We start from the raw sequence: 230,686 nt of genomic DNA, 5'->3' as shown, positions 1-230,686 counted from the left end.
TCCTGTTGGCGAATTCTTTTCCTTACGCACACCCTCTCCTGCCCTTATGGTCGTAATGCGGGCCGCCGGGCCCGTCCGGTTATTTTGTCTGCAGCTCTTTCGGCAGACCGATGCTGGCGATCTCTTCTTCTGTCAGCGCACGATATTCGCCCGGTTCCAGATCGGCGTCCAGTACGATGTCACCGATGCGCTCGCGATGCAGCTCAAGGACCCGATTGCCTACTGCCGCAAACATCCGTTTTACCTGATGATAACGGCCTTCGCTGAGTGTCAGCCGGACGTCTGTCGGGGTGATCACCTCCAGCTGAGCCGGTTTAGTCAGGCTCTTCTCATTGTGCAGCTGCACGCCCGCCGTAAACTGCGCGGCGGTATCGTCACTGACCGGTGATTCCAGGGTCACACGGTAGGTTTTCTCGCAGTGATGACGTGGCGAGGTAATACGGTGTGACCACTGGCCATCATCTGTCAGCAGCACCAGTCCGGTGGTGTCGATATCAAGACGCCCCGCCGCGTGCAGTTTGAATGACATCGGTTCTTCAATGAAATAGATGATGGTGGGATGATCGGGATCGTCGGTTGAGCAGACGTAACCCTGCGGTTTGTTCAGCATAAAGTAGCGTGGACCGGTCTGCATCTGCAGTACGTTGCCGTCATAGACGACTTCGTGGTCGGGCAGCAGTTTAAACGCGGTATCGCGTACGATTTCCCCGTTAACGGTGACACGCTGGCCACGGATCTCGCGATGGGCGATGGCGCGGCTGATTTCCAGTTGCTGAGAGATGAATTTGTCGAGTCGCATGAATTCGTTTTGCCTGTTACTGCGGAGGGAATCTGAAACGGCCTGGTTAACCGTTGAAAATGTGCGGGAAGTATAACGTGATCCGCGCCAGCCTGACAGCGCGTTTACCGCACTTTCATGGCATAATTACCCCCAGTTTTGCAAAAGTGAGCATCATGTCTTTTACCTTACGCCCCTATCAACAGGATGCGGTGAATGCCACCGTGGCGCATTTCCGTCGTCATCAACAGCCTGCAGTCATTGTGCTGCCGACCGGTGCCGGAAAGAGCCTGGTCATTGCCGAGCTGGCACGGCTGGCGCGTGGCCGGGTGCTGGTGCTGGCGCACGTCAAAGAGCTGGTAGCGCAGAACCACAGTAAATATCAGGCTTACGGGCTGGAGGCGGATATCTTTGCCGCCGGACTTCAGCGTAAAGAGAGCCAGCGCAAAGTGGTGTTTGGCAGCGTGCAGTCAGTGGCGCGTAACCTCGACCAGTTCGACAGCGCCTTTTCACTGGTGATTGTCGATGAGTGCCACCGTATCGGTGATGATAAAGAGAGTCAGTATCAGCAGATCTTTAATCATCTGCGTCAGCATAATCCGCAACTGCGTTTACTGGGCCTGACCGCCACGCCTTTCCGGCTGGGCAAAGGCTGGATTTATCAGTTCCACTATCACGGCATGATGCGTGGCGACGAAAAATCGCTGTTTCGCGACTGTATCTATGAACTGCCGCTGCGCTACATGATCAAACATCAGTTTCTGGTGCCGCCGGAGCGACTGGATATGCCGGTGGTGCAGTATGACTTCAGCCGCCTGACGGCACAAAGCAGTGGCTTGTTCAGCGAAGCCGATCTTAATCGTGAACTGAAACAGCAGCAGCGCGTGACGCCCCATATTATCCGTCAGATCGTGGAGTTCGCTGAAGATCGGCTGGGGGTGATGATTTTTGCCTCAACAGTGGAACATGCGCATGAAATTTTGCGGCTGCTGCCCGCTAACAGCGCGCTGGTATCAGCCGAAACGCCTGCCAGAGAGCGCGATGCTCTGATTCTGGCCTTTAAGGCGCAGCAGCTGAAATTCCTGGTTAACGTGGCGGTGCTGACCACCGGGTTTGATGCTCCGCACGTTGATCTGATTGCGATTCTGCGCCCGACCGAGTCGGTCAGCCTCTATCAGCAAATCGTCGGACGCGGCCTGCGGCTCTCGCCCGGTAAAACCGACTGTCTGATTCTCGATTATGCCGGTAATCCGCACGATCTCTTTACGCCCGAGGTCGGCGCGCCCAAAGGGGCCAGCGACAATCAGCCGATACAGGTTTTTTGTCCCGCCTGCGGTTTCGCCAACACCTTCTGGGGCAAGGCGACCGAAGATGGCATGGTTATCGAACATTTTGGGCGACGCTGTCAGGGCGTGCTGGAAGATGATGAGGGCGAGCGCGAACAGTGTGACTTCCGCTTCCGCTTTAAAAGCTGCCCCGACTGTGGCGCAGAGAATGATATTGCCGCCCGGCGCTGTCACCAGTGCGACAAAATTCTGGTCGATCCTGACGATATGCTCAAAGCGGCGCTGAAGCTTAAAGATGCGCTGGTGCTGCGCTGTGGCGGCATGACGCTGGAACAGGGCCGTGATGCCAAAGGTGAATGGCTCAAGGCGACCTATTATGACGAGGAAGGCACCAGCGTCAGCGAACGGTTTCGTCTGCAGACACCGGCCCAGCGCAAAGCGTTTGAACAGCTCTTTATGCGCCCGCATCAGCGCGCGCCCGGCGTGCCGCTGGGCTGGCAAAGCGCCGCTGACGTGCTGGCGCTGCAGCCGCTGCTGCGTCATCCCGACTTTGTGGTGGCGCGGGCCAAAGGTCAGTTCTGGCAGATCCGCGAAAAAATGTTCGATTATCAGGGTCGCTATCGCCGTGCCAATGAGCTGCGCTAATGAGCGCTATCGGGTCCGGCTAACCGGATGCCGAGCCCGGCTGGCGGGTATATCGTTTGCTACCACCCGGCATAACGGCTATACTGCCGCCCGCTTTTGCATGTGCATCAGCGGTATTGAATAACCAGCCTGTTACTGGGTCGCCTGTAGCAGGAATTAAATAAAGAGATATATTAATGCTCACTATCAATGCAGTAGAACGTAAAGAGCAGGGTAAGGGTGCGAGCCGCCGCCTGCGTACAGCAAACCGTTTCCCGGCCATCATCTACGGTGGTTCTGAAGCGGCTGTTGCCATCGACCTGGATCACGACTCTGTAATGAACCTGCAATCTAAGCCAGGTTTCTACGACGAAGTGCTGACCCTGTCAGTTGACGGTAAAGAAACTAAAGTGAAAGTTCAGGCTGTTCAGCGTCACCCGTTCAAGCCAAAACTGTTCCACATCGACTTCGTTCGCGCTTAATCGCGAACTTCGTTGAAAGCAGAAGGGCCGGTTGCGAAACCGGCCCTTTTCTTTTGGCGCGACCCGGTGAAATGATCGCCGCGTGCAGGGAATGAAAGCCGGGCTAAGCCCGGCTTTTTTATTTGCTGCTGGTACGGCGCTGCAGCTGATCGCGCAGATTGGGTGGTGTGCCCTTAATCGTCAGGGTGTCCGTTGCAGGATCCCAGAAAATGCGTTCACCCAGCAACATCGCATCGAAGTTCAGGGTCAGTCCCCCGCCGCTTCCGGCAAACTTCGTCAGCTGGCGCAGAGTACTGCGATCCGCCGGGAAGCTCTCTTCCAGCTCATATCCCTGCTCCTGGGTAAAGGCCTGGAACGTTTTTTCACCCAGCGGTGGCAGTTCGCTCGACAACTCTTCCAGCGCAATCTCCTCGCCCGCCTGCAACTGCTCGTTGCAGTAGCTGTAGACCTGCTGGCGATAATTCTGCCGCTCCTGCTTATCCAGTTCCGATTCGTTGCAGTAGTCATCTACCGCCTGCAACAGACCGCGGTTCTGCGCCTTGGTGTCTAATCCCACTTCGGCACCCAGGAAGTCCATAAAGAAGTCAGCCACTTTACGCCCGACGCGGCCACGCAGGAAAGTCAGGTAACGGGTCGATTCCGGGTTAGTTTCCCACTCGGTTAAATCGATGCGTGCCACGATGTCGGCATGATTGATGTCGAGATAGTGGGTGCTGCTGATATCCATCTGCTCGTTGACGCGCATGCTGGACTGGCTGTTCAGCACCGCAATCAGCAGGTATTCCACCGCCAGATAGCGGTAGTGAATAAACAGCACCACGCCGCCTTCAGCGAAGGGGTATTTTGCAAGCTCATCGCGCAGACGACCGGTCGCGGCACGGCTAAAAGCGAGAAAATCATCGTTGCCCTTACGACAATTACGCAGCGCTTCTGCCAGTTCACTCTCTGCATTGAACAGGCCATAGGCTTTGCTTTTTGCGCTATAAACCCGGTGTAACTCCTCCACCATCGCGTTGACCGTGTTGGTGGCAGGCAGCAGCGAATCGCGCAGCGCCAGTTCAAGCTGGTTTTCATCGCGTTTAATTAACTGATGCAGGGCAATCTGGTCGATATCCAGACTCATGGTAGACTCTCCTTTTAGCACAGGCGCGTATTCAAACACCGCCAGCATCGGCTTTCAACTCCATGCGTATAGCGAACGCGCTGCTTTCGATAAAATTGCGGTAAAAAGTGCGCTGTTCCGGTAATATATCGCCTTTTGAAATGAGCTTAGACGACGATATGGCACAATCATCCCGTTACAGTGACGAACGCGTGGAACAACTCCTCGCGGAAATGGCCCAAATCCTGCACAAGGACAAGGCCCCCACCGATCTCTCCCTGATGGTTCTGGGAAATATGGTGACCAACTTAATTAACAGCGATGTCGCTCCGGCGCAACGTCGTTCACTGGCACGATCTTTCGCCGATGCCCTTCAGGCGTCTGTGCGTGACGATAACGCCCATTAATTGGCTGATTTGACTTCATAATATGGTAACCAACCGGCAGCGCTACCGCGAAAAAGTTTCCCAGATGATCAGTTGGGGTCACTGGTTTGCTCTGTTTAACATCTTATTCGCGCTGATTTTAGGCAGTCGCTACCTGTTGGTCGCCGACTGGCCTTCTTCGCTGGCGGGGCGCATCTACGCCTATACCAGCTGGGTTGGCCACTTCAGTTTTGTTGTTTTTGCCGCCTATCTGCTGATTATCTTCCCGCTGACCTTTGTGGTGATGTCGCAACGGCTGATGCGGGTGTTGTCCGCGGTGGTCGCTACCGCCGGGCTGACGCTGGTGATGGTCGACAGTGCGGTGTTCAGCCGCTTCCACCTGCACCTGAATCCGGTGGTGTGGGAGCTGGTCATTAACCCTGATCAGAGCGAGATGGCGCGCGACTGGCAGCTGATGTTTATCAGCGTGCCGCTGATTTTCCTGGTTGAGATGCTGTTTGCGACCTGGAGCTGGCAAAAGCTACGCAGCCTGAATCGCCGTTCATTTGGCAAGCCTGTCGCCGCCCTGTTTATCAGCGCCTTCTTTGCCAGCCACCTGATGTATATCTGGGCCGATGCGAATTTCTATCGTCCGATTACGATGCAGCGTGCCAACCTGCCGCTCTCCTACCCGATGACCGCCCGCCGCTTCCTTGAGCGTCATGGTCTGCTGGATGCGCAGGAGTATCAGCGTCGGCTGATTCAGCAGGGTGATCCGGAAGCAGTGGCGGTGGAATATCCGCTGAGCGAGATTACTTTCCGTGATGCCGGCACACGCAACAACCTGCTGGTGCTGACGGTCGATGGTCTGAACAACGCCACGCTGGCCAAAGCGCTGCCGGAGCTTAATCAGTTCGCCAGCGAGAACGTGCGTTTTACCCAGCACTACAGCGCGGGTGATACGCCGGAGAAAGGGTTGTTTGGCCTGTTCTATGGGATCTCATCCAGCTACATGAACGGTATTCTGGCGTCCCGAACGCCGTCCGCGCTGCTGGGCGCGCTTAGCACCCAGGGTTACCAGTTTGGCCTCTTCTCCTCGGAAGGCTTTAATCCGCCGCTCTACCGACAGGCGTTGCTGACTGATTATTCACTGCCTGCAACGACCAGCCAGCCCAACGCCAGTACTGTAGCGCAATGGCAGAACTGGCTGGAAAAACAGAACGGTTCACAGGCGCCGTGGTTCTCATGGATTGCCCTGAACGGCCCGGACGTCACCGGCGACAGTGCAAAAGCGCGTCAGCGCAGCTATCTGCGCCAGGCTCCTGCCGTTGATGAGCAGATCCACGCTGTGCTCAGCAGCCTGCAGGCGCGTGATTTACTGAAGAACACGGTGGTGGTGATTACGGCGCAGCGTGGACTGGCACTGGATGGCAATCCTGACAGCGCTGGAAACCGCCAGACTCTGCAGGTGCCGTTAGTGATTCACTGGCCTGATACGCCCGCGCAGACCGTTGATCGCCTTTCTGATCATCAGGATGTGATGTCGACGCTGATGCAGCGACTGCTGCATGTGCGGACCAATCCGGTGAACTACTCTCAGGGTGAAGATCTGTTTGCTGCGCGCCGCCGCCATGACTGGGTCGTCAGCAGCGAAGAGAATAAGCTGGTGATTACCACGCCGCAGGTGACGCTGGTACTCAACAATAACGGCAGCTATCGCGCTTATGATGCGCAGGGCAACGCCCTGAAAGATCACAAGCCAGAACTGGCGCTGCTGTTGCAGGTATTAACTGAAGAGAAGCGCTTTATCGCTAACTGATTAATAATCAGGCAAATAGTCTGCAGGTATCTTGCATTAATGGTGATAACCAGTAGACTAATCCTCCAGTGTTCGGCACGTAGCGCAGCCTGGTAGCGCACGGTCATGGGGTGTCCGGGGTCGGAGGTTCAAATCCTCTCGTGCCGACCAAATTCCCTGAAAAGCAGCCCTAAAGGCTGCTTTTTTCGTTTCTTTATTTTGCACATATACTTTGCTTGCTTCAGACAGGTCCTGACAGGGCTATTCATGCCATGAGATCCCCACGAGGTGACATTAGACCCAAAGAACATCCATAACTCAGAGACTGACTTCAGGTGCAAGTGCCTTCCATAGGATGGGATGGCGGCCTAAGCGCGATCAAACACGGCAAAAGGTTTTACTATTTCAGCCCTTTCATCCAGACCAATTCATTTTCATCTTGTCATTCTTTGATCAACGCCACTCAAGGTGATTTAACCTCTACCTCAGGACTGAACGCGGCCTTAAATCTAATGTGTCATTCTGAAACAATAACAAGCTGTAATAGCTGATGTTTTTTATATTCTTCCCTTGCCATTAATTCTCTGACCCTTTCTACAGCGTACATATCCCACACACATACCCCATAAAAAAGGAAGCTTATCAGCCTAATGCCAGCCATTTAAGCGACAGGTGATAACGCAGTCTGGTGCCGGCGTGCTCTGAAACTTCAGTGTGTATTGTTAAAAAGGGCACGAGAGTGGAGGCCTGAGCGCCTCTGCTGCTGAAAGGGCTATCCACAGCGCTGAGGCGTGACGGTGGGCCAGAAGTCCACGCCGGGAAGCGTGGACAGTTCGGGGCCGGCCAGGGAGGGCCGATCCCCGAACGGTTCGTCGGCACGACGTCAAAGCCGAAGGTACCGCGTGAGCGGCGCGAGGACGGCCCGGCAGCAGCAGAGGTGCTCAGGCCCGCACTGCGACTCGTTCGCCCAGAAAAAAAGCTGCCACGTTTGACCGTGACAGCCTTTACAAATCTAATTTTAACTGATCAGCATTAGGCTTATCAGCCCCCTCTTAAATGATCTCTCTTCAGATAACCGACAAACTGCCCTTGCTTCATCAGCGCCACTTTACCGCTCTTATAGATGATCACATTAAACAACCCTTGCTGATAGGTTGTCGCTTTCTCTGTGACTTCATCCGGGGCCGCAGGTTTCCCGTCAACAGTGACAATCCCTGAGCTGTCTCTTTTAACAGTGACACCGTACCCTTTCCACTGCGATACCTTACCAGTCGATAAAGTGTGATTAGGTGAAGGAGATGCAGAGGCAAAGTTAAGAATATTCAGGGAAAGCGCTACCACAAGTATAAATTTCTTCATTTTTTATTCATCCACTCTCTGACAAGGTAAGGAGTAGCAATAGTCGCTATCGTTGTCGCTTGGTTAGCTAACGAGCTGATAGTAAAAAAATAAACTCTTTTTAATATTACCCCTTAGTGAAAATGAGAGTGCCCGCCAAAACCTTCTGACCGACTGTTATCAGCGCCATAGCCATGACCGCCAAAAGCGTGGCTATGCGCGTTTTCTTGCCCGTGTCCATCATGACCAGTTGTAGTTGAATGGCCTGATTTACCACTCGCACCACCTTTAACAGCTGTACGCTGGAAAGCGGCAACGTGTGGGACAGCAATTTGTTCAGCAGGATTCAAGGCTGCAATAGCGCCAGCGGTTGTAGTTTGAGAAACCCCGTGGATAGTTGCTGTTACTGGCGTGTTAGCTGGAAGGCTGGCGGCCGCTACATTGATGCTATGAGCATTATCCAGGCTTACTTTGTTGATTGAAGCCACACCCATAGTTTTCTGTTTTTGCTGGGTGATGCCTAAGCGGTATGAAGTGGCATTAACTACAGGCGCTGTTGCAGACTGATTATTTTTTGCATCTATGTAGGATTGTCCAAACTGTTTGTTAATCTGGTTAGTCTGTTGTGCTGTTACCTGATTACGGTAGTGAGTACCATTCACTGCATTCTCAGCGGCAATACGGTTAGCGATGGCCCTTTGGTTATTGCTGATTGTTGAAGCACTGAATGTAGAACCATCTGCATTGAACCGCCCTGAACCGTCACGGCTGGCCACATCATTAAAGGCCGCTACGGATTTAGCTTCAGCCGCGCGGAAGTTATCACGATTTTTAACAGCAGTATCAAACTCTCCCGCAAAAGCAGACACTGAAGAAACAGCGCTCACGAATAAAGCTATCATCCGAAATTTCATTATTTTTAGTCTCTGTAAAGAAAGTTAAAGTTCTTTTGTGATAAAAATTAACGGGCGAACTTTAAACTTAATCTGAGAGACAATTTTTGATTAAAATTAATAAAACACCAGAAACAAAAAAGCTTCTTTATAGTGACCAGGGCTCTCATTTGACAATGCATGTCACTACTATCGCTGGCCTGGAGCTTGATTTTTAGCCTTACCGGCTTTCCACTCATGGAGCCAGACCTTAAGCCATACAGCGCCCTTTCAGTACTCACTCTCTGTGATATTCAGAGGGTGCAATAAATATTTTTGGCCAGGATTCGACTTGCTCCACCAGGCATTCACACATCACGACTGACCTGCTCCCTGTCATCAAACCTTAACGTTCCTCGCACCTTCCACAATCCGTTCTATACTTAACTGCGTGTGGGTAACAAGAGGAGAGTTCATGACATATATTGAAAAAGACGATCCAACAGAAGCACCCGAGTCAGGCGATAAGCAACCTTCCCCGCCAGACCAGAAGTAACCCACGGGGCCGCGTCTGACGCGGCCTTTCTATCTCAGCTTACCTCTCCGTTTAACATTCAGAATAGTCCCGTGTGGCAGTTAACATTCCTCTTACAATCAGCAGGTTAACAGTTGCATTATAATCTGATCTGCTTCACAAAATCGGCTACCGGCTGCGCTTATTCATCAAACTGAAACAAAAATGTCACAGAAAATGCCTACCCTGAAATCCCCAGAAATTGACGGATAATTTTTATGGCGATCAAAGCGAAAAGCCTGAAGGATGCAGAAGCGTTGCTGCATTCAGGCATTAGCAAAGTGGAACTGGCGTATGACATTGGCAGCGACGATTTCTTTCGTCTGGCAAGCCACTGGTGCGACCGAGGTGCACGCATCAGCAGGGGTCACCACCATTTCGTTGTTTCTCTGAAGAGTTTTGCCATTCCTCCCAACGACTGATTCCGGCGGGCTGCTTGCCCTGATCCATCGCGCCTGATTTAATGCCTTTTTGGTTTTGATGATGGTCCCGCATGCGCTATCCCGACCTGCCGCTGCCGCCTGTTGCAGGCGGCTTTATCCTTTCCCGGCACCTTAACCACAGCGATCCTTTGCTGGCGGTGAGTCACTTCGATCCGCAAAAGTATCATGATGGGCTGGCTGTCGAATGGGATATTCCGCTGCCTGCCCGACTGCAGCAGGCTGTCAGTAAACGGCGTGCTGAATACCTCGCCAGCCGTCTGCTGGTCCGGTCAGTGATGGCAGAACTGGGTATTGCTGATTTCATTCTGACTAATGCAGCCGATCGATCCCCCTGCTGGCCCGCTGGCATTCAGGCGTCACTGTCGCACAGTGCAGGCATCGTTGTGGTAGCGGCAACCCGTCAGCCCTGCGCTGTTGGGGTGGATGTCGAGCAGTTCATGTCGGAGACGACGGCGCATGAAACGGCTGAGTTGCTGATGAACGAGCAGGAACAGCACCTGTTACGGACGCTGCCCGTCTCTTTTCGCGCTGCCGCTACCCTGCTCTTCTCACTCAAAGAGAGCGTTTACAAAGCCATCTGGCCGCAACTGCTTCAGCCGATGGACTTTCCGGATGCGGAACTGGTGTCGGTAGATTTCGCGCAGCAGCGGGCGACGTTGCGACTGACTCAGGACTTCAGCGGGTGTTTTGCGATGGGAACGTTACTGGAGGCGAGCTTTGTGTGGCGGGATACTCAGGTAATCACGCTAATCACACATCGGCTTTAAAAAAACCGGCTAAACAATACGCGTTTAAACTTTGCGGTTTAGCCGGGGGTAACACAGACGAAAGAAAAGGTTCAGAATGGCAGAAACCGGAGTTTCTGCTGATCGCTAACGTAGCCTGGTTCAGGCGAAGCATGCCACTACGCTTTTTTGCTAAGCTTTGCCAGCTGCCGTTAAAGCCCGGTGTCGGTGCGTTTTACCGAGTCGAGCGTGGCAAGATCGCGCTCATTACCGGTCAGCTCCGTCAACTTGCCTTCACGCATCTCCAGCAGCCGATCGGCATGAATGAAGTAGTGATCGTCATGGCTGATGGCAAACACCGTTTTACCCGCCTGCTGTAGCCACGGCAGCAGCTCGCGATAGAAGATACGCCGGAAGTGAGGGTCCTGATCCGCCGCCCACTCATCCAGTAGCAGCACATCGCGCTCTTCTGCCACCGCCAGCAGCAGTGCCAGTCGCTTACTCTGTCCTTTAGAAAGCTGCAGATTCAGCACTTTGTCGCCTTCAATCTTCAGCTTATCCTGCATCTTCAGTCTCTCCAGCCAGAGCTGAACCAGCGCCGGATTGGCCGCAATCCCTTCCCGCCCCATTAACCGGTCAAACAGATGTAAGTCGGTAAAGACCGCCGAGAACTGACTGCGCCACACATCAAGCTCATCCGCCGTTATCGGCTTGTCATCCAGCAGCAGCGTGCCGGACTGAGGCTGATACAGCCCGGTCAGCAGCATCGCCAGCGTCGATTTCCCGCTGCCGTTGCCGCCAATCAGAAAGACCAGTTCGCCCCGGCGCAGCGTCAGGTTAACCGGCCCGACCTGGAAGCCGTTATCACCATAGTGAAAAGAGACGTCGCGCAACTCCAGCGTTTGCCAGTCTGAGGACGTGGAGGCGGAGTGGAATCCTGACTGATAAGGAGCGAGGTCAAAGGCATTGAGCTTACGGAATGCGACCTGGGCACTGAGCAACGTCGGTAACGCGCCCACCGCGGAGAGCAGCGGCGTGCGTAAAAACAGCAGCGTCAGGGAAAAGGTGGCGGCGACGGCGGTATTGGCCCAGCCCAGGCTGTTGGCCATAAAAAAGACCATGCCGATAGCGCCTAACGTCATGATATTTGACCAGTTGACCGCACTGAGATGATAAGTATCGGCGCGGACAATGTGGTGTCGCCAGGCGCGGGCATCTTCCTGATAAACCGTGTCGTAAACCTGCTGAGCGCGTGAGCGGTTAAGCTGTAGCTCTTTGCGCCCTTCAATTACCGTCTGATAATCACGATAGAGGTTATCTTCGATTTCCCGCAGCTTTGCCATGTGCTGGTAAACCCGCGAGACCAGCAGCCAGCCGCCAACCAGCGTGACACCCAGCCAGACACTGGTTACCAGCAGCATTTTAGGCGACAGCCACGCGAGATAGATCGCTGAGCCAAGCGTAATAATCACGCCCTGAAAGAGCTCCGGCAGGCGTACAAAGGCCAGAGTAATGGCCCGCACGTCGCTGGTCAGGCCCGCCAGCAGCTGCGCACTGCCGAGTTGCTCGATGCGTTCAATGCGGGTATCGAGGATACGCTTGATAAATTCGCCGCGCAGTCGCCAGACAAACTGATGGCCAAGCATGGTCAGCGCCAGCTGCGAGGCCAGCGTCACCGCCATCAGCACCACCAGCTGCAACAGAAACTGCGGCAGTACCGCAAATGAGGTGTTGATGGCGACAATCATTTCGCGATTGATAAAGGCGATCATGCCGATACCCAGCACGGCGCTTAACAACGTGAGCGCAATCACCCCGATAAAAGGCCAGCGGAACTGGCGAAAAACAACGCTTAGCAACGTCATGCAGGCAATCCAGCAGTCAAAAAACAGCCTGCAGTGTAATGGGATGCAAAATGATAGCAATAGTTATTCGTACCACGCCGTAACCGGCGTGGTGGGTCAGAAAGCGCGTCGAAACGTCAGGTTATAACGCCAGGCACCCACCAGCGGATGAACGCCTGGCTTAAGTGGCAGGATGCCGTGGTAACGCAGGCGCGACGGCCCGCCCCACACCACAATGTCGCCATGTTCCAGCAGCACACGCTGGGTACTGTCGCCCCGCTCGAAGCCGCCAAACTGAAAGACCGCCGGTAAACCCAGCGACACCGAAACGATAGGCTGACGCAGATCTTTCTCATCTTTATCCTGATGCAGCGTCAGCTTCGCGCCCGGCTCATAGCGATTAAGCAGGCAGGCATCCGGATTAAAGCCAGAAAATCCCGCCTCAGTCGCCGCCTGCTGCGCCAGAGTACGAAACAGCGGCGGCATAGCCGGCCATTTACGCCCGTTCATGTTGTCCTGCTGCTGATACTGGTAGCCGCGTGAATCCACCGACCAGCCGAAATCGCCACAGTTGGTCATCGCCACCGACATGCGATGGCCACCGGGCGTAATGCGATGGGCAAACGGATTCTGCTCCGCAATTGCCATTATTTGCTGATAAAGCGCCTCTGCATCCTCACGTGCGCGACGCCGCAGGATCACCGCGCCCTCAGCCAGCGTCTCCTGCCAGGGTTGCTCTTCACTAAACAGATCTAACATCAGGGTTCTCCGGATTCAGCGGGGATCAGGAAAGCAGCGAACTGCGGCGACATCCAGCTGACAAATTTATCGCCCTGCTTGCTGATCAGATAGACCGCCAGATGCTGTTCAATCGCCAGCGCCTGGGCTTTTTCTGTGCCAAGTACCATCAGTCCGGTATCCCAGCCATCGGCTTCCAGCGCCGTGGTGGCGATCACCGTGGCGGAAACCAGTTTATGCTCAATTGGCCGTCCGGTAACGGGATCGATCACATGAGAAATGCGTTTGCCGTCCAGTTCATAATAGTTACGATAGCTGCCGGAGGTACTGATGCCGTGTCCCTGCAGATTAACGCGCGCCTGAACCGCATTCTCACGATCGGTCGGTTTCTGAATCGCCACCCGCCACGGCTGCTGCTGCGCATTAAGGCCACGGCTCAGCACGGCGCCACCCACAGACACCAGATAGTTATTGATGCCGAGCTGCTCCATCAGTCGCGCCAGATGATCGGTGGCGAAGCCCTCGCCCACCGTCGAGAGATCGACATAGAGACCTGGCAGATCTTTCTGCAGCCACTGTCCGTCTGCGCCCTGCACCACCCGCAGATGCTGCAATCCGGTCTGCGCCCGGGCGGCGGCGATTTGTGCCGCATCCGGCGTATGGCCGGGCTGCTTCGTCGGGCCAAAGCCCCATAAGTTGACCAGTGGCCCGATGGTAATATCCATCGCCCCGCCGGTTTTACGGCCAATCCGCAGTGAGGTCGTGACAATATCTGCCATGTTTTCACTCACCGGCTGCGGTGACAGGTCACGGCTTTGGTTAAAGCGCGATAAGGCGGAGTCTGGCTTCCAGGTAGAGAGTTCCGCATCGTCCGCATCCAGCTGCTGCTGAATCCGCTGTTGCAGTTCCGCTCTGCGCTCACTCGCCACACCGGCCAGGCTTACCCGCCAGACGGTTCCCATGGTTTTTCCTTCCAGCACCAGCGCGGATGTGGTCGCTGGCTTATCACAGGCCGTTAACATCAACGCTAACATCGCTATAAACAGCAGATTAATCTGAGAACGCATCTTTCCTCACTTGTAACACTTTATTCAGCTCTGCTACAAAGCATAAACTTCGGGTAAAGACGCTTAAAGAGAGTTGAATATTTCTCTGAAACCTATCAGTATTCACCGGTCATCTACCCTGTATGCGCCTTTCATCAGGCGACTAACGTTAACCAAAGTAAGGAGCGGCAGATGATCTATCTGATTCTCGTCATTGCCCTGGGGCTGTTTATCTTCAGTAGCTATAAAGTCTTGCATCAGCGTCGTCATCGTCACATGACACCCTCACGCCCGCGCCAATAACAGGCTTCACTGCACCTGATTGGGGCAAGATCGCCCTGACGCGCGCGGCAAGTGTACCAAAGTGCGCGCGAGGTCTGTGGCTGTGAGAGCGGTAAAGCTGGCATGAATTCTGCACTGTTGAAACAGTGTTTATCTCTGAGAGGTGCAGAATGAAAAATTCACAGAAGTGGCAGTCAGCATGGCATCACTGGCTGAGCTTTTCAGCCTTCACCCTGGCAGGCGTGGCATTTGAAGGCGCGCGATTCGGCAGCGTGGTGTCGTCAGTGACAACCGCGCCGGAAGCCACCAAGTGGCGAAAGGCTGAAGCGCTCATCCCGAAAGGTAACGCAGGAGCGCAGCGGTAACTGCGCTCCCGTACAACTCAGAACTGGTAAACCAGACCCAGTGCCACCACGTCGTCGGTATTGATACCGGCTGCGTCGGTGAAAGCGTTGTCGTCCAGCAGGTTGATCTGGTAATCAACATAGGTGGACATGTTTTTGTTGAAGTAGTAGGTCGCGCCAACGTCGATATATTTTTTCAGATTCTGTTTACCCCAGTTCTGAACATCGGTGCCGCGTGAGGTGACGTACGCCAGGGATGGACGCAGGCCAAAGTCGAACTGATACTGCGCAACCAGTTCCCAGTTGTCCGCTTTATCCGCATAGCCATAAGCTGAAGAGTCATTGGTGCTGTCGCCGAAGCGGGTCGCATTGTACGAGCGTGAGTACATAGCCGCCAGATAGACGTTGTTCGCGTCATATTTCAGACCGCCAGTATAGACTTCCGCTTTATCGCCACTCCCGAGGATGCCTGATGTTGCGCTGTTCTGGTCGTTGGTACGGTCAGACTGGAAAGCAGCCGCACCAATGCCGAAACCTGAACCCAGATCATAAGTTGTGCTCAGACCCCAGCCGTCGCCGTTCTGACCTAGTACGTCACGGCCATTCGGAGACTCGGTGCTGTTGCCATTCTTGCCCTGATACTGGACTGCAAAGTTCCAGCCATCCACCAGACCGAAGAAGTTATTGTTACGGTAGGTCGCCATGCCGTTACCGCGCTGATACATAAAGTTATCTGCGCCGTAGGTGTCGCCGCCGAACTCTGGCAGCACGTCGGTCCATGCACCGATGTCGTAAGCTACGCCGTAGTTACGACCGTAGTCGAACGAACCTGCATCACCAAATTTCACACCGGCAAAGCCAACACGGGTGAAGCTGTCAGCCGTACCTTCAGACTCGGCGTTGTTCAGCGCCGCCTGGTATTCCCACTGGCCGTAACCGGTCAGCTCATTGCTGATTTCGGTTTCGCCTTTGAAGCCGAAGCGAACGTAAGACTGATCGCCATCAGAACCATCGTTATCAGAGAAATAGTGCAGACCGTCAACTTTACCAAAGAGATCTAATTTGTTGCCGTCTTTGTTATAGATTTCAGCTGCGTTTGCTGATCCTGCTGCAACCAGCAACGCAGGGATCATCAGGGAGAGAACGCGACGTTTCATTTTATTACCCTCTGTTATGTGCCTTTATTATTTGCCACTGCTAACTGAATGATTAAAAATTCAGCCGGCAGGCCATTGTTGTTTTATAACGGGCAATAATCCACCAGGAAAATGCTACTAAATTTCCAAAAGTGTTTCATACGTCGAAACAGTTATTTCATAATGTAAACAACGGGGAACTAATAACCAGCACGGATCGATAAAAAATGGCGCACAAATCGATAAACCGATTCAGAGAGCTATGTTATCAACAGGTTACATAAGAGTATTCCGAAGCACTGAATGATAAAACTTATACGGCATCTGGTAATAGAATAGACCCCGCTATCATCATTTATTCCATTATTACCTTCATTCTCCCCGAATGAGATGTACAACTTATTATTTCCCGCCGGACAAGTTGTCCGGCATTTTTTTGCCTGCTATTTACCGTTGCGTTATATCTTCGTAAACTTTCTTAACCGGGTTAAATTAACTACGGCCTGTTTCCGCACATATTGTTAAAATACGCACACTTTGCGCCCTGGCTGCCCAAATATCCGCCATGTTAATTTATCACCGTAATTAAGCAGGCGGATATTTAAGCTGGTGCGGATTTTCAGCGCTCACGCATCGATTCTTTGACTTTATTCAGGGGCTTAATCAGATAATCCATAACCGATTTCTGACCGGTTTTAATCTCTACATTGGCCACCATACCGGGCACAATCGGGAATTTTCGTCCGGCACGGTTAGTCAGCTCGGCTTTCTGGGTACGAACATAAACACGATAGTAATATTGATCACGTTTTACCTCATCCTGCAGGGTATCTGGCGAGACCGTTTCAACTTCGCCGTGCAGATCGCCATAGATGGAGGAGTCATAGGCGGTCACTTTGACGGTAGCCGCCAGACCGGGCCGGATATAAGCGATATCGCGTGGATTGATGCGCGTCTCAATCAGCAGTTGATCCTCCAGCGGGACGATTTCCATCAGTTTACCGCCAGGCTCCAGTACCCCACCGACCGTGGTGACCTGAATATCTTTAACAATGCCGCGCACCGGTGAATAGAGCGTGGCACGCGTCAGCTGATCCTCTTTGCCTGCAGCAACCTGCAGTTGCGCATCCAGTTCGGCATTATTTTTTACCTGCTCTTCGTGAGCGCGCACCAGATAGTCATTGCGCGCCTCATCGATTTTGCCGCGCAAATCGCTGACCTGACGACGCAGTCGAATCACCTCGACCTGCCCTGCTGCGCCTTTGGCAACCAGCGGTTCCGTCAGGCGCAGTTCATCCTGTACCAGTCGCAGCGACTGCTGCAGATTACTGATGGTTTCGGTGAGATTACGGCGTCGCGACTCGTAGAGCTGCCGTTCGCGCGTCACCAGGTTCGGCTCCTTCAGCGTTTCGGCGCTGAATGTCAGCGGCGTGCCCGACAGCTCCGCCTCCAGCCGCTCGGACGAGGCGCGTAGCGTGCGCACTTTGGCCTGCGCCTCGCCGAAGTTCGACTGGAAGCGCGTCGGATCGAGAGTCGCCAGCACCTGCCCTTTTTCGACAATGTCGCCCTCATGCACGTTAAGCTGTTTGACGATGCCGCCATCCAGGCTGTCGATCACCTGCGCGCGGCTGGAAGGGGTGACTTTACCGGTGCCGACCGTGACCTCATCCAGAATGGCAAAGTGCGCCCAGATGAGAAAAATCGCCAGCGCGGCGGTGCAGAGCCAGATAATCGCCGATGTCCGGCGTTCATGACGGGCAAGATCTTTATCAACAATAACCAGACTCATGCGGTGTCTCCTTTACCTGGCGACGGTGCCGGCGCGGGTGTCGTCGCGCGGCGCAGGATCTCGTCGCGCGGGCCGTCGGCCACAATCCGGCCGTTATCCATCACCACAATACGATCGACCATCTTCAGCAGCGCCGGACGGTGCGTCACCAGCACCAGCGTCCGGCCGCTGATCCAGCCCTGTAGCTGACGGATCACATGCTCCTCCAGCTGTTCATCCATCGCCGCGGTGGGTTCATCCAGCAACACCACCTGCGGCTGACGCAGGATCAACCGGCTCAGCATCACCATCTGACGCTGGCCGCCCGAAAGTCCGCGCCCGCCTTCATTGATAATGCGGTCCAGGCTGGCGGCATCCTGCTGGACCAGCGACAGCGCGCCGCTGATGCGCAGCGCCTGCAGCATTTCCTGTTCGCTGGCATGGGGATTGCCCAGCATCAGATTCTGCCGCAGCGTGCCAAAAAAGAGGCGGGAGTCGTGCGACAGCCAGCCGAGCTGACGACGTAAATCGGTGGGATCGATACGCTCAATATCGACGCCATCGACAATCACTTTGCCCTGAGTCGCCAGCGCCTGACCGGCGAGGATCTTCAGCAGCGTCGATTTCCCTGCGCCGACTTTGCCCAGAATGGCAATCTTCTCACCGGGCTTAATCTGCAGCTGCTGAACGTTGAGCACATTCTTTTCATTCTCTTCGTCATAGCTGTAATGCACATTGCGCAGATCGTACTGGCCGGTGAGCGTCGGGCAGTGTGCCAGCGTGGTCGCCTCAGGCTGATCAAGCGGCTTCTTCAGCAACTCATCCAGCCCTTTCATCGCCATTTTGGCATGCTGCCAGCGCGAGAAGACCATGGTCAGCTGCATCAGCGGGGCGATGGTGCGTGATGAGAGCAGGCTGCAGGCGACCAGCGTACCGGTGGTGATTTGCGAATCGAGCACCAGATAGACACCAAATACCAGCATGCCCGCATAGGTGAGCTGCTGCACAGTCGAGGCCCAGCCGGTGAGACGCGCGCCCCACAACCGCTGCTGGTTACTGATTGAGGCGCTGACTTCGTGCGTCTGCTCCCACTGACGCTGAAAATAGGGTTCCGCCTGCAGCGCCTTGATATCCTCAATCCCTTCAATGGTCTCTACCAGCACCGCATTGCGCAGCGCGCCCTCGCGCAGCCCCTCTTTGGCCAGCCGCGCCATCGGGATCTGCACCAGCAGACCGGGAATGACGATCAGCGGGATCGCCGCCAGCGGAATCAGCACCAGCCAGCCGCCAACAAACGACATAATAAACAGGAACAGGATAACAAACGGCAGATCGGCCGCTGCGCCTACCGTGGTCGAGGTGAGCAGCTCACGCACCTGGTCGATCTCACGCAGCTGCGAGATAAACGAACCGGTCGATTTCGGACGCGCCTCATTACGTATGCTCATCGCCCGGGCAAACAGCATGGCCGAGACTTTCAGGTCGATGCGTTTGCCCATTAAGTCTGACACCTGGGTCCGCATCAGCCGGATCAGATACTCAATGGCCGCAGCGATCAGCACGCCGACAAACAGTACCCACAGCGTAGACTGCGACTGGGCCGGAATGACCCGATCGTAGACCTGCATCGAAAAGAGAATACCGGCCAGCGCCAGCACATTACTGATCACCGAGGCCAGCGAAATTTCCGTGATACGGCGGCCCATACCGCGAAAATTTTTCCAGAACCAGTGTGGCTCATAAGGCTGAACGAATTCGTCGATGCGCGCATCACGGCCACGCGCCGCTACGCCAATCACGCCGACATCGCCCTGGGCGCGTGCCAGCAGTTCTGATAACGCGCTTTCACGCACCACATCGCCACCTTCACTGAGCCAGTAGCGCGCGCTGTTGTCTGAATCGATGCTCTCCAGCACCGCCACGCTGGCATTCTCCAGCACCAGCACCACCGGGGTGATCTCCTGACGCCAGCGCAGTTTGTTCTGCGGCACCATGGTCAGATGCAGTCCCAGCAGGCCGGAGAGTCGTTCCAGCTGCTGTGACACCGGCAGATGTTCAAACCAGCGCATCTGCTGACGCAGGGTTTTGCCATCGGCAGGTTTACCGAATCGCGCGGCTACGCGCAGCATGGCGGCAATCCAGTTATCGGTATTCAGGGTTGATGTACTCATTATTAATGCCTTATCGCTATTGCAGCGAAGGAAGGAGATCGCCGCTGCTTTGCTGGCGATCGATACCCATGATATCGAGCAGATTGTCTACCGCGGCGGCATAACGCACGGTGGCGTCCCAGCCATCGTAAAGCGCGGTGATACGTGAGCTGTCAGCCTGAAACACATCCTGTTCCACGCTAAGCAGATCGTTCAGGCTGCGCTTACTCAGGCGATATTCATCGGCGTAGACATTACGGGTATGGTCGGCGCTGGCCAGCTGCACTTCCCCGGCAGCCTGCCGCTGCTGCGCGCCAATCATGTCGGCATAGGCGGTAGAGGCGTTTTGATTGATGGCGAGCTTAGCCTGCTGAATAGCGGCCTGCGCCGCTTCACGATCGCCCTCCGCTGACTGGGTTTTCGCATTCACCAGGCCGCCCTGATAAAGCGGTGCTTCCACCTGCAGCTGCACTTCATCATCCCAGTAAGATTGACGATCGTTTTCATAGCGGGTCCGGCCCGCCTGCACTTTAATCGTCGGCCAGTGACCGGACTCTGCCTGGCGCACCCGTTCACGAGCGGCTTCCTGTTTCGACTGCGCGCTGCGCACTGCCGCGCTGCTTTCATAGGCGATTTTGTCGAGGGTGATCTGCTGCTTAAGCAGCGCCTGTGGCAGTTCAGGCAGCGTGGCGGGGACCACGCCGGTCAGCACGGTCAGTTGCGCGGTGGCGGAACGATGCTGGGCACGATATTGCTCCAGCGTGGCCTGCATGGCGGCGATGCGGGTTTCTGCCTGCAGCACGTCGGACTGGGAATTGAGGCCGGCATCGGCGCGCAGTTTCGCAATATCCCGCACGCGCTTCAGCGAGGCGATATTGGTATGCGCCGTTTCTGCCAGCGCCTGATAACGTTTGACTTCGAGGTAGGCCTGCAGCGTATCTTCCGCCACGGTGGTCATGGAGTCGAACAGGCTGTAACGATAAGCATCCGACAGCGCGTGCTGCTCATCGATGGCGCTGCCGGTGCGGCCAAAGTCGTAGAGCAGCTGGCTGAGCGTGATGCCACCGGAGCCGTTGTTGTTCAGGCTCCCGGCGGAGTCGGTCTGATGAGAGCGTCCCGCCGCGCCCTGCAGTGAGATCTGCGGATACCAGGCGCTGCGGGCGGCATCAAGATCCCCCTCACCGATGTGGATCTGTGCCGCCGCTTCCGAGATTTTCGGATTGCGGGCAAAGGCCCGAAGAATGGCGTCACGCAGGGTTAAGCTGGCAATCTGCTCTTCGGTGGGCGCGGCGCGCCAGTTAAATTCGGCTTTAGGTAACGGTGCGGCAAAGGCCGCGTGCACTGCAACGCCACTCAGGGCGCACAACAAAAAAGTTAATCGCGCTTTGTTCATTATCCATACCAACAGGGGTTCTTATCATCATGGTGTTTTTCCTGGTGAACAAAGCGAGCAAAAAGGGGTGCTACTCAGCGTCTGACAGATTCACTGCGTTATTTTATTTATGGTTCGCAAGCGAGACGCTAAACGACCTTTAACATTATTAGATCAGATCCCGCGCTTATTCCTGCTAAAAACAGATGAAATCGTTAATATTTCTGCTGAACGAACGAAAAGCAACCACTGAGCGAGCTCGCGCCAATCCAGACAGGCTTAACAGACCTGTCCGGAAGGCAGTGTGTTTACTAATGTGTCAGCGTCAGACCAGGGGGTGTGCCGCAGGATGCTGCAGCAGGTGGTCGGCGAGCGTATAAGGAATATCAGAGAACAGATGACTTTCCTGCGGTGCGGCGGCGGCAGAAGATGCCTGCGCCACGTGCGCCGTCTCCGCCTGCTGGGTCAGGCTGACCGTCTCCAGCAACTGGTCCACCGTCTGACCCTCCAGCGGGTTGGCACTTTCGGTATGTGAGGCCACCTGTACCGTCTGGCTGGCACTGGCCAGATTACCGGCGCTGTCTTTGCCGCTGACTGTCATCTGGTACTCACCATCGTCCAGCGGTGCCAGCTGCCCGGCCAGAATGGTCAGCGCCCAGCCGCCATCGGCTTTTACACTGGCGCTGTAGTGCTGATCGCCCAGCGTTAATTCCACCAGGCTGCCCGGTTGCAGATGACTGGAGCTGCCCTGAATCAGATGCCAGCTGTTGACATCGGCAGCATCAATTTTGTTATCACCAAAAGCCGTGTCCAGGGTCAGCGTTGGCCGCTGGTGCACGGCTACGGTAAAGAGTTTATCGCTGGTCTGGGTGTCGCTGTTGCCATATTCATCCCAGCGGTGAAAGGTGGCGGCGACCGGGCCATCCGGCAGTGCCAGCAGCTCGCTGGAGGTCAGTGTTACCATACCTTTGGCATCGGGCTGGTAGGTTTTACCGTTGATCTCCAGGGTGTTGGCGCCTTCAACGTAGAAGCTCAGATCGTGCTGCGCCTCCTGATAGTTAAGCGTCATGTCACCGCCGATATCCATTTCGGTGTAGATCGGAATAAAACCGGTGTGGATATTCAGCTCATGCGTGACGTCGATGTAGTTTTTGGCCCCGTCGATCGACCAGGCGCGGATTTCCCCAACGTTGATAAAGGCGTGCACATCCGCTGCCGGGATCACCACCTGCCAGTGTCCATCATCGCCTATGGTGGCGGCATAATCTTTCTGGTTGGCACCCGTGATCACCAGGCGATGGCCCGGCATGACGGTGGAGAGCGTGCCGCTCAGTAGCAGATCCTGCTGGCTTTCTGCCAGGTTTATCACATCGTCCGCAGTGACCTTATCAAAGGTAATTTTTGGCAGGCTACTCAGATGGGTGATCAGCGTCAGATCGTGATATTCGGTGGCGGTTTTTCCATTGGGATCAGTCGCCGTGACTTTCAGGCTGTAGACCCCGTCTTTCAGCGCCTGCATATCGCTTTCATGAAATGTGCCATACCACTTACCGTCATTTCCCATGCTGGCGGTGGTGGTTTGCGTCCCCAGCGTCAGTTTCAGCACCGACCCCACCGGCAAGTGCGTTGCGCTGCCGCTGATCTCAACGCCATAAATGCTCTCAGCAATACTCACCGCGTTGTCACCACTGACCGTGTCCACGGTCAGGGTAGGTTTGATCGTGCGGTCGGTATAGAGACCAAAATCTACGGTGGTTGCCGTGCTTTGCCCTGCTTTATCGGTAATGGTCAGCGTCAGCGTGTGATTGCCATCCGCTACGCCTTTCAGCGTATCAGCCGGCATGGAGGCGTTCCAGTAGCCCCACTTATTGACGGTGCTGTGCCAGCTTTGATCGTTGAAGGTCAGCGTGACGGTGGAGCCCGCTTCTCCTTCCGCACGGCCGCGCAGATGCACCGGCTTTTGCGCTTCCCAGCCGGCGATCACGCCATCACTGGCGATCGGTTCATAGGGTCGCAGCATAGCGGGCGGCGAACTTTTCACCGCGCTGACAGCCAGTGTGCTGTCGTTGAGCGGGCTGCTATGCAGTGACTCGGTGGAGAGCGTAGTGATCGGCAGGCTCTGGCCCGGCGTGGCGAAAGGAAGGCTCAGACTTTGCGTGGCGGCTGGCGCAATGGCGGGCACAGCGCTATCGGCGACGGCAAAATCGCTCACCGCCGTCTGAAAAATGGATTCAAGCCGGGTAGTACGAAGCGTATCGCGTGATGACATAGGTAACCTCAGTTCAGAACAGAAACGCAGACAAAAACCATCGGATAAACCGATCGTTTAGTCTGACGACATGGTAGTGGGACAGCTTAAGCTGCCCGTTTCCGCTGGTCGGAACCGGTTACCCGCAGGTAACAAGGATTGATAAACAGGACGCTAATAAAAGCGCCAAATAGAGTCAGAATGCTGATTTTACGGCGTGACGCCGTTTGTTGCGCCTACCCTAATCTTTCATCCTGCTAATGAATAGTGGCGATAATCTGGAAAATGCAATTATCACGTGACTAAAACAAAAAAAGCGGGTGCTTTCGCACCCGCTCTATTCATCTTCTGAACAGACCTTTCAGTCACTACACAACATGAACCTGCAGGTTCTGCTGCACCAGCACATCGCCCAGGGTGTTATCACTGGTCAGCGCCGAGTTGTGGTAGATCTCAAAGACTCTGCCCTCAACGGTACGCTCGCCCGTCACTTCCCAGATTCCGCCGTTGCTGTTAGCCAGTGTCACCTGGCTGCCATCTGCGCCTTTGATCAGCAAATCGTCACTCTGCTTATCCGTGATATTGAGTGCTTCATTGAGATCGAGCTTCACGGAGTTGGTTCCGGTTTTACCCAAATCGAGCACCTCAATGTGTTCGACCTTCAGGCCCAGCGCGGTGAGATCCAGACTGAGATGCTCACCATTCAGCACCAGGGTATCGGTGCCTGCGCCGCCATCAATATGGGTAAAGTTAAGGTCACTGACCGTCACGATATCCGCCCCGCTGCTGCCGGTCACTGTCGCCCCCTCAATGGTGCTGCCATCGGCCAGCGTAATCACGACGCCGCCGATGGTGTACCCCGCCTCCTCTGCCGGTGCCGCTGCCACCGCGGCGTCATTTGCCGCCGCGTTTTCACTGCTGCCGACGGGTGTCACGGTATCCGCTTCGGTGATCAGCGTGGAAGCCACCGCCACATGGGCGCTGCTCTCGTCGCTGCTGGTGCTGCTGTTATGCTGCGTCTCCGCGCTGGCGACAGTAGCGCTGTCATCCGCCACCGAGAACAGCGCAACCGATTCGTTTGCCGCCAGCGTCACCGGTAGCACGGCACCCAGTAACAGGGTATTGGTGGTCGAGTAGCTGTTACCGGCCGCGTCGGTAATCGTGACTTTCGCCAGCGTTCCCAGCGACAGCAGCAGGCCCCCCACCGACAGCAGTGAAGGTGAGAAGTTAACCGCGTAACGCCCCAGCGCATCGGTCGTGGTGTTCAGCGTCGGGCCGTTGTTGCCGTTGGAGAGCAGCAGCGTAACGTTCACTTTCGAGCCCTGCGCGGCATTCAGCGATCCCCCCTGCACCACCAGACCCGCCAGTAAGGAACCGACGATGCTCAGCACCGGATCGACCCCGACCAGCGGCTGATTGTGCGACAGCGCGGTAAAGCTGCTGGTGCTGGTTGCGGTGTTGCCGCCAATATCCGCCACCGTGACGGTGAGAGGATGGCTGCCATCGGCGATCCCTTTCAGCGTCGCTGACGGCACGCTGATGCTCCATGCGCCATTCGCACCAATAGTAGTGGTGAGGATATTGCCCGCCACGTTCACCGTCACCGTGCCGCCCGCCGCGTTGGTGCTGGTTCCTCTGATGGTTTCAGTACTGTTGGCTTCCGCAATATTGAGGTAGCCATCGCCGCCAAAGAAGCTGTTGACGCTGACCGTTGGCGTGGTGTGACTGACCACACCCAGCGACGCCGAGGTGTTGCCAATGCTGCCCGCACCGTTGGTCACGCTGGCGGTGACAGTCTGCAGACCGTCAGTAATGGCAGCAAGGTTAGCCGCCGGAACAGAGAGACTCCAGTTGCCGTTGCTGCTCACCGTGGTGCTGTAAGTCTGACCACCCAGCGTGACGCGCACAACCGATCCCTCGGCGTTGCTGGCGGTGCCGCTGATGGTCTGCGCCGTTTTCACATCCACCGCGCTCAGCGCACTGTCACCAAACAGCGAGGTAATGGCGACCACCGGCGTCGACTGACTGATGACGCTCAGCGTTCCGCTGCTGTTTGCCACGTTACCGTAGGCATCGGTGCCGGTGACCGTGACGGTTTTACTGCCGTCAGTGATAGCAACAAGATCCGCTTTCGGGACGGTAATACTCCAGTTGCCGCCGCTGACCACTTTGGTGGTGTAGGTCAGGCCATTCAGCGTGGCGCTGACGGTTGAACCGGCAGAGAGGCTGGACGTCCCGCTCAGGGTCTGGTTAGAGGCCAGATCCGCGGCGCTCAGCACACCATCGCCAAACACCGTATTCACCGACAGGGTCGGCTGGAACAGTCCCAGTGACACGCCCGCGCTGGTGCTGCTGACGTTTCCGACCGGATCGGTGACGGCCGCGCTGACGGTGAAGTTCCCGTTCAGCAGCGTTGACAGAATCGCTGGCGAGACGGCGGTTGAGAAACTGCCATCCGCGTTGACCTGCGCGTCGACGATAGTGTTGCCAATCGTCAGCCTGACGCTGCTACCCGCAGCCAGCCCGGAGACCGTGCCGCTGATGGTCTGAGTCACCAGCGACTCCGCCAGGTTCAGCACGCCGTCGCCAAACAGCGGACTGAGGGTGACTTTCGGCAGGTTGTGAATACCGACCAGTGCCCCGGCCGTGGTGCTGTTGGTGTTACCCGCGCTGTCGGTGACGCTGATACCCACGGTCAGATTGCCATCTGCAATCCCCTGCAACAGCGCTGGCGTCAGCGAGACGTTAAAGTTGCCATTGGCATCGGTCGCCGTCACCAACTGCTGTGAACCTACCGACACCACCACGCGCGATCCCGCTTCCGCGCCGCCAATCACCCCACCGATCACCTGGGTGACCAGCGAATCCGCCACGTTCAGCAGACCGTCGCCAAACAGCGGATTCACGGTGATGGTCGGCAGCAGCGTATCGACCCGGATACCGGCGCTGGTGCTGGCGGTATTACCCGCCGCATCCGTTACCGATGCGCCCACCGTCAGGTTGCCCTGCGCCAGCGTGCCCAGAATATCTGGCGTCACCGTGGCGCTGAACGCCCCGCCCGCACCCACGGTGGCGGTCACCTGGCTATTGCCAACCGAGAGCGTCACCACACTGCCCTGCGCGACGTTGTTCACCACCCCGCTGATCACCTGTCCGGTGGCGATATCGGCCAGGTTCAGCACCCCATCACCAAACAGTGAGGTCAGCGAGATTGATGGCGTCTGAGTAAAGATGCCGATGGATGCGCTGCTGGAGGCGACATTACCCGCCACGTCTCTGACGCTGACGCCCAGCGTCAGGTTACCATCCAGCAGAGAGGTCAGATCGCTGCCCGGCAGGTTAACGCTCCACACTCCACCCGCCTGCACCGTCGTGCTGTAACTTTTGCTGCCAAAGGTGACCGTTACCTGGGAACCCACAGCCGCATTTTCTATCACGCCACTGACCAGCTGTCCGGCAGCGGCTTCCGCAATGTTCAGCAGGTTATCACCGCCAAACAGCCCGGTGAGCGCGCCAACCACCGGCACCGCATCGACAATCGCGGTGACGGTTTCACCGACGGTACGGGTGTTGCCCGCGGCATCGGTCAGGGTGACGTCAAGCGCAAGATTGCCATCACTTAACAGGCCCAGCACCGAAGGCGGCACCACGATGGCCCATTTACCATCCTGGCCCACTGACGCAGAGAGCGTTGAGCCGCCCAGCACTACCGATACCGTGGCGCCCACACCCGCCGAGGTCGCAACCCCGGAGATAGTCTGCGCCACCGTGGTATCCAGCGCGCTGAGCGTGCCGTCGCCGAACACCGAGTCGACCACCAGCGTCAGCGCACTGTTGACCACTTTGTTGACCGTCAGCGTGGCGTCGGTCTGGTTGCCCGCACCGTCATTGACCCTCACGCCAAACACCAGCGCACCGTCAGTGAGACTCGACAGGACATCCGGCGCGAGATCGATGCTCCAGCGTCCGTCAGCACCCACCGTCGCGGTGGCGATCGGCGCGGCATCGCCCAGATAGAGACCGATGGTCTGGCCTTCTGCTCCCTGCGCGCTGCCGGTCAGCACCTGGCTTAGCACCAGGTCAGCGGCGTTGATCACGTTGTCGCCGAGGAACGCGTCGACCAGGACCAGCGGCGCGGCGGTATCGACCGTCACCGTCTGGGTGGTCGTCGTCACGTTACCAGCCGCATCCGCCAGCTGCGCGGTGATCACCGGCGAGCTGCCATCGGGAAGAGCCTGCATCGCGCTGGCAGGAACCGTTGTGGACCAGGTGCCGTTGCTCTGCACCACAGCGTTGTAGGTCTGATTATTGAAGGTCACCACCACCGTGCGACCCACTTCGCTGAGATCGGCGGTGCCACTGATGGCCTGGCTGGTGGCACTTTCATTGCCATTGACCTGGTTGTCACCGGTAAACGGATTGAGAGTCAGTGCCGGTGGCGTAAGGTCGATCAGCACGTTACCGCTGGTGGTCACAGGGGTAGTGCCATCGGTAGCATTCACCGTGATGGCAACGCTGCCGTCCGCATTGCCAAAGGCGCTGACCGGCAATGCCGCCGTTGACCAGTTGCCCGACGCATCCAGCGTAGTTGCGTACTCCTGACCATTGATCGACACCGTCACTACCCCACCTGCGCCGAGGTTAGCGGAGGTGCCACTCACTACCACACCACCCGCCACATCCTGGGTGCTGATGATGTTGTCGCCCGAGACTGTGCCCAGCGTAACCAGCGGCCCTGGCGGTGGGGTAAGATCTACCGTCAGCGCAACCGTGCCGTTGGCGGTATTGCCTGCCAGATCGGTCACTGCCAGCGCCAGGGTCGTCGATGGACCAAAGGTGGCCATCTGTTCTGGCGTCAGCGTTACACTCCAGTTGCCGTTGGCTGTCACTATCGCGGTGCCAAGCAGCGTGTCATTCAGCGAGATTGAGACCACTGATCCCGGCTCGGCTCCCGCTGCGGTGCCGCTGAGACTCTGCGGCTGAATGCTCTCGGCGTAGTTCAGCGCATTGTCACCGGTAAAGGCGGCAACATTAAGCACCGGTGGTGTGGTGTCGAGCACCAGCGAACTGTTAATGGTGGTGCTATTGCCCGCCGCATCGGTTGCCGTCACGGTAACCGGATAGGTGGCATCCGGCAGCAGTGAAAGCTCCGCCGTTGTCAGTGGCACCGTCCAGTTCCCATTGGCATCCACTGTCGCAGAATAGGTTGTGCCGCCAAGCGTAAGCTGCACAGTCTGATTCGCGCCCGCCTCACCGGTGGTTCCGCTCAGCGTTACTCCCGCGGCCACATCGCCGCCATTCACATAACTGCCAAGGAATTCCGGATTGACCGCAGGCTGCGGCGCGCTGAGATCCGCGGTGAACGGCAGCTGCGCCGACGCGCTGTTGCCCGCCGCATCCACGACGTTAACCGTCAGTGATTGCGCACCGTCACCCAGTGAACTCAGGGCGTTGGCAGGAATGTTAACAGTCCAGTTACCGTTGCTCGCCACGGTGCCAGAATAGAGGCTGCCGTTGACATCCACGGTAATGCTGACCGCCTGGTTCGCCCCGACACTGCCGGTGGTGCCGGTCAGAGTCACCCCTGCCGCGGCTTCACTGATGTTCAGCAGGTTGTCGCCGCCAAATGCGCCTGGGTTGAAGGTCGGCACAGGCAGCGCCACCTCTGTCACCACGTTCTGCGCCGTCGCGTCGCTGTTACCCGCGATATCGGTCGCCGTCACGGTAATGGTGTGGGTGCCGCTGGTGAAAGTGGCTAACTGCGCGGGCGACAGGGCCAGAGACCAGCTGCCATCGGTCTGCACCGTGGCTGCCAGCGGCTGACCGTTGTTAAAGCCGGAGATCAGCACCGTTACCGTCTGTCCGGCACCAGTAATGCCGGTTGTGCCACTGAGGATCTGTTCACCGGCCGCCTCTGCTGCGTTCAGCGCACCGTCGCCAAACGGCAGGTTCAGCGTCACGTCCGGCAGCGCATTCACGGCCACCAGCACAGTGCCACTGGTGCTGCCGACGTTGCCGTTCGCATCGGTAACCGTCACGCTGACTGGCAGGTTGCCATCCGGCAGTGACTGCAATACATCAGCCGGCAGATCCAGTGACCAGCGCGAACCACCCTCAGTCAGCGTCGCAGAATAGAGGGTGCCATTAACGGTCACCGTGACCGACGCGGCGTTATTAATATTCACCGCACCGGTCAGGGATCCGCCTGAGGCGGCCTCTTCAGCATTGATACGGCCATCAATAAATGGCGTATCCAGCGTTGGATTAGCAATCGGCGTAATCGCAGCGACGAACGTTTTGGTCGTTTCAATGCTGTTACCGGCCCGATCCGTGGTAATCAGGGTCAGCGTGTGTTCACCGGTTCCCAGGCTGGCAATGAACTCTGGGGGCAGGCTGGCAGTCCAGTTGCCATTGGCATCGACCGTCACCGACAGCGGAATATTGTCATCGCCTACCGTGACGCTCAGGGTCTGGCCCGGCACGACGATGGAGGTGCCGGTGACCAGCTGAATGGAACCGGCTTCGCTGATATTAATGATGTTATCGCCGAACAGTGTCGTGTCGAAGGCGGCTGAAACAGGATCACTCTGCAGGATCTCAACGCCTGCGGTAACCTGTGCCGGATTACCGGCACCATCCGCGGCGCTGACCACCACCTGGGTCAGTCCATCGGCCAGGCCCGTCAGCGCGCCCGGTGCCAGGTTCAGCGTCCAGTTGCCGCTGGCATCCGTGGTGGTGCTGAAGTTCTGCCCGCCTACAGAGATGTTCACCACGCTGCCTTCCGGCAGATTGGTACTGTCACCACTCAGCGTTAACGCCCCTTCCGCATCTGCCGCACTGATCAGCGCATCGCCAAACGGCGTATTCAGCGTCAGCGCTGGCAGGGTATTAAACGCTACGTCCAGTGTCGTGGTGCTATCCGTGGTGATATTGCCCGCCGCGTCGGTGACCGAAACGGTAATCGCGTTGGGGCCGTCCGCCAGTTGCTGCAGGTCGGCGGTCGGAATGGTAAGTGACCAGTTACCGTCGGCATCTGCCGTGGTGGTATAGCTGACGTTATTCAGCGTCACCGTCACCGGCAATGCGCCCGTGGTGCTGCCGCTGATGGTGAGATCCTGCTGCGACTCCGCCAGGTTAAGGGTATCACCCGCATCGACCGTGATATTCGTCAGTGCAGGCGGTGTGGTAATGAAACTGACCTCCTGAGTGGCGGTCGCCGGATTGCCTGCGACATCAGTGGCGGTCACGGTAAAGATTTGCGTGCTGCCCGGAGCCACACTGGTAAAGGCAGCAGACGGCACATTCACCGTCCAGTTGCCGTCAGCGTCGAGCGTGGTGCTGTAGTCAGTGCCGTTAAACGACACCGTCACCAGCGTACCCGCTGCCAGCAGGGTGCTGCTGCCGCTGACCGCGACATCCGCTGTGGCCTCGGTGGCGTTAATCACATCATCGCCGGCTACCACGTTCATGGTCAGCGTCGGCTGAACCTGCTCGCTGGCCAGCACGACCAGGCTGGTGCTGGCGCTGGCCGGATTGCCAGACGTATCCGCTGAGACCACGACCAGCAGCTGATCGCCATCCGGCAGATTACCCAGATCGGCGGCCGGAACGGTCACCGTCCAGCTGCCGTCGGCTGCCACCGTGCCGCTGTACTGAATGTTATTCAGCGTCACCGTCACCAGCTGGCCTTCCACCAGGTTGTTACTGGTGCCGCCGATGTTCAGATCCTGTAGCGACTCCGCCTGGTTAAGGAAATTATCGTCACTGATGGTCCCGATGGTCAGGGTTGGCAGGTTCAGAGTGTCAGCATCACGCGTCAGGGTCTGGGTGGCCGTGGCCGGGTTCCCCGCCGCATCGGTCATCGAGACAGCAACGGTGTAGCTGCCGTCAGCCAGCCCCTGCACGACGCTGGCTGGCAGTGTCACCTCCCAGGTGCCGTCAGAGAGCACCTGAGTGGTGTAATCGACATTCTGGAAGCTGACGGTGACCGTCTGTCCGGCATCCGCTACCGACGCACTGCCGCTGATAGCGACCGCTTCCAGCACCTCTACCGAATTGATGATGTTGTCGCCGCCGATGGCATTGACGGTCAGCACTGGCGGCGTGAGATCGACCGTAACGGCGCTGGTCAGCGAACCACTGTTACCGGCGGCATCGCTGGCATTGACCACCAGCGTAGTAACCCCCTCGCCCAGCGTCTGCACCTGATCTGCTGTTAAGGTCAGCGTCCAGTTACCCTGCGCATCCACCGTAGCGGAATACTCATTCCCGCCCAGCGTCACGCTGACGGTCTGGCCGTTGCCCGCTACACCGGTGCTGCCGGTCAGCGTCTGACCGACCCCCTGTTCCGCCAGGTTCAGATAACCATCACCAAACGGGGTGTCAATGCTGACGGCCAGCGACGCCGTCGCCACGGTGATTTCACGGGTTTCGGTTACCGGGTTACCCGCCGCATCGCTGACCGTCACGGTCAGAATGTACGCCGCGGCCGGAATGCCGGCCAGCGAACCCGCAGGCAGCGTCAGATTCCACTCGCCGTTCTGGTCAACCGTGGTGGTCCAGGTCTGGTTGTTCAGGGTAATGGTGACCTGCTGTCCCGCTTCAGCATTGCTGTTGCCGCTGAGAACAATCGGCGCGGTGCTTTCGGCAATATTGATACTGTTATCGCCCGCAACCGTATTCAGTGTCAGGGTCGGTGGCGTCAGATCCACCGTCACGCTGCCCTGGCTGCTGCCGGTGTTACCCGCTGCATCCTGGACTGTGACGGTATAGTTCAGGAGATCTTCCGGCAGGCCCGCCAGCGCGGAAGCCGGCACGCTGATCTGCCAGTTACCATTGCCGTCGACGGTGCCGTTGTAGGTTGCGCCATTCAGCAGCACGCTCACCGTCTGGCCGTCACCGGTTATGCCGGTGGTGCCGCTCAGGGTTTGTGCTGTGGCGATCTCGCTGCTGTTGAGCAGGCCATCGCCAAAGGCCGAGACGATCTGCGGTGCTGGCAGCGTCGCCAGCACGCTGAGCGCTGCCTCGCTGCTGAGGGTCGCCCCGCCGCTGTCCGTTGCGGTGACCGTCAGGGTGTAAGGTCCATCGGCGAGCGCCGTCAGTGCCTCAGCCGGAACGATCACTGTCCAGCGGCCGCTGGCCGAAACCTGCGCGGTGTAGCTGATGTTGTTAAACAGCAACGTGACCGTGCTGCCCTCTGTCACATTCACCGACGTGCCGGTGACGACCAGGGCCTGACCCAGCTCCTGCGCATTCAGGTAGTTGTCTTCGCTGATGGCATCCATCGCCAGGCCAGAGGCGTTGCTGTTGACGTCAAAGGTGAGATTGCTGGTGGAGGTGTTACCCGCCACATCGCTGACCGCCACGGTAAAACTGGCGCTGCCATCATTAATCGCGGCCAGCGCACCGGCTGGCACGATCAGGCTCCATGCCCCGCTCGCCTGTACGGCGGCGCTGTAGACTGTGCCGTCAACGGTGACGGTAACCAGCTGACCCGCTTCGACGTTGGTGGTGGTGCCGGAGAGACGTTGATCGGTGAGGCGCTCCGCGCCATCGACCACGTTGTTACCGGCAAACGTATCCAGCGTCAGGGTCGGCAGTGTGCCTGGCTCCACTTTCAGCGCCAGGTCGCGGCTGGTGGTGGTGGCATTTCCTGCCGCATCGCTGGCAGTCACGGTCAGCGGATAGCTGCCGTTGCCCAGCCCGGTGTAAACCGTGGCGGGCACCTCCAGCGACCAGACGCCGTTAACGTCAGCGGTGGTGCTCAGGGTGGTGCCGTTGAAGCTGGCCACAATCAGGGCGTTAGCTTCGCTGCTGCCGGTCAGCGTCAGCGGCTGCTGACTTTCAGCGGCGTTAATGATGCCATCGGATGGCGTAATGAAGTTCAGCACCGGAGGCAGTGTATCCACCACCAGGTTGCCATCAGCCTGGCTGCTGTTGCCCGCTACATCACTGACGACCACGGTGTAGCCACTATTGCCCTGCGGCAATGCAGACAAGACATCGGCCGGAACGGCGACCTGCCAGTTGCCTGCGGCATCGACCGTGCCGCTGTAGTTGTTGCCGCCCAGCGTCACGACGACGGTCTGGCCGTCGCCGGTCACGCCCGTGTTACCAGTGATCGCGCCACCGGCGGCGGCTTCCTCACCGTTCAGAATGCCATCATCAAAGGCCACGCCCGGGGTCGCCACCGGCAATGCGCTGGCGATCACCGTCAGGGTAGCGTCGCTGGTCGCCAGCGGCTGTCCGTTAGCGTCGCTGGCGGTGGCGGTGATGGTCTGCGGGCCGTCTGCCGTTCCGGTAAAGGTGCCTGCCGGTAAGGTCAGGCTCCAGCTTCCATCTGCCGTCACGGTGGTGCTGACCGTGGTGCCGTTGGCCAGCACGGTGACAATGCTGCCATCAGGCAGACCGCTGGTGCTGCCGCTGACCACGACGGCGCCACCCAATTCCTGCGCATTGAGGTAGTTGTCGTCACTGACGGGTGCCAGCGCGATCGACGGCAGAGTGTTGTCCACACTGAAGTCAAGCGGGCTGCTGGCGGTGTTACCCACGGCGTTGATGACGCTGACGTTCAGCGTCTGGTTGCCTTCTCCCAGTTCAGCCAGGGCGCCCGCAGGCAGAATAATGCTCCAGTTGCCGCTGGCCTCGACCACACCGCTGTATTCGATCCCATTCAGGGAGATGATCACCTGCTGGCCCGGTTCGACATTCGTGCTGCTGCCGCGCACCGTTATCGGCTGCAGCTGCTCCGCTGTCGTGACGATGCCGTCACCGGCGAAGGTGCTGCTGTCGATGGTCAGTACAGGCTGCACGTCCGGCGCGGTTGCCACATTCAGATCAACCACCTGGCTGCTCTGATTCCCGTTAGCACTGGTTTCCGTCACCGTCACCAGATTACTGCCAGGAGGCAGTGCCGCCAGTGCTTCAGGGGCGATCTGCAGCGTCCACTGGCCGTTAACGCCAACGGTGGTGCTGTAGAGCTGGTCATTGAGCTGCACCGTGACCACGTCGCCATTCTGACCACTGCCACTCACCACCAGCGGCTCTGCCAGTTCCCCGACGTTCAGCGCGTTATCACCGCTGACCGGCGCGACGACCAGCGGAGGCGGCGTAGTCGCAACCGTCAGGGCACTGTTCTGGCTGCTGCTGTTACCGGCCGCGTCGGTGACGGTGACCACCACCGGATAGCTGCTGCCATTGGTCAGACCGGCAAGTGCCGCTGGCGGAACAGCCAGCGCCCAGTTTCCGTTACCATCAACGGTGCCGGTGTAGGTCACGCCATTCAGCGTCACACTGACGCGGTCGCCTTCACTGCCTGCGCCGCTGAAACTGAACCCTGCCGCCTGCTCAGCGATGTTCAGCACGCCATCACCCGCGGGCGCAGCGATACTGAAGTCTGGTGCCGTGGTATCCACGGTAACCGGGAATGGCGTGGTAGCCACGTTGCCGCTGACGGTGGTGACGGTCACGTTGAGATCGTAACGGCCATCTGGCAACTGTTGCAGATTCGCAGCAGGCACGGTGGCGGTCCAGCTGCCATCGGCGGCAACCACTGCGTCATAGGTCTGGCCATTCAGCGCAAGGCTGACGCTACTACCTGGCGTAACGGTGCCGCTGAGGGTCAGATCGGTGGCGGTTTCAGCCTCATTAATCGTGCCATCGGTGGCAATCGGGTTAACGGTCAGCGCCGGTACGCCGGTATCAACAATCAGCGGCTCGCTGATGCTGGTGCTGTTACCCGCTTCATCACTCACCGTCACGGTAATCGGATTGCTTCCCTGCGCAAGTGCCTGCAGTCTGTCTGCGGGTATCGTCACGCTCCATTCACCATTCGCGTCTACAGTGGCCGGATAGCTGGTACCGCCCAGGGTCACGCTGACCGCCTGGCCTGGCAGCACTGTGCCGGTCAGCGTCTGCGCCGCGCTGGCTTCATCGGTATTGAGTATGCCGTCAGTGAATGGCGTGTTGATTTGCGGGTCTGCCAGCGGCGCGGTCGCCACCAGCAGCGGCAGGCTGTTCTGCACATCACCCGAAAAGACGGTAACGGTGGTCGTGCCCTGCGGCAGCGTCACCAGATCGGCAGCCGGCACGGTCAGGGTCCACGCACCGGTTTCATCGGTTGTGGTGGTGTAGACGGTGCCGCCAGTCACCAGCGTTACGCTGATCGGGCTGTTAGCCGGCAGGTTCGCTGAACCGCCGCTGAGGATAAGATCGCTCTGCGCCTCCAGGGCATTCAGCGCATTGTCGTCACTGATTGGGGCAATCGACAGCGACGGTACGGGCGAAGTAACCACGCTGAACTGCCCTTCAGCAGGCAGCGCCGGGTTACCGGCCACATCGGTAATCGCCACGGTGAAGGTTTTATCGCCTGCACCGCCCAGCGATCCGGCTGGCAGCGACACACTCCAGCTACCGTTCGCCTCTACTACGCCATCGTAAGACTGGCCATTGATGGTCAGCAATACCGGCTGACCTGCCGGTACGCCGGTGACGTTACCGGTGACCAGAATGTCGGTGAGCTGTTCAGCGCTGTCGACCTGATTATCGCCGGTCACGGGATTAATGGTCAGCGCCGGCGACGTTGCCGCCAGCACAGTGACGCTGGTCGGTACGGTGCTGCTGTTGCCATAAGCATCGCTGAGTACCACATCCACCGGATAGGTTGCGTCACCCAGCTGGCTGATAATCGCGGCGGGCACCGTAACACTCCACGCGCCATCGGTATCCACGGTGGCGGTGTAGGTCTCGCCATTGAAACTCACCGTGACGGTGTCGCCCTGGGCACCCCCGCGTCCGTCGAGTGTGAGATCCTGAGTGTGTTCAGCGATATTGATATAACCATCACTGCCCGGCGTGGAGACTTCCAGCAACGGCGGTGTGGTGGCGAAAATCAGTGAACTGCTGGCTGGCGTGGTATTACCATCGGCGTCTGTCGCCACTACCGATACCGGTTGGGTACCGTTGGGCACATTTGCCAGGTCGGATGCCGGAACGGTGACACTCCAGCTGCCACCCTGCGCCACCACGGCGCTGTAGGCCACGTTATTCAGCGTGACGCGGATGATGTCGCCTTCGTCGCCGGTTCCGCTGACGATTAGCGGCTGCTGCGCGTCGCTGACGTTGATCACGCCATCATCGCTGAGATCGTTGAGCGTCAGAGCGGGCACCGCGGTAGCCACCCGCAGTTCCGTATTCTGAGTGCTGATGTTACCGGCCGGATCGGTCACGGTGACGGTCACCGGATAGGTCTGATTGGTCAGCGTGCCGAGATCGGCCACCGGGACGGATGCACTCCAGTTACTGTTTTCGTCAACAATGGCGGTGTAGGACTTACCGTTTAACTCCACCGTCACGCTGTCACCCGGTGTGCCGGTTCCGCTGATTTGCAGCGGCGTAGTGAGTTCGTTGTTGGTCAGGACGCCATCACCGCCCGGTGCGGTAACGGTTGCAACCGGAGGCTGCGTGCTGACCGTCAGGGGCTGCGTCTGCGTGGTGGTATTACCACTGGCATCAGTCAGTGTAACTACCAGCGTATAGCTGCTGCCATCTGACAGGGCCTGCAGCGCCGCTGGCGGCAGATCCACCGTCCAGTTGCCCTGCCCATCTACGGTGGCGCTGTAACTCACGTTATTCAGCGAGACAGAAACCACTTCGCCCGGCAACGCACCTGAACCGCTGACCGGCAGACCGGCAGCCACTTCGCTGCTGTTAAGAATGCCATCGCCGCCTGCGACCTCTGCCACAATCAGATTCGGTGGCAGCGTGTCGACGCTGAAGTTGAGCGTCTCGTCCACGCGGTTGCCTGCTTCATCAATCGCGGTAATGATCAGGCTGTTGGCACCCTGTGGCAGTAAGGCGAGATCGGCGGCCGGCAGCGCCAGGCTCCAGCTGCCGTCAGGATTGACCGTGGTGCTGTAGGTTTTACCGTTAAGTTCCAGTTCAACCTGCTGGCCCGGCACGGCTTTGCCGGTGCTGCCGCCGATCAGCAGATCGCTGCCCGCTTCCACCCGGTTGAGAAGGCCATCGGTGATCGCGCTCTCCTCCAGCGTGATTTGCGGCAGCGTGGCTGCGACTACATTCAGCTGAGCGGAGTCGGTCAGCAGTGCGCCGGTGGCGTCAGTGGTGGTGACCGAAATCAGTTTTACGCCGTCGGTAATAGTGGTGAGATCGCCTGCCGGAACGGTGACGCTCCAGAAGCCATTGCTGTTCACTACCGCGCTGTAATTGCTGCCGTTAAAGTTAAGCTGCACTGCCTGGCCCGGGTTAACGCCGACTGCAGATCCGCTGATGATCAGATCGCTGCTCAGCTCCTGCTGGTTCAGGAAACCATCAAGGCTGACAGGTTCACTAATGGAAACCACGCCAGGTTCGCCTGCCGCCGGGGCGACGTTAATATCGCGGGTGTCGGTAGCTGAGGCGCCTGCCGCCGTTGTGACGCTGACCGCGATGGTGCTGCTGCCCGCCGCCAGTGCGCTGAGCGCCGCAGAGGGGATCTGCGTGCTCCAGCTGCCATCCGCGTTGACCAGCGCAGTGTAATTTTGGCCGCCCAGGGTAATGGTGACCGTCTGGCCCGCCTCCACGTTGCTGGTGCTGCCGGACAGCGTCTGGTCCAGCGCTTTTTCGCTGTTATCCAGCAGATCGTCACCGGCAAACAGGGCGATCGTCACCGTCGGCGTACCCGGTTCCGCTGGCGCTTCCACCGCAATCACCCGATCTTCGCTGACTGTTACGCCCGCCTGATTGGTGACTGTGGCCGCGATAGTCGCGTTGCCCGCCGTCAGTGCCGCCAGCGCGCTGGCCGGGACGCTCAGGCTCCAGCTGCCATCCGCGCCGACCGTGGCGCTGTAAGTCTGGTCGCCCAGCGTTACGGTCACGACCTGACCCGCCTCGACATTGGTTGAGCTGCCGCTCAGCAGCTGATCGCTGGTTTTCTCATCGTTGCTCAGCACGTCATCCACGGCGAACTGATCGAGCGTGATAGTGGGCTGGCCCGGCTCGGTAACCGGCGGCTCAACCGTGATCGGCAGCGTGTCACTTACGGTGGTGCCTGCCGCATTGCTGACCGTGACCACCAGCGAGGCAGAACCGGCTGCCAGCGCACCGAGTGCATCAGCCGGAATGGCAATGTTCCAGCTGCCGTCGGCGCCAACCGTTCCGCTGTAGCTCTGGCCGCCCAGCGTCACCGTGACAATCTGGCCCGCCTCGACGTTGGTGGTGCTGCCGGAGACCGCCTGCGCTTCCAGCTTCTCATCGTTGCTCAGGATGTTGTCGTCAGCAAAGGTATTGAGGGTTAGCGTCGGGGCATTCGGTGAAGTGCCCGAGGACTCCACCAGGAAGTCGCGGGTTTCAGTGACCTGTGTACCAAGCTGATCTGTCACCGTCACATTCAGGGCTGCGCTACCGGCTGTCAGCGCCGCCAGCGAACTGGCAGGAATCGACACGCTCCAGCTGCCATCCGCACCGACCGTGGCGGTAAAAGTCTCTCCGTTCAGAGTGACAGTGACCTGCTGGCCTTCGCCGATATTAGTGGTGGTGCCGCTCAGCAGCTGATCGCTGGCTTTCTCGCTGTTGCTGAGGATGTCATCCCCGGCAAAGGCGTCGATGGTTACGGTGGCTTCACCCGGCTGCGTTACCGGGGCTTCGACAGTGACTGGCTGCGTTGAAGTGACTGTGTCGCCCGCTGCATTACTGACCGAGACGGTCAGTGTGGTGGTGCCTGCTGCCAGCGCATTCAGCGCGGCTGACGGCACGGCGACGCTCCAGCTGCCATCACCCTGCACGCTGGCACTGTAGGTCTGACCGCCCAGGGTGACCGTCACGATCTGCCCGGTTTCGATATTACTGGTGCTACCGCTGACAAGCTGATCGACCGCTTTTTCGTCGTTGCTCAGAAGGTTGTCGCCGGCGAAATCATTCAGGGTCAGAGACGGCACGCCCGGTTCCGTTACTGGCGTCTCAACCGCGATATCGCGGATTTCGGTAGTGCTCACGCCATCGGCATTGCTGACGGTAACGCTGATAGCATTAGCTCCCGCTGGCAGATTACCCAGCGCGGCTGCCGGAACAATTACACTCCAGTTACCACTGCCATCGACGGTGCCAAGGTAAGTCTGGCCACCGAAGGTAACGGTCACCGTCTGGCCCGCTTCGATGTTGGTGGTGGAGCCGGAGAGCGTCTGGGCCGTCCCTTTTTCATCGTTGCTGAGGATGTCATCCCCGGCAAACTGACCAATGGTGACGGTGGGTTCGCCCGGCAATGTGACAGGGGCTTCCACGGTGATGGGCAGCGTGCCGGTCACGGTATCACCGGCCACATTGCTGACTGAAACCGTCAGCGTCGTTTCACCTGCCGCCAGGGCGCTCAGGGCCGCCGATGGCAAAGTAACGCTCCAGTTGCCCTGCGCATCAACGCTGCCGCTGTAAGTCTGGCCGCCCAGGGTGACTGTTACCAGCTGACCGGGTTCAACATTGCTGGTGCTGCCGGTGAGTGTCTGATCGGTGGCTTTCTCCCCATTACTCAGCACGTTGTCCCCGGCAAAATCATCCAGCGTGACGGATGGCGGGCCCGGAACGACCGGCGTATCAATGCTGATCGCGCGGTTTTCACTGGCTTCAATGCCAGCCTGGCTGGTGACGACCGCGGAAATCGCCACCGAACCGGTTGCCAGCGCATTCAGTGCCGCAGGCGAGAGCGTGACGCTCCAGTTGCCCTGCGCATCCACTACTGCGCTGTAGGTCTGATCGCCCAGCGTGATGGTGACAATCTGGCCCGCTTCCACATTGGTGGTGGTGCCGCTAAGAACCTGATCGCTGCTTTTCTCGGCATTGCTGAGAATGTCATCACCGGCAAACTGATCGATGGTGATAACGGGCGTACCCGGCTGAGTCAGTGGTGGCTCTACGTTTACGGTCAGGCTACCGCTGGCGGCGGTTCCTGCCTGGTTAGCAACGGTGGCAGTCACCGTAGTGGTACCGGATGCCAGTGCGGTCAGCGCATCAGCAGGCACGGTAATGATCCAGCTACCGTCGCCTGCCACGCTGCCGCTGTAGCTCTGGCCGCCCAGGGTAACCGTGACGATCTGCCCGGCTTCGACGTTGGTGGTGCTGCCGCTAAGAATCTGATCGCTGGTTTTTTCTGCGTTGCTCAGCACGTCGTCGCCGGTAAACGGGGCGATCGTCAGGGCTGGCACACCAGGGGTGGTGTCAGGTGCCTGCACCTGGATACCCAGGCTGGCGGCAGCCGCCGTGCCCGCGGCGCTGGTCACACTGACCGAAATGGTGCTGCTGCCTGCAGCCAGCGCCGAGAGTGCGGCAGCCGGAATTGAGACGCTCCAGCTGCCATCCGCCCCCACAGTGGCGTTATAGCTCTGTCCGCCCAATGTCACACTGACCTGCTGGCCCGCTTCGACATTGCTGGTGCTGCCGGACAACGTTTGTGGCGTGGTTTTTTCGCTGTTATCCAGCAGGTTATCGCCCGCAAACGGGTTCAGGCTAATGGACGGCGCAGCCGGTGTGCCGGGATCGGCTGCCGCGACGGTAATGGGCAGGCTGCCGGTGGTCGTCGTGCCCGCCGCGTTAGTGACGCTGACGTCGATGGTGGTGGTGCCTGCGGCGAGTCCCGCCAGCGCGGAAGCAGGAATAGTGACGCTCCAGCTGCCGTCAGCACCGACGGTGGCGTTGTAGGTCTGGCCGCCCAGCGTGACAGTGACAATCTGACCCGCTTCGACATTATTGGTGGTGCCGCTCAGTACCTGATCGCTGCTTTTTTCCGCGTTATCCAGAACATCATCGCCAGCGAATGCATTGAGCGTGATGGCAGGCGTCCCCGGCGTGACCGGTGTTCCAGGATCGGTGCCACCGTCATTGCCGCCACCGTTACCCCCACCGCCGCCGCCACCACCACCGCCGACGCCAACGGCCAGACCGGCTAAGCCGAGCACACCCAGACCGCCCGCCGTTATCACACCCATCGAGGTGTTGGCGTTATCTGCCAGCAGCAGCGGCTCTACGCTGTCGAGTGATTCATAGGTTGGCGTGACCGACGTGGAAGCGAGTTCAGCCCCTTCTGCGGTCTGCGGAAAGAGCGCGTGTTCCGGTGGGTTGACGCCATCATCGAACACCAGTTCGCTGTGCTGGCCATCGGCGTCGTCGAGGAAGAATTTCTGATAGCGGACAGTCTTGCCGTCGCGCATATGCAGCACCAGATCGTTACCCTGGCGCTCATACTGCGTCACCATGTCGCGGGTGCCGCTGATGCGCACGACGCTGGGCTCGGTGAGGTTAATGGATTGTGACGAACCGCTGACGGACTGCGAGATGAGTGTGCCGTTTTCGCGCGAGATAATGTCTACACGGCCTTGCGTGAGTTCTGCCATTTGTAACCTCTACTCCACCAGATTAGCTAATATACTGAATCCATAAACATAAAATTATTTTATGCTTACAGTGTTCACACATAGTTTCACCTTCTGAAGATCAGAAGATGTCTTAACCTGGTGTATGTCGAAACGGCAAAGCCAAAGCTGGTCGCACGCCCCTAATCAGAGTGGCGAGTGACGGTGTTATTGTTAGTTTTACTTGTACAGACTCACGCAAAATGTAACGTTTCTGACAGATTAACTTTTAGCGTAGCCGTGTTAAAAAACAATTTCAATGTACAGATTTCATTATGGTTTAATCTTCATTACATAAGCCTCTCTTGAAATAAGGCTTTCATAAAATCCGCTTTGCCTTTGTTTTTACATGTCAATTTGTTGCTGACTGTTTCCAAAAATGATGCGAAAAGGTTAAAAAAACACCACTACCGAAACATCAGGCTGTAAAAAAAATTTGTTCATTAAGCGATTCAGCCATCATTTATGCGTGGTCCTGATCCGGTTTTTCAGCAGCAAGTCGTTGAAAAACGACAGTGAAATTTGAGTTAAGTCATTCTGCGGGGCGGTGGTCATGCCAGGAAAGTTCTGGAAAAAATTCGCAGCGCGACAAAAGTCGGTAAACTCCCGGTTTTGTCATTTATGCCATGTTGCTGCCCCCTTCCTGATAAGAGGCGCAACGACCACTGACTCACGGCCAGTGCTACACTTTTCCGCTTTACCATTGATGAATCTGACCTATGACCGCACTGGACGCTGCACAACAAAACAAACATCAGAGCCGCCTGAACTGGGGCACGCGCACCATCTTTTTGATCAATGGCTTAGGAATGTCAGCCTGGGCTCCGCTGGTGCCGTTTGCCCGCGATCGTCTGCAGCTCAGCGGCGCATCACTGGGCGCGTTACTGCTCTGTCTGGGTATTGGTTCGCTGACCGCGATGCCGGTGACCGGCACACTGGTGGCGCGGTTTGGCTGCCGTCGGGTGATGTGCTTCTCTACCCTGTTAGTGCTGATGATGATGCCGCTACTGGCCACGGCTGATTCTCATCTGGTTATGGCGGCTGCGCTGATGCTGTTTGGCGCCGGGCTGGGCATGCTGGATGTGGCGATGAATTATCAGGCGGTTCAGGTTGAGCAGGCGGCGGATAAACCGATGATGTCCGGCTTCCATGGCTTCTTCAGTCTTGGCGGGATTCTGGGTGCGGGCACGGTCAGCCTGTTGCTGAGCCAGTCTTTTTCACCCCTGGCCGCCACGCTGGTGGTAATGGCAGTGATGTTGTTGCTGTTGCTGTGGCGACTGCCGGTCTTAATGAATGAACGCCTGCATCAGCCCGATCAACCCTGGCTGGTGATCCCACGCGGCTGGGTCGCGTTTCTTGGCCTGCTCTGCTTTATCCTGTTCCTGGCGGAAGGGGCCGTGCTGGACTGGGGCGCGCTGCTGTTGCTGCAGAACCCGGAGATGTCACCCGCCTGGGCCGGACTGGGCTATGCGGTCTTTTCCGTGGCGATGACGCTGGGCCGTTTTAGCGGCGATAAGATCATCCAGCGTTTTGGTCGCTACCCGGTTATGCTGACCGGCGCGCTGACCGCCGCCGCGGGCATGAGTCTGGCCGTCTGGCTGCCGTGGCCGGAGATCGCCCTGCTGGCTTTCCTGCTGGTCGGCTTTGGTTTATCTAACACGGTGCCGATGTTGTTCAATGCTGCCGGGAATCAACAGGATATGCCTGCGAACCTGGCGATTTCTGCCATGACAACGCTGGGATATGCGGGTATTCTCTCAGGTCCGGCTTTAATCGGATTCATTTCGCAATGGATCAGCCTCAGCGGCGCATTTTTAGCGATCGCCCTGTTGCTGTTAGCGGTAGCCGCCAGTGCGCGAAAAGTTGCGCAATAATTCAGGTACCTGACACGCTATGTTGTATAAGTTTCCACTGACCTCCGGCAACGTCACCCGCTTTTTTGTGGTTTTCAATCTGGTGCTCCTGCTGGCGCTGGGCTTTATGGTGCATAACTCGGTGAATGCCTGGCTGACCGGGAAACGCTATGCCATGGACGATCTGGCTCGTGACGTTCAGAAGCGCATTGATGCCTATCGCTTTGCCACCTGGCAGATCTATGAAAACCTCTCTACCAGTGCGGCAGGTGCAACACCCGGCAGTAACCTGCAGGAGACGCGACTGCGTCCTGACGTCTACTACCTGGAAAAAACCCGGCGTAAAACGGAAGCGCTGATTTTCGGCTCACATGACAGCAGCACGCTGGACATGACCATGCGGATGTCGAACTATCTCGACACGCTGTGGGGCGCAGAAAATCCCACCTGGTCGATGTACTTTTTAAATGGTCAGGACAATAGCCTGATTATGATCTCGACCCTGCCGCTGAAAGATATGGCGACGCGCTATAAAGAGAGCGCCATCAGTTCAATGGTCGATGGTCGTCGTGCTGAGATGTTGCAGCAGGCGAATGCGCTCGATGAGCGCGAGAGTTTCTCACCGCTGCGCCACCTCGCCTTCCAGAACGATCACTATTTCACGCTGCGTACCACCTTTAACCAGCCAGGCCATCTGGCCACGGTGGTCGCCTTTGATCTGCCGGTTAACGATATTGTTCCGCAGAACATGCCGCTGGAAAATTTCCAGCTGCGTCAGGACAGCTCAATGCCTGCCAGCAGCAGTGAACAGCAGGAGGTGGAAAATACCCGCATCTCACTGGTTAATCCCAATATCGAGATTACGGCCACCCTGCCCAGCACCTCGCTGCAGCTGGTTTATCAGGTGCCGATTGGCCGTCTGATTATCGACACCCTGCATAATCTGCTCTGGCCGCTGCTGATTAACCTGCTGCTGTTCCTGCTTTCACTGGCGGGTATCGTACTGCTGCGCCAGCAGTCGCTGCGTCCCAGCGAGAACCAGAGCGCTGAACTCGATTCGCTGCGGGTATTGAATGAAGAGATAGTGGCCAGTCTGCCGGTCGGTCTGCTGGTGTATGACTTTGCCAGCAACCGCACCCTGCTGAGCAATAAGATTGCTGAACATCTTTTGCCTCACCTCAATCTGCAGAAGATCATTAATATGTCCGACCAGCATCAGGGCGTGCTGCAGGCCACCATCAATAACGAAGTGTATGAGATTCGCCACGCCCGCAGCGTGCTGTCGCCGCATACCCAGCTGTTTATGATGCGTGACCAGGATCGCGAACTGCTGGTGAATAAGAAGCTGCAAAAAGCGCAGCAGGTGCTGGATCGTAACCATCAGATGCGACAGCAGCTGCTGCACAATCTGGGCCACGCGCTGAATCAGCCCCTGGAGAAGATGGTGACGCAGCTGGTACAGCTCAGCCAGCGTGATGCCGATGAGACCGTGCTGGATCTGCTCGATGAGAGTCAGGGGCTGGCGCGGCTGGTGGATGATATCGTGCTGCTGAACCGGCTTGAGGCGCACGACTGGTCACCCGATGCGACCGTCTTTAACCTGCAGGAACTGCTGGATGAGATCGCGCTGGAAAGCCTGCCGCTGATGCGCCGCAAAGGGCTGTCGCTGGTGGTGAATAATCACCTGGCTAATGATGAGACGCGCTTTGGCGACCGTCGCGCCCTGCGTAAAGTGCTGACCACGCTGATGCACTACGCCCTGACCACCACCCGCTGGGGGAAAATCACCCTGGAAGTTAAGGCTGCGGACAAGCAGGCCGATAGATTGATTATCGAGCTGGTGGATACCGGTGCGGGCCTGACGGTGGATGAACTGGCCAATGTCGACTTCCCGTTCCTGGGCGATACCAGTCAGGATCGCTACGGACAGGCTTCTGGCATGGCGTTCTTCCTCTGTAAGCAGCTCTGCAAGCAGATGGGTGGCAGCCTGGATATCGTGGCAAAAGCGGATATCGGCACGCGCTACAACATGCAGTTGCCGCTGGTGCTGGAGCAGAAGCGCGAAGAAGAAGAGGAAAAAATTCTGGATGGCGTTACCGCGCTGGTGGAGATCACCGTGGAGGACGTGCATAAAATTGTCTGCCGCCATCTGGAAAACTGGGGAGCGCGTTGTCTGACACCCGACGAGCGCATTTCCGGTCAGGATCACGATGTGCTGGTGACCGACGATCCATCAAAGCTTAGCGGCTGGGCACTGCTGCTGGCGGAAGATGAACTGGGGCACCATGCACTGAACGACCAGCAGTATCGGGTCAATTTCAATCTCAGTAATGCGCTGCTGGATGCATTGCTGGCACTGATAGAGAAGCAACTGTCGCATGATGTGATGGATAACGACACGGAAGACGACGCGGCCACGCCATTGATGAGCGGCGGCTATTTCCAGCTGTTTACGGAGACAGTACCGGTTGATGTGAAGAGGCTGTATACTGAGTCGGCGGAAAAGGACTACGCCTCGCTTGCTCAGACAGCGCATCGCCTAAAGGGCGTGTTTGCCATGCTCAATCTGACTCCCGGCAAACAGCTTTGTGAAGAGTTAGAACACCACATTAAAGCGTGTGACGATTCAAACATTACAAATACCACCAGTGATATTGACGCTTACGTCAATCAACTGCTGCAGCAAGGTAACCAATAAGATGAATAACTTAAACGTAATTATTGCCGATGACCATCCAATTGTCCTTTTCGGTATCCGAAAATCTCTGGAACAAATTGAATGGGTTAACGTTGTAGGTGAGTTCGAAGACTCAACAGCACTGATCAATAATCTGTCCAAGCTTGACGCCAACGTCCTGATCACCGACCTCTCTATGCCAGGTGAGAAGTATGGCGATGGTATTACGCTGATTAAATATATTAAACGCCACTACCCGGATCTCTCGATTATTGTTCTGACGATGAACAATAACCCGGCGATTCTGAGTTCAGTGCTTGATCTCGATATCGAAGGGATTGTACTGAAACAGGGCGCGCCAACCGATTTGCCAAAGGCACTGGCTGCACTGCAGAAAGGCAAGAAATATACGCCGGAAAGCGTTGCGAAACTGCTGGAGAAAATCAGCGCGGGTGGTTATGGCGACAAACGCCTGTCACCGAAAGAGAGCGAAGTGCTGCGTCTGTTTGCAGAAGGTTTCCTGGTGACCGAGATTGCCAAGAAGCTGAACCGCAGTATCAAAACCATCAGTAGCCAGAAGAAATCAGCGATGATGAAACTGGGCGTGGATAACGATATCGCACTGCTGAACTACCTGTCGTCTGTCAGCCAGACTCAGGTCGAAAGAGACTAAGTTACTTCCTGAGGCGGTGCAGCCTGCACCGCCTCGCCTCTGCCCTTTCCTGCCCTACCCCATCCGCGTTTTACGTACCCGATCAGCATAGATTGCCAGCGTCACTTTCAGCACATCTAACGTCACCGGTTTCGACAGGCAGTTATCCATGCCCGCATCCATGCAACGCTGTTTCTCTTCCGCCAGCGCATTCGCCGTCACGCCAACCACCGGGAAGAGATGGCCCAGCTGACGCAACCGCTGCGTCAGGCGATAACCATCCATATTCGGCATGTTCACGTCGGTGAGTACGATATCAATCTCATTACGACTCAGTACATTAAGTGCATCAACGCCATCCTGCGCAGTCTTCACCTGATAGCCCAGCGTGCCGAGCTGTTCCGACAGCAGCATGCGGTTAATCGGATGGTCATCGACAATCAGCACCATGATGTCATCGTTATGCACTTTCTCTTCTACCGGTGCGGCCAGCAACAGCGCATCTGCGGCGTCGTTGCCCAGTGCGATCCGATAGATGCGCGCCAGCAGCGCCGGAACCTCGTGCAGCGTGGCGGTAGAGTGGATCCAGCGGCCAGGCTGACGTTCACGCGGCATATCCACATGCGATCCATCGAAAGTGACCAGTGCCCGCAACGGAACATCAATATCCAGTTCGTAATCGGTCATCACCACATCGTCATGGCCAGGCTTACCGTTATACTCCCCGACCTGAATGCCCTGCTGCTGAATCTGACGCGTGATAAATTCCGCGAGGTACTCGTTGCGCATCGCCAGCCAGATTTTCTTATCCTGTAAATCCTCCAGCAGCATCAGTGATGGCTTCTGCCCTTTGTAGATTGGAATACGCACAATAAACTGGCTGCCCATGCCTGGCTCTGAGTCGACCTCGATGTCGCCATCCATCATGTTGATCAGCTTTTCACAGATCGCCAGTCCCAGCCCGGTGCCCTGGAAATTACGCTGCACGCCATTTCCCACCTGGAAGAAAGGATCAAACAGGCGTGGCAGCTCTTTCGCCGGAATGCCGACGCCAGTATCACGGACGCGGAATGCCAGATAGCCCTGCGCAACGTAAGCGTGGAGGATAATACAGCCCGTATGCGTGAACTTAATCGCGTTATTCAGCAGGTTCGAGATCACCTGCTGCAGACGCAGCGGATCGCCGTCCAGCACCTGCGGAACGTCATGTTCGATAAAGCAGTAGAGCGTAAGCCGCTTCTTCACCACCAGCGACAGATAGTTGCCGACGATGTGGGTCACGATTTCACGAGGTGCAAACGGACGCGGCTCAATTTTCAGCTGCTCTGACTCGATTTTTGAGAAGTCGAGAATATCGCTGATGATTTTCAGCAGCAGGCTGGAGGAGTTGTTCATCGCCGTCACCAGCGAGTCGATACCACTGGGCAGCTCTTTGGTCTGCAGCAGATCGAGATTACCGATAATGCCATAAAGCGGCGTGCGCAGTTCGTGACTGACCGTGGCAAGGAACATCGATTTTGACTGGCTCGCCTGCTCTGCCGCGTGGGCCATCTCCTGCAGCGACTGCTCCATCCGCACGCGCGCCGAGACATCGACCAGCACGCAAATCGCCACGTTCTCATTACGATAGCGCGAATGCACAAAGCTGATTTGCAGGTTAGTATTACTGCCGGTGAGCACATCGACAAAGTTGACCTGCTGCCCGCCAATAATCTCATTCAGCCGCAGGCGATCTTCCTGCGTCAGCAACGTCAGATAATTGTGCGCCAGCTCGTTACTCAGAATATTGGTGCCGTCGCTGGTGCGTAAAATACAGATCCCGACCGGCGCAGAGGCGACAATCTTACGGTTAAACTGCTCATGCTCTTCCAGCCGGTGCGCGTTCTCCTCCGCCGGCAGGAACATCCGGCGCTCAAACAGCCAGGCGAGGGTAAACAGAATGACAGCGCTGAAAATATTGAGCAGCAGCGCATTAATGATCATCAGCTTGAGCTGATCCACCATCACGTCGGTAGATATCGACCACACCACGTTAAGATCGGAAGGCGGCAGCGGCTTTTTCAGAACCAGCTGACGATAACCATTCAGGTATCCGAACCAGGTTTTATCATCAGGAAGACTATCGAGCGAGAAGCCCAGCCCGCCGCGCCGCGAATTTAGCAGTGGACGATAATTTTCATCGGTAATGGAGGCGATAATCGGCAGGCTGCCCGGCTGAATAAACTCATCCAGCCGGATATTCTGTTCGACGCCCAGTAGCGCCTGTAACTTATTAGCAACGTAGACGGGCACCACCATAAAGAAGGTTCCAACGCCTGGCTGAGCACTGCTATTAATCCAGTACATCGGATTGCGGCGATCTTCTTCGCTGCTATTGCGATAGCGCAGCACATTCTCACGCAGCGATTTCAGGCTGCGTTCCCGGTCAGCATTGCTGCTGCCAATCGTGAAGTCGGCCAGACACTGACTCTCGCCACCGATAAAGAACACCCGATTCAGCTCATACGATGAGGCGAAGTTACTTTTCCAGTAATTGATGTAGTAACTGAGTGAATCGAGCGAGTTGCGCCAGGTATTGCTCATCGAGGTACAGTCGCCATCCGAAAACAGGGGCGTAAACTGCGGCTGGGATGTTTTACCTGGCATCATACCGGTCAGCACATCCAGACCGCTGCTGGCGTTGGTTAAGCGGTTCTCGGTGATATATTTCAGCTCACGCATCATGTCCGCCGAATGGCGCACATACCACTGTATGGTGCCGTAGTTGCTGGCAAACTCCTGCCGAACCTGCGTCTCTTTATTGTGCAGCACGCTGATAATGTAAAACGCAGTAAGAACGGCGCCCAGCGTCCAGATTAGCAGCGCCAGCGCGCGGAAAAGATAGCGCGAGATGCGAAGCGTAGTGCGGAAAGAGACAGGATATTTCAAAGGTAACTCGCAGTTGGCAAGGTTAGTCGCATCATCGATTTTTAATGCCCATACACTAGCTTTATCGGGCGTAAAAAGCCAGCCAGCCGCAGGCTTAGCGGGCGGTTTGGGAATCTTTTAAGACAGCCAAAGCAACATCTTTATCTACTTAAAGCGGTTCCACCATTCCAATAAGAAAGGCCTGCCTCTACACCTCAAACACCACGCCCATCCCCTCAAAGCGACATCACAACCCCAACAAGAAAGGCCTGCTATGCCCGAAGAGCAAAGCGTCTGGCCCGCGATGGCGTGGCCGATCCGCATGGATGCGGGAATCCTTTGCGATCGGGCACAGCAGGCCTTGCGACGGCTCCCGACTCACAGCCATCAGCTCCCAGCTCCCAGCTCCCAGCCATAAGCTCTCTGCCCCCTGCAATCTCCCCATCACACAAAAAAAAACGGCAGGCCGGGTTTCCCCTGACCTGCCGTTTCTGCAACGAACCTCAGCTCACGCCAGACAAATTACTCTTCGTCTTCAGCCGCGTCGTCTTCGTCTTCTGCATCCGCTTCCGGCGCAATCTCTTCATCGTCGTTCTCTGCTTCCGGCGCGATATCTTCCTCGCCTTCCGCCACGCTACCGTCGATTGAATCCAGCTCTTCTTCTTCAACCGGCTCGGCAACACGCTGCAGACCCACGACGTTCTCATCCTCTGCGGTACGAATCAGAATCACACCCTGGGTATTACGACCCACGACGCTCACTTCTGAAACGCGGGTACGCACCAGCGTACCGGCATCGGTGATCATCATAATCTGATCGCCATCAACGACCTGAACGGCGCCAATCACCGGACCATTACGTTCGGTCACTTTGATTGAAATAACACCCTGAGTCGCACGCGACTTGGTCGGGTATTCGCTGTTGGCCGTACGCTTGCCGTAACCATTCTGCGTCACGGTCATAATTGCACCCTCTTCACGCGGCACAATCAATGACACAACGCGATCGCCTTCAGCCAGCCTGATGCCGCGTACGCCAGAGGCGGTACGACCCATCGCACGGACTGCGGTTTCTGCAAAGCGCACCACTTTACCGGCCGCTGAGAACAGCATCGCTTCATCGTTACCGTTGGTCAGCGCCACACCGATCAGCTCATCGTCGTCACGCAGATTCACGGCAATAATGCCCGCGCTGCGTGGACGGCTGAACTCTTTCAGTGCGGTCTTCTTCACGGTACCGAGCGCGGTCGCCATAAAGATATTAAAGCCTTCGGTATACTCACGTACCGGCAGAATCGCCGTAATACGCTCGTTGGCTTCCAGCGGCAGCAGGTTGACGATTGGACGTCCACGTGCGCCACGGCTTGCTTCCGGCAGCTGGTAAACCTTCATCCAGTAGAGACGGCCACGGCTGGAGAAGCAAAGAATCGTGTCATGCGTATTGGCGACCAGCAGACGATCAATGAAGTCCTCTTCTTTGATACGTGCGGCTGATTTGCCCTTACCACCACGACGCTGCGCTTCATAGTCGGTCAGCGGCTGATACTTCACATAGCCCTGATGCGACAATGTCACCACAACATCTTCCTGATTGATCAGGTCTTCGATATTAATGTCAGCCGTGTTGGCGGTAATCTCTGTGCGACGCTCATCACCGAACTGATCACGCATCAGCTCCAGCTCTTCGCGGATCACCTCCATCAGACGGTCCGCGTTCGACAGAATGCGCAGCAACTCAGCGATCTGCTCCAGCAGCGCTTTATACTCATCCAGCAGCTTCTCGTGCTCAAGGCCGGTCAGTTTCTGCAGACGCAGATCCAGAATCGCCTGAGCCTGCTGCTCGGTCAGATAGTATTGACCATCACGGATGCCATATTGTGGATCCAGCCACTCCGGACGCGCGGCGTCATCACCGGCACGTTCCAGCATCGCTGACACGTTACCGAGATCCCACGCCTGCGCAATCAGACCCGCTTTCGCTTCTGCCGGGTTTGGTGCACGACGAATCAGCTCGATGATCGGATCGATATTCGCCAGCGCAATCGCCAGACCTTCCAGGATATGCGCACGATCGCGCGCCTTACGCAGTTCAAAGATAGTACGACGCGTCACAACTTCACGACGATGGCGAACAAAGGCGTCCAGAATCTCCTTCAGCGCCATGATCTTCGGCTGACCCTGATGCAGGGCGACCATGTTGATACCAAACGAGGTCTGCAACTGGGTCAGTGAATAGAGATTATTCAGCACGACTTCGCCGACCGCATCGCGCTTGATCTCAATCACGATACGCATGCCGTCTTTATCAGACTCATCGCGCAGTGCGCTGATGCCTTCGACACGCTTCTCTTTCACCAGCTCCGCAATCTTCTCAATCAGGCGTGCCTTGTTAACCTGATACGGCAGCTCATGAATGATGATGGTCTCGCGGCCCGTTTTAGCATCAGCTTCCACTTCGCCACGCGCACGAATATAAATTTTACCGCGTCCGGTGCGGTACGCTTCTTCGATGCCACGGCGACCATTGATAATAGCGGCGGTCGGGAAATCAGGCCCCGGAATGTGCTCCATCAGCTCTTCAATGCTGATGTCTTCATTTTCAATGTAAGCCAGGCAGCCGTTAATCACTTCACGCAGGTTATGCGGCGGAATGTTGGTTGCCATACCTACGGCGATACCGGAAGAGCCGTTCACCAGCAGGTTAGGAATTTTGGTCGGCAGAACTTCAGGGATCTGCTCAGTGCCGTCGTAGTTCGGTACGAAATCGACGGTCTCTTTTTCCAGGTCAGCTAACAGGTCGTGGGCGATTTTCGACATGCGAATTTCGGTATAACGCATCGCCGCGGCGGAGTCGCCGTCGATGGAACCGAAGTTGCCTTGTCCGTCCACCAGCATGTAACGCAGGGAGAAAGGCTGGGCCATACGTACAATGGTGTCGTATACGGCGGAATCACCATGCGGGTGATATTTACCGATAACGTCACCGACGACGCGGGCAGATTTTTTATAGGGTTTGTTCCAGTCGTTACCCAGTACGCTCATCGCAAAAAGTACGCGACGATGAACCGGCTTCAGGCCATCACGCACATCGGGTAAAGCTCGGCCAACGATGACCGACATGGCGTAACCGAGGTAAGAATTTTTTAATTCTTCTTCGATATTGACCGGTGTAATTTCTCTCGCAAGGTCGCTCATGGAGCCGCTATCCCTCTACTTAATCCCGGATTTTAAAGGTGCGAAAGTATATCACACTGCAATGCTCTGGTGAACGCTAACCACCGATTTCACCCGCTTTTCCTTGCGCCTGAAAGGTGTGCCATCTGCGGTTAAGCGTTTATACTGTGGGCACATTTTGTCAGGAGTTACGATTCAATGAATGCACAACCGCAGAATCATCAGCAGAACGTCGATGCGCAGGAAATTGCCAAGTTTGAGGCCGTTGCCTCGCGCTGGTGGGATCTGGAGGGTGAATTTAAACCGTTGCACCGCATTAACCCGCTGCGCCTGGGCTATATCGCGCAGCACAGCAACGGCTTATTCGGTAAAACCGTGCTCGACGTCGGATGCGGCGGCGGCATCTTAGCCGAAAGTATGGCGCGCGAAGGCGCCGTGGTCACGGGTCTGGACATGGGCGCGGAACCGCTGGCCGTGGCGCGCCTGCATGCTCTGGAGAGCGGAGTGACGCTGGACTACGTGCAGCAGACCGTCGAAGAGCATGCGGAGCAGCACGCCGGAAAATATGATGTGGTGACCTGCATGGAGATGCTGGAGCACGTGCCGGATCCGCGCTCAGTCGTTCACGCCTGTGCGAAGCTGGTCAAACCCGGCGGCGAAGTCTTCTTCTCTACGCTGAACCGCAATCCAAAAGCCTGGCTGCTGGCGATATTTGGTGCGGAATATGTGTTGCGCATGCTGCCGCGCGGCACTCACGACGTGAAGAAATTTATCCGTCCTTCCGAACTGCTGGGCTGGGTCGATGAAACGGCCCTGCGTGAACGCCACATCATTGGCCTGCATTACAACCCGGTGACTAACCGATTCAAACTGGCTCCCGGCACTGACGTGAATTATATGGTACACACCCACCGCGCCGTCTGAGTGACCCGCCCGCCTGAATCAGGGCGGGCATCCCCTCTTCTGCGCCCGTTCTCCCTGTGCCGGTCACAGCACTCACCGCGCCAGAGGCATTCTGATGTCTGCCAATAGGTTACATCAGCCCGGCTCCATCCTCTTCAGCGTTACCGCATCCGATTCTCTGCTGACCAGCAACCCGCTAGCGGCTTTTAGCCATTTTTCATCCCTTTTCCTGCTGAATCCTGAGGATTGAATAAGAAACACGCGCCCGATCATAATAAGAAAAAAAAGTGTGATCTGGTTGACATGATGCCAGGCCTTACAAGGCGTGGGCTAAGAAATTTCGCAAGAATTACAACCCCTCCAGCCATCATTTTTTGCTCTTGTTAAGCGGCCGTAAAATACTAAAATATGCCCCCATGTAGTTATGGCTTTTCCCATCACCCCCTAGATGTAGTGTTTATCCACACATTATTCACAATGAATAGGCTGTGTATAAACCGGGATTTCTTTTAATTTTTGGATACTCACGCAAAGGTAAAAACGCGACATGAACCAGAGTCTGCTCGTTACTAAACGCGATGGCCGCCAGGAGCGCATTGATCTCGACAAAATTCACCGTGTGCTGGACTGGGCAGCTGAAGGGCTGAACAACGTCTCAGTTTCACAGGTTGAGCTGCGCTCTCACATTCAGTTCTATGATGGCATCAGAACCTCTGACATTCATGAGACCATCATCAAGGCCGCAGCAGACCTCATCTCCCGCGATGCCCCTGACTATCAATACCTGGCTGCCCGCCTGGCGATCTTCCACCTGCGCAAAAAAGCGTATGGTCAGTTTGAGCCGCCAAAGCTTTATGACCAGGTCGTTAAGATGGTCGACATGGGCAAATATGATCGCCACCTGCTGGAAGATTACAGCCAGGAAGAGTTTGCGCAGATGGATGAGTTCCTTGACCACTGGCGTGACATGAACTTCTCCTATGCCGCTGTGAAGCAGCTGGAAGGCAAATATCTGGTGCAGAACCGCGTTTCGGGTGAAATCTACGAAAGCGCGCAGTTCCTCTACATACTGGTCGCCGCCTGCCTCTTCTCCGGCTATCCGCGCGACACGCGTATGGATTACATCAAGCGTTTCTATGATGCGATCTCGACGTTTAAAATTTCCCTGCCGACGCCAATCATGTCTGGTGTACGCACCCCGACGCGCCAGTTCAGCTCCTGTGTACTGATCGAGTGCGGCGACAGCCTGGACTCCATCAACGCCACCTCCAGCGCGATTGTGAAATATGTCTCTCAGCGTGCCGGCATCGGTATCAACGCCGGTCGTATCCGTGCGCTGGGCAGCCCGATTCGCGGCGGTGAAGCGTTCCATACCGGCTGTATCCCGTTCTACAAGCATTTCCAGACCGCGGTGAAGTCCTGTTCTCAGGGCGGCGTTCGTGGCGGCGCAGCCACGCTGTTCTACCCGATGTGGCATCTGGAAATCGAAAGCCTGCTGGTGCTGAAGAACAACCGTGGCGTTGAAGGCAACCGCGTGCGTCACATGGACTATGGTGTACAGCTCAATAAGCTGATGTATCAGCGCCTGCTGAAAGGCGAAGATATCACCCTGTTCAGCCCGTCTGACGTGCCTGGCCTGTATGACGCATTTTTCGCCAATCAGGATGAGTTTGAGCGCCTCTATACCAAATATGAGCAGGATCAGAGCATCCGCAAGCAGCGTGTTAAAGCGGTCGATCTCTTCTCACTGATGATGCAGGAACGCGCCTCTACCGGCCGTATCTACATTCAGAACGTCGATCACTGCAACACCCACAGCCCGTTTGACCCGAGCATTGCGCCGGTTCGCCAGTCTAACCTCTGCCTGGAAATCGCCCTGCCGACGAAACCGCTGGAAGATGTTAACGACGAAAACGGTGAGATTGCCCTGTGTACGCTCTCTGCGTTCAACCTCGGCGCCATCGAAAGCCTCGACGATCTGGAAGAGCTGGCTACCCTGGCCGTACGTGCGCTTGATGCGCTGCTCGACTATCAGGACTACCCGATCCCGGCTGCCCAGCGTGGCGCGATGGGTCGTCGTACTCTGGGTATCGGCGTCATTAACTACGCCTACTATCTGGCGAAGCATGGTGTGCGCTACTCCGATGGCAGCGCCAATGGCCTGACGCACAAGACCTTTGAAGCGATTCAGTATTACCTGCTGAAAGCCTCAAACGAGCTGGCGAAAGAGCAAGGTGCCTGCCCGTGGTTCAATGAAACCACCTATGCGCAGGGCATTCTGCCTATCGACACCTACAAGAAAGATCTGGATGCGATCAGCAACGAACCGCTGCATCTCGACTGGGAAAGCCTGCGTGAAGAGATTAAAACGCACGGCCTGCGCAACTCGACCCTGTCTGCGCTGATGCCGTCTGAAACCTCGTCGCAGATCTCCAATGCCACCAACGGTATTGAGCCTCCGCGCGGTCACATCAGCATCAAAGCGTCGAAAGATGGCATCCTGCGTCAGGTCGTGCCGGAGTATGAGCGTCTGAAAGATCAGTACGAACTGCTGTGGGAAATGCCGAACAACGACGGCTACCTGCAACTGGTGGGTCTGATGCAGAAATTCATCGACCAGGCGATTTCGTCCAACACCAACTACGATCCGTCGCGCTTCACCAACGGTAAAGTGCCGATGAAACAGCTGCTGAAAGATCTGCTGACGGCGTATAAGTTCGGCGTGAAAACGCTCTACTATCAAAACACCCGTGACGGTGCTGAAGATGCGCAGGATGACCTGGCACCTTCCATCCAGGATGATGGCTGCGAGAGCGGCGCCTGTAAGATCTAATGGTCAGGCGGGAGAATCTCCCGCCTCATTCATTTCACGAGGCCTGGCTTCGTCTACTTTTGGACAACTTTTATGGCTTACTCCACTTTCTCACAGAACAAAAATGATCAGCTGAAAGAGCCGATGTTTTTCGGTCAGTCCGTAAACGTGGCGCGCTTCGACCAGCAAAAATATGACATCTTTGAAAAGCTGATCGAAAAGCAGCTCTCCTTCTTCTGGCGTCCGGAAGAGGTCGACGTTTCACGCGATCGCATCGATTACCAGGCGCTGCCGGACCACGAAAAACATATCTTTATCAGCAACCTGAAATATCAGACGCTGCTGGATTCTATTCAGGGCCGCAGCCCGAACGTCGCGCTGCTGCCGCTGATCTCGATTCCTGAACTGGAAACCTGGATTGAAACCTGGGCGTTCTCAGAGACGATTCACTCCCGTTCTTACACCCACATCATCCGTAACATTGTTAACGATCCGGCGGTGGTGTTTGACGATATCGTTACCAATGAGCAGATTCTGGCGCGTGCTCAGGATATCTCACGCTATTACGACGATCTGATTGAGATGACCAACTACTGGCATCAGCTGGGTGAAGGCACGCATCAGGTCAATGGCAAACCGGTCGTCGTCAGCCTGCGCGCCCTGAAGAAGCAGCTCTATATCTGCCTGATGAGCGTCAATGCGCTGGAAGCGATCCGTTTCTATGTCAGCTTCGCCTGTTCATTCGCGTTCGCCGAGCGCGAGCTGATGGAAGGCAATGCCAAAATCATCAAGCTGATTGCCCGCGATGAAGCGCTGCACCTGACCGGCACCCAGCACATGCTGAATCTGCTGCGCAGCGGTGAAGACGATCCGGAGATGAAAGAGATTGCGGCAGAGTGCCGTGAAGAGTGCTTCGAGCTGTTTAAGAAAGCAGCGCTGCAGGAGAAAGAGTGGGCAGAATATCTGTTCAGCGGCGGCTCAATGATCGGCCTGAACAAAGATATTCTCTGCCAGTACATTGAGTACATCACCAATATCCGTATGCAGGCTGTTGGCCTTGATTTGCCGTTCCAGACGCGCTCAAACCCAATCCCATGGATTAATTCCTGGCTGGTCTCTGACAACGTTCAGGTTGCGCCGCAGGAAGTGGAAGTGAGCTCCTATCTGGTGGGTCAGATCGATTCTGAAGTAGGCGCTAACGACTTCGACGACTTCCAGCTTTAATTATGAGCCGCGACGTTGTTATTCTGCGCAGTTCCGGCACCCGGCTGGAATGCACAGACGAGCATACCAATCTGCTGACGCTGCTGGAAGCCAACAATCTCTGCGTGGAGTTTCAGTGCCGCGAAGGTTACTGCGGCTCCTGCCGGATGCGGCTGCTGAAAGGCGAAGTGCATTACCCACAACGGCCGCTGGCTTTTGTGCAGCAGGATGAGATTCTGCCCTGCTGCTGCAAAGCCAAAGGCGAGATTGAGCTGGAGTTATAACTGAGGTGGTGTTTGTCAGATTGCTGCCCAAGTTAAATACGGGTAAACCTGACAGCAATTGATCAGCCAGAAGCGCAGGGAACACGGTCAGAATAGGAAAGCGTCCCGCCGCCCGGATAAAAACGCCGGGAGCGTTTTTGAACAACGCAAAGCGTTGGCCCGGCTAAGGGCGCACCTCAGGGATGAGGTGCGTAATCGCGCGGGCCGAGCAGTCAGGGATGACGCTTTTGCGTCTTTCCGATCTGACCGTGTTCCCTTCGCAGGCTCGATCTAAAAGCCACCAAGGCTAAGTTGGTCAGCATTCTGAAACGAAACGGGCGCCTCAGGCGCCCGTTTTATTTTCACTGATATTACTGTCTGACAGTTTCAACCACATCAATCCAGCCGTGACCGGTGCTCACTTCGCTGCCGTGTAACCAGCGGCGCAGCATGTTCATCGCCATCATTGCCACCACCTTCTGCCGCGTCTCCAGATTATGGCGACCGGTACTGAACTTCACGCGCTGACCAAAGCTGCCATCCGGCGTATGCAGCGCCACCGAAATCTCTTCCTGCTCCAGGCTGCCAACAGAGAGCGCCAGCGCGGCCTGCTGCTGTGCAGCAAGTTCGCGGGTGCGGATCACCTGCTGCTCAAGCGTCTCCTGCCGGGGTGGAAAGATGTCAGCGCCACGCAGCGGCACGCTGGCGCCAGCCAACTGCCAGTAGAGCAATCCGGCGGTGTATTGCTCACTGATTGCCAGCTGCTCACCGCGCTGCTCCAGCTCACGTGCCAGCAGCGCCGGTAAGCCTTCGGTACCTTCGAAAATGGTGCACTCCGCCAGTTGCAGACGCACCTGCTGCCACACCTGCTCCATCGCCACCCGCTGACTGGCCGGGCCGGTGAGCTTGATCTCGATGATCGGCATGGACGAGCGATATCCCATGACCACGCCTTCCGGCAGCGCCAGCGGCTCCAGTTCGGCGGCAATATCGCTTTCACCGCGACCAAAGGTGGTCAGCCGCAGACAAATCGGTGGCTCGGGCGGCGAAAATTTCGCTTTCAGACGGGGGATGATCTGCTGCTCCACCATCACTTTAAATTCAGACGGCACACCAGGCGTGAAGAACATCCAGCAGCGATTGAGTTGCAGCGCAAAGCCACAGGCGGTACCAACCGGATTATCAATCAGCTCCGCATTGGCCGGGATTTCCGCCTGCTTGCGATTGCTGGCCGCCATCACGCGTCCCCGGCTGGCGAACCAGGCTTCCATCTGTTCCAGCCACTCCTGCTGCACCTCAAGCTCAACGCCACAGGCTCTGGCGGCTGCCAGCGCACTGAGATCGTCACTGGTCGGCCCCAGACCGCCATTCACAATCAGCACATCTGCCTCATGGCTGCGCGCCTGTAGCGTGGCGATTAGCGATTCGAGTGAATCTCCTACCGTGGTACGGCTGGTCATAGGCAACCCTTGCTGGAACAACATATCCGCCAGCCAGGCTGCGTTGGTATCGACGATTTGGCCATGCAGCACCTCATCCCCGGTCGACAGCATCTCTACTCTAATCACGTTGAGTTCTCCTTTTCACGTTTGCTTTACTGTACGAACTCCTCCCGCCAGACACAATCGGCGTCACCAGGGATTGTGACCACTGCGTCTCAGGCACGTTGCGCATAAAGATAGCGAGGGTGAAGCAGGAACAAGGGAGGTGAAGGTGTTCAGGGAGTTAAAAACCAATAAAAACGGCGGGATTGCCCCGCCGCTTTTTTACTACAGTTGTCTGCTACAACTGGGTCAGCGAATCGCGATTAACGACGCGCCAGCAGCAGACCAAGTACCAGACCGGCTGTTGCACCGATACCGACACCCTGCCACGGTTTTTCGTGCACGTAGTCGTCTGCACGGTAAGCCGCTTGTTTAGCGCGATAGTAGTAGCTATCGGACGCCTGGCTGACACGGGATTTCACATCGTTCAGCGCCTGTTCGGCTTTGCTCTTAAGCTCAATGTACTTCTGATCGGCCGGATCACCTGATGCCTTAAGAACTTCTTCCAGCGTTTCAGTCAGTAACGCAATATCGTCATCGAGGCCCGTTTCGAATTGATTTGTCTGATTTACCATCGTTTCCTCCGTGTGAATTGCAAAGCAGTTCATTAACTATAGTCATAATCTGGCGCTCTGCTGATTTCCTGCTCCAGGAATCACCTGATTTTTCATCTGTTAATCTTGCTCAGTGCAGGCTGTGCGCCGTTTCGCTACGCAAAGAAGTGTAAGACGCAGCGGCAACCGCGGAATTTCGCTTCGCTTCTTTGATTAATCTGATAAATTTTGTCGTGACTGAATTTTCCAGTAACCCTACTGTCGTACCCCTCTGTTGCCTGTGATTATCGGGCCATGAAAGTGCATTTTGCACGACAGTCACGACACCCTCGAACAGCTAAGGAATAATCTCTGGCATGAATCGAAGAATGTTTATGAAAGCGTCAATGGCCTTCTCCGCCGTCAGCGGCATGACCGGCCTGTCAACGCTGTTTGCGCAATCCGCATGGGCAGAAGATGGCATTGCTGACGGAACCGCCGTACGCTTCGATTTCGACGTATTGAAGAAAAACGCGGCTGCGCTGGCGAAAAAACCCTGGGGCGGAGCACCGGGCGCGCTGCCGGAGACGCTGGCCACACTGACCCCGCAGGCGTACAACGAAATTCAGTATGACGCCAACCACTCACTCTGGAACAACCTGCCCGACCGTCAACTGGACGTTCAGTTCTTCCATGTCGGTATGGGCTTCAAGCGGCGCATCCGCATGTTCTCTGTCGACGGCGAGAGTCGCGAAGCGCGCGAAATTCACTTCCGTCCCGAATTGTTCAACTACAACGACGCCAAAGTTGATACGAAGCAGCTGGAGGGCAAAACTGACCTCGGCTTCGCTGGTTTCCGCGCCTTTAAAAAACCGGAACTGGCCCGTCGCGACATCGTCTCCTTCCTTGGCGCAAGCTACTTCCGTGCCGTTGACGATACTTTCCAGTACGGCCTCTCGGCGCGTGGCGTAGCGATCAACACCTTCAGCAATGGCCAGGAGGAGTTTCCCGATTTCACCGCCTTCTGGTTTGAAACGCCAAAAGCGGAAGATACCACCTTTACCTGCTACGCCCTGCTGGATGGTGCCAGCGTCACCGGTGCTTATAAATTCATCATCCATTGCGAAGAGAAACGCGTGGTGATGGAGGTGGAAAACCACCTGTTTGCCCGTAAAGAGATCCGTCAGATTGGCATCTCGCCAATGACCAGTATGTTCAGCTGCGGCACCAACGAACGCCGCATGTGCAACACTTACCATCCGCAGATCCATGACTCCGATCGCCTGGCGATGTGGACCGGTAAAGGCGAATGGATTGCCCGCCCACTGAATAATCCTCAGCGTCTGCAGTTCAACGCCTATGAAGATGAGAATCCGCGTGGGTTTGGCCTGTTGCAGCTTAATCACGACTTCAAAGATTATCAGGATGTGATTGGCTGGTATGACAAACGTCCCAGCCTGTGGGTTGAGCCGGTCGGTAAGTGGGGCAAAGGCGCGATCAACCTGATGGAGATCCCGACCACGGGTGAAACGCTGGATAACGTGGTCTGCTTCTGGCAACCGGCTGAGCCGGTCAAAGCGGGCAGCGAGCTGAACTTCTCCTACAAGCTTTACTGGAGTGGTCTGCCGCCGGTGCGTAGCGGTCTGGCGCGCGTGGATGCAACCCGTACCGGTATCGGTGGTTTCCCGGAAGGCTGGGCGCCTGGCGAACACTTCCCGGAAACCTGGTGCCGCCGCTTCGCCATTGATTTTATTGGTGGCGATCTGCAGGCGGCTGCGCCGAAAGGGATTGAGCCGGTGATTACCGTTTCATCCGGTAGCGTGAAGCAGGTTGAGATTCTGTATGTCGATCCGCTTAAGGGCTATCGCATCCTGTTTGACTGGTATCCAAATAGCGATTCCACCGAGCCGGTAGAGATGCGTCTGTTCCTGCGCAGCAAAGATGAGACGCTGAGTGAAACCTGGCTCTATCAATATTTCCCGCCTGCGCCGGATCAGCGTAAATATGTCGACGACCGCCAGATGACGGTGGGTTGATGTAAACAGGCGAGGCTCAGGCCTCGCCTTTTTTATGGCGCGTTCTTCAGCATATCAACGTGAGGGATCCCATCTTCCAGGTAGTTCTCCCCCACCGCGACAAAGCCATGCTGCCCATAGAAACTTTCCAGATGCGCCTGCGCGGAGAGAAACAGATCGCGGCCCGGCCAGTGCTGCTGACAACTGTTGATCGCCTGCTCCATCAGACGATTCCCCAGCCGCGCACCACGAACCCGATCTGAAACAATCACCCGTCCGATTTTCACCGGGCTGGTCTCATCCTCCGGAGAGAGCAGTCGCGCATAGGCCACCAGCTGGTCATCCGCCATTCCCAGCAGATGCCGGTTTTCCGCCTGCAAATCTTTGCCATCCACATCAAGGTAAGCGCACTGCTGTTCCACCACAAACACGGCACTGCGCAACGCCAGCAGTGCATAGAGCTGTGAGAGGGTCAGTTCGCTATGGTGTTTATCCTGCCAGTTAATGTCCATGGTCTCTCCTTTAAACCACACACTCTACATCAGCGCGGTGTCGCCAGCACCTGCTGGTGACACTATCTTACAGGCAAAAAAAATCAGGCCCGGAGGCCTGATTCGTCAGTCGCAGCAACGCGCTTACATCAGCGGCTGAGCCATCTGCACCAGTCTGATCAGCGGCTGCGGGTAAACCCCTAACAGCAGCACCAGAATGGCAGAGATCAGTACCACCACACCACCGGCCGTAAATGCCCAGTTAGCCGGGGTATCACGTGTATGCAGTTCCGGCGGGCTGAGGTAGAGACTCACCGTCACGCGCAGATAGTAGTAGAGGCCAATCGCACTACCCGCGACTACAGCACCGGTCAGCCACCACAGGTGCGCACTGACGCCTGAAGCGATAACGTAGAATTTACCGATAAAGCCCAGCGTCATCGGGATACCCGCCAGTGACAGCATCATCACCGTCATCACCGCTGACAGAATAGGTCGATGCCAGAACAGGCCGCGGTAGGAGTAGAGCGAGTCAGCATCCGGGCCACGATACGGGCTGGACATCAGACTCACCACACCAAAGGCACCCAGGCTGCTGAACAGATAACCGGCCAGGTAAACGCCCGACGTTTCCAGCGACAGCTGATGATCTTTCACCGCAATCAGCGCCACCAGCAGATATCCGAGGTGGGCGATAGAGGAGTAACCCAGCAGACGCTTGATGTTGCTCTGCGAAATCGCCATCAGGTTACCAAACAGAATCGACACAAAGGCGATCATGGCCAGCACTGTGCGCACCGCTTCGCTGTCGGTCACCGGCGCATACATAAACAGACGCATGATGACACCGAAGATAGCAATCTTGCTGGCGGTGGCCAGGAAGGTTGAAACCGGCGCAGGCGCACCCTGATAAACATCGGGGGTCCAGAGGTGGAACGGAACCAGTGAGAGCTTAAAGCCCAGACCGATAATCATCATACCCAGACCCACCAGCAGCAGTGGCTCGTGGATCATGCTGTCAGTCAGGCTCTGGCCCAGCGCCACAAAGCTCAGGTTACCGGAGTCGGCGTAGATCAGCGCAATACCAAACAGCAGGAACGACGAGGCCGCCGCCGAAAGAATGGTGTACTTCAGTGCGGCTTCCAGTGAACGTTTCTGGCGGAAGGCGTAGCCAATCAGACCAAACAGCGGCAGCGAAAGCAGCTCAATACCGATGAACAGCGAAGCCAGATGGTTAGCACTGGCCAGCACGATGCCACCAAGTGCCGCAATGAGCACCAGCAGGTAGAACTCATCTTTGTTGTCCGGGAAGCCCGCCAGCCATGGATAGGCAAAGGTACAGGTCGCCAGACTCGCCAGCATGACCAGCGCGGTATAGAACATCGAATAGCCATCGACGCGCAGCAGCGGCGTGACATCCATCGCCCCGACCTGACCGACAAAGTAGAGCGAGAGCAGCGCCAGGTTCAGGCCAACTACCGTTAGCGTGGCGTTAACGAAGTGGTTGCGTCGCCAGGCAATGGACAGCATCACAACCACCACCGTCAATCCGACGATTAACAGCGGTAGCAACGCAATCAATTGGTGAGGAGTTATTGTCATGGCGAATTACGGCCTTGTAGTTGAAATTGAAGCGGTAAACCACTGCTGAATATTGCTCATGGCAGCGTGCGAAGTATCCAGAATCGGCTGTGGATAGACGCCCAGCAGCACCAGCAGCACCACCAGAACACCGATGGTCATAAACTCACGCGGTGACATGCCTGGCAGCGGATCTTTCGATTTCGCTTCGCCGTAATAAGCGCGCTGCATCATCACCAGCGAGTAAATCGAGGCAAACACCAGACCAAAGGTCGCGATGATGATAATCATCGGCACCACCTGGAAGCTGCCGGTCAGAATCATAAATTCGCCGACGAAGTTACCGGTGCCTGGCATACCGAGGTTGGCAACGGCAAAGAACAGCGACAGACCCGGAATCCATTTGATGCGCGACCACAGGCCACCCATCTGACGCATATCACGAGTATGCAGACGCTCATACAGCTGACCACACAGAATGAAGAGTGCTGCAGCGGAGAGACCGTGCGCAATCATCTGAATCACCGCGCCCTGCAGCGCCAGCTGGCTGCCGGTGTAGATGGCAATCAGCACAAAGCCCATGTGCGAAATCGAGGTGTAAGCAATCAGACGTTTGATATCAGTCTGCGAGAAGGCCATCCAGGCACCGTAGAAGATACCGATGATGCCTAACCACATGGCGATTGGCGCAAACTCGGCTGACGCATTCGGGAACAGCGGCAGACTGAAACGCAGTAAACCGTAAGCTGCGGTTTTCAGCAGGATACCCGCCAGATCAACAGAACCGGCCGTTGGCGCCTGACTGTGCGCATCCGGCAGCCAGCCGTGCAACGGTACCACCGGCATCTTCACCGCAAAGGCGATAAAGAAGCCCAGCATCAGCAGATATTCAACACCGCTCGACATTGGCGTCTGCAGCAGCTGTTCGTAGTTGAATGTCCAGACGCCAGTCGCGTTGTAGTGAACAAACACCAGGCCCAGAATCGCAATCAGCATCACCAGACCTGAAGCCTGGGTGTAGATGAAGAATTTGGTCGCAGCGGAAATACGGGTTTTGCCGTCCGATGCTTTATGACCCCAGAGCGCGATGAGGAAGTACATCGGCACCAGCATCATTTCCCAGAAGAAGAAGAACAGGAACAGGTCGATGGAGAGGAACACACCGATTACGCCGCCCAGGATCCACATCAGGTTCAGGTGGAAGAAGCCCTGATACTTTGAAATCTCATTCCATGAACAGAGCACCGCCATCAGACCGAGCAAGCCGGTCAGCACCACCATCAGCAGCGACAGGCCATCAATGGCTAAATGGAAGCTGATGCCGAAGCGTGGGATCCACGGAACGGAGAAACTTGACTGCCACTGCGGAATGCCCGCTGCCTGCGTCAGTGAATAGCCTCCCTGCAACCAGAGTTGCAGTGAAAGCGCCAACGTCAGCCCCATAGTGATCAGTGCGATCCAGCGTGGCACCTTCGCGCCGAGGCGCTCAGTGAGCCAGCAGATCAGACCACCGACGAAGGGTATGATAATTAGCCAAGGTAATAACACGGCACACTTCCCTTTTCTTTGTCTTAGTTCGGGCTATCTTACTTGCCATTTTGGCTCCCGGCAGTGCTCGCAATCCTCACATACCTCGGTATGCTCCGGTTGCTGTGCGCTGGCGGTAACCAAACTGGCCGCGACGATAACGCCCTTGCTCAGGACAATTTTTGACATTCTCAATGGGCAGATTAGCTAACCTGCCCCGCTCATCAATCTTTAAATCACCAGCAGCAGAGCCAGCACCAGCACGGCGCCCACGCTCATTGACGCAACGTACCAGCGCAGGTAGCCATTCTCACTGACTACCAGGCCTTTGTTGGCAATACGTGACAGCAGCGCAGGCAGGTTCATCAGGCCATTCAGTGGGTCGCGCTTCAGCAGCCACGCAATACCCAGATAAGGTTTGACGAACACTTTATCGTAGAGCCAGTCGAAGCCCCAGGCCGCAAACCACCATGTGCCGAAGAAACGGCCTGGTGCACTGTTTGCGATACGGGTAACCAGCTCACGTTTGCCCAGCCACAGCGCGGCAGCGATCAGAATGCCGACAATCGCTACGACGCCCGAGGTGATTTCAAGTCCCACTTTGCCCGCTTCACCGAACTCATTGGCTGGCAGTACCCCTGCCAGCGGCGGCGTGATCAGCGCACCAATAAAGGTGGAGAGCAGCAGCAGCACAATCAGCGGCAGATGATGGGTAATACCCTTACCGGCGTGCGCATGAATTTTCTCTTCGCCGTGGAACACGATGAAGATCATACGGAAGGTATAGATAGAGGTCAGGAACGCCCCCACCAGACCCGCAACCATGAGGTTGATGTGACCGTTAGCCAGTGCGCCAAACAGGATCTCATCTTTACTGTAGAAGCCCGCCGTAATCAGCGGCAGTGCCGCCAGCGCCGCGCCGCCCACCAGGAAGCAGGTGTAGACCAGCGGAATGCTCTTACGCAGGCCACCCATTTTGAAAATGTTCTGCTCGTGATGGCAGGCCAGAATCACTGAACCCGAAGAGAGGAACAGCAACGCTTTAAAGAAGGCGTGCGTCATCAGATGAAAAATCGCCGCATCCCACGCCTGAACACCCAGCGCCAGGAACATGTAGCCAATCTGGCTCATGGTGGAGTAAGCGAGAACACGTTTGATGTCGGTCTGTACCAGCGCGGCAAAGCCTGCCAGCACCAGGGTAATCGCCCCGATAATCCCGACCAGATGCAGCACTTCCGGCGTCAGCAGGAAGAGACCGTGGCTACGGGCAATCAGGTAGACACCTGCTGTCACCATGGTCGCGGCGTGGATCAGTGCCGAAACCGGTGTCGGACCGGCCATTGCATCTGCCAGCCAGGTCTGTAACGGCAGCTGAGCCGATTTACCGACCGCGCCACCCAGCAGCATCAGCGTTGCCCACTGCAGCATATGGTTATCTGCGGCAAAGTGCGTAGGAGCCAGCTCCATCATCTCGCGGAAGTTCAGCGTGCCCAGCTCGTTGTAGAGGATGAACAGACCAAATGCCAGGAAGACGTCGCCCACGCGGGTAATGATGAACGCTTTCATCGCCGCTTTGCCGTTTTCCGGATTGCTGTAGTAGAAACCGATCAGCAGATAAGAGCAGAGTCCTACCCCTTCCCAGCCCAGATACATCAGCATCAGGTTATCGGCCAGCACCAGAACAACCATGCTGGCGATAAACAGGTTGGTATAGGCGAAGAAGCGGGAGTAGCCCTCTTCTCCACGCATGTACCAGGAGGCGAACATGTGAATGAAGAAACCGACACCGGTTACGACAGACAGCATGGTCAGCGACAGGCCATCCAGCGTCAGGTTCACCTTCATGTCGAAGTTGCCGACATGCATCCAGGTCCAGAGCGCCTGCGTGTAGGCTTGCTGGCCGTTGGCGAAGAAGTCAAAACCGACCATAGCCGTGGTCAGGGCCGCCAGACCCACGGATCCCATACCAATCGTGGCCGACAGGTTCTCTGACCAGCGACCGCGCGAAAACGCTAACAGCAGAAAGCCGATCAGCGGAAACAAGACAGTTAAATAGAGAAGATTCATCCGCGCATCTCGCTCACAGTATCAATGTTCAGCGTCTGACGACGACGATAGAGCTGAAGCAGCAGTGCCAGACCAATACTGGCTTCCGCTGCCGCCAGGCTGATCGCCAGGATATACATCACCTGTCCATCGGCCTGACCCCAATAGCTCCCGGCAACCACCAGGGCTAAGGCGGCGGCGTTGATCATGATTTCAAGGCCGATCAGCATAAACAGCAGATTGCGGCGTATTACCAGCGACGTCAGTCCAAGGACAAACAGCACGGCAGCAAGAATCAATCCATGTTGTAACGGGATCATGCGTTCTCCTTTTTCACCTGAGCGGCGTCAGCATTACGGTTACTCAGGACTTCGCCCTGACGCTCTTCGCGACCGATATGGAACGCCACGACCAGACCCGCCAGCAGCAGCATTGAGGCCAGTTCAACCGCCAGTACGTAAGGACCGAACAGGCTGATGCCGACCGCTTTGGCGTCGATGATGGTGCCATCGATGCCCTGATCGTTGGCAGTCAGAATGGCGTAGACCATTACGACCAGCAGCAGCAATGAGACGATACCCGGGCCAATCCACAGTGACGGGCTGAGCCACTCACGCTCCTGCTTCTCGGTCTGCTTGCCTAAGTTCAGCATCATGACCACGAAGACGAACAGCACCATAATGGCACCGGCGTAGACGATGATCTCCAGCGCACCGGCAAAATAGGCTCCCATAGAGAAGAAGACGCCCGCGATCGATAACAGCGAAACGATCAGGTACAGCAACGCATGTACCGGATTAGTGTGGGTAATGACGCGCAACGTCGTCAGCACCGCCACCAGCCCGCAAAGATAAAACGCAAATTCCATGCCTTGCTCCTTAAGGTAATAAGCCTTTGACGTCGATAGGCTTCGCTTCGTTTTCTGCTTCGCCCTTATCTTTACCGTCAATCGCCATACCTGCCATGCGGTAGAAGTTGTACTCCGGATATTTACCCGGCCCCGAAATCAGCAGATCGTCCTTCTCATACACCAGATCCTGACGCTTAAACTCACCCAGTTCGAAATCGGGGGTCAGCTGAATCGCCGTGGTTGGACAGGCTTCCTCACACATGCCGCAGAAGATGCAGCGTGAGAAGTTGATACGGAAGAACTCCGGGTACCAGCGGCCATCTTTGGTTTCAGCTTTCTGCAGCGAGATACAGCCAACCGGACAGGCAACCGCACACAGGTTACAGGCGACGCAACGCTCCTGACCATCCGGATCGCGGGTTAACACGATACGGCCACGATAGCGGGGTGGCAGATAAACCGGCTCTTCCGGATACATCTGAGTTTCACGTTTGGCGAAGGCGTGCAGCCCGATCAGCCAGATACTGCGAACTGTCGTGCCAAAGCCTACGACAATATCTTTCAAAGTCATTTGTTAACCCCTTACGGCGCTGTGTAGAGAATCACTGCGGCAGTCGCCAGCAGGTTCAACAGCGTCAACGGCAGACACACTTTCCAGCCGAATGACAGCACCTGGTCGTAGCGTGGGCGCGGAAGCGCAGCACGAATCAGGATGAACATCATCATAAAGAACGCCGTTTTCAGGGCGAACCAGATGAACGGCGGCAGGAATGGGCCGTGCCAGCCACCAAAGAACAGCGTCACAATCAGCGCTGAAACGGTGGTGATCGCCACATATTCGCCGACAAAGAACAGGCCGAACTTCATACCGGCATATTCGATGTGATAACCGTCCGCCAGTTCCTGCTCCGCTTCTGGCTGGTCAAACGGATGACGGTGACACACCGCCACGCCAGCAATACAAAAGGTCACGAAACCGAAGAACTGCGGAATGATGTTCCACAGGTGCGTCTGGCTGTTGACGATATCGTTCATATTGAACGAGCCCGCCTGCGCTACCACACCCATCAGCGACAGACCCAGGAACACTTCGTAGCTCAGGGTCTGCGCCGAGGCGCGCATCGCGCCCAGCAGCGAGTATTTATTATTACTCGACCAGCCGGCAAACAGCACCGCGTAGACCGCAAGGCCCGCCATCATCAGGAAGAACAGCAGACCGATATTCAGGTCTGTCACCATCCAGGTTGGCGAAACCGGCACGATAGCAAAGGCCAGCAGCAGTGAAACAAAGGCGATAACCGGCGCAAGGGTAAAGATAAAGCGGTCGGTAAACGGCGGAACCCAGTCCTCTTTAAAGAACATTTTGATCATGTCCGCTACCAGCTGGAGCGAGCCGCCCCAGCCTACGCGGTTTGGTCCGTAACGGTTCTGGAACAGGCCGAGCAGACGACGCTCGGCGAAGCTCATGAACGCGCCGCAGGCCACAACCACCAGCAGAATCACGATGGCTTTAACAATGGCCAGCAGAATGTCGATAACGTCCGGTGTTAACCAGCTCATTGCGCCGCCTCCTGCAGAGTGTCGATTTTACCGTTCGCCAGGAATGGCGGAACGCCCGGCATGCCCAGCGGCAGACCAATCTGTCCCGCCTGCAGTGACGCCGAGAAACGGACCGGCAGACGCACTGTCTCACCGGCACAGATGAACTCAACCGCCGCGCCATTGTTGACGCCCAGCTTCGCTGCATCTTCCGGGTTAATCACCAGTGCAGGCGGTGCCATACGCTGCTGGAAGACCGGTGAACGCTGTGACATCTCTTCGCTACCAAACAGCTGGTAGAGAGGAGCCACGCGCCACTGCGCTTCACTGAGGAATGCCGCCGGAACGTTGCTGAACCAGGGCAGACTGGCTGCGCTGGCTTCAAACAGCCGTACACCCGGATCGCCATTACGCAGTTTGCCGCCCACTTCAACCTGGAACTTGTTCCACGCCTGCGGTGAGTTCCAGCCCGGTGCCCAGGCAAACGGAATCTGCGAACGCGGTGCGCCTGGCTGGTTGTTCCCTTCCATTGAGAAGGCGAACATCGTGTCCTGATCCTGCGGCTGACGCGGTTCGTGCACGCTGATATTGGCGCGCGCCGCGGTACGGCCACTGGCACGGTGCGGTGAACGCGACAGTTTCTGTCCGCGAATACGGAAGCTGGCATCCGGTGCCGCATCCTTGATTCCGGCCAGTTGTGGCAGATGACTGACCACCGCATCGATCACGTGGTCCAGCTGCGTCCAGTCGACGTGACGGCTTTCCAGCGTGCTGTGCAGCGAATGCAGCCAGCGCCAGCTCTCCAGCATCACTACGTTGTTGTCATAGTAAGAAGGATCGTAAACCTGGAAGAAACGCTGTGCGCGGCCTTCATGGTTGATCGAGGTGCCATCACTTTCGGCGAAGCTGGCGGTTGATAACACCAGACCCGCTTTCTCCAGCGTCGCGGTGCGCTGATGATCAACCACAATCACGTTAGTGGTCTGGGCCAGCGCCGCATCCACCAGCGCTTTCGGTGCATGGCGATAGAGGTCATTTTCCAGTACTACCAGCGCATCGGCTTCACCGTTGCTCAGTTGCTCCAGCGCGCTTTCCAGAGGATTGCCGCCCATCAGGCCAAGACCCACACTGTTGGCGTGTCCCGCCAGCAGCGTAATCCCGACGTCGGCACCGCGCGCTTTGAGCGCTTTGGCCACGTTGGCAGCCGCTTCGATCATCGCGCTGCTGCCGGAATGGGTCCCGGAAATAATTAACGGTTTTTTCGCGCCGGCCAGCGCCTGCACGATGACATCCATCTTGCCGTTCAGTTTGCTGTCGAAATCGGTCACCGCCGGGGCGGTTTCATCCAGCGCACTGGCGATAGCGAAACCGAGACGCGCCTGATCTTCAACCGGTGCGCGATAGCTCCATGCCGCGATATCATCCAGACGGGTTTCATCGACGTTAGTGATAAACAGCGGATGTTTCGCATTCTGACCGATGTTCAGGATCGCGGCGATCTGCCAGTCTGCCACTTTCTGAGCGGCAGCCATGTCGCGCGCTTTGCCTTTCACGGCCTGACGCACTGACAGCGCCACGCGTGCGCCCACCTGGGTCAGATCTTCGCCCAGCACCAGCACCGCATCGTAGCTTTCAATTTCACGCAGCGATGGCGTATAGATACCGCCCTCACGCAGAATTTTCAGCATCAGTTCAAGCCGGGCCTGCTCGCCCGCTGGCATGCCGGTAGAGAAGTTCTCTGCACCGACCAGTTCACGCAGCGCGAAGTTACTTTCGATGCTGGCGCGCGGCGAGCCGATACCGATCACTTTTTTCGCCTGACGCAGCAAATCTGCACCGGCATTGACCGCCTGCTCTGCGTTCAGCGTCACCCAGTCGTTGCCGCGCAGCAGCATCGGCTGGCGTGGGCGATCTTTACGGTTCACGTAGCCATAGCCAAAGCGGCCACGGTCACACAGGAAATAGTGGTTTACGGTGCCGTTATAACGGTTTTCGATACGGCGTAACTCACCATAACGCTCACCCGGGCTGGTGTTACAGCCCACACTGCACTGCTGGCAGATGCTCGGCGCAAACTGCATATCCCATTTACGGTTATAGCGTTCGGAGTGCGTTTTATCGGTGAAGACGCCGGTCGGGCAGATTTCAACCAGGTTACCGGAGAATTCGCTCTCCAGCGTGCCATCTTCCGGACGACCGAAGTAGACGTTGTCGTGTGCGCCGTAGACACCCAGATCCTTGCCATCGGCATAATCTTTGTAGTAACGCACGCAGCGGTAACAGGCGATACAGCGGTTCATCTCATGGGAGATGAACGGGCCGAGATCCTGATTACGGTGGGTACGTTTGGTGAAGCGATAGCGGCGGAAGCTGTGGCCGGTCATTACTGTCATATCCTGCAGGTGACAGTTACCGCCCTCTTCACACACCGGACAGTCGTGCGGGTGGTTGGTCATCAGCCACTCCACCACGCTTTCGCGGAACTCTTTTGCTTCGCCATCATCGATGGAGATGAATGTGCCGTCAGAGGCCGGCGTCATGCAGGACATGACAAGACGGCCGCGGGTATCTTCGGCATTCTGGAATTGCTTTACCGCACACTGGCGGCAGGCCCCAACGCTTCCCAGCGCCGGATGCCAGCAAAAGTAAGGAATATCAAGGCCCAGAGAGAGACATGCCTGTAGCAGGTTGTCCGCTCCGTTCACATCATACTCTTTACCGTCTACATGAATTGTAGCCATAGTGACATGCTTCCGTAAGGCTCGTCAGAGACGAGCGTTAATCATATTCTTGCCCCGACGCACGACATTGTCGGGGCGGCGGCACCAGGCCTGTTCCGTGTTCTTCGGCGAATTACCAGCGCGCTTTCAGCAGGTTTGGCTGGATCCCGCCAATGGCGCGGGTATTGCCAAACACCTGCGGTGCCATGCCGGCTTCAAACTCTTCACGGAAATATTTAATCGCACTCTGCAGGGGCTCAACCGCACCCGGCGCATGCGCACAGAAGGTTTTACCCGGGCCAAGCTGACGGCAGAGTTGCAGTAAGGTTTCGATATCGCCTGGCTGACCCTGCTTCTGCTCCAGCGCACGCAGAATTTTGACGCTCCACGGCAGGCCATCGCGACACGGTGTACACCAGCCGCACGACTCACGGGCAAAGAACTCTTCCAGGTTACGCACCAGCGAGACCATGTTGATCTCGTGATCGACCGCCATCGCCAGCGCCGTACCCAGACGACTGCCCGCTTTGCCGATGCTGGCAAACTCCATGGGCAGATCCAGGTGCTGGTCGGTCAGGAAGTCAGTCCCTGCCCCGCCGGGCTGCCAGGCTTTGAACTTCAGTCCGTCACGCATACCGCCCGCATAATCTTCAAGGATTTCACGTGCGGTGATACCAAATGGCAGCTCCCAGACGCCGGGATTTTTAACCCGTCCGGAGAAGCCCATCATTTTGGTACCGGCATCTTCGCTTTTAGAGATGTTTTTGTACCACTCCACGCCGTTGGCCAGAATCGCCGGAACGTTGGAGAGGGTTTCCACGTTGTTCACGCAGGTCGGTTTGCCCCACGCGCCCGCACTCGCCGGGAATGGCGGTTTCGAACGCGGATTTGCACGACGGCCTTCCAGTGAGTTAATCAGTGCCGTCTCTTCGCCGCAGATATAACGACCTGCGCCGGTGTGGACGATCAACTCAAAGTCGAAGCCGGTACCGAGAATATTTTTACCGATATAGCCCGCTTCCGTCGCTTCAGCAATCGCACGACGCAGATGCACCGCGGCTTCAATGTATTCGCCACGTAAGAAGATATAGCCACGGTAAGCCTTCAGCGCAAAGGCGCTGATCAGCATGCCTTCCACCAGCTGGTGAGGCATCTGCTCCATCAGCAGGCGGTCTTTATAGGTGCCCGGCTCCATCTCATCGGCGTTACACAGCAGGTAACGGATATTCATCGACTCATCTTTCGGCATCAGGCTCCACTTCAGCCCGGTGGAGAAGCCCGCACCGCCGCGCCCTTTCAGGCCTGAATCTTTTACTGCCGCAACGATTTCATCCTGCGACATGCTTTTCAGCGCTTTTTCCGCACCGGCATAGCCGTTTTTACTGCGATATTCGTCAAGCCAGACAGGTTGCTTGTCGTCACGCATCCGCCAGGTCAGCGGATGGGTTTCTGCAGTGCGAATGATCTGTTTAATTGTCATTGATACTGCTCCAGCAAACCAGGGATGCCTTCCGGCGTCAGATGCACATGCGTGTCTTCATCCACCATCATCGTTGGCCCCTTATCGCAGTTACCCAGACAGCAGGTTGGCAGCAGTGTAAAGCGGCCATCGGCAGTGGTCTGACCCGGTTTGATATTCAGTTGCTGTTCCAGTGCTGACTGGATGCCCTGATAACCGGTGATATGACAGACCACGCTGTCACAGTAACGGATCACATGACGGCCAACCGGCTGACGGAAGATCTGGCTGTAAAATGTCGCCACACCTTCAACATCACTCGCCGGGATACCCAGAACCTCGGCAATCGCATTGATGGCGCCGTCCGGCACCCATCCGCGCTGTTTCTGCACGATCTTCAGCGCTTCAATCGAGGCTGCACGCGCATCTTCGTAGTGGTGTTTTTCGTGCTCAATGGCGTGATGCTCTTCCGCGCTCAGCACGAAGACCTCGTTAGGGTCGATCGTTTTAATGGCAATGTTTTGATCGTGCATAATTAGCGGTCCACGTCTGACATAACAAAATCGATACTACCCAGATATACGATCAGGTCGGATACCAGGCTGCCACGGATTACTGAAGGAATCTGCTGCAGATGCGGGAAGCTCGGCGTACGCACGCGGGTGCGGTAGCTCATGGTGCTGCCATCGCTGGTCAGGTAGTAGCTGTTGATCCCTTTCGTCGCTTCAATCATCTGGAACGACTCATTGGCTGGCATCACCGGCCCCCACGAAACCTGCAGGAAGTGCGTGATCAGCGTTTCAATGTGCTGCAGCGTGCGCTCTTTCGGTGGCGGCGTGGTCAGCGGATGATCCGCTTTAAACGGACCCTCTGGCATGTTGTTGAGACACTGCTCAAGAATGCGCAGCGACTGCCACATCTCTTCCATTTTCAGCATGACGCGGCTGTAAGCATCGCTGATGCCGTCGCCGACCGGGATTTCAAAATCGAAGTTTTCGTAGCCGGAGTAGGGACGCCATTTACGTACGTCAAAGTCGAGACCGGTAGCACGCAGACCAGCACCGGTAGTGCCCCACGCCAGCGCCTCTTCCATGTTGTAAGCAGCAACGCCTTTGGAACGGCCAATCAGTACGCTGTTGCGCAGTGCCGCTTTGTCATACTCTTTAAGACGTTTTGGCATCCAGTCGAGGAAGTCACGCAGCAGACGTTCCCAGCCTCGCGGCAGGTCATGCGCGACACCACCGATGCGGAACCACGCCGGGTGCATACGGAAACCGGTAATCGCCTCAACCACGTCATAGATTTTCTGACGGTCGGTAAAGGCAAAGAACACCGGCGTCATGGCCCCGACGTCCTGAATAAAGGTGGAGATATAAAGCAGGTGGCTGTTGATGCGGAACAGCTCAGAGAGCATCACGCGGATTACATTAACGCGATCGGGCACCACGATACCGGCCAGTTTCTCCACCGCCAGTACGTACGGCATTTCGTTTACGCAGCCGCCGAGGTACTCGATGCGGTCAGTGTAAGGAATGTAGCTGTGCCACGACTGACGCTCGCCCATCTTTTCGGCACCACGATGGTGATAGCCGATGTCAGGCACGCAGTCGACAATCTCTTCACCATCCAGCTGCAGAATGATGCGGAACGCACCGTGCGCCGACGGGTGGTTAGGCCCGAGGTTCAGGAACATGAAGTCTTCGTTGGTGGTGCTGCGCTTCATGCCCCAGTCTTCAGGCTTAAAGGTCAGCGCTTCCATCTCCAGATCTTCTTTCTGTTTGGTCAGCGTAAACGGATCGAATTCGGTGGCGCGCGCCGGGTAATCTTTACGCAGCGGATGGCCTTCCCAGGTCGACGGCATCATGATGCGCGTCAGATGCGGGTGGCCATCAAAGGTGATACCAAACATCTCCCAGGTTTCACGCTCATACCAGTTGGCATTAGGGAAAAGGCGGGTGATGGTCGGCAGATGCATATCGTTTTCAGAGAGTGCCACCTTGAGCATGATGTCGCGGTTGCGTTCAATCGACAGCAGGTGGTAGAAAACGGAAAAATCCGCCGCAGGCAGGCCTGCACGGTGGGTACGTAAACGCTCATCCACACCATGCAGGTCATACAGCATGACGTAAGGCTTGGGTAATTTACGCAGGAACTCGATAATTTCCAGTATCTGTTCACGCTTCACCCACACCACCGGAATACCGGTACGGGTTGGCTGAACAGTGAAGGCATCCGGCCCAAAACGGTTACGCAACTCGCCGATCACCGGGTCATCAAGGTGATCACGGGTTTGCCATGAAGGCTGAGCGAGATCTTGCGTGGTCAAATCTGTCATACGTTACTCACCATTCCGGCCTGGTCTCAGGCACTCAAATGAAGGCGTCAGGATGGGGCCATGCATTAAATTGTGATGTTCTGCTGCAGGCGCTGTTTTCCATCCATACGGTTTTAAACTTCGTCCGGGCTGCGCAGGTTTGTGACTGCAATGCGCTCGCCGCGTTTTCTTTCACGCTCAGATGGCATGTTGGCGCGATAAACGCCCTGATCGCCAACCACCCATGAGAGCGGACGGCGCTCTTTGCCGATCGACTCCTGCAACAGCAGCAGTGCCTGCATATACGCTTCAGGACGTGGCGGACAGCCAGGAATATAAACATCGACCGGCAGGAATTTATCGACACCCTGCACCACGGAATAGATGTCATACATGCCGCCAGAGTTAGCGCAGGCACCCATGGAGATCACCCATTTGGGTTCCAGCATCTGATCATACAAACGCTGAATAACCGGGGCCATTTTGGTGAACGGCGTACCGGCAATGACCATGAAATCGGCCTGACGTGGCGAAGCGCGCATAACTTCGGCGCCAAAACGTGCCACGTCGTGGACCGCGGTGAATGATGTTGTCATCTCAACGTAACAACAGGACAGGCCAAAGTTATAAGGCCAGAGGGAGTTTTTACGCCCCCAGTTCACCATGTCATGCAGGGCATTTTCAAGTTTGCCCATATAAACGCTGCGATGAACGTGCTGCTCCAGCGGATCGCTGACGATTTCCTGCTTTTGCAGAGGATAACGGTCGTTCTCACCACCGTTCGGGTCTATGCGGGTGAGCGTATAGTCCATCTTATTGCCTCTCTTTTACTGCTTATGAGGATTGGTGTGGCTGACCGTAGTGGTTTTGACCACCACGCGACGGCGAGCTGGAGCCCAGTCCAGTGCGCCAATGCGTACCAGATAGACCAGACCCGCCAGGAGCACCAAAATGAAAATTGCGGCTTCCACAAAGCCGATCCAACCGCTTTCACGGATTGAAGTCGCCCATGCGTATAAAAAGAGGGCTTCGACGTCGAAGATGACGAAAAACATCGCAACCAGATAAAATTTCGCCGACAGGCGGATATGGGTATCACCAACGGATTCAATGCCCGATTCGAATGGCGTGTCTTTGTAGCGGGCGCGCGCTCTGCCGCCAAGCAGCCATCCTCCGGTCAGCATGAAAGCACACAGGCCAAAGGCAATAACGATAAATACGATAAACGCCCAGTGCTGAGCGATGATTTCGGTGGTAGTTGACATACTCATTGCTTACTCATCAAAAGTGGCGCTGGCATCCTGCACGCGTTTCCCGCAGCAAACTGACCACATCGATTCAAGGGAAGGATAAAAACCTTTCAAATGTCGCTGTTATTACGTAATAAGCAGCTATTTTATGGGGTTTTTTACTCCTTTCTATAACCTTTTGTCAACTTTGACAAAAGTATCCAAACATTATTTCACACCTGCATCATATTATTAACAAATGATGCCCCGCTTTCCAGCTAAATCGCTTCAGTCTGTAGGGTTAATTTTAGTGTAGCGGGTATTCACATGCATGGATCGTGCATTTAACAAACATATTTTGACAGGTATCACTGAATTTTCCCTCCCCTTTCCAGGGCTATTTTTTTGATCCAGAACACACTTTTGCCCTTTATGCGTTAATTTTCCCCACCTGAAACGGTGATTCGGAACAAAGCGTTCGGTTTTTTGGTCTGGATGTTTCAATTAAGCAGGTGGTGAAACTTTTTTAGTCGGGTCAGGAGAGGCAGATGAGCAGTAAGGAACATCGGACGAGGGTCAGGCACAAAAAAGCCTCTCGTTCTTTTCAGGGAAGGAGAGGCTTATTTATAAGCGTTTATTAAGGCAATCACGCAGGTATTGAGTACAACACGTTAGCGAAATTACTCTTCGTCATCCAGCAACAGTGAACCGTCGGGATTATTGCTCAGGTTATAAGGATCATTGGTGGACTGCATGGCATTGAAGATAGCCAGCGCCAGTTCATTATCGCTGTCAGGATTACGGCACAGCAGATATTGCGTATCCGGCAGTACCGGCAGTCCTTCAGCTGCACCCATAACACGCAGTTCCGGGCTCATCATCTCGACCGGACGTGCCGTCACGCCCAGTCCCGCTTTCACCGCTGCGCGTACTGCAGCCAGTGTGGAAGCGACATAAGAGATACGCCACGGGATGCCCGCTTCGTTGAGATGATCGATAGCCATATCACGATAAGGACTTGGCTCATCCAGCAATACCAGTGGAATGGCTTCGCCACGCTGGAAGATATAATCCGCTGCGCAGTACCACAAGGTAGGTGAAGTACGCAGTACCTGATAGGTAAAATTGCCCGGGCTGGAAGTCGTCACAACCAGGTCCACTTCACCCTGATTGAGCATTTCCATCATAAATGGATTACGTTTAACCCGCACATCGATTGCCAGTTTCGGATAAACCGAGGTCACCCGGTTTAGCAGGAACGGCAGAATAGTGTCAGAGGTGTCATCAGAGGCGCCAATAGTCAGCACGCCCTGAATGTTGCTGTACATCAGAGATGTGCAGGCTTCGTCGTTAAAACGAAGAATTTTTCTCGCATAGCCTAAAAGCTGGATACCGTGCTCTGTCAGAAGCTTATTACGTCCATGTCTGGCAAACAGCTCTTTACCTACCAATTGTTCCAGACGCTGCATCTGCTGACTGACTGCTGACTGGGTTCTGCAGACCGCTGCAGCAGCAGCTGCAAAGGTATTCAAATCCGCAACGGCAACGAAGGTTCTCAGCAGATCGAGGTCGAGATTCAGTATCGGACGATTTGCATTAGTCATGTTTTTTCTTCACTTATAAGATTTTTACGAACTACTACCCTGGTGTTATCACAAGCTTATCAAAGTGATAAGCAGTAATGGTGCTCAATGACAGTCCTGTGTGAAGACTGACACAAAAAAAGTTTATGTGGATCCTGCACTGTTGACTCCTCTGAAGGGTCATAGTGCTATTCAAGACAGATACAACTTCTGAACCGATGGCGCTGGGTGCGCAAATGCAGGAAGCTGCGTAGTTGTCTTATTCCCACCAGAAAGAATCGTGTGGGATAGAAAGCGCACTTTACGGGCTATCAAAGCGAAGCGGCAAAGTGCACTAAATAATAAATTATACTTAATCATTTTTGACTTCAAAATGGAAATGATTTTGTGAAAAGCGCTGTAAATTTTGTGCTAAAGGCATTTCCAGACCCTTATGCCACATTATTGATCACTTTTTAAGCCTTCAGCGTTCTGAAATTTAGTGAGGAAGTGTTAAGTACGGCTCACAATCCTGCAATAAAGGTGCCATATGAAGCTCTGCTTTTGGCACTTTTCCGGCGAACACAAGGCCTTAAACACGCCACTCTTAAGCAGCGTTAAGGCGTAATCTTCAGGCACGTTATAAAATCGTCCATAATTTGAACATTTATAAAATATCCTTTAACTATTTCTCTAAGTGTATATTTCAGGTGCAAAGAAAAGTTCCATTTCAATAACTTCCAGATAGCGTTCATGATGCTAAAGCCATATGTCGGTTCAGCAGCGCTTTGGACAAGTTAAAATCCTTCATTAATGCCAATTTATAGTTTTATAAACCAGTTTACGCGACAACAAATATTTTTTACGCTGCGCACCGGGCAAAAAGTTGTTGAACCCGCCAAAACGGGGCGGCGCCCTTCTTTTGTGACTGTCAGGAGAGTACATTGTGCTGGTTGGATTTCTGTGGCAGCCAAAAGGATTCTGCCCATTAAGGCGGTAACAATGACTTTTCAAATTGATAAATCCGGAAAACTCGATAACGTCTGCTATGACATCCGTGGCCCGGTACTGAAAGAGGCTAAGCGCCTCGAAGAAGAAGGTAACAAAGTTCTGAAGCTGAACATTGGCAACCCGGCGCCGTTTGGTTTTGAAGCACCGGATGAGATACTGGTCGATGTTATTCGTAACCTTCCCAGCTCTCAGGGCTATTGTGACTCCAAGGGTCTCTATTCCGCCCGTAAAGCGATCATGCAGCACTACCAGGCGCGCGACATGCGCGATGTCACCGTAGAAGATATCTACATTGGCAACGGTGTTTCAGAACTCATCGTGCAGGCGATGCAGGCGTTACTGAACAGCGGCGACGAAATGCTGGTGCCGGCCCCCGACTATCCGTTATGGACGGCTGCGGTTTCCCTCTCCAGCGGTAAAGCGGTGCATTATCTGTGTGACGAATCAGCAGGCTGGTTCCCTGACCTCGATGATATCCGCAGCAAGATAACGCCTCGTACCCGCGGCATCGTGATTATCAACCCGAATAACCCCACTGGCGCGGTCTACAGCAAAGAGCTGCTGTTAGAGGTGGTTGAAATTGCGCGTCAGCATAACCTGATTATTTTCGCCGATGAGATCTACGACAAGATCCTCTATGACGATGCACAGCATCACTGCATCGCAGCGCTGGCACCCGATCTGCTGACTGTTACCTTTAATGGCCTTTCTAAAACCTATCGCGTTGCCGGTTTCCGTCAGGGCTGGATGGTACTGAACGGGCCAAAGAAACATGCTAAAGGCTATATAGAAGGACTGGAGATGCTCGCCTCGATGCGCCTGTGTGCCAACGTACCGGCGCAGCATGCGATTCAGACGGCGCTGGGCGGCTACCAGAGCATTAGCGAATTTATCATGCCGGGTGGTCGTCTCTACGAGCAGCGGCAGCGCGCCTGGGAGTTGATTAATGATATCCCAGGCGTCAGCTGTGTGAAGCCGCAGGGCGCGCTTTATATGTTCCCGAAAATCGATGCCAAAAAATTCAACATTTTCGACGATCAGAAGATGGTGCTGGATTTTCTGTTACAGGAGAAGGTGCTACTGGTTCAGGGCAGTGCCTTTAACTGGCCTTGGCCCGATCACCTGCGCATTGTTACGCTGCCACGTGTGGATGATCTTGAGATGGCGATCAATAAATTTGGCCGCTTCCTGCAAGGCTATCGTCAATAATCAGGCCCGCGTATACTGACGCTATTTGGGGAGAGCCAGAGCCTGTCTCTCCCCCGCCAGCCAACAGGAACGCTCATGACACAAAGCCACTTCTTTGCTCATCTCTCCCGTCTTAAGCTGATCAATCGCTGGCCGCTGATGCGCAATGTGCGCACCGAAAATGTCTCCGAACACAGTCTGCAGGTCGCTATGGTGGCGCATGCCCTGGCCGTGATCAAAAACCTTAAATTCAACGGGTCGCTTAATGCCGATCACATTGCCATGCTGGCGCTTTACCACGATGCCAGTGAAGTGCTCACCGGCGATTTACCGACTCCGGTAAAGTATTACAACGCGCAGATCGCCCACGAATATAAGAAAATCGAGAAGATTGCTCAGCAGAAGCTGATTGAGATGCTGCCTGAAGAGTTTCAGGCGATCTATCGCCCGCTGATCGATGAGCATCTGCACAGCGAAGAGGAGCAGGCTGTTGTAAAACAGGCGGATGCGCTCTGTGCATATGTAAAATGTCTTGAGGAGTTGTCTGCCGGGAACAACGAATTTTTACTGGCCAAAGCGCGGCTGGAAAAGACCCTGGCACTTCGGCGTTCGCCGGAGATGGATTACTTCGTTGAGGTGTTTATTCCGAGCTTCAGCCTGTCACTGGATGAAATCTCGCAGGATACGCCACTCTAAGCCCGGCGGTCTGGCCGCCGGGCCAGCCCTTAAGCCTGCTGACGGAAGGTAAAGCTGCCGTCAGACTCGCGGGTTATCACCAGTGACGCCAGTGAGTCGAGCTGAAGCGCTACCTCATCCAGCCGGGGTGTCTCTGCCGGCGCATTGATGGCAATCACCGCACAGCCAGCATTCAGGCCGGATAAGATTCCGGCAGGTGCATCTTCTGCAACCACGCACGATGTCGCCGCTAATCCCAGCTTCTCCGCGCCAAGCAGGTAGGGATCGGGCTCCGGTTTGCCCTTAGCCACCTGTTCAGCGGTAATAAACACGGCAGGCTTCGGTAAGCCTGCGGCTTTATGACGTGCATGTGCGACCGGCACTGAACCGGAAGTGACAATCGCCCAGGGAATCTGCAGTTCGTTCAGCCGGTTCAGCAACGCGTTGGCCCCTGGCAGCGCCTGCACACCGTCGGTGTCCGCCGCTTCAGCCTGCTCCAGCGCAACAAACTCCGCCTGAATAGCCTCTTCCGACTGGCCTGCCATGAAATGACGCAGAGAGGTGATCGCCTGTTTGCCATGAATGAAATCCAGAATCTCATCAGCCGCGATGCCATGACGGGCACCCCACTGGCTCCAGGCTCGTTCAACTGCTGGCAGTGAATCCACCAGCGTGCCGTCTAAATCAAATAGAAAACCTCTGTAGGTCACGCGCTCCTCCTCATCAGGCATTAATCACTTGCGCAATTTCGTTTGCACTTAAATGGTACTGGCGCGGACAAGTCTGCCACAAAGCTAACATCCGTTGATACTTTTCCCACATCGGGGTCTGCGCATTAAAACCATGGGTGCCGGAATCGAAGTGGGTATAGCGCCCTTCTGTATTGACCATAAAACGGACATAACCCAGCAGGCGCGCTTCCGTTGCCGCATCGAAGCCCAGAAAGGCCAGACGGCGCTCTTCAAGCTCACCTTTCTCTTTAAGGTTCGACCAGGAGACGTGGAGAGCGTGATGCATTTCCATAATATCGATCACCGTCCGGCAGATCGCTTCGCTGAGTTCGCCAAACTCTTTGTCCAGCTCCCGCATCTGCAGCGCATAACCGCGTTCGATGATGGTCTGGTAACGGCGAAAACGCTCCGCATTTTCCGGCTCAAGCATGGCCATCATTTTGTACTGATTAGTGAGAATCAAACGCTGCGCATGGGTCATTTCCATCATTTACTCCCGGTCAGAGACCGCTCAGTTAATCGACAATGGAGAAATCATTGCACAGCGTTAGCGACACGGAAATCGCCGTATCACCATTCTTTGATTTGGCCGCAGGTTAGCGGTAAATATTTTACCGCCAGCCTGGGATGGGTCAGAGATCGTCGAGGAAAGTGCGGTCGAGTTGTTTGAACGCCCGCTTTAGCAGATCGGCCAGCGCCTGATAGGTCGGCTTGCCTTCTACTGGCGCTGTCGCCTGCCCCGCTTCTTCCAGCCGGGCACGAACTTCATGAAACCAGTTAAGCAGCGTCGGCGGCAGCGGCGTCACAGAACGCTTTCCCAGCCACCATAATCCCTGCATCGGCAGGGTACAGGCAAACAGCGCGGTCGCCACGGCCGGGCCTAACTGACCGCCCATCGCGATCTGCCAGGTCAGCGTAAAAATCGCCAAAGGTGGCATAAAGCGAATAGCAAAACGCGTTGCCGATGAAACACGGTTTTCCGGGAACATGGGTGCCAGGCGCTTATCAGCCGGCCAGGTCTTCATATAGTGTTGGCCGCGCTGAAACATCCGAAACCAATTGGTACTGCCAGATTCATTCGCCATGGCTCACCTCAACTAATGCTGTAAAAATTAAAAAATAGTTATAACTACACAACTTTACGTGACATCCTTCAATTATTTTTGTCTTTAAAGGTGACTCCAGCTATTCTGACGCCGTTTTACCCCCTTTCCGGAAGCGGATTGCGCTTTTGGGAAGAGGCCTGAGCCAGGTTCAGACGAGGCAATCTTCAAATTTTCGCGTAAGATTGCCGAAATTTTTTGCGGAAATGCAGAATTCTGTCTACCGCATGATGTTTGTCATTAATCTACCAGCTTTCATGGGCTACGCTGTTAGTCTGATTGCGTTTTATTTAGCCACTCTCAAAAAATAGGTACTTCCATGTCGAGTAAGTTAGTTCTGGTTCTGAACTGTGGCAGCTCTTCCCTTAAGTTTGCCATCCTCAACCCTGCCAGCGGTGAAGAATTCCTGTCTGGCCTGGCGGAATGTTTCCACCTTCCTGAAGCCCGCATCAAATGGAAGCTGGAAGGCGAAAAACAGGAAGCGCCTCTGGGTGCTGGCGCAGCGCATAGTGAAGCGCTGAACTTTATCGTTAAAACCATTCTGGCACAAAAACCTGAGCTTTCGGCACAAATTGCTGCAATCGGCCATCGTATCGTTCATGGCGGCGAGAAGCTGACTCAGTCAGTCATCATCACTGAAGAAGTGGTACAGGGCATCAAAGACGCCTCTTCTTTTGCACCGCTGCACAATCCGGCTCATCTGATCGGTATTGATGAAGCGATGAAAAACTTCCCGCACCTGTCAGATAAGAATGTCGCGGTATTTGACACCGCTTTCCATCAGACAATGCCGGAAGAGTCTTATCTCTATGCGCTGCCGTACAAATTGTATAAAGAGCATGGCGTTCGTCGCTATGGCGCGCATGGTACCAGCCACTTCTATGTGACCCATGAAGCGGCCAAAATGCTCAACAAGCCGCTTGAGTCACTGAATATTATTACCTGCCACCTCGGTAACGGCGGTTCTGTCTCTGCCATTCGCAACGGCGAGTGTGTGGACACCTCAATGGGCCTGACCCCACTGGAAGGCCTGGTGATGGGTACCCGCAGTGGCGACATCGACCCGGCAATTATCTTCTTCCTGCACGATACGCTGGGTATGAGCGTCGATGCCATCAATAAACTGCTGACCAAAGAGTCTGGCCTGTTAGGTCTGACTGAAGTCACCAGCGACTGCCGCTACGTGGAAGATAACTACACCACCAAAGAAGATGCGAAGCGCGCAATGGATGTCTTCTGTCATCGCCTGGCGAAATATATCGGCAGCTACACTGCGCTGATGGATGGCCGCCTGGACGCCGTGGTATTTACTGGCGGCATCGGTGAAAACGCCGCGATGGTTCGTGAACTCTCACTGAAAAAACTGGCACTGCTGGGCTTTGACGTCGATCACGATCGCAACCTGGCGGCCCGTTTCGGCAAGTCTGGTTACATCAATAAAGAAGGCACCCGCCCGGCGCTGGTGATCCCGACCAACGAAGAGCTGGTCATCGCCCAGGACGCCGCGCGTCTGACTGCGTAAACACTTCTCTCCGTCAGCTCAGGCTGACGGAGTTGTTTTTGACACCCTGCCATTACTGAGAGGTTCAAACGTGTCACGTACAATTATGCTCATTCCGACCGGCACCAGCGTCGGCCTGACCAGCGTCAGCCTCGGCGTTATCCGCGCCATGGAGCGCAAAGGCGTTCGGCTCAGCGTCTTTAAGCCGATTGCTCAGCCGCGTACCGGCGGCGATACGCCGGATCAAACCACCACTATTATCCGTAAGAACTCTTCGATTCCTGCCGCTGAACCGCTGCAGATGTCACGTGTTGAATCACTGCTGGGATCGAACCAGCAGGATGTGCTGATGGAAGAGATCATCTCCCGTTACCATGCCAACACGCAGAATGCGGAAGTAGTGCTGGTTGAAGGTCTGGTCCCTACCCGTAAGCATCAGTTCGCCAACGCGCTGAACTATGAAATCGCGAAAACCCTGAATGCGGAAATCGTCTTCGTGATGGCGCTGGGCAATGACTCTCCGGCACAGCTGAAAGAGCGCATTGAACTGACGCAGAGCAGCTTCGGCGGTCAGAAGAATAAAAATATCACTGGCGTGATCATCAATAAACTCAACGCGCCGGTCGATGATCAGGGGCGTACCCGCCCTGATCTGTCAGAAATTTTTGATGACTCGTCAAAAGCCAGCATCGCCAATATCGATCCTAAGCAGCTCTTCTCAGACAGCCCGCTGCCGGTGCTGGGCTGCGTGCCGTGGAGCTTTGATCTGATCGCCACCCGCGCAATCGATATGTGCCGCCACCTGGATGCGCGCATCATCAACGAAGGTGAGATTCAGACCCGCCGGGTTAAATCGGTCACCTTCTGCGCCCGTAGTATCCCGCACATGCTGGAGCATTTCCGTCCAGGCTCACTGCTGGTGACTTCCGCAGACCGCCCGGATGTACTGGTCGCCGCCTGTCTGGCCGCCATGAACGGCATTGAGATTGGCGCTATCCTGCTGACCGGTAACTACGAGATTGACGATCGTATCGCGCGCCTCTGTGACCGTGCCTTCCAGACCGGCCTGCCGGTGTTTATGGTGAAAACCAATACCTGGCAGACCTCTCTGAGCCTGCAGAGCTTTAATCTTGAAGTGCCCGCTGACGATACGCAGCGCATCGAGAAAGTGCAGGAATATGTTGCCAGCTACATTAATGCTGACTGGATTGAGTCACTGACCGCCACGTCAGAGCGCAGCCGTCGCCTGTCGCCACCGGCCTTCCGCTATCAGCTGACTGAGCTGGCGCGCAAAGCGGGCAAACGCGTCGTGCTGCCAGAGGGTGACGAGCCGCGTACGGTTAAAGCGGCCGCTATCTGTGCTGAACGCGGTATCGCCACCTGCGTACTGTTAGGCAACCCGGATGAGATTCAGCGTGTTGCTGCGGCTCAGGGTGTCGAACTGGGCAAAGGGGTTGAGATTGTTGATCCGGAACAGGTGCGTGAAAACTACGTGCCGCGTCTGGTTGAGCTGCGTAAGAGCAAAGGGATGACCGAAGTGGTCGCCCAGGAACAACTGGAAGATAACGTGGTGCTGGGCACCATGATGCTGGAGAGCGGCGAAGTGGATGGCCTGGTTTCAGGTGCGGTTCACACCACCGCCAACACCATTCGTCCGCCTCTGCAGCTGATCAAAACTGCACCTAACAGCTCACTGGTTTCATCGGTGTTCTTTATGCTGCTGCCGGAGCAGGTGCTGGTTTACGGTGACTGCGCGATTAACCCGGATCCCACCGCTGAGCAGCTGGCTGAGATCGCTATTCAGTCAGCCGACTCTGCTAAAGCCTTTGGTATCGATCCACGTGTTGCGATGATCTCCTACTCTACCGGCACGTCAGGTGCAGGCAGCGACGTTGAAAAAGTGCGTGAAGCAACGCGTATCGCGCAGGAAAAACGTCCTGATCTGGTCATTGATGGTCCGCTGCAGTATGACGCCGCGATCATGGAAGATGTGGCGAAGTCGAAAGCGCCAGATTCACAGGTTGCCGGTCGCGCCACCGTCTTTATCTTCCCGGATCTGAACACCGGTAACACCACGTATAAAGCGGTACAGCGTTCAGCCGATCTGATCTCAATCGGGCCGATGCTGCAGGGTATGCGTAAGCCGGTTAACGACCTGTCGCGCGGTGCGCTGGTTGATGACATCGTTTATACCATCGCCTTAACCGCCATTCAGTCTCAGCAGGCTGAACAAGGCTAAGCGTCAGGTAAGAACGCAAAAGGCATGCCCCAGGGCATGCCTTTTTTTCGCCGGTAACAGAGCCGGAGGCTTTAATGCGGATCGCTGAGACGCGTTAAAGCGCCCGCTTTCAGGCCCGGTTATCGCCGTTGCGGCTCATCCACAGAGAGAGCGCTTTAAGCGAATCATCAGTGAACTCATCACAACGTGCGGTGATCTCATCGGGCGTCATCCAGATAATCTCATCGACTTCCGATTCCTGCATGGCGAATGGCCCGTGTGACACACAACTGAACAGTCCGCCCCAGACGCGACAGTGCTGATCTTCGAAGTAGAATTTGCCATGCTCAGCAAACGGCACCGCGGCAATCCCTAACTCCTCTTCCGCTTCACGTCGCGCAGACTCCAGCATATCTTCACCGCTCTGCACCACGCCGCCTGCGGTTGCGTCCAGTTTGCCCGGCATAAAATCTTTTATCTCAGTACGACGCTGCACCAGAATCTTGCCCATACCGTCATGAACCACAATATAGGTAGCGCGGTGACGCAGGCACTCAGCGCGCATCTGCGCACGTGTTGCCTGAGCAACAACTTCATTCTCTTCGTTTACGATATCGACCCACTCGATGCCGTCACCCGCAGTTTGATCCACCATCCGTAACCCTTTCCTGTTTGGCGTACACTTGGGTACGCAGTTTGCCACGTCTTTATTTTTATGTGGCGTAAGGTAATCACTTCCGGCAGCCTGAGCAAGCCCTGGCTGTTACCGATTTTTACCACTTTCTGCTAACCACAGCTGTACTGAGGCTCGCTGCCACTGAAACTCAGCATAATCCCGCAGACGCGCGGGCAAAGGATCGCCATGCAATACCAGCCGGTTAAGCATCACCGCCAGATCGGTATCCGCAATTGACCACTCGCCAAACAGGTTCTGTTGCCCGTCCGGCAGCAGGCGATCGACGGCCATAACCAGTTTATCCACCGCCTGCTGCGCTGATGCGGTCAGCGGCGCAAAGCGCTCACCGGCAAACAGCACTTCTGTGGGACGCTCCTGACGTATCCACAGGAAGTCACTGCGCAGCCAGGCCTGGATCTCTCTGGCGCGGGCACGCTTCTCGCGGTCGCGGGGATAGAGGCGCTCAAATTCGGGCGCCGGAAAGCGCTCTTCAAGATATTCGGTAATCGCCGAGGATTCGCTTAACAGGAACGCATCAATCTGCAGGGTCGGGACCCGGCAGGTCAGCGACAGCTCGCGGTAAGCCGCGGCGTATTGCTGATTCTGCGACAAATCGACGCGCTTCAGCTGGAAAGGGATCCCTTTTTCGGTAAGAGCAACATAGGCCGACATGGCGTAAGGACTGAAAAATGATGAATCTGACCACAGGGTGATGGACGGATAATTCATCGGTTACCTCAATTGGCTGTCAGGGTTGCATCATGTTTACCGATTTTTATTTGGGAAGGCAACGCTGAGCTGATCCGATCTCTGCCTCCGGAATAAGAAAGCGCGACGCGACTCACGATAGAGTGGCTCGACTCTTCTATGCTGAAAGATGCAAATAACTAAAACATCAAGGGAGCCGCAACATGCACATTCTTATTACCGGTGGCACGGGACTGATTGGCCGTCACCTGATTCCGCGCCTGCAACAGCTGGGGCATCAGATCAGTGTGGTGACGCGTGACGTGGTCAGCGCGCGTGAAAAACTGGGCGAAGAGGTCGCGCTCTGGTCAGGGCTGGCGCAACAGTCGAACCTGGATACGATCGATGCGGTCATTAATCTGGCGGGAGAACCTATTGCCGACAAACGCTGGACGGAGCCGCATAAACAGCAGCTGTGTGAAAGCCGCTGGCAGATAACCGAGCAGATTGTCTCACTGATCAACGCCAGCGCCACGCCACCATCCGTGTTGATCTCAGGTTCGGCAACCGGCTTTTATGGCAACACCGGCGATCTGGTGCTGACTGAAGAGGATCAGGGTCAGGATGAGTTTACTCATCAGCTCTGCGCCCGCTGGGAGCAGCTGGCGCTCGCGGCTGAAAGCGAACGCACCCGCGTCTGCCTGCTGCGAACCGGCGTGGTGCTGGCGTCTGAGGGCGGCGCACTCAGCAAAATGAAGCTGCCCTTTAAACTCGGCATCGGCGGGCCGATTGGCAGTGGTAAACAGTACATGCCGTGGATTCACATTGATGACATGCTAAACGCCATTATCTGGCTGCTGGAGCATGACGATCTGCGGGGTCCGTTCAATATGGTCGCTCCCTACGCGGTGCGTAACGAGCAGTTTGCCGCCACCCTGGGCCGGGTGATGCATCGTCCGGCCTTTATGCGCACGCCTGCCAGCGCCATTAAACTGATGATGGGCGAATCGTCGGTGCTGGTGCTGGGAGGACAGCATGTGCTGCCAAAGCGGCTGGAAGCCTCAGGCTTTGGCTTCCGCTGGTACGATTTGCAGGAAGCGTTGCAGGATGTTGTGAAGCATTAATCCTGGCCCGCGCCAGCGAGATGCGGGCGCGGGCGCGGGATTACTTCAGCGATCCCTTGAGGAACTGCTGTAAACGTGGGCTTTTCGGGCTGCCGAACAGTTCCGCAGGCGGTCCCTGCTCTTCGATTTTACCCTGATGCAGGAAAATGACATGACTGGAGACGTGACGGGCAAATTCCATCTCGTGGGTCACGACCACCATGGTTTTGCCCTCCTCAGCCAGCTTCTGCATGATACGCAGTACTTCCCCGACCAGCTCCGGATCAAGCGCCGAAGTGGGTTCGTCAAACAGCAACACCTCTGGCTCCATCGCCAGCGCGCGCGCAATCGACACACGCTGCTGCTGACCGCCGGAGAGATGAACCGGATATTTTGCCTGCGCCCGCGCATCAATCCCGACTTTATCGAGGTATTTGATGGCACGCTCACGCGCCGCCGCTTTACTCAGCCCCAGCACCTGAATCGGGGCTTCCATCACGTTTTCCAGTACGGTCATGTGACTCCACAGATTAAAATGCTGGAACACCATGGTCAGGCTGGTACGTAACGCGCGCAGTTGCTCTTTGTCAGCCACTTTGAGCTGACCATCTTTGTCACGGACTAAGGTGATTTGTTGGTTATTCACCATGATGCTGCCTTCACTCGGTTTTTCGAGGAAGTTGATGCAGCGTAAAAAGGTACTTTTCCCTGAGCCGGACGATCCAATGATACTGATCACATCGCCCGCTTTAGCAGTTAACGAGACCCCTTTCAGCACTTCATGTTCACCGTAACGCTTATGCAATTCGGTGACGCTTAATTTATTGTCAGCCATAGTTCTACTCAATGCGATGAAGAGGGTTTCACGTGGGCCAGCCAGCGACGTTCCGCCAGGCGGAACAGGCTGATCAACACGTAAGAGATAATCAGGTACAACACAGCCGCCAGACCAAAGGCGGTAAACGGCTGATAGGTCGCCGAGTTAATATCCCGCGCGATTTTCAGCAGATCCGGCACGGTGGCGGTGAAGGCCAGCGCCGTGGAGTGCAGCATCAGAATCACTTCGTTGCTGTAGGCCGGCAGTGCCGTACGCAGCGCCGATGGCAGGATAATGCAGCGATAGAGTTTAAAGGTGGAGAAGCCGTATGCCCGTGCCGCCTCAATTTCACCGTGTGGCACCGAGCGAATCGCACCAGCAAAAATTTCCGTGGTGTATGCGCAGGTATTGAGGGTGAAGGCGAGCAGCGTACAGTTCAGACCACTGCGGAAAAAGGCATTCAGCAATTCAGTGCCTTTCACAATCTCCAGCGTGTACATGCCGGAGTAGAACACCAGCAGCTGCACATAGAGCGGCGTGCCGCGAAAGACGTAGGTGAAGAGCCAGACCGGAAAGCTGATAAACCGGTTAGGGGAAACCCGCGCTATCGCCAGCAGGATTGCCAGACATCCGCCAATGGTGACCGAGAGGATCAGCAGCCACAGGGTGATAGCTACACCGGTAAAACGATAACCGTCAGTCCAGAGCAGCGATTTCCAGTATTCCTGAATAATATCAATCATAACTCGCCCTCTTCACACCCACCGTATAGCGCCGGTTCAGCCACCACAGCACACCGTTTGACAGCGTGGTGAATACCAGATAAATCACACCGGCCACAATGGCGAAGTAGAACGGCTGCCAGGTACTTTTTCCTGCCAGCTGCGTCGCCTTCACCACATCTTCCAGCCCCAGCAGCGAGACCAGCGCGGTGGCTTTCAGAATCACCTGCCAGTTGTTGCCGATGCCTGGCAGCGCGTAGCGCATCATGGCCGGAAACAGAATGCGGCGGAACACCTGCGCGCCGGTAAAGCCAAACGCGGTTGCTGCTTCAATCTGCCCCTGAGGCACGGCCATAAAGGCGCCGCGGAACGTTTCGGTGAAGTAGGCACCATAGATAAAGCCGAGCGTGATGATACCGGCGACCATCGGGTCGATATCAAACTGCGCCATGCCCAGCGCATCGGTTATCTGGTTGAGGACAATCTGCAGACCGTAGAAGATCAGCAGCATCAGTACAAGGTCTGGCACGCCACGAATCAGCGTGGTGTAGCCTTCAAAAATCATCGCCAGTGGCCGGCTGCGCGACAGTTTCGCGCCTGCGCCAATCAGGCCCAGCAGCACTGCCAGCACGACGGAAGTGAGCGCCAGCTCCAGCGTCACCAGCGTGCCCCGAAGAATTACATCAGAATAGCCATACAGCATCGAGAGGGTCCTGTCGTGGGGTGAAAACGAAACGCTGCCCGCAAGCGAGACGGGCAGTTTAGCTTTACCTCTCTGTTGCAGATGCCATCCGCTATTAGCGGAAAAGAACCCGATTCTGCACCTGGCAGAACCGGCTCAGACCCGGCAAAACGGACACAGAGGGTAAAGCGACAGGATGGTTAGTCGCCGTACACGTTGAAATCGAAGTATTTCTTCGCAATCTTGTCGTAGGTGCCATCTTTACGCATGTCTGCAAAGGCTTTGTCGATGGCGGCTTTCAGTTCGCTGTCATCTTTACGCAGTCCCATGCCGGTACCGACGCCAAAAATCTTGTCATCTTTCACGGCCGGACCGGCGAAGGCGTAATTTTTACCGACCGGCTGCTTCAGGAACCCTTCGCTGGCCTGCACTTCATCCTGGAAGGCAGCATCAATACGACCGGCATTCAGATCCTGATAGACCAGATCCTGGTTTGCATAAGGTGTGACGTTCACCCCTTTTGGCCGCCAGTTCTGATTGGCGTAAGTTTCCTGGGTGGTGCCCTGCAGCAGACCGATGTTTTTGCCTTTCAGGGACTCAATGGTCGGCTCAATTTTCGATCCCTTCGGCGCGACTAAACGCGCGTTAGCGGCGTAGAGTTTTTCCGAGAAGGCGATCTCTTCCTGACGTTTCGCTGTGATGGAAAGTGAGGAGATGATGGCATCAATTTTCTTCGCTTTCAGCGAAGGGATCAGCGCATCAAAGTCGCTCTCTACATAGGTACATTGGGTATGAATACGTTTACAGATTTCGTTAGCGAGGTCGATATCGAAGCCCACTAACTTGCCTTGCGCGTTTTTCGACTCAAACGGTGGGTAAGTTGGATCTGTGCCGATACGGATTGAACCCGGAACCGCCGCGAAGACGCTGGCAGCACTGGATAAGCCCAGCATCAGGGAAAGAGCCAGAACACGCTTTTTCATAGATTACCCTCAAGTGAAGTGCTTTTTGTTATGTGGTTCGTGATGTGTTTGCGCAAAGTAATTTGCATGTTTCATGCCAGTTCTGCAAGTTAACCACGCTGTTAGCGTGATGTCAGACAGGCGAAAACGCTGTGTTTGTGAGGGGAATATAGCAGTGAAGTAAAAGAGAAAAAGCGACGTTGTTAACTTTTGGTGCGTCAAATGCACGAAGAGTGATCCGAGGCGCGCTTATGCACTAAATAAGTGCGCCAGCGGAACTTTATGCACCCTGCCAGCGCGTGAAGAGATCTTCCGATAATTCGATATCAAACTGGTCGATCACCCGGTTAACGGTCTGATCGATCAGCTGATCGATCGTTTCAGGCCGATGATAGAATGCCGGCACGGGTGGCATGATAATGGCACCCAGCTCTGCGGCGGTGGTCATCATTCGCAGATGCCCAACATGCAGCGGGGTTTCGCGCACGCACAGCACCAGCTTACGCTGCTCTTTTAACACCACGTCAGCCGCACGGGTCAGCAACGAGTCACTGTAACTGTGGACGATGCCAGAGAGCGTTTTCATTGAGCAGGGTAAAATCGCCATGCCCAGCGTTTTAAACGATCCAGATGAGATATTTGCTGCAATATCGCGCACGTCATGCACCACATCGGCCAGCGCCTGCACGTCACGCAGCGAATAATCGCTCTCCAGTCCCAGCGTCTGACGCGCCGCCTGACTCATAACCAGATGCGTTTCTACTTCTTCCACCTGCTGCAACACCTGCAGCATGCGCACGCCATAGATCACCCCGCTTGCGCCAGAGATGCCAATGATGAGTCGTTTCATATTCCAACCTTATGTCAGCCAATGGGCCATCATACGCGGCCTGCGGGTTTCTGAAAACAAACAGGGCGGGATTGCTCCCGCCCTGTTTTATGCTGCCCGCCAGCTGAAGGTATCAGCCTTCGTTGTGCAGCTCGAGGTTTTCGACTTCGTTCTGCCGCTGAAGCGCTTTGGCATCATCATTACGCAGCGACTCGAGATACTCCAGATATTGCTGATCGACATCTTTCGTCACGTAAATGCCGTTGAACACCGAGCACTCAAATTGTGCAATGTCCGGATTCTCTTCGCGAACCGCTTCGATCAGATCGTCCAGATCCTGGAAGATCAGCGCATCGGCTTTAATCAGCTGGCGAATCTCTTCCACTTCACGGCCATGCGCAATCAGTTCCGTGGCGCTGGGCATATCGATACCGTAGACGTTCGGGAAACGAATTTCCGGCGCCGCTGACGCCAGATAAACCCTTTTTGCGCCCGCTTCACGCGCCATCTCAATGATCTGCTCTGAGGTGGTACCGCGAACAATAGAGTCATCCACCAGCAGCACATTTTTATCACGGAATTCGGCGCGGTTAGCGTTGAGCTTGCGGCGCACCGCGCTGCGGCGTAACTGCTGGCCCGGCATGATAAAAGTACGGCCAACGTACCGGTTCTTCACGAAGCCCTGGCGATAGGGTTTGTCGAGAATACGTGCAATTTCCAGCGCGATATCGGTGGAGGTTTCAGGAATCGGAATCACGACGTCGATATCGAGATCTTCCCACTCGCGCGCAATTTTCTCACCCAGCTTGGTACCCATACGGACACGGGCGCTGTAGACCGAGATTTTGTCGAGGAAGGAGTCGGGACGTGCAAAATAGACATACTCGAACAGGCACGGATTGCTTTTCGGATTTTCAGCGCACTGGCGGGTAGACAGCTGGCCCACCTCAGTCACATAAACCGCTTCACCCGGTGCAACGTCACGGATGAACTCAAAGCCCAGCGTATCCAGCGCCACGCTCTCGGAGGCGACCATATATTCGGTGCGGCCATCAGCGATAACGCGCTTGCCCAGCACCAGCGGACGGATACCGTTAGGATCACGGAAGGCGACCATGCCGTGGCCGATAATCATCGACACTACCGCATAGGCTCCGCGCACCTGCTGATGCACGGCAGCAACCGCAGCAAAGATGTTGTCGGCTGTCAGCGGATCGTTTTGGAAACGATCTAACTCCTGCGCAAAGATGTTCAGCAGGATTTCAGAATCTGAGGTGGTATTAACGTGACGGCGGCCCTTTTCAAACAGGTGCTTACGCAGCACATGGGCGTTGGTCAGGTTACCGTTGTGCGCCAGGGTGATGCCATACGGGGAGTTTACATAGAATGGCTGCGCTTCAGAGGCACTGGAGCTTCCCGCGGTTGGATAACGCGCGTGACCGATCCCCATATTGCCCTGCAGACGCTGCATGTGGCGTGCTTCGAAAACGTCGCTGACCAGGCCGTTTGCCTTTCGCAGGCGAAAACATTTCAGCGCATCGATAGTACAAATGCCTGCGGCATCCTGCCCGCGGTGCTGGAGCACCGTTAACGCGTCATAGATCGACTGGTTGACCGGCATGAAACCGGTGATACCGACAATACCGCACATGTTGTCATTTCCTCATTAAGCCGCACTCCCGGTCACATCACCGGGGTAAAAAACTCGACGTGCTTTTCAGGTAATCAAAAAACCACCTGATTATATAACTGAACTCGGGAATGAGTTGAGACTGTTGCCAGTCCGGACTTTTGGAAAAGCCAGTGAATGTATCGAGGAAGAACAGCAAAGCGGCTACGATCAGCACACCACGCAATGCCCCGAAACAGACGCCCAACACCCGGTCGGTTCCCGACAGGCCGGTTTTTTCCACCAGCGTGCCGATAACGTAGTTCACAATGGCCCCCACAATCAGGGTCGCCACAAACAGCACACCGATGGCGATACCGTTACGAACCAGTTCGTCGTCAAAACCTGTAAACCAGACTGCAAGGTAGGCGTAGTAATGACTGGCGACAAAAAACGCGCATCCCCAGGTAACAAGAGATAAGGCTTCACGGACAAACCCACGGACCAGGCTGACCAGAGCCGAAAAACCAACTACCGCAATAATGACGTAATCAATCCAGATCATGAACTCTTCCAGCGCCAGTGCAATTGCACCCCTGCATCCAGTTCGGGGCGCATTCTAACAGAAAAAGAAAACGTTTGCGTAGCGGTTTTCTTTTTCTGCATCCATAAAAAAGGCGATGAAAAAAAACGCTATCGCCCGGGTAATTCTCAGCCGGACAGGCCGTTGAAAATCGTCAATTTTTTTCGCGGCAGCGCGCATTAAGCGCGCTGTCTGAGGGGTAAAAGACGCTGCCTGTTACTGCTATCGGCAGCGCCAATCGCCCGTTTTAGCGGGCGCTGTATGGTTTCACGACACCGCCCAGTCCTGAGATACTTTTCAGCTCGCCAACCGCACTCTGCATTTTGGCTTTCGACGCATCAGGCCCAACGTAAATGCGGGTGATCTGACCCTGTACCGGCGTTGAAGGCACGGTAAAGGCGCGATAGCCCGACAGCCGCAGCTGCGCGACAATCTCATTCACTTTGCTGGCGTTTTTCAGCGCACCTAACTGCACCACATAAGCCTGCCCTGCCGGCGCTGTCGTCTCTGCCGTTTTCGGCGGCTCTTCCTGCTTCGGCTGTTCGACCACTTTAGGCTGTTCAACCGGTTTAGGTTTAGGCTGCTCCACGACTTTTGGCTTCTGCTGTTCGACCGGCTTCTGCTTAGGCTGCTCTGTTACTTTCGGTTTCTGCTGCTCAACGACCTTCGGCTTCGTCACCGTCTGTGCGGGCACAGACTGATGGACCGGCGGCGGCGAGACCACTACCGGATCGCTCTCGTCTTCCGGTTGAGTCCGACCCTGCTCTGCCGTAGCGTTGGTTTTACCGTTGCCATTGCCATTGCTGCTGCTGACCGCATTGCCCGCGCCTTCCGGCGGCTGTGCCGGCAGCGACTGGGTTACCGGCGGCACCATTTCGCTGTCCTGCTGATCGTCAGGTTTCGGCACCAGCGGAATGGCGGCGAACTCCTCTTTGTAATGCTTTTTCTGACCATCCAGCAGCCCTGGCAGCACAATCACGCCAACGGCGACCAGAATAACGGTGCCGACTAAACGGTTCTGAAACTTACTTGCCACGTCCTTTCTCCGTTTCAATCGATTCCATGACCTGTGCAACGGTGTGGAATGAACCACAGACCAGCACAATGTCCTGCGGCGCTGCCCGCTGGCGTGCCTGCTGCCAGGCGAGCTCAACCGAACTAAAAGCCTCGCCCTGCGGCAGGTTGTTCAGCAGTTGCTCAGCACTGGCGCCGCGCGGACCCTCGAGGGGCGCGCAGTACCAGGCATCGACCACCGGTGCCAGCGCCGCCAGCGTTCCGGCGATATCTTTATCATGCAGCATGCCCACCACGGCATGCACTTTGCCGCGTTTCGGCAGTGCAGCCAGCCGCGACGCCAGATATGCTGCCGCATGCGGGTTATGGGCGACATCCAGAATAACGCGCGGTGATTCGCTGAGGGTCTGAAAACGGCCTGGCAGCATCGCCAGCGGCAGGCTGGCGCGAATCTGCGCCTCACTGACCTCAAGCCCGGAGACCCGCAGCGCCACCAGTGCGGTCGCCGCGTTAGGCAGCGGCACCTGCGGCAGCGGCAGATCGTTCAGCTCACCCGTCGCATCACACAGTGACCAGCTTTCTGCCTGCGCATGCCACGACCAGTCACGGTTGCGCTGCAACAGCTGCGCACCTTTTTCCTGTGCGACCACGGCAATACTCTGCGGCATATCCGGTTCACCCACTACCGCAGGTTTCCCCGCCCGGAACACACCGGCTTTTTCACGCCCGATGCTTTCGCGATCCGGGCCAAGCCAGTCGGTGTGATCGAGTGCAATGCTGGTGACCACCGCGACATCGGCATCCACGATGTTTGTCGCATCCAGCCGTCCGCCGAGGCCGACTTCGAGGATCACGACATCCAGCTGCGCCTGGCGGAACAGATTCAACGCAGAGAGCGTGCCAAATTCAAAATAGGTCAGCGAAATATCTGCACGTCCGGCTTCAATCTCCGCAAAACTGGCGCAGTGCTGCGCTTCACTCAGCTCCTCTCCCTGAACCCGAACGCGCTCGGTATAGCGCACCAGATGCGGTGAGCTGTACACGCCAACGCGGTAACCCGCGGCGATCAGCAGCGTTTCCAGGGTGCGACAGGTGGTGCCTTTGCCATTAGTACCGGCCACGGTAAAGACAAAAGGAGCGGGTTTCAGCAGGTCGAGACGAAGCGCTACCTGACGAATACGGTCCAGACCCAGTTCAATGGCCTGAGTATGCAGGTGCTCAAGATAATAAAGCCACGTGGCCAAAGGCGACGTGGCTTGGGGAAGGTGAAGATTGTCCATATGTCCCGTTTTGCTTATTTATACCAGGCAGGCTGCTGCTGCGGTATACGGTGCATTGGTAAGAGGTGCTTTGGACGCACCTCTCTATCTCCTGTCAGGCCTCGTTGCTTTCCGATTCAGTCGTCGCCGGAGCGGACTGTTCACCATCATGCAGCGGTGCCGGCAGGTTCATCATTTTTGCCAGCAGGCTTGCCAGTTTGTAGCGCATTTCCGGACGGCGAATGATCATATCAATCGCGCCCTTTTCAATCAGGAACTCACTGCGCTGGAAGCCCGGCGGCAGTTTTTCACGCACGGTCTGCTCAATAACGCGTGGACCGGCAAAGCCAATCAGTGCTTTAGGTTCCGCGATATTGAGGTCGCCCAGCATGGCAAAACTGGCCGAAACACCACCCATAGTCGGGTCAGTCAGCACGGAAATATAAGGCAGACCGCGCTCACGCATTTTTGCCAGTGCCGCACTGGTTTTCGCCATCTGCATCAGCGACTGCAGCGCTTCCTGCATACGCGCCCCGCCGCTGGCGGAGAAGCAGATCAGCGGGCAGTTATCTTCTAACGCCTGCTCAACCGCACGTACAAAACGCGCACCGACCACAGAGCCCATTGAACCGCCCATAAAGGCAAATTCAAAGGCCGCCGCAACAACCGGCATGCCGTGCAGCTGACCTTTCATGACCACCAGCGCATCTTTCTCACCGGTGTCTTTCTGGGCCGCGATCAGACGATCTTTGTACTTTTTGGAGTCACGGAACTTGAGCAGATCTTTAGGTTCAAGTTCACTACCCAGCTCAACCATCGTGCCCTGATCGAGGACACTGCCGAGGCGCTCACGTGCGTGCATCCGCATGTGATGGTCACACTTCGGGCAGACCTCAAGATTACGCTCCAGCTCGGCGCGGTAGAGCACCTGACCACAGCTGTCACACTTGGTCCAGACCCCTTCCGGGATACTGGCTTTGCGCACAGGCGTTCCGGTGCTTTTATTAAGAATGCGTTCAATCCAGCTCATTGATGACCTTTCTGTTTAAAACTGACCTGGTCCAGTCGTCTTGATACTGCTGAAAACCGCTTCAGCAGACGGTAAATGTCGCTCATTAAACCACAACCTGTTCAGACTGTGGATAAAAATCTGGTCTTACCCCTGAGCGCAGCCTTACGGCTGCTTCTGCTGCTTAGCCTGACGGCGATGACGCCAGACTTCAATCACACCTGGCAGAATCGAGACCAGGATAATGCCCACAATCAGCAGCTTCAGGTTTTCCTGCACCACCGGCAGATCGCCAAACAGGTAGCCGGCATAGGAGAACAGCAGCACCCAGAGCAGCGCACCCGTTACGTTGAACAGCGCGAAGTGGCGATAGGACATATGGCCCATACCGGCAACAAACGGCGCAAAGGTTCGCACGATCGGCACGAAGCGCGCCAGGATAATGGTTTTTCCGCCGTGACGGGCATAAAACGCATGGGTTTTATCCAGATGGCTGCGACGGAAAATCTTCGAGTTCGGGTTACTGAACAACCTTTCGCCAAACAGGCGGCCAATGGTGTAGTTCACTGCGTCGCCCAGAACCGCGGCCACCACTAATAATGCCACCATCACATGCACATTAAGATCGTTACCCGGCAACGCCGCCAGTGCGCCCGCCACAAACAGTAACGAGTCACCCGGCAGGAAGGGCGTCACCACCAGACCGGTTTCGCAGAACAAAATCAGGAACAAAATAGCGTAAATCCAGATACCGTACTGTGCAACCAGTTCGGCAAGATGCACATCAATGTGCAGAATAAAATCAACCAGAAAATGGAGAAACTCCATGGCGCGCCCTTTTAAGTCCTGAAAGTGAATTAATCCGCGAGGAACAACGGTCCCATCGACGGCTGTGGTAACGCAAAGTGGGATGGGTAATCCACCGCCACCAGATACAACCCCTCTGCCCGGGCTGTGGCTGCGGCTAATGTCCGATCCTTCGCCGCCAGCAGCGTTGCCATCCATGACTCCGGCTTATTGCCGCAGCCTATCTCCATCAGGCTGCCCACGATATTGCGCACCATGTGATGCACAAAGGCATTGGCTTTGATATCCACAATCACGTAGGGACCCTGACGCGTCACGTTGAGGTGAATCACGTTGCGCCACGGTGTACGCGACTGGCACTGCACGGCTCGGAATGAGGTGAAATCATTCTCGCCTAACAAACACTGCCCGGCGCGCTGCATCTTCTCTGCATCCAGAGGATGGTAAAAGTGCGTCACGCCCTGCGCCAGCACCGCCGGACGCAGACGCTGATTGTAGATCAGGTAGCGATAGCGTCGGGCCGTGGCGCTGAAGCGGGCATGAAATTCATCCGGCACCGCTTTCACCCAGCGCACCGCAATATCCGGCGGCAGATTAGCGTTGACGCCCAGCGTCCAGGCGCCATCAGGCCGCTGCGAGGTGGTCTCGAAATGGACCACCTGCCCCGTCCCATGTACACCTGCATCGGTGCGGCCAGCACAAAAAATACTGACCGGATGATCGGCGACTTTCGACAGCGCGCGCTCAACCTTCTCCTGCACGCTGCGGACTTCATTCTGACGCTGCCAGCCGTAGTAACGGCTGCCGTCATACTCGATGCCGAGCGCCAGTTTTTGCGTCTGACCATCGGACATGGTTACAGATACTCCTGAACCAGTTTCTCAGCGGTTTTCACCGCCATCAGCGCGCCGCCAAAACGAATGTTGTCCGCCACTGACCAGAACTGCAGCAGTTCGGGGATACCGTAGTCGTTGCGCACAGCGCCGATGCTCAGTTCGCCGTTGCCTGAGGCATCCGTGACCGGCGTCGGCACTTCATCCTCTTCGCTCAGACGAATATCTGACGCCAGCGCCAGTTCGGCACGCGCTTCTTCAGCAGAGAGCGGGCGCAGATTTTCGATATGCACAATCTGCGCATTACCGTAGAACACCGGAGCCTGTACGCTGCTGACCGCAATCGGTAAGCCTTCGTCCTGCAATACCTTACGCACCTGATCAATCAGACGACGCTCACTCTCCACGCTGCCTTCTGCGTCGGCCTGTTGTGGCATCAGGTTAAACGCCAGCTGACGACCAAAATGGTGTTCATCGGCCGGAAGACCGTTCAGCAGGCGGGCACTTTCCCCGGCCAGCGCATCGACAGCCACTTTGCCGTAGCTGGAGACTGAGATCAGGTTAGTCACCTGTAAACGACTCAATCCGGCCGCATCCACCAGCGGTTTAATTGCGGTCAGCAGCTGGCTTACCAGGTTGTCCGCCACGCTGATGATGTTGCGATTGCGATAATCTGCCAGCACCTGCGGATTCACATCCGGCACCACCAGCGGCACATCGGGTTCCAGCGCAAACAGCTCGCTGCTGTCGATCACCAGACAACCGGCATTGGCCGCTTCATCGGCAAAGCGCGCCGAGGCGTCACGTCCCGCCACGAAAAAGGCCAGCTGCGCCTGTGACCAGTCGAACGTCTCCGCATTTTCGACCCGCACCGAGCGGCCTTCGAAACGTTTGATTTCGCCCGCGCTGTTTTCGCTGGCCAGCAAATATAATTCACCAACCGGGAACTGGCGTTCCGCCAGCAGTTCCAGTACAGCGTTCCCTACTGCGCCTGTCGCGCCAAGTAGCGCAATATTCCAGCCGTCAGACATGTTGGTTTACTCCAGACAATGACATAAAAACAGAAGGCGGTGATATTCACCGCCCAGGGATTCAGATTTATCCCCGTCGTCTTTCACGTTGCATCTTTGTTGGCTGCGTTCACTCACCCGAATCACTTACCTGAGTAAGCGCATCGGGATTCGTTCTCTTGCCGCCTCAATGCAACCCGAAATCCATTGGGTATATCCCCCCAGAACCCGCCGTCATGCAGACATGCCAGCAGCGCCCGCCTTCCGTTCACTGATTAATTCAGTGCGGAAACCGCGCCAGGGCGCCTGACCTGCAGCGCCCGCTATTCCGGGGAGATGATTGCGTTAAAGCCCAGCTGGTTCAGCAGCTCAGCGGTTGTGGCGTCATCGCAGTTCACCTGCAGCGATGACCACTCGCGGCGCTCCTGATACTGCTTGCGCAGGCGATCAAACTCGCCGGGTTTCGCCGCCACTTTACGCAGGGGGGCATCATCGCGGCGCACATCATACACCAGATGCGCCAGGCGTTTCAGCGTTGGCTGATCCAGCGGGCCATTCAGGGTGATTTCACTGAATTCCGGCACCGGCAGTAAGGTACTGAGCGGCACCTGCTGCGGCTGACCAATAAAGTCGCACCAGGCTTCAAACACCTGGGTGGTGCCGCGCGCTTTGCCTTCCAGCGTGTAGCCCGCGATGTGCGGCGTGGCGATATCGACCTTATCCAGCAGCGCCAGCGACAGATCCGGCTCCGGCTCCCAGACATCCAGCACGACGCTAAGATCGTGCCGCATTTTCAGCACCTCCAGCAGCGCGCTGTTGTCCACCACCGGGCCGCGACAGGCGTTGATCAGAATAGTATTAGGCTTTAGCGCCATCAGCAGCGCCGCATCCGCCAGATGCCAGCTTTTATACGGGCCCTCTTTAAACAGCGGCGTATGGAACGTCAGAATATCAGCCTGCTCGGTCACGGCCTCCAGCGACAGGAAATCCCCCTCGTCACCGCTATCGGCGCGCGGCGGATCACACAGCAGGGTTTTGATGCCCCAGGCCTCAAGACGCTTTTGCAGTCGCCCACCGACGTTACCGACGCCAACGATGCCGACAGTGCGGTCACGCAGCTGGAAACCATCGCGTTCCGCCAGCAGCAACAGCGCAGAAAAAACATACTCCACCACCGCAATGGCGTTACAGCCGGGTGCGGCAGAGAACGCAATGCCCGCCTGCTGCAGCCAGTTCTCGTCGATATGATCGGTGCCCGCCGTGGCGGTTCCGACAAATTTCACCGGCTTTCCTGCCAGCAGGGCCTCATTAACCTGGGTGACTGAGCGCACCATCAGGCCATCGGCATCGGCCAGTTCAGCCACCGGCAGCGGACGCCCCGGCACCGCGACCACGTCGCCGGTAAGGCTGAATAGCTCACGGGCATAAGGCATATTTTCATCGACCAGAATTTTCACCACGGCTTTCCTGTCAGTTACATATCAGGCAATTATTCTGGCACAAAGCGACGCGTTAGCCTAACCGTGCACGGTAGCGTTCGGGCGTGGTTCCCGCCTGTTGCTGGAACATCACAATCAGTGCCGAAGCTGAACTGTATCCCAGCTCATGGGCGATGCTCTGCACGCTTTCCCCCTGCTCCAGCAGCACAATGGCGCGTAGAAACCGCAGCCGCTGCCGCCACTCGCCAAAAGTCATATGAAGCTGCTGCTGGCAGCGCCGCGCCAGCGTCCGTTCGGTGGTAAAGACCCGCGCCGCCCAGCCTGCCAGCGTGGTGTTATCGCCCGGATGCGCTTCCAGCGCATGTAACACCGGCGCCAGAAATTTATCGTCAGAGGTGGGCAGATAACTCTCCTGTACCTGCGCCAGCTGCAGGCGATCGCGCAGCACCTCGCACAGCCGCCACTGCGCATCCGTTTCGGGTTGCTCGATTTGCTGCTCAGCAAACTCATCCATAATGGCATGTGCAATGGGATCGACCAGCAGCAGGCAGGCGCGCCGGGGCAGATCGGCGCATAATGGGGCCGCCAGATTAAAGGTACGGAACTGTGCCTGACGATGGTTATAGCTACTATGAAGCTGACCCGGTGGGATCCAGACCGGAATATCTGCCGGTGTCAGCAATCGCTCACCCTCGACCTGCATCTCCAGTACGTGGCTTTTCACCATAATGAGCTGACCCCAGGCATGCGCATGCGGCAGATATTCGGTGCGGGCATTGGCCTGCTCATAACGCATAAAGTAGCGCAGTTGCGGCGCGTCAAGGGGCGGCTGGTAGATCACTTTCAGGGTCATTCTGTCCGCTCCACAACTAATTTTGTCCGATATTAACTATCTGAATAAATCCGGACAAGCGTACACTGCGCCTCATTATGGCGTGTGGAGAGTCAGCATGTTTTTCCTGTACCCGCTCTTTGCGGTAATAATCTGGTCGATCAACTCAATTGTCAGCAAACTCTCGGCGGATGCGATCGATCCGGCGGCGATCTCATTCTACCGCTGGTTACTGGCGCTGCTGGTGCTGACGCCCTTTGTGCTGCCCGGCGTGTGGCGCACGCGTCAGGTCATTAAACCGCACCTCTGGCGGCTGGCGATCCTTGGCCTGCTCGGCATGGTGCTCTATCAGAGTCTCGCCTACTACGCAGCACACAGTGTCAGCGCACTCTTTATGGGCATTATCGGCGCCCTCATCCCCCTGCTCACCGTACTGCTGAGCGTGGTGATCCTGCGGATTGCGCCGACGCTGGGCATCCTGCTTGGCAGCATCATCTCCTTTACCGGTCTGGTGTGGCTGGTCAGTGAGGGTAACGTGATGCAGCTGCTGAATCATGGCCTGGGCAAAGGTGAACTGCTGATGCTGGCCGCCTCCGCCGCCTATGCGCTGTATGGCGTGCTGACACGGCGCTGGGCACTGCCGCTGCCGATCTGGCAAAGTCTGTATGTGCAGATTTTATTTGGTGTCGTACTGCTGTTGCCTGGTTTTCTGCTGGCCCCCGAGGTGGCGCTTAACCGGCACAACCTGCCGCTGGTGGCCTTTGCCGGTCTGTTTGCTTCGATCATCGCGCCGTTCCTGTGGATCCACGGTGTGCAGCGTCTGGGTGCCAGCACCACCAGTATCTTTATGAATCTGATCCCGGTATTTACCGCGGTGATCGCGGTGATTTTCCTGCATGAGCAACTACACAGTTACCACTGGATTGGCGGTGGTCTGACGCTTGGCGGTGTGATACTGGCGCAGCGGCTGCGTACCCCCTTATCCCGCCGTAAACCGGTGAGCCACCCACAGGCCTGAATAGCGCGGCTGTGGCGAGTGAGGGTACTATTGAGGATGGCAGTGAAGAGAGTCTACAGCTGAAGCGTAAATCTCGCGCCGAAACGCATGTCCCCCGTGGGATTTCCCGGGGGCTTTTGCTATCATGGCCTATTCATTTTCCGGCGCACCCCACGCTGTTCTGTTTTCCCAAGGAATCCGCCATGCAACCACTCAGCGGCCCCGGTGTGCCGGTCGGCGATCGTTCATCTGTCAATCCGCAAACTGGCGTAACGCGTCACGGTTCAGTGGCCGGTGAACAGCCCCTCTCCCCTGCGCAGCGCACGACGTTAGAACGCCTGATCGTGCGTATCTCATCGCTCAGTAATCTTAAAGCGCCTGAACTGTGGGCGGGCGTACGCCATGAAGTGGGCGTAAAGAGTGAAGCGGAATTACAGTCGCGTCATTTTCCGGCAGCGGAACAGTACCTTAATGGCCGCCTTACGCAGACGCAAAATGGGCATGCCACACGCCAGCTGATGACCCAGCTCACCGATCTGCTGCCGAAAGGGAATAACCGTCAGGCCGTCAGCGACTTTATCCGTCAGCAATTTGGTCAGACCGTACTGAGCGCGCTGAGCCAGGATCAGCTGCGCCAGGTGCTGACGATGCTGCAGAACGGGCAGATGACCATTCCTCAGCCGCAGCAGATCCGCGTCAGCGATCGCACGCTGCTGCCTGCCGAGCACCATACGCTGAATCAGCAGGTGGTACGCCTGGCCGCTGCCACTGGCGAATCCACCGGTAAGCTGTGGACGGCTGCGCTGAAACTGGTGAATCTGACCAGCGGTGATCCCATCCCGTCGCGCCACTTCCCGCTGCTGACCCAGTATCTGCAGGTGCGTCAGACGCTGAGTCAGCACAGCGCACCGACGCTGCAATTGCTGGAAGCGTCCCTGAAACAGCCGCTTGATCAGCAGGAGCGGCAGCAACTGGAGGATTACAGCCAGCAGCGTTTCCAGGCCACGCCGCAGACGGTGCTCACCGTAACGCAGACCCAGGATCTGCTGAACTTCCTGTTCAGCCGGCGCGCCGACCGGGCAGAAAAACTTCTCGAACAGCCGCTGTCTGCCAGCGAGATTAAACCGCAGCCGATCTGGTCGCCCTTTGTCGCCTCGCTGCCGCCCGCGATTCAGCCTCTGGCAGAGCGCCCCCTGCTGGGCTTCTTTGTCGCTCTGGTTGTCATCACCCTTTTACTCTGGCTGGTCCTCTGAGTTAACAGCCACAGAATGCTTTGGGCGCGGCGACTGGCCATTCGCCCGGTGCATCACCCCAGGTCAGCGGATGACCGTCACGTTTCCAGAAATCCAGCCCGCCAATCAACTCCTTCACCTGAAATCCCAGCGAGGCCAGTTTCCAGGCCGCTTTCGTCGAGCCGTTACAGCCAATGCCGTCACAATACGTGACATAAACTTTACTGCGATCAAGCCGGGCCGTGGTAGTGGCATCCATCTCGCGATGCGGAAAGTTGATCGCGCCGCAAATATGCCCGGCGCGATAAGCCTCCGGCGCGCGAGCATCGATTACCACGATATCCGGGATTTGCCGTTCCAGATCTTCCGCCAGATCCCAGGCGTCGGTGTAAAAAGCGAGTTTTGCCTGCAGATAGTCGAGGCTTTGCTGCGGGGTGGCGGCCGGAATTCGTAAAACCGATGACATAGCGATTCTCCTGTTGTGGTGAGTCTGCAGTTTACGGCAAAGTGGACTGCTTACTGATACCCATTCCCCATCAGGTATAAGACCCATATGTCTTCACCGTTATTACAACTTTTCCAGCATCAGACCAGTGGCGGCGTGCGCGAGCGGCTCTGCTCTACCCTGCGACTGGCGATCAACCGGCACCATCTGCATGCTGGTCAGCAGTTGCCGTCCAGTCGGCAGCTGGCGCAGGATCTGCGTCTGTCACGTGTGACGGTGGAAGCGGCCTACGGACAGCTGGAAAGTGAAGGCTATCTGCGACGCGAGACCGGTCGCGGTACTTTTGTTGCCATCATCATCCCCACCCACTCATCATCATTACCTGCCCGGTCTCAGCCCGTCCGTTTCTCGGCGCGGGGCCAGCAGGTACTGGCAACCGGTGGCTGTCAGGATCCCCCTTTTCCCCATGCATTCGCCGCCGGTTCACCGGAGTTACGCGCTTTTCCCCATGACACGTGGCGACGCCTCGGCAGCAGCGTGCAGCGTTCACTGGGCAGTGCCGCAATGGGATATGGCGATCCCTGCGGCTACCTGCCGTTACGCAGCGCACTCGCGGATTATCTGGCACTTTCCCGGGGCGTGGCATGCCAGCCGGAACAGGTGATCATTCTGACCAGTTCACAACAGGCACTGCAGTTACTGGCTTTGATGTTCGTCGATCCCGGTGATGAGGTATGGATGGAGGAGCCGGGCTATCCTGGTGCGCGTAACGCCTTTCTGGCTGCCGGCGCACAGGTGCGCGGGATTGAGGTCGATGCCGAAGGTGCCATCCCCGCCAGCGGCAGTGCAAAACTGATGTATCTGACGCCATCGCATCATTACCCTACCGGCGTGACGCTGAGCCTGACGCGACGCCTGGCGTGGCTGGACTGGGCGCAGCGCAACCGGTGCTGGCTGATCGAAGACGATTATGACAGCGAATTTCACTACGACGAACGTCCTATCCCTGCGCTACAGGGACTGGATCGCCATCAGCGGGTGATTACGCTGGGCACCTTCTCGAAGTCGCTGTTTCCCTCCCTGCGGCTGGCCTGGATGGTGGTCCCGCCTGCGCTGATTACCCCCATAGGCCAGGCACGCAGCGTGCTGGATGGACACAGCGCCCTGCTGCCGCAGGCTGTCACCGCCGCCTTTCTGCAACAGGGACATTTCGCCAGCCATCTGCGGCTGATGCGTCAGCTCTATCGCAGCCGTCGCGATCTGCTGCTGACGCTAATCGCTCAGCAACTGTCGCCGTGGATCACGCCGATTACCAGCAGCGGCGGATTACAGGTAACTGTCAGACTGCAACAGGATGAAGCGCGATTAAGCGCACTGGCGGCTCAACAGGGTTTGCTGCTGCCGCGTCTGAGTCCGCTTTATGCCGGGCCTTCGTCTCAGCAAGGCTGGATGCTGGGCTTTGCCGCACTGACGCCTGACGAGATTGTGGCGGGATGCGATACATTGCTGCGGCTGCTGCAGCGGGAGGGCTAAAACGGAGGGTTGAACGAGGTAAAGCGGATGGGTTGTAAAACAAAAAGGGCCGGCAAGCCGGCCCTTCAGAGTGCTGACGTAATAATTACGCCTGATATTTACGCATGGTCAGCGTGGCGTTGGTGCCGCCAAAACCAAAGCTGTTAGACATCACGGTAGTCAGCTCTTTTTCCATCGGCTCAGTGACGATGTTCATACCGGTTGCTGCCGCATCAAGCGAGGTGATGTTGATGCTTGGCGCGATAAAGCCATGCTCCAGCATCAGCAGCGAGTAGATCGCTTCCTGCACGCCAGCCGCACCCAGAGAGTGGCCGGTCATCGCTTTCGTTGCTGAGATGTATGGCGTGTTATCGCCAAACACTTCACGAATCGCACCCAGCTCTTTCACATCACCCACTGGGGTAGAGGTTCCGTGGCTGTTCAGATAGTCAATCGGGGTATCGACACCGTGCATCGCCATCTTCATGCAGCGCACTGCGCCTTCACCTGATGGAGCAACCATGTCTGCACCGTCTGAAGTGGCACCATAACCGACGATTTCGGCATAGATATGCGCACCACGTGCCAGCGCATGCTCCAGTTCTTCAACGACGACCATGCCACCGCCACCGGCGATAACAAAGCCGTCGCGCTCATTGTCATAAGTGCGTGACGCTTTTTCTGGCGTGTCGTTGTAACGGGTAGAGAGCGCGCCCATGGCGTCGAACTCACAGGCCATTTCCCAGCACAGCTCTTCGCCGCCGCCCGCAAAAACGATATCCTGTTTGCCAAGCTGGATCTGCTCAACGGCGTTACCGATACAGTGCGCAGAGGTGGCACAGGCGGAGCTAATCGAGTAATTTACGCCATGAATTTTGAATGGCGTTGCGAGGCAGGCAGAGACGCCAGAGGCCATCGCTTTGGTGACCACATAAGGGCCAACCGCTTTCAGGCCACGTGGGCTGCGCATTGCGTCAGCACCAAATACCTGGAAACGTGGGGAGCCGCCGCCTGAACCCGCAATCAGACCCACTCGTGGGTTGCTCTGATACGCTTCAGCGCTGAGGCCAGAATCTTTAATCGCTTCTTCCATGGAAAGATAAGCATAGATGGACGCATCACTCATAAAGCGCACAACTTTGCGATCGATGAGGCCGGTGGTATCTAATTTAACGTTACCCCAGACGTGACTACGCATGCCGGAATCTTTCATCTCTTCAGAAAAGGTGATGCCAGAGCGTCCTTCACGCAGAGATGACAGCACCTCCTGCTGGTTATTACCAATACTGGAAACGATCCCTAAGCCAGTAATCACAGCACGTTTCATTCAATCTTCCTCATCCACTTCTTCTTAATTGGCATGCACTCTAGCGTACACTTGTACGCCGAACAAGTCCGATCAGCTATTTCCTTTTGTAAATTTGCGTCATGTCACGCGGGTCGCTAGAATCGCGCCACTGCCTGAAAAACGAGCCTTTACCGTGAAATTGACCCCGGTTGAACATGCAAAGCTAAACTGGAATGAACAGGGTACACCTGTTTCCCGAGCGTTTGGCGATGTCTATTTCTCTAATGACAACGGTCTGGAAGAGACACGCTATGTCTTCCTTGGCGGCAACGGTTTTCCCCAGCGTTTTGCTGAGCATCCGCGCGATCTGCTGATCGTGGCGGAGAGCGGTTTTGGCACCGGTCTTAATTTCCTGACGCTGTGGCAGGCGTTCGATGCGTTTCAGCGCGAACAGCCCGACGCCACTTTAAAACGTCTGCATTTCATCAGCTTTGAGAAATTTCCGTTAACCCGTGAAGATTTAACCGCAGCGCAGCAGCACTGGCCCGAACTGGCCCCCTGGGCGGAGGCGCTGCAGGCGCAGTGGCCCGCTGCCCTGCCCGGCTGTCAGCGTCTGCTGTTTGATGGCGGCCGCATCACGCTCGACCTGTGGCTGGGCGATATTAACCTGCTGATGGGCCAGCTGGATGAGAGCCTGAATCGTCAGGTGGATGCCTGGTTCCTGGATGGGTTCGCGCCCTCAAAGAACCCGGATATGTGGACGCCGGAGCTGTTTGGCATGATGGCAAAACTGGCGCGGCCGCAGGGGACCTTCGCGACCTTTACGGCCGCAGGTATTGTCCGGCGCGGTCTGCAGCAGGCGGGCTTTGCGGTCATCCGCCGCAAAGGATTTGGTCCGAAGCGCGAAATGCTATGCGGGCCGTTGCAGGATGCGCCTCCGCTGCCCGCCGCACAGCCCTGGTATCATCGTCAGGCTGCGGAGCAGCGTGATGTAGCCCTGATTGGCGGCGGCGTCGCGAGTGCCACCCTGGCGCTGGCGCTGCTGCGTCGCGGCTGGCGGGTAACGCTTTATTGCGCCGATGAGGCGCCCGCGCTGGGCGCATCCGGCAATCGTCAGGGAGCGCTCTATCCGCTGCTCAATCAGCACGACCCGGCACTTGCCACTTTTTTCCCCTCGGCATTCAGCTTTGCCCGGCGGCTCTATGATCAATTAACCGTCACCTATGAGCATCACTGGAGCGGTGTGCTGCAGCTGGGCTGGGATGAGAAAAGCCGTAAGAAGATCGATCAGATGCTGGCGATGGACCTGCCTGAAATCATCGCCTGTGGCGTCGATGTGGCAGAAGCTGAAAAACTGGCAAATGTTGAACATGGCTGTGGCGGCATTTTCTATCCGCAAGGCGGCTGGCTCTCACCGGCAGAGCTGACCACCGCGATGCTGGCGCATGGCGAGCCCCAGGGATTGCGCATTCACTGGCTGCACCGGGTGAGCGCGCTTTCCCGGAAGGATGATCACTGGACGCTGACGTTCAGCGATCGTCCGGCTGTGCGTCATCCGACCGTCGTACTGGCAAACGGTCATGCGATTGCCGACTTTGCGCAAAGCGCCCCGCTGCCGACCTATCCGGTGGCCGGTCAGGTAAGCCATGTTCCCTCTACGCCCGGCCTCAACGCGCTGCAAACGGTGCTCTGTTACGACGGCTATCTGACGCCTGTCAGCCCGCAGTTTGGTACGCACTGTATCGGGGCCAGCTATCACCGTGGCGATACCGCAACCGCGTATCGGGAGGAGGATCAGCAGGAGAACCGCAGCCGCCTGCTGCATTGCCTGCCTGACAGCAGCTGGGCCGAAACGGTGGATGTCAGTGACGGAGAGGCAAGAATGGGGGTGCGCTGCGCCACCCGGGATCACCTGCCGATGGTGGGCGGCGTGCCGGATTATGCTGCTACGCTGGCGCAGTATGCTGATTTACCGGCACAGCAGGCGGCAGGCGGCGATATCGCTGACGCACCCGATCTTGCGGGCTTGTATCTGTTTGGGGCGCTGGGATCGCGCGGCCTGTGCAGTGCGCCGCTGGCGGCCGAAGTGCTGGCAGCTCAGCTGGCGGGCGAGCCGCAACCTCTGGATGCCAGTACCCTGGCAGCACTCAATCCGAATCGTTACTGGGTGAGGAAATTACTAAAGGGAAAAGCCGTTTAGCGGACGCTAAGGGCGGCACGCCGCCCTGCACCATTACGCGGAGAGCTGGCTTGCCTGAACAAACAGGTTATCCCACATCCCGACCACTAATGCCTGATCGCGCGGCGAGAGTTCTCCGGCAGCAATGGCATTTTGCAGACTGCGGGTCACCTGAATCTGCAGCGCTTCTGGCGTATGTTCGCCCAGTTGCTCCACTTCAGCGACGGCCAGTGTCAGATGCCCGCGCAGATAACCGCTGGCGAACAGCTCATCGTCACTGGCATGCTCGACCATGTCGTCAATCAGGGCCAGAATACGCGCTTCAAATTCTGCGATCATCTCAATTCCTCTTTTAATAATGCCTTTCTGCATCACAGATCGTCCGGCCAGGGAAACTGCGATGCTGTTAATGAAGGCCTGCCATAAAATTCCGCCAGGGCGGTAATAAAACGCGCGGGACGGTCGGGAATGCCCGACGTCAGATAGCTCATGACCTGAGCATGCACTTTACGCTGGAACGCAATGCGATCCGGCTCACAATCTCCGTCGAGATTGTCACAACTCACGTTGAAGGGAAAGCCTGCCGCCGTACAAAACATCCACTCCAGCGCCTGTGGCTTCACTTCCACCGCTTCAAACTGACTCTGGGTCAGCGCATCGCGGCCATCCGGACAGTACCAGTAGCCAAAATCGACCAGTTTGCGGCGCGCTTCACCGGCGATGCACCAGTGAGAAATCTCATGCAGGGCGCTGGCGTAGAAGCCGTGAGCAAAGACCACACGGTTCCACGGCGATTCGGCATCAGCAGGAAGATAGATCGGTTCATCATCGCCTTTAATTAGACGGGTCTGAAATTCATCGCTGAAACAGCGATCAAACAGCGTGATTAGCTGTTCATAATGATGAGTCGGGTTCATGACGGTATCAGGTTTTAGGTTACGATTGCAGCGTGGCAAGCCAGGCCATGACGGCGCTGCCATGGCTGTCCCACAGTAATTTAATGCTCATGACGGCAGACACAATCACCACCATCGGGCGGATAAGCTTCTGTCCGCGGCTCAGCACCAGTCTTGCGCCCAGACGCGCGCCGCAGAAAGCGCCGAGCATCATGATCAGGCCGGTTCCCCACACTACTTTGCCGCCGAACATAAAGAACAGCAGGCTGCCGAGGTTCGAGGTGAAGTTGAGGACCTTGGCATGGGCGGTCGCTTTGGCAAGGTTGTAGCCGCAGAGCGTGACGAAAGCCAGCGCATAAAAAGATCCTGCGCCCGGTCCGAAAAATCCGTCATAGAATCCCACTGCCCCGCCGCCGACCAGTGCAAAGGCCAGACCATGCAGACGGCGCGCGCGATCCACTTCGCCGAGTCGCGGCATCAGCAGGAACCACAGACCGATAGCGATTAAAAACAGCGGCAGCATCTGGCGCAGGAAATCCGCCTGCAGGCGCTGAATCAGTATCGCGCCCAGCACGGAACCCAGCAGCGTCATGGCAATGTTCAGCCACTGTTCATTCAGATTGACCGCACCACGCCGGATAAAGTAGAGACTGGCGGAAAACGATCCGCCGACCGATTGCAGTTTATTGGTCGCCAGCGCCTGGGCCGGAGAGAGGCCCGCCGCCAGCAACGAAGGTACCGTAAGTAATCCCCCGCCACCCGCGATTGAATCAATAAAACCGGCGAGCATGGCGATTAAAAACAGCAGCCCGACGAGCAGCGGGCTGACCACAAACCAATCCATGGAATCCCTTACAGTAGATGTTTATCCAGCAGGGCCTGACAGGCAGGCGGTAATGGCGGCGGCTCACGTTTCACCGGCGCGCCCGAGCCAGGCTGTTTTGGCAGGAACCAGCTCTGCAGCTCTGCGCCACAGCCATCGCCAGCAGGCGGTGCAGGCTGATCTTCACAGCCGATACTGCCCGCCGGGCAGCGCAGGCGCACATGCATATGGGCACGGTGAGCAAACCACGGGCGCACTTTACGCAGCCAGTCACGATCGTTACCCGCATCGGCACAAAGCTGCTTTTTAATCGCCGGATTGACGAAGATCCGTGTCACATCATCATCTTTGGCGGCCAGTTTAATCAGGCTATCAATTTCTGGCTGCCAGTGACGCGCAATCACATTTTTGTCACCCGGCCCGACCAGATCGAGCGGCTGCGGCTTCAGCAGTTGCTGGGCGCTCCAGCGGGTTTTCGGCAGTTGCAGCCAGATATCGACATCCAGTCCGGTCTGATGGCTGGCGTGACCACTGCTGAAACGTCCGCCTGCTGCCATGCCCATGTCACCAATCAGCACGTTGCCCAGTTGCAGGTTATGCACCTGCGTACTGAGACGCTGAATAAACTGAATCAGATCGGGATGACCAAAGTAGCGCCGCTGATCCTGACGCATCACCTGATAGTGCGGTGAATTCAGCGGCAGCGCCTCGGCGCCAACAATACAGCCGTTGGCAAAGCCACCGATTGACTGCGGTGCGCCAGTGATCGGCTGCTGGATGCGTTGCCACGGCGTCGCCGCCAGGCTGGAGGCGCTGATCAACAGCGCACTCAGGGTAAGCAGAAGAGCCTTCATGGCATCACCAGCGCGGTACGGAGCTGTTAACGTCACCGTTCTGCGCCCGCTGGCGCAGCAGATGATCCATCAGGACGATCGCCATCATCGCCTCGGCGATCGGCACTGCGCGGATCCCGACGCAGGGATCGTGGCGGCCTTTGGTGATCATCTCCACTTCTTCGCCGTCGCGGGTAATAGTTTTACCCGGCACGGTGATGCTGGAGGTTGGTTTCATCGCCAGATTGGCGCTGATGGTCTGGCCGCTGCTGATGCCGCCCAGAATCCCCCCGGCGTGGTTGCTCTGGAAACCATCGTGGCGGATCTCGTCGCGATGCTGGCTGCCGCGCTGGTTAACCACCGCAAAGCCGTCGCCGATTTCAACGCCTTTAACGGCATTGATGCTCATCAGCGCATGTGCCAGATCGGCATCCAGCCGGTCAAATACCGGCTCGCCCAGGCCTGGCGGCACGTGATCTGCCATGACCGTGACTTTAGCGCCAATGGAGTCGCCCTCTTTTTTCAGGCCGCGCATCAGTTCATCCAGCGCCTCCAGCTTGTCCGCATCCGGGCAGAAGAACGGATTCTCTTCCACGATGCTCCAGTCTTTCAGCTCACAGGCGATGTCACCAATCTGTGACAGATAGCCGCGCACCACAACACCGTGTTTCATCTGCAGGTATTTCTTGGCAATCGCACCGGCCGCCACGCGCATCGCGGTTTCGCGCGCCGACGAGCGTCCACCGCCACGGTAGTCGCGCTGACCATATTTCTGCTCGTAGGTGTAATCAGCATGGCCCGGACGGAAGAGATCTTTGATAGCGCCGTAATCCTGCGAACGCTGATCGGTATTTTCAATCAGCAGGCCAATCGAAGTACCGGTGGTCACACCCTCAAAGACGCCGGACAAAATTTTCACCTGATCCGGCTCGCGGCGCTGCGTGGTATAGCGCGATGTGCCAGGACGACGGCGATCGAGGTCATGCTGAATATCCGCTTCGGTCAGCGGGATGCCTGGCGGCACGCCGTCAACGATACAGCCCAGCGCAAGCCCATGGGACTCGCCAAAGGTCGTTACTCGAAAAAATTGCCCGATGCTGTTTCCGGCCATGCTATTTCCTTCTCAGGGTTCGGCGGGCGATGCTTCGCCCCACTTTTAGTCTTTGTAAAAAGAGAAATGGTGTTTTGCGTCGACAATCTGCTGGCGCGTCAGCGTAAAGACGCCATCACCGCCGTTGTCGAATTCCAGCCAGGTAAAGGGCACGTCGGGATACTGCTCGATCATGTGCACCATGCTGTTGCCCACTTCGCAGACCAGTACGCCCTGCTCGCTGAGATAATCCGGTGCACAGGCCAGAATGCGACGCACCAGCTTCAGGCCGTCGCTGCCTGCCGCCAGCCCGAGTTCCGGTTCGTGGCGATATTCGTTCGGCAGATCATCCATATCTTCCGCATCAACATACGGCGGATTGGTGACGATCAGATCATATTTCAGCGGTGGCAATTCGCGGAACAGGTCAGCGCGAATCGGCGTAACCTGATGAATCAGGCCATGTTCTTCAATGTTCTGCTCGGCAACCGCCAGCGCACCGGTGGAGATATCCACCGCGTCCACTTCCGCTTCCGGGAAGGCATAGGCGCAGGCAATCGCAATACAGCCGCTGCCGGTACACATATCCAGAATATGATGGGGTGGCGAGCTGACCAGACCGGCAAAGCGGTTCTCAATCAGTTCGCCAATCGGTGAACGCGGCACCAGCACGCGCTCATCAACAAAGAACTCGTGGCCGCAGAACCAAGCTTTATTGGTCAGATAGGCGACCGGAATGCGCTCGTTAACGCGTCGAATGACGCGCTCAACGATCAGAAGACGTTCGCTGGCGGTCAGACGCGCATTGCGCATATCTTCAGGAATATCCAGCGGCAGCCAGAGTGACGGCAGGACCAGTTGAACGGCTTCGTCCCAGGGATTGTCTGTGCCATGTCCGTACCAGATTCCGGCAGCGGAAAAGCGGCTGACCGCCCAGCGCAGCATGTCCTGAATGGTGTGCAGTTCGTTCACTGCCTCATCGACGAAAATTTTGTCCACGTAGCCCTCCGCAGGCCTTTTGCTAAATCGGCCAGTAGTGTGCCATGAAGCCGGGGAGAATTCAGCGCAGCGAGGTGAAAAAGCTGACATTTAATGACGCTTAACGGTAAGGTATCGGCTCTGCTGTGTGACAGCCTTTTCTGATATGACTGACCTGCCATGAGTAAAAAAACACCACTAAGCCCGGATGACCAGGCGCTGTTTCGCCAGTTAATGACGGGTACGCGCCAGTTAAAACAGGACACGTTTGTCCACAAAGCGCCGGTTAAAACCCGCCACATCCCGGTAAAGCGTCTGCTTTCAGAGCAGGCGGACAACAGTCATTACTTTTCGGATGAGTTTCAGCCGCTGCTCTCAACGGAAGGTGCTACCCGTTATGTGCGCGCAGATGTCAGCCATTTTGAGCTGAAAAAATTACGTCGTGGCGACTATACGCCGGAGATTTTCCTCGATCTGCACGGCTTAACGCAGCAGCAGGCCAAGCAGGAACTGGGGGCACTGATCGCCGCCTGCCGCCGTGAACATCTGTTCTGCGCCAGCGTCATGACCGGTCATGGAAAGCATATTCTGAAGCAGCAGACGCCGCTGTGGCTGGCCCAGCATCCGTGGGTGATGGCTTTTCATCAGGCACCCAAAATGTTCGGCGGTGACGCCGCGCTGCTGGTTTTGATTGAGATTGAGGAGTGGCAACCGCCTGAATTGCCCTGAGAGGGGCCGGAATTATCGGCCCACAGACGTCAGATTGCTTTAGCCAGCTTTTTGGGACTGACCTGCCACAGCAGTTTACCGGCACTCGCTGCGGGATCGAATTCCACGCAGGCAATAGCGGAAGTGGCGAACATTGGCGGTGCTTCCTGCGGGCACAGTTCAGAGACTAAATACCCCACCAACGGTAAATGTGAAATCACCAGAGCCGATTTCACGCCTTCATTCGCCAGGGCCTGCAGATAGCACCCGACCATCTCCGGATCGCCGCCCGGCGTTAATTCCGGCAGAACGTCCTGGCTTTCCGGCAGGGGAAAGGCTTCACGCACGGTCGCGAGCGTTTGCTGCGCGCGTAAATAGGGACTCACCAGGACACGCTCAATGTCCGGCGTCTGGCTGTTAAGCCAGTTGGCCATCTGACGTGATTCATTGCAGCCACATAAGGTTAAAGGCCTGACTGAATCACTGGCTGCTTCCAGAGCCGCATCGCCGTGACGCATGATAAAAACTTGCATAAAGCACCGCTGTTGTTTGTCGACATCGCCCGACGCGTAGCGCCTGACTCTTCACTCTGCGAATGAACGCTGTGTTTTACCCTAATGGCTTTAGTATAGTCAACCGGTTGTTTATTAAATAAGCACTTCTCAGAATCATGCTGCGCCGCACACTCTGGCGGCGCTTTTCTAAGCCGCTGAATCGGATTGGTTATTCCATTTTCAGCAGAAATGTAAAATTTCGTCTATTTTGCAGCCGCCTGAATCAGCGCCTCACAGGGTGTGAATCGTTCGCCATGCTGCTGCGCAAGCCGGGTTAATCTGTTGACCACTTCCGCCGCGCCCAGTTTGTCCATGTAGTGGAACGGGCCGCCTAAGAAAGGCGGAAAGCCGATACCAAACACCGCACCGATATCCCCATCGCGGGCGCAGCGAACCACCTGCTCATCAAGACAGCGAGCCGCTTCGTTCAGCATCATCATCACGCAGCGTTCAGCAATCTGCGCTTCACTCTGCCTGGCCTGCGGCGAGACTTTCAGCAACGTATACAGCGAAGCGTCCGGTTTTTTACGCTGCCAGCGCGGCTGGTCATAGCGATAAAAGCCTTTGCTGTTTTTACGTCCCTTGCGGCCATCTTTCAGCACCGCATCAAAAGCGGCTGGCGCGGCAAAGCGTTCACCATAAGCCTGATACAGGATGGGACTGATTTTGCTGCCAACGTCGATACCGACCTCATCCAGCAGCTGAATCGGGCCGACCGGGAAACCAAACTTCACCAGCGCCCGATCAATATGGTCAATCGGTTCGCCCTCCAGCAGGCAGCGCATCGCTTCATTTATATAGGGCGTCAGGATGCGGTTAACATAGAAGCCAGGCTTGTCCGCCACCACAATCGGAGTTTTACCCTGGCTGCGCGCCAGCGCCACAATCGTCACCAGCGTCGCGGTAGAGGTATTCAGATGAGGAATCACCTCCACCAGCGGCATTTTCTCTACCGGACTGAAATAGTGCAGCCCGATGACGTTCTCAGGACGCTGGGCGCCGGCGGCGATCGCCTCAATCGGCAGCGAAGAGGTATTTGAGGCAAACAGCGTATGCGGCTGACAGTGTGCCTCCACTTCGCTGACCATCTGCTGCTTCAGGGCTAAATCTTCGAATACGGCTTCAATTACCACGTCGCGCTGTGAGAAGCCCTGATAATCGATGCCGCCCGTGATACGTGCCATCTGCTGATGACGCTGTGCCGGAGTGAGCTGGCGCCGTTTAACCTTTTTGCTCAGCAGTTCCCAGCTGGTTTTCAGCGCATGGTTCACCCCTTCCAGGCTGATATCTTTAATGCGTACCGGCAACCCGGCGTTGATTGCAGTGACGCTGGCGATGCCGCCGCCCATCAGGCCGCCGCCGAGGATACCAACACGCTTGACGGTGCCGGGTTCCGCTTCACCGCCCCGCTCCTTTTTCATAGCCGTAGTCGCGAAAAAGATCCCGCGCAGCGCAACAGATTCTGGCGTCATCGCCAGCTCACCAAAAGCGCGCGCTTCAGCCTCATGTTCGGCCCGACTGCCCTGCTCCAGCCCGATGCGCACCACCTCAATAATGCGTTTTGCTGCCGGATAGTTACCCTGCGTTTTGGCTGCGGTCTGTCGGGTCGCCAGCGCAAACAGCGCCTGACGGCCAACCGGACCATGTAGCAGGCGATCGCGCAGCGGCAGCGTTCGTCCACTAACCTTGCCCTTTTTCACCCGGGCAATGGCGGTCTCCAGCAGAATCGCCTGCGGCACCGCGTCATCGACCACGCCCAGCTTACGGGCCTGTTTCGCCCGCAGAGCTTTGCCGGTCAGAATCAGTGGCAGCGCCTGCTGCACGCCGATTAAGCGTGGCAGCCGCTGAGTGCCGCCAGAGCCTGGCAGTAAGCCGAGCTGCACTTCCGGCAAACCGAGGCGGGTTTTATCATCCAGCGAGCAGATACGGGCATCACAGGCCAGCGCCAGTTCCAGCCCGCCGCCGAGGCAGGCGCCGTGGATCGCCGCGACCACCGGGAACGGCAGCGCGTCGAGCGCAGCCATCACTTCCTGGCCCTGTTTTGCCAGCGCTTCGGCTTCCTGCGCGCTTTTACAGCGGTCAATCATGCTGATGTCTGCGCCCGCGATGAAGTTGTCCGCTTTGCCGGAAATCAGCACCAGGCCAGCCAGTTGCGGATCGCGTCGCGCTTCCGCAATGATGGCGGTGATCTGCCCGGCAAATTCCGCTTTCAGGGTGTTCATCTTCTCACCAGGGACATCGATCGTAATAATGCCGACGTGATCCAGTCGCATCTTCAGATGAAACGCATTCTGCTCCATTATTCGGCCTCCAGAATCATTGCCGCACCCAGGCCGCCTGCCGCGCAGGCTGTTACCAGTCCTAACCCGCCACCGCGACGGCGTAATTCATTCAGCGTCTGGGTGATCATGCGCGCACCCGTGGCGGCAAAAGGATGACCATAGGCGATCGATCCGCCCAGCACGTTAAAGCGCTCTTCATTCACTTCGCCCAGCGCGTGTGGCCGATTCAGCACCTCACGGGCAAAGCGCTCGTCGCGAAACATGTGCAGGTTGCTCAGCGTCTGGGCAGCAAAAGCTTCATGCATATCGATCAGCGTCAGATCGGCCAGGGTTATGCCGGCGCGATCCAGTGCCAGTGGTGAAGCGTAAGCCGGGCCCAGCAGCATATCCTGCTGCACACCAATGGCGGTAAAGGCGTAGCTGCGCAGATAGCCCAGCGGCCTGATGCCCAGTTCACGGGCGCGGCCCTCGCGCATCAGAATCACTGCCGCCGCGCCGTCGGTGAGAGGCGTGCTGTTGGCCGCGGTGACGCTGCCGTGCTGGCGATCAAATGCCGGACGCAGTCGGGCGTAATCCTCCGCTTTGGCGTTCATCCGCACGTTATTGTCCTGATCGATGGCGCTTTTCCACGGCGGCACAAAGGCTGCCATGACTTCCTGATTCAGTACCCCGGATTGCCAGGCCCTTGCGGCATGCTGATGGGATCGCAGCGCCAGCGCATCCTGTGCTTCGCGCGTGATGCCGTGACTCTTAGCCATCTGCTCCGCAGTGTCGCCCATGCGCAGGCCGGTCGAATACTCCGCCACTGCGGGCGGGACCGGCAGCAGATCACGCGGACGCAGACGGCGCAGGATGTGCAGTTTTTGACCGAAGCTGCGGGCTTTATTGAGATCCACCAACGCGCGGGCCAGCGTTTTACTGACCCCAATCGGCAACACCGACGAAGAGTCTGCGCCACCGGCAATACCGGCAGAGATGGTGCCCGCCAGCAGACTTTCTGCCACATTCGCTACCGCCTGAAAGCTGGTGGCGCAGGCACGGCTGACGCTGTAGGCATCGGTATGCACACTCAACCCGCTGCTTAATACAATTTCACGCGCAATGTTCGGCGCTTCCGGCATCTGCACCACCTGCCCAAAGACCAGTTGCTCGATCACCTCAGCCGGCAGTTCACTGCGCGCCATTAATTCGCTGACCACCATACGTCCCAGCTCAATGGCGGGAATTCCATGGAAGCCGGTCGCCTGGCGTAAGAAAGGGGTGCGTAATCCGTGGGTTATTGCGATGCGTTCACCATCACGCGTCAGCAGCTGCTGCGCTTTGCTCATTGTTCTCACCTGTGGCTGGGACTGTGGCATCATTGCCTGAAGAGGTCTGACCTGATCAGTGTTAACCACAAGCGGGTGAGCCGCCAATATCGGAAGGGAAAAAGTGCGAAGGGAAACACGAAAATGAAAAACGCCGCAGTGACGCGGCGTAATGGGACTTAACGCAAACCGAGCTGAAAAATCATGGTTTCAGCCTGGCAGCTGAAGGTGAAATCGATATCCAGCTGCACTCCCTGATCCACTTCGCTGAAGCGCGATTCAATCAGACAGGGTTCTGATTCAACCTCGCGGGCACGTTCGGTCAGTTGCGCTAATTTCGCTTCCGCATCGGCACGCTGAGCAAACCATTCTGACCAGCTGGCGGTGCAATCGGTGTTATCCATTACCGTGCCGACATCAACACAACAACAGGCTGCGGTTTCGGTCGCACTGCATTTTTTAATGGCATCAGTCATTTCATTCTCCAGACCAGCAATTGCATAGGTTGAGCGATTTTATGGACGAAATCTTACCTGCTCGCTGAAAGATGCGCCACGCACCTGTTGCTAAGTGACGAATATCACAATAAAAATTGATCCAGAACAAACTGGAATGGTTATGCTGTCCAGGATCAGGGGCTTTTTGTTATGCAGATCGAATTTTAAGCGATCAAACCTGAAATATTTTAAAAACAATATTGCAACATGCACACAGGTCGGACCTATACTCTCCGCACTGGTCTGATATGTGCGCTTTACATCAGTCCCTACAATCCGCCGTCCTTTGTTACGCGACGTTATAGCGTTAAATAATAATTCACATGAGGTTGTGGTCATGAACCATAAAAACCTGTTTGCAAAGTCAGCCGTGGCGGCTGCAGTGGCGCTTGTCTCTTCCCACGTTTACGCTGCTGGGTTTCAGTTAAATGAATTCTCTTCGATTGGTTTAGGTCGCGCATATTCAGGCGAAGGGGCAATGGGTGATACCGCGGCGTCTGCCAGCCGTAACCCGGCGACAATGGCGTTAATGGATCGCCCGGAATTTTCTATCGGGGCTGTCTATATTGCGCCGGATGTAAATATCAGTGGTCGCAGTCCCAGTGGCCGCAGCCTGGATGCGAATAATATTGCTCCTAATCAGTGGGTACCCAATATTCATTATGTCCAGCCCATCAACGATCAGTGGTGGATTGGCGCATCTGCAACCTCAAACTACGGCTTAGCAACAGAGTTTAATAATGGCTACACCGCTGGCGGTTACGGCGGTAAAACTGACCTGATGACCGGCAATTTAAATCTCAGCACCGCTTATCGCTTTAATGAACATTTTAGTGCAGGCATCGGTTTTGATGCGGTTTATGCCAAAGCCAAAATTGAGCGTTATGCCGGTGAGTCAGGCGCGAGGCTGGGGGTTCCGGCTGATACGCAGGTTGCCCATCTGAAAGGCGATGAGTGGGGCTACGGCTGGAATGCCGGTATCCTGTATGAAGTGGATGAAAATAACCGCTTCGGCTTTACCTATCGTTCAGAAGTGAAAGTCGACTTTGATGGCGATTACAAAAGTAATCTCTCATCCCGGCTGAATGCGGTGAATAATCCGGAAGTGTCAGGCGTACCTTTTGGCACCAACGGCACCACCGTTCCAGGCGCATTAACCCTGAATCTGCCAGAGATGTGGGAAGTGTCGGGCTGGCATAAAGTGGCCCCGCAGTGGGCGGTTCACTACAGCATGGCTTACACCAGCTGGAGCCAGTTCCAGGAGCTGAAAGCCACTGGCTCTAACGGCCAGACGCTGTTCTATAAAGATGAAAGCTTCCACGATGCCTACCGCATTGCACTGGGCACAACCTATTCCTACGACAAGAACTGGACGTTCCGTACCGGTATTGCCTTTGATGACAGTCCGGTTCCGGCCGATAAGCGCTCTATCTCCATCCCGGACCAGGATCGTTTATGGCTGAGTGCCGGTACATCCTATGCCTTTAATGATGATGCCTCGGTTGATTTAGGCATCTCTTATATGCACGGACAGAAAGTGACGGTGAAAGAAGGTCCTTATACCTTTACCTCTGAAGGCAAGGCCTGGCTCTACGGCGCGAACTTTAACTATAAGTTCTGACTGGCTGGTACGATCAAAAAGGGCGACTCTGGTGAGTCGCCCTTTTTTGTGGCCGTGGATCGCTTAATGGCTCAGGGAGCATACGCCCTGCGCAAAGACGCAAAAACCGCCATCTCTGGCGGCTCAGCACGGGCGATTACTCGGCGTCAATATCCTTCAGGTCATCCTGAATCGCGGCTGCGTTAGGATTATCTTCCGGCTTGAGCTTGCCGCCGCGCGCCAGGAAGTCGTGACGCTGGAAGTAAGCGTTACGGATGAAGGCGTACGGATCGCTCTGCTGTTTCAGGATTGCATCAGAGTCCAGCAGCTGCGCGCGGGTCTCAATCCCTTCAAGCGTCCATTTACCAATCGACATTGGCCAGGTCAGCCAGCCAAGGATCGGATAAAGCGTATCAACGTAGTCGCCGCCATCCTGACGCACCGTGAAGCTGCCGTAAGCAGGCAACTCAACATAAGGCCCGTAGCCGACGCCATAGTGACCGAGCGTAGTACCGAAACGGTGCGGCTCTTCACGCGCCAGTTCCGGATTCGCTTTACCGGCAACGTCAATGAAGCCGCCCAGTCCCAGCACGCTGTTCAGGAAGAAACGGGTGAAGTGAATACCCGCATCACGTCCGTTACCGATCAGGATGGCGTTGACCATGCTGGCAGGTTCTTCCAGGTTGCCGAGGAAATTGCTCAGGCCGGTACGTGCCGGCACCGGCACATAATCACGCCAGGCCACAGCGACCGGACGCAATACATACGGATCCAGCACGTTGTAGTTAAAGTTAAACATCGTGCGGTTAAAGCCTTCGAACGGATCGCTGCGCTGAGCAGGATCGCTATTCGCCGGCTTTGAACTGGCACAACCTACCAGAAGGACGCTGGCGACAGCCAGGCTGGTCAGGCGATAATTCATTCCAATCTCCCTGTGCGGATGAAAAAGGTCTACCCATCGTTCAGGTCACAGCCCGGTATCGTATCGACTTACCCGATGAGCATAGCTGACTTTGTGCCAGAGGCAGCAGGCAATGGCACGCATCATCCTGAACGCGGTCAGTTGATGCGTTCAGGGAAGCTGCTGATTAATCTCTACCGCGATCGGCTGATGCCCATCCCAGGGCGTCACTGCGCTCAGACCCAGCCAGTCACCCGGCCGGGGATTGGCGCTGCCGTCGCGGGAGATTCGCACCCGGACCTCGACCTGATGCTGCGCCGAAAGCAGGCGATCCGGCATCATGGCGTTGCTGTCATCCAGCGTCAGCGACAGCGGGAAGTGACTGAGCGGCATCCGCTTAACAGCCACCGGCACCGGTGAAGCACCGTCAGAAACCGAAATATACAACACTCCGTCCTGCGGTAACATTTTTTCTGCCTTAGGTGCCAGCGTCACGGTCAGTGCCAGTTGACGACTCTGTTGCCCGGCGGCACTTCTGGCCTTTTCGATGCTGCGGGCGATCATCGCGTGTCGCGAATCACCGGCCGGCAACAGACCCAGCAGAGTCTGCCATGCGTCGATAGCCTGACCATATTGCTGCTGTCCGTAAGCATTAAATGCCAGCAGGCTCAGCGTACGCAGGTTTTGCGGATCCGCTTTTAGCAATGCCTGCAGCAGCAGTGACGCCTGACGGTTATCCTGCGGGTCGGGGGATCGCGTCAGGACTTCGGCATAATCCTGTTTTAGCGCCAGATCGTTGGGAGCAAGCTGTAGCGCATGCTCAAATGCCTGGCTGGCCGTATCGGCATTATTCAGCACCATGCCGAGCCGTCCCAGCATCGTCCAGTCAGCCAGATTATCCGGTTCCGTTTGCAACGCGGTACGCAATCCGAGCTGTAAACGCGCCAGCTCCTCCATGCTCAGCGGTTTAGCGCCAGGGTCCATCAGTCGGGCACGCAGCTCAGGATACGCCTGCTGCACCTGCTTCCAGCCCGTGAGCTGTGCCAGGCCACCGGTTTTCAGGTAAGTCCCCAGCGATACCCCAATCAGCACGATCAGGCCTGGCAGCAAAATCCAGCGACCGCTGCTGTGTGATTTCATCGTCTGTGCCGGTGGAATATCCGCCAGCAGTGTCTGCTGTAACTCCCGCTCCATCAGTGGACGCTCAGCGACGACGCCCTGATCTTCATCCTGTGCCAGCTCATCTATCCGCTGATGGTAGAAGCGCTGATTAAGGCGATCGCGATCGCCTGTGCTGGCCTGACGTTGCCGCCAGCCCGCCGCCAGGAACAGCGTACAGGCCGCCAGCAGTAACAGAAAAAGGGTAATCCAAAATGCACTCATTACGGCTTCCTGTCTGACTTCAGTAGCGCATTAAGACGCTGTTGCTCATCTTCATCCAGCTCACTGCGGGTTTTGCGCTGACGGCTGCGCAGGATAATCACCGCACCGCCCATCAGCGCAAACAGCGCCGGACCAGCCCACAAAACCAAAGTTGAGGGCGTGACCGGTGGCGAATAGCTGACGAAGTTACCGTAACGCGCCACCATATAGTCGATGATCTGCTGGCGACTCTGGCCCTGCTTCATCAGCTGATAGACTTTCAGCCGCATATCGGCGGCAATCATGGCATTTGAGTCGGCGATGCTGTTGTTCTGGCACTTCGGACAGCGCAGTGAAGCGGTCAGATCGCGGTATTGTTCTTCCTGGGCCACCGAGTCAAATTGCAGCGTGTCGATGCTTGCCCACAGGTTGATGCTGAACAGCAGGCCGCAGAGCAGTAACAGCATTCTCATGATCCCGCCTCCGCGCTGTATTTCACCCACAAGGGTTTCACTTCCTGATCCCAGACGCGCGCATTGAGATCGCCCGCGTGGCGATAACGGATGATCCCCTTACCGTCGATCAGAAAAGTTTCCGGCGCGCCATAGACGCCGAGATCCAGTCCCAGCATGCCGTTGCCATCATAGAGGCTCAGCGCGTAGGGGTTGCCCAGCGTATTCAGCCAGTTAACCGCCTTGTGACGATCGTCTTTGTAGTTCAGTCCGACGACGCGAATGCCCTGCTCCGCCAGCGTATTCAGATACTGATGCTCGGCGCGACAGGTAGGACACCAGGTCGCCCAGACGTTCAGCAATATCGGTTTGCCATCCGTCAGCACGCGCTGGTCGTAGGTTTTGCCTGGCTGATCGAGTGCTTCCAGCCGGAACAGCGGCACCGGCTTGCCGATCAGAGCGGATTCGAGACGGGTCGGATCGTCGCCATCGGCATTACGTGTCAGCTGCCACAGCAGCGCCGCCGCCAGCAACAGAAACAGCATCAGGGGAATAAACAGGATTTTCTTGTTCATGTCCGCTCCTCAATTCCCGCTTTTTTGCGCGAACGATAACGGGGATCAAACAGGCAGAACAGCCCACCCAGCGCCATCAGCGCGCCACCGAACCAGATCCAGCGGACAAAGGGTTTGTAGTAGATGCGCACGGCCCAGCCGCCATCCTCCAGCTCTTCGCCCAGCGCCGCATAGAGATCGCGGCTGAAACCCCCATCAATCGCCGCTTCGGTCATCATGGTGCGGGCGGCCGTATAAAAGCGTTTCTCTGCCTGCAGCGTCGCTTCATGTTTGCCGTTGCGCGTGACATCGATGATGCCCATGCCACCGCTGTAGTTAGGCCCCTGCAGATTCTGCACGCCGCGGAAGACAAAGTGATAGTGATGAATATCGATGCTATCACCCGCCTTCATCCGCACATCGCGTTCCACGCTGTACTGGGTGCTGAATGCAATACCGATCACCGTCACCCCTACCCCAAGATGGCCCAGTACCATGCCCCAGTGACTGCGCGACAGGTGACGTAAACCGGCAAAGAACGGATGGCGGTGAGTGGCGCGCTCATGAAGTTCCAGCAGCGTCAGCACGATAATCCAGAGTGACATCAGCAGGCCAACCACGGTCATCGCCTCAATGCGATCCTGCAGCCACCAGGGAATGATGACGGAACAGGCCAGGGTCACGATCAGCGCCAGCGCCAGCCGCTTTGCCAGCTTCTGCGGCTCATCGCGACGCCAGCGCACCAGTGGCCCGATCCCCATCAGTAGCGCAAACGGCGCCATCAGCCAGCTGAACATGGTGTTGAAGAACGGCTCACCGACCGAAATGCTGCCCAGGCCCAGTTGCTTGTGCACCAGCGGCAACAACGTGCCGAGCAGAACCACCAGCATCGCGGCAATCAGCAGCACGTTATTACCCAGCAAAAACGATTCGCGCGACCAGGTTTCATTCTGCACCCGGCCACGTACCTGCCCGCCTTTAATCGCGTAGAGCAGGAGCGAACTGCCGATAACAATCACCAGAAACGCGAGGATAAACATCCCGCGCGCCGGATCCGAGGCGAAGGAATGCACCGACACCAGCACCCCGGATCGCACCAGGAACGTCCCCAGCAGGCTCAGCGAAAACGCGGTAATCGCCAGCAGCACGGTCCAGGCCTTAAAGGTGCCTCGCTTTTCAGTGACCGCCAGCGAGTGCATCAGGGCGGTGCCTGCCAGCCACGGCATAAATGACGCATTTTCAACCGGGTCCCAGAACCACCAGCCGCCCCAGCCCAGTTCGTAATAGGCCCAGGCCGAGCCAAGGACAATACCAATCGTCAGAAAGACCCAGGCCGCCGTGGTCCAGGGACGCGACCAGCGCGCCCAGGCCGTATCCAGCCGTCCGGCCATCAGCGAGGCGATAGCAAAGGCAAACGCCACCGAAAAGCCGACATAGCCCATATAGAGCAGCGGCGGATGGAAGATCAGGCCGATATCCTGCAGCATCGGATTCAGGTCATGCCCGTCTATCGGAAAGTCCGGCAGCGTGCGGCCAAACGGATTCGAGGTCAGCAGGATAAACAGCAGGAAGCCGAGATTGATCATGCCCATGACCGCCAGAACGCGTGCCAGCGCATCCTGTGGCATACCGCGACTGAATATCGCCACCGCCAATGTCCAGGTGCTTAGCAACAATACCCACAGCAGCAGCGATCCTTCATGCGCGCCCCAGGTGGCAGCAATGCGATAGTAAACCGGCAGCAGGCTGTTGGAGTTTGTAACGACATAGGCAACGGTGAAATCGTTGCTGATAAAGGCCCAGGCCAGCAGCGCAAAAGCCGCCGCGATGCAGATAAACAGACCGCAGGCTAGCGGACGCGCCATCGCCATCAGGCGGGCATCCTGGCGCACTGCGCCCCACAACGGATAGCTGCTCAGCAGCAGGGAGAGCCCCAGCGCCAGGCAGAGCAGAAAAGTACCAATCTCGGGCATCATGATGATTTATTTCCCGCCTGATACAGCGACTGCGGGCCGGTGTGATTACTCTTCATCGCGTCTTCAATCTCCGGCGGCGTATATTTCTCATCATGTTTCGCCAGGACTTCTTTGGCGATCACCTGGTTGCCCGCCGCCAGCACGCCCTGCGCGACGACGCCCTGCCCTTCACGGAACAGATCCGGCAGGATGCCTTCAAAACTGACGCTGACCACGCCGCGGGCATCATAAAGTTTGAACGACACGGCAAGCGTATTCGGATCGCGCCGGACACTGCCGGGCATCACCATGCCGCCGACGCGCAGCCGCTGACCCGCTTCGGGCTTCTCGTGCGCTTCGCCTTTGCCGTAAAGGATTTCACCTGGGGTATAGAACAGATCGATGTTTGAGCGCAGCGCATACATCACCAGCGCGGTAGCCAGGCCGAGGCCGAGCAGAATCGCCACTGCCGCATAGAGGCGGTTGCGTCGACGGGTATTCACAATGTCTCTCCTGCCGCTTCAGCCGCGGCTTTTTTAGATTTCGCTGCCCGGATGCGGCGTTCCCGCGCGTCGCGCTGGCGGATCTCAGCCAGCAGGCGGCGGCGCAGCAACAGGGTATGCAGCGTCAGCCCGACAAGCGGAATCAGCGTGCAGGCAACTGCCAGCCAGACATAGAAGGCGTAGCCCCCCATCTCAAAGAAGGCGTGCCAGGAGGAAAAGGCGGGTGTCATGCCTGCTCTCCCCGCTTCGCCACATCAATCGCCCAGGGACGGTGACGTTCGGTTAACAGAATCAGGTTGCGCAGCCGCATCAGGGTCAGCGTGATAAACACCAGCAGATAACCGATGATTGCCCAGCGCAGCGGCGTTCGCATCACTGGCGCAATCGCCTGCTGGAGAATGCCCGACGAGCCCTGATGCAGGGTATTCCACCACTGCACTGAGAAGTGAATGATCGGCAGATTAACTACGCCGACCAGGATGAGAACACCCGCGGCCCGGCCTGCGGTGCGGCGGTCATCAAAAGCGTGCCAGAGCGCAATCACGCCCATATAGAGGAACAGCAGCACCAGCTCCGAAGTGAGGCGCGCATCCCAGATCCACCAGGTCCCCCACATCGGCTTACCCCATGCGGATCCGGTGACCAGCGCAATAAAGGTAAAGACCGCGCCCACCGGTGCCATGGCGGCGGAAACCAGATCGGCCATTTTCATCTGCCACACCAGACCGATAAAGGCGGCGATGGCCATCGAGGCATAAATGCCCATCGACCACATCGCGGCGGGCACATGAATGTACATGATGCGGAAACTGTCGCCCTGCTGATAGTCAGCGGGAGCAAATCCAAAGCCCCAGGCCCAGCCCAGCAGCAACGCCGCCAGTCCTGAGATGGCGAACCACGGCACCAGTCGCCCCGAAAACTGATAGAGCCGTTCGGGCCTGGCCAGCTGATGTAACGCTTTCCACATATCAAATGCTCACATTAACGATAAAAGAGTGTTGCCGCGTCTTTTACGCGCGGTTATTTCAACGGCTGTTATTGCAAAGTAATTCTTAGCGCTGCCGCCGTGGCAAACGGGGAGAGCGTGGCGCTGCCCAGCAGCATCGCGCCGAGAATCGCCAGATAGCCATTAATCGGCAACCCCTGACTGGCCGCCTCCATCGCCGCACTGGCGAAGATCAAGACCGGAATAGCCAGCGGCAGCACCAGCAGGCTAAGCAGTACGCCACCGCGCCGTAAACCCACCGTGAGACCTACACCAATCGCGCCGAGAAAACTCAGGGTTGGCGTGCCGAGCAGCAGCGTCAGGGCCATCGCCCGCCAGCCATTAAAATCCAGTGACAGCAGCAGCGCGGCCAGCGGCGACAGGATTATCAGCGGCACGCCTGTGACCAGCCAGTGCGCCACTACTTTGCCGATAACCGTTACCGGCAGCGGCGTCGGCAGCAGTACCAGTTGCTCCAGCGAACCATCGCTGAAGTCATCGCGAAACAGCCGCTCCAGCGCCAGCAGCGACGCCAGCAGCGCGGCAACCCAGGCTACGCCCGGTGCAATGCGCGCCAGCTGTTGCGGGTCAGGTCCGATGCCCAGCGGAAACAGGGTAATAACAATCAGGAAAAACCAGAGCGGATTGATCACATCAGCCCCGCTGCGAAAGGCGATGCGTAATTCACGCTGGATGAGGCGAAACAGCATCAGCCTGCCTCCCCGTCGCCGAGGCGAATTTTGCGCACCCGCGCAGCATCCGCGGGCAAATCCTGATGGGTTGTCAGGATCACTGCGCCACCGTTATCGGCATGCCGGGCGAATTTCGCCATTAATTTTTTAACACCCGCTTTGTCGATGGCGGTCAGCGGCTCGTCGAGAATCCATATGCGGGCCTGGCTGAGCCACAGACGCGCCAGCGCTACCCGACGCTGCTGACCCGCCGATAACCGGCTAACCGGCACCTCTTCGTCGCCCGTGAGATCGACGCTTTCCAGCGCAGCAAAGATCTGCGCATCACTGCAATCAGGATGGTAGAAACGCAGGTTTTCCAGCGGCGTAAGCACGCCTTTAACACCGGGATGATGGCCCAGATAGAGCATCGCCTGATGCCAGGCTTCGTGCTGCCGCAGGATTGGCCGCTGCTGCCAGCGTATTTCACCCTGTTCAGGACGGCTCAGGCCAGCCAGCAGCCGCAAGAGTGAGGTCTTACCGGCACCATTTGGGCCTTCAATCTGCACAATGTCGCCTGCAGAGACGCGAAATGAGAGCTGCCGGAACAGCGCACGTTCGTCGTATGCACAAGTGAGCGTAATGATTTCCAACATCGAGGGGGGAATCGCACCAGCCAAAAGTGGCCGGGATATTACCACAATGTTGCTGTGGGCCGAAGTGTGAGCCACCGCTCAGTTTCGATGCCATGGGTTTATTCGTGCGGTATCGCCCGCAGTCTGAATAAAAATGCAGTTCCGAAAAACGTTGTTACGCTTATTCGCATCGATCGTTACATTATCGGCAAATAAAAAACGGCTACGCTTATTACGCGACAGCACTATCACCAGGAGAAAATATGAAGCCTTCATCAGGTAATGAACAGGGTCCTAACGACGTCGAGAGTGAAGAGAAGGATAAGGGCACTGACATCGAAGTCGATGAGGAGGCTTTACCCTCCCGCGCCGCCGCCATCCATGAAGAGATCCGCCAGGATGGGGAGAAGGAGCTGGAGCGCGATGGTATGGCGCTGCTCTGGTCAGCCATTGCGGCGGGCTTATCCATGGGCGCCTCGCTGATGGCGAAGGGGATATTTCAGGTGCATCTGGATGGCGTACCAGGGGCGTTTCTGCTTGAAAACCTGGGTTATACCTTTGGTTTTGTTATCGTCATCATGGCGCGTCAGCAGCTGTTTACCGAAAATACCGTCACGGCAGTCCTGCCGGTGATGCACAAACCGACCTGGAGTAATGGCGCCCTGCTATTACGTTTATGGGGCATCGTCTTGCTGGGTAACCTGATCGGGACGGCACTGGGTGCGCTGGCGTTTAATGAGATGCCGATATTTGACGAAGCTACCCGTCAGGCGTTTACCAACATCAGTATGAAGGTGATGGAAAATACGCCCGGCGAGATGTTTGCCAATGCAGTGATCTCCGGCTGGATTATCGCCACCATGGTCTGGATGTTCCCCTCGGCGGGGGGTGCCAAACTGCTGGTGATTGTGATGATGACCTGGCTGGTTGCGCTGGGTGATCTGGCGCATATCGTGGTGGGATCGGTGGAAGTGCTCTATCTGGTCTTTAATGGCAGCATCAGCTGGTATGAATTCTTCTGGCCGTTTGCCCTGCCGACGCTGCTCGGCAACATTACCGGCGGCACGCTGATTTTTGCCCTGATCAGCCACGCGCAGATCCGCAACGACATGAGTGAAGCGGCCGTGGCTAAAGCGAAGGCTGAGAAGAAGAAGCAGGAGAAACGTCGCCAGCGTGAAGAGCAGGAAAAGGCTGAGTAAATCCAGGGCAGACAGAGCAGATTGAACCACTCTGTCTGCCTTTCTGGTCTGTTTGCTGAAGGCGATTTGCCAGGCGGGCGTCTGAAAACGTTTACTGGAAGTGGCTGCTGCAAAGAGGGAGTGAAGATTTTAGAGTCGGGGTGCCGCTTCAGTCTGGATGACATCCCGGACTTCAGTACAGCTATTTCCGCTTTCTGCACGTAACGTTAGCGCGCGCAGAAAACCGGGATTGCTGGCGGAATGAGCAAACGGACGGAGACGTAGTGAATCTCACGGCCTCTTTGCGCTATACTGCGCGCCGCTGTCCTCTTAGTTAAATGGATATAACGAGCCCCTCCTAAGGGCTAGTTGCAGGTTCGATTCCTGCAGGGGACACCAAATGCTAGTCTCTCAACGTATCTCAAAGTCTACTTTACCCATTTCATTCAGTCACTTAACTCATCTTTATAGTCCACCTGCGTCTCCAGCGGGCTCACAAAATCCACAGTGTCATGTTGGTACAATTGTTGGTATGTTTGGTTCGATAATGCAGATACCATCAGTCGGGGATTTTTACTATGCCGCTCACTGAGTTAAAGGTAAGAAATGCTAAGGCTGCTGTGAAGCCGGTCAAAATGACAGACGGTAATGGTATGCATCTTTTGATTACCCCACACGGTTCCAAATACTGGCGTTTTCAATATCGCTTTGGTAGCAAACAAAAGATTCTTGCTCTCGGTGTTTATCCTGAGGTCACGTTATCGGAAGCCCGACGCAGAAGAGACGAAGCCAGGCAACTCGTGGCAAATGGCGTTGATCCAAGTGAAAAACGCAAAGCTGATAAGGTCGAGATCAAAGGGCTGCTGACATTTGAAAAGGTTGCACGAGATTGGCATTCCAGTAACAGGACCTGGTCGGAAAACCACAGAACTACTGTTTTAAGCAGTCTTGAAAGTCATTTATTCCCTATTATTGGCAATCGTAATATCACAGAACTCAAAACCCGTGACTTACTGATTCCACTAAAAAGGGCTGAAGCAACAGGTCACCTCGAACTCGCTTCACGTCTTCAACAACGCATAACTGCGATCATGAGATATGCTGTCCACAATGCATTGATTGAGCAAAATCCTGCCTATGACCTCGCTGGTGCCGTAATTTCTAAAAAAAGTATTCACCGCCCTGCCCTTCCTTTAGAACGACTACCAGAGCTCATGCAACGTATAGAAGCTTACAACGGCAAAGGCATCACACAGATTGCGACCCAGCTTACACTCCTGACATTTGTACGTTCGAGTGAATTAAGATTTGCACGCTGGTCAGAGGTAGATTTTAAAAACGCTCTATGGACTATACCCGCAGAGCGCCAAGCACTTGCTGGGGTTAAATATTCAGCAAGAGGGGCAAAAATGAAAAGCCCTCATCTGGTGCCTTTAAGCAAACAAGCTAAAAAATTGTTGTTACAGCTACATGCAATCAGTGGTGGCAAAAATCTCATGTTCATCGGATTTAGTAATGACGACAAACCGATCAGTGAAAACACAGTCAACAAAGCCCTTAGAACCATGGGATACAATACCCAAACTGAAGTTTGTGGGCATGGTTTCAGGACTATGGCTTGCAGTGCATTGATTGAATCCGGGCTTTGGTCAAGAGACGCCGTAGAGAGGCAAATGAGCCACCAAGAGCGTAACAGCGTTAGGGCAGCTTACATCCATAAAGCCGAGCATTTAGAAGAGCGGAAACTTATGCTGCAGTGGTGGGCTGACTATCTGGAAGCTTGTAAAGAAGAAGCACAAACACCTTTTTACTTCTCAAAAAAATCCCATTCTACAGGGACGTAATTTTTTGTGGATAGTTATTAATTAATAAGCATAAAACACTTAGAGTTACTAACTTCTAATTCAGACAGTTATTCTTCCTGCACCATAAAATACATCAAAGAGGTCAGGATATTTTTCTTCTTTTCCAAATATCAACTCATGCCTTACCTGCTGGTGCAGATTTATAACCATAGATTCAAAGCTTGAATAGTTTTTATTCAAATCTCTCGAAGCCTTACTTTTTAAATTGTTAGCTAGTTCAATTGCTGTTTGGTTCATTGAGAGCGATAAATTTAGTGCTGCAACACCAGCCGCTACCGCGCAAGCTCCGCTTGTGCCTTTAAAATTATGCGTATATTTCTTGAGGTCTGCGGAGAGCGTAGTAAGACCTAAGTTTTTAATTTCTCCATTTGAAGAATAGGCATCATGTGATGGAGCACAAAGATCAATACCGGGTCCAAAAACAAGAATAAGATGCTTTCTCATAAAAAGGGCTAATAGCTGATACAACTAATACATTGCTGAGAGTACTTAGATTATTGCTAAAATGAGATGAAAACTTCAGTTCACCATTAATATTTTGTGAGTATACTATCTTCTTATCCCCGTCATAGTTAATAGGGCAATTACTATTACCAGCTGACCACAAAAAAAGCACACCTTTACCTCTTCTCCCTCCTTGAGAGGATAAAGAAGAGATCAAATCAATACTTTCATAATTAAGAATAAAATCAGGAAGCTTTGACCATGTATTTACGAATATATCAACTTTATCCGAGAGAGCCTTAACAAACTGCTGAAATCCAGATTGGTTTATGATAAATCTGTTATCGTAAGGCCATCGGATCGGTAAAATCTTTACCGTAGGGGCAATACCTACAGGAAGGCTATTGCTCAATGGCCCAGCTATCAGACCACAAATTGCCGTTCCGTGCTTGAATTTATCAGAGAAAACTCTATCAGCTTTCGATTTATCTTTAGTTATATTAAGCTTACCGTTTTCAATGTAAGTAAATGCTTCAATATTATCTGAGTAATCATTACTAAAATTGTCAATCAAACACCCATCATCAGCTACTGCAACAACTATGTCACTATCACCAAAAGACTGATTTGAATTCCAATAATATTCAGCATTAACTGAACATAAAGAGCCTGATGTAAAAGAGGGATGCTTACCATGCAAGTGCCATTGGTGATCATAAAGAAGATTATCTTTTAAAAGAGAATTAAGGGCATCAAATGATTTCACTGAGCATCCTCCAGAGATACAGTTTCATTTTCCCAATGCTGTTTATATTCTTTACAACCTATCAAAAGTTCATGGTGCTTCCCTTCTGCGAATACACTACCATTTTTTATGAAAATCACTTTATCCATATCATTAATGATATCAACACTATGAGATATACATATTACTGTTTTATTCGAAAAAAAGTTTTTGAGATTTTCCAAAACTTTCGCTTTGGTATTTGAATATAATGCTGAAGTTACTTCATCAAGTAAGAGAACATTATGTTTTTTAATTAAACCACGAGCTATATTTAATCTCTGCAATTGCCCACCCGACAAAGTAGAACCTTTATTCCCAATTTTTGTATTTAAAAGAGAGGTGAAACTTTCTTTTTCATTCATAAGGTCTTGCAAACAAACCGAACTCAGAACATGCTCAATTTCATTAATAGATAAGCTTTCCTTAGAAGTGCAAATATTATACAAAACCGTATCATCAAAGAAATTTGCGTCCTGAGATACATATGAAATGTTCTCTCTTAGACTTGAGGTATTCAAATCATCCAATTCAGATGTATTAATCAATATAGAGCCATCACTTTCATAATCATATAATCCTAACAACAACTTTAAAATCGTTGATTTGCCACACCCTGTAGCACCGACTAAACCTACCTTTTCTCCTTTTTTAATTTTGAAGTTAATTTCTTTCAAGACCAGCTTTTCGCCGTGTTTCATTGAGACGTTTTTAAACTCAATCAATTCGATATTATTTAAACAGTGATAACCTTCTTTTTCTTTTTCATTCTTTATCAGTGTGTTTAAGCTTGTATTGAATAAAGCATATGCACGAAACAAAGCAGTGAATTGGTCCATTAATGTCGAAAAAAGTCCCTCCAGTTTAAATACCAATGCGTACACAACAGCCACTTCACCTGAAGAAATACCTTTTGAAATCCATAGAAACAAGATCATCAGTGTTATGATAGCCATTATGAGTGAACTTGTAATAATCATTATCGTCTCTGATCTCGTAATTGACCTTAAATACAAAGCAGATTTATTTATAAAATCCTTTAGTGAAACCACTATCCTGTTAGATTCATTTACATCATTGTATTTAGAAAATAACTTCAGAGTTAAAACGTTATTGAAACTATCGCTAATTACTCCATTGACGTTCACGGATTGATTTGCCGACTCACGAGCTAGTTGTTTTGTTTTAGGAACATAAACTTTAGCAATAAAGAAAATCGCGAGCATCCACGTGAAAATTGGAGCAAGCAAATACAGGTTAATCGACGCCATAACAGAGAAGGAGAATATAAAAAAAGCGGTTGTAACCCAAATATTCTGGAAGAACAGAGAAGACATTTCATTGACAGCCTGACCAGCCTGCCAAATAGAAGATGTTATTTTACCAGGATTATTACTGTCAAAAAAAACCATCTTATTTTTCAAGGTTTCTTTGTAGAGCTGAACTCGAACTAATGCACTTAATTTCGAGTAAACTGCTTGATTTATTGTTAGTAAATTTAAGCACCTTAATAGAGGCCTAATAAACAAAAGCATTGCCAAGAAAAGAATAATAAAAATCTGGTTATCGCTTAATGCTTTAATGATAGTATCGCGATCCCGACTAACCTCACTAATCAGATCAACAAGCTTTCCTGAAGAGTGAATTATAAAAACCTCACAACCAGAACATAATAAACCAAGTATGAAAAGTGAAGAAGCTAAAATCTTATGTTCTAATGCAAGTTTAATTAACACTCTTAAAGAATTCTTTTCTTTTAGAAAACCATTATCCTCTTCAAATGGCTTAATAAAGCTCTCAAATTTTTTTAAAATAGAAGTCAGCATTTTCTATCCTTTTTTAAGCAACAGCGCAAAAGCGCTGTTGCTTATCCCTATTGATAATTAAGATTTCATTTAAAAGTGTCCACCGACACCCGGTCCGCCACCACCAGCGCCTACGGCACAGCAAAGGAACTCAAAATTACCTTCTTCATCTTCAGGATGTTTTGAAATGAAAGTAATTTCAACATCTTCATCCTCTAGATTAATATTTTTGTCACTTTGATGCAATTTCGAATCAAGACTCATTTTACTCTCCTTTGATTGGAAAAAACACTACTCACACATCATTCCGCCAGAGACTGCTGTACTCCAAATTTTAGCAATTCCCTGGTGATATGACATATCGGGCCATGCTCGGCTATGCCATCCTTATCATAACGAGCAGATAAGCATCCTGATGCACAACTCCATCTGGCAAAACATTTAGAACAATCACTAAATGAAGTGTTGTTAATTTGTCTTAAAGCGTTAACTTTTTTCACATCAAATTTAAAATTATTATCTTTGAATGTTCCAACATGGAATAAATCATAACCTTCATTTTCACTACGACTATATCGGTGACAACCTGCTACCTCCCCTTTTGGAGTAACAGCAAATTCTACGTTACAAAAACGACCACCTCTGCGATCTACATTACCCATTAATTTGTTTGTGACATTAATGCCATTTTTTTTAGCTAAAAAATAGGCTTCTTTAAATTGATCTATGAACTCTTGTTGTTTAGGTTTTGAAAGTTCACTATCTGTAGCTCGGCCAATCTCAGCCATTGGTTCCATGCGAACTTCCTTGGCTGATGTATAGTCCCTTATGTATTCGACCATTTCAACTAAACGTCCTGTTGATTCGCTAGATAAAGTTGTCCTAAAATGATATGGAACACCATGCTTCGTTAATAACTCGCTTGTTCTAAGTAGCGCTTTTTGTGAACTTTTTCCATTCGGGAAAGAACGGTTCAATTGAAGGTCGGGTAATACGTCAAATGATAAAGTTACAAAGTCGATATTTTTTTTGAGCCACTTTGCCTTTTCATCATTGATCAACACTCCATTAGTTATTAATCTGATATAAGTATTCACGCCAGCCTCGTCAGCTTTATACTTGATGTAATTATTTATCCATACAATCAATTCCCATTCCGTTGTAGGTTCTCCCCCTCCAAGGTATCTGAACTCTGCGGTGTTACTTGAGATTGATTTTGCATTTTCAATAGCAATGTCAACAGCCTTTTTAGCTATTTCTTTGCTCATTGCTTCACTCTTCTCACCTGTCGCCCTGGCATAACAGTAGTTACAAGCCAGATTACATGTTTCAGTAAGCAGCAAAGTGGCCTCAAACGGCTTAAAATCTTCAAGATCTTCTATTACAGGTAACGGCTTAATATTTTCTCCAATAACATTCCACTTGGACAGTTTTTTTATTATCGGATGATTTATTTCTTCAGCATTCAGATTAACATGATTTGTAAGCTTTTCAATTAATGGTAAAGATGCCTTACTACTTTTAAACGCTATACCTCTTAAAGGCAAATGTGAGTATATAAGCCCATCATCTCCTTCAAAGTGATACATAGGTGTATTCAATACTTTATGCTCCGATGAACTCATAACTCACCTCACTTTATTTAAAGTAATATAGTTTTTAATTTCTCTTCAAGTTCTACTTCTAAGTTAATTTCGTGCGCATTTCCTTTATCAAGAAAATTTGAGTGCCTTTTATTAAGAAGTCGATGCAAGTGGTAGTGAGATGGTTTCTTGATTAAGATTAATTTCATTCCATCGGGAAATTCAACACCACAGTGTCTTGTTTCATTTGCATAATTACCTGAAACTAATTTGGATTTATGGAATTTAAGGTTTAACTCTTTCTTCCAGACTCTTATATGTGGATTAATTAGCTTCTTGCCATACATGTCTTTGTACATTTTTGAATTTACAATATAAGACGAAGTAGAATTCAATGTATAGCATTCAGTCATTACGGCTTGGTGTTCAGCATAATCTGTGCAGATTTTCTCATAGAAAGAAAGATCATAAACATCATCCGCATCATGTTGCATAACCCAATCAACATCTTTTTTGTACAAAATGTCTAAGGCAGCATTGCGAGCTGATATCTGATCATAACCCCCATCTCGGATCGAAGTTTCATAACCAGAACCATAGTTCCCACATTTAACTTCGAACTTATGCGAAAAACACTCTGATGATTCCAAAAAGGCATAATTTTGATTTATGTTTTCGTTATCAGTGATCAGAATAAGAATGTTAGAAACAAATTCAGAGCGTGCTGCAAAAGATAGTGTTTTAAAAGCCAGCAATAGCTCATCACTACTGACCGTGCAAAAAATCCCTACAGAACACCTATACTTAGCTTGCTTACAATATGCTGGATCAGTATTAATGATGTGTTCACTCACTACGCACCTCCATGGAATTCCAAGAAGCTAACTCATCAGTAACGTGAAAGGTTAAAATCAACCTAACACTACTTTTGTGAAGTTATATTCATCAGAAATGTTTCAGAATAGGCGGTTAGTATGTAAGTTTGTTAATTTTATGTTGCGTGTAAAACTTTGCATTAGCTCTGGACTATATGAAAATATCACTATTTATGGATGGACTCCCAACCATAAAGCAGAACTTTCAACTACAAATATCACTTTTATTTATTAACTAAATGGCTTTTCCATATTAATAAGTTACATTTATTAAAATCTTAATACTCCTCTATATTTTGCTAATAATTCAAAAAAATATATTTATCATGCTAATTATACATGTGTTAGTAATCAAGAATTTCGTTTCTATATTTGAATGAAGTTTCCAGATTATTGCTCACATGTGAGTGAAAATTCACATCATGCCGTCTCATACGAGATGTGTTGTCCAGTCAAAACAATGAATGTCTTTTTGTATCAATAACCACAGCTCTCGCTGGGCTTCTCCTTGGGCTTGATATAGGTATTATCTAAAGTGCCCTGCCACTCTGGGAGCTGCGATAGGAGCAATCTGTAACGGCTGGGTTTCACATCGACTGGGAAGAAAGTACAGCCTTATGGCTGGAGCCATACTCTTCATAATGGGTTCCCTTGGATCAGCCTTCGCCACAAGTGTTGAAGCTCTGCTTACATTCAGGGTTTTACTCGGGCTGGCCGTTGGTATCGCCTCCTATACCGCCCCACTCTATCTGTCAGAGATGGCAACAGAGAATGTTCGTGGAAAAATGATTAGTCTTTACCAGCTCATGATCACCTTTATTATTGTCGTAGCTTTCCTGTCGGATACAGCATTCACTTACAGTGGCAACTGGCGGGCAATGCTTGGTGTTCTCGCTATACCAGCAGTAGTTCTTTTCGTTATGGTCATTTTCCTGCCAAACAGCCCCCGCTGGCTGGCTTCCAAGGGCATGCACGTTAAGGCGGAAGAAGTTCTGCGAATGCTTCGTGATACCTCAGTGAAAGCCAGACAGGAACTGAATGAGATAAGGGAAAGCCTTCGTATGAAGCAGGAAGGATTTGCTCTTTTCAGGCAAAACGGGAATGTTAGACGCGCCGTCTACCTTGGTATGTTGCTGCAGGGCATGCAACAGTTCACGGGTATGAGCATCATCATGCATTACGCTCCTCAGATTTTCAAAATGGCTGGTTTCCAGAGCACACAGTAGCAGATGGTTGCAACCATAGTAGTTGGCCTGACCTTCATGTTTGCTACCTTCATTGCGGTCTTCACCGTTGATAAAACGGGAAGGAAGCCAATCCTTAAAATTGGATTCAGTGTTATGGCATTCGCCACTATGGTTCTGGGCTACTGCCTCATGAAAGCGGGTCAGGGAAATATCAGTAACGGTCTGTCATGAGTGTCAGTGGGTATGCCAATGTTGTGTATAGGCGGCTATGCAATGAGTGCTGCCCCGGTTGTCTGGATAATTTATTCAGAGATACAGCCTCAGAAATGCCCGGACTTCGGGATTACCAGTTCAACAACTATTGACTGGGTTGCCAACATGATAATCGGAGCAACCTTCCTGTCACTTCTGGGTAGTATTGGGCCTGCAGGAACATTCTGGCTGTATACCGGCTTCAACCTGATCTTTATCGTGATAACTTTTCTCCTGATCCCTGAAACCAAAGGGGTCACTCTTGAGCATATTGAAAAGAATCTGATGTCTGGCAAGAAGCTCCGTGATTTAGGCCAATAAATTTCATTATTCAATAAAAAGCCAGTCACTAATGACTGGCTTTTTGGCATTGCACTATCGCTTGCAGTGCATTAATTGAATAGGTCCTCAAAAATTTCACAATCTATGACTTAGATATTTATTCCGAAACCCCAAGGGAATGTATCGATTTCAGACGTATTTGATACTGCAGCCCAATTAATTTTGGTATTTTTAGGTTGGCTAGTGAGAACACCTTCATCACAATCCCAGATAAAGTCTACCTCTAAAAGAGGACCAGGAACTTGAGGTGATAAGGCACCAAAAGCAATGTAGTTCCCGGCTCCTTTTGTCCCCTCCCTCCCAGTTATCAATAGTTCACTGTGTCAATAGGAACTCTTATAAAGGTGAATTTTCAAACAGGTTGACATCCTTTGATAACGGAAGAGTAGTCATAAACTTTGACATGCAAAAAATCATATAACCCCAACTCTTACAAATGGACTTCCATGGCTCCTCGGTTTTTTTATTAACTTCCCAACATATAAACCCCTTACCTCTTTAGAAGCAATACGTCCAACGAATTCGAAACGATTGTAATTATCGTCAATATTCAAATCCCGAGTAAAATACTGTTGCGAACCAGCCTTGACCCAGCAATCTATTTCGTATACTTCCATAATAAGTCCGCCATATGTTGCGTAAGCAAATCTAAGTTGTTTATCTTTAGGAATGTTAGCCCATATGCCACGTGTAGCCTCATATAGTTCCAGTGAAGTCATACCAGACTTATATGTACTGTTGAGAAGAAAAGCGAGCCCAGCATGCTCAGGTAATACCTCCGTCTCTTCTTTTAGGAGCAAATGTTGAAGCTCATTAAGAGTAATACGCCCCATCATTGAACTGCTTCCACGTACTTTGTTTGTTAACTCTCCAACACCTAAGAGATCAATACAAGTTGCCTCTACAAGTTTCGCCGTTGGCTCATCCATGCCATGACGAAGAATATCAATACCCAATTTATTTTTTACAAGAAGCTCTTTAATGCGTTCAGATTTTTGAGAGCTATCAGGACGTTTAATGTGGTCAAGGCAACGACCAGACTTCCCTTTCCCAATGTAAAAGGGCTTTTTTGAATCATCATCTATGTCATAAAAGGCATAAACATAATACTTAGCCAATTCCAAAGATTTAGTATACTTTATAAAATCATTCAAGGTTTTTATCTCCGGCAATTCATATATCTATCTATTAATAAAAACCATAATATACTAAAAAAAGGATCATTATGTATATGAGTACATCATTTTAGATTTCCATCGTTAAACTGTAACTCGCCACTTATCTTGCTAAAAACCTTAAAAAATATTTTTTATCGAACCGATACCTATCTTAAACTTTTTGATCGGAATCAAAAAATCAACCAAAACAAAAAAATACCTCTTGTTTGTTTTTTAGCCAAGGCGTACTGTGCATTTGCAGACAAAAAATGGAGATAGAGTAATGCCTAAGTCAGATTGGGGCTATGTTAATACCTCTCAAGAATACGAACTCAACGACCTACTCAGTAAACATGGCTACAGAGAAACAGCCGTGAACAGGAAACTACTCAAAGATAATCTACCAGCAAATACTAAACATGGTGATGTCGCTAATTTAATTCATAACATTAAGGGGTTAGAGAAATAACAACCCACTTAAACAATCAATAAAGACCGCTTATAGCATTTTCTATAGCGGTCTTACTGCATTTTTCAGATAGATGCAAAAAACCTTAAAATATACTGATTTTTATTAAAATGACATTCACAATTTTAAAAAGCCTAACTTTTAAAAAGTTTTAAAAAAATTATCGTTAAATAATTTTAAACCCAGAACCTGCCATCTTAATTACACCCTAACGATATCTTTAAACTTCAACAATTGATTAATTTTTGTTATACCCAAATTTTCTAGAGAGAAGTATAGTTTTCCAGTGCTTTTCACGGCGGTTAATTTCATTCACCTCGGCATTATTGTCAATCACTTCAAGTATCGCAAAAGTTATATGTTGCAAACGGCTTTCGTCGCCTGTACCAAAAGCTTCCTTAAGCCCCAAATTGCCGCCATGCCCGGAACCAAAATAATGTTCCCATCGTCCCCATATTCCTTCACTGCCGTCAGCCTTTCCAACATAAAGCTTCCCTTCAAGTTGATCAGTTAAAACATAAATTCCTTTAACTATTGATAATGCGGTTCGCCAAGATTTTAAATTAAGCCTAAGAATTGCACCTATACTGCTATAATCAAGTATAATGTTACGGTAACCTGGAAACTCTCCAAAACTCAGTCGCGTTGGAGTTATAGCAGTTACATACAATTGGTTTTGAATACTTTCACCAACCCGGATAAAACTTCTCGCAGGATTTTTAAACGTGACATACATACGTCCCGCATATTCTTCAGTCTCAACTATTTTTTTAAGATAGTACTGATAGTACATATCCTCCCGGTTAGCATAGGCATTTTTTCCCGCATTGCCCACTTGTTGAAATGCGCCCGCAAACAACCAAGTTTCAGACCCTACAATCCTGATTAGTGAAACAACATATTTACGATTGAACTCAAGTCTCTTCTGCCAGCACTGCCAATCATCGAATGTCTCTTCTCGAAATTTAATCAGTGGATCCTCATTATAGTCATTCACTTGTGCTAAATGGACTTTCGTAGATTCAGGTGTTAGATCTGGGAATGTCATCATCAGATAATCAAAAAGCTTCAATTCGTTTCCTCATGCCAAATTTTTCAAAATCTCAGTAACGCAACTGCACGCGACCGTAAACTATCGGACAACTTCAGACGGAAAGAATAATTGAGGGTGCACCAAACCAAATGCGTCTATTTTTTATACAAAAACATCATGTTAACTTATATTTAATCTTGATATTTGGAAAGAAAAATCCATTACTCTATGCAACGCATTGAATTATATAGATAAATAAAATAACATTAAGATTAATTAGAAAATTCTTAATTTTCACGCTGAAACATTCTAATATGTACAGAAAAATTGCAGTGATTTAAAGCTATTAGCATAACTCACTGATTAACTGATAAATTTTCAATTCAAGGTTATGCGTAATGGACGAAATTGAAGGCTCGCTTTACAAAAACTCCAATCTGTCACTCAGCCAGAAACTTGAAAAGTCGCGAGCAGAGTTACTCGATCTGACAGCTAGAAATCGTTTACTTAACATACCAAAATCAAAGACTACAAAATTTTTGGAAGTAGTTAATGAAAGATCTGACATTTTGTTCAAGATGCTTTTTGAAGAAGGCAAGCCGTTTACTTTTCTTCATGGTCGAGAAGATAAAAAGACAGATGAAAACAACGAGAACAGTGAGACAGACTCAGAGTCCGAAGATATTATTTTCTTAGATGACTCCGAAACTAACCACAATGATACAAAACTTCAGACCAAGCTCACGCCAAAGACATTACAAAAAAAGTTATTAGATTTATATTACGACTCAAAAACCCTTGAAGAAGAACAAGGCGTAAATATCCTGTTTCTGTCTTTAGGATCGCTTAAATGGATAGATCCTAATAGTAAAGCAAACATACGCCATGCCCCTATTTTATTATTACCAGTTGAATTAATGCGAGCTAAAGCAGGAGAACGCTTTAAAATTAAAGTCAGGGATGAGGACATCATTAGCAACCTGTCACTTGAAACATTCCTCAGCCGTGTTCACCAAATAACCCTACCTCCCCTGAGTATCGATGAGGACTTTTCTTTAACGAATTATTTCGCAGAGATAAAACAAGCTATATCATTGAAAGAAGGTTGGGAAGTATTAGAAAATGAAGTCAATCTAGGTCTGTTTTCCTATGCTAAATTTATGATGTATACAGATTTAGATCCTGATAACTGGCCTTCGGATTCAAAAATCACAGATCAGGAATCAATAAAATGTCTTTTAGAAACAGGCTTCTCTGGTGGAGAGTTAATCTCTGACGACATTGTAATTGACTCAGTCATCCCCCCCCGAGAAATGCTTCATATTTTGGACAGTGATAGCTCACAGACTCTTGCCATTCACGAAGTACGTAATGGTAAAAGCTTGGTTATTCAGGGTCCTCCAGGAACTGGTAAATCTCAGACAATCGCAAACATCATAGCTTCAGCTGTAGCAGACGGTAAAAAAGTATTATTTGTAGCTGAAAAGATGGCGGCGCTTGAAGTAGTTAAACGCAGACTTGATCAGGCGGGTGTTGGAGATGCTTGTTTAGAACTACATAGCAATAAAACCAACAAAAGAGCATTCCTTGAAGAACTGAAGCGAGTCTGGGAACTCGGTTCACCTCGGGGAGAATTTCCAGATACATTAGTCAATAATCTCACAGAAAGCCGAGATATCCTCAACAATCATACCGCAAGAATCCATAAAACGTACATGCCATCTGGCTTAACGCCATATAAGGTTATGGCGCAACTGGTACGTCTCAGACAATTAGGTTTTGATCCTAATGATTATAAGCTTAGCGGGTATGAATCATGGAGTAACGGTGATTTCTCCAAAAGACATGCACTTATTGATGAATTAATTGAGAGGATAAGTGATATTGGCATTCCTGATTCGCACTCATGGAATGGTATCGATAGAACTGAGATACTTCCTAGTGAAGTTGAAAGACTCACTGCCTCATTAACGAACCTGAAGTCTGAACTTTCAGATTCTATTGAAGAGTCTATCAATCTTTCTAAACTTACCAATGAAGCCTATCATATAGGCTCATTAAAAGAGTTACAGGAATTCATTCTAATAGCTGAATTAATTAACTCAGCGCCTAATTTATCACCTGAATCATTAAGTTCGCCATTATGGGCCACTTCTAAAGATGAGACAAAGACGTTAATTGAAACTGGATTCTCATTTAAAGAGCTCTACAGCAAGCTTGAAAAAGAATTACATGCAGATAAATTCAACACCGAGGTCGCCAGCCTTTCAGAAGATTATCGCAAATTACCTGTAGATATTAATATTAATGCTTTTACTAATGCCTATAAACTGAAGACACTTACACCTAGAATCTTAAAAGAGTCCTCAAGATTGCAGCAGGAGTTGGGTTCTAAAATCGGATTCTCGAATTTAAGTGAGATTGAAAGTCTTATTGAGTTGGGTGAGAGTATTACTCAAGCTCCAAATGTGAGTCCAGAAGCATTCATTGCCACTGTCTGGGAAGGTGGTATTGAAAAAGCGGCAAGTCTGGTTGCAGATATTAAACAACTTAGTATTTATAAAGAAAAAATCAATCTCATCTTTGTTGAAAAGGCGTGGGAAACAGATGTAGAAAGCACACGAAACAGCCTTGAAAACAACACAGGCGCTTTTAAATTCCTTAATAGCGAATGGCGAAAGTCGAAAAAGCTTACCCTTTCATTGATAAATGATAAAGGTTTGACGATCCCTCAGCAGGTTGAGTACCTCGATCTGTTGATAAAAGCACAGAAATTAAGAAAATCCATCATTGATTTGAATGAGTTCGGACAGTCTGCATTTAGTTCAGACTGGCGAGGTGAGAATAGCGATAGTGAATTGCTGAAATCACTTGTCGAATGGATGCGTACCTTACGTGGTATCAACTCTGAAGCCCGAATAATTGCAAGTCGCCTCTCCAACAAAGACGCCTTAGCATATCAAGTGAATCAGCTTAAAAAACTCACCCATGAAGTTTTAGATGAAAGCCGTATTCTTTGGGATTCATTGGGAGCCACGCCAGAAGAGTATTTTGATAACTATTATTCCGTTAAAAGCATTCCACTGGAATCACTCCTTGTAAAGTCTGACGTGCTAAGCACTATGGACTCCGCGTATAAAGATGTTTTCGTCAAAAATGAATCCTCTGTTTCCGATCGTATTGAATTGTTGAGTTTGTTATCAAACGCCCAGCAAAAAATGAATATCATTCATAATTTCGATAATTTAGCTCAGTCAACCATGTCTCCATTATGGTTGAAAGAAAACAGTGACTGGGATCTGTTACTTCAATCTCATTCCTGGATTGAATCAAATGATGACTTAAGAATTTTAGCGTCTAAAATAGATGACAAACAGGGTCTAGTTCATAAATCAAGAAGTTTGAGTGAGTCTATTCAAGCGCAGTTTGCCAAACTCACATCAGTGATTACTTCTCTTAAATCTTCCTATGGATCAATTTTCAAAAATGAAAATGTTCATGAAACACCCTTTAATCTAGTCTATGACAAGATTACTCTTTGGATAGATAATTCTGAACAACTTTCAAAATGGGTTGCCTGGCAAAACCGTGTAGAGCTGGCGAAAACATTTGGTATTTATCCATTAATCTCCGATTTGAGTAGTGGAGTTCTTTCCTCCGAACGTTTACTAGGTACTTTTGACAGAACTTATTTCGACTCAATTCTGTCTTTAATGGTCGAAGATGAGCCAGAACTGGCTCGTTTTGATGGTGATTTGCATTCAAGAAGAGTAGCAAGCTTCGCTGAGATGGATCTGCGAAGAATTAAAGCTTCGAGTTTTGAAGTCGTAAGAGCTCACCACAAAGCAATTCCCTCTAAAGTTGGCGTAGGCCCTATAGGTGTACTGCGGGGTGAGATGGCACGCAAACGCGGTCATATGGCGATTCGACAGCTCATGACAAAAGCTGGAGCAGCTATTCAGGCATTAAAGCCAGTTATGATGATGAGTCCTCTGTCAGTTGCCCAGTTTTTAGTGCCAGGTAAGCAGTCGTTTGATTTACTGGTAATGGATGAAGCCAGTCAGATCCAACCTGTAGATGCATTAGGAGCTATTGCACGAAGTAAGCAGATAGTTGTTGTCGGAGACGAACGTCAGTTACCTCCAACTTCTTTCTTCGCCAAAATGACAGGTTCCGCAGATGAGCAGGATGATGACGAGTCAGCACAAGTGGCAGACATTGAGAGCATACTGGGACTTTTTGTTGCCAGAGGGTTGCCTCAAAAAATGCTTCGCTGGCATTACAGAAGTCGTCACCAGTCATTGATTGCTGTATCGAATAGTCAGTTTTATGAAAACAAACTTTTTATAGTTCCCAGCCCCTATACACAAGAAGCAGGTATGGGCCTGCGTTTCCATAAAGTTGAAGATGGCGTATTCGAATCTGGAAGCAATGCAAATGAAGCAAAGCGCGTAGCAACAGCAATTCTCGAACATGCAAGAAGCCACCCTCATTTATCTCTAGGTGTGGCTACCTTTTCTGTTACTCAGAGAAAGCGTATTCAGGACGAGCTTGAAGTGCTTCGCAGGCTGAACCCTGAGTTCGAGGATTTTTTCTATGCGCACCCAAGCGAACCTTTTTTTGTTAAAAACCTTGAAAACATTCAGGGTGACGAACGCGACGTCATTATCCTTTCTGTTGGATATGCCCGAAATCCACAAAACTACATGGCAATGAGATTTGGTCCTCTTGGAGCAGAAGGTGGTGAAAGACGCCTGAACGTTCTTATAAGTCGAGCCAAAAGGCGTTGCGAAGTTTATGCCTCAATCACCGACGAAGATATCGATCTTGAAAGAGCTAAGGGTCGAGGTGTATTCGCTTTTAAACTTTTCCTGCAATATGCAAGAACAGGACGCTTGTCAGTTGCAGAACAAAGTGGCCGTTCAATGGACAGTCTGTTCGAAGAACAGGTTGCAAATGCTCTGCAAAAAGAAGGCTTCCAGGTTCACCCTCAAGTTGGCATTGCAGGTTTCTTTATTGATTTAGCCATTGCCGACCCTGATATGCCAGGCCGCTACCTCATCGGGATTGAATGCGATGGTATGACTTACCACTCTTCCCGTTCTTCGAGAGAAAGAGATCGCTTACGTCAGGCAGTGCTTGAGGATCATGGTTGGATCATTCACAGGATTTGGAGCACGGACTGGTTCCAGCGCCCCGAAGAGCAACTACAGAAAACTCTCTCTGCTATTCAGGCGGCTAAGAAAGAGCTCGAAAATCGTTCTGAAACTTCTCTATCCCGGTCAAGAGCTGTACCTGTCGAGATAGTCACAGTTGAAAGAGAGACTGTCACAGAGATTGGTCTTGAGACAATTGAAGACAGTTTCAATGAAGCTGTGGCATATGTTGAGGCGGTTCCTGACGTTGACACAAGATTTCAGATTCATGAAACCCCAGTTGGCATGCTCGCCAAGATAGTTGAGCAAATTGTTCTTGTGGAAGCCCCAATACATGTGAATGAAGTGATTACACGTGTCAGGTCCGCATGGGGTCTGCAACGTGCAGGGGCCCGTATTGAAAATGTAGTCAATAAAAGTATAGAGTTAGCGTGCCATAATAAAGCAATTGAAAGAAAAGATAATTTTCTATTTATCTGCAATTCTGTTATTAAAGTAAGAAACAGGTTTAATGTTAACTCGCAAGGATTACGCAAGCCAGAAAATATCTCTCATCAAGAGATCTCTGTGTGTGTAAAAGAGACTATACAAAGAAGTTTCTCAGCTACTCATGATGAGATTTATTTTACAGTTTCAAGAATGCTAGGCTTCAAATCCACAAGCTCGTTATTAAAAGATAGGATATTCAGGACAATCACAAGTTTGATCGAAGAAAGAGAACTTAGTTTAAACGAAGACATTATTACCCTTAGTAATAAAACATAAGGATTAGTGAAATGAAGAAATATTTCTCTGAAGCATTTAATATTATAGCGCTTATCATAGGCTTATGCTCGGCTTTATCTTGGACATTATCGGCTCAAACAGATATTAAAGTGCTAGTCGATTTTTTCAACTTAAATGCGGCTAAACTTGCAGTGATATCATCAATGCTTGTTGCTATTGCTAGCTTATTGAAATAAGTACAATAACGACCTTTTTATTAAAAGGTCGTTATTAAATTTGAAAAATATAAATTTGGATGCTAATTTTCACCTTACCACACAAGAAAAGGAAATAAAAATGAAAATAAAATCCAAGATATACAAATCTGTATTAATAATCGCATTGTTATTAATTGCATATTTTCCCGCATCAATTATTTATTCAACATACTCAGTAGCCTTAGCAAACATAGAACAATTTAAAAATATCTTCATTGCCTATTCTGCTGTAACTAGCCTAGTAATCTTACAGATTATATATATATTTAAATGTATGCAGCTTGCCATTAAAATAACTAAACATGCTTAACAACTTAAATGAATTTGTTTATATTAAGTTAAAATTAATTGAAAAAACAGGCATTAGCAAGCAAGGGCTAACTCAGCGAAGCTGAGTTGCCTTGCTTTTCGCCTTGCAGTTGAAAAGAACTGCTTAGAAGAGATCACAACCTTTGAAATTCACTGTCCTTTACAAATAGCAAACCTATAAGCTGCATGCAAATCATGAAAATAATTGCAGAGGTATGTTAAATTCTTTTGTAAATCAGGAAGAACATCAGTATCAATATCGAATGATTGTATAAGCATATCATTCTCATCATAAAGCAGCATCGCTTTCACATACGAGGTTGGTTTCTTTTGCATTCTCTCTTGTATTTTATCTATGTCTAAAGCTTTTACTCTTGATTTTTTTTCATCCTGCTTATTATCTCCTCCCTTAGGATACCTAAAAAAGGTACTTTTTGAGTCGATTCCATTTATTAAATTTATTTTTCTATCAATTCCCTCCTCAATTAGCCAATCAGTATCATTAGGGAATTTATCTATAAAACCCTGATGTAGCCCAATGAAGTAGTAATAAAGCTCGCCAATATTATGTAAGTCTGTCAATAACTTCTGCTTTTTGTTTATTTGAATAAAAGGTTTTTCCATGCTGCCATTATTGAAAAAGGGGATATCAAATTTCCTATGAAGGATATATATTAATGATTTCAAGTATAATTCTAAAGCATGCCTTTTTAAAAAATTTATTGGCATTAACAAATCCTTTGAAGAATCACTCTCCATTAATTCATCAGCAGATTCTTTAAATTGATCTGCTGTCATGCCGAATCCATGATCATAATGCATATGTAAAGGCATCATTAAATACATACGTTCTCCTAAATGAATAAATCATTCTCTATTGACTTTAAGATTATATGCGCTAAATGTTAACTTAGCATATTAATTCTATGGAAAGGAGTTCCTATGAATAAGTTTTACCGCCCTCCCCTTGCAGAAAATCTACGTATTCATTGTGTCAGCGTCAGACTCAATAACTCAGAGCTAAATATTTTGGATCAAGAGCGTAAGCATCACGCTAAGGGCGAGTGGCTTCGCATGTGCCTTTTGAAGACCCAACCTTCTATCGTTCCTGAGATAAACAGAGCGGCATGGAAAATGTTTGGCGAGATAAATCACAGGCTCAATGAGATTGTTAACCACCTTAACTCAAAGCAGTCGTGTACCCCTCTTACTAAGACAGAATTGTTCGTAGTAAAGCGGCAAATCAGTGAGCTTCGCTCTCGCCTACTTACTGCTGATCTATGGAGTATCCCCTCTAATGAAGGGCATGCAGAAGATCAAGCGAGGTAAGAGCTTCGCAGGAGTTGTTCTATACGCGTTGAAACCTGGAACACATCATAAAACTGATCCCGTAGTCATAGGGGGGAACCTGCTGGGAGATTCAGCAGCTGAGTTGATAACTGAGTTCAACGCTTCTGCTTCACTTCGTTCAGACGCGGCGAAACCGGTGTGGCATAACTCGCTTCGCCTGCCACAGGGTGAATCCCTCACAGCGAAGCAGTGGGTTGTGTTTGCCGACGACTATATGACACGTATGGGATTCAGTGACACTCACCTACGTTGTTATGTCCTACATGACGATGAGGCCGGTCAGCACATTCATATCATTGCCAGTAGAGTAGACCTCATCAACGTAGGGAAGCTCTACCTGGGAAGGAATGAAAACCTAATCAGCACGCGAGTAATTCAGGAGCTTGAACTGACTCATGGCCAGACCAGAACCAAAGGTCCCTCTCCTTCACATAGCACTTCCCCTGTCAGAGCGCGCAAGAAGCTATCTCGTGGCGAGCAACAGAAGGAGAAGCGTGAAGGTCATCCAACTCCTAAAACGTTCCTGCAGAACACTATCGATGAGCTTCTTATAGCTGCCAATGATATTCCTCGCTTCATTGAAGCACTTCGCGAGCACGGCATAACGCCAGTTCCGAATATTGCCACTTCTGGCCGCATGAATGGTTTCTCATTCGAATACTCCGGTATAGCTTTCAAAGCTTCGCAACTGGGAAAGACGTACTCATGGGCCAACCTTCAGGAGAAGCTTCACTACGAACCTGAACGTGACAATCCTCTGCTCTTTGATTTGAAAGCTACGGCTATGGGAGGTAATGAGACGAGTGATCCAAAGATAGAAGCTACTAATGTAGTAATCATAACGTCATTACCAGTTGCTTTAGAATCCGAAAGTACGCCTCCTCCTGTGTATGAACATAGAGTTGAAGCGCCAGAGGCAACTGAAGCGCAGACACTGCTCGACATGACGCGTATGCCAAGCGAGCAAACCAGAAGTGCTGACTTCTTTATGACAAGGGTATTGAAATGGCTGCTGAGCATTCCTTACCTGGCCGCTTTCATAAACCTGCTCAAAAAGGCAGGTAAGACGTTTCTCCACGAAAAATCCTCATTTTCGACAATTCATAAAGTCCTCTCAGCTGAGCCTGAGTTATCTGAGCCACTAGTCAGCAGCGAAATACTGACTGATCGCACAGCAGTGCCCTTTCGATAACCGCCTGCCTCAACACAACTTTCAAGCCTAAGTCCTTATTTGAACAAATAATTGATCGTTTTTACAGATCGATAAATCATATACGATAGTCAATACCTATCAAAACAGGATCATCGATCGGTACAAGTGATTTGCTTAATTTTTGAACTCGTTCAAAAATGCGTCGTAAAAGCAGTTACCAATCAGCTAGTTATGAGTCCCATAACGTCAAAGGTATATAAAATGGACACAGCGGCTTTGAATAGTCAGAAAGTACGTAAACCTTCTTTCTTTCGTTCTATCAGGTTATGGATTGTTGTATTGGTGATTGTCTGGATACTGACTGATTCAAACCCCAGGGACACTGCAGGGTTCCTGTTCATGTGGACATTACCTGCCTTCTTCTTACTCCTCACCGCATATGTGTCATACACACATAAAAGAGCTAACGCCTCGACGATTGATCTGTTGAACGTCAACAATAGCGGGATCTGGAGTCATGAATTCCAGGACAGTAAAATGACCATTGATACCAACCGAGAGCTGCTGACACTGGAAGCTGGCAAGCGCAAAAAAGCTTACAAGTTCAATGAGGTTAAAGGCTGGAGATACCACCTGGCTAATGGAGGGGAAATCGTAGCTCTTGATTTAGTCGGTATGGCGGGGGTTAAAGGTCACAACAACCTTACTCGCCTTAAAAACTTCGAGAACTCAGGGTTCTTCATCCAGGTGAGAGACATTGAATTACCGGAGTGGCAAATCAAATTTCACCCCCGTAAAGGCCGTTTCCACCATGAACGCGGGATCCGCGATACAGAAATGCAGTTGAAACAATGGTGCGAAATTTTCGACCAGACACTCAACACACCCACGACAAAAAAATGATTATCAATATCTAATAAGGGATTAAGAAATGAATAAAATTTCAGCAATTGCAGTTGTTTTTTTGGCAGCATTACTCACAGGTTGCGATAGCGAACCTTCATCTGCAGAGATTCAAAAGGCTATGCAAGACAACATTGATCACACAAACCAGCAAGCCAGACAACGGTTCGGTGAGAACAGCAAAGACATGCTCACGACTCTGAACAAAGTTGAGAAGGTTTCCTGTAAGGAGTCAGAGGCAAAAGGTACATACCTATGCAAAGTGGATACTGACATAACACTACCACTCATGGGCGAGAAGCAAACTGTTGCTGAATTCAAATTCACGAAAAATAATGGGAACTGGAAAGTGTCACCTTAATTAAATCCAAAAAATGCTGAATGAGGCTACATAGTTTGAGTTAAGTAGCCATCATTATCTTTTTTCTAATGACCTAAAATCTCCTGCATCCCCCTACCTCATCTTAAAGATACATAATACTCAACAATGTGGCCCTAGCACTCATACTAAACTTTAGTTCCAGCAGAAAACCGATATCTTTTGCCTAAATCATTAGGTTTATTTACAATACATGGCAAGATTGGTTTAGGTATCAGTGGAGAAATAAGTTTATTTAGCTAAGTACTTGTTTCATTTGATAAAATCAAATACTACAGAATGTGGAATTCGAAGGGATACCTGGCCATTCAAGTTATGAATGTAATGCAGAGAAATCTGTAAAATTTTGAAATTAGATAGATACTTATGTTTATGATTTTCTTATCAAATAATGTTAAAGATAACAATAAGTTGCATGACGTAGCTTAACATTAAAAAATAGAGAGAACACAATGTCTACTAGTAAAGCTTTCACAGCATTCCTCAATAATATTAAAGTTGTTAATTCTGGTCAAATCAACAAAAGATTTGGACGAATAACTCGTCAACTTAATAACTTTTTTTATGATTTAGACTCCAAAAACTCTAACTCCCTACAGGTCGGATCTTATGGTAGATATACAGGCATAAAGGATATTTCAGACCTTGATATGCTATTTATTCTGCCTAATGAATGCTGGGACACATACAAAGAAAATCAATCGTATCTACTTCAAAGGGTTAAAGATAAGTTAAAAGAAAATTTCAAATCAACAAATATCAGAGGTGATGGGCAAGTTGTTGTCATTAGTTTTGGCAACCAAGATTTTGAAGTCTGCCCTGTGTTCCAAAAAGAAGATGGCACTTTCAAATACCCAGACACAAACAATGGTGGCAAATGGAAAAAATGTAATCCAAGAGATGAAATCGAGTCTTTCCGGGAATTAAACGCCACACGAAAGGGGCATTTGAGGAGACTTGCTAAGATGATGAGAGTCTGGAGGACACATAATGAAATTGAAATGAGCGGATTTTTAGTAGATACATTGTGTTATAATTTTTTTCTAGAAAATGATGACTATGATGATAAAAGCTATCGCAGCTATGATGAGTTGATTAGAGACTTCTTCCGCTTCCTTGAAGATGAAGGAGAGAGAGAGTTTTATTATGCCTTTGGTAGTAATTCCAAAATACCCGTAAAAGCACAATTTTATAAAAAGGTAAGAAAATCAAGAGAAGCATCCGAAAATGCAGTTGATGAAGAAAGCTTCAATGCAAAAATGAAGGAGTGGAAGAAAGTATTCGGTCGTAAGTTCCCTAACAGTGATTTCTCAAAAGAGTCAGCGTCAACTTCTGAAATGCATATTGAAAACCTTTATGAGGTTAAAGAGAAATATCAAATAACTATCGATTGCAAATTAAAAGATGAAAATTTATTTGAAAAAATGCTTTCTAAAATAATAGGAAACTCTGAGAAAATAAATAAAAATGTCCAGTTAGAATTTTATTTAGAAGAATCTAATGTACCACACCCCTTTGTCCTTAAGTGGAAAGTAAAAAACTCGGGAAGTGAGGCACTAAAAAGGAACTGCATTCGTGGTCAGATTATTAATGATGATGGTAGCCATAAAATTCTCGAGAGGGCAGATTTTACAGGTGAGCATTATGTTGAATGCTATGCAATATATCAAAATGAGGTAGTGGCGAGAGATAGGATTCAGGTTCCAATTGATATAAAAAATGCATAAGGAGGACATGATGATTGATAAATACGAATACTTAGAAGCTCAAATAAGAGAGTGTTTCGGCAGAGTGGTTTATACTCATAAAACTCATGAGAAACTAGCTGAAATATTTCTTGATAGACTTAACTTATTCAAAAATGCACAGATAATTTTATTGACAATATCCACCGGTTCTTTTCTAACTTCTATTTTTGGAAACTCAAAGTGGGGTGCTATTGTAGGCTCTTTAATTTCAGCCATTCTTCTATTCATAAATACATACCTTAAAAATTATGATCTTGGCTCATTAACTCAGAAGCATAAACAAGCAGCTAATGAAATTTGGTGCGTCAGAGAAAAGTATTTATCTTTACTTACTGATATTAAGATAAAAGATAAAAGCATCGACGATTTACAAAAAGTGAGAGATGAACTTTTGGCGGAGTTATCTTCTATATATTCAAAAGCGCCTCCAACTAACAGTAAAGCATACACGCTTGCTAGTCGGGCTTTAAAGGAACTTGAAGAAATGACTTTTAATGATAGTGAAATAAATGCTTTCCTACCAGAGTCCCTTAAGAAAAAACAAAAAACTTAAATCAACCAAGGTCTAGTTATCATTTCCTCGGGTCACTTGGTAACTAAGCCTAAAAAACAATTATTCAAGATTAATTATTGGCAATATGAATTAAATTCTCCTTTTTTTTCTCTTTCTTCTGGCAGCAACAACCTGATTCAGGAGTACAGCTTTCTCATATTTTACCCTTTCCTCACGATAAATATTTTCCGCCTCTTCTTCATTATCAATGGCATAATGAATCATAAAGCGAAAGAAAAACGTAATCTCATGTTCATAGCCAAGGTGCTGAATGATTCTTGGAGAACTTGATTTTAGAGCGTTTGATAGCATAGATATGATAGTAAAACGATCAGCGAGATCTGTTTTAGATTGTGGAAGGTAGTACTTAATGTAGTAGCCGACACAGAATAGCCAGATATATCTAATTATCTTGTCCTGAGCAAAACCTGATTTTTTTAATCTCTCAATGAACATTTGCAAAAGCAAAAGTAACTTTTCTTCCCTTGAAAGAGCGTCTGTATTTTTCATAGATTGCGTCCTTGCAAAATTGATCAACCACTCCCTGGTTGTATATACAAGATAACATATAATTTTAATTGCGCAATATCTGCGCAACTAAATATTTAATCAGCATTCGTTTCCCTGTCTATCTTGGGCAATCCATTATTAAGTTGTTCAAAACTGATTCCGTAATTTATAGCATTAAACTGCCATACAACAAACCTCTCTTCCAGACTCCTGATCTCTTCTGCCAGTACTTTATTTTTGAATTCGAGATTACTGATACGCTGTGAGGCCATTTTTAAATTAGCTGGCCGTTTTTCTTCATCGTTTCCAGACTTAATATTTTTCTTCTTAATATTGAAAGCCATGACAATATCTTTGTGAAGCCCCAGTGACTGACGGGTTGGTCGCTTACCAATCAGAGGTTCAAGCCTGTCACAAAGATATTCCCATGAAAGCTTACCTGACTTCTCACTGTCCCAACCTGCTATTGTGTTTTTAATTATGTTGATGTCTTTATTATCTAGATGTTTAGCCATATGACTCTCCTTTTAATTATGATTTATCCTTTCATTTCCAATCAGTTCATTCCTGCTCACGCCAGTGAGATTTTTCATATGTGTAAAATCATCACCATTCAGTCTTACCAACGCCCCATCCTCAAGTTTTTTGCTTTTGAGTAACGCTATCAAATCCAGAAGTCTTGCTTGCGTTTTTTCGTGATAGGCCGCCCACTTGTCAGCCCCGTACTCCTCGTCTTCCATGTCAACCTTTGCCTTTTCAATAAGCTGCTCTGTGTATGCCGCAGTAGCTTCCAGCCTGCCTAGCGAGTCTTTGTCCCCTTTCACGCACGTATGATCGCTGCAATTGATACAGTCCCTGAACTTCGTACACGGTGAGATTACGTAGTCATGAGTGCAGTAGCCGAACTCTGTCACGTGAATGGCTGCGTGGCCTGTATCCTTGACATCAATACGCCATGAAGGCTTTGCTACAGCTCGTGGGGTGGTGTTTTCTGGTTTAATGCCAATATTCTGCACATTATGCTTAACTGACTCCCGAACCTTCTCTTCCTGGCTGACGTGGTTATAAGTTCTGTTTTGTGTTTCCCTCACTCGTCCTGACCACTTGGCCAGTTCAAAATCGCCAAGGCCACCACGTTGTGCAATTGTATTGAGTAAGTGTCTTGCCTGGTGACTTCTGAGTGAAAGGTTATTCCCCTTTGACCCTTTGTAGCCGTGCCTGTCAAAAATCGTAGAAATGCAGTGCGTCCTGCGATACTCAGTGCTCCCCAGATTGGCGCTGACAAGTGTGGCAGTTGGTCTGAAAAGACTTCTTTGTGTTTTTATACTTGTGCTGAGTTGATAACGGAACAGCAGGCAGAGTGCGTTGCTGTATCGAATGTTCTTTTCTTTATCGTACCAGGGGAAGTCTGGGTTAAGCTCTCGGCCCTTACCGGAAATTTCAATCTCTCTGGCATATGTCCGGGCGTTTTCTGAAAGAGTCCTCAGCCTCCTGATAGCTATCTCAGCAACCGGGACCATGACTTCAGGTATCCATTTCACATTTCCACCAAACCCCTTCACGGAATAGAATCTCAGCCCGTACCTCAGCTTTCCTTCCCTGTCCGCCTCACGGATTTCACAATCCGCCGGGAGCGTCAGGATTTCGGTTACTCTGGAAGGTGCGCACATGAGCAATGCAAAGACGGAGCTTATGAACAAGTCCATTTCTGAAAGCTGATCATCTGGAAGTGCGAAGATTTCAGCGATAGCATTCAACGACTCTTCGTCAGGTAACTTTGCCTCACGGGCCTCTTGTGCAGTTTTAGTGAGCCTGTTGCTTGCTTCCTGCGCTCTGAGTGGACTCTTCCAGAGCAGTGACGGCATGATCAGGAATTTTTTTTCTCTGAGAAATGAAACCAGTCCTTCCAGTACTTTACCGCAGGCATGCGCTACTGCTTTGTTGTATGCGCTTCTTAAGGTGACAACGCACTGGTCCAGAACAGTGAGATTAACGTACTGAATATGACTCCGCCCATTGACCTGCAAGAGGGCTGCCTCAAGTGTTCTGAAAACGATATTCAGACGCTGATTGATTTTCTTGCCTCCATTCATGTAGTGGTAAAGGACATAGCTTTTAGCGAACTCAATAAAATTCTTGTCTAATGGCTCATTTACAATAACAGAGTTTTTTTTGACGCCTTTGACAGGGGTTTTAGTGAAAAGGAAAACTTTTGACCAGTTAACCTCCTCCCAGCTCACAAGGTCGTTTTTATTGAGAGTGAACCGACAGTAGCTCACAAAATAATCTATTTTCTGCGCGCAATATTTTTCCCTGCGCGTTTCGAGCACTCTTAACTTATCATTTTTAATATCATCCATTTAACACCTCCGGGTTTGATTTGAATTCTTTGCACTTATTTATCACCTCTGATACTGCAATAATTGTTCTGTCCAGTATCTGTGTAGTCACAGGATCGGACACTATGCACTGAATCCTGTTACGCTCATCGAGTAAATATTCGAGTAATTTTTCATGCGGCCCTTCAACAAAAGGTCTGAAATGCATGCAGGTGTAACAGGGGATGGGCACACATGCTGTGCAGGATTTGCAACTGGCGCATTGCCCTGACTTTTCACCAGTATTGATTCTGATGTTGCCGCCGGGATATTTATCCTCACTTTTGTTAATCAGCACTCCCTGAAACATCTTTGCGTAGTAGCCAAGCTCAGCGGAAACGGCATCTTCGATTTTATTTAAACTATCTGGACCTGACTGAACATAAACGCCTGTATACATTAAAGTGGAATGATCAAGTAATTCGCCTATAACGACTTCTCCGTAGCCCTCTCTTGCGAGCCGTGTACCCAACGTATAGCGAAACCGCCGGGCATTCATATTTATTACTTCACCCGTCCTTTCCGAGATTACGTTCTCTGTTGTAGCTATTCTTTTGAGCGTTTGAGTACACTTTATCGCATAGGCATGAAGTCTGTCTGAAGAAAGAATCTCATGTAGATTCTCACAGTCACCAATCGCTTCAAGCCTTTCCTGACAGGCAAACAATGGTAATTCTAATATCTCTCTTTCAGAGAGTTTTCTGCCGAGCTGCCTGCTAAAACTCTCAGAGACGATACGTGCCTGCTCTTTAAAAATCCTGAATAATTCATGTGTAATCCTGAATCGCCTGAATGAGGCTCTGTATTTTTCTCCTTGCTTTATTCTGGGGATATTTATATAGCATTCGTTTATTGCTCTTTCCTTTATGATATCTTTCGTTTTTATCTGTGTGATTTGTAAACTTCTTCTTCCCGTATGAATGGTAATTAAGGCCATTGCCAGATCAGAATAAGATATCGTATCCTTCTGGTATGCACGTGAGACAGCATCGTAAAAGTTATCAAACTCCATGTCTGTCAGAGGGCCCTGATAAGGATCTCGTCTTTTAACCACCTCCCCCTTTTTATTGTCTTTTATCGTCCAGTTATCAACGAGGTCTACACATTTTTGGGTAATCCCGTCAAAACCTAATTCATACCATTTTTTGATTAGGATCCTGAGACAAATGAAATCCTGATTCGAGAACTTATTACTGGATTTTGTTGTTAGCATTACAGCTTCGTCAATTGAATCAAAACTCATAAACGAAATGAATTTCATGAAAACTCTGTTAATTTGCTTAACAGATCCGGGGCTGATCTCTTCTGCGAAATATTTCATTGTATTCACATAACCGTACCTGAGGTTATCTGACAACTTTTCAGTGACCTTACCTACATTCAATTTTATATTTCTACTTAACTCCCAGAATTCATCATCCAACCTGAATGTGTAACTTTCGTTTTTTGCATATAAGATATCTCTATGCGCGTTCATAACCTTTAATTTATTCATAAGACACCCCACTGCGCTTTTTAAAAATATTATCCTGAAGTTGCAAGGCTGCTTTTACTGATTCCTTAACAATAAATCGTCTGTTATAGGTTTGTGCTGTTCCAGAACCCGGCTCCCAACCCATATGATTGGAACGCATTTTCTCTTGCATCTCCTCACTCACATGCTCGGTGCTTTCATCCATCAGTTTCGAAAATAAATAGTTCCAGGTGTGTCTGAACTTATGTCCAGTCAACTGACTTAAACCTGAATCAATGCTTCTCAGTCTGTAAATGATCTTATGGTATGAAGGAACCGACAGAGGATCGCCACGTGTCTCTCCTTCTTTGTGAGTAATAAAAAGGTATCCGTGCTTTTTCTTTCTGATATTGGCTTTTCTTTCGCCTGTAATATATGAATGGAGAAGTCTGGTAAGTTCGTCAGACATGGGTAAATTTCTTTCAAGCGTTTTTACGAGGGGCTGATTGACTCTTGTGTCCTCAATACTGTCAGCCCTTCGTCTTACGAAAAGCATTTGCGCCGCAAAATCAATATCTTCAACTCTCAGGTTCAATAACTCTCCACACCTTATCCCTAATGAATGTAATATTATGACTATAAGCTGATTTCTATGGCGAACTTTTTTGTCGAATGGATTCAATTCACATTGAGGATCAATAACTGAAAGAAGGATTTCCAGGTCTTCTTCTTCGATTGTTTTATAGACGTTGCCTTCTGAATTCCTGTATTTTATCTTCGGCCTTCTGGCTTTTATTTTTTTCACGAAGTAGGAAATTTTCCTGTAGCCATCATCTATATTTTTGATAGTTAGCTGACACAACCATTCGAGATATTTTGCTATTGTCGTAAGCCGTATATACTTTGTCGCACTGCATACTCCAGGATGATGATCTTTGATATTAATCACTTTCGCAGTTCTCATCCTCTTCCCGACAAAATCCCGCAGAAGATCAATTTCGTTGTTATCCAGGAATCTGGCTGTTTCAATTCGCTCTTCAATGTCTATGTTGCGTATAAAAAGAAAGCGATAAAAAAGTGCGATACACCCTGCCTGAGTCTCAATTGTTTTTATCGATTCATTACTGTTTCTCAGTTGTGTTGTAATAAATAGACATGGATAAAACACCGGAATACCTGTTTTCTTGTTTTTTATAATACAATAGCGCTCACCATTTTTCATTTTAAACGTTTTAATACCAAATCTTTCCATAAACTCTCCTTTTTTTCAGTTAAATTATTTGCAAAACAGGTATAGGTTAAATATTTAAAAACAATGACCTATAATAATTTTGCAAAAATATTTTATTAATATACCGCTTAATAACTGTCAATAAAGGATGGCGCTAAATATTCTTTCCAAATGTTAATAAGGTATATATAAGGACTCTTCTATTTACCTGATACCTTAAAAACACTCTACGTAGCTTGATATAACTGACTTCGCATTATCTCTGTAAAGAATTTTGCAAAATTCAAGCTGTTTTGGCTTTTAATTCTTTCCATTTTTATCGACAACTTCCACGGCATTAATTTTAAATAACACAACTTTTTAATTAGTCAATAGTTGCTTTAATTTTAAAAAATGCTTATATAGAAATAAAAACTAAGGAGAGTCTATGATCGATATTAAAAACAACTTGGAAATTATGTGGATATATTTTCCTGCAAATGAAAATGAAATTTTGCATGAATTACATGAATCATCTTCCTTCGAGTTCTACGAACGCTACCTATTGGAGTTATCAGCAAGGGAGTTCATTGATTTCTTCCAATATTTATTAGACTACAAAATCAATAATAACCTTGATGATAAACATTCAATATCTCAACTGATCAGCTATGGCTTTGGTCAGAAATCTATTCTCGACCGAGAACCACAATTCGAAAACTTCCAGTCTATTCAATCACGTGTTGCCGATCTTAGAAGCGAACATTTAACTCAAAGAATTAAAAATGAACAGAAAGGATTAGGTTCGAAGATTGAACCACTATCAGAAACTATAAAAAAGCAAGACAGATTGTAATTTATATATACATGAAGGGCCATGCATATGATGCATGGCCCCATTCCTATCACTGCTAAATTAACCCTATGAAAATACGATTTATTTAAAACAATCTTACAACTTAAAACTCTTGAATTCATGTTCAGATTTAAACAAAAGGATTATTTTGGCCAGATTCTCAACATCTTCTTTCTGCTTAAATAAAGTCATCCATATTGAAAAGACTGCGTACTGTAATTTAAACTCAAATTCAAAAACAGTAGATACTGCACCCTTTATATTTCCTGAGAGATATTCTCCTAACCAAAAAGCAATGCTTTTAGAAAATTCATCATTACACATGGCTGTAACTGCATCATGATCGAATCTTTTATCAAATGATTCTTTTTTCATAGACTTAAAATATTTGTTAGTACTAATAAAATCGTTCAGTTTCATATTAAACCCCTTTTAAATGGTTTCGTTTCGTGATTTAGAAATTAACATCTCAATCCATTCATCAATCTCACCCTCAATAAACGCCACCGCACGAGAGCCAATCTTGATAGGTTGAGGAAATTGCTTGTTCCTAATAAGCTTATAAATCCATGACTTGCTATATCCTGTTTTATTTATTACCGCACTTAAGCGAATGAGTTTTATATTTGAAATGTTCATGCTGTCGCTCTCTCTTCTGTTTCGATGAGAGCTACATTACCAAGTGGAAGATTAGGAGGGTGAGTGTGGCTCGTGACAACGGAGCCACTGGAGGCTGGGTCAGTTGGAATCCGAGAGTTTCATGACGTCTGAAACTCTCATATTTTTAAGGTGGGGGTTTCGATTTATGAAGAAGTTGAATTGGCGAACGAAATCAATGGTTGCTGCTTTCATAGCCAGTGGTCTATCGGCGTCTTTGATATGGTAATTAAGACGGATAACTGCCTCGTCGTCTTCATCTGTGTACAGCAGTCTGGAAAGCCGCTCGTCTGAAACGCGCAGCTCATACATCTTTGCCCATAAAAGAACATCGAGCATTGCGATGAGACGATAAGAGATAATCTTCTTGATTGTGCCGTAGCCGAAGCGCACAACCCCTGACTCGTCAGCTTCAATCCCCTTCACGCGTCTCCATTGCGGTAGAGCTGACTTGATAGACTCTGCAATCTCATCGTCTGTACCACTGGCAAGGTCTATTTCTAAAAGGACGGTGCTCTCACATACCGCTGACATAACCGTAGATACATAGGCTTCATGGTGGGGAAGGTTTACGCAGTACTCGTCACTACCTTGCTCCCAGGAGAACAGATTGACCCGGAGACCCATTACACTAAGTTGAGCAAGTCGGCTTATGTCTGTGATGAAGATATGCGGTGGGCTTTGAAGAGTTTGATCATCTTGCATGTAGTTAAGCTGTTCGGGATCGAAGAGGAAAGGCTTCCCATTGAAGATCTGTCTCATATACCCACCGAGGCCGATCTTTTCTTCTTCTGTGGGCCAGGGTTTAAAGAGCAAGGCCCTTGCCCACAGCTCATGATAGAGACAGTTAAGCGTGGTCTCTTCGAACTTTCTATAGCTAGAAATGTTCAGCCAGGATTTGACTGCTTTGGTATCTTCTGTTGACCAGTTTTTCAAAGCTAACTCCTTCACGATTTCTCCATGAAAAGAGTATAATCAACACTGTTCAATCAACGTTATAAAGCTGTTTTGAAGAAAGAAGCTTTTGTTGGTATCTTTGTTGGTACAAATGATTATAAATCATATTTTTCGCTTAAAATAAGTCACTTAACTGTAAGTTCGATTCCTGCAGGGGACACCAGGCCTGCCCTGTACTTAAACCCACCCTATCAATTAAAACTCTTAATAATCAATAACAAGCCATTACTGACGGCTATCCCCCTTTGCCCTTTTTCTTCTCAGAATCAATAATCATCTGCCGGCCCTGGCTATGTTCTTTAGGCAAATCCATCAACACCAGTGAATGAGTTGTGATTATGACCTGCCAGGTCTGGGTTATTAGCTGGATACCAGTGCTTCGAATATCTTTTTTATTTTAATGAATCCTGTTTTATTTCTGCATAACGGGCAATCAGTTGCTTCAGATGCATCTCCAGCTGAGTTCTGACAGCCGCAGGCAAAGGTTCGCCTGCTGGATTTTGTGACAATACCCTTAGCTGCTCTTCAGCCGGTATGGATTGATTAAAGGACTGCATAGCGGAAAAAACGACTGACTTCAGCTCACTGACCGTCAGGTATTTTCCTTTCTGCACATCCAGTTCGTTCAGCCTGTCACTCAGTTTTTGTAGTGTCGCCATTCCCTGAGACCAGCCATTCAGCTGTTCTGTTGGCAATGCGGCAGCATTAAGTTGTTGCTGCCACTGCTGGATTAGTGGCTTAGCCTGCTCCGGCCAAAGTACCCGGACCTGTTCCAGCAACTGTCGACTGTATTCAATATTCCAGTCAGGAGGCAATTTACCCAGCCGGGCAAGCTGCTGCTGTGTTTGTGTTATTAAAACCTGTGGTAACGGAGCTTGCTGACGCGACATATCCAGCTGTTCAGACGTAAGAGGTGCAGGCAATGGAGCCAGTGAGGCTGCAAGCTGAGTCTGCAACGGGACTGGCCGATTAAGAAACTGCCAGCTCCATAGTGTGACTGTGCTTACCACCAGCATGGTACACATCCCGGCAGCGAAGAATTTCCATTTTTTTACCTGATTGGGTATTGCCGCCAATGCTTCTGCATTCGCCTGGTGTTCCGGCAGCGCCGCATAAACCCACTTCACTACGCTTGCTGACGTATCTTCAGGCGGACTACCAGCAAGGTCCTTCGTGGATGCTGCGGCACTATTCATCGCGGTGGCAGGCAACCTGATACCTGGCTGAATGTCCGGCCTGGTGCTGGTTATGCCATCGCTGTTTTCCAGCCTGGCAGCACTGTTGTGCATCAAGGTACGTAACGTATCGAGCTGGCTCAGATGCTTAAGCTCCAGGCCCTGCAGCACCTCACCCAGAGCGGTAAGCAGTTGCTCCGCCCGATACAGCTGGCTGAGGTCGCTGTGATTTAGCGGGAGCGAACGTATCAGTTGCTGTAAACGCTGACTCAGACTGCTGAGGATTTTCATGCGGGCATGGACAGGCTGCGGCCAGAGTGCGCCCCACTGATGGCTTATCATTGCCTCGAGTATCGCCAGACCTTCATTGAGCCCCAATAAACCAGCCAGTTGCGTTCGGGCCAGCGTGTACCAGGACAGCGTCTGTAGCTCCACACCATTTTGTTCAAACAGTGAGAGACAGCGTTTTTCGGCATAACGCCAGTTCACATCCGGGCGAGCCGGATGTGTCAGCTTACTCAGTTCATCACGCAGGGCGGCATAATCCGGTAGCGTGCGCGGGTCACCACCGGTTTTGATTTTATGTGGGGGGATGTGATCCATGACCAGTTGTCCATTTTGACGCGTACGGAAAAATTGAGGATTAACGCTTATGCGGGCATATTCAGAGGAACGGGTACTGCAATACCAGCAGTTATGGCAGAAGCGCCAGAATCAGACTAAAAAAGGTGCTTTCATCAAAACTCTGTCCGGGACGGGATAATGCTCCCGGCGGAGTAAAGGACCAGTCACTGAAATGACCTGCCCGCATGAAAAGGCGCCCCACAGACGTCACACTGCCTTCTGCATAAAGGGTCAATTCCACGCATCCTGTCACGCCCTGACCGTACAAAAATACCGGTGTAAATTTTACAGAGCGGTCGTCGTAACGCAGGGTGATAGCGGCAATCTCAAAAGTCCTGTCCTCCACCAGCAGGTCCGTAACAGCGACGGTAAATGTTTCCACATTCAATCCGGTACCCACCAGCCACGCATCCATCTGCTCCTGAAGCTGCACCATTCGCAGGCGAAACGCTGCAATATCGGCCTGAGTCTTGCTGGTAGATAAGATCGGGGCTGGCTCTCTGGCCTGTAGTTTTTCGAGGAACTGTGATTTTACTGACATGGTATTAACTGGCCTTACAGACGGGTTGCTGTGTCAAGATACTGCTGTTGCTTCAGGTGTCGCAGGAGAACCCGCCCTTCTGGCATAAACTCGGTGCCATAGCGTACGAGGCCAACACCGTTAAGTTCCGCATCAATGGCGTAGCGCAACTCACCGGGGATGTTCTGTTCCAGCAGGACAACGGCTATTTTTCTCAGGCGTGGCTCATATCTGAGCAGAACAGCCGACAGAGCACCCATCAGTTCATGGGCAGTCCCCGGCATGCCCTGCAGGATTTTGGTCATATCCGGCAGGCCATAGTCCGGCAGATGCGCCAGCGTGCCAGCACGGCAGTTAAGGATCCGTTGCATGTTATCGAGCACGGACAAAATCACCTGATTTTGTTCACTGACCTGATGGAGATCGAGGCCGCCGGTGAAGTTGCCGTAGAGTGTTTCATACAATGAAGGACGGGATAACTCACTCATCTTTCAGCGCCTGAAGTGTCAGCCGGTTGTTCCCCGCCTCAATGACGCGTGCTTTATCCGGATCGAGATCGTCACGACTCAGCACCACACGCCAGGTGTTGTTCTCCTGGTCCGGTGACATAAACATCCCGGCCACCGCCACATACTGCGCACTCTCTTCCATCGGCATATCAACCGTCACTGCCCCACCCGGCTGCAGGCGGATGTCTTTCTCCGCCACCAGGTCTGCTTTGATGGCCTGACTGTCAGCCTTAAACAGTGACGGATAGTCCGTCATGTCGAATGTTTTCCGGTCTTTGAGCTGGTAAATACGCACCACCGTCGACAGCGCCACCCCGCCTGCATTGCTGTTAACGGCCTCGCGGGCGCGGATATCCAGATGCAGGGTTTTTACCTGCTTGTAAAAAATCGATTTGGTCACGGCAACGGTGCCGTCCGTCACTTTCTGGGTCAGCCCACAGCCAGCGAGCATCAGTGTGATGCCCGCGGCCAGTGCAACCAGAGGAAATTTACCAGCGGTAATCGCCATCTTCATCGGTCTCCCTGCGGTGAATATTTTCCTGTACCCGCTCATAGCGGCCAAGATTGATGGTTATGGTTTTGGGGTGCATGACGGTGTTCGCTGCATTCAGCGGCCGCATCACGGCGGTACGGCCCAGTTGCACGGCACCTGCCTGCGGTTTACTGCTGATGGTCGCGTCAGGCAGCAGACTTCGGTCGACACACAGCTGTAACCGCACATCGAGGCGGGAGCCAAGATAGACATGCAGCAGCGCCATTAAATCCGTGTGAAGCTCCCCGCTCGGTAACCAGCCCTGTACTTCAGCCGGGTCAGAGGTAGTCAGGCGCATCAGCACCCGGCTGTTCACGTCGGTGGCATAGCTGCCCATCACCGGACGGTTTGTCAGGGTGACGGGCTGGCTGACGCTCATGGTCAGGGGCTTTTTCAGCGGCGCGCGGCGTTTATCGTGGTGCCAGATTTTCGCCTGTGTGTTGGGTGCCAGCAGGCGCACCAGCGAGGCCATGCCTTCTGCGGTACGCCCCGGCAGCAACATGACCGGCAGCAGTGCCAGAAAGCGTGAAGCCGGAGTCGCGATACTGTCCGTGCAGCCGTTAATCCCGAGCCCGGCAAGTCCCAGCAGGTACTGCGAGGTGTTGTCCTTACCGCCTTCTTCGAAAGTCGCCGGGTATGAGTATTTACGCCAGATACGGTAGTACTGGGCAATCAGCCGGTGGTTGAAGATATCGAGGAAATCCGCGGTGGCCTCATACCCTTCCCGTCGCTGGGTAATGTCATCGATATAGTGCGTCGGCAGCGGGGACTCCACGCCGTAGAGTCCCATAAAGGTGATGCGCACAGTCGGCGGCAGATGCGAATACTCAGACTGCTCAATACCTTTAATTTCTGAAGCCGGAAAACCCATCCCCGGGTGTGGCCGAAAACGTACCGGTTCATGACGTACCTGCCAGGTACTGCCCGTAACCGGTTTGTCCGGCTGGTTCTGCTCCAGCAACTGGCAGAAGCGGTAAAAGTTGATATATGGCAGCCGGTCCCCCAGTTGCGCTATCAGCCGGGCAGGCGCGGACTGTGATTCTCTTTCCACCGGATGCATTTTCCTTCTGGCTGAACAATGAGGGTGAGCTGGTTAAACTGGTTCATATCGGCATACAGAGCAAAGAACCGGTTTAGCATTTCACCGAACAGGTGAATATCGCCCTCGCCGGTGAAGCCGTTGCTGTCGAGGGTCACTTCGATATCCAGCCCCCGCAGCAGGTAGCCCTGCTCAAAACGTTGCAGGCGGTGGTGCTCCACCTGCTGAATCGCCTCCAGACGCCGGGTATTCAGTTCATCTCCCTGCCAGTTATAGAGTGCCAGCGTCCCGCGCAGCACTTCGGCAGTACTCATCATATTCAGAAACCCGGAGCCGAGGTGGCTCAATACCCGCCAGTGGAAACGGTCTTCCGCAGGCGGGTAAACCGGCAGCGTGGGCTTACAGAGGTTGCGTACTGAAAGCGGTGTACTGACCACCTGCTCACTGCGGTCGAGCAGCGTGCTCTGAAGCGCCCGGCGCGGTAACTGACCGTTGGTGCCGGTGATTTGCAGCGATACGGCTTCGCGCTCAAACAGGCGGTCATCTTCCCACTGGTGCCCGCCCAGAATCAGCCAGGTGTCATACAGCCCGGTGACACCCCGCTTAACGCGGGTGTGGTAATAGCGAGGTGGCGCATGACTGCGCATCATCCCGCCCTTGTGGCGGAAGCTGCTGAACGGCACGTATTCGGCATCACTGGTGCGGTTTGAACCGGTAACCGAATCCACCGAATAAATCTCAGTATGCCCGTCCTGGAGCCGCTTAGGACGCAGCAGGTACTCACTTTCAAGCCTGGTGATGGTGAGAGGGTCAGCCTCCAGCGTAAACAGGTTAATCACCGGCACGCAGTGGAGGCGAACCGCATCATCGGTGACCGGCAGGTCTGATGGCCACGGCGTGCTGAAGACCACTTCGATGTCGAAGTACTCAGCCCCGGCAGGCGGCGGAATGTCGTCCAGACCGTTGAGGTGGACAAACATAAACTTGTTGCGGAAGGTGAAATACTCCAGCAGCAGCTGGTAGCCACTGAATGCGGTGTCGCCTTTCGGCCACAGCCCATCCTCTTCGGCAAACCCGCCCGGTGAGAAATACCCGTCAAGCCGGATACGGTCGATCTGCCCGGGCAGGCGCATATACAGAGCGGCCTGCCTTCTGGTCAGCATCAGGTGCAGCTGGCTACTGACGGGCGCGTCAGCCTCAAGATAGAGGCTCAGGTGACTGAGGTCAGCATGGGACCAGTCTGCCTGAGTGCTGCAGGCAAAGCGCATCCGCAGCAGCGAACGCCCGTCAGGCTCAGTGGTCATAGTCACCCCTGAGATGTTCAGCGGGTTGAGCATCACATCCCGGGTAGTACGGTAGCGACAGACCGTATTTTTAGGCCCCACCGGGCGGGAATACACTTCCAGACCCGCTGGCATCACTTCCGCCATCTTCACGGCCTGAAGCGCAGGTGTGAACGCCACTACTGAGAGTGAAGGAATGGTGCGCAGGTAGTGTGGCCAGAGCATGCTGACCAGCCCTTCGGTCAGTTCCGGCAGGTCGTCGTCAATCTTCTCGCGCAGCCGCCCCATCGAAAAAGCAAAACCTTCAAACAGACGTTCGACATAGGGATCAGGTGTGCCGGCCTTATCCAGATCCAGCATCGCGGCCCGATCCGGATGGGTCTGAGCAAATTCTTTGGCCGCTTCACGGAGGTAGCGCATTTCCGCGTCGTAATAACGCAGGGTCAAATCTTCCATTTATTTCTGTTCCTGTGGATTTAACCGCAAAGCACGGCGGCACGGGCGGGATCGACGGCGATCAGCCCGGCAAGTAACTGGTCCATTACCGGCGTAAGGCGGGTCTTATCAGCCTCACTGCGACCGGCTTTCAGGCGCAGGAGTTTCAGATGACGGGCCTGTACCTCAAACAGCAGCTCTGGCTCCCAGTCATTGAGGGTCACTTCTCTGGCGCGCTCACCCAGTTCTGCAAACAGGAGCACCGCCAGGTCATTCTTACCGTACTGCTCAGCAATGCGGCCCATTAGCAGTCGCAACAGCCATTGCTGGCGCGCGGTGGCGATGCCGGGCCGGGTCTGCAACCAGCCCAGCGCCGCATCCGGGCCTTCACTGTCGGCCAGCGCTACGGCTTCCGGCTCCAGCGACAGAATGTCATCGTTACCGGCGGTGACCGGGGCTGATGGCGTGTCATTACCCCAACCGCCGACGGTGTCCAGCACGCTCTGCTGGATCCAGTTCAGCGTCACTTCGTCCGCAAACGGCGTGCCGTCACTGAACGCCAGCGTCTCCAGCCCGGACAGGCGCGACAGCAGCCCTTTCAGATCAGCCGTGACAATGTCGGCCAGCGTTTCCTTGCCGGATTTCGTCAGCGCCTGGTGGATGTACCACTGTAAATCCAGCCACAGGTGGTTGGCACCGCGGGAAAACGTGCTGTCGGCCGTTTCCAGCATTTCAGCCCAGTTCTGCTGCAGGTAGAGGCGTTTGAGTAACGCGCGTTGATCCGCCCTTGGCGGCTCAATACGCGTGCGCCCCTGCGCATCCGGCGCCGGGATAGCCCGCAGGGTGTCATGACGCAGACTTTTCATCAGATGGTGTGCTGACAGCCAGCCGTCCGGCTGCTCACGCAGATATTCGGTGAGGGTGCGGGCCTGGGCCAGCAAATCCTGGCCGGAAGTGATACGCCCGATAGCCGGCGCATCGTTGTGACTGGCAGGTGAAGGGGTTTCGCTGGTACTGGCGTTCTGCGGTACCACGGCATCCACACCCCCCGCTTTGTGCAAACGACTTTCCAGGGCACCGTACAGCGCATTGAGTTCAGGACGGGTTTCATCGGGCTCATTCTCAATAAGCTGTGATATCAGCAGCAGCGCACCAGTGGTTCGCATCGCATCGATCCTGACCACTTCCGGGTACAGGGAAAGCGAGTCGGTCATGCGCGACCCTGCCAGCCATTCAAGTGCCGCCTTACGACTGCGGTCACGCTGCGGATGCAACTGTGTACCAAAGCGCTCCAGCAGACCGGCCAGCAGTTCAAGTCCTTCGGCCAGCCCCTGCTCACCTTCGCGGTGCAGCTTCGCCCAGCAGTAGTATGTAGCCACACGGATATCTTTGGCGGTCGTGGTCAGCAGCTTCTCAGCAAGCCGGCAGATGAGTTCGGTATCCGCGCCGGAGAGTTTATTGACCTCTTCTCGCATCTGCTGGAAGTCATCGTCATATCCCGGGTCCTCGCCAGCGGGCGATGTACCGGACAATGGCTGCAGCCAGCTGTCCCACTGCGCCACGCGTTCACGGGTGGCTAAAAGTAATGGTTCCTGTTCTGTCTGGCAGGCACTGAGTAAGGCATTGAGTGTGCTCATCAGTACGCCTCCCCGTCGTCACTGACCGTATCTGTCGCCGGGTCTGACGGTATGACGCTGGTGGTGCTGAAGATAGTTTCCGGCAGGCGAAAATTACGCAGCTTCAGCAGCGCCAATGGCCCCTCTCCCACTTCGGTTCGCAGGGTGTAATTGAGTGTACGGCCGTCCTGAGCCTTCCAGCTCAGGCTGTAACTGCTGCCCACGCCCGGGTAAGACTTGACCACAGCTTTATCGAGCAGGCGTATCCAGCCCCATGCTCCCGGAATGTCGGCATACTGACGGGTGCCAGCCTGGGTACTGACCCAGCTCAGGTTCGCGCCGGGAGCTTCGGTATCCGCAGGCCACGAAAAGCGCTTCCACGCTGGCAACTGGTTCACATAGGTCAGCTTCTGGCTGTCAATAATCATGTCGGTCTGCATCACGCCATTGGCCGTGCCCGGACGCAGTTCGAAGTTCATGCCGGCATTGCCTTCGGTGAAGGCCACATCCGAGATATGGCTCAGGGTGTTGATGGCGTTGAGGAACGCCGGGTTAAACGCCAGCCCCTGTGAGTTGATGCTGTCCGGTGCCCAGTGGTTTCCTTCTTTGTGCAGCACGCCTTTAAGGCGGGTCTGCAGGAACTGGGCGATACGCCCGGAATCGGCATTGAGGTATTTAGCCAGCAGCGGCAGGGAGACATCACTGCCAGAGTTGTTAAACGGATAGCGTCCACCAAAGGCACTGTTCCACTCAGCCACCACTGCCTGCTGCCACTGGGTATTGAGGCTGTCGGCCGCCGGGGTCAGCACCTGCTGCCAGGCCTGCTCCATCGGATTCACAAACACCGTACGCCCAAAGCCGCTCCACTCCTGACCGAGACTCGCGGCAATCAGGCTGCCGTAGTCGCGGGTTTCGGTCAGATCCACAGCCTTGCCCTGGAATACGGTCTGGGCAATGGTCTGGGCCATAGCCTGCGGGTCAGCAGCATTGGTCACCTGCTGCAGTCGCAGACGCACCTGCGTCACGCGGGTCAGAAACGACTGCAGACTCAACTCCTGTGCGCCCGTGCGGATCTTGTCCATCAGCGCCAGCACCGGGCCAAAGGTCGCATCCAGCGGGCCATGAACCCCGACACTCTGGTCAATGGCATCTTTGTTGTCACCACCGAGCAGGTTCTTCGCTGACTTCACCAGCGAGTCGGAAATCGCTTCGCCAGTTTGACCCGTGCGCCCCTGCACATTGAGGGTGTTCATCAACGCCACCAGAGGTGACTGACGCACATCAGCCATCAGAGTCAGCTGGTCAATAGAGTCCGACAGCGTGGTGGCCCGGTTCCAGCGCAGGCTGTTGAGAAACTCCAGCCAGGCTCCGCCGAAGTCAGCGAAGTAGCGCTCGGTCAGACGTTTTTTCAGTGCTTCCGGCGAGGTTTCGTTCTGTTTATTCACCTGACGCTTACTGTCAGTCAGCACCCAGTCAAGCTCGTCCCGGCGCGCCTTCACCACCTTCTCGATGGCGGGCTGCACGGCCTGCTCCCAGGCCTGACGGGTGAACATGCCCGGCACGATTTCCGTAGTGCTGAACAGACGGGATGCATCGGTATCGCCGGTCATGTCTTCAAGGCGCATATCGACATACAGATGCGCCACCTGGGAGAGCATCTTCTGGTACAGGGTCGACTCACTGTTACGTAAGCCCATCAGGCGAACCAGCAGGGAACGCGCCTGGCTGACCATGTTCTCATCTGCCCGCAATTTCCACTCAGGGTGCGCAACCAGCTGCGCACCATAGAACGACAGCAGTGACGGCGCCACGCCCTGCCAGACACCGTCTTTCACGCCATCGCGTTTTGGCCAGTCGTGCAACAGCGCCGGGCTGAACCAGGCCGCGTCCATATGTTCCGGACGCGCCAGCATCAGGTAGAGCTTGAGCTGGTCATAGGTGGCTTTTGCCATCTGCTCACGCAGCGGGCTACCCGGCGGCAACGCGTTAAAGGCGCTGACCTGCTTTTGAAGATGGGTTGCGGCCGCATCCCGCAACAGCGGCAGTGCACTGTCCTGATAGCGTGGCCAGAGTGCTGCCAGCAGGGCATTATTCTGGCTCAGGCCGGCCTTCTCGTACCACGGCACGCCATGCTCAGAGCGGTACTGCAGACGAGCCAGGGTTTTCTGGAGTTCAGACAGCGCGTGCAGGCGCTGCTCCAGCGGCTGATTCTGTCGGGCGGCAAGTGCGGCCTGGGCATTCGCCCCGTCAATCTGGCTGCGGTTGGTGACATAGGCGATGCTCATCCACGCAGCCCAGCCCACCATCGCCAGGGCGATAACCGACGCAAACACTTTACGCCATGGAATGCCCGGCTTGCGCGGACGCAGTCCGGCAGGAAGCATTCGGACAGACTCAGGCAGGACATCCCAGCGCTTATCCATGCCCCAGTGGTGCGTCACGGCACGTTCGGCACCGGCAGAGGGCTGACTGAACACCACACCAGCCAGCGGTAGCGGGCGGTACGGATTGAGCATCACCGACAGCGGTACGGTCACACTGTGTGGCTCGCGAATGAGGTGGTCAGCCAGCGTCAGTAAGAAGTTATGTTTCACCTCACCGCAGGTCTGCTGCAGACCCTGTGAAGTCAAATCCGGCGTCAGGGCGGAGAGTTGTTCTGCCAGCCCTTCGGGGCGACATCCGGCAGGCAACAGGCAGCCGGTCGCCTGCGTAATGCGCCCTTCCGGCTTACCGGCGCGCGGATGCAGGGACCAGACATACAGCGGGAGTTTCCAGCCAAGCGTTTCCATACGTGCGCTGATGGCATGAGACAGGGAATCCATGGTGCTTTCAGATGGTACCGGCAGCGGCTGCTCCAGCCCCGGCGCTGAAATCTGGTCAAAGGCCGAGGTGACCCACACCAGCCCATCCACCGGACGGCGGCGCAGTTTGCGCAGCGCGGTCAGCCAGGCGCTGTCTGCTGGCGTATTGAGGTCACCGCCCCACAGCAACAGCGTGCCGCGATCTTCCTGCCAGAGTTGAGCCGTAAGGCCTGGAGTCAGTTGCTCCACTTCAGTGGCAGTACCGGTTATCAGCAGGATGCGGGTTTTACGGCCCCAGCGCCGGCCGTAGAGGTTACGCATGGCGTCACGGATGGAATCAACGGTGACATTGCGTGGCGGAGTCCGGGCAACTCTTGATTCATCAGAAGGCAACGCATTCTTCTTCTGTTCTTGCCAGCGATAATACTTTTCCTTCGTAAACCGGAACATGAACGGCGTATAGAAAACAATCAGTAAGACTATCCATACGGCAGCAAATGCAAGCACTTGCTTCAGTCGGGTATCAAGGCCATGCGAGGGGCCGAAATGAAGGATCACGGCCACTATAATCGCTGAGATGCAGGCTATTATGCCGGCAAGCCCCCCTCTGCTCCATGTACTACCCGGCATCATTATTTCCACTCCCTGAGGTAACAGTACTGACAAAACGATCAGCACCTGAAGTAAACAGCCCTAAAACAGGTTTGTTGCTCACAGACACGATGTCGGCCAGGAGTGTGGCTAAAAGCCACGCACTCCCGGCACCTGGAATACCGTTATATTTTTCCAGTACATCAATTTCCTGCGGCACCCACGGCGTCAGATGTGATTGAGACGCGGTCATTAGATCAGCAAACCCGTCATTCCAGTGCCCGCAGTCACAAAACACGTTTGATGTCTGACAGGCGATTGTTTGTGTTTCGAGGAACAATTCCATATCCACTTTGAAATTTGCCATGTCCAGCGGCATCGGTCGTAATATGCGGGCAGAGTGAGGAAGCTGATATTTTTCAGCAACATCATCGCTGGTAAGTACCATGCTCGCGAGTGCATCGGAATACTGTTCAGCACCCTGGTTCTGCAATATCAGGATCAGATCAATGTCGAGAACGGGATTTTTAAGACGATCTTCGATCCAGGCAAAAGAAAGGGCTTCACAACATGAAATCGAACCTGTCAGCGCACGCCCTGGGTAAGTTCTTCCCCATGATTCGCGAAACCGGGTCTCGAAGTCTGAGGAATTCATGTCACTCACAATGGTGACGTTGAATGGCACTGTCGCAGGCAACATCGCGATCGCGTTTTGTACACCGGCCAGACCCAGTTCGAGCAAGGAGGTGGACGTCGCTGATTTCGCATCAAAATGGCTGGTCAGTGAAAGAAATTGCGGCGCATCTGCAGCATCCGATTTAGCAATGGCGTCAGAGGTCACTCCGGAAGGTAGCAGTATGCTGCTGCCAAGCACGGCCAGATAGCGTCCAGCCCAGGCTTCCCACTGTTGCTGTCCGTATTCAGCTTCCTTCTGCAAAAACTGATGTTCATTGACTGTTCTGCCCCACAGCCACCCCCGCATACAAAACAGGAAAAACCAGCCAAAAACCGGGCTGGATGCCAGCCACCAGATATTGAATACAGCCAGTGCCTTAACCATGCCTGATGCATGCAGAATAAACAGCAAAATACCCACAACCGCGGCAACCCCCCCTGCCAACAGCCATCCCGTAAAAGATGGCTCAGGAGGCAACTCCATTGTTGTTGCTTTTGTCCTTTCCCAGCCCATTGATTATCCTACTGTGCTGTTCTGAGCACTTGAAATTACAGTACAACCGCACTGACATTTGCAGCCATCGACGACAACAGCCCGACCGTTAAATGTCCGGTGCGGTGATCCTTCCACGATAGGATTAGTTCCATGCCCATCTACCGGACAACTCACCATATCACCCACTAACGCGGCTTTTTTCCCGTCGACGGTAATATTGGAAGAGGCGGAGACCACTTTTCCGCCGTGAGAAGTTTTGTCTCCGATCAATACGATGCCATTGGACATAATAAACACCTATATTTATTAGCAGTTACTTTGCATTTATTTTATTAAAATCAGAAATTTCGGATGGTGGCGATAATGTTCGTTCATCTGCACTGACACAACTAACAATAAGGACATTAAAATGCAGAGAAATAATTTATTTAGCCCCTTACCCTTAAATTAATCCTTCAACCTGTTTACATCAGGATGAGTTGTTCCATCAGATACAACCGAGCCATCAGGGTAGATAATTTTATAGTACACCCCAACTTTTTGTTCTGTTGGAGCAATCATCTTGGCCACTTTAGATTCATCAACAGTCGGTTCGAATCTAACCTGAACGTTTTTAGCTGAAGACACTATCTTTTTTAGTAAAAAGTCATTCTGACCAAATAAATTTAAAGTATCATTCACATTTATATCTTTATTACTATCGATTAAAGGATAGTACACAGGAGATAAAACAAGCTCAGAACCTTCAAACACCTTAAATCGACCGTTTTTTGTTGCATTTTCATCAAACGCAATTATTGCACCAACTGCGCTTCCAGGAACTAACCCCAGGCCGAGGTGAGTAGCATCTACGTATTCAATACCCAAATTAAACTCACTCAGTTTCCAGTTACACTTACCGCCACCATCTTTTGCTACTTTTGCAATCCATAAATCAGAACCGCTTTGTTTCTGAAGTGCAATTTTAATAGGGTTATACCCAATCTTTTCATAATGCTGCCCATCACGCATGCTCATCAACTCACGCTTACATGAAGTCGAAACATACAAAACCTCAAGAGGAAATGGTTGTGTATATGATGAGGGATTCCTTACTTCAACATTAATCCACTGAGTATTCGCAGGGGGTGACAGTGTACGATCATCCGTATTGACACAGCTAACAATAAAGAACGTTAGCGTACTGAGGAATACCTTACTTATACACTTACGCATAAATCAATTCTTTAATCTGTTTACATCAGGATGAGTCGTTCCATCAGATACGACAGTTCCATCCGGATAGATAATTTTATAAAACTCTCCGACTTTATGCTCTTTTGGAGCAATCATCTTAACAAGTTTAGATTCATCAAGAGTTGGTTTGAATATCACCTGAATAGCTTTGGCGGGAGAAACCATCTTTATTTTCATGAAATCCTTCTCACCAAATAAATTCAACATATCGTTTGCACTGATGCGTTTATTGGTTTGTACCAAGGGATAGTACGCTGGAGATAAAACAAGTTCAGGATTTTCAAATACTTTAAATAGACCATTTTTGGTTGCATTGTCATCAAACGCAATTGTTGCGCCAACTGCAGTTCCCGGAACTAAACCCTTACCGAGGTGAATAGCATCAATATATTCAATACCCAAATTGAACTCACTCAGTTTCCAGCTACACTTACCGCCGCCATCTTTTGCTATTTTTGCGACCCACATATCTGAATCACTTTGTTTCTGAAGTGGAATTTCAACTGGATTATATCCCACCTTCTCATAATGCTGACCATCCCGCATACTCATCAACTCACGCTTGCAAGTCGTAGATACATACAACACTTCAAGAGGAAAAGGCTTTGTATACGCAGAAGGATTTTTTATCTCAATATTAACCCAGGCAGTATTTAGTGGGGGTGACAGTGTACGATCATCTGCGCTGACACAACTAACAATAAAGGACATTAGCGTGCAGAGGAATAATTTATTTAGCCCCTTACACATAAATTAATCCTCCAACCTGTTTACATCAGGGTGAGTTGTTCCATCAGATACAACCGAGCCATCAGGGTAGATAATTTTATAGTACACTCCAACTTTTTGTTCTGTTGGAGCAATCATCCTGACCACTTTAGACTCATCAACTGTTGGCTCGAATTTAATCGAGACGTTTTTGGCAGTAGAGACTATCCTTTTTTTCACAAAATTGACTTTACCAAATAAATTTAAAGTGTCATTCACGTCAATATCTTTATTACTATCTATCAAAGGGTAGTACACAGGAGATAAAACGAGTTCAGAACCTTTAAATACATCAAACCGACCACTTTTTATTGCGTTATCATCAAATGCAATTGTAGCACCAACAGCCGTCCCCAGCGCCAACCCCTTACCAAGGTGAGTTGCATCAACATATTCAATGCCCAGATTAAATTCACTCAGTTTCCAGTTACACTTACCACCACCATCCTTCGCTATTTTTGCAAGCCATGTATTAGAGTCATCTTGTTTCTGAAGTGGGATCTTTATGGGATTATATCCCACCTTCTCATAGTGCTGGCCGTCTCTCATACTCATCAGCTTTCGCTTACACGTCATTGATATGTACAGGACTTCAAGGGGAAAAGGTTTTGTATACGCCGAAGGGTTTTTTATCTCGACATTTACCCATTCAGTATTCGATGGTGGTGATAATGTTCTGTCGGTTGCCTGAACGCATCCATTTAGCAATAAAACAATCTGGAGCAAGACGAATGAATTTAATCTCTTATACATTTTCTATATCCTCTTCACCATAATGGCCAAATCTTTTAAGAGCATCGCAACCGGATGCGGCAGAGATGGTTGAGCTAAGCGAATTTTTTAGCAAATCCTCGATCGAAAGAAACTTTTTATTCCTGTCAAATTCATTCTTAGGGATTTCACTTGAATAGTGATCCATTTGTAAATTGAAGGATGCTACTTTATCGGCATGCTCAGTGAAGCTCTTTCCATCGCTTAACCCTTTTTCATAAGCTAATCCTAACAATTTATTATTTATATAGGGCATATAGGATGTCAGAAGATGATTTCCAACATTCGCAGGCATCCCTCTATTTGGGTTCATGCCTTCGGGAAAAAATTCTTGAAGATCTTCCTTAGTAAGTGAAGCTTTAAAATCCTTTTGATCTTGCCCGGATTGCTTAGCCTCCTGAAGTGCCAGCGAAGGGACAAGATAGAGCTTAACTTTTTCAGGAAGTCTTGCCTGAATGGTCATGCAATTTCTTGGGTATGGAAGCTCAATACTACACTGTTGCCATTTTCTACTTTGCGTAGTGGTTAAAAATACGACCGCATTCCCATGGTGCCAAAAACAATCTCCCCACTCTACGACTTGCCAGGCCGTAAGTTCAACGACAGACCATAAAAAACCAAGAGTTGTTCCCAATGGCCCCCATAATTTATATAACTGATTATCCAGATCAGCTTCAGGTGGAACTGATGGTACTGGGTCTTGATCATTTACATGCCGATAGTGAGTAATACTTGATAATACATCTACAGCATTTTTAGTGAACGTTCTTGGCATACCGTATGTGTAAAGAAGTGGGTTCCTATTTTTTAACCTAGCAGAATGAATTAATGCCAGCGATCCTCCTAAGCTATGACCACAAATGAATAAATCCTTACCCAATATTTGTCTGGCTAGTTCACGAAGCTGTTCTTCAAACATTCGTTCAATTAAGGTATAGCCTGCCCAAAATCCCGTATGCACCTTCCCCATAGGAACTAATGAAGTACATTCTGATTTGATATTGCAGCTGTCGGACTCTACAGGCCTAAATGATGCATCCGTTATCCCATCAGTCAGACTAGCAGTTCCGCGCCACGCTATAACTATTTTATTCTTATTGTAGACATAATAAAACTGCGTATCACCTTCAGGTTCTTCTGCTTTAGCTGAATCAAAACCGACAGGGGCAGCATATCGATCAGAATATGGAATATCGATAACTAAAGCATTAATAATCGATTTCCCAATTTTTCGGGAGGGTATAGTCGACAGGTTCTGGCATTGATTAATAAAATACTTCGTGATGATGTCTGTATCATCATAAGCTAAATCTGAGGCTAATCCTAAATTGATGGCATTTGCCATAGAGTAATCATTCTGATGATGGAGAACTAACTCCCAAGCTCTAAACGGGCAAATTTCGATCACATGACGTTTTTCAAGTTCATTTGTTCTGACCTTAACACCCTGAAATGAGCTACTCATGGGAAAATGGAATAAGGGCAATCCCTCCCCGTCCCTTAATTGCAAATCAGGTTGCTCATGACATAGTTCCCCCACAACAGCGTAGTGCCATACATAGCCATTTTTCTCTGCTTCTGGACGAACGGTCGAATCTTTTATAGGATCCCTACCAACACGAAGAACTCGCTTTTCCATTTCCTTTGTCAGTTGATTACTGTCAAGTGCCAGTTTCAACTCAAGTCCATGGGGCATATCTATGCGAATAAGTCCATTTGCATCGCTTTGACCTGAATGCGTAAAGTTATCGACTGGCCCTGAAACAGGGTGAGAACTTTCGGCTATCCATGGCATATTCGCCACGGGATCGCCCTGCTCATCAACCAACTGAAATTCTACCCAGTAGGGCATCTGCTCTTCGCATGGAGCATGGGGATTTTTACGGCAGAGTGAGGATACAGCGGTAGTCATTTTATTCGCCCTCCTGGCTATCAGCAATATTTCGCGGATATTCGATTTTTAACTGCGATGGCATAGACGTAAATATTGGAGAAGTCTCTCCTTCTGCACCGGAAATGCCCTCATAAACATCACCTTCAGCGGTCGTAATTTTATATGTGGTGAAAGGCTTGACGGCTCCGCTGGTCGATGACGTTGTGGTAAATCCTTCGATGTACCCTTTCGGGAAAGTCACCGGCGGTGTATCTAAGCTGGCAGGACCTGTCTGATTAACATTGGCCGCTTTCAGCAAAATATTTCCCGGACATCCCAATTCAATATTCCCGCCGCTAAGCTTTATATAAGCACCACCGCAACTTAAAATCAGTTCCTTGCTGGCATTTACCTTCACGCTTCCCTGACCACTGGCGACAGTGATGTCCTGTAATGCTGAGACATTCATGGCGTCAGCTTGTGCCTGAATATCAACCTTCCCAGCCCCGGCATACATTTTCATTCCTGCAGCCTGTGCAAACAAACTTACAGCCTCGCTTGCCGCTACAGTGAACGATTGCCCGGTGCTGATATCTGTGTTTTTACCTGACATGAGGCCAATACTTGCCCCACCTGAAGCAAGCCGGACAACCTCAGGACTGAGAATGCCTATACCAGCAGGTGCACTGGCCAGCATTCCTGGCATTTTCAGATATTTCAGTGAGCTGTTTAGCGTCTTTTGGCTGTCGATGTCAGACACCGTTGCCTGTGCCCCTTTCGCAGCTGCCTGGAGGCTTCTTGCCAGCGTGAGTGCCTGTTCCAGTTGTTCTACAGCCCTGTCCATTTCAAGCATTTTACTGCCGACGTCAGGTTGAGCATCTGCAGTGAGCAGAATCCCCTTACCACCACGAACGCTGACCCAGTCGTTAGTGCGCAGCTCCGCTCCCTCGCCACGAAGGGCCCTGGAAGCATTGACGTTGTGTCCTAAATTGAGCTGGGTCTTGCCGCCATACTCCGTACTAAGCTTGACATGCTCTTCGCCGCGCTTGTCCTCCATCCGCAGCTTGTTCAGGCCTGCGGTCCTGACTACGTTACGCGTGCTGTTGGCCTCAGTGACGTGGTCAACGTGGCGGGAGTCGTGCATAGCATGGGCGATATACGGGCGGTCCGGGTCGCCCTCATGAAATGCAATGGCAACTTCAGTGCCCGGGATCAGCGGGAAGTGGAAGCCGTATTTGTCCCCTCCGTAAGGTTTGGCAAAGCGTACTGGCATGCTTTCCATGCCCTGCTTTTTGTCATCACGGTCGGCATCAAACTTCACCCGGTACATGCCGGATGCATCCTGCCAGGCGTAGATGTCGTTATCCTTGGCGCTGGTCACTCGTGCCGTCAGGGTGCCGCTGACCACCGGGCGTTTTTTAGCAGCAGGACGCCAGCAGCGGTTCTCGTAATACGGCATCCCTTCCCACATCACGATCAGGGCATCTTTACGGCTGGCTATATAGCCCGTTCGGGTGATGATTATGCCGTTGTCCGTTTCTGATGGCAGTGTCGGTGGTACCACACTTTCACTGATGGTCAGCACCTGGGCCGGAGAAAGCAGGGCATCATTGCTGCACCCGCTGATAATCGTCTGTCCGGAAAGAAAACGCTCATGCTCAAGGCGTGCCCAGAAATTGCCGGTTTCCGCTGAAGGTGTGATTTTGTCGCCACGTTCAAGATGACGCGGTAGATAGTGATAAACCTCACCGTAGGTAACACCGTCACCGTCGCCGCGGGTCATGTCCGCCGGTACAGAGGTCAGGACATTCTGGGCTTCACGGTGATTGTAATCACTGGCGGTGACAGAGCGCTCAACCACGTTCTGTCGGACATTAACCCCCCATACCGAGTCCGCTGCACTGTCACTCATTCCCGATGGACTGCTGAGTGGCAAAGACTTACCAAACGTCCATGCGCTCTGTTTGTCTGCGAAATGCACCACTTCGGTCTGGGTGTCGGGTTGCAGGGTAAAGAAGTAGAAAATCCCCACTTCGGCCAGCAGACGCTCAATGAACGCAAGGTCATTTTCCTTGTACTGGTTAATCTGTTCACGCTTCGGATAGTCGGCTTTTAGGGTGAACTCATACTCCCAGCCTTTCAGGCCATGCTCCTGCAACACTTCGGCGACAACTTCCGGTACCGACTTATTGACAAAAAAGCGGTGGGTACGGAATTGCTTGCGCAGCAAAGACAAGAACGGCTCAATAATAATCTGGTACGTTGCCTGGTCACGTGAACCACTGATACGCTTAAAATGCGTCACCACACCATGCACCACTTTCTGCCCGGTCAACCCCATCAGTGGCCCAGTTCCCATGGTCAGCGTGGCTGGTTTGGTCAACAGTTGCGCTGAACTGATATTCTGATCGCTGCTGGTAAAGATAATGTCGTAGTGGTAAAGCTCACTCATGAACTCCTTACCGCTAAACTCTTCCACATCCAATGAGGCTGCGCAGGACGGAATATCCAGACGGTAGCGGTTCAGTCTGCCTTCAGTTAGCGCAGACAGGGTGTTCTTAAGCGTATCAGTCAGACTCATGATATTGACTCCATGGGATTACCTGCAGTCCATGACTTTTTTGCCGAAGGGCAAATTGCAGGTTTAATCGGGGTACTCAGCGAGTACGAAAAAGCGTGATTATGGCTCCGGCCCCGAGGGCACTGGCGAAGGTTTTAATCAGCAACACGGTCATTTCAAAATTGTTTATGCCGTATTCGCCATCGCCACTAATGGGGATAAAGCGCTTAACAAACGTGTAAATAAAAGCAACCGGAAGAAAGAGTACGCTTATCACGACCAACGCAATAAAGGTGAATGTTCTCATTATCTTATATTGACCAGCCACTCGGAAACTTGAATTGATCCATATGGCCTTGCTATTTCTCGATCGATCAGAGGAAAATTGTATACCTGCCCATTATTCACCCCCACGCCAACGACAAATTTCCGTGGCTCATCTTCATGTTTCTTTGAAATCAATACATACTCAAAAATAAGCTTCCCCTTATCCGGAAAATGATAAAAAGAAGGTGGAATGCATAATTTTCCATTAACGATCGTGAGACCTGGAGAGAAATTAAAATCCTTCTCCTTCGAAGGTGTTCCTCGTGGATTTATCCCCATGTCAGCAGGTTGATAATTCTGAGCATCTGGAATATCTAAACATACATTTTCCCCCTGCTTGCTGACAGATGTGGTTTCATGAGGAATCATCCTGTCTCCCGGGCCAGGACATCCTGTCAGCACGGAAAGGAAAAAGAAGGTGAATATTCCTTTCAGGCATAAATCAAAGCATCGGATTATCATCATATAGAAACCGAATGTTACTATTCAGTATAGTGTTTAGCGTGCCGTCGCTGGCACATGGTATTCCCGTGTCGTCAACGATACATCCCGGGCCTTACCGTTGATCATTTCAAATCCGGTGACAAAGCTCCTTGGATGGTTACTTTTACTCTTAGACTGCAATACAACCTCAACAATAAATGGGGCTTTTGACGTATCAGGAAAATGGTAAAACGAAGGACTAATACATAATTGACCATCAATAATTCGTAAATTCGGGTTTTCGGTAAACTGCCTTTCTTTAGACGATTTATTCCTGATGTTAATAGAGATGAAAACAGGCTGATAATCCTTACTATCTGGGACGTAATAACAAACTGCATTATTCTTCATCCAGACGCTGGCTGTTTCAGCTGGGTAATATTTCATCCCACCCCACGGGCATCCGGTTAATGTAAAGACAGAAGTGACAGCTAAAATAAGAAACAGTACTGAATGCCACCACTTTATTTTTACCATGGAAATCCTCTCAATGAATTTCTATACATTTCTCGGATGATTGATTCAGATGTATCACCATCAAGAGTAACGATCTCCCAGCCCCTGAGACGCAACCAACCATCATAGCCATGAGCCTCTAGTGTAAAATTATCTGCAATAATCTGCGCCTGCTGCTCCATCGGATATTCACTTAACAGGCGACCATCAAGAGTGTAACGATAACTCACCATCCAACTGACCACCCCTCTCATAATAACATTCATGCCTTTCATTCGTTGCCAGACATGTCCCATTTCATGGATGAACATATGTTGAAGATCGTCAGTTGTCTGGGAGAAATCGTCGCAGTATTGGTCACGAAAATAAATCTCCCCATTTGGGGTCATAGCCGTATTCTTATCCTGTAGATTGAAAGGGAGATAACTCTCTCTGTGGATCCATACTTTCGAATAATCAATGGTGGATAAAAATACAGAGTGTGCCATCTGTATCTCACCCGTCGTAAGTAGCCTGACACCACCTTCTTTAATCCTGTACTCATCCTGCGTTTCATCAGTCATGTGTAAATTCCAGTACAATCCCTTCTTCATCATCCCATCTAAGCCGCAGCGACTGCGGTTTCTGCTTCGCCGCCATATGAGTCAGCAACTGCTGACTCAGTACCGGCAGAATTTGTTGATTGAGCAGACTGTCGACGTTACGTGCACCGGTGTCCGGCAGCAGGCAGGCGGCGACCAGCGCGTCATACAGGCTCTCATCAATCTGCGTGGTCAGGCCGTAGTGACGATGTAAGCGCTTGCTGACCTGTGCGAGCTTCATTTCCACGATGGTGCGCATGGCAGGCTCACTCAGCGGGCGGTAAATCACGCTCTGGAAGCGCGCCAGCAGCGCGGGCTGGAAGTGGTTGCGCAGGATCGGGCGCAGCAGCGCGTGCAGGTCACCTTCGGTGGCGTCCGGCTGCTCATCCAGCAGCTGCATCAGGTGATCGCTGCCGAGGTTCGAGGTCATCAGGATAACTGTGTTACGGAAGTCGATTTCACGCCCTTCGCCATCACGCATAAAGCCGCGGTCAAAGACCTGATAGAACAGGTTCATCACGTCGCGGTGCGCCTTTTCCACTTCATCGAGCAGCACCACGCTGTACGGACGCTTGCGCACGGCTTCGGTGAGAATACCGCCCTGGCCGTAACCGACATAGCCCGGCGGGGAGCCTTTCAGCTGCGACACCGTGTGCGGTTCCTGGTACTCGGACAGGTTGATGGTGATGAGTGACTTCTCGCCACCGTACAGCACATCCGCCAGCGCCAGCGCGGTTTCGGTCTTGCCGACGCCGCTCGGACCGACCAGCAGAAAGACACCCTGCGGACCATTTTCTGAGGTGAGGCCTGTTTTCGCCGCACGCAGGCGCTGAGCGATGGCGGTCAGAGGAACATTCTGGCCTACCACTCGCTGGCCAATTTCGTTTTCCAGGGTCAGCAGGTCGGTCTGTTCGTCTTTCATCAGTGACGACAGCGGCACGCCGGTCCAGTCGGCAATCACGGTGGCAACGGTGCGTACGTCCACATCAACGGAAAGCAGCGGGTTGCTGTGCTGCATGCCCTTCAGCTCCTGTTGCAGCGTGCGCGTCTCGCTACGACGGGAGATGTCCTGCCGGCTTTCCAGCAGTTGTCCGGTGAGTTTCAGTTCCTGACCGTACTGGGTTTGAAGCTCGTCGAGTGCAACGATGAGATCGTTCTCTTCCTGCTCAATGGCGGTCAGGCGTTCACCATGACTCTGAGTGCCGACGGCGATATCTTCCTGCAGCGCCTGCTTCTCCATTTCAAGAGAGGTAATCTGCGAGCGAATGCGGGTCAGCTGTTCCGGCACGGTGTCGAGGCTCATGCGCACGCGCGCAGCGGCGGTATCCAGCAGGTCAACGGCCTTGTCCGGCAGCTGGCGACCTGTCAGGTAGCGACGGGACAGCGTGACCGCAGCGCGCACCGCATCGTCAGTGATGTGTACATTGTGGTGTTCGGCATAGCGGGATTTGAGGCCACGCAGCATCAGACACGCCGTCTCATCGTCCGGCTCGTCCACCAACACCCGCTGGAATCGGCGCTCCAGCGCGGCATCGCGCTCGAAGTACTGCTTGTATTCGGACCAGGTTGTCGCAGCAATGGTGCGCAGTTCGCCGCGAGCCAGCGCTGGCTTCAGCAGGTTGGCCGCATCGGCTCCGCCCACCTGGTTACCGGCACCAATGATGGTATGCGCTTCGTCGATAAACAGCAGAACCGGCACCGGCGACTGCTGAACCGCATCGATGACGTTTTTCAGGCGTTGTTCAAATTCACCTTTCACGCCTGCGCCCGCCTGCAACAGACCGAGGTCAAGGGTGCGCAGGATGACCGGTTTGAGGGATTCAGGTACGTTGCCCTCGGCAATACGCAGCGCCAGACCTTCGACCAGAGCCGTTTTACCGACACCCGGTTCACCGACCAGAATCGGGTTGTTCTTACGACGGCGCGAGAGAATGTCGACCATCTGGCGGATTTCGGTATCACGGCCGAACACGGGGTCAATCTTGCCCTCCTTCGCTTTGGCGGTGACATCCAGAGTGAATTTATCCAGCGCGTTCTGCAGCGCCAGGTTCAGCTCTGCATCGACCGGACGGCCGACAAATTCCACGTCACCACCGTGGTTCTGCGCCAGTCCGGCTTCCTGCTGCACTTCCGGACGTTCATCCGACTGCCCATCAAGCAGCGGACGCATACGTTCCAGCTGACTCTGGCCCAGCGTCAGCAGCGGCCACAGCCCGTCACAGCGAACCAGTTTCTGTTTGTAAACCAGCGCCATCAGTAGATGGATGCTGCGGATTTGTTCCTCGCCGTTAAGGGAAGCAATCAGCCAGGCTTCCTGCATCAGCGTCTGAATGGCATCAGACAACTGTGGACGTTGACGTACTGAACGCGGCTGTTTATCCAGCCAGGCAAGCAAATCCTGCCAAAGCTGGTCCATATCCCACTCATAGCGGCGGGCCAGCACCGTCAGGTCACCTTCCCCCTGTTCGAGCAGCTTCAGCAGCCAGTGCTCCGGCAAAATTTCCGCATGGGCGCGGGTCTGGCAGAGCGACGCCGCCCCTTCCATCGCACGGGCACAGTAAGGGTTCAGACGTCGCAACAGGATGGCTGGGTTTTCCATGAATCTCTCTCTTTGTCGGTTCCTGGACACGCTACCGCCCATCGCTGTTCCCGTTAAGGGGACCAAAGCGCATACGGTCAGGCTGGCAGTTTGTGATTTTCTTTGCTGAAAGCCCGCGAGCTGCAGACGTTCAGCAAAACAGCGGAAAGGTCATCCCCCTCCGCTTAAAAACGAGGATTACGCTTAAGAGTTCGTGTCGCAGGAAGGCGGCAAGTTCGTAAGTCTCCGGGAACATAGATAACTATGTGACCGGAGCGAGCGAACGCAGCCAACGCACCTGTGGCGCGAAATATGACGCGTAATCAGGCGGTGGCGCGTTCGTTCCAGGAATCGGAATGAATGATGTTGCCGTCTTTGTAGGTCCAGGTGATTTTTTCGTAACGCAGCTCGACTTGCTCGAGGTGGTTGTGCTTCTCGAAAGCTGGGTTTTTGATGTCGTGCATCACCGGATTCACTTTAACGACCTTCACGTTTTCCAGTTTGGTGTTGAAATACTCCACTTCCTGGCCCGCGTCGTTGATTTTGTACCACCTGAATTCCGCGGACTTGAGGGTCTGACCGGTGGTCACCGCCTTGTACAGGTACGGGCTGGACGAGTCGATTTCCTTGGTGAACAGGAACGGGGTGTGGATACGGGTCCCGGTCAGCTTGCCAGTGTTGTTGTCGGTCGGGATGTACAGGTTATGCTCCTGAGCAACAACTTCGATGCTGCCGTCACGATCCTGAACGTCCACAGACCCTTTAATGTCCGCGCCGCCGTCGTCTTTCAGCCAGAGATAAACAGGAATTGCCATGGAATTACTCTCCATTGTGTTGTGATGCGTCATCATCCTGCGATGACGCCTGGGTGTGGCCCGGTATCTGGCAGGCATTCGCCTGCGGTACCAGACTGATTTCGACACGGCGGTTGAGCGCGCGCCCATCCGGGGTGTCGTTGGTTGCGATCGGACGGCTTGCGCCATAGCCCTGCACCGCAAAACAGCTTTCCGGGACGTCACCGGTGTCACGCATCCAGTCGCGCACTGCTTCGGCACGCTTGAGTGAAAGCGTCTGGTTAAGTTTTGGATTGCCGGTGTTATCGGTATGCCCGGCGACCACAATCAGCCAGCCCGGCTTCGCTTTGATACCGACCAGGGAGTTGACCAGCATTTTGGTGGAGCCAGCCTTCAGCACGGATTTGCCGGAGTCGAACAGCGACATGCTGTCGAGGCGAATGGTTTTCGGACCCTTAATGATTTTCTTAATGACCGGGGGAGGCGGTGGAGGTGGAGCCCAGTCGCTGACGGCGGCCTCAACAGGTGGAACCAGGCGCAGCCCCTGATACAGCCCCAGGCGATAACGCAGTGGCTCCCCGCGACGCTGCCAGTCGTCCAGCAATGCGCCATCGGCTCGCAGGCGCTGCTGCGCACGCAGTTTCGGGGCAGCAGGCTTATCCGCCAGTTGGTGATATAACGCAAGGTGATCGCCCACATTACGAATGAGACGCTGGTTGTTCATCCAGGACGCCAGCATGGCAAGTGCCAGGAAACTCCCGCCCAGTAATCCGGCATAGCGCCAGAACACCATTCTGCGACTGACACCGCGTCGGCGCGGTAACGCTGGCAGCAGCAGCTCAGGCAGCGGCAGTGGCTCTGTCGTCACAACGGCATCCGGTGGCAGCGCCGTCACGGAAGTAATGTGCTGTTGCCAGAGATTCTCCGCGATACCGCTCACCGGCACCATGCACATGCCCTGTACGCAAGGCTTCATCACCGGCAGCTCGCCCTGGCGTACCGACAGCAGGTCATTCACCGCACTGTTCTGCCAGGCAAGCAGGCTGTCCAGCCACAGACCCTGACTCAGACGAGAAAGTCTCCCGTCAGATCCACTCTCCCGGGTCCACTCCGTCAATGACACATTGCCCTGACCGGGCTGATACACCTGAATACCGCTTCGCTGGCTTACTGTGGTAAACCAGACGGGTTCGGCCTCCGCGCAGGCCACTGGGGGCGATACCCAGGTCACGGTCCACAGCGGGGGGATCGTGCCAAATGCCGCACGGCACTGGACGACAGCCCGCTGCCAGCCCCGAAGATTCTGGGTAAAATCATCCCCGGAGATGTGCTGTTCAGGTACCACCGCCAGCATGACGGAAATTTGCGACGCCAGGGCCGGGCGCACCAGGCTCAGGTGCTGTGCCAGGAGTGGCAGCTGTTCTGCATCCTTCACCCACAGATACCAGCCCTGCCGGGTTTCCCGGTGACGGAAACCGGACACAAACAGTGGGGTGTTGTCGCCGCAGACGAGGATCACCGCCCCCTGAAAATCTTCCGGCGGCAGGTTTTCATCCACAATCTCCCGGACAGCGGTCGCCCGCGCCCCGGAGGCCCGACGCTGACGCCAGAACATCACCCCGGACACCAGAACAACCAGCAGACTGAGCGCCACGCGGCTGCCCGTGGACAGTGGCCAGAATCCCAGAATGAGCCACAGCGCCAGTACGGCACCCAGGGCAGTTAACAGACTTCGGTACGCATCCCGCATCGCTTACCCCGGCCTGACAGTCTGGCTCACCAGCTCGGTAAGCGAAGACGAAAGGAAGAACCACAGCGCCACCAGGGCGACAGCGGCCACAACCCATGTCAGCCAGTACCAGCGACGATCGCTGCGCAGGCGTGATACCCGGGCAACAATGGGGGCGTCCTGTGCCAGCATGAAGGCCGGCACCCGTTCCGCGAGCGCACGAACGATATCTTCCCGACGCTCATCATCCTGGGCGCGATACTGACCGACAAAACCCAGCTGCAAAGTGCGGTACATGCAGGTCAGAACGGCGGCGTCAGGGGCGGTTTCTTTCAGCAGGTTGCGGATCCGTTCCCACAGCTCCTCACCGGCATTGAGGGTACCAAAGAAGTGGGCCTGCAGCGGATCACGACGCCACGTCAGGTAACCATCATCAGTGGTTCCGCGATTCATCACGCTCTCATCAAGCAGTGCACACAGGGCATACACCATATGGTCACGGCTGATTTCGCTGTAACCTGCCTCCGTGAGCGCCGCTTTCACCTCCTGCACCAGACGGCAGGCACGGCGATAAAGCCCTTCCCCGTCCCGGACTTCCTGACCGCCCCGCAGCTGGCTGGCCATCAGCCAGCCCGGGTAGAAAATACGTTCTATCTGGCTGAGTTCGGATTTATTCATGAGCGCAGGACCGCAAAGAGTTCCAGATTTACATCCCCCAGTGAGCGCGGGGTGTAGAAGGTGCAGCTGCCCATCTCAAGCATTGCCCGTGCCGCCTCCGTACTCAGATCCAGCGAGAAATACTGGTTCTCAAGACGTAAAGGGATAGCGGCCGGAACATGGGCCAGCGGCTTGATAGCCATCCCGCTCAGGGCCACATTCACCACATCCGACACATCGTCAAAGCTGCCCGCTTTACACAGCTGCGGGAATTTCGTCTGTAGTTCATGATTCGGCATGGAGGATCGAACGGAGAGATAGAAGTCTGCCCCTTCGCGCAGGCGCGCATCGTGCAGGGCACCTTTCCAGATCTGATCCTGATGCTCCAGGTGGATACTCACCACCCGCGACGGCAGGCTCGCTTCCAGAAGCTTGTCGAGCAGTGCCAGCAGCGGCGGAAATACCCGTTCCGGTGCATCGTGCTGATAAGCAGGAATATCCCCGGCGTCGTGCTCAAGTGAGAAAGTCAGCAGGCTGCCGGCCAGGCGGGTCAGTTCGCGGTACAGCAGTTCCGGGTGACGAGACGGGGTCTGCAACAATTCCGTCAGTACGGGTTCAGCGCTGTTCAGGGCGTTGAGCAGCCAGAACAGGGAGACATCGGCGACCGCAAAGTCGGCCATCCGCTCATTACTTTCACGGCGCATGGACATCAAACGCTTCCTGCGTGCCTGCAGGCGCACCAGCAGGTCATTCAGTTCGGTAGTAAGCCACGGACTGGCCGCAACGGACATCATCGGCGGGATAAAAGCTGGGTCCCGGCTCCACTGCCCCTGTGCATTACGCACCAGACGGGCTACCGGACAGGTCAGGTATGCCGTGTTTTCCTGGCTGGACAGACGCAGGGTCAGCGCATGACGGAGGATCGCGAGTTCCCCGCTTTCATGGCCGGCCAGTTCCTGCACGACGACACGCTCCGCTTTCCAGCGGCGCGGCCGCTCACTGTCCTGACCGTTATCGAGGTTGCCACCGCCGGCGCTCAGCAGTGGCAGCGCGACAACCACGTCAACAGCCTCACTGCCGGCGGCAACAGACAAATCACAGACCGGAGGAAGCGTGTCTGCCAGGTCGGTATCAACAAGGGTCCCGTCCTGAAAGCGCACCACCAGACGTGTTGCATTCAGGCGCGAGAGCGCAAGCACTGCATCATCAAATTCTGCCGCAACCACGCCCCAGGGATGAGAAATACCCATCCGGGCGACCATGTCTGCAACACGTTCATTCCAACGGGCCTGCTGCTGGAATTGTTGCGGGGCCAGAGCGGCCCCATCTTCCCAAAGTGGGCGGTAAATTTTCATCCCTGCTCTCCCTCGCCTCAGGATTTCGCTTTCGGCATCTGGGAAACCAGCGACAGATTGACGTCCATCCCTTCCACCTGGAAGTGCGGCACGGCATAGAGCTTCACACGGAAGAAACCCGGGTTGTCCTCGATATCCTCCACCGTCACTTTCGCGTCGCGCAGCGGGTGAGAAGCCTGCAGCTCGTCGCCCGGATCGGTCATTTCAGTCACCAGACTACGAACCCAGGTGTTCAGCTCAAGCTCCAGCAGACGACGGTCTTTGGTAGTCCCGATATTTTCCCGCTGTATAAGCTTCAGGTAGTGGGCAATACGCGACAGCAGGAAGATGTACGGCAGACGCGCATTGATGCGGCTGTTGGCTGTCGCATCTGCGGTGTCATACAGGGCTGGTTTCTGGGTCGAGTTCGCCGAGAAGAAGCACGCGTAGTCGCGGTTTTTGTAGTAGGAGAGCGGAATAAAGCCGAGATTGGCGAACTCAAATTCGCGGGTTTCCGGGATCATCACTTCAGAGGGGATTTTCACCTGATTGCCGGTGCCGAGGTCATACAGGTGGATAGGCAGATCCTGAACGGCACCACCGGCCTGCGGGCCACGGATTTGCACACACCAGCCGTTATTGATAAAGCTGCGCACCATGTTGGATGCAAAGGCGAAGGATGCGTTGGCCCAGAGGTATTTGTCGTGATCCGGGCCTTTCACTTCTTCAACATAGTTGAAGCTGCGCACGGGTACGGTATCCGGGCCATACGGCAGGCGGCCCAGCACACGCGGCATCACCAGACCGATATAGCGGGAATCATCCGTCTCACGAAACGATTTCCACTTGATGTACTCGGCACGGTCAAAGTAGTTACCGATATCTTTTATAGCCGCCACTTCCTCCATCGAATCCTTGAGGAAAAATTTAGGGCCAGCGGAGCCGATAAACGGCATATGCGCAGCAGCAGAGACTTTAGATATGTTGCGCAGAAGCGTTACATCCTGAGCGGAAGCATCAAACTCGTAGGCGGAAATCAGCGCGGCAATCGGCTCTCCACCCGGGGTGTCATACTCATCAATATAGGTATGCTTATACAGTCCGCTCTGGATAATTTCCGGGCAGTCTTCGAAGTCCTGTCGCAGGTCTTCTTTGGACATATCCTGCAGTTCAACCTTCACGTTCTGACGGAAATCGGTTTTGTCGACAAGCGATTTCACGCCGCGCCACAGACTTTCTACCGCCTGGAAGTCCTCATGGTGCATGACAGCATCAAGCTGACGACTAATCTGGTAGTCCAGCTCAGCGATATGATGGTCAATCAGGTTTTTGTCGAGTTTTTCAACTTTTGAGCCCGCTTTTGTCAGGCACTCCAGGAACACCTGCATCCCGGCCGTTAAACGTTCATCCGCAGTCGCATCCGACATCGCCTGCGCATCCTGCCAGATATCCAGTGCACTGAGTTCGGAGACCGGGTTCAGATTGATTTTTTTAAACAGAGACGCATAAACCCCACCAGCGGCCGGACGTTCCAGCACCACACTCTCGCCACCCGCGGCATTCTCATTTTTTACAGACATCAACATCTTCCTTATTAATCCGTTAAAACATCCTGACCGTTATGGCTGTTTAGGGGCCAGAGCAGACAACTCAGATCTGAGTTCTGCGCTTAATGCCGGGTCGAGCAGAATTTTTTCAAGCTCTTTCCGGAAAGCCTGATTGTCCAGCAGGTTAGCTTTTAAATCGCGAAGCAGATTACGCATGGAAAGCATCGCCTTCAGCTGAGGGATCTGCCGGGAAACCTGCTCAGGGGTGAAATCCTTCATGCTCTGGAATGTCAGATTGATATTGTCTTCGCTACCGTCACCGGCAAGCGTGTTTTTAACGGTGAGATTGACTTTTGGGGAATATTCGGAAAGTACTGAGTCAAAGTTATTTTTGTTCAGATTAACTTTTTTGCGTTCAGAGAGTGGCGCGGACTCCTGACCATTACTGAAGTCGCCCGCCACCAGTAATTTCAGGGGGAGTTCGGTTTTCTTGCTCGCCCCGCCCGTATGCAAATCAAGTTTTAAATTGATACGTGCCTTGGGTATTTCGGACTGAAAGGAAGAGTTAGACATGGCTGTCCCTGTTCTATGGAGTGATAGAAACCGCCACAGCCAGTGTCAAATATTAAGAATGGCTTACCCTGCCATAAAACATTCCTGCTATTAAACATTCAGTGAAAAGCAGAACCTGCGGTCAGAAGCGAGTACATTCCATTTACTGGCGATATGACGTGATGAAAGAGCGTAAATCCTGAATTTATTTTTCAGATAAACACCCATGGCGCGAGTTTAGAAATAGTGGGTCAGCTAAAGGAAATGATAATATGTAACCATATGTAACAGGATAAACTTGCCAACAAAAATCTGATACTGATCTGATATATAAGATTTTTCTTAAGATTTCGGCTGTGGGGCGCATGATGGCTGGGACTAAAAAATGTTTCAGTGAATAGTTCATTGCGGGATTGAGCAGAGAAATTACCCAATGCTAAAAAGTGCGGTTCATGCTTTTTTTACAGGATAGCGGCAGAAAGTGAAAACGAGAACCAGCCCAAACGGGTTAGTTTTTATAATAAGTTATGTTAATGATTTGTGGCACTGTTATACGCTGCTAATGTGCCTGTTGCCGCTAAGAAGTTCATCGACTTTCCCGACGACACGCCGAGGGCGTCATACCATAAACCTGCCGGAAACGATGGCTGAAGTGGGCTGAAGAGTGGTAACCACACTGAAGGGCAATATCGGTCAGCGTAAGATCGGGCCGCTCAAGCAACATCCTTGCACGATCCATACGACGGCGCATCACGAACTGGTGTGGTGCCTCGCCAGTGGTGTGACGGAACATGCGGGCAAAGTGAAACTCACTCAATGCCGCTTCCTGCGCCAGCACAGACAGGGTTAAAGGCTGATCGAGATGGGTTTCAATAAATTCCAGAACCCGCCGTAATACCGCGGGAGCCAGTCCAGCCCGCACCTGGGGCAGTTGCCACTTTACTTCACTGTAGTGCTGCAGCAGATGGGTCAGCAAGAGTGTTGATGCGCTGCTCAGCGTCAGCTGGCTGGCGGGCTGTTGCCAGTCGCTGCTCAGCAGAAAGTGTCGATAGAGCTGGGTAATGCGGTCATCAACAGAAAAGATTTTCTCATGCAGGTTTAACTGCGCCGGACTGCGGTCCCAGACCCGTTCGGCCAGTTGCCGTAGCTGGTTCTCGCTGCAATAGAGATGAACAAAGGCGAGATCCGCACGCAGATCCCAGGTTGATTCCGTGCCTGCCGGCATCAGACAGAAGCGGTCCGGTGCGCCACCGTTACGCCAGCCATGCGGGGTTTTATGCCAGGTATCGTAGCCGCCCGCCACGTAAAGGCTCAGCGTGTGATGGTCGCTGAGGTTTGTCACGCGATCGCCACTATTAAACCAGGCTGCCAGCTGAATGCCGCTGTGAAGCTGCACCTGATCGCGCAGTTGTGCTTTGTGTCGTTGCAGCATGTCAAAGGTCTGGAAGCGACTCATCGGGGTATCAGTTCAGATAAACAGAGTGCCAGTTTACGGATTGCGCGGGACAGAAAACAGAGCACATCGGGACAGAGAGTAAAAATGCGCAAGATTTTGCAAACCCTGCGCAATCCGCTGCAAGACCAGGGAGCGTTGCGGGTGCAGACTCGGCGTTTTGCGGTGGAGAATCTGGTAATGAACCTGTTTTTGTATCTCTCAGTCGTGCTGATCTGGGGCACGACCTGGATTGCGATTTATGCGCAACAGTCTGCAGGCATCAGCGCCGTAACTGTCGCTGTCTTCTGGCGTTTTTTGCTGGCCTCGCTGGTCATGTTATTGCTGCTTAAGCTGATAAAGCGTCTGCACAGGCTGACGCTGCAGGATCACCTCTTCTGTGTGCTGCAGGGCTGTTGCGTTTTTGGCTTTAACTTTGTCTGCTTTTATTACGCCTCTGGCTATATCAGCAGCGGACTGGAGTCGGTCATTTTCTCTATGGCGGTGATGTATAACGCCATTAACAGCTGGATATTTTTCCGTCAGCGCCCTTCCGCACGTCTGATTCCGGCGATAGTGCTCGGCATGGCGGGCATTGTTGCGTTGTTCTGGCACGATCTGCGCAGCACTCAGGCCTCGGCCGGCTTGATGTGGGGCATTGGGTTAAGTGCGCTGGGCACCCTGGGATTTTCATTCGGCAATATGATCAGTCAGCGGCATCAGCGTCTGCAACGTGACGTGCTGACAACCAACAGTTACGGCATGTTATACGGTGCGCTGATCATGGCACTGGTCTCGCTGCTGCAGGGTGTTTCGCTGCAGCCGACATGGAATACACAGTGGTTTGGGGCATTGATCTATCTGGCTATCGTGGGATCGGTGATGGGATTCGGGGCCTATTTTACGCTGGTGGGACGTATCGGAGCCAGTCGGGCTGCCTATACAACGGTGCTGTTTCCGCTGGTGGCGCTGGCACTCTCTACCCGTTATGAAGGATATGAGTGGCATGCCAGCGCCATCCCTGGCCTTGTCATGATTTTACTGGGCAATGTCGTGATGTTTGCCCGTTGGCCGGCAAGTCGTCGCCGGATAATCATCTGACGCGGAGGCGGGCTGAGGCCCGCCTCCGGATGGGCGTTATGCCCACTGCTGCTGAAGGAGTTTCTGTGGTTTATTGATCGCTTTACGCGCAATCCAGTAGAGCAGAACACGCTCATCGTCACTATCACGATCGGCCATCGACAGCAGTTTTAATGCTAGCGTCGATTTGGTCACAGGCTGTTGTTCTGTACTGAGTTCAATCACCGCCTGACCGATGATGCAGCAAACTTCATCCTCACTGGTGCTGGATTCATATGTCCGGTCTTTCATATTTCCTCCTGATAAGTGAACTGTTAGCCTGGCAAATAATCTGTAAACCTGCTCACAGAATCATCTTAATGAAACATTATCTTACGGCTAATTACGCTTAATCATTAAGCTGCCGTTTTGCTTACTTTTGACGCGACGTCGCTAACCTCTCCCGATGCCATTCATACCGCCTGAATGGCATTTCATTCCCCGATCCGTTCCGTTCATGCCTTTACTGCTCACGCGCGCGAATCACTGCTTTATTCTGACCGCAGTTTCCAGATTCCCGGATGGGAGAGAAAAATTATGAACCAGACTCAACAGGCTTCTTACCAGCGTGCTCGCTGGCTTACATTGTTCGGAACGGTAATCACTCAGTTCGCACTGGGGTCAGTCTACACATGGAGTTTGTTCAACGGCCAGCTGTCACAGAAGCTGGATGCGACGGTCAGTCAGGTTGCTTTTTCGTTTGGTCTGCTGAGTCTGGGGCTGGCTATTGCCTCCTCGCTGGCCGGTAAATTACAGGAACGTTTTGGCGTACGCCGCGTCACTATCGGGGCGGGTGTGCTGATGGCGCTGGGTTTCTGGCTTACCGCGCATGCTAATAACCTGATGATGCTCTATTTCAGCGCCGGGCTGCTGGTGGGTCTGGCGGATGGCGCAGGTTACCTGATGACGCTCTCAAACTGCGTGAAGTGGTTTCCGGAGCGCAAAGGGATGATCTCTGCCTGTGCGATTGGCGCTTACGGTCTGGGTAGTCTGGGATTCAAATTTATCTGCGGGGCGCTGCTGGCAACGGTGGGTCTGGAGCAGACCTTTATGATCTGGGGCGTGCTCGCGATGTCGATGATTATCCTAGGTGCACTTCTGATGCGTGATGCCCCCCTTCAGGATACCGGGAGCAGCACGAATGGTCAGCAACATGCGCGGGATTACACGCTGGCACAGTCGGTGCGTCTGCCACAGTATTGGATGCTGGCACTGATGTTCCTGACAGCCTGCATGAGCGGTCTCTATGTGATAGGCGTTGCCAAAGATATAGGCGAAGGGCTGGTGCATCTGACTACGCAGACCGCTGCCAGTGCGGTAACGGTGATTGCGATTGCCAACCTGAGTGGCCGTCTGGTACTGGGCATACTGTCTGACAAAATGATGCGCATCCGGGTTATTTCACTGGCGCAAATCGTGTCGCTGATCGGGATGAGCGTGCTGCTGTTTACCCGAATGAATGAGATCACCTTCTTCCTGTCACTCGCCTGTGTAGCCTTCAGCTTTGGCGGTACCATCACGGTATTCCCGTCGCTGGTCAGTGACTTTTTCGGCCTTAACAACCTGACAAAAAACTATGGTCTGCTCTATCTCGGATTTGGTATCGGAAGCGTGCTGGGCTCACTGGTCGCCTCACTGTTTGGCGGGTTCACCGTCACCTTCAGCCTGATTATGACGCTGCTGGTCATCTCCCTGTTCCTGTCACTCACCATCCGCTTACCACAGAGTTCTGTTACAGCAACACCTGTATTGCAACGTCATTAACCATCACGACGGGCCGCGCCAGAGCGGCCCGTTCACGTTTAGCCGCGGAATCGCGGCTCTGCCATGCCCGCCACCGAGACGTCCACCGCAAAGATATCGCCTGACTGCGGATAGCGTGCCAGCTCCTCTTCGGTGCGATCTTCCCGTGAACTGGTAATAAACAGCGTTTTAAGATCGGCGCCACCAAAGGCCACCATGGTTGGCCACTTCACCGGCAGCAGGATCTCATCGACGATTTCGCTGCTCTGGGGATCGATGCGTACTACGCGTCCGCCATCAAACTGTGCGGACCAGTAAAATCCTTCGCTATCCACTGCGGCACCATCCGGCAATCCACCTTTCGCGTCGAAACGGCGGAACAGAGTGCGTTCGCCCGGTTCGCCCTGCGCATTTAATGGATAGCGATAGAGCGCTTCATTCGGCGTGTCACTGTGATACATCCAGCGCCGGTCGGGAGAGAAGGCCAGTCCGTTGGAAATTTTAATGTCACGCGCCTTGACCTCCAGCTTCATGTCAGGCGTCACGCGGCACAGCAGCCCGCCATTTTTGTCCTGCGGTTCCCACAGGCTGCCGCACCAGAAATTCCCCCAGGGATCAACGCGGCCATCATTAAAGCGACTTTGCGCAGCCTCACCGGGATTCTCTGCGATCTTTCTCTCTGGCTTACCCTGCGCATCCAGCAGCCAGACACCGCCACGTAATGCTGCTATCAGACCGCCCTGCTCACGCAGACCGATGCATCCCACCTCTTCCGCCTGCGGGAAGGTTTGCAGTTCACCGCTGACCGGATCAAAACGGTGAATGGCGGGTGCCAGAATATCGACACAGTACAGCACCTGTTCTTCCACTGACCAGAGCGGGCATTCGCCCAGTTCAGCCTGTAAAGCCAGAATATTTTTAACGTCATGCGCCATGTTTCTCTCCCATTGAACTGACATGCTAATAATGTAGTTGTAAAAACTTTCAAATGAGAATTATTTTCGCTTGATTTTGAGACTATTCTCTTTGATAGTATTTACTATTCAGTTCATTCTTATTTCTTTATTATTCTCCGCTGCAAAACGCAGCACTCTGAAATATTCCGTAATACCTTCTTAAATAACTCTACAAAGCCTGCATCTTCACTCCACTTTTCCAGCGTAGTGTCATAGTCATTGGAAAAGAGGAGAAGCTTCCGATGAAGAGATTAATTAAAGTCGCTTCGGTGGTTGCGCTGATGACATTATTAAGTGGTTGTATCATCAGCCCCAGACACGACAATGGCTGGCACCGCGGGGGTGGCGGCGGATATCATGGAGGCTACTATGGAGGTTATCACGGTGGGTATCATGGCGGTCACCATCGCCGCTAACGGGCAAAGATGTCACACAGCATAAAATAAAAGCATTAAACTTTAAGGGCGGGATAATTATCCCGCCCGTTTTATTTAGCTTTTCACAGCATAATTACACTGGAACCACGCTTTCTGCAGTCCCGGAATATGACTCTCCTGCGCAGGTAACGCCTCGACTTTATCAAAGCCTTTATTACTGCAGTAATTCGCCAGATCAATATTCATTGCATCACGATTGACCTTTACCGGGTCAAAACGGTACTGCACGGTATTTGAGCCTGGATCTTCATCTACACGTTCAAATGCCCCGGGTTTGCTGGCAGTACATCCACTCAGCAAAATCAGCGCCAGTGCGCCGGTTATTAGTTTTTTCATTTAGTTATCCTCACGTTGCCGCGCAGTTTATGACGCAGCATGCCGCGCATCCATAGGATTAATGCGCGAAAAATCAAAACTTGAGAAGCTTTTACCGATTAATGTAATACGATTAAACGGCTAGCACTATCATACGCGGCGTGACAAGATGCATTCAGACAAAACGAAGACTGCACCACACCAGGAAATGCCAAAAATAAAAATCTGTTCCTCTCTTCCCTGCCCGCGCTTAGCGGGCTTTTTTTCGCCCGCCATTCCGCTGCTCCGCTGCCGCTTACTGGCCAGTCAGTGCAATCATTCTACGTAACAGGTTAGCGGCGCGCTTGTCAGGTAATGCCAGAATCGCACTGTAGAGGTCAATCGACATGGCACACAACGATGAGCGATCAACCGCCGTGTCGGCAGGCATATTCAGCTGCTGCAGCTTATCCCCCCACTGCTGATAGAGCCGGGCGACAATCTTTTGCAGATCATCCTGCGCCAGCGCCTTATCCAATGGCTGATCGGGCAATGGACTGTTCAGCAGCAGCTGCTCCATGGCATCCGCCTCTTTGCGATTCAGCGACGGCGGCAGCGTGGTCAGCAGATTGATGCCACCACTCACCTGCGGATAGAGATAACGGAAGCAGAGGCCCGGATCGATTTGGTTCAGCGCCCGCATCTCTTCAACCGTGACGCTGATATAGTTGACGACCGCCGCGTCAGTTCCGCGCATCAGCCGCTGATTAATCACCTCAATCAGCCAGCCACGTAGCTCGCCCGTCGCCTTTTCAGCTGGCTCCCCCGCACGGATGCGCCGGGTCAGCTCCTGGGTCAGCAACAGCCATAACGCCGGTTCCTGAGTCTGCAGCACCCGATAACCGGGCATCTTTGCCAGTTGATTTACCGCCTGCTCACGCTGACTGGCCTGCAACTGATGCGGCGCAACCCAGCTGAACCAGAGCAGATTTGCCAGTATCAGGGGCAGCAGAAAGATGATCAGCCCCTGCCACAAACGCAGCCGGGTGGTTTTGATCAGTACAATTACAATCAGCGCCAGCAGCGCAAACGCGGCCAGCGTAATAAAAAGCAGAGCATTCATGCGGCGGGATTAATCCTTACGCACATCGATCAGCACAGGACAGTGAGCGCGCTCAATAACGGATGCGCTGACCGAGCCTTTTAACAGCCGATTCAAAGAGGAGAGATGGCGACGTCCCATGATAATCATGCTGGCCTTAAGCTGTCGCGACTGGGCAACGATAGTATCTGCCGCGTCACCCGCCAGAATCATGCCCCGCGCATTAATGCCCGCGCGCAGTAACGGAGCCAGTGCATGGCGCACCACCATTTCTGCCGTATTCTGCTCATCCTGCGCGGCCACAAAATCGGCCGGATCTTCACCCGCATCGATTTCCATTGGCTGATTACAGGAGGAGTAAGCGGGATCGACGCAGCACAGCACGACCACCTCGGCGCGATGCGCCAGCGCTTCTTCAATGGTTAAGGCGACCACTTTTTCCGCTACCGGAGAGTGATCAATGGCCATCAGCAGGGTTTTCATCGAATGCTTATCCTTCTATCGCGGCGACTTTGCCGATTTCACGCACCAGTGCCTCTTTACACTTCAGCATCTCGTCACGAAAACGGGCTTCGTGTCGCAGAAAACGTGCAGAAGGCACCAGCAAAGAGACAGAAAAGCGACCAAACAGCGTATCCAGCGCAAACGCCATGGTAGAGATACCTTCCAGCGTTTCACCGCGATCCACGGCGATACCGGTTTCGCGCACTTCCCTGATAAGTTGCAGCAACTGAGGCAGCGTTTTCACCGTCATATCGGTTAACTCCTGCCAGGCGTCGCCAACGATCGTCCGTACATCTTTTTCACACTCCAGCGCCAGCAACGCCCGTCCACCGGAGGTGCTGTAGAGCGGCAGATTGAGTCCCATATGCGGAACCACCCGAAGCTCACGCGACGCCACCACGTGGTGAATAATCGCCAGCTGACTGCCGCTGGCGCGCGCCAGCGAGACGGTTTCATTGGTGTCGGAAGAGAGTTTTTCCAGCAGCGGACTGACCAGATCAACCACATCGGTATGTACGCTGGAGATTAGTTTTAACAGCGCCGGCCCCAGACGCAGTCCGCCCGCCCCGCTGCTGCGCACCAGCTCTGCACTGTCGAGCGCGGCAACAATACGCTGCACCGTTGAGCGCGGCAGTTCGACCGCCTGAGCGATCTCACCGAGGCTCATGCCGCCGGGCTGTTCGCCAAGCGCATTAAGAATTTTTGCCGCACGGGCGATGACCTGTATACCGCCCGTTTTTTCATCCTCGCGGCTGGAGGGTTGATGTGCCATAGCGTCGTCCTGTTTGAGCTGCCTTACTGTAGCGCGAATGCCGCACTTTTTACAGCCTGTACCACATTGCAATACAGTATACCGGGATGTAATATTACGACCTGTATCACATCGCAGTACACTGCATCATAATAACGAGATCGCCTGCAATGAACGCTAAGCCTGCCGCCGCGCCGGCCCCTCATCCTTTTACACTGCAACTGGCACTGGGATTAGTCGGCGTGCTCATCGCCGCCCTGACCTCCGGGCTGAACGATCGCGTCAGTGATATCGCGCTGGCCGATATCCGTGCCGCGATCGGCATCAGTTACGATCAGGGTAGCTGGATTATCTCTGGCTATCAGGCGGCAGAAGTGGCCGCCATGATGATTGCGCCCTGGTTTGCCGTCACCCTGTCGCTGCGGCGTTTTACGTTAGGCGTGTCGGCGGGATTTATGCTGACTGGCATTCTGCTGCCGCTGGTGCGGGATCCGACGCTGTTTATCAGCCTGCGCGTATTGCAGGGCCTGTTTGGCGGCGCCTTACCGCCAATGCTGATGACAGTCGCCCTGCGCTTTCTGCCGCCGCCCTTTAAACTTTTTGGCCTGGCGGGCTATGCCCTCACCGCGACGTTTGGCCCCAATATGGCGGCCTCGCTGGCCTCGTTGTGGACCGATCACGTCAGCTGGATGATGGTGTTCTGGCAGGTCGTGCCGTTGATGCTGATCGCTATGCTGCTGACAGGATGGGGATTGCCCCAGGATCCGCTGCGACCGGAACGCTTTCAGCAGATCGATCTGTTCGGCATGGTGACCGGCTGCAGTGGTGTTGCGCTGCTGATTCTGGTGCTGACCCAGGGTGAGCGCCTCGACTGGCTGAACTCGCCACTGATTACCGGTATGTTGCTCACCGCGCTGCCGCTGCTGCTGGTTTTCCTGATTAATGAGTGGTTTCACCCGCTGCCGCTGTTTAAATTGCAGATGCTCCGACGGCCAAATCTGGCGCATGGCTTGCTGGGCCTGGCCTGCGTGCTCATCCTTGGGCTTTCTGGCTCCGCGCTGCCTTCGGCCTATTTTGCTCAGGTCAGCGGCTTTCGCACCCTTGAGTTTGCCCCGCTGGCGCTGGCGGTGGGCCTGCCGCAGCTGCTGATCGCACCGCTGATTGCGGCCCTGCTGAATATCCGCTGGATCGACTGCCGCTGGATGCTGACGGCGGGCGTCGGCTTGCTGGTGACCTCCTGTCTGCTGGGCACACAGATCACCAGTGACTGGGCAAGACAGAATTTCTGGCTGCTGCAGATCCTGCAGGCGTTCGGACAACCGATGATCATTTTGCCGATACTGATGAGCGCCACCAGCGTTGTGGCCCCGCCAGAAGGCCCGTTTGCCTCGGCAATGTTTAATACGGTGCGCGGCTTTTCCAGCATCGCTGCCTCTACGCTGGTTGAGGTTTTCCTTTCGCATCGTGAGCAGTTTCACTCCAGTGTGCTGATTAATCAGGCGGCCAGTCGCAGCTGGCTGATGACAGCGCCGACGGCCAGTCAGGCCAGCAGCAGCTTGCCGCTGTTGCCGGATGGCAGCATCAGCGCCGCCGATAATCTCAGCGGATTCGCTTCCCTTGTCAGGCATCAGGCCACGATCCTTGGCCTGAGCGACAGCTGGCTGATGCTGACCGGCTTTGCCGCCTGCCTGTTATTGCTTACCGCCATCCTGCCAAAACGGGTGTGGCCGCCTCAAACTTTGATTCAAAACCCTTCCCGGAATAACTGAATATGCGTGCTTTCGAAATGAAAAGAACCCTGCTGCTGAGTCTGTTGCTGCTGGTGTTACTGGCCATCGCTTTTGTGGTCTGGTCACTGATGACCGGCAATGATCACCGCACCAACGACGCTTACGTCAATGCGGACTACACCCTGGTGGCACCGAAAGTCTCGGGCTACATCAGCCACGTGCAGGTGCAGGATAATCAGCAGGTCAAAGCGGGTCAGCTGCTGGCGACGCTGGACGATCGTGACTATCGTGTGGCGCTTGAGAGTGCGGAGGCTGACCTGCAGGTGAGCCAGGCGAAACTGCTGAGCAGTCAGGCACAGCTGGAGCAGCAGCAGTCGGTGATTGATCAACAGAAAGCCAGCGTCGCGGCCAGCGAAGCCTCTGCGCAGTATGCCGGTCAGAGCGCCGATCGTTATAACCGCCTCTATAAAAGCGGTACCGTGGCAGCCGACGATCAGCAGAAAGCCAGCTCAAACCAGCGCTCGGCGCTGGCAGCCGTGCATCAGAGTCAGGCTGCGCTGGCGTCGGCAGTAAAACAGGTGGGGGTGTTACAGGCGGCGGTGCGTTCTGCGGAAGCGGATGTTGCAGCGGCGAAGGCCAGCGTCGATCAGGCCAGGCTGAATCTCTCCTACACCCGCATTACTGCGCCCGTTGACGGCATGGTAGGTCAGCGCTCGGTGCGGACCGGCGCGTACGTATCAGCCGGCACCCGTCTGCTGGCGGTGGTGCCACTGCAGCAAACCTACATAACCGCTAACTATCTTGAGACGCAGTTAAGCGATGTGCGTCCCGGCCAGCGGGTGCGGATCCGGGTGGACGCCCTGCCGGGCGAGACCTTTACTGGTCATGTGGACAGCATCGCACCGGCCACCGGCGCAACTTTTTCGGCGATCTCTCCCGATAACGCCACCGGCAACTACACTAAAGTCGTTCAGCGTCTGCCGGTGAAAATTGTGCTGGATGGCGACCAACAGCATCTGGCTCAGTTACGTGTAGGCATGTCGGCGATCCCTGAAATCGAAGTGCCGTAAAATTGTGAGCAATATCTCAGAACGGACCTATTTCATTTGGGGAGGATTCCGCGTAAATTAGCGCTCGATCCTGTTCTGAGTTATTCAGATCAACCCGGAAAAGAGCAGACCATGACTGTAAATGGCGATCTCTTTTCCACATCTGTTCGCGTTGCACTGGTTTGGGATCGCCATCATCGTAACCGCTCAGAGGAGTTGCTTTGTGAAATATGCCTTGATGGGAATATCTTTTTTCGCGTTACTTTGGTTCGGAACCTTTGTTCTGCTGCTGAAGTAATGGCGTGACAGTGCCGCCACGGGGCGACCCTTGAGTCGCCCCTGCTGGCTGTCAGCGTTCTTCTTCCATTTTTATGCTGCCTGGCAATATGCCATCGGCACGAAACATCGCTTTAATTCCCCGTACCGCCTGACGAATACGATCGCTGTTCTCTATCAGCGCAAAACGCACGTGCGTGTCGCCATAGTCGCCAAACCCGATACCGGGCGAGACACAGACTTTCGCCTCCTGCAGCAGTTGCTTAGCGAACTCCAGCGACCCAAGATGTGCGTAATGATCCGGTATTTTTGCCCAGACGTACATTGAGGCTTTCGGGTTATCCACCATCCAGCCCGCTTCATGCAATCCTTTGACCAGCACATCACGGCGGCGTTTGTACTGCTCTGCGATGTCGCGCACGCACTGTTGATCCCCTTCCAGCGCCGCAATCGCCGCCACCTGCAGTGGCGTAAAGGTGCCGTAGTCATGATAACTTTTGATTCGCGCCAGCGCGGCGACCAGCTCTTTGTTGCCCACCATGAAACCGATACGCCAGCCCGCCATGTTGTAGCTTTTTGACAGGGTAAAGAATTCGACGGCGACATCACGCGCGCCCGGCACCTGCATAATCGATGGTGCTTTCCAGCCATCGTAGACGATATCGGCATAGGCCAGATCGTGGATCACCAGCACGTTGTACTGCTTCGCCAGCGCAATCACCCGTTCGAAAAAGTCGAGCTCCACACACTGTGCGGTGGGGTTGGACGGGAAGCCAAGGATCATCATTTTTGGCTTGGGATAGCTCTCGCGGATGGCGCGTTCCAGCTCATTGAAGAAGTCGACACCCGCCACCAGCGGCACCGAGCGTACCTGCGCCCCGGCAATCACCGCACCGTAGATATGAATCGGATAGCTGGGATTGGGCACCAGCACGGTATCACCGTGATCCAGCGTCGCCAGCATCAGGTGCGCCAGCCCCTCTTTGGAACCGATGGTGACAATCGCCTCTGATTCAGGATCGATCTCAACCTGATAGCGATCGGCGTACCAGCGCGAGATCGCCCGGCGCAGGCGCGGAATACCGCGAGAGGTGGAATAACCGTGGGTATCGTCACGCTGCGCCACCTGGCATAACTTTTCGACGATGTGTGGCGGAGTCGGGCCATCCGGGTTGCCCATTGAAAAGTCGATGATATCTTCGCCGCGCCGACGCGCAGCCATCTTCAGTTCAGCGGTGATGTTGAAAACGTAAGGGGGTAAGCGTTCGATACGCGAGAAACGACGGGGTGTGCTGTTATCAGCCATGATGTCCTCTGGATTACGTAAGCGCCCGGACCGTCCGAGCGACGCGGGTCACTGTGGTGACCCGTTACGAACATAACGTGGCGAGGATCATTTTGTCGAGGGTGGCGGAAAATATTTTTATTTTTGCGGATTCAGCCGCCCCAGCAGCCAATCGTTCACCCAGCAGCCGTTCAGCAGATAATTATCCCGTAGCGTGCCCTCCAGCTGAAAGCCGTTTTTCTCCAGAATACGGCGTGACGCCCAGTTCCCTTCAATCACCATCGCTTTGAGTTTGTGGAAATCGGCTTCAAGCAAAAACTGACATAGCGCAGCCAGGGCTTCGCTGCCATATCCCTGACCACAGTGGCGATGCAGCAGCATATAGCCCACCTCCGCCTGACGATATGGCTCCCATTCGGGGCTGCAGCCAAACAGGCCAATCGGCTCACCGTTGTCACGACGTCGCGCAACCAGGCAGAGCATATGAAAACTGCTCGCCTGCCAGGGGGCCAGACGCTCGGTGAAGCGCTGGCGGATATCCGCTTCATCAGGGACTTCGCTCACCCAGGTCATGGTGTCGCGATCTTCATGGACGGCACGAAACAGTTGCCAGTCTTCTGGCTGTAATTTACTCAGGGTTAATCTGGCGGTGACAAGTTGCATCTGCTGCTCCCGATGGGCGCGGTTTTCCAGCGGTCACTGGCGCGCCTCATCGCGCAACATAGCAAAACGGCACCTTAGCGACCAGCCTCTGCAGGGCGAAAAAACTGTTCCCCTTTAATGCACTCAACCTTTCCTCTTTTTTGCAGATATGCCGTAAAAATTGATCTGAAACACTAACTCCCGCCGTGATTGATCGGGACGCTAGCGGTTCGCGATCACATTTTTTATCATAGAGGCACTTTCCATTGCCGACGAGTCGCCTGTGTCCTCCCACTTCACGATGTTACTGGCAGTATTTGACCGCGCCGCCCTGATGCTGATCTGCCTGTTCTTCCTGACACGCACCCGCCCGTTTCGTCAGCTGCTGCAAAAAGATGAACACACCCGTGCGGAGAAAGTAGCCGTTACTGCCATCTTTTCCCTGTTTGCGCTGTTCAGTACCTGGTCGGGTGTCGATGTCGATGGTTCACTGCTGAATGTGCGGGTCATCGCCGTGATGGCGGGTGGCATTCTGTTTGGTCCCTGGGTCGGGATCGCCACCGGGGTTATCGCCGGTCTGCACCGTTTTCTGATCGATATTCACGGCGTGACCTCCGTGCCCTGCCTGATTACCAGCATCATTGCCGGTATCGTCGCGGGCGGTATTAATCGCCGGGTACTGAAAGAGCACCGCTGGCGTGCCGGTATCGTCGGCGGCATGCTCTGTGAAGCCCTGACGATGTTGTTGATTGTTGTGTGGGCGCGCCCCACCTCACTCGGGCTGGCGATTGTGTCGGAAATTGCCCTGCCGATGATCCTCGGTGCCTCCAGTATCGGCATCATTGTACTGCTGGTGCAGAGCGTCGAGGGGGAAAAAGAGGCGATTGCCGCCCGCCAGGCCAAGCTGGCGCTGGAGATCGCCAATAAAACCCTGCCGCTGTTCCGTCAGGTGAACAGCGACTCGCTGCGCAACATCTGTGACATTATCCGACGGGAGATCAAAGCCGATGCGGTGGCGATGACCGATAAAAAACAGATTCTGGCCTACGTCGGCTATGGCGAACATAATTATAAACATGGGGATGATGGCATCAGCCCCACCACGGCGCAGTCGATCGCCAGCGGTAAAATTATCATTAAGAACAACGATGAAGCGCATCGCACCAAAGATATTCACTCCATGATTGTGATCCCGCTGTGGGAGAAAGGCAAAGTCACCGGCACGCTGAAAATCTACTATCGCCGCGCACACCGTATTACCGGCTCGCTGAAGGAGATGGCGATCGGCCTGTCACAAATCATCTCAACCCAGCTTGAAGTGTCGCGTGCCGAGCAGCTGCGCGAGATGGCTAATAAAGCGGAACTGCGTGCGCTGCAAAGTAAAATAAATCCTCATTTCCTGTTCAACGCCCTGAATGCTATCTCCTCTTCTATCCGGCTCAATCCCGATACCGCCCGCCAGCTGGTGATCAACCTGTCACGCTATCTGCGCTACAACCTGGAACTGAACGACGATGAGCTAATCGACATCCGTAAAGAGCTGTGGCAGGTGAAAGATTACATCGCCATCGAGCAGGCCCGGTTTGGCGATAAGCTGACGATGATCTATGACGTCGATGAGGATCTCCATTTTCTGCTGCCGAGTCTGCTGATCCAGCCTCTGGTGGAGAATGCCATTGTCCATGGCATCCAGCCCTGTAAAGGCAAAGGCGTGGTGACGCTGAGCGTCCGGGATCTGGGCGATCAGGTGCGGATCTCGGTGCGGGATACCGGCCAGGGCATCAGTGACGAAGTGATAGCACGGGTGGCACGCAACGAGATGCCCGGTAATAAAATCGGCCTGCTCAATGTGCATCATCGGGTAAAACTTTTGTCGGGTCAGGGATTGAATATCGTGCGGCATCAGCCGGGCACCGAGATTTCCTTTACGCTGAGTAAGAATGGCCAGCGCCTGGCGGAGAATCTGTTATGAAAGCCATTATTGTGGAAGATGAATTCCTGGCGCAGCAGGAGCTGAGCTGGATGATTCAGCATCACAGCAAAATCGAGATTGAAGCCTGTTTTGACGATGGTCTGGACGTGCTGAAGTACCTGCAACAGCATCGGGTTGATGTGATTTTCCTCGATATCAACATCCCCTCACTGGATGGCATGCTGCTGGCACAGAATATCCATCAGTTTGCCCACAAGCCACTGATTGTCTTTATTACCGCGTGGAAAGAACATGCGGTGGAAGCGTTTGAGCTGGAGGCGTTTGACTACATTCTCAAGCCCTATCAGGAGTCGCGGATTGTTACCATGCTGAACAAGCTCGAAGCCACAGCGCAGGCGCAGCAGGCGGTCAGCCATCTCAGCGCCACGCCCGCGCCGCAGACGGTCAACCTGATCAAAGATGAGCGCATTATCGTCACTGACGTGAATGATATTTACTACGTTGAGGCGCATGAGAAGCTGACCTTTGTTTATACCCGGCGCGAATCCTACGTGATGTCGATGAATATTACCGAGTTCTGTTCACGCCTGCCGGAACAGCAATTTTTCCGCTGCCACCGCTCTTTCTGCGTCAGCCTCAGCAAGATTCGTGAAATCGAGCCGTGGTTTAACAACACCTATCTGCTGAAGCTGCGCGATCTGGAGTTTCAGGTGCCGGTCAGCCGCAGTAAGGTGAAGCAGTTTCGACAGCTGATGCGCCTGTAGCGCAGGAGGGCTAAAGGCCTGTTCAGAAAGGGGGATGGCGAAGCAGGAGAGCAGCAAAAAGTCCGGGGGGATTTCCCGATCCTGCCCCGCTAAAGCAGGCCGATCGGGAAAATCGCTCGCGCGCAGAATGGCAGTACGCGCGCGAGGTAAAACAGAATCAGATTTCGCGACCCAGCGTCTGGCGCAGATGCGCGCCCGCGCCCAGCAGGCCAGGCTGGTCGTGCGTAATCATATAGACCGGGATGCTGGCAACATAGTCGCGGAAGCGGCCTTTATCTTCAAACGCCGCGCGGAAACCCGACGACTTAAAGAACTCCAGGAAGCGTGGCACGATGCCACCGGCAATATAGACACCACCAAAGGTGCCGAGATTCAGCGCCAGGTTGCCGCCGAAACGGCCCATGATGACGCAGAACATTGACAGCGCGCGACGGCAGTCGGTGCAGCTGTCATCCAGCGCACGCTGGCTGACATCTTTCGGCTTCAGGTTTTCCGGCACGCGATTATCCACTTTAACAATCGCACGATACAGGTTAACCAGACCGGCACCTGACAGCACACGTTCCGCTGAAACATGGCCCAGTTCTTCGCGCAGCACTTCCAGGATCTGATCTTCTTCTTCGCTGTTGGCAGCGAAGTCGACATGACCGCCCTCACCTGGCAGGCTGACCCAGCGCTTGTCCACATGCACCAGATGGCTGACGCCTAATCCGGTGCCGGCACCATAAATCGCGATAGGTTTATCTTTGACTGGCTCTGTACCGCCAAACTGAATCACGTTTTCGGCGGTCAGCATCGGGATCGCCATAGATACCGCAGTGAAGTCGTTAATGATTTCCAGGTGTTCAAAACCGATGTTCTCTTTGAGCTTGCGCGTGGAAAACGCCCAGTCATGGTTGGTCATTTCAACCCAGTCATCGGTAATCGGGCAGGCAATGGCAATACAGCCATCTTTAACGTCCTGCTGTTGTTCATCAAGATAGTGGCGGATGACGGCTTCGAGGCTGTCGTATTCTGATGTTGAGAATGTTTTGGCCTGGGTGATGCTGCCGCTTTCCACCTCACACAGGGCGAGGCGTGCGTTAGTACCGCCGACATCGCCGACCAAGGCATAGGTTGTCATTCTTCTGTTGCTCCGCTTGGGGTCTTAAGAGTTGGAGGACACTATAAAATTCTGCCCATAAAACAACAACGCTCACCGGTGCGATTGGTGAGCGTCTTACTCAGGTGTGCTACAGCCTAACCGCGATAGTCCACCCTGCACAGCGGCAACTATCTGAATCTTAGCCGCCGTTGCGTTGATTCAGGCAGGCGGTGACTTTTCGTAGCAGTGGCGGCAAATCCTCTTTCTGCATGACGACTTCAACCAGAGAGAGCCACTTCGGCTCTGAGAGTCGCGCCATCACTTCCTCTAACTGCACCGTTTCACTGATACGCCAGCTCTGCGCCTGGCCCTGCAGGCTAAGGGCGTGCGGTAAGGCCGTCCAGTTCCACTGGGCAATATCATTGTAACGTTGTGTTGCGCCATGAATCGCCCGTTCGACGGTATAGCCTTCATTATTCAGCAAAAAGAGTATCAGTCGCTGCTGGTCACGCAGCATCGAACCCAGTTCCTGAATTGTCAGCTGCGCCGAACCGTCCCCGATGATCAGGATAACCCGGCGATCAGGATCGGCAGTCTGCGCGCCAAATGCTGCCGGAAGAGTATAGCCGATTGATCCCCATAATGGCTGAACCACCAGCTGCGCCTGCGAGGGCAATCTTAACGCGGCGGCCCCAAAGGCGGCTGTCCCCTGCTCGGCCAGAATAAGGTCGCCGGGTTGCAGGAATGCCTGCATCGCCTGCCAGAACGCCTGCTGGCTGATCACCGCCGCCGGTTCTGCAGGCTGCGCGGCGGGCGGCGTGGCACCGGGTTGCCACTGCTGGCCATAGCGTTCAAACAGCGGCAGCAGTTCGCTCAGCGCATCCGCCATCGACAGTGGCGCAAAACGTTCACCGCCCACGCTGGCGCTGAGGGGCTGCAGATCAATCAGCCGCTCAGGGTTAAACTGCTGCGTGAAGCCTGCAGTAATGGTGTCGGTAAATCGCACCCCGACGCAGATCGCCACATCCACCTGCTCGATCTGTTCGCACACCTGACCTGCGCTGGCCTCACCGGCATAGGTACCGACGTAACCCGGCTGCTGTTCATCCAGAACCCCCTTGCCCATCAGCAGGCTGGCACAGGGAATCGCACACTGTTCACGCAGCGCGGCCAGTGCGGACTGCTGCTGCCAGCGCAGCGCAAGAAAATCGGCCAGCAGTGAAACCCGCTGCGCCGGTGCCAGCAAACGTTCCGCCGCGTCGCTGAAAGCGCGACGCGCAGCGGGCGAAGAGGATTGATGACTGTTCAGGGGCTGCGCGGGTGGCTGCACCTCCATGGCCGCCACGTCGACGGCCATCGACAAATAGCCGGGACGACGGGTCTGCAGCGCACTGACGATCACCCGATCGATCTCAGCCGTGGCGTTGTCGGCGGTAAGCTGTGCCGTTGCCGCACTGACTTCTGTGGCCATGCGGATAAAATGCTGGAAATCGCCATCGCCTAGCGAATGATGAACACAATCCCCCTGCAACTGGGCCTGTGTCGCAGGCGCGCCAACGATATGGATCACCGGCAGATACTCGGCATAACTGCCCGCAATGCCATTAATCGCGCTGAGCTCGCCCACACCAAACGTGGTCAATAGCGCTCCCGCGCCGTTGCAGCGTGCATAACCGTCTGCCGCATAGGCTGCGTTAAGCTCATTAGCGCAGCCTACCCAGCTGATGGCCGGATGGGCGATGACGTGGTCAAGAAATTGCAGGTTATAGTCGCCCGGCACGCCAAACAGATGCTTTACACCAATCTCCTGCAGACGGGTCAGCAGGTAATCTCCAACAGTGAACGTGGACATTGCGCATTCCTTTCAGGGAAGAGTCGGGTTAAGTATCTGACAGAGGATGAAATTAGCGAGGCGTGCCGCTATTTTAGCCAGCCGCAATGGCTGGAAAGGCGACGTTACGCTGGCGGAATATTCTGTAAAAATGCGAATTGCAGCGCGCTGTCACTGAGTGTAACCGTATACACTGATAGACTTTTGGCACATATCCCCGTTTTTACCCAGGAGCGCTGAATGTCCCTTTTCCCTCATCCCGATCGCTATCAACAGATGGAATATCGCCGCAGCGGCCGCAGCGGAATCAAACTGCCCGCCATTTCGCTGGGACTGTGGCATAACTTTGGTGACAGTACCCGGGTCGATAACAGCCGTGAGCTGCTGCGTCATGCGTTTGACCTTGGCATCACGCACTTCGACTTAGCCAACAATTACGGTCCACCCCCTGGCTCAGCCGAAGAGAACTTCGGGCGTATTCTGCGGGAAGATTTTCGTGCCCATCGTGATGAGCTGATCATCTCCACTAAAGCGGGCTATACCATGTGGCAGGGGCCTTATGGGGATTGGGGTTCGCGTAAATATCTGGTCGCCAGTCTGGATCAGAGCCTGAAGCGAATGGGGCTGGAGTATGTGGATATTTTCTATCATCACCGTCCCGATCCGGAAACCCCGCTGGAAGAGACGATGCGCGCCCTGGATCATGTGGTGCGCCAGGGCAAAGCGCTTTACGCTGCCCTTTCAAACTATCCGGCCGATCTCGCCGCCGAAGCGATAGCTATCCTGCGCGATCTAGGCACCCCTTGTCTGATTCACCAGCCGCGCTATTCGATGTTTGAACGCACACCTGAGCAGGGATTGATTCAGACGCTGGGCGATGCGGGCGTCGGCTGTATCGCCTTCTCTCCGCTGGCAGGCGGCGTGCTCACCGATCGCTATCTGCAGGGCATTCCGGAAGATTCGCGCGCGGCCAGCGGCAGCAAGTTCCTGAATGAGAACCAGCTGACGGATGAGAAGATGGAGAAGGTCCGCAAGCTTAATGCTATTGCGCAGCAGCGCGAACAGAAGCTGGCGCAGATGGCGCTGGCGTGGGTGCTGCGCGATGAGCGTGTGACTTCAGTGCTGATTGGGGCCAGTAAAACGGCCCAGATCGATGACGCGGTGGCGATGCTCGCTCGCCGTCAGTTCAGCGACAGCGAGTTAGCGGCGATTGACGCGGCGCTGATGTAACGATTTTAGCGCCCGGCTGAGGCCGGGCGTTTTCTGCGCCAGAATAGTCTCAAACCCCTTTCTCTCCCCAATTTCCTCACAATCTTCCGACACAATGATGCGGTAACAACAGCAATACGCAGGCATAATCGCTGCGCCGCAACAGCATCAGACTGTTGATGAGGAGAAGAAAATGAAAAGAGCCCTTATTTTTGCTGCCCTGCTGGCCCTGTTGTCGCCGCTGGCACACCACACAGCCCAGGCCTCCAGTGCCTCTATTACTCTGGCCCCCGGCGTCACCCTGAATCTTGGCGATCGCGATCGCCGTGGCTATTACTGGGATGGTGGTCGCTGGCGTGAACCGCGCTGGTGGAACGACCGCTATTCTTACAACGAACGCCGCTGGTGGCGACACGAAGAGTGGCGTCGTCAGCAGCAGTGGGAGCGCGAACGCCGCTGGCATGAGCGCGACCGTGAGCGTCGCTGGGAACATCAGTATCGCCGCGATCGTGATCGTGGCTGGGATCATCATGACCGTCGTGGTCCTGACCATCGCGGTCCAGACCATCACGGACACGATCGCCATTAATAAAAACGCCCGGCAGAACCGGGCGTTTCAGACAACACAAAGACTTCAATCAGTGTGATTCTGGCCGCAACGCATAAACTCAACGCGCAGGGAACACGGTCAGAAGAGGAAAGCGTCCCGCGCCAGGACGGCGCGGGCCGAGCATGTCATGGATGACGGATTTTGCGTCTTTCCGATCTGACCGTGTTTCCTGCGCTGGCTCGGTATCACTGCGAACCTGGCCAGACGTTGCCAACAAGAAAATGCCCGGCATAGCCGGGCGTTTTCTTGTTTACCATAACCGCTACAGCCCCAGCGCTTCACCCACCAGCAGGTAAAGATTCAGCGTAATCACCAGCAGCACGATCAGTCGCCCGGTATTCTGCATCAGACGCGAGTTAACCATATCATCGCCCATCAGCTCGCGGTTGCCGGTAAAGGAGAGCAGCGGAATCAACGCCAGCGCAATACCAAAACTCAGCAGCACCTGACTCATTACCAGAACCCTTGTCGGGTCCCAGCCGGCCCAGATGACAATAAAAGAGGGCAGCATGGTGACGGTTCGGCGCACCCACAGGGGAATATGGAAGTGGATAAAGCCCTGCATCACCACCTGCCCCGCCAGCGTACCGACCACCGTTGAAGATAATCCGGCGGCCACCAGGCTCAGACCAAACACCGTCGCCGCCGCCTGACCTAACAGCGGTTGCAGCGTCAGATAGGCCTGATCGAGTTCAGCGATTTTACTGTGGCCGCTGAAGTGAAACGCCGCTGCGGCGGTCGCCATCATTGCCAGGTTAACAAATCCGGCGATGGTCATGGCAATCGCCACATCCAGTTTAGTTGAGGAGTACCGCTGACCTTTGCTGTCCTCACTTTTACCCTGCGTCAGCGCGGAGTGCAGGTAAATCACGTGCGGCATAATGGTCGCACCCAGCACACCCGCCGCCAGGAATACGGCATCCGACGTTGGTAACGCGGGCAGCGCCATGCCGATCACCAGCTCTTTGACACTGGGTTGTGAGAAAAAGAGTTCAACGATATAGGCCGCCGCCACAAACAGCAGCAGTCCGCCAATCACCAGCTCCAGCGGCTTTTGCCCCCGGCTCTGTAACATTAATATCAGGAACGTGGCGATGCCGGTCAGCACCGCGCCCTGCATCAAAGAAATGCCGAGCAGCAGTTTGAACCCCAGCGCGGCACCGATAAATTCCGCCAGGTCAGTGGCCATGGCGATAATTTCCGCCTGCACCCAGTAAAACCAGACGGCGGGCCGGGGAAAACGATCGCGGATGTGTTCAGCGAGGTTTTTGCCGGTAGCGATACCCAGCTTGGCTGACATCAGCTGAATCAGCATGGCCATGATGTTGGCCCATACCACCACCCACAGCAATTTGTAGCCGTAAGCAGCGCCCGCCTGAATGTTGGTCGCAAAGTTGCCCGGATCGATATAGCCGATAGCGGCGATAAAAGCGGGCCCCAGTAGTGCGAGTTTGACTTTTCTGACTCCGCGAGCGGCGCGCTCGGCGGTACGACTTTCAAACATATCCGGTACCCTGTCTGAACATTTGCCTGCCCCGGCAGCTTAGGGGTTAGCAGGTGCAAGTGAAATTCGTTTATTGTTATCGGTGTAATAGATGCTGCTATAAAGTATAGCCATTGCTATACATTACAGTAAAGGATGTGATTGCTAAAAATGTGAGCAATAGTGTCACTTTACGCCCGGTGTAAAATTCAGACAATAATTATGTGGTTATCTGAAGTGAAGTATTTGTAAACAGGACGTGATCTCTGGAACTTTTCTGGAAAATATAACGATAGCGAATACTTATATTGTGGTTCAGATCTCGTTTTTAAGTAACGCGTTACATAGAATACGCAACAAAATACAACCCTCCTCAAATTTGGAGCAACCATGTCCCATATTTTGCAATTTCTTTTAGCACTGGTGGTGGTCGGGATACTCGCCTTGCTGGTTAGTCACGATCGTAAAAGCATTCGCATTCGCTACATTATACAGCTACTGGTGATTGAAATTGTGCTCGCCTGGTTCTTCCTGAACTCAGAAGCGGGACTCGGTTTCGTCAAAGGATTCGCGGGCTTCTTTGACCATCTGCTGAAGTATGCCGCTGAAGGTACTAACTTCGTCTTTGGCAACATGAGCGACAAAGGTCTGGCCTTCTTCTTCCTTAACGTATTGTGCCCTATCGTCTTTATCTCTGCGCTGATCGGTATTCTGCAGCATTTCCGTATCCTGCCATGGGTGATTCGCGGTATTGGTACCGTACTGTCGAAAGTGAATGGCATGGGAAAACTGGAATCTTTCAACGCCGTGAGTTCTCTGATACTGGGACAATCAGAAAACTTCATCGCCTATAAAGATATCCTGGGCCAAATGTCACAGCGCCGCATGTACACCATGGCCGCGACCGCGATGTCGACCGTATCGATGTCGATCGTCGGCGCCTACATGACCATGCTGCAGCCGAAGTATGTAGTCGCCGCGCTGGTGCTCAACATGTTCAGCACCTTTATCGTGCTGTCGCTGATCAACCCTTATCGTGTAGAAAACGAAGAAGATCTGCAGTTGCAGGATCTGCACAAAGGCCAGAGCTTCTTTGAGATGCTGGGCGAGTATATCCTGGCCGGTTTCCGTGTCGCGATTATCGTTGCCGCCATGCTGATTGGTTTTATCGCGCTGATTTCAGGTCTGAATGCGCTGTTTGATCTGATCTTCGGCATCTCCTTCCAGGGCGTTCTCGGCTTTGTCTTCTATCCGTTTGCCTGGGTGATGGGCGTGCCTGCTGGCGAAGCGTTGCAGGTCGGCAGTATTATGGCGACCAAGCTGGTGTCGAATGAGTTTGTTGCCATGATGGATCTGCAGAAAATCGCGGGTCAGCTGTCGCCACATTCAGAAGGTATTCTTTCTGTGTTCCTGGTCTCGTTCGCTAACTTCTCTTCTATCGGCATCGTGGCCGGTGCGATTAAAGGTCTGAACGAAGAACAGGGCAACGTGGTTTCCCGCTTTGGCCTGAAGCTGCTGTACGGCTCTACGCTGGTGAGCGTGCTTTCCGCCGCTATCGCCGGTCTGGTTCTGGCGTTCTAAGCACGGTTCTGCGCACTACTCTAAGCATCAAAGGGCGAGCAGGTCTCGCCCTTCTCTTTCTGCTCTATCGTTGCTCTGCTTCCCGCTGATTCCACTTTCCTGCGTTACCTCTTTCATTGCACATGTCACATCTGCATTCAGATCGTGCACGAGAGGCGGCACAACGTCCTGCAAACAGCATCGGATGTCATGACAGGTTATGCCGGTTAATAACGCAATTAAGCGTGCGCAGCAGCGTGAATAGCAAAGCAATAGCGTTGGGATCCGCAGCAACTGGCGAATAAGAGATTAATCAGAAAGGATTTTGACAACGGCGTGTCAGAAAATGGTGGAGATAAGCGGGATCGAACCGCTGACCTCTTGCATGCCATGCAAGCGCTCTCCCAGCTGAGCTATACCCCCACATCTGGAATCGTTTTTCAGTGCCAAACTTTTGGGAAGAAGTTTGGTGGAGCTAAGCGGGATCGAACCGCTGACCTCCTGCATGCCATGCAGGCGCTCTCCCAGCTGAGCTATAGCCCCGAACCGAAAAACTGTCGCGTTAAGCGACGGACGGCATAATATGAAACCCCCTCCGGGGTGTCAACGGCAAAATGACATTCTCTGTTTGATCGCTGAAAAAGGCGGCAACCTGCGAAGTTTCAGCAGCATGCTGCAGGGGAAAATCGTGTCTGTTCATACAGGACCGTTTTTTAACTGTTATTCAGTCTGCCGTCAGGTTAATTCACGGTTAAATATGTTATAGGAATTTTCTTGTCTTCGGCTTTTTCGCATGCAAAACTTAGCCCGCTAATTTAGTGGTACCCGGGACCCTCTCCCGCGCACCACGCGTCCACCAGGCGTTATCGTCCCATTAATCATAAAAAAACTACTGAGATACTATGTCGCTGCATACACCTAAAGAAATCGCACAACTGGCGATCCAGTCAGGCGTGGCTAAAAGCCGTGCACCTGTCAGCATCCTTCTGATTCTCGGCTTTATGGCGGGCGCATTTATTGCGACCGGCTTCCTGCTGGATCTTCACGTGATCAACACCCTTCCCGCTGAATGGGGCTCTTTTGGTGGCCTGTTAGGTGCCGCGGTCTTCCCGGTGGGGATCATCATGACCGTGCTGGCGGGTGGTGAACTGCTGACCGGTAATATGATGACCTTACCGGTGGCCTGGTTCGCCCGTCGCATCAGCTTTATGAGCGTGGCGCGCAACTGGTTCTGGGTTACCCTGGCTAACTTTCTCGGCAGCGTGGCTGTCGCCTGGTTCTTTGGTCACATGCTGGGTATGACCGAGGGCGATTACCTGAAGAAGACCGTTGCTATCGCTTCTGCAAAAGTCCACGCTGATTTCCTGCACGCCTTTATTTCCGGCATCGGCTGTAACTGGCTGGTTTGCCTGGCGGTATGGCTGGCTTTTGCCAGTAAAGATGTGGTCGGCAAGATCTTCGGCATGTGGTTCCCGGTGATGGCATTTGTGGCCATTGGCTTCCAGCACGTTGTCGCTAACATGTTTATTATTCCGGCCGCCATTTTTGCCGGTCAGATGAGCTGGGCAGAGTACTTCCCTAATTTTATTGCCGTCTTCTCAGGCAATGCCGTGGGTGGTGCCGTGTTCGTTGGTCTGGCCTATTTCCTTGCATTCCGCCCTGCCGCTGAACCCGCCAGTAATCCTCAGTAATGATGTTTTGCCTTTTGTCGAGAGACAAAAGGCAATTTCAGCTTCAGTTACTTTCACCCGTTACGTTTTGCTGTAATATGTCCTGCTAATGTATTAATCAGGGACTGCATCGTGAAAAAGGAATGGCTTACCCCCGAAGAGCTGGCTGCAGAGACGGGTTACAGTCGGCAAACGGTGAATAAATGGATCAAGCGGGAAAACTGGACGACCACGCCGAAGCCCGGTGTGCAAGGCGGTAAAGCCCGATTGATTCACATTGATGAGCGCGTGAAAAGTTTTATTCAGTCGACCCGTAACCTTAACGAGCCGACGGCAACTTATGGCACTCCGTCTAATTCATTACCTGCGTTATTAATAAGTTCCGTCCAGCAAATGACTCAGGACGAGCAGGATCAATTCACTGCACTAATCTTACGCGAAGGTATCAAGGGCGTTTTGCAGCGACTGGGAATCAGCGAAGAGTAAGGTGTATTTATCAGGGAAGGTATGATGAAAAAGGAATGGTTAACACCCGAAGAACTCGCCTCAGAGACGGGCCTGAGCCGACAGACAGTGAACAAATGGATTAAGCGCGAAAACTGGACCACCCTGCCCAGACCCGGCATTCAGGGCGGCAAGGCGCGATTGATTCATGTCGATGATCGCGTAGAAAAATTTATCCATTCGACGCGTAGCCTGCACGAACCCGCCGCAATGTATAGGGTTCCGGCAGATTCACTGACGGCACTGTTAGTAAATGCGGTTCCGCAAATGAGTCAGGCTGAACAGGAGCAGCTGTCAGCGCTGATATTACGGATAGGTATTAAAGGCATGTTGCAGCGTCTGGATATCACTGAAGAGTAAAAACCGGAAGCGCGAAGCTTCCGGTTCTGTTTATTAAGCCTGCGCTTCCCGCTCACTGATAAAGGCCAGCGCCTGCTCAATACGTGCAACGCTGCGGCTGCGGCCTATTGCTTCCACGGTGACATCCAGTCCGGGTGACTGACCGGCACCGGTTACGGCCACGCGCAGCGGCATGCCCACTTTCCCCATCCCGACTTCCAGCTCATCTGCGGTGCTCTGAATAGCCTGATGTACGTTTTCAGCCGTCCACTCTTCGATCGCGGCCAGCTTATCGCGTACCACTTCCAGCGGCTGACGAGCTACCGGACGAAGATGTTTCTTCGCGGCATCGGCATCAAATTCTGCAAAGTCTTCATAGAAGTAGCGGCAGGATGCAGCCATCTCTTTCAGCGTTTTGCAGCGCTCGCCTAACAGACCAACCAGCTTCGCCAGTTCCGGGCCCGTGCGGGTATCAATTTTCTGCTCTTCAATATGCCACTGCAGATGTGTCGCCACATATTCTGGCGGCAGCGTATTGATGTAGTGATGGTTCAGCCACTGCAGTTTCTCAGTGTTGAACGCACTGGCAGACTTACTGACCGCATCCAGGGTAAAGAGCTCAGCCATTTCGGCCACGCTGAAGATTTCCTGATCGCCATGTGACCAGCCCAGACGAACCAGGTAGTTGAGCAGCGCTTCTGGCAGGTAGCCATCATCACGATACTGCATCACCCCTACCGCGCCATGACGCTTGGAGAGCTTTTTGCCGTCATCGCCCAGGATCATTGAGACGTGGGCATACACCGGAACCTGCGCGCCAATTGCTTTGAGAATGTTGATCTGACGTGGCGTGTTGTTAATGTGGTCTTCACCGCGAATCACATGGGTGATGCCCATATCCCAGTCATCCACGACGACGCAGAAGTTGTAGGTTGGCGAACCATCGGTGCGGCGGATGATCAGATCATCCAGCTCCTGGTTGCTGAACTCAATCGGGCCACGGATCTGGTCGTCAAAGATGACCGAACCTTCCTGCGGATTGCGGAAACGCACAACGCACGGCTCATCATCTGCATGATGTTCATGGCTGTCACGGCAGCGGCCGTCGTAACGCGGCTTTTCGTTGTTGGCCATCTGCTCTTCACGCAGCGCTTCCAGACGTTCTTTAGAGCAGTAGCATTTATAGGCGGTGCCCGCTTCCAGCATTTCATCAATGACCGCGTTGTAACGATCAAAACGTTTTGTCTGGTAGTAAGGGCCTTCATTCCAGTCGAGGCTCAGCCAGTTCATGCCATCCATGATGGCTTCGATAGCTTCCGGCGTGGAGCGCTCCAGATCGGTGTCTTCAATGCGCAGCACGAACTCGCCCTGGTTGTGACGGGCAAAGAGCCAGGAGTAAAGTGCGGTACGGGCGCCACCTACATGCAGATAGCCAGTCGGGCTGGGCGCGAAGCGTGTTTTGATTTTCATTGAGTATTGCCTTAGATGCGCGGGTTCTCTGTCTGGATGACAAAAAACAGGTTAGACGCGAAAAAACAGTGGGCACATTCTAGCATCTGACGGTGAATCCTCAATGCATGCCCGCCGGTTGCCGCCCGGGAAAAGGGGCTTTTCTGCCAGTAAAACCAGCACATTGGCTAAAAGCGCGACAGGGTGTTTAAAAATAAACCGAACGCACATTTATGTTTTAAAAAGCGTTGACTCAAAATCAACTATCCCTATAATGCGACTCCACACAGCGGGGGTGATTAGCTCAGTTGGTAGAGCATCTCCCTTACAAGGAGGGGGTCGGCGGTTCGAACCCGTCATCACCCACCACTCTTAACAGCGTGGCCCGCAGTGAACAGGTATGAAGATATGGGTGATTAGCTCAGTTGGTAGAGCATCTCCCTTACAAGGAGGGGGTCGGCGGTTCGAACCCGTCATCACCCACCATATCTTGCCTGTTAGTAGTACTGAAGTACGAAGTGGGTGATTAGCTCAGTTGGTAGAGCATCTCCCTTACAAGGAGGGGGTCGGCGGTTCGAACCCGTCATCACCCACCACTTCGGGTCGTTAGCTCAGTTGGTAGAGCAGTTGACTTTTAATCAATTGGTCGCAGGTTCGAATCCTGCACGACCCACCAATTCAGAATAAAGCGCCTTAAGGCGCTTTTTTCGTTTCCGGGGCACGGACTTTACCGTGCAGGATGAGAACCTGCTGCAGGTTCGACTGAATCGCCGGGAGCGATTCAGGCTGATGCGACAGCATCACCCGCAGGGCGAGGCCCACGACGGGCCGAGGCTATCCTGCACGACCCACCAATTCAGAATAAAGCGCCTTTATGGCGCTTTTTTCGTTTCTGCTGCACTGACTTAAGCATGACTTAAATCTGAACTGCCCTTTTCTGCGACTTCAGGCTTTAAAAAGCGTGCTGGATCAGGGAGCACTGACATTGGCGTAACAGATAAGCTCTCACCTTTTCGCAACCTTAACAATTTCAGCTCTCAAGTCGTTTCACAGCGTGCCGATAACGTATCTGACAACTTACAGGGAGAAAAATGATGTCTTCAATTTCCGGAATTCTAAGCAGTGCAGTCAGTGGCGGTGACAGCGGTGGCGGCAGTGTTGCCTCGCAGGTCGCGGCGCTGAATAAACAGATTCAGAACGTCTTAACGCAAGTCAAAGAGCTGGCCGACAACAAAGAACTGACTGACGAACAGAAGTCTGAAATGCAGCAGATGTATCAGTCACAAATCACCATGCTGCAGGCGCAGATTGCTCAGCTGGAACAGAAGCAGGCCGAGCAGGATCAGCCAAAGAGTGACAGCTCGTCCGTCAGTGAGAGCAAAGCAGACGGGATTAACCGCCCTACCGACACCAACAAAATTGATGTCTACATCTAAAATGCGGGCCTGGCCTCGCGTTGTTGCGCCAGCAGCGTCGCCTGCTGGCGCACCTCCTGCCAGATCGCTTCGGCAGCAGGCGTCAGCGAACGGTTTTTACGCTTGATCAGCGTGAGGCTGCGATTGATTTCAGGATATAGACGCCGCACCGTTAATGCGCGATCCGCCGGTAACGGTAACGCCAGCGCGGGCAGAATACTGATGCCGATCCCCACCTGTACCATCGGAAACAGCGTAGCGGGATGACCAATCTCCTGAACGACTTCAGCCCTGATATTCTGCTGCTGCATCGCCGCATCAATGAGGACCCGACTGCCCGAAGCGTAGTCCTGAAGCACAATGGTGCGGCCATCCAGCATTGACCATTCTGCCCTTTCCACCTGCGCCAGCGGATCATCATCACGGCATAGCAGCAGGAAAGGCTCATCAAGAATCGCGATGCTGTCAAAATCGCTGTCGCTGAGTGGCCCAATCACAATCCCGAAATCGACTTCGGCGTTACGCACACTTTGCAGCACCCACTGCTGGGCGCGATCGTGCAGTATCACTTTGATGTCAGGAAAGTGTTGCTGGCTGGCAGCCAGACATTGCGGCATCAGATGAGCGGAAATGGTCTGGCTGGCTGCCACCCTGACGGTACCACTGCGCTGTTCGCCAAAACTGCGGATATCCAGCAGCGTGGTATGAATCTCCTCCAGCAGGCGCTCCATGCGTGACGCCAGCTGTTTTCCCGCTTCAGTCAGCATCACCTCCCGGGTGGTTCGATCCAGCAATCGCACGCCGGTTTCCGCTTCCAGCTCTTTAATACTGTGGCTGACCGCCGACTGACTCAGACCTATCGCCTGCCCCGCCTGGCTGAATCCGCCATAGTGAGCCACCGCAATAAAGGTTCGTAGCTGACGCAGGGTGTAATTCATCGATTCCGCTCATAGATTAATTCAATAAATCAATTTTATTTCTAAACAGCTTTCACGCACAATCGCGCTATTGAAAAATTTACCGGAATTTAACAATGGGATTTTTAAAACTTGATCCGATGATGGTTAAACTCATCATCACCGTGCTGCTGGCCTCTTTTCTGCCAGCCAGAGGGATCTACGTTGATATATTCAGCTATCTCGCGACGGCAGCGATAGCACTGCTGTTCTTTATGCATGGTGCCAAGCTGTCGCGTGAAAAGATCATCTCAGGCAGCAGTCACTGGCGGTTGCATCTGTGGATTATGTTCAGCACCTTTGTGCTGTTTCCGGTGCTGGGTCTGTTGCTGGTCTGGTGGCATCCGGTTAATGTCGGCCCGGAAATTTATACCGGCTTTATCTACCTCTGTATCCTGCCTGCGACCGTGCAATCCGCTATCGCGTTTACCTCCATGGCGGGCGGTAACGTTGCGGCAGCGGTATGCAGCGCCTCTGCATCAAGCCTGCTGGGTGTGTTTATTTCGCCGTTGCTGGTGAACCTGGTGATGGATATTCACAGCAGCGCGCCCAGCGATGGACTGGAGCAGATCGGGAAGATTATGCTGCAACTGATGGTGCCTTTCGTACTGGGACACCTCTCACGGCGCTGGATCGGTGGCTGGGTTGAGAAGCACCGCAGCCTGATTGGCAAAACCGACCAGACCTCGATTCTGCTGGTGGTCTACTCCGCCTTCAGTGAAGCGGTGGTTAATGGCATCTGGCATCGCGTTGGGTTGATTACGCTGCTGTGGATTGTGGCAGGCTCAATCATTCTGCTGACCGCCGTGCTGATTATCAACCTGCTGGCCTCGCGTCTGTTCCGCTTTAAACGCGCCGATGAGATTGTGGTGCTGTTTTGTGGTTCGAAGAAGAGTCTGGCGAATGGCGTGCCGATGGCGAATATCCTGTTCCCGGCCAGTACCGTGGGGATTATTGTGCTGCCGCTGATGATTTTCCATCAGGTACAGCTGATGGTCTGCTCATTTATTGCCGGACGTTATAAGAAGACCAATGAGAAGCAGCAGGCTGTGCAGGTCAAAGATTCGGTGATGGAGTCTCAGAAATAGATCGGCTGCCCGCCAGTGCGGGCAGCGTTACTTGCGGGTCTGAAGCGGTTTAACTAACCCTTCCAGACCCTCAATTTTTATTGTCAGGGTGAGTTGCATGAGATCACCCAGCAGACCAGACGGAAAGTCCCCACTGCGGGCAAACCACAGCAGATAAGGCTCAGGCAGATCGATCAGCATCCGCCCCTTATATTTGCCAAACGGCATAGGCGTATTGGCTATCGCCACCAGCTGATGTTCATCCATCTGAGGCTCCCAGCAGGCGGATCATTTCCGCTTCATCAATCACTTCAATGCCAAGCTCCGCTGCTTTCGCCAGCTTTGAACCAGCCGCTTCACCGGCAATCAGCAAATCGGTTTTCTTCGAGACACTGCCGCTGACTTTTGCGCCCAGCGCGATCAGCTGCGCTTTGGCATCATCGCGGTTCATCTGCGACAGTGAGCCAGTCAGCACCACCGTTTTACCCGCGAACGGACTGTCGATCTCTTCGGCTCTCACCACCACCACCTGCGGCCAGTGAATACCGATATCCTCGACCAGCTGGCGGATAACCTCACGGTTGCTCTCCTCTTCCATGAAGTTGCGCACGTGTGCCGCAACGACTTTGCCGACATCCGGCACCGCAATCAGCGCCTCAAGATCGGCATCCATGACCTTCTGCAACTCACCAAAATGGTTAGCCAGATTGGCAGCGGTGGCTTCACCCACTTCACGAATGCCCAGTGCATAGAGGAAACGCGCCAGCGTAGTCGATTTCGCTTTCTCCAGCGCGTCGACAACGTTTTGCGCCGATTTCGGCCCCATGCGATCCAGTCCGGTCAGTTTGCCCGCCGTGAGACGGAACAGATCCGCAGGTGTGTTGACGTACTCTTTCTCTACCAGCTGGTCGATAATCTTATCGCCCATGCCATCAACATCCAGTGCCCGGCGCGAGACAAAATGCTTCAACGCCTCTTTGCGCTGAGCACCGCAGATTAAACCGCCCGTGCAGCGCGTGACCGATTCCCCTTCGACCCGTTCAACCTCGGAACCACAGACCGGACAGTGTGCCGGGAACAGAACTTCACGCGTCTGTTCAGGGCGCTCGGCGAGCACCACGTTGACCACCTGCGGGATCACATCACCGGCGCGGCGAATGACCACCCGATCGCCGATGCGTAATCCCAGCCGCTCGATTTCATCCGCATTATGCAGCGTGGCATTGCTGACGATCACGCCCGCGACCTGCACCGGCTCAAGGCGAGCTACCGGTGTGATAGCCCCGGTGCGGCCAACCTGAAATTCGACGTCCCGCACCCAGGTCAGTTGTTCCTGTGCCGGGAATTTAAAGGCAATCGCCCAGCGCGGCGCGCGCGCCACAAAGCCCAGTTTTTCCTGCAGTTCCTGTGAATCGACTTTGATCACCACGCCATCAATATCAAAACCCAGATTCGGACGCTGTTGCTCAATATCACGATAGAAGGCCAGGGCTTCTTCTGCGTTGTGCACCAGCTTAATGCGGTCGCTGACCGGCAGGCCCCAGGCTTTAAACTGTTGCAGACGCCCCATGTGACTGTGCGGCATCTCACCGCCTTCCAGCAGGCCAAAACCGTAGCAGAAGAAGGTCAGCGGACGTTTGGCGGTAATGCGCGGATCCAGCTGACGCAGAGAACCGGCTGCTGCATTGCGCGGATTAGCAAAGACTTTGCCATCAGTCCGGCGTGCTTCCTCATTCAGCTTTTCAAAGCCGCGCTGCGTCATAAATATTTCGCCACGCACTTCCAGCCGTGCCGGAATGTTGTCGCCTTTAAGCCGCAGCGGGATAGCGCGAATGGTGCGGACATTGGCGGTAATGTTCTCGCCGGTTGTGCCGTCACCGCGCGTTGCGGCCTGGACCAGCAGACCATTTTCATACATCAGGCTGACCGCAGCGCCATCGAGCTTGAGTTCACAGCAGTAGGTTATGTCGTCACTGCTTTTCAGGCGATCCTGCACCCGCTTGTTGAAAGCCATAAACGTGGCTTCATCAAAGGCGTTATCAAGCGACAGCATCGGGACTTCATGGCGCACCTGCTCGAAGACCGTCAGCGGCGCGGCACCCACGCGTTGTGTCGGCGAGTCTGGCGTAATGAGATCCGGGTGCTCCTCCTCCAGCTGACGCAGTTCACGCATCAGACGATCGTATTCAGCATCCGGCACTTCCGGCGCATCCATAACGTGATAGAGATATTCATGATGGCGCAACGTGGTGCGCAGTTCGGTGATGTGATCCTGGACGGATTTCATAAAGCCCCATCAGATAAAAAACCCCCGACAGGCGGGGGTTTGTTTTTAACAATTCAGATAGCGTTTAGCGCAGTTCTCAGACGCCAACCACATCGCGGATACGCGCTTTGTAAGTTTCCAGCTTCTGTGGCGTCATCATGCGACGCTCATCATCCAGCACCACGCCACCTACATCATCAGCGATACGCTGAGCCGACTGCAGCATCAGCTTGAAGTTCTGATTCGCATCGCCATAAGAAGGCACCATCATAAAGATAGAGATGCCAGGCGTGCTGAAATCGGTCATCAGGTCAGGATTGAATGAGCCCGGCTTAACCATATTGGCCAGACTGAACAATACAGGGCCGCTGCCAGCCGGACTGAGATGACGATGGAAAATGTTCATTTCACCAAACTGGAAGCCCGCCTGGAGAATACCCTGCAGTAGGGCCTCACCGTTCAGTTCACCGCCCGAGTGTGCGGCAACATGCAGCACCAGTACCGCTTCTTTCGGTTTTTCCGCTGGCGCTTTAGCAGCAGGCTGTGCTGGCGCGGGCGCCGATGTCACTTCAGGCTGCGGCTCAGGTTCTGCCTGGTACTGCGGTACTGGCTGTACAGATTCCAGCGGGTCGAGATCCAGCAGTGGGTCGGCCTGAACGGGCGGCGCGACAAAAGTGGGTGCGGGCTGCTGACGAACCGGTTCAGGGCGCGACTGCGGAGCAGGCTGCGGTGCCGTGTTAAAAAGCGGGTCGCTTTCAGGTTCGGGTTGCGGTGCGGGTCGTGGCGCAGGCTGACGCACAGGCTCAGCGGGCGCAGGCTTACGCGGCGCTTCTGGCTGTGGCTCGCGAATCTCATCGAAACGCGGTTCCTGATGTACGTTGCGATCAGAACGAACGCGAACCTCGCCGACGCCATCATCCTCGTCGTCAATCAGGTCCTGCTCATCATTTTCATCACGTTGTTTTAGACGTTTGTGCGGGCGATCGCGGAACACTGACGAACGCTCTTTACGGCTGGTCCACAGCCCGTGAAGAAGGAGCGCTATAATGGCGATC

Annotated in this window: 187 protein-coding genes, 8 tRNA genes, 1 other RNA gene and 1 pseudogene (2 of these 197 cut by a window edge); 61 read left to right on the top strand and 136 right to left on the bottom strand. The window is 53.3% G+C overall.

Features of this window, described 5'->3' with window-relative positions; all coding sequences use genetic code 11:
• Both ACX8ZY_RS07015 and rsuA read right to left on the bottom strand, forming a co-directional pair.
• Positions 1-30: the start of a Bcr/CflA family multidrug efflux MFS transporter gene (locus ACX8ZY_RS07015; protein WP_010248339.1), read on the bottom strand. 1,167 nt of this gene lie to the left of the window's left edge; the window shows 30 of its 1,197 coding nt (coding positions 1-30); it begins with the start codon at positions 28-30; the stop codon falls past the left edge of the window.
• Between the two features lie 49 nt (positions 31-79).
• Complete coding sequence (gene rsuA / locus ACX8ZY_RS07010; protein WP_010248342.1) at positions 80-799, bottom strand: 16S rRNA pseudouridine(516) synthase RsuA; 720 nt, start codon at positions 797-799, stop codon at positions 80-82.
• Positions 800-954: 155 nt separating this feature from the next.
• Between rsuA and ACX8ZY_RS07005 the strand changes: the two genes are divergently transcribed.
• The gene (locus tag ACX8ZY_RS07005) at positions 955-2,709 is read left to right on the top strand and encodes a DEAD/DEAH box helicase (protein ID WP_187505562.1); all 1,755 of its coding nucleotides are present in this window, start codon (positions 955-957) and stop codon (positions 2,707-2,709) included.
• 176 nt (positions 2,710-2,885) lie between these two features.
• Positions 2,886-3,170, top strand: coding sequence for a 50S ribosomal protein L25 (gene rplY / locus ACX8ZY_RS07000; RefSeq protein WP_003854168.1), 285 nt, complete (start codon positions 2,886-2,888; stop codon positions 3,168-3,170).
• 118 nt (positions 3,171-3,288) lie between these two features.
• Here rplY and yejK read toward each other — a convergent pair whose 3' ends face one another.
• Positions 3,289-4,293 carry a nucleoid-associated protein YejK gene (yejK, locus tag ACX8ZY_RS06995; RefSeq protein WP_010248346.1) on the bottom strand — a complete coding sequence of 335 codons (1,005 nt, stop codon included), beginning with the start codon at positions 4,291-4,293 and terminating at the stop codon, positions 3,289-3,291.
• A 158-nt stretch (positions 4,294-4,451) separates the two neighbouring features.
• Between yejK and ACX8ZY_RS06990 the strand changes: the two genes are divergently transcribed.
• From ACX8ZY_RS06990 to ACX8ZY_RS06980, 3 genes are all read left to right on the top strand, one after another.
• Positions 4,452-4,679, top strand: coding sequence for a YejL family protein (locus tag ACX8ZY_RS06990; RefSeq protein ID WP_010248348.1), 228 nt, complete (start codon positions 4,452-4,454; stop codon positions 4,677-4,679).
• 22 nt (positions 4,680-4,701) lie between these two features.
• A complete protein-coding gene (gene yejM / locus ACX8ZY_RS06985) occupies positions 4,702-6,456 on the top strand; it encodes an LPS biosynthesis-modulating metalloenzyme YejM (protein WP_022625056.1) in 1,755 nt (584 codons plus the stop codon).
• 73 nt (positions 6,457-6,529) lie between these two features.
• Positions 6,530-6,606, top strand: a tRNA-Pro gene (locus ACX8ZY_RS06980).
• Positions 6,607-7,476: 870 nt separating this feature from the next.
• Here the strand turns inward: ACX8ZY_RS06980 and ACX8ZY_RS06975 are convergent.
• Both ACX8ZY_RS06975 and ACX8ZY_RS06970 read right to left on the bottom strand, forming a co-directional pair.
• The gene (locus ACX8ZY_RS06975) at positions 7,477-7,794 is read right to left on the bottom strand and encodes a hypothetical protein (RefSeq protein ID WP_022625057.1); all 318 of its coding nucleotides are present in this window, start codon (positions 7,792-7,794) and stop codon (positions 7,477-7,479) included.
• 113 nt (positions 7,795-7,907) lie between these two features.
• Positions 7,908-8,675, bottom strand: a complete 768-nt coding sequence (locus ACX8ZY_RS06970; RefSeq protein ID WP_421665308.1) for a hypothetical protein — start codon at positions 8,673-8,675, stop codon at positions 7,908-7,910.
• A gap of 762 nt (positions 8,676-9,437) precedes the next feature.
• Between ACX8ZY_RS06970 and ACX8ZY_RS06965 the strand changes: the two genes are divergently transcribed.
• Positions 9,438-9,641, top strand: a complete 204-nt coding sequence (locus ACX8ZY_RS06965; protein ID WP_003854174.1) for a hypothetical protein — start codon at positions 9,438-9,440, stop codon at positions 9,639-9,641.
• Between the two features lie 71 nt (positions 9,642-9,712).
• Positions 9,713-10,429 (top strand): 4'-phosphopantetheinyl transferase family protein, encoded by a 717-nt coding sequence (locus ACX8ZY_RS06960; RefSeq protein ID WP_421665307.1) that lies wholly within the window; start codon positions 9,713-9,715, stop codon positions 10,427-10,429.
• 170 nt (positions 10,430-10,599) lie between these two features.
• Here the strand turns inward: ACX8ZY_RS06960 and ACX8ZY_RS06955 are convergent, their stop codons facing one another.
• The 3 genes from ACX8ZY_RS06955 to apbE all read right to left on the bottom strand — a co-directional run bounded on the left by ACX8ZY_RS06955 (position 10,600) and on the right by apbE (position 14,036).
• On the bottom strand, positions 10,600-12,252 hold the full coding sequence (locus ACX8ZY_RS06955) for a multidrug ABC transporter permease/ATP-binding protein (RefSeq protein ID WP_421665306.1): 1,653 nt from the start codon (positions 12,250-12,252) through the stop codon (positions 10,600-10,602).
• Positions 12,253-12,348: 96 nt separating this feature from the next.
• On the bottom strand, positions 12,349-12,990 hold the full coding sequence (alkB, locus tag ACX8ZY_RS06950; protein ID WP_421665305.1) for a DNA oxidative demethylase AlkB: 642 nt from the start codon (positions 12,988-12,990) through the stop codon (positions 12,349-12,351).
• Positions 12,990-14,036 carry an FAD:protein FMN transferase ApbE gene (apbE, locus tag ACX8ZY_RS06945; RefSeq protein WP_033788219.1) on the bottom strand — a complete coding sequence of 349 codons (1,047 nt, stop codon included), beginning with the start codon at positions 14,034-14,036 and terminating at the stop codon, positions 12,990-12,992. The genes alkB and apbE overlap by 1 nt, the downstream gene beginning before the upstream one ends.
• A gap of 171 nt (positions 14,037-14,207) precedes the next feature.
• Between apbE and ACX8ZY_RS06940 the strand changes: the two genes are divergently transcribed.
• Positions 14,208-14,318, top strand: coding sequence for a hypothetical protein (locus ACX8ZY_RS06940; RefSeq protein WP_010248361.1), 111 nt, complete (start codon positions 14,208-14,210; stop codon positions 14,316-14,318).
• A 149-nt stretch (positions 14,319-14,467) separates the two neighbouring features.
• Entirely contained in the window at positions 14,468-14,662 is a 195-nt protein-coding gene (locus ACX8ZY_RS06935; RefSeq protein WP_421665304.1) for a hypothetical protein, read from the top strand.
• 17 nt (positions 14,663-14,679) lie between these two features.
• Here ACX8ZY_RS06935 and ompC read toward each other — a convergent pair whose 3' ends face one another.
• The 6 genes from ompC to ACX8ZY_RS06905 form a co-directional block, all read right to left on the bottom strand.
• A complete protein-coding gene (gene ompC, locus ACX8ZY_RS06930) occupies positions 14,680-15,798 on the bottom strand; it encodes a porin OmpC (RefSeq protein WP_031292696.1) in 1,119 nt (372 codons plus the stop codon).
• A gap of 598 nt (positions 15,799-16,396) precedes the next feature.
• Positions 16,397-17,566 (bottom strand): HlyD family efflux transporter periplasmic adaptor subunit, encoded by a 1,170-nt coding sequence (locus ACX8ZY_RS06925; protein ID WP_010248368.1) that lies wholly within the window; start codon positions 17,564-17,566, stop codon positions 16,397-16,399.
• Positions 17,563-19,716, bottom strand: coding sequence for a type I secretion system permease/ATPase (locus ACX8ZY_RS06920; protein ID WP_010671026.1), 2,154 nt, complete (start codon positions 19,714-19,716; stop codon positions 17,563-17,565). The genes ACX8ZY_RS06925 and ACX8ZY_RS06920 overlap by 4 nt, the downstream gene beginning before the upstream one ends.
• A gap of 16 nt (positions 19,717-19,732) precedes the next feature.
• Complete coding sequence (locus ACX8ZY_RS06915; protein ID WP_010248373.1) at positions 19,733-21,088, bottom strand: TolC family outer membrane protein; 1,356 nt, start codon at positions 21,086-21,088, stop codon at positions 19,733-19,735.
• 304 nt (positions 21,089-21,392) lie between these two features.
• Positions 21,393-23,336 carry an Ig-like domain-containing protein gene (locus ACX8ZY_RS06910; protein ID WP_172608381.1) on the bottom strand — a complete coding sequence of 648 codons (1,944 nt, stop codon included), beginning with the start codon at positions 23,334-23,336 and terminating at the stop codon, positions 21,393-21,395.
• Between the two features lie 347 nt (positions 23,337-23,683).
• Positions 23,684-41,689 carry an Ig-like domain-containing protein gene (locus ACX8ZY_RS06905; RefSeq protein WP_425021099.1) on the bottom strand — a complete coding sequence of 6,002 codons (18,006 nt, stop codon included), beginning with the start codon at positions 41,687-41,689 and terminating at the stop codon, positions 23,684-23,686.
• 737 nt (positions 41,690-42,426) lie between these two features.
• On the opposite strand from ACX8ZY_RS06905, the gene ACX8ZY_RS06900 reads away from it, so the two are divergent.
• Genes ACX8ZY_RS06900 through rcsB form a run of 3 tightly spaced genes read left to right on the top strand, consistent with a single transcriptional unit; the run spans position 42,427 to position 46,910 of the window.
• Positions 42,427-43,581 carry an MFS transporter gene (locus ACX8ZY_RS06900; protein ID WP_187505554.1) on the top strand — a complete coding sequence of 385 codons (1,155 nt, stop codon included), beginning with the start codon at positions 42,427-42,429 and terminating at the stop codon, positions 43,579-43,581.
• Positions 43,582-43,600: 19 nt separating this feature from the next.
• On the top strand, positions 43,601-46,258 hold the full coding sequence (gene rcsD, locus ACX8ZY_RS06895; protein WP_010248389.1) for a phosphotransferase RcsD: 2,658 nt from the start codon (positions 43,601-43,603) through the stop codon (positions 46,256-46,258).
• 1 nt (position 46,259) lies between these two features.
• Entirely contained in the window at positions 46,260-46,910 is a 651-nt protein-coding gene (gene rcsB, locus ACX8ZY_RS06890) for a response regulator transcription factor RcsB (protein WP_009089068.1), read from the top strand.
• A gap of 54 nt (positions 46,911-46,964) precedes the next feature.
• On the opposite strand, the gene rcsC is transcribed toward rcsB, so the two are convergent.
• A complete protein-coding gene (gene rcsC, locus ACX8ZY_RS06885; RefSeq protein WP_010248396.1) occupies positions 46,965-49,817 on the bottom strand; it encodes a two-component system sensor histidine kinase RcsC in 2,853 nt (950 codons plus the stop codon).
• Positions 49,818-50,318: 501 nt separating this feature from the next.
• Complete coding sequence (gene gyrA / locus ACX8ZY_RS06880) at positions 50,319-52,991, bottom strand: DNA topoisomerase (ATP-hydrolyzing) subunit A (RefSeq protein ID WP_064690246.1); 2,673 nt, start codon at positions 52,989-52,991, stop codon at positions 50,319-50,321.
• A gap of 177 nt (positions 52,992-53,168) precedes the next feature.
• Here gyrA and ubiG point away from each other — a divergent pair, with 177 nt between their 5' ends.
• The 4 genes from ubiG to yfaE all read left to right on the top strand — a co-directional run bounded on the left by ubiG (position 53,169) and on the right by yfaE (position 58,172).
• Positions 53,169-53,894, top strand: coding sequence for a bifunctional 2-polyprenyl-6-hydroxyphenol methylase/3-demethylubiquinol 3-O-methyltransferase UbiG (gene ubiG, locus ACX8ZY_RS06875; RefSeq protein ID WP_010671459.1), 726 nt, complete (start codon positions 53,169-53,171; stop codon positions 53,892-53,894).
• A 526-nt stretch (positions 53,895-54,420) separates the two neighbouring features.
• A complete protein-coding gene (gene nrdA / locus ACX8ZY_RS06870) occupies positions 54,421-56,706 on the top strand; it encodes a class 1a ribonucleoside-diphosphate reductase subunit alpha (protein ID WP_010258098.1) in 2,286 nt (761 codons plus the stop codon).
• A gap of 72 nt (positions 56,707-56,778) precedes the next feature.
• Positions 56,779-57,909, top strand: a complete 1,131-nt coding sequence (gene nrdB / locus ACX8ZY_RS06865; RefSeq protein WP_010258096.1) for a class Ia ribonucleoside-diphosphate reductase subunit beta — start codon at positions 56,779-56,781, stop codon at positions 57,907-57,909.
• A 2-nt stretch (positions 57,910-57,911) separates the two neighbouring features.
• Positions 57,912-58,172 carry a class I ribonucleotide reductase maintenance protein YfaE gene (yfaE, locus tag ACX8ZY_RS06860; RefSeq protein ID WP_010258095.1) on the top strand — a complete coding sequence of 87 codons (261 nt, stop codon included), beginning with the start codon at positions 57,912-57,914 and terminating at the stop codon, positions 58,170-58,172.
• A 350-nt stretch (positions 58,173-58,522) separates the two neighbouring features.
• Here the strand turns inward: yfaE and ACX8ZY_RS06855 are convergent, their stop codons facing one another.
• Positions 58,523-59,719 carry a nicotinamide mononucleotide deamidase-related protein YfaY gene (locus ACX8ZY_RS06855; RefSeq protein ID WP_022625069.1) on the bottom strand — a complete coding sequence of 399 codons (1,197 nt, stop codon included), beginning with the start codon at positions 59,717-59,719 and terminating at the stop codon, positions 58,523-58,525.
• 239 nt (positions 59,720-59,958) lie between these two features.
• Positions 59,959-60,270 (bottom strand): stress response protein ElaB, encoded by a 312-nt coding sequence (gene elaB, locus ACX8ZY_RS06850; RefSeq protein WP_010258091.1) that lies wholly within the window; start codon positions 60,268-60,270, stop codon positions 59,959-59,961.
• A 335-nt stretch (positions 60,271-60,605) separates the two neighbouring features.
• On the opposite strand from elaB, the gene ACX8ZY_RS06845 reads away from it, so the two are divergent.
• Positions 60,606-62,264 carry a glucan biosynthesis protein D gene (locus tag ACX8ZY_RS06845; RefSeq protein ID WP_029519710.1) on the top strand — a complete coding sequence of 553 codons (1,659 nt, stop codon included), beginning with the start codon at positions 60,606-60,608 and terminating at the stop codon, positions 62,262-62,264.
• Positions 62,265-62,296: 32 nt separating this feature from the next.
• Here the strand turns inward: ACX8ZY_RS06845 and ACX8ZY_RS06840 are convergent, their stop codons facing one another.
• From ACX8ZY_RS06840 to lrhA, 15 genes are all read right to left on the bottom strand, one after another.
• Entirely contained in the window at positions 62,297-62,755 is a 459-nt protein-coding gene (locus ACX8ZY_RS06840) for a GNAT family N-acetyltransferase (RefSeq protein WP_154210339.1), read from the bottom strand.
• Between the two features lie 123 nt (positions 62,756-62,878).
• Positions 62,879-64,336 carry an NADH-quinone oxidoreductase subunit NuoN gene (nuoN, locus tag ACX8ZY_RS06835; protein ID WP_010258083.1) on the bottom strand — a complete coding sequence of 486 codons (1,458 nt, stop codon included), beginning with the start codon at positions 64,334-64,336 and terminating at the stop codon, positions 62,879-62,881.
• 6 nt (positions 64,337-64,342) lie between these two features.
• Positions 64,343-65,863: an NADH-quinone oxidoreductase subunit M gene (gene nuoM / locus ACX8ZY_RS06830; protein WP_010258081.1), complete on the bottom strand. Its 1,521-nt coding sequence runs from the start codon at positions 65,861-65,863 to the stop codon at positions 64,343-64,345.
• A gap of 210 nt (positions 65,864-66,073) precedes the next feature.
• On the bottom strand, positions 66,074-67,909 hold the full coding sequence (gene nuoL, locus ACX8ZY_RS06825; RefSeq protein WP_158149159.1) for an NADH-quinone oxidoreductase subunit L: 1,836 nt from the start codon (positions 67,907-67,909) through the stop codon (positions 66,074-66,076).
• On the bottom strand, positions 67,906-68,208 hold the full coding sequence (gene nuoK / locus ACX8ZY_RS06820) for an NADH-quinone oxidoreductase subunit NuoK (protein WP_003854236.1): 303 nt from the start codon (positions 68,206-68,208) through the stop codon (positions 67,906-67,908). Before nuoK ends, nuoL begins: the two co-directional genes overlap by 4 nt.
• Positions 68,205-68,756 carry an NADH-quinone oxidoreductase subunit J gene (nuoJ, locus tag ACX8ZY_RS06815; RefSeq protein ID WP_010258075.1) on the bottom strand — a complete coding sequence of 184 codons (552 nt, stop codon included), beginning with the start codon at positions 68,754-68,756 and terminating at the stop codon, positions 68,205-68,207. Before nuoJ ends, nuoK begins: the two co-directional genes overlap by 4 nt.
• A gap of 10 nt (positions 68,757-68,766) precedes the next feature.
• Entirely contained in the window at positions 68,767-69,309 is a 543-nt protein-coding gene (gene nuoI / locus ACX8ZY_RS06810) for an NADH-quinone oxidoreductase subunit NuoI (RefSeq protein ID WP_003854239.1), read from the bottom strand.
• Between the two features lie 11 nt (positions 69,310-69,320).
• Positions 69,321-70,298 (bottom strand): NADH-quinone oxidoreductase subunit NuoH, encoded by a 978-nt coding sequence (gene nuoH / locus ACX8ZY_RS06805; protein WP_003854240.1) that lies wholly within the window; start codon positions 70,296-70,298, stop codon positions 69,321-69,323.
• The gene (gene nuoG / locus ACX8ZY_RS06800; protein ID WP_158149158.1) at positions 70,295-73,018 is read right to left on the bottom strand and encodes an NADH-quinone oxidoreductase subunit NuoG; all 2,724 of its coding nucleotides are present in this window, start codon (positions 73,016-73,018) and stop codon (positions 70,295-70,297) included. Before nuoG ends, nuoH begins: the two co-directional genes overlap by 4 nt.
• A gap of 112 nt (positions 73,019-73,130) precedes the next feature.
• Positions 73,131-74,471: an NADH-quinone oxidoreductase subunit NuoF gene (nuoF, locus tag ACX8ZY_RS06795; RefSeq protein ID WP_029519446.1), complete on the bottom strand. Its 1,341-nt coding sequence runs from the start codon at positions 74,469-74,471 to the stop codon at positions 73,131-73,133.
• Between the two features lie 2 nt (positions 74,472-74,473).
• On the bottom strand, positions 74,474-74,989 hold the full coding sequence (gene nuoE / locus ACX8ZY_RS06790) for an NADH-quinone oxidoreductase subunit NuoE (protein WP_039388486.1): 516 nt from the start codon (positions 74,987-74,989) through the stop codon (positions 74,474-74,476).
• 2 nt (positions 74,990-74,991) lie between these two features.
• Entirely contained in the window at positions 74,992-76,791 is a 1,800-nt protein-coding gene (gene nuoC, locus ACX8ZY_RS06785) for an NADH-quinone oxidoreductase subunit C/D (protein WP_010258063.1), read from the bottom strand.
• 113 nt (positions 76,792-76,904) lie between these two features.
• The gene (locus ACX8ZY_RS06780; protein ID WP_003854245.1) at positions 76,905-77,582 is read right to left on the bottom strand and encodes a NuoB/complex I 20 kDa subunit family protein; all 678 of its coding nucleotides are present in this window, start codon (positions 77,580-77,582) and stop codon (positions 76,905-76,907) included.
• Between the two features lie 15 nt (positions 77,583-77,597).
• A complete protein-coding gene (locus tag ACX8ZY_RS06775) occupies positions 77,598-78,041 on the bottom strand; it encodes an NADH-quinone oxidoreductase subunit A (protein WP_010258058.1) in 444 nt (147 codons plus the stop codon).
• A 638-nt stretch (positions 78,042-78,679) separates the two neighbouring features.
• A complete protein-coding gene (gene lrhA / locus ACX8ZY_RS06770; protein WP_010258055.1) occupies positions 78,680-79,603 on the bottom strand; it encodes a transcriptional regulator LrhA in 924 nt (307 codons plus the stop codon).
• A 960-nt stretch (positions 79,604-80,563) separates the two neighbouring features.
• Here lrhA and ACX8ZY_RS06765 point away from each other — a divergent pair.
• Positions 80,564-81,781 (top strand): pyridoxal phosphate-dependent aminotransferase, encoded by a 1,218-nt coding sequence (locus ACX8ZY_RS06765; RefSeq protein WP_010258051.1) that lies wholly within the window; start codon positions 80,564-80,566, stop codon positions 81,779-81,781.
• Between the two features lie 75 nt (positions 81,782-81,856).
• The gene (gene yfbR, locus ACX8ZY_RS06760; protein ID WP_010258048.1) at positions 81,857-82,456 is read left to right on the top strand and encodes a 5'-deoxynucleotidase; all 600 of its coding nucleotides are present in this window, start codon (positions 81,857-81,859) and stop codon (positions 82,454-82,456) included.
• Positions 82,457-82,485: 29 nt separating this feature from the next.
• Here yfbR and ACX8ZY_RS06755 read toward each other — a convergent pair whose 3' ends face one another.
• The 3 genes from ACX8ZY_RS06755 to yfbV form a co-directional block, all read right to left on the bottom strand.
• Entirely contained in the window at positions 82,486-83,145 is a 660-nt protein-coding gene (locus ACX8ZY_RS06755) for a sugar phosphatase (RefSeq protein WP_010258046.1), read from the bottom strand.
• Between the two features lie 13 nt (positions 83,146-83,158).
• Entirely contained in the window at positions 83,159-83,653 is a 495-nt protein-coding gene (locus ACX8ZY_RS06750) for a YfbU family protein (protein WP_010671451.1), read from the bottom strand.
• Between the two features lie 145 nt (positions 83,654-83,798).
• The gene (gene yfbV / locus ACX8ZY_RS06745; RefSeq protein ID WP_010258042.1) at positions 83,799-84,251 is read right to left on the bottom strand and encodes a terminus macrodomain insulation protein YfbV; all 453 of its coding nucleotides are present in this window, start codon (positions 84,249-84,251) and stop codon (positions 83,799-83,801) included.
• A gap of 337 nt (positions 84,252-84,588) precedes the next feature.
• Between yfbV and ackA the strand changes: the two genes are divergently transcribed.
• A complete protein-coding gene (ackA, locus tag ACX8ZY_RS06740) occupies positions 84,589-85,791 on the top strand; it encodes an acetate kinase (RefSeq protein ID WP_010258040.1) in 1,203 nt (400 codons plus the stop codon).
• An 85-nt stretch (positions 85,792-85,876) separates the two neighbouring features.
• Positions 85,877-88,009 carry a phosphate acetyltransferase gene (pta, locus tag ACX8ZY_RS06735; protein ID WP_031292718.1) on the top strand — a complete coding sequence of 711 codons (2,133 nt, stop codon included), beginning with the start codon at positions 85,877-85,879 and terminating at the stop codon, positions 88,007-88,009.
• 109 nt (positions 88,010-88,118) lie between these two features.
• On the opposite strand, the gene yfcD is transcribed toward pta, so the two are convergent.
• Both yfcD and yfcF read right to left on the bottom strand, forming a co-directional pair.
• Complete coding sequence (gene yfcD / locus ACX8ZY_RS06730; protein WP_010258035.1) at positions 88,119-88,643, bottom strand: NUDIX hydrolase YfcD; 525 nt, start codon at positions 88,641-88,643, stop codon at positions 88,119-88,121.
• Positions 88,644-88,751: 108 nt separating this feature from the next.
• The gene (gene yfcF, locus ACX8ZY_RS06725; protein WP_010258032.1) at positions 88,752-89,393 is read right to left on the bottom strand and encodes a glutathione transferase; all 642 of its coding nucleotides are present in this window, start codon (positions 89,391-89,393) and stop codon (positions 88,752-88,754) included.
• Between the two features lie 182 nt (positions 89,394-89,575).
• Here yfcF and ACX8ZY_RS06720 point away from each other — a divergent pair, with 182 nt between their 5' ends.
• Entirely contained in the window at positions 89,576-90,475 is a 900-nt protein-coding gene (locus ACX8ZY_RS06720) for a TIGR01777 family oxidoreductase (RefSeq protein ID WP_033767475.1), read from the top strand.
• A 40-nt stretch (positions 90,476-90,515) separates the two neighbouring features.
• On the opposite strand, the gene hisP is transcribed toward ACX8ZY_RS06720, so the two are convergent.
• The 15 genes from hisP to ACX8ZY_RS06645 form a co-directional block, all read right to left on the bottom strand.
• Positions 90,516-91,289, bottom strand: a complete 774-nt coding sequence (gene hisP / locus ACX8ZY_RS06715; protein WP_010258014.1) for a histidine ABC transporter ATP-binding protein HisP — start codon at positions 91,287-91,289, stop codon at positions 90,516-90,518.
• Positions 91,290-91,297: 8 nt separating this feature from the next.
• Entirely contained in the window at positions 91,298-92,014 is a 717-nt protein-coding gene (locus ACX8ZY_RS06710) for an ABC transporter permease (protein ID WP_010258010.1), read from the bottom strand.
• Positions 92,007-92,696, bottom strand: coding sequence for a histidine ABC transporter permease HisQ (locus tag ACX8ZY_RS06705; RefSeq protein ID WP_010258006.1), 690 nt, complete (start codon positions 92,694-92,696; stop codon positions 92,007-92,009). Before ACX8ZY_RS06705 ends, ACX8ZY_RS06710 begins: the two co-directional genes overlap by 8 nt.
• A gap of 179 nt (positions 92,697-92,875) precedes the next feature.
• A complete protein-coding gene (gene argT, locus ACX8ZY_RS06700) occupies positions 92,876-93,658 on the bottom strand; it encodes a lysine/arginine/ornithine ABC transporter substrate-binding protein ArgT (RefSeq protein WP_010258004.1) in 783 nt (260 codons plus the stop codon).
• Positions 93,659-93,917: 259 nt separating this feature from the next.
• The gene (locus ACX8ZY_RS06695; RefSeq protein ID WP_010258003.1) at positions 93,918-94,487 is read right to left on the bottom strand and encodes a UbiX family flavin prenyltransferase; all 570 of its coding nucleotides are present in this window, start codon (positions 94,485-94,487) and stop codon (positions 93,918-93,920) included.
• Between the two features lie 112 nt (positions 94,488-94,599).
• Positions 94,600-96,117, bottom strand: a complete 1,518-nt coding sequence (gene purF, locus ACX8ZY_RS06690; protein WP_421665301.1) for an amidophosphoribosyltransferase — start codon at positions 96,115-96,117, stop codon at positions 94,600-94,602.
• Between the two features lie 37 nt (positions 96,118-96,154).
• Positions 96,155-96,640: a colicin V production protein gene (gene cvpA / locus ACX8ZY_RS06685; protein ID WP_003854265.1), complete on the bottom strand. Its 486-nt coding sequence runs from the start codon at positions 96,638-96,640 to the stop codon at positions 96,155-96,157.
• Positions 96,641-96,905: 265 nt separating this feature from the next.
• Positions 96,906-97,694, bottom strand: a complete 789-nt coding sequence (gene dedD / locus ACX8ZY_RS06680; RefSeq protein ID WP_010671447.1) for a cell division protein DedD — start codon at positions 97,692-97,694, stop codon at positions 96,906-96,908.
• Positions 97,684-98,952: a bifunctional tetrahydrofolate synthase/dihydrofolate synthase gene (folC, locus tag ACX8ZY_RS06675; RefSeq protein WP_459260853.1), complete on the bottom strand. Its 1,269-nt coding sequence runs from the start codon at positions 98,950-98,952 to the stop codon at positions 97,684-97,686. The genes dedD and folC overlap by 11 nt, the downstream gene beginning before the upstream one ends.
• Before the next feature lie 94 nt (positions 98,953-99,046).
• Entirely contained in the window at positions 99,047-99,961 is a 915-nt protein-coding gene (gene accD / locus ACX8ZY_RS06670) for an acetyl-CoA carboxylase, carboxyltransferase subunit beta (RefSeq protein ID WP_010257992.1), read from the bottom strand.
• 144 nt (positions 99,962-100,105) lie between these two features.
• Entirely contained in the window at positions 100,106-100,768 is a 663-nt protein-coding gene (locus tag ACX8ZY_RS06665; protein WP_010257990.1) for a DedA family protein, read from the bottom strand.
• A 29-nt stretch (positions 100,769-100,797) separates the two neighbouring features.
• Positions 100,798-101,601, bottom strand: a complete 804-nt coding sequence (truA, locus tag ACX8ZY_RS06660) for a tRNA pseudouridine(38-40) synthase TruA (protein ID WP_008926481.1) — start codon at positions 101,599-101,601, stop codon at positions 100,798-100,800.
• Between the two features lie 2 nt (positions 101,602-101,603).
• The gene (locus tag ACX8ZY_RS06655; protein WP_033778725.1) at positions 101,604-102,611 is read right to left on the bottom strand and encodes an aspartate-semialdehyde dehydrogenase; all 1,008 of its coding nucleotides are present in this window, start codon (positions 102,609-102,611) and stop codon (positions 101,604-101,606) included.
• A 302-nt stretch (positions 102,612-102,913) separates the two neighbouring features.
• Positions 102,914-104,047, bottom strand: coding sequence for a 4-phosphoerythronate dehydrogenase PdxB (pdxB, locus tag ACX8ZY_RS06650; protein ID WP_033758505.1), 1,134 nt, complete (start codon positions 104,045-104,047; stop codon positions 102,914-102,916).
• Between the two features lie 55 nt (positions 104,048-104,102).
• Positions 104,103-104,882 carry an AraC family transcriptional regulator gene (locus tag ACX8ZY_RS06645; RefSeq protein WP_010257982.1) on the bottom strand — a complete coding sequence of 260 codons (780 nt, stop codon included), beginning with the start codon at positions 104,880-104,882 and terminating at the stop codon, positions 104,103-104,105.
• A 97-nt stretch (positions 104,883-104,979) separates the two neighbouring features.
• On the opposite strand from ACX8ZY_RS06645, the gene ACX8ZY_RS06640 reads away from it, so the two are divergent.
• Both ACX8ZY_RS06640 and flk read left to right on the top strand, forming a co-directional pair.
• Positions 104,980-105,879: a DMT family transporter gene (locus ACX8ZY_RS06640; RefSeq protein ID WP_064690259.1), complete on the top strand. Its 900-nt coding sequence runs from the start codon at positions 104,980-104,982 to the stop codon at positions 105,877-105,879.
• A gap of 182 nt (positions 105,880-106,061) precedes the next feature.
• Complete coding sequence (gene flk / locus ACX8ZY_RS06635; RefSeq protein WP_052271388.1) at positions 106,062-107,111, top strand: flagella biosynthesis regulator Flk; 1,050 nt, start codon at positions 106,062-106,064, stop codon at positions 107,109-107,111.
• Between the two features lies 1 nt (position 107,112).
• On the opposite strand, the gene ACX8ZY_RS06630 is transcribed toward flk, so the two are convergent.
• Positions 107,113-107,556: a rhodanese-like domain-containing protein gene (locus tag ACX8ZY_RS06630; RefSeq protein ID WP_010257974.1), complete on the bottom strand. Its 444-nt coding sequence runs from the start codon at positions 107,554-107,556 to the stop codon at positions 107,113-107,115.
• Positions 107,557-107,643: 87 nt separating this feature from the next.
• Here ACX8ZY_RS06630 and pdxR point away from each other — a divergent pair, with 87 nt between their 5' ends.
• Positions 107,644-109,068 (top strand): MocR-like pyridoxine biosynthesis transcription factor PdxR, encoded by a 1,425-nt coding sequence (gene pdxR / locus ACX8ZY_RS06625; RefSeq protein ID WP_346531707.1) that lies wholly within the window; start codon positions 107,644-107,646, stop codon positions 109,066-109,068.
• Between the two features lie 85 nt (positions 109,069-109,153).
• Here the strand turns inward: pdxR and fabB are convergent, their stop codons facing one another.
• Complete coding sequence (gene fabB, locus ACX8ZY_RS06620; RefSeq protein ID WP_010257968.1) at positions 109,154-110,374, bottom strand: beta-ketoacyl-ACP synthase I; 1,221 nt, start codon at positions 110,372-110,374, stop codon at positions 109,154-109,156.
• Between the two features lie 154 nt (positions 110,375-110,528).
• On the opposite strand from fabB, the gene mnmC reads away from it, so the two are divergent.
• The gene (gene mnmC, locus ACX8ZY_RS06615; RefSeq protein ID WP_421665298.1) at positions 110,529-112,535 is read left to right on the top strand and encodes a bifunctional tRNA (5-methylaminomethyl-2-thiouridine)(34)-methyltransferase MnmD/FAD-dependent 5-carboxymethylaminomethyl-2-thiouridine(34) oxidoreductase MnmC; all 2,007 of its coding nucleotides are present in this window, start codon (positions 110,529-110,531) and stop codon (positions 112,533-112,535) included.
• A 33-nt stretch (positions 112,536-112,568) separates the two neighbouring features.
• Here the strand turns inward: mnmC and ACX8ZY_RS06610 are convergent, their stop codons facing one another.
• From ACX8ZY_RS06610 to prmB, 6 genes are read right to left on the bottom strand one after another with little or no spacing between them, the layout of a single operon-like run.
• A complete protein-coding gene (locus ACX8ZY_RS06610) occupies positions 112,569-112,853 on the bottom strand; it encodes a YfcL family protein (RefSeq protein ID WP_163850810.1) in 285 nt (94 codons plus the stop codon).
• 32 nt (positions 112,854-112,885) lie between these two features.
• The gene (locus ACX8ZY_RS06605) at positions 112,886-113,431 is read right to left on the bottom strand and encodes an elongation factor P hydroxylase (RefSeq protein ID WP_003854284.1); all 546 of its coding nucleotides are present in this window, start codon (positions 113,429-113,431) and stop codon (positions 112,886-112,888) included.
• 19 nt (positions 113,432-113,450) lie between these two features.
• Positions 113,451-114,254, bottom strand: a complete 804-nt coding sequence (locus ACX8ZY_RS06600) for a sulfite exporter TauE/SafE family protein (RefSeq protein WP_010257955.1) — start codon at positions 114,252-114,254, stop codon at positions 113,451-113,453.
• A gap of 8 nt (positions 114,255-114,262) precedes the next feature.
• On the bottom strand, positions 114,263-115,087 hold the full coding sequence (mepA, locus tag ACX8ZY_RS06595) for a penicillin-insensitive murein endopeptidase (RefSeq protein ID WP_010257953.1): 825 nt from the start codon (positions 115,085-115,087) through the stop codon (positions 114,263-114,265).
• A gap of 4 nt (positions 115,088-115,091) precedes the next feature.
• The gene (gene aroC, locus ACX8ZY_RS06590) at positions 115,092-116,177 is read right to left on the bottom strand and encodes a chorismate synthase (protein WP_010257950.1); all 1,086 of its coding nucleotides are present in this window, start codon (positions 116,175-116,177) and stop codon (positions 115,092-115,094) included.
• A 45-nt stretch (positions 116,178-116,222) separates the two neighbouring features.
• A complete protein-coding gene (prmB, locus tag ACX8ZY_RS06585; protein ID WP_010671438.1) occupies positions 116,223-117,155 on the bottom strand; it encodes a 50S ribosomal protein L3 N(5)-glutamine methyltransferase in 933 nt (310 codons plus the stop codon).
• Positions 117,156-117,314: 159 nt separating this feature from the next.
• Between prmB and smrB the strand changes: the two genes are divergently transcribed.
• The gene (gene smrB / locus ACX8ZY_RS06580) at positions 117,315-117,863 is read left to right on the top strand and encodes an endonuclease SmrB (RefSeq protein ID WP_010257944.1); all 549 of its coding nucleotides are present in this window, start codon (positions 117,315-117,317) and stop codon (positions 117,861-117,863) included.
• Positions 117,864-117,892: 29 nt separating this feature from the next.
• Here the strand turns inward: smrB and sixA are convergent, their stop codons facing one another.
• The 4 genes from sixA to ACX8ZY_RS06560 all read right to left on the bottom strand — a co-directional run bounded on the left by sixA (position 117,893) and on the right by ACX8ZY_RS06560 (position 122,461).
• Entirely contained in the window at positions 117,893-118,375 is a 483-nt protein-coding gene (sixA, locus tag ACX8ZY_RS06575) for a phosphohistidine phosphatase SixA (protein ID WP_010257941.1), read from the bottom strand.
• A gap of 224 nt (positions 118,376-118,599) precedes the next feature.
• On the bottom strand, positions 118,600-120,696 hold the full coding sequence (gene fadJ, locus ACX8ZY_RS06570) for a fatty acid oxidation complex subunit alpha FadJ (RefSeq protein WP_459260844.1): 2,097 nt from the start codon (positions 120,694-120,696) through the stop codon (positions 118,600-118,602).
• Positions 120,696-122,006 carry an acetyl-CoA C-acyltransferase FadI gene (gene fadI / locus ACX8ZY_RS06565; RefSeq protein WP_421665297.1) on the bottom strand — a complete coding sequence of 437 codons (1,311 nt, stop codon included), beginning with the start codon at positions 122,004-122,006 and terminating at the stop codon, positions 120,696-120,698. Before fadI ends, fadJ begins: the two co-directional genes overlap by 1 nt.
• Positions 122,007-122,164: 158 nt before the next feature.
• Positions 122,165-122,461 carry a YfcZ/YiiS family protein gene (locus ACX8ZY_RS06560; protein WP_010671435.1) on the bottom strand — a complete coding sequence of 99 codons (297 nt, stop codon included), beginning with the start codon at positions 122,459-122,461 and terminating at the stop codon, positions 122,165-122,167.
• A gap of 358 nt (positions 122,462-122,819) precedes the next feature.
• Here ACX8ZY_RS06560 and fadL point away from each other — a divergent pair, with 358 nt between their 5' ends.
• Positions 122,820-124,103 carry a long-chain fatty acid transporter FadL gene (fadL, locus tag ACX8ZY_RS06555; RefSeq protein ID WP_010671434.1) on the top strand — a complete coding sequence of 428 codons (1,284 nt, stop codon included), beginning with the start codon at positions 122,820-122,822 and terminating at the stop codon, positions 124,101-124,103.
• A gap of 136 nt (positions 124,104-124,239) precedes the next feature.
• Here the strand turns inward: fadL and mlaA are convergent, their stop codons facing one another.
• The 10 genes from mlaA to ccmA all read right to left on the bottom strand — a co-directional run bounded on the left by mlaA (position 124,240) and on the right by ccmA (position 132,121).
• Complete coding sequence (mlaA, locus tag ACX8ZY_RS06550) at positions 124,240-125,004, bottom strand: phospholipid-binding lipoprotein MlaA (protein ID WP_010257927.1); 765 nt, start codon at positions 125,002-125,004, stop codon at positions 124,240-124,242.
• A 150-nt stretch (positions 125,005-125,154) separates the two neighbouring features.
• A complete protein-coding gene (gene ccmI, locus ACX8ZY_RS06545; protein WP_033788177.1) occupies positions 125,155-126,366 on the bottom strand; it encodes a c-type cytochrome biogenesis protein CcmI in 1,212 nt (403 codons plus the stop codon).
• Positions 126,366-126,818: a cytochrome c-type biogenesis protein gene (locus ACX8ZY_RS06540; protein ID WP_029519443.1), complete on the bottom strand. Its 453-nt coding sequence runs from the start codon at positions 126,816-126,818 to the stop codon at positions 126,366-126,368. Before ACX8ZY_RS06540 ends, ccmI begins: the two co-directional genes overlap by 1 nt.
• A complete protein-coding gene (locus ACX8ZY_RS06535) occupies positions 126,815-127,372 on the bottom strand; it encodes a DsbE family thiol:disulfide interchange protein (protein ID WP_010257920.1) in 558 nt (185 codons plus the stop codon). Before ACX8ZY_RS06535 ends, ACX8ZY_RS06540 begins: the two co-directional genes overlap by 4 nt.
• Positions 127,369-129,327, bottom strand: coding sequence for a heme lyase CcmF/NrfE family subunit (locus tag ACX8ZY_RS06530; protein WP_421665296.1), 1,959 nt, complete (start codon positions 129,325-129,327; stop codon positions 127,369-127,371). The genes ACX8ZY_RS06535 and ACX8ZY_RS06530 overlap by 4 nt, the downstream gene beginning before the upstream one ends.
• Positions 129,324-129,809 carry a cytochrome c maturation protein CcmE gene (gene ccmE, locus ACX8ZY_RS06525; protein WP_010671430.1) on the bottom strand — a complete coding sequence of 162 codons (486 nt, stop codon included), beginning with the start codon at positions 129,807-129,809 and terminating at the stop codon, positions 129,324-129,326. Before ccmE ends, ACX8ZY_RS06530 begins: the two co-directional genes overlap by 4 nt.
• Entirely contained in the window at positions 129,806-130,039 is a 234-nt protein-coding gene (gene ccmD / locus ACX8ZY_RS06520) for a heme exporter protein CcmD (protein ID WP_010257916.1), read from the bottom strand. The genes ccmE and ccmD overlap by 4 nt, the downstream gene beginning before the upstream one ends.
• Positions 130,036-130,776 (bottom strand): heme ABC transporter permease, encoded by a 741-nt coding sequence (locus ACX8ZY_RS06515; protein ID WP_010257913.1) that lies wholly within the window; start codon positions 130,774-130,776, stop codon positions 130,036-130,038. Before ACX8ZY_RS06515 ends, ccmD begins: the two co-directional genes overlap by 4 nt.
• 68 nt (positions 130,777-130,844) lie before the next feature.
• Positions 130,845-131,504, bottom strand: coding sequence for a heme exporter protein CcmB (gene ccmB / locus ACX8ZY_RS06510; protein ID WP_010257910.1), 660 nt, complete (start codon positions 131,502-131,504; stop codon positions 130,845-130,847).
• A complete protein-coding gene (ccmA, locus tag ACX8ZY_RS06505; RefSeq protein ID WP_192072772.1) occupies positions 131,504-132,121 on the bottom strand; it encodes a cytochrome c biogenesis heme-transporting ATPase CcmA in 618 nt (205 codons plus the stop codon). The genes ccmB and ccmA overlap by 1 nt, the downstream gene beginning before the upstream one ends.
• 242 nt (positions 132,122-132,363) lie before the next feature.
• On the opposite strand from ccmA, the gene ACX8ZY_RS06500 reads away from it, so the two are divergent.
• The 3 genes from ACX8ZY_RS06500 (at position 132,364) to ACX8ZY_RS06490 (ending at position 135,122) form a co-directional block, all read left to right on the top strand.
• Complete coding sequence (locus tag ACX8ZY_RS06500; RefSeq protein WP_010671426.1) at positions 132,364-133,299, top strand: formate/nitrite transporter family protein; 936 nt, start codon at positions 132,364-132,366, stop codon at positions 133,297-133,299.
• 303 nt (positions 133,300-133,602) lie between these two features.
• Positions 133,603-133,677: transfer RNA gene (locus tag ACX8ZY_RS06495), tRNA-Arg, on the top strand.
• Positions 133,678-133,856: 179 nt separating this feature from the next.
• A complete protein-coding gene (locus ACX8ZY_RS06490) occupies positions 133,857-135,122 on the top strand; it encodes a tyrosine-type recombinase/integrase (protein WP_459260836.1) in 1,266 nt (421 codons plus the stop codon).
• A 60-nt stretch (positions 135,123-135,182) separates the two neighbouring features.
• Here the strand turns inward: ACX8ZY_RS06490 and ACX8ZY_RS06485 are convergent, their stop codons facing one another.
• From ACX8ZY_RS06485 to ACX8ZY_RS06460, 6 genes are all read right to left on the bottom strand, one after another.
• A complete protein-coding gene (locus tag ACX8ZY_RS06485) occupies positions 135,183-135,587 on the bottom strand; it encodes a S8 family serine peptidase (RefSeq protein ID WP_459260834.1) in 405 nt (134 codons plus the stop codon).
• Positions 135,547-136,353 (bottom strand): S8 family serine peptidase, encoded by an 807-nt coding sequence (locus tag ACX8ZY_RS06480; protein WP_459260832.1) that lies wholly within the window; start codon positions 136,351-136,353, stop codon positions 135,547-135,549. Before ACX8ZY_RS06480 ends, ACX8ZY_RS06485 begins: the two co-directional genes overlap by 41 nt.
• The gene (locus ACX8ZY_RS06475) at positions 136,350-138,197 is read right to left on the bottom strand and encodes an ABC transporter ATP-binding protein (RefSeq protein ID WP_459260830.1); all 1,848 of its coding nucleotides are present in this window, start codon (positions 138,195-138,197) and stop codon (positions 136,350-136,352) included. Before ACX8ZY_RS06475 ends, ACX8ZY_RS06480 begins: the two co-directional genes overlap by 4 nt.
• 69 nt (positions 138,198-138,266) lie before the next feature.
• The gene (locus ACX8ZY_RS06470) at positions 138,267-138,440 is read right to left on the bottom strand and encodes a hypothetical protein (RefSeq protein ID WP_459260828.1); all 174 of its coding nucleotides are present in this window, start codon (positions 138,438-138,440) and stop codon (positions 138,267-138,269) included.
• Between the two features lie 38 nt (positions 138,441-138,478).
• Positions 138,479-139,801, bottom strand: a complete 1,323-nt coding sequence (locus ACX8ZY_RS06465; RefSeq protein WP_215480541.1) for a radical SAM/SPASM domain-containing protein — start codon at positions 139,799-139,801, stop codon at positions 138,479-138,481.
• A gap of 17 nt (positions 139,802-139,818) precedes the next feature.
• Positions 139,819-140,613: a hypothetical protein gene (locus ACX8ZY_RS06460; protein WP_459260826.1), complete on the bottom strand. Its 795-nt coding sequence runs from the start codon at positions 140,611-140,613 to the stop codon at positions 139,819-139,821.
• Positions 140,614-141,179: 566 nt separating this feature from the next.
• Between ACX8ZY_RS06460 and ACX8ZY_RS06455 the strand changes: the two are divergent.
• Positions 141,180-142,394, top strand: a pseudogene (locus tag ACX8ZY_RS06455) (sugar porter family MFS transporter); the annotation flags it as partial.
• A gap of 434 nt (positions 142,395-142,828) precedes the next feature.
• Here ACX8ZY_RS06455 and ACX8ZY_RS06450 read toward each other — a convergent pair.
• Both ACX8ZY_RS06450 and ACX8ZY_RS06445 read right to left on the bottom strand, forming a co-directional pair.
• Positions 142,829-143,569 (bottom strand): LEM-3-like GIY-YIG domain-containing protein, encoded by a 741-nt coding sequence (locus ACX8ZY_RS06450; RefSeq protein ID WP_459260824.1) that lies wholly within the window; start codon positions 143,567-143,569, stop codon positions 142,829-142,831.
• A 710-nt stretch (positions 143,570-144,279) separates the two neighbouring features.
• Positions 144,280-145,113 (bottom strand): GIY-YIG nuclease family protein, encoded by an 834-nt coding sequence (locus ACX8ZY_RS06445; protein ID WP_459260822.1) that lies wholly within the window; start codon positions 145,111-145,113, stop codon positions 144,280-144,282.
• A gap of 359 nt (positions 145,114-145,472) precedes the next feature.
• Here ACX8ZY_RS06445 and ACX8ZY_RS06440 point away from each other — a divergent pair, with 359 nt between their 5' ends.
• Entirely contained in the window at positions 145,473-150,995 is a 5,523-nt protein-coding gene (locus ACX8ZY_RS06440; RefSeq protein WP_459260820.1) for a DUF3320 domain-containing protein, read from the top strand.
• Between the two features lie 11 nt (positions 150,996-151,006).
• Positions 151,007-151,192 carry a hypothetical protein gene (locus tag ACX8ZY_RS06435; RefSeq protein WP_031593312.1) on the top strand — a complete coding sequence of 62 codons (186 nt, stop codon included), beginning with the start codon at positions 151,007-151,009 and terminating at the stop codon, positions 151,190-151,192.
• Positions 151,193-151,672: 480 nt separating this feature from the next.
• Here the strand turns inward: ACX8ZY_RS06435 and ACX8ZY_RS06430 are convergent, their stop codons facing one another.
• Entirely contained in the window at positions 151,673-152,320 is a 648-nt protein-coding gene (locus tag ACX8ZY_RS06430) for a hypothetical protein (RefSeq protein ID WP_228312549.1), read from the bottom strand.
• Positions 152,321-152,464: 144 nt separating this feature from the next.
• On the opposite strand from ACX8ZY_RS06430, the gene ACX8ZY_RS06425 reads away from it, so the two are divergent.
• From ACX8ZY_RS06425 to ACX8ZY_RS06400, 6 genes are all read left to right on the top strand, one after another.
• Entirely contained in the window at positions 152,465-152,851 is a 387-nt protein-coding gene (locus tag ACX8ZY_RS06425) for a hypothetical protein (protein ID WP_459260817.1), read from the top strand.
• On the top strand, positions 152,829-154,064 hold the full coding sequence (locus ACX8ZY_RS06420) for a relaxase/mobilization nuclease domain-containing protein (RefSeq protein ID WP_459260815.1): 1,236 nt from the start codon (positions 152,829-152,831) through the stop codon (positions 154,062-154,064). Before ACX8ZY_RS06425 ends, ACX8ZY_RS06420 begins: the two co-directional genes overlap by 23 nt.
• A 222-nt stretch (positions 154,065-154,286) precedes the next feature.
• On the top strand, positions 154,287-154,928 hold the full coding sequence (locus ACX8ZY_RS06415) for a DUF4755 domain-containing protein (protein ID WP_459260813.1): 642 nt from the start codon (positions 154,287-154,289) through the stop codon (positions 154,926-154,928).
• A gap of 28 nt (positions 154,929-154,956) precedes the next feature.
• Positions 154,957-155,289: a hypothetical protein gene (locus ACX8ZY_RS06410; RefSeq protein ID WP_459260811.1), complete on the top strand. Its 333-nt coding sequence runs from the start codon at positions 154,957-154,959 to the stop codon at positions 155,287-155,289.
• Between the two features lie 470 nt (positions 155,290-155,759).
• The gene (locus ACX8ZY_RS06405) at positions 155,760-157,034 is read left to right on the top strand and encodes an SMODS domain-containing nucleotidyltransferase (RefSeq protein ID WP_459260809.1); all 1,275 of its coding nucleotides are present in this window, start codon (positions 155,760-155,762) and stop codon (positions 157,032-157,034) included.
• A gap of 7 nt (positions 157,035-157,041) precedes the next feature.
• Positions 157,042-157,608, top strand: a complete 567-nt coding sequence (locus ACX8ZY_RS06400; RefSeq protein WP_375150299.1) for an SLATT domain-containing protein — start codon at positions 157,042-157,044, stop codon at positions 157,606-157,608.
• A 90-nt stretch (positions 157,609-157,698) separates the two neighbouring features.
• On the opposite strand, the gene ACX8ZY_RS06395 is transcribed toward ACX8ZY_RS06400, so the two are convergent.
• The 5 genes from ACX8ZY_RS06395 to ACX8ZY_RS06375 all read right to left on the bottom strand — a co-directional run bounded on the left by ACX8ZY_RS06395 (position 157,699) and on the right by ACX8ZY_RS06375 (position 163,201).
• Positions 157,699-158,118, bottom strand: a complete 420-nt coding sequence (locus ACX8ZY_RS06395; protein ID WP_375150300.1) for a hypothetical protein — start codon at positions 158,116-158,118, stop codon at positions 157,699-157,701.
• 95 nt (positions 158,119-158,213) lie between these two features.
• The gene (locus ACX8ZY_RS06390) at positions 158,214-158,633 is read right to left on the bottom strand and encodes a hypothetical protein (RefSeq protein WP_459260806.1); all 420 of its coding nucleotides are present in this window, start codon (positions 158,631-158,633) and stop codon (positions 158,214-158,216) included.
• 12 nt (positions 158,634-158,645) lie between these two features.
• The gene (locus ACX8ZY_RS06385) at positions 158,646-160,478 is read right to left on the bottom strand and encodes a hypothetical protein (protein ID WP_459260805.1); all 1,833 of its coding nucleotides are present in this window, start codon (positions 160,476-160,478) and stop codon (positions 158,646-158,648) included.
• Positions 160,471-161,991, bottom strand: a complete 1,521-nt coding sequence (locus ACX8ZY_RS06380; protein ID WP_459260803.1) for a site-specific integrase — start codon at positions 161,989-161,991, stop codon at positions 160,471-160,473. Before ACX8ZY_RS06380 ends, ACX8ZY_RS06385 begins: the two co-directional genes overlap by 8 nt.
• Entirely contained in the window at positions 161,984-163,201 is a 1,218-nt protein-coding gene (locus ACX8ZY_RS06375) for a tyrosine-type recombinase/integrase (RefSeq protein WP_459260801.1), read from the bottom strand. Before ACX8ZY_RS06375 ends, ACX8ZY_RS06380 begins: the two co-directional genes overlap by 8 nt.
• A 406-nt stretch (positions 163,202-163,607) precedes the next feature.
• On the opposite strand from ACX8ZY_RS06375, the gene ACX8ZY_RS06370 reads away from it, so the two are divergent.
• Positions 163,608-164,015, top strand: a complete 408-nt coding sequence (locus ACX8ZY_RS06370) for a hypothetical protein (protein WP_459260799.1) — start codon at positions 163,608-163,610, stop codon at positions 164,013-164,015.
• Between the two features lie 96 nt (positions 164,016-164,111).
• Here ACX8ZY_RS06370 and ACX8ZY_RS06365 read toward each other — a convergent pair whose 3' ends face one another.
• From ACX8ZY_RS06365 to ACX8ZY_RS06225, 29 genes are all read right to left on the bottom strand, one after another.
• Entirely contained in the window at positions 164,112-164,435 is a 324-nt protein-coding gene (locus ACX8ZY_RS06365) for a hypothetical protein (RefSeq protein WP_459260797.1), read from the bottom strand.
• Positions 164,436-164,447: 12 nt separating this feature from the next.
• Positions 164,448-164,654, bottom strand: coding sequence for a helix-turn-helix transcriptional regulator (locus ACX8ZY_RS06360; RefSeq protein WP_050679705.1), 207 nt, complete (start codon positions 164,652-164,654; stop codon positions 164,448-164,450).
• A gap of 99 nt (positions 164,655-164,753) precedes the next feature.
• Complete coding sequence (locus ACX8ZY_RS06355) at positions 164,754-165,608, bottom strand: DUF6387 family protein (RefSeq protein ID WP_459261096.1); 855 nt, start codon at positions 165,606-165,608, stop codon at positions 164,754-164,756.
• A 413-nt stretch (positions 165,609-166,021) separates the two neighbouring features.
• Complete coding sequence (locus tag ACX8ZY_RS06350; RefSeq protein ID WP_421665277.1) at positions 166,022-167,407, bottom strand: VasL domain-containing protein; 1,386 nt, start codon at positions 167,405-167,407, stop codon at positions 166,022-166,024.
• Between the two features lie 91 nt (positions 167,408-167,498).
• The gene (locus tag ACX8ZY_RS06345) at positions 167,499-167,969 is read right to left on the bottom strand and encodes a hypothetical protein (RefSeq protein WP_192072770.1); all 471 of its coding nucleotides are present in this window, start codon (positions 167,967-167,969) and stop codon (positions 167,499-167,501) included.
• 14 nt (positions 167,970-167,983) lie between these two features.
• Positions 167,984-168,436: a type VI secretion system baseplate subunit TssE gene (tssE, locus tag ACX8ZY_RS06340; protein ID WP_062758737.1), complete on the bottom strand. Its 453-nt coding sequence runs from the start codon at positions 168,434-168,436 to the stop codon at positions 167,984-167,986.
• Entirely contained in the window at positions 168,429-168,965 is a 537-nt protein-coding gene (gene tssJ, locus ACX8ZY_RS06335) for a type VI secretion system lipoprotein TssJ (RefSeq protein WP_171820335.1), read from the bottom strand. Before tssJ ends, tssE begins: the two co-directional genes overlap by 8 nt.
• Entirely contained in the window at positions 168,946-170,049 is a 1,104-nt protein-coding gene (tssG, locus tag ACX8ZY_RS06330; RefSeq protein WP_459260793.1) for a type VI secretion system baseplate subunit TssG, read from the bottom strand. The genes tssJ and tssG overlap by 20 nt, the downstream gene beginning before the upstream one ends.
• Positions 170,004-171,767 (bottom strand): type VI secretion system baseplate subunit TssF, encoded by a 1,764-nt coding sequence (tssF, locus tag ACX8ZY_RS06325; protein ID WP_459260791.1) that lies wholly within the window; start codon positions 171,765-171,767, stop codon positions 170,004-170,006. Before tssF ends, tssG begins: the two co-directional genes overlap by 46 nt.
• 20 nt (positions 171,768-171,787) lie before the next feature.
• Complete coding sequence (tssA, locus tag ACX8ZY_RS06320; protein ID WP_459260789.1) at positions 171,788-173,383, bottom strand: type VI secretion system protein TssA; 1,596 nt, start codon at positions 173,381-173,383, stop codon at positions 171,788-171,790.
• Positions 173,383-176,796, bottom strand: coding sequence for an ImcF-related family protein (locus ACX8ZY_RS06315; protein ID WP_459260787.1), 3,414 nt, complete (start codon positions 176,794-176,796; stop codon positions 173,383-173,385). The genes tssA and ACX8ZY_RS06315 overlap by 1 nt, the downstream gene beginning before the upstream one ends.
• On the bottom strand, positions 176,783-177,943 hold the full coding sequence (locus ACX8ZY_RS06310) for a hypothetical protein (protein WP_158149142.1): 1,161 nt from the start codon (positions 177,941-177,943) through the stop codon (positions 176,783-176,785). The genes ACX8ZY_RS06315 and ACX8ZY_RS06310 overlap by 14 nt, the downstream gene beginning before the upstream one ends.
• Before the next feature lie 3 nt (positions 177,944-177,946).
• Positions 177,947-178,213, bottom strand: a complete 267-nt coding sequence (locus tag ACX8ZY_RS06305; RefSeq protein ID WP_158149141.1) for a PAAR domain-containing protein — start codon at positions 178,211-178,213, stop codon at positions 177,947-177,949.
• A gap of 159 nt (positions 178,214-178,372) precedes the next feature.
• Complete coding sequence (locus tag ACX8ZY_RS06300; protein WP_459260784.1) at positions 178,373-178,942, bottom strand: hypothetical protein; 570 nt, start codon at positions 178,940-178,942, stop codon at positions 178,373-178,375.
• Between the two features lie 201 nt (positions 178,943-179,143).
• Entirely contained in the window at positions 179,144-179,872 is a 729-nt protein-coding gene (locus ACX8ZY_RS06295) for a hypothetical protein (protein ID WP_459260782.1), read from the bottom strand.
• Positions 179,873-179,914: 42 nt separating this feature from the next.
• Positions 179,915-180,682: a hypothetical protein gene (locus tag ACX8ZY_RS06290; RefSeq protein WP_158149138.1), complete on the bottom strand. Its 768-nt coding sequence runs from the start codon at positions 180,680-180,682 to the stop codon at positions 179,915-179,917.
• Positions 180,675-182,612: a lipase family protein gene (locus ACX8ZY_RS06285; RefSeq protein ID WP_459260780.1), complete on the bottom strand. Its 1,938-nt coding sequence runs from the start codon at positions 182,610-182,612 to the stop codon at positions 180,675-180,677. Before ACX8ZY_RS06285 ends, ACX8ZY_RS06290 begins: the two co-directional genes overlap by 8 nt.
• A 1-nt stretch (position 182,613) precedes the next feature.
• A complete protein-coding gene (locus ACX8ZY_RS06280) occupies positions 182,614-185,154 on the bottom strand; it encodes a type VI secretion system Vgr family protein (protein ID WP_459260778.1) in 2,541 nt (846 codons plus the stop codon).
• A 285-nt stretch (positions 185,155-185,439) separates the two neighbouring features.
• Positions 185,440-185,829, bottom strand: a complete 390-nt coding sequence (locus tag ACX8ZY_RS06275) for a putative T6SS immunity periplasmic lipoprotein (RefSeq protein WP_459260776.1) — start codon at positions 185,827-185,829, stop codon at positions 185,440-185,442.
• Positions 185,830-185,958: 129 nt separating this feature from the next.
• On the bottom strand, positions 185,959-186,420 hold the full coding sequence (locus ACX8ZY_RS06270; RefSeq protein ID WP_459260774.1) for a putative T6SS immunity periplasmic lipoprotein: 462 nt from the start codon (positions 186,418-186,420) through the stop codon (positions 185,959-185,961).
• The gene (locus ACX8ZY_RS06265; RefSeq protein ID WP_459260772.1) at positions 186,414-186,962 is read right to left on the bottom strand and encodes a type IV secretion protein Rhs; all 549 of its coding nucleotides are present in this window, start codon (positions 186,960-186,962) and stop codon (positions 186,414-186,416) included. The genes ACX8ZY_RS06270 and ACX8ZY_RS06265 overlap by 7 nt, the downstream gene beginning before the upstream one ends.
• Positions 186,955-189,579, bottom strand: a complete 2,625-nt coding sequence (tssH, locus tag ACX8ZY_RS06260; protein WP_459260770.1) for a type VI secretion system ATPase TssH — start codon at positions 189,577-189,579, stop codon at positions 186,955-186,957. The genes ACX8ZY_RS06265 and tssH overlap by 8 nt, the downstream gene beginning before the upstream one ends.
• Before the next feature lie 302 nt (positions 189,580-189,881).
• Entirely contained in the window at positions 189,882-190,373 is a 492-nt protein-coding gene (gene hcp, locus ACX8ZY_RS06255; protein WP_022624183.1) for a type VI secretion system effector Hcp, read from the bottom strand.
• Between the two features lie 4 nt (positions 190,374-190,377).
• Complete coding sequence (locus tag ACX8ZY_RS06250) at positions 190,378-192,102, bottom strand: OmpA family protein (RefSeq protein WP_459260768.1); 1,725 nt, start codon at positions 192,100-192,102, stop codon at positions 190,378-190,380.
• Positions 192,103-192,105: 3 nt separating this feature from the next.
• Positions 192,106-192,759 (bottom strand): type VI secretion system protein TssL, short form, encoded by a 654-nt coding sequence (tssL, locus tag ACX8ZY_RS06245; protein WP_459260766.1) that lies wholly within the window; start codon positions 192,757-192,759, stop codon positions 192,106-192,108.
• A complete protein-coding gene (gene tssK / locus ACX8ZY_RS06240; RefSeq protein WP_033788132.1) occupies positions 192,756-194,093 on the bottom strand; it encodes a type VI secretion system baseplate subunit TssK in 1,338 nt (445 codons plus the stop codon). The genes tssL and tssK overlap by 4 nt, the downstream gene beginning before the upstream one ends.
• Positions 194,094-194,110: 17 nt before the next feature.
• Positions 194,111-195,658: a type VI secretion system contractile sheath large subunit gene (gene tssC / locus ACX8ZY_RS06235; protein ID WP_459260764.1), complete on the bottom strand. Its 1,548-nt coding sequence runs from the start codon at positions 195,656-195,658 to the stop codon at positions 194,111-194,113.
• A gap of 33 nt (positions 195,659-195,691) precedes the next feature.
• Positions 195,692-196,192 (bottom strand): type VI secretion system contractile sheath small subunit, encoded by a 501-nt coding sequence (gene tssB / locus ACX8ZY_RS06230; RefSeq protein ID WP_010671384.1) that lies wholly within the window; start codon positions 196,190-196,192, stop codon positions 195,692-195,694.
• A 565-nt stretch (positions 196,193-196,757) separates the two neighbouring features.
• Positions 196,758-197,627: a helix-turn-helix domain-containing protein gene (locus ACX8ZY_RS06225; protein ID WP_425021104.1), complete on the bottom strand. Its 870-nt coding sequence runs from the start codon at positions 197,625-197,627 to the stop codon at positions 196,758-196,760.
• Positions 197,628-197,804: 177 nt separating this feature from the next.
• Here ACX8ZY_RS06225 and ACX8ZY_RS06220 point away from each other — a divergent pair, with 177 nt between their 5' ends.
• A complete protein-coding gene (locus ACX8ZY_RS06220; protein WP_050679758.1) occupies positions 197,805-198,704 on the top strand; it encodes a DMT family transporter in 900 nt (299 codons plus the stop codon).
• A gap of 36 nt (positions 198,705-198,740) precedes the next feature.
• On the opposite strand, the gene ACX8ZY_RS06215 is transcribed toward ACX8ZY_RS06220, so the two are convergent.
• Positions 198,741-198,974 (bottom strand): hypothetical protein, encoded by a 234-nt coding sequence (locus tag ACX8ZY_RS06215; RefSeq protein ID WP_010257893.1) that lies wholly within the window; start codon positions 198,972-198,974, stop codon positions 198,741-198,743.
• A 285-nt stretch (positions 198,975-199,259) separates the two neighbouring features.
• Between ACX8ZY_RS06215 and ACX8ZY_RS06210 the strand changes: the two genes are divergently transcribed.
• Positions 199,260-200,486 (top strand): L-lactate MFS transporter, encoded by a 1,227-nt coding sequence (locus ACX8ZY_RS06210; protein ID WP_022624176.1) that lies wholly within the window; start codon positions 199,260-199,262, stop codon positions 200,484-200,486.
• Between the two features lie 38 nt (positions 200,487-200,524).
• Here the strand turns inward: ACX8ZY_RS06210 and ACX8ZY_RS06205 are convergent, their stop codons facing one another.
• The 5 genes from ACX8ZY_RS06205 to ACX8ZY_RS06185 all read right to left on the bottom strand — a co-directional run bounded on the left by ACX8ZY_RS06205 (position 200,525) and on the right by ACX8ZY_RS06185 (position 204,530).
• Positions 200,525-201,400, bottom strand: a complete 876-nt coding sequence (locus ACX8ZY_RS06205; protein WP_400369220.1) for an SMP-30/gluconolactonase/LRE family protein — start codon at positions 201,398-201,400, stop codon at positions 200,525-200,527.
• Positions 201,401-201,912: 512 nt separating this feature from the next.
• Entirely contained in the window at positions 201,913-202,194 is a 282-nt protein-coding gene (locus ACX8ZY_RS06200) for a putative periplasmic lipoprotein (protein ID WP_033758553.1), read from the bottom strand.
• Positions 202,195-202,468: 274 nt separating this feature from the next.
• A complete protein-coding gene (locus tag ACX8ZY_RS06195) occupies positions 202,469-203,275 on the bottom strand; it encodes a hypothetical protein (protein WP_421665276.1) in 807 nt (268 codons plus the stop codon).
• A 9-nt stretch (positions 203,276-203,284) separates the two neighbouring features.
• Entirely contained in the window at positions 203,285-203,737 is a 453-nt protein-coding gene (locus ACX8ZY_RS06190; protein ID WP_346531665.1) for a universal stress protein, read from the bottom strand.
• A gap of 7 nt (positions 203,738-203,744) precedes the next feature.
• Positions 203,745-204,530: an IclR family transcriptional regulator gene (locus tag ACX8ZY_RS06185; RefSeq protein WP_010257875.1), complete on the bottom strand. Its 786-nt coding sequence runs from the start codon at positions 204,528-204,530 to the stop codon at positions 203,745-203,747.
• Between the two features lie 149 nt (positions 204,531-204,679).
• Here ACX8ZY_RS06185 and ACX8ZY_RS06180 point away from each other — a divergent pair, with 149 nt between their 5' ends.
• From ACX8ZY_RS06180 to ypdK, 3 genes are all read left to right on the top strand, one after another.
• Positions 204,680-206,278, top strand: coding sequence for an MFS transporter (locus ACX8ZY_RS06180; RefSeq protein WP_089415058.1), 1,599 nt, complete (start codon positions 204,680-204,682; stop codon positions 206,276-206,278).
• A 2-nt stretch (positions 206,279-206,280) separates the two neighbouring features.
• Complete coding sequence (locus ACX8ZY_RS06175; protein ID WP_010257869.1) at positions 206,281-207,309, top strand: HlyD family secretion protein; 1,029 nt, start codon at positions 206,281-206,283, stop codon at positions 207,307-207,309.
• A gap of 202 nt (positions 207,310-207,511) precedes the next feature.
• Positions 207,512-207,586: a membrane protein YpdK gene (ypdK, locus tag ACX8ZY_RS06170; RefSeq protein ID WP_099257831.1), complete on the top strand. Its 75-nt coding sequence runs from the start codon at positions 207,512-207,514 to the stop codon at positions 207,584-207,586.
• A gap of 51 nt (positions 207,587-207,637) precedes the next feature.
• Here ypdK and alaC read toward each other — a convergent pair whose 3' ends face one another.
• Entirely contained in the window at positions 207,638-208,870 is a 1,233-nt protein-coding gene (alaC, locus tag ACX8ZY_RS06165) for an alanine transaminase (RefSeq protein ID WP_033758563.1), read from the bottom strand.
• Between the two features lie 117 nt (positions 208,871-208,987).
• Complete coding sequence (locus ACX8ZY_RS06160; protein WP_031590544.1) at positions 208,988-209,512, bottom strand: GNAT family N-acetyltransferase; 525 nt, start codon at positions 209,510-209,512, stop codon at positions 208,988-208,990.
• A gap of 280 nt (positions 209,513-209,792) precedes the next feature.
• On the opposite strand from ACX8ZY_RS06160, the gene ACX8ZY_RS06155 reads away from it, so the two are divergent.
• Together ACX8ZY_RS06155 and ACX8ZY_RS06150 are read left to right on the top strand one after the other, a co-directional pair.
• Positions 209,793-211,463 carry a sensor histidine kinase gene (locus ACX8ZY_RS06155; protein ID WP_010257859.1) on the top strand — a complete coding sequence of 557 codons (1,671 nt, stop codon included), beginning with the start codon at positions 209,793-209,795 and terminating at the stop codon, positions 211,461-211,463.
• A complete protein-coding gene (locus ACX8ZY_RS06150) occupies positions 211,460-212,188 on the top strand; it encodes a LytR/AlgR family response regulator transcription factor (protein ID WP_033769736.1) in 729 nt (242 codons plus the stop codon). The genes ACX8ZY_RS06155 and ACX8ZY_RS06150 overlap by 4 nt, the downstream gene beginning before the upstream one ends.
• A gap of 157 nt (positions 212,189-212,345) precedes the next feature.
• Here the strand turns inward: ACX8ZY_RS06150 and glk are convergent, their stop codons facing one another.
• Positions 212,346-213,311, bottom strand: a complete 966-nt coding sequence (gene glk / locus ACX8ZY_RS06145) for a glucokinase (protein ID WP_010257856.1) — start codon at positions 213,309-213,311, stop codon at positions 212,346-212,348.
• A gap of 160 nt (positions 213,312-213,471) precedes the next feature.
• Positions 213,472-215,124, bottom strand: coding sequence for an indolepyruvate decarboxylase (gene ipdC, locus ACX8ZY_RS06140; protein WP_421665275.1), 1,653 nt, complete (start codon positions 215,122-215,124; stop codon positions 213,472-213,474).
• A gap of 219 nt (positions 215,125-215,343) precedes the next feature.
• Here ipdC and mgrA point away from each other — a divergent pair, with 219 nt between their 5' ends.
• Together mgrA and ACX8ZY_RS06130 are read left to right on the top strand one after the other, a co-directional pair.
• Positions 215,344-216,333: an L-glyceraldehyde 3-phosphate reductase gene (mgrA, locus tag ACX8ZY_RS06135; RefSeq protein WP_033788118.1), complete on the top strand. Its 990-nt coding sequence runs from the start codon at positions 215,344-215,346 to the stop codon at positions 216,331-216,333.
• 172 nt (positions 216,334-216,505) lie between these two features.
• Positions 216,506-216,901, top strand: a complete 396-nt coding sequence (locus tag ACX8ZY_RS06130) for a DUF2502 domain-containing protein (protein WP_010257849.1) — start codon at positions 216,506-216,508, stop codon at positions 216,899-216,901.
• A 283-nt stretch (positions 216,902-217,184) separates the two neighbouring features.
• On the opposite strand, the gene ACX8ZY_RS06125 is transcribed toward ACX8ZY_RS06130, so the two are convergent.
• Positions 217,185-218,426: an Nramp family divalent metal transporter gene (locus ACX8ZY_RS06125; RefSeq protein WP_010257845.1), complete on the bottom strand. Its 1,242-nt coding sequence runs from the start codon at positions 218,424-218,426 to the stop codon at positions 217,185-217,187.
• Between the two features lie 369 nt (positions 218,427-218,795).
• Here ACX8ZY_RS06125 and ACX8ZY_RS06120 point away from each other — a divergent pair, with 369 nt between their 5' ends.
• Positions 218,796-219,986, top strand: a complete 1,191-nt coding sequence (locus ACX8ZY_RS06120) for a NupC/NupG family nucleoside CNT transporter (protein WP_010671371.1) — start codon at positions 218,796-218,798, stop codon at positions 219,984-219,986.
• Between the two features lie 326 nt (positions 219,987-220,312).
• On the opposite strand, the gene ACX8ZY_RS06115 is transcribed toward ACX8ZY_RS06120, so the two are convergent.
• Positions 220,313-220,388 (bottom strand) — tRNA-Ala (locus ACX8ZY_RS06115).
• 44 nt (positions 220,389-220,432) lie between these two features.
• A tRNA-Ala gene (locus ACX8ZY_RS06110) sits at positions 220,433-220,508 on the bottom strand.
• A 359-nt stretch (positions 220,509-220,867) separates the two neighbouring features.
• Between ACX8ZY_RS06110 and ACX8ZY_RS06105 the strand changes: the two genes are divergently transcribed.
• The 3 genes from ACX8ZY_RS06105 to ACX8ZY_RS06095 all read left to right on the top strand — a co-directional run bounded on the left by ACX8ZY_RS06105 (position 220,868) and on the right by ACX8ZY_RS06095 (position 222,499).
• The gene (locus ACX8ZY_RS06105) at positions 220,868-221,656 is read left to right on the top strand and encodes a formate/nitrite transporter family protein (protein ID WP_010257841.1); all 789 of its coding nucleotides are present in this window, start codon (positions 220,868-220,870) and stop codon (positions 221,654-221,656) included.
• A gap of 111 nt (positions 221,657-221,767) precedes the next feature.
• Positions 221,768-222,121, top strand: coding sequence for a YfeC-like transcriptional regulator (locus ACX8ZY_RS06100; protein WP_010257838.1), 354 nt, complete (start codon positions 221,768-221,770; stop codon positions 222,119-222,121).
• 24 nt (positions 222,122-222,145) lie between these two features.
• Positions 222,146-222,499 carry a YfeC-like transcriptional regulator gene (locus ACX8ZY_RS06095; RefSeq protein WP_010257835.1) on the top strand — a complete coding sequence of 118 codons (354 nt, stop codon included), beginning with the start codon at positions 222,146-222,148 and terminating at the stop codon, positions 222,497-222,499.
• Between the two features lie 33 nt (positions 222,500-222,532).
• Here the strand turns inward: ACX8ZY_RS06095 and gltX are convergent, their stop codons facing one another.
• The gene (gltX, locus tag ACX8ZY_RS06090; RefSeq protein ID WP_010257834.1) at positions 222,533-223,948 is read right to left on the bottom strand and encodes a glutamate--tRNA ligase; all 1,416 of its coding nucleotides are present in this window, start codon (positions 223,946-223,948) and stop codon (positions 222,533-222,535) included.
• A gap of 272 nt (positions 223,949-224,220) precedes the next feature.
• Between gltX and ACX8ZY_RS06085 the strand changes: the two genes are divergently transcribed.
• The 6 genes from ACX8ZY_RS06085 to ACX8ZY_RS06060 all read left to right on the top strand — a co-directional run bounded on the left by ACX8ZY_RS06085 (position 224,221) and on the right by ACX8ZY_RS06060 (position 225,363).
• A tRNA-Val gene (locus ACX8ZY_RS06085) sits at positions 224,221-224,296 on the top strand.
• Between the two features lie 41 nt (positions 224,297-224,337).
• A tRNA-Val gene (locus tag ACX8ZY_RS06080) sits at positions 224,338-224,413 on the top strand.
• Between the two features lie 34 nt (positions 224,414-224,447).
• Positions 224,448-224,523: transfer RNA gene (locus tag ACX8ZY_RS06075), tRNA-Val, on the top strand.
• Positions 224,524-224,527: 4 nt separating this feature from the next.
• A tRNA-Lys gene (locus ACX8ZY_RS06070) sits at positions 224,528-224,603 on the top strand.
• A 42-nt stretch (positions 224,604-224,645) separates the two neighbouring features.
• Positions 224,646-224,781: non-coding RNA, RtT sRNA (locus tag ACX8ZY_RS06065), on the top strand.
• Between the two features lie 240 nt (positions 224,782-225,021).
• Complete coding sequence (locus ACX8ZY_RS06060) at positions 225,022-225,363, top strand: FlxA-like family protein (RefSeq protein WP_010259880.1); 342 nt, start codon at positions 225,022-225,024, stop codon at positions 225,361-225,363.
• On the opposite strand, the gene ACX8ZY_RS06055 is transcribed toward ACX8ZY_RS06060, so the two are convergent.
• Positions 225,360-226,280 (bottom strand): LysR family transcriptional regulator, encoded by a 921-nt coding sequence (locus ACX8ZY_RS06055; RefSeq protein WP_459260751.1) that lies wholly within the window; start codon positions 226,278-226,280, stop codon positions 225,360-225,362. The genes ACX8ZY_RS06060 and ACX8ZY_RS06055 overlap by 4 nt on opposite strands.
• Before the next feature lie 95 nt (positions 226,281-226,375).
• Here ACX8ZY_RS06055 and ACX8ZY_RS06050 point away from each other — a divergent pair, with 95 nt between their 5' ends.
• Complete coding sequence (locus ACX8ZY_RS06050; RefSeq protein WP_010259885.1) at positions 226,376-227,386, top strand: bile acid:sodium symporter family protein; 1,011 nt, start codon at positions 226,376-226,378, stop codon at positions 227,384-227,386.
• Between the two features lie 27 nt (positions 227,387-227,413).
• On the opposite strand, the gene ACX8ZY_RS06045 is transcribed toward ACX8ZY_RS06050, so the two are convergent.
• The 3 genes from ACX8ZY_RS06045 to zipA all read right to left on the bottom strand — a co-directional run.
• Positions 227,414-227,632 (bottom strand): DUF3820 family protein, encoded by a 219-nt coding sequence (locus ACX8ZY_RS06045; RefSeq protein WP_003848878.1) that lies wholly within the window; start codon positions 227,630-227,632, stop codon positions 227,414-227,416.
• Entirely contained in the window at positions 227,625-229,652 is a 2,028-nt protein-coding gene (gene ligA / locus ACX8ZY_RS06040; protein WP_022624163.1) for an NAD-dependent DNA ligase LigA, read from the bottom strand. Before ligA ends, ACX8ZY_RS06045 begins: the two co-directional genes overlap by 8 nt.
• Positions 229,653-229,728: 76 nt before the next feature.
• Positions 229,729-230,686, bottom strand: partial view of a cell division protein ZipA gene (zipA, locus tag ACX8ZY_RS06035; protein ID WP_421665274.1) — the 3' portion only. Its footprint extends 41 nt past the window's final position; the window shows 958 of its 999 coding nt (coding positions 42-999); its start codon lies off the right edge, out of view; it ends in the stop codon at positions 229,729-229,731.

The organism is Pantoea sp. XAF26B01_ASV70, assembly GCF_054512635.1.
The sequence above is the reverse complement of the archived record's forward strand: the minus strand, read 5'-3'. Positions and strand labels throughout refer to the sequence as shown.

Coding starts and splice junctions, on each gene's coding strand:
- rsuA (WP_010248342.1), bottom strand. CDS start 799: ATGCGACTCGACAAATTCATCTCTCAGCAACTGGAAATCAGCCGCGCC.
- ACX8ZY_RS07005 (WP_187505562.1), top strand. CDS start 955: ATGTCTTTTACCTTACGCCCCTATCAACAGGATGCGGTGAATGCCACC.
- rplY (WP_003854168.1), top strand. CDS start 2,886: ATGCTCACTATCAATGCAGTAGAACGTAAAGAGCAGGGTAAGGGTGCG.
- yejK (WP_010248346.1), bottom strand. CDS start 4,293: ATGAGTCTGGATATCGACCAGATTGCCCTGCATCAGTTAATTAAACGC.
- ACX8ZY_RS06990 (WP_010248348.1), top strand. CDS start 4,452: ATGGCACAATCATCCCGTTACAGTGACGAACGCGTGGAACAACTCCTC.
- yejM (WP_022625056.1), top strand. CDS start 4,702: ATGGTAACCAACCGGCAGCGCTACCGCGAAAAAGTTTCCCAGATGATC.
- ACX8ZY_RS06975 (WP_022625057.1), bottom strand. CDS start 7,794: ATGAAGAAATTTATACTTGTGGTAGCGCTTTCCCTGAATATTCTTAAC.
- ACX8ZY_RS06970 (WP_421665308.1), bottom strand. CDS start 8,675: ATGATAGCTTTATTCGTGAGCGCTGTTTCTTCAGTGTCTGCTTTTGCG.
- ACX8ZY_RS06965 (WP_003854174.1), top strand. CDS start 9,438: ATGGCGATCAAAGCGAAAAGCCTGAAGGATGCAGAAGCGTTGCTGCAT.
- ACX8ZY_RS06960 (WP_421665307.1), top strand. CDS start 9,713: ATGCGCTATCCCGACCTGCCGCTGCCGCCTGTTGCAGGCGGCTTTATC.
- ACX8ZY_RS06955 (WP_421665306.1), bottom strand. CDS start 12,252: ATGACGTTGCTAAGCGTTGTTTTTCGCCAGTTCCGCTGGCCTTTTATC.
- alkB (WP_421665305.1), bottom strand. CDS start 12,990: ATGTTAGATCTGTTTAGTGAAGAGCAACCCTGGCAGGAGACGCTGGCT.
- apbE (WP_033788219.1), bottom strand. CDS start 14,036: ATGCGTTCTCAGATTAATCTGCTGTTTATAGCGATGTTAGCGTTGATG.
- ACX8ZY_RS06940 (WP_010248361.1), top strand. CDS start 14,208: ATGATCTATCTGATTCTCGTCATTGCCCTGGGGCTGTTTATCTTCAGT.
- ACX8ZY_RS06935 (WP_421665304.1), top strand. CDS start 14,468: ATGAAAAATTCACAGAAGTGGCAGTCAGCATGGCATCACTGGCTGAGC.
- ompC (WP_031292696.1), bottom strand. CDS start 15,798: ATGAAACGTCGCGTTCTCTCCCTGATGATCCCTGCGTTGCTGGTTGCA.
- ACX8ZY_RS06925 (WP_010248368.1), bottom strand. CDS start 17,566: ATGAGTCTGGTTATTGTTGATAAAGATCTTGCCCGTCATGAACGCCGG.
- ACX8ZY_RS06920 (WP_010671026.1), bottom strand. CDS start 19,716: ATGAGTACATCAACCCTGAATACCGATAACTGGATTGCCGCCATGCTG.
- ACX8ZY_RS06915 (WP_010248373.1), bottom strand. CDS start 21,088: ATGAACAAAGCGCGATTAACTTTTTTGTTGTGCGCCCTGAGTGGCGTT.
- ACX8ZY_RS06910 (WP_172608381.1), bottom strand. CDS start 23,336: ATGTCATCACGCGATACGCTTCGTACTACCCGGCTTGAATCCATTTTT.
- ACX8ZY_RS06905 (WP_425021099.1), bottom strand. CDS start 41,689: ATGGCAGAACTCACGCAAGGCCGTGTAGACATTATCTCGCGCGAAAAC.
- ACX8ZY_RS06900 (WP_187505554.1), top strand. CDS start 42,427: ATGACCGCACTGGACGCTGCACAACAAAACAAACATCAGAGCCGCCTG.
- rcsD (WP_010248389.1), top strand. CDS start 43,601: ATGTTGTATAAGTTTCCACTGACCTCCGGCAACGTCACCCGCTTTTTT.
- rcsB (WP_009089068.1), top strand. CDS start 46,260: ATGAATAACTTAAACGTAATTATTGCCGATGACCATCCAATTGTCCTT.
- gyrA (WP_064690246.1), bottom strand. CDS start 52,991: ATGAGCGACCTTGCGAGAGAAATTACACCGGTCAATATCGAAGAAGAA.
- ubiG (WP_010671459.1), top strand. CDS start 53,169: ATGAATGCACAACCGCAGAATCATCAGCAGAACGTCGATGCGCAGGAA.
- nrdA (WP_010258098.1), top strand. CDS start 54,421: ATGAACCAGAGTCTGCTCGTTACTAAACGCGATGGCCGCCAGGAGCGC.
- nrdB (WP_010258096.1), top strand. CDS start 56,779: ATGGCTTACTCCACTTTCTCACAGAACAAAAATGATCAGCTGAAAGAG.
- yfaE (WP_010258095.1), top strand. CDS start 57,912: ATGAGCCGCGACGTTGTTATTCTGCGCAGTTCCGGCACCCGGCTGGAA.
- elaB (WP_010258091.1), bottom strand. CDS start 60,270: ATGGTAAATCAGACAAATCAATTCGAAACGGGCCTCGATGACGATATT.
- ACX8ZY_RS06845 (WP_029519710.1), top strand. CDS start 60,606: ATGAATCGAAGAATGTTTATGAAAGCGTCAATGGCCTTCTCCGCCGTC.
- ACX8ZY_RS06840 (WP_154210339.1), bottom strand. CDS start 62,755: ATGGACATTAACTGGCAGGATAAACACCATAGCGAACTGACCCTCTCA.
- nuoN (WP_010258083.1), bottom strand. CDS start 64,336: ATGACAATAACTCCTCACCAATTGATTGCGTTGCTACCGCTGTTAATC.
- nuoL (WP_158149159.1), bottom strand. CDS start 67,909: ATGAATCTTCTCTATTTAACTGTCTTGTTTCCGCTGATCGGCTTTCTG.
- nuoK (WP_003854236.1), bottom strand. CDS start 68,208: ATGATCCCGTTACAACATGGATTGATTCTTGCTGCCGTGCTGTTTGTC.
- nuoJ (WP_010258075.1), bottom strand. CDS start 68,756: ATGGAATTTGCGTTTTATCTTTGCGGGCTGGTGGCGGTGCTGACGACG.
- nuoI (WP_003854239.1), bottom strand. CDS start 69,309: ATGACTTTGAAAGATATTGTCGTAGGCTTTGGCACGACAGTTCGCAGT.
- nuoH (WP_003854240.1), bottom strand. CDS start 70,298: ATGAGCTGGTTAACACCGGACGTTATCGACATTCTGCTGGCCATTGTT.
- nuoG (WP_158149158.1), bottom strand. CDS start 73,018: ATGGCTACAATTCATGTAGACGGTAAAGAGTATGATGTGAACGGAGCG.
- nuoE (WP_039388486.1), bottom strand. CDS start 74,989: ATGCACGATCAAAACATTGCCATTAAAACGATCGACCCTAACGAGGTC.
- nuoC (WP_010258063.1), bottom strand. CDS start 76,791: ATGACAGATTTGACCACGCAAGATCTCGCTCAGCCTTCATGGCAAACC.
- ACX8ZY_RS06780 (WP_003854245.1), bottom strand. CDS start 77,582: ATGGACTATACGCTCACCCGCATAGACCCGAACGGTGGTGAGAACGAC.
- ACX8ZY_RS06775 (WP_010258058.1), bottom strand. CDS start 78,041: ATGAGTATGTCAACTACCACCGAAATCATCGCTCAGCACTGGGCGTTT.
- lrhA (WP_010258055.1), bottom strand. CDS start 79,603: ATGACTAATGCAAATCGTCCGATACTGAATCTCGACCTCGATCTGCTG.
- ACX8ZY_RS06765 (WP_010258051.1), top strand. CDS start 80,564: ATGACTTTTCAAATTGATAAATCCGGAAAACTCGATAACGTCTGCTAT.
- yfbR (WP_010258048.1), top strand. CDS start 81,857: ATGACACAAAGCCACTTCTTTGCTCATCTCTCCCGTCTTAAGCTGATC.
- ACX8ZY_RS06750 (WP_010671451.1), bottom strand. CDS start 83,653: ATGGAAATGACCCATGCGCAGCGTTTGATTCTCACTAATCAGTACAAA.
- yfbV (WP_010258042.1), bottom strand. CDS start 84,251: ATGGCGAATGAATCTGGCAGTACCAATTGGTTTCGGATGTTTCAGCGC.
- ackA (WP_010258040.1), top strand. CDS start 84,589: ATGTCGAGTAAGTTAGTTCTGGTTCTGAACTGTGGCAGCTCTTCCCTT.
- pta (WP_031292718.1), top strand. CDS start 85,877: ATGCTCATTCCGACCGGCACCAGCGTCGGCCTGACCAGCGTCAGCCTC.
- yfcD (WP_010258035.1), bottom strand. CDS start 88,643: ATGGTGGATCAAACTGCGGGTGACGGCATCGAGTGGGTCGATATCGTA.
- yfcF (WP_010258032.1), bottom strand. CDS start 89,393: ATGAATTATCCGTCCATCACCCTGTGGTCAGATTCATCATTTTTCAGT.
- ACX8ZY_RS06720 (WP_033767475.1), top strand. CDS start 89,576: ATGCACATTCTTATTACCGGTGGCACGGGACTGATTGGCCGTCACCTG.
- hisP (WP_010258014.1), bottom strand. CDS start 91,289: ATGGCTGACAATAAATTAAGCGTCACCGAATTGCATAAGCGTTACGGT.
- ACX8ZY_RS06710 (WP_010258010.1), bottom strand. CDS start 92,014: ATGATTGATATTATTCAGGAATACTGGAAATCGCTGCTCTGGACTGAC.
- ACX8ZY_RS06705 (WP_010258006.1), bottom strand. CDS start 92,696: ATGCTGTATGGCTATTCTGATGTAATTCTTCGGGGCACGCTGGTGACG.
- argT (WP_010258004.1), bottom strand. CDS start 93,658: ATGAAAAAGCGTGTTCTGGCTCTTTCCCTGATGCTGGGCTTATCCAGT.
- ACX8ZY_RS06695 (WP_010258003.1), bottom strand. CDS start 94,487: ATGAAACGACTCATCATTGGCATCTCTGGCGCAAGCGGGGTGATCTAT.
- purF (WP_421665301.1), bottom strand. CDS start 96,117: ATGTGCGGTATTGTCGGTATCACCGGTTTCATGCCGGTCAACCAGTCG.
- cvpA (WP_003854265.1), bottom strand. CDS start 96,640: ATGATCTGGATTGATTACGTCATTATTGCGGTAGTTGGTTTTTCGGCT.
- folC (WP_459260853.1), bottom strand. CDS start 98,952: ATGGACAATCTTCACCTTCCCCAAGCCACGTCGCCTTTGGCCACGTGG.
- accD (WP_010257992.1), bottom strand. CDS start 99,961: ATGAGCTGGATTGAACGCATTCTTAATAAAAGCACCGGAACGCCTGTG.
- ACX8ZY_RS06665 (WP_010257990.1), bottom strand. CDS start 100,768: ATGGAGTTTCTCCATTTTCTGGTTGATTTTATTCTGCACATTGATGTG.
- truA (WP_008926481.1), bottom strand. CDS start 101,601: ATGTCCGATGGTCAGACGCAAAAACTGGCGCTCGGCATCGAGTATGAC.
- ACX8ZY_RS06655 (WP_033778725.1), bottom strand. CDS start 102,611: ATGTCTGACGGCTGGAATATTGCGCTACTTGGCGCGACAGGCGCAGTA.
- ACX8ZY_RS06645 (WP_010257982.1), bottom strand. CDS start 104,882: ATGACCCTGAAAGTGATCTACCAGCCGCCCCTTGACGCGCCGCAACTG.
- ACX8ZY_RS06640 (WP_064690259.1), top strand. CDS start 104,980: ATGTTTTTCCTGTACCCGCTCTTTGCGGTAATAATCTGGTCGATCAAC.
- flk (WP_052271388.1), top strand. CDS start 106,062: ATGCAACCACTCAGCGGCCCCGGTGTGCCGGTCGGCGATCGTTCATCT.
- ACX8ZY_RS06630 (WP_010257974.1), bottom strand. CDS start 107,556: ATGTCATCGGTTTTACGAATTCCGGCCGCCACCCCGCAGCAAAGCCTC.
- pdxR (WP_346531707.1), top strand. CDS start 107,644: ATGTCTTCACCGTTATTACAACTTTTCCAGCATCAGACCAGTGGCGGC.
- fabB (WP_010257968.1), bottom strand. CDS start 110,374: ATGAAACGTGCTGTGATTACTGGCTTAGGGATCGTTTCCAGTATTGGT.
- ACX8ZY_RS06610 (WP_163850810.1), bottom strand. CDS start 112,853: ATGATCGCAGAATTTGAAGCGCGTATTCTGGCCCTGATTGACGACATG.
- ACX8ZY_RS06605 (WP_003854284.1), bottom strand. CDS start 113,431: ATGAACCCGACTCATCATTATGAACAGCTAATCACGCTGTTTGATCGC.
- ACX8ZY_RS06600 (WP_010257955.1), bottom strand. CDS start 114,254: ATGGATTGGTTTGTGGTCAGCCCGCTGCTCGTCGGGCTGCTGTTTTTA.
- mepA (WP_010257953.1), bottom strand. CDS start 115,087: ATGAAGGCTCTTCTGCTTACCCTGAGTGCGCTGTTGATCAGCGCCTCC.
- aroC (WP_010257950.1), bottom strand. CDS start 116,177: ATGGCCGGAAACAGCATCGGGCAATTTTTTCGAGTAACGACCTTTGGC.
- smrB (WP_010257944.1), top strand. CDS start 117,315: ATGAGTAAAAAAACACCACTAAGCCCGGATGACCAGGCGCTGTTTCGC.
- sixA (WP_010257941.1), bottom strand. CDS start 118,375: ATGCAAGTTTTTATCATGCGTCACGGCGATGCGGCTCTGGAAGCAGCC.
- fadJ (WP_459260844.1), bottom strand. CDS start 120,696: ATGGAGCAGAATGCGTTTCATCTGAAGATGCGACTGGATCACGTCGGC.
- fadI (WP_421665297.1), bottom strand. CDS start 122,006: ATGAGCAAAGCGCAGCAGCTGCTGACGCGTGATGGTGAACGCATCGCA.
- ACX8ZY_RS06560 (WP_010671435.1), bottom strand. CDS start 122,461: ATGACTGATGCCATTAAAAAATGCAGTGCGACCGAAACCGCAGCCTGT.
- fadL (WP_010671434.1), top strand. CDS start 122,820: ATGAACCATAAAAACCTGTTTGCAAAGTCAGCCGTGGCGGCTGCAGTG.
- mlaA (WP_010257927.1), bottom strand. CDS start 125,004: ATGAATTATCGCCTGACCAGCCTGGCTGTCGCCAGCGTCCTTCTGGTA.
- ccmI (WP_033788177.1), bottom strand. CDS start 126,366: ATGAGTGCATTTTGGATTACCCTTTTTCTGTTACTGCTGGCGGCCTGT.
- ACX8ZY_RS06540 (WP_029519443.1), bottom strand. CDS start 126,818: ATGAGAATGCTGTTACTGCTCTGCGGCCTGCTGTTCAGCATCAACCTG.
- ACX8ZY_RS06535 (WP_010257920.1), bottom strand. CDS start 127,372: ATGAACAAGAAAATCCTGTTTATTCCCCTGATGCTGTTTCTGTTGCTG.
- ACX8ZY_RS06530 (WP_421665296.1), bottom strand. CDS start 129,327: ATGATGCCCGAGATTGGTACTTTTCTGCTCTGCCTGGCGCTGGGGCTC.
- ccmD (WP_010257916.1), bottom strand. CDS start 130,039: ATGACACCCGCCTTTTCCTCCTGGCACGCCTTCTTTGAGATGGGGGGC.
- ACX8ZY_RS06515 (WP_010257913.1), bottom strand. CDS start 130,776: ATGTGGAAAGCGTTACATCAGCTGGCCAGGCCCGAACGGCTCTATCAG.
- ccmB (WP_010257910.1), bottom strand. CDS start 131,504: ATGCTGTTTCGCCTCATCCAGCGTGAATTACGCATCGCCTTTCGCAGC.
- ccmA (WP_192072772.1), bottom strand. CDS start 132,121: ATGTTGGAAATCATTACGCTCACTTGTGCATACGACGAACGTGCGCTG.
- ACX8ZY_RS06500 (WP_010671426.1), top strand. CDS start 132,364: ATGAAGCCTTCATCAGGTAATGAACAGGGTCCTAACGACGTCGAGAGT.
- ACX8ZY_RS06490 (WP_459260836.1), top strand. CDS start 133,857: ATGCCGCTCACTGAGTTAAAGGTAAGAAATGCTAAGGCTGCTGTGAAG.
- ACX8ZY_RS06485 (WP_459260834.1), bottom strand. CDS start 135,587: ATGAGAAAGCATCTTATTCTTGTTTTTGGACCCGGTATTGATCTTTGT.
- ACX8ZY_RS06475 (WP_459260830.1), bottom strand. CDS start 138,197: ATGCTGACTTCTATTTTAAAAAAATTTGAGAGCTTTATTAAGCCATTT.
- ACX8ZY_RS06470 (WP_459260828.1), bottom strand. CDS start 138,440: ATGAGTCTTGATTCGAAATTGCATCAAAGTGACAAAAATATTAATCTA.
- ACX8ZY_RS06465 (WP_215480541.1), bottom strand. CDS start 139,801: ATGAGTTCATCGGAGCATAAAGTATTGAATACACCTATGTATCACTTT.
- ACX8ZY_RS06440 (WP_459260820.1), top strand. CDS start 145,473: ATGGACGAAATTGAAGGCTCGCTTTACAAAAACTCCAATCTGTCACTC.
- ACX8ZY_RS06435 (WP_031593312.1), top strand. CDS start 151,007: ATGAAGAAATATTTCTCTGAAGCATTTAATATTATAGCGCTTATCATA.
- ACX8ZY_RS06430 (WP_228312549.1), bottom strand. CDS start 152,320: ATGACAGCAGATCAATTTAAAGAATCTGCTGATGAATTAATGGAGAGT.
- ACX8ZY_RS06425 (WP_459260817.1), top strand. CDS start 152,465: ATGAATAAGTTTTACCGCCCTCCCCTTGCAGAAAATCTACGTATTCAT.
- ACX8ZY_RS06420 (WP_459260815.1), top strand. CDS start 152,829: ATGCAGAAGATCAAGCGAGGTAAGAGCTTCGCAGGAGTTGTTCTATAC.
- ACX8ZY_RS06415 (WP_459260813.1), top strand. CDS start 154,287: ATGGACACAGCGGCTTTGAATAGTCAGAAAGTACGTAAACCTTCTTTC.
- ACX8ZY_RS06410 (WP_459260811.1), top strand. CDS start 154,957: ATGAATAAAATTTCAGCAATTGCAGTTGTTTTTTTGGCAGCATTACTC.
- ACX8ZY_RS06405 (WP_459260809.1), top strand. CDS start 155,760: ATGTCTACTAGTAAAGCTTTCACAGCATTCCTCAATAATATTAAAGTT.
- ACX8ZY_RS06400 (WP_375150299.1), top strand. CDS start 157,042: ATGATGATTGATAAATACGAATACTTAGAAGCTCAAATAAGAGAGTGT.
- ACX8ZY_RS06395 (WP_375150300.1), bottom strand. CDS start 158,118: ATGAAAAATACAGACGCTCTTTCAAGGGAAGAAAAGTTACTTTTGCTT.
- ACX8ZY_RS06390 (WP_459260806.1), bottom strand. CDS start 158,633: ATGGCTAAACATCTAGATAATAAAGACATCAACATAATTAAAAACACA.
- ACX8ZY_RS06385 (WP_459260805.1), bottom strand. CDS start 160,478: ATGGATGATATTAAAAATGATAAGTTAAGAGTGCTCGAAACGCGCAGG.
- ACX8ZY_RS06380 (WP_459260803.1), bottom strand. CDS start 161,991: ATGAATAAATTAAAGGTTATGAACGCGCATAGAGATATCTTATATGCA.
- ACX8ZY_RS06375 (WP_459260801.1), bottom strand. CDS start 163,201: ATGGAAAGATTTGGTATTAAAACGTTTAAAATGAAAAATGGTGAGCGC.
- ACX8ZY_RS06370 (WP_459260799.1), top strand. CDS start 163,608: ATGATCGATATTAAAAACAACTTGGAAATTATGTGGATATATTTTCCT.
- ACX8ZY_RS06365 (WP_459260797.1), bottom strand. CDS start 164,435: ATGAAACTGAACGATTTTATTAGTACTAACAAATATTTTAAGTCTATG.
- ACX8ZY_RS06360 (WP_050679705.1), bottom strand. CDS start 164,654: ATGAACATTTCAAATATAAAACTCATTCGCTTAAGTGCGGTAATAAAT.
- ACX8ZY_RS06350 (WP_421665277.1), bottom strand. CDS start 167,407: ATGGATCACATCCCCCCACATAAAATCAAAACCGGTGGTGACCCGCGC.
- ACX8ZY_RS06345 (WP_192072770.1), bottom strand. CDS start 167,969: ATGTCAGTAAAATCACAGTTCCTCGAAAAACTACAGGCCAGAGAGCCA.
- tssE (WP_062758737.1), bottom strand. CDS start 168,436: ATGAGTGAGTTATCCCGTCCTTCATTGTATGAAACACTCTACGGCAAC.
- tssJ (WP_171820335.1), bottom strand. CDS start 168,965: ATGGCGATTACCGCTGGTAAATTTCCTCTGGTTGCACTGGCCGCGGGC.
- tssG (WP_459260793.1), bottom strand. CDS start 170,049: ATGCATCCGGTGGAAAGAGAATCACAGTCCGCGCCTGCCCGGCTGATA.
- tssF (WP_459260791.1), bottom strand. CDS start 171,767: ATGGAAGATTTGACCCTGCGTTATTACGACGCGGAAATGCGCTACCTC.
- tssA (WP_459260789.1), bottom strand. CDS start 173,383: ATGAGCACACTCAATGCCTTACTCAGTGCCTGCCAGACAGAACAGGAA.
- ACX8ZY_RS06315 (WP_459260787.1), bottom strand. CDS start 176,796: ATGATGCCGGGTAGTACATGGAGCAGAGGGGGGCTTGCCGGCATAATA.
- ACX8ZY_RS06310 (WP_158149142.1), bottom strand. CDS start 177,943: ATGGGCTGGGAAAGGACAAAAGCAACAACAATGGAGTTGCCTCCTGAG.
- ACX8ZY_RS06305 (WP_158149141.1), bottom strand. CDS start 178,213: ATGTCCAATGGCATCGTATTGATCGGAGACAAAACTTCTCACGGCGGA.
- ACX8ZY_RS06300 (WP_459260784.1), bottom strand. CDS start 178,942: ATGAGCATGCGTGATGGGCAGCATTATGAAAAGATTGGGTATAACCCT.
- ACX8ZY_RS06295 (WP_459260782.1), bottom strand. CDS start 179,872: ATGTCCTTTATTGTTAGTTGTGTCAGCGCAGATGATCGTACACTGTCA.
- ACX8ZY_RS06290 (WP_158149138.1), bottom strand. CDS start 180,682: ATGTATAAGAGATTAAATTCATTCGTCTTGCTCCAGATTGTTTTATTG.
- ACX8ZY_RS06285 (WP_459260780.1), bottom strand. CDS start 182,612: ATGACTACCGCTGTATCCTCACTCTGCCGTAAAAATCCCCATGCTCCA.
- ACX8ZY_RS06280 (WP_459260778.1), bottom strand. CDS start 185,154: ATGAGTCTGACTGATACGCTTAAGAACACCCTGTCTGCGCTAACTGAA.
- ACX8ZY_RS06275 (WP_459260776.1), bottom strand. CDS start 185,829: ATGATTCCTCATGAAACCACATCTGTCAGCAAGCAGGGGGAAAATGTA.
- ACX8ZY_RS06270 (WP_459260774.1), bottom strand. CDS start 186,420: ATGGTAAAAATAAAGTGGTGGCATTCAGTACTGTTTCTTATTTTAGCT.
- ACX8ZY_RS06265 (WP_459260772.1), bottom strand. CDS start 186,962: ATGACTGATGAAACGCAGGATGAGTACAGGATTAAAGAAGGTGGTGTC.
- tssH (WP_459260770.1), bottom strand. CDS start 189,579: ATGGAAAACCCAGCCATCCTGTTGCGACGTCTGAACCCTTACTGTGCC.
- hcp (WP_022624183.1), bottom strand. CDS start 190,373: ATGGCAATTCCTGTTTATCTCTGGCTGAAAGACGACGGCGGCGCGGAC.
- ACX8ZY_RS06250 (WP_459260768.1), bottom strand. CDS start 192,102: ATGCGGGATGCGTACCGAAGTCTGTTAACTGCCCTGGGTGCCGTACTG.
- tssL (WP_459260766.1), bottom strand. CDS start 192,759: ATGAATAAATCCGAACTCAGCCAGATAGAACGTATTTTCTACCCGGGC.
- tssK (WP_033788132.1), bottom strand. CDS start 194,093: ATGAAAATTTACCGCCCACTTTGGGAAGATGGGGCCGCTCTGGCCCCG.
- tssC (WP_459260764.1), bottom strand. CDS start 195,658: ATGTTGATGTCTGTAAAAAATGAGAATGCCGCGGGTGGCGAGAGTGTG.
- tssB (WP_010671384.1), bottom strand. CDS start 196,192: ATGTCTAACTCTTCCTTTCAGTCCGAAATACCCAAGGCACGTATCAAT.
- ACX8ZY_RS06225 (WP_425021104.1), bottom strand. CDS start 197,627: ATGAGTCGCTTCCAGACCTTTGACATGCTGCAACGACACAAAGCACAA.
- ACX8ZY_RS06220 (WP_050679758.1), top strand. CDS start 197,805: ATGAACCTGTTTTTGTATCTCTCAGTCGTGCTGATCTGGGGCACGACC.
- ACX8ZY_RS06215 (WP_010257893.1), bottom strand. CDS start 198,974: ATGAAAGACCGGACATATGAATCCAGCACCAGTGAGGATGAAGTTTGC.
- ACX8ZY_RS06210 (WP_022624176.1), top strand. CDS start 199,260: ATGAACCAGACTCAACAGGCTTCTTACCAGCGTGCTCGCTGGCTTACA.
- ACX8ZY_RS06205 (WP_400369220.1), bottom strand. CDS start 201,400: ATGGCGCATGACGTTAAAAATATTCTGGCTTTACAGGCTGAACTGGGC.
- ACX8ZY_RS06200 (WP_033758553.1), bottom strand. CDS start 202,194: ATGAAAAAACTAATAACCGGCGCACTGGCGCTGATTTTGCTGAGTGGA.
- ACX8ZY_RS06195 (WP_421665276.1), bottom strand. CDS start 203,275: ATGAATGCTCTGCTTTTTATTACGCTGGCCGCGTTTGCGCTGCTGGCG.
- ACX8ZY_RS06190 (WP_346531665.1), bottom strand. CDS start 203,737: ATGAAAACCCTGCTGATGGCCATTGATCACTCTCCGGTAGCGGAAAAA.
- ACX8ZY_RS06185 (WP_010257875.1), bottom strand. CDS start 204,530: ATGGCACATCAACCCTCCAGCCGCGAGGATGAAAAAACGGGCGGTATA.
- ACX8ZY_RS06180 (WP_089415058.1), top strand. CDS start 204,680: ATGAACGCTAAGCCTGCCGCCGCGCCGGCCCCTCATCCTTTTACACTG.
- ACX8ZY_RS06175 (WP_010257869.1), top strand. CDS start 206,281: ATGCGTGCTTTCGAAATGAAAAGAACCCTGCTGCTGAGTCTGTTGCTG.
- alaC (WP_033758563.1), bottom strand. CDS start 208,870: ATGGCTGATAACAGCACACCCCGTCGTTTCTCGCGTATCGAACGCTTA.
- ACX8ZY_RS06160 (WP_031590544.1), bottom strand. CDS start 209,512: ATGCAACTTGTCACCGCCAGATTAACCCTGAGTAAATTACAGCCAGAA.
- ACX8ZY_RS06155 (WP_010257859.1), top strand. CDS start 209,793: ATGTTACTGGCAGTATTTGACCGCGCCGCCCTGATGCTGATCTGCCTG.
- ACX8ZY_RS06150 (WP_033769736.1), top strand. CDS start 211,460: ATGAAAGCCATTATTGTGGAAGATGAATTCCTGGCGCAGCAGGAGCTG.
- glk (WP_010257856.1), bottom strand. CDS start 213,311: ATGACAACCTATGCCTTGGTCGGCGATGTCGGCGGTACTAACGCACGC.
- ipdC (WP_421665275.1), bottom strand. CDS start 215,124: ATGTCCACGTTCACTGTTGGAGATTACCTGCTGACCCGTCTGCAGGAG.
- mgrA (WP_033788118.1), top strand. CDS start 215,344: ATGTCCCTTTTCCCTCATCCCGATCGCTATCAACAGATGGAATATCGC.
- ACX8ZY_RS06130 (WP_010257849.1), top strand. CDS start 216,506: ATGAAAAGAGCCCTTATTTTTGCTGCCCTGCTGGCCCTGTTGTCGCCG.
- ACX8ZY_RS06125 (WP_010257845.1), bottom strand. CDS start 218,426: ATGTTTGAAAGTCGTACCGCCGAGCGCGCCGCTCGCGGAGTCAGAAAA.
- ACX8ZY_RS06120 (WP_010671371.1), top strand. CDS start 218,796: ATGTCCCATATTTTGCAATTTCTTTTAGCACTGGTGGTGGTCGGGATA.
- ACX8ZY_RS06105 (WP_010257841.1), top strand. CDS start 220,868: ATGTCGCTGCATACACCTAAAGAAATCGCACAACTGGCGATCCAGTCA.
- ACX8ZY_RS06095 (WP_010257835.1), top strand. CDS start 222,146: ATGAAAAAGGAATGGTTAACACCCGAAGAACTCGCCTCAGAGACGGGC.
- gltX (WP_010257834.1), bottom strand. CDS start 223,948: ATGAAAATCAAAACACGCTTCGCGCCCAGCCCGACTGGCTATCTGCAT.
- ACX8ZY_RS06060 (WP_010259880.1), top strand. CDS start 225,022: ATGTCTTCAATTTCCGGAATTCTAAGCAGTGCAGTCAGTGGCGGTGAC.
- ACX8ZY_RS06055 (WP_459260751.1), bottom strand. CDS start 226,280: ATGAATTACACCCTGCGTCAGCTACGAACCTTTATTGCGGTGGCTCAC.
- ACX8ZY_RS06050 (WP_010259885.1), top strand. CDS start 226,376: ATGGGATTTTTAAAACTTGATCCGATGATGGTTAAACTCATCATCACC.
- ACX8ZY_RS06045 (WP_003848878.1), bottom strand. CDS start 227,632: ATGGATGAACATCAGCTGGTGGCGATAGCCAATACGCCTATGCCGTTT.
- ligA (WP_022624163.1), bottom strand. CDS start 229,652: ATGAAATCCGTCCAGGATCACATCACCGAACTGCGCACCACGTTGCGC.